Source organism: Dyadobacter sp. SG02, from assembly GCF_900109045.1.
GTDB lineage: Bacteria > Bacteroidota > Bacteroidia > Cytophagales > Spirosomataceae > Dyadobacter.
Genome location: NZ_FNYL01000003.1, coordinates 173,015 through 403,700 on the forward strand (window position 1 = coordinate 173,015; position 230,686 = coordinate 403,700).

200 protein-coding genes and 2 tRNA genes (1 of these 202 only partly in view) are annotated in these 230,686 nt (G+C 50.8%); 108 read left to right on the forward strand and 94 right to left on the reverse strand.

From position 1 onward, the window contains the following. The 9 genes from BMW93_RS07735 to BMW93_RS07775 form a co-directional block, all read right to left on the reverse strand. Positions 1 to 290 carry the 5' end (the start) of a L,D-transpeptidase family protein gene (locus BMW93_RS07735; RefSeq protein ID WP_090374651.1) on the reverse strand. It extends 907 nt beyond the left edge of the window, so only the first 290 of its 1,197 coding nucleotides appear in the window; the start codon lies at positions 288 to 290; its stop codon lies off the left edge, out of view. A 134-nt stretch (positions 291 to 424) separates the two neighbouring features. Beyond that, positions 425 to 3,082 carry a permease prefix domain 2-containing transporter gene (locus tag BMW93_RS07740; RefSeq protein WP_090374652.1) on the reverse strand — a complete coding sequence of 886 codons (2,658 nt, stop codon included), beginning with the start codon at positions 3,080 to 3,082 and terminating at the stop codon, positions 425 to 427. A 3-nt stretch (positions 3,083 to 3,085) separates the two neighbouring features. Further along, entirely contained in the window at positions 3,086 to 3,439 is a 354-nt protein-coding gene (locus BMW93_RS07745) for a PadR family transcriptional regulator (protein ID WP_090374653.1), read from the reverse strand. Between the two features lie 576 nt (positions 3,440 to 4,015). Further along, positions 4,016 to 4,954 (reverse strand): glycerophosphodiester phosphodiesterase family protein, encoded by a 939-nt coding sequence (locus tag BMW93_RS07750; RefSeq protein ID WP_090374654.1) that lies wholly within the window; start codon positions 4,952 to 4,954, stop codon positions 4,016 to 4,018. Positions 4,955 to 4,968: 14 nt separating this feature from the next. Further along, the gene (locus tag BMW93_RS07755; protein ID WP_090375068.1) at positions 4,969 to 5,571 is read right to left on the reverse strand and encodes a histidine phosphatase family protein; all 603 of its coding nucleotides are present in this window, start codon (positions 5,569 to 5,571) and stop codon (positions 4,969 to 4,971) included. Between the two features lie 2 nt (positions 5,572 to 5,573). Continuing rightward, positions 5,574 to 7,031 (reverse strand): FGGY-family carbohydrate kinase, encoded by a 1,458-nt coding sequence (locus BMW93_RS07760; RefSeq protein ID WP_090374655.1) that lies wholly within the window; start codon positions 7,029 to 7,031, stop codon positions 5,574 to 5,576. Between the two features lie 869 nt (positions 7,032 to 7,900). Then, positions 7,901 to 9,346 carry an FGGY-family carbohydrate kinase gene (locus tag BMW93_RS07765; protein WP_090374656.1) on the reverse strand — a complete coding sequence of 482 codons (1,446 nt, stop codon included), beginning with the start codon at positions 9,344 to 9,346 and terminating at the stop codon, positions 7,901 to 7,903. A 10-nt stretch (positions 9,347 to 9,356) separates the two neighbouring features. Continuing rightward, positions 9,357 to 10,361, reverse strand: coding sequence for a 2-hydroxyacid dehydrogenase (locus BMW93_RS07770; RefSeq protein ID WP_090374657.1), 1,005 nt, complete (start codon positions 10,359 to 10,361; stop codon positions 9,357 to 9,359). A gap of 253 nt (positions 10,362 to 10,614) precedes the next feature. Then, entirely contained in the window at positions 10,615 to 11,871 is a 1,257-nt protein-coding gene (locus BMW93_RS07775) for an MFS transporter (protein WP_090374658.1), read from the reverse strand. A gap of 316 nt (positions 11,872 to 12,187) precedes the next feature. On the opposite strand from BMW93_RS07775, the gene BMW93_RS07780 reads away from it, so the two are divergent. Beyond that, positions 12,188 to 12,952 (forward strand): DeoR/GlpR family DNA-binding transcription regulator, encoded by a 765-nt coding sequence (locus BMW93_RS07780; protein WP_090374659.1) that lies wholly within the window; start codon positions 12,188 to 12,190, stop codon positions 12,950 to 12,952. Here BMW93_RS07780 and BMW93_RS07785 read toward each other — a convergent pair. The 6 genes from BMW93_RS07785 to BMW93_RS07810 form a co-directional block, all read right to left on the reverse strand. Next, complete coding sequence (locus tag BMW93_RS07785; protein ID WP_090374660.1) at positions 12,949 to 14,169, reverse strand: inositol-3-phosphate synthase; 1,221 nt, start codon at positions 14,167 to 14,169, stop codon at positions 12,949 to 12,951. The genes BMW93_RS07780 and BMW93_RS07785 overlap by 4 nt on opposite strands. A gap of 258 nt (positions 14,170 to 14,427) precedes the next feature. Further along, entirely contained in the window at positions 14,428 to 15,720 is a 1,293-nt protein-coding gene (locus tag BMW93_RS07790; protein WP_090374661.1) for an acetylxylan esterase, read from the reverse strand. A gap of 116 nt (positions 15,721 to 15,836) precedes the next feature. Beyond that, complete coding sequence (locus BMW93_RS07795) at positions 15,837 to 16,052, reverse strand: hypothetical protein (RefSeq protein ID WP_090374662.1); 216 nt, start codon at positions 16,050 to 16,052, stop codon at positions 15,837 to 15,839. Between the two features lie 175 nt (positions 16,053 to 16,227). Then, a tRNA-Arg gene (locus BMW93_RS07800) sits at positions 16,228 to 16,299 on the reverse strand. Positions 16,300 to 16,367: 68 nt separating this feature from the next. Next, positions 16,368 to 17,603, reverse strand: coding sequence for a GTPase HflX (gene hflX / locus BMW93_RS07805; protein WP_090374663.1), 1,236 nt, complete (start codon positions 17,601 to 17,603; stop codon positions 16,368 to 16,370). A 30-nt stretch (positions 17,604 to 17,633) separates the two neighbouring features. Next, the gene (locus BMW93_RS07810; protein WP_090374664.1) at positions 17,634 to 17,825 is read right to left on the reverse strand and encodes a hypothetical protein; all 192 of its coding nucleotides are present in this window, start codon (positions 17,823 to 17,825) and stop codon (positions 17,634 to 17,636) included. 117 nt (positions 17,826 to 17,942) lie between these two features. Between BMW93_RS07810 and BMW93_RS07815 the strand changes: the two genes are divergently transcribed. From BMW93_RS07815 to BMW93_RS07840, 6 genes are all read left to right on the forward strand, one after another. Further along, positions 17,943 to 19,328, forward strand: a complete 1,386-nt coding sequence (locus BMW93_RS07815; RefSeq protein WP_090374665.1) for an MATE family efflux transporter — start codon at positions 17,943 to 17,945, stop codon at positions 19,326 to 19,328. 332 nt (positions 19,329 to 19,660) lie between these two features. After that, complete coding sequence (locus BMW93_RS07820; protein ID WP_090374666.1) at positions 19,661 to 21,052, forward strand: rhodanese-like domain-containing protein; 1,392 nt, start codon at positions 19,661 to 19,663, stop codon at positions 21,050 to 21,052. Positions 21,053 to 21,099: 47 nt separating this feature from the next. Continuing rightward, positions 21,100 to 21,309, forward strand: a complete 210-nt coding sequence (locus BMW93_RS07825) for a hypothetical protein (RefSeq protein WP_090374667.1) — start codon at positions 21,100 to 21,102, stop codon at positions 21,307 to 21,309. Beyond that, a complete protein-coding gene (locus tag BMW93_RS07830) occupies positions 21,294 to 21,674 on the forward strand; it encodes a type II toxin-antitoxin system VapC family toxin (protein WP_090374668.1) in 381 nt (126 codons plus the stop codon). Before BMW93_RS07825 ends, BMW93_RS07830 begins: the two co-directional genes overlap by 16 nt. Before the next feature lie 49 nt (positions 21,675 to 21,723). Continuing rightward, a complete protein-coding gene (locus BMW93_RS07835; protein ID WP_090374669.1) occupies positions 21,724 to 22,299 on the forward strand; it encodes a YeeE/YedE family protein in 576 nt (191 codons plus the stop codon). A 13-nt stretch (positions 22,300 to 22,312) separates the two neighbouring features. After that, positions 22,313 to 22,837, forward strand: coding sequence for a YeeE/YedE family protein (locus tag BMW93_RS07840; RefSeq protein ID WP_090374670.1), 525 nt, complete (start codon positions 22,313 to 22,315; stop codon positions 22,835 to 22,837). Here BMW93_RS07840 and BMW93_RS07845 read toward each other — a convergent pair whose 3' ends face one another. The 8 genes from BMW93_RS07845 to BMW93_RS07880 form a co-directional block, all read right to left on the reverse strand. Next, positions 22,838 to 23,581: a class I SAM-dependent methyltransferase gene (locus BMW93_RS07845; protein ID WP_090374671.1), complete on the reverse strand. Its 744-nt coding sequence runs from the start codon at positions 23,579 to 23,581 to the stop codon at positions 22,838 to 22,840. It lies immediately after the preceding gene. A gap of 49 nt (positions 23,582 to 23,630) precedes the next feature. Next, complete coding sequence (locus BMW93_RS07850) at positions 23,631 to 25,016, reverse strand: TonB-dependent receptor (protein ID WP_090374672.1); 1,386 nt, start codon at positions 25,014 to 25,016, stop codon at positions 23,631 to 23,633. Positions 25,017 to 25,035: 19 nt separating this feature from the next. Then, entirely contained in the window at positions 25,036 to 25,377 is a 342-nt protein-coding gene (locus tag BMW93_RS07855; RefSeq protein WP_090374673.1) for a heavy-metal-associated domain-containing protein, read from the reverse strand. 18 nt (positions 25,378 to 25,395) lie between these two features. Then, the gene (locus tag BMW93_RS07860) at positions 25,396 to 25,632 is read right to left on the reverse strand and encodes a heavy metal-binding domain-containing protein (RefSeq protein ID WP_090374674.1); all 237 of its coding nucleotides are present in this window, start codon (positions 25,630 to 25,632) and stop codon (positions 25,396 to 25,398) included. A 57-nt stretch (positions 25,633 to 25,689) separates the two neighbouring features. Further along, positions 25,690 to 26,259, reverse strand: coding sequence for an AraC family transcriptional regulator (locus BMW93_RS07865; protein ID WP_090374675.1), 570 nt, complete (start codon positions 26,257 to 26,259; stop codon positions 25,690 to 25,692). Between the two features lie 7 nt (positions 26,260 to 26,266). Further along, a complete protein-coding gene (locus BMW93_RS07870; protein ID WP_090374676.1) occupies positions 26,267 to 28,492 on the reverse strand; it encodes a TonB-dependent receptor in 2,226 nt (741 codons plus the stop codon). Between the two features lie 92 nt (positions 28,493 to 28,584). Further along, a complete protein-coding gene (locus BMW93_RS07875) occupies positions 28,585 to 29,049 on the reverse strand; it encodes a hypothetical protein (protein WP_090374677.1) in 465 nt (154 codons plus the stop codon). Between the two features lie 98 nt (positions 29,050 to 29,147). Further along, the gene (locus BMW93_RS07880) at positions 29,148 to 29,357 is read right to left on the reverse strand and encodes a heavy-metal-associated domain-containing protein (protein WP_090374678.1); all 210 of its coding nucleotides are present in this window, start codon (positions 29,355 to 29,357) and stop codon (positions 29,148 to 29,150) included. Positions 29,358 to 29,621: 264 nt separating this feature from the next. On the opposite strand from BMW93_RS07880, the gene rhuM reads away from it, so the two are divergent. Further along, entirely contained in the window at positions 29,622 to 30,542 is a 921-nt protein-coding gene (gene rhuM, locus BMW93_RS07885; RefSeq protein ID WP_229240265.1) for a virulence protein RhuM/Fic/DOC family protein, read from the forward strand. Positions 30,543 to 30,560: 18 nt separating this feature from the next. Here the strand turns inward: rhuM and BMW93_RS07890 are convergent, their stop codons facing one another. After that, the gene (locus tag BMW93_RS07890) at positions 30,561 to 32,789 is read right to left on the reverse strand and encodes a cation-translocating P-type ATPase (protein WP_090374680.1); all 2,229 of its coding nucleotides are present in this window, start codon (positions 32,787 to 32,789) and stop codon (positions 30,561 to 30,563) included. A gap of 226 nt (positions 32,790 to 33,015) precedes the next feature. On the opposite strand from BMW93_RS07890, the gene BMW93_RS07895 reads away from it, so the two are divergent. After that, positions 33,016 to 34,119, forward strand: coding sequence for a lactonase family protein (locus BMW93_RS07895; RefSeq protein ID WP_090374681.1), 1,104 nt, complete (start codon positions 33,016 to 33,018; stop codon positions 34,117 to 34,119). 31 nt (positions 34,120 to 34,150) lie between these two features. Here the strand turns inward: BMW93_RS07895 and BMW93_RS07900 are convergent, their stop codons facing one another. After that, positions 34,151 to 35,557, reverse strand: a complete 1,407-nt coding sequence (locus BMW93_RS07900; protein WP_090374682.1) for a TlpA family protein disulfide reductase — start codon at positions 35,555 to 35,557, stop codon at positions 34,151 to 34,153. A 105-nt stretch (positions 35,558 to 35,662) separates the two neighbouring features. Between BMW93_RS07900 and BMW93_RS07905 the strand changes: the two genes are divergently transcribed. Beyond that, complete coding sequence (locus tag BMW93_RS07905; RefSeq protein WP_090374683.1) at positions 35,663 to 36,433, forward strand: YdcF family protein; 771 nt, start codon at positions 35,663 to 35,665, stop codon at positions 36,431 to 36,433. A 12-nt stretch (positions 36,434 to 36,445) separates the two neighbouring features. Here BMW93_RS07905 and pfkA read toward each other — a convergent pair whose 3' ends face one another. Then, positions 36,446 to 37,420: a 6-phosphofructokinase gene (gene pfkA / locus BMW93_RS07910; RefSeq protein WP_090374684.1), complete on the reverse strand. Its 975-nt coding sequence runs from the start codon at positions 37,418 to 37,420 to the stop codon at positions 36,446 to 36,448. 322 nt (positions 37,421 to 37,742) lie between these two features. On the opposite strand from pfkA, the gene BMW93_RS07915 reads away from it, so the two are divergent. From BMW93_RS07915 to BMW93_RS07925, 3 genes are all read left to right on the forward strand, one after another. Further along, positions 37,743 to 40,238, forward strand: a complete 2,496-nt coding sequence (locus BMW93_RS07915) for a hypothetical protein (RefSeq protein WP_090374685.1) — start codon at positions 37,743 to 37,745, stop codon at positions 40,236 to 40,238. Further along, positions 40,235 to 40,762 carry a YfiT family bacillithiol transferase gene (locus BMW93_RS07920; RefSeq protein ID WP_090374686.1) on the forward strand — a complete coding sequence of 176 codons (528 nt, stop codon included), beginning with the start codon at positions 40,235 to 40,237 and terminating at the stop codon, positions 40,760 to 40,762. The genes BMW93_RS07915 and BMW93_RS07920 overlap by 4 nt, the downstream gene beginning before the upstream one ends. A 156-nt stretch (positions 40,763 to 40,918) precedes the next feature. Beyond that, on the forward strand, positions 40,919 to 41,671 hold the full coding sequence (locus BMW93_RS07925) for a GDSL-type esterase/lipase family protein (protein WP_090374687.1): 753 nt from the start codon (positions 40,919 to 40,921) through the stop codon (positions 41,669 to 41,671). Between the two features lie 105 nt (positions 41,672 to 41,776). Here the strand turns inward: BMW93_RS07925 and BMW93_RS07930 are convergent, their stop codons facing one another. Continuing rightward, on the reverse strand, positions 41,777 to 42,280 hold the full coding sequence (locus BMW93_RS07930) for a hypothetical protein (RefSeq protein ID WP_090374688.1): 504 nt from the start codon (positions 42,278 to 42,280) through the stop codon (positions 41,777 to 41,779). A gap of 155 nt (positions 42,281 to 42,435) precedes the next feature. Between BMW93_RS07930 and BMW93_RS07935 the strand changes: the two genes are divergently transcribed. Then, positions 42,436 to 42,804, forward strand: a complete 369-nt coding sequence (locus tag BMW93_RS07935) for a hypothetical protein (RefSeq protein ID WP_090374689.1) — start codon at positions 42,436 to 42,438, stop codon at positions 42,802 to 42,804. 22 nt (positions 42,805 to 42,826) lie between these two features. Here the strand turns inward: BMW93_RS07935 and BMW93_RS07940 are convergent, their stop codons facing one another. Next, positions 42,827 to 43,828, reverse strand: a complete 1,002-nt coding sequence (locus BMW93_RS07940) for an aldo/keto reductase (protein WP_090374690.1) — start codon at positions 43,826 to 43,828, stop codon at positions 42,827 to 42,829. A gap of 174 nt (positions 43,829 to 44,002) precedes the next feature. Next, on the reverse strand, positions 44,003 to 44,911 hold the full coding sequence (locus tag BMW93_RS07945; protein WP_090374691.1) for an AraC family transcriptional regulator: 909 nt from the start codon (positions 44,909 to 44,911) through the stop codon (positions 44,003 to 44,005). 367 nt (positions 44,912 to 45,278) lie between these two features. Between BMW93_RS07945 and BMW93_RS07950 the strand changes: the two genes are divergently transcribed. The 8 genes from BMW93_RS07950 to BMW93_RS07985 all read left to right on the forward strand — a co-directional run bounded on the left by BMW93_RS07950 (position 45,279) and on the right by BMW93_RS07985 (position 53,124). Then, positions 45,279 to 45,734, forward strand: coding sequence for a carboxymuconolactone decarboxylase family protein (locus BMW93_RS07950; RefSeq protein WP_090374692.1), 456 nt, complete (start codon positions 45,279 to 45,281; stop codon positions 45,732 to 45,734). Beyond that, on the forward strand, positions 45,727 to 46,551 hold the full coding sequence (locus tag BMW93_RS07955) for an isocitrate lyase/phosphoenolpyruvate mutase family protein (protein ID WP_229240266.1): 825 nt from the start codon (positions 45,727 to 45,729) through the stop codon (positions 46,549 to 46,551). Before BMW93_RS07950 ends, BMW93_RS07955 begins: the two co-directional genes overlap by 8 nt. A 136-nt stretch (positions 46,552 to 46,687) precedes the next feature. Further along, on the forward strand, positions 46,688 to 47,266 hold the full coding sequence (locus tag BMW93_RS07960; RefSeq protein WP_090374694.1) for a helix-turn-helix domain-containing protein: 579 nt from the start codon (positions 46,688 to 46,690) through the stop codon (positions 47,264 to 47,266). 306 nt (positions 47,267 to 47,572) lie between these two features. Further along, positions 47,573 to 48,277, forward strand: coding sequence for an HAD-IA family hydrolase (locus tag BMW93_RS07965; protein WP_090374695.1), 705 nt, complete (start codon positions 47,573 to 47,575; stop codon positions 48,275 to 48,277). 30 nt (positions 48,278 to 48,307) lie between these two features. Then, a complete protein-coding gene (locus tag BMW93_RS07970; protein WP_090374696.1) occupies positions 48,308 to 49,429 on the forward strand; it encodes a TIGR03364 family FAD-dependent oxidoreductase in 1,122 nt (373 codons plus the stop codon). 16 nt (positions 49,430 to 49,445) lie between these two features. Next, positions 49,446 to 50,408, forward strand: coding sequence for an alkaline phosphatase family protein (locus BMW93_RS07975; protein WP_229240267.1), 963 nt, complete (start codon positions 49,446 to 49,448; stop codon positions 50,406 to 50,408). A gap of 34 nt (positions 50,409 to 50,442) precedes the next feature. Next, entirely contained in the window at positions 50,443 to 51,801 is a 1,359-nt protein-coding gene (locus BMW93_RS07980) for an aspartate aminotransferase family protein (RefSeq protein WP_090374697.1), read from the forward strand. A gap of 21 nt (positions 51,802 to 51,822) precedes the next feature. Next, positions 51,823 to 53,124, forward strand: coding sequence for a DUF5690 family protein (locus BMW93_RS07985; protein ID WP_090374698.1), 1,302 nt, complete (start codon positions 51,823 to 51,825; stop codon positions 53,122 to 53,124). A gap of 85 nt (positions 53,125 to 53,209) precedes the next feature. Here the strand turns inward: BMW93_RS07985 and BMW93_RS07990 are convergent, their stop codons facing one another. Then, positions 53,210 to 53,431: a hypothetical protein gene (locus BMW93_RS07990; protein WP_090374699.1), complete on the reverse strand. Its 222-nt coding sequence runs from the start codon at positions 53,429 to 53,431 to the stop codon at positions 53,210 to 53,212. A gap of 269 nt (positions 53,432 to 53,700) precedes the next feature. Between BMW93_RS07990 and nhaA the strand changes: the two genes are divergently transcribed. Then, positions 53,701 to 54,879, forward strand: a complete 1,179-nt coding sequence (gene nhaA, locus BMW93_RS07995; protein WP_090375069.1) for a Na+/H+ antiporter NhaA — start codon at positions 53,701 to 53,703, stop codon at positions 54,877 to 54,879. A 2-nt stretch (positions 54,880 to 54,881) separates the two neighbouring features. On the opposite strand, the gene BMW93_RS08000 is transcribed toward nhaA, so the two are convergent. Continuing rightward, the gene (locus BMW93_RS08000; protein ID WP_090374700.1) at positions 54,882 to 55,388 is read right to left on the reverse strand and encodes a hypothetical protein; all 507 of its coding nucleotides are present in this window, start codon (positions 55,386 to 55,388) and stop codon (positions 54,882 to 54,884) included. 60 nt (positions 55,389 to 55,448) lie between these two features. Here BMW93_RS08000 and nfi point away from each other — a divergent pair, with 60 nt between their 5' ends. Further along, on the forward strand, positions 55,449 to 56,189 hold the full coding sequence (gene nfi, locus BMW93_RS08005; RefSeq protein ID WP_229240268.1) for a deoxyribonuclease V: 741 nt from the start codon (positions 55,449 to 55,451) through the stop codon (positions 56,187 to 56,189). Positions 56,190 to 56,315: 126 nt separating this feature from the next. Here nfi and BMW93_RS08010 read toward each other — a convergent pair whose 3' ends face one another. Genes BMW93_RS08010 through BMW93_RS08020 form a run of 3 tightly spaced genes read right to left on the reverse strand, consistent with a single transcriptional unit; the run spans position 56,316 to position 59,204 of the window. After that, positions 56,316 to 57,482 carry a glycoside hydrolase family 18 protein gene (locus tag BMW93_RS08010; protein ID WP_090374702.1) on the reverse strand — a complete coding sequence of 389 codons (1,167 nt, stop codon included), beginning with the start codon at positions 57,480 to 57,482 and terminating at the stop codon, positions 56,316 to 56,318. 52 nt (positions 57,483 to 57,534) lie between these two features. Beyond that, the gene (ligD, locus tag BMW93_RS08015; RefSeq protein WP_090374703.1) at positions 57,535 to 58,434 is read right to left on the reverse strand and encodes a non-homologous end-joining DNA ligase; all 900 of its coding nucleotides are present in this window, start codon (positions 58,432 to 58,434) and stop codon (positions 57,535 to 57,537) included. After that, complete coding sequence (locus tag BMW93_RS08020) at positions 58,431 to 59,204, reverse strand: Ku protein (RefSeq protein WP_090374704.1); 774 nt, start codon at positions 59,202 to 59,204, stop codon at positions 58,431 to 58,433. Before BMW93_RS08020 ends, ligD begins: the two co-directional genes overlap by 4 nt. Before the next feature lie 420 nt (positions 59,205 to 59,624). On the opposite strand from BMW93_RS08020, the gene BMW93_RS08025 reads away from it, so the two are divergent. The 4 genes from BMW93_RS08025 (at position 59,625) to BMW93_RS08045 (ending at position 66,241) form a co-directional block, all read left to right on the forward strand. After that, entirely contained in the window at positions 59,625 to 59,837 is a 213-nt protein-coding gene (locus tag BMW93_RS08025; RefSeq protein ID WP_090374705.1) for a hypothetical protein, read from the forward strand. 345 nt (positions 59,838 to 60,182) lie between these two features. Beyond that, positions 60,183 to 61,412 carry a multidrug effflux MFS transporter gene (locus BMW93_RS08035; RefSeq protein ID WP_090374707.1) on the forward strand — a complete coding sequence of 410 codons (1,230 nt, stop codon included), beginning with the start codon at positions 60,183 to 60,185 and terminating at the stop codon, positions 61,410 to 61,412. A 26-nt stretch (positions 61,413 to 61,438) separates the two neighbouring features. Next, on the forward strand, positions 61,439 to 63,349 hold the full coding sequence (locus tag BMW93_RS08040; RefSeq protein WP_090374708.1) for an AAA domain-containing protein: 1,911 nt from the start codon (positions 61,439 to 61,441) through the stop codon (positions 63,347 to 63,349). Positions 63,350 to 63,445: 96 nt separating this feature from the next. Further along, the gene (locus BMW93_RS08045) at positions 63,446 to 66,241 is read left to right on the forward strand and encodes a DUF5686 and carboxypeptidase regulatory-like domain-containing protein (protein WP_090374709.1); all 2,796 of its coding nucleotides are present in this window, start codon (positions 63,446 to 63,448) and stop codon (positions 66,239 to 66,241) included. A 25-nt stretch (positions 66,242 to 66,266) separates the two neighbouring features. Here the strand turns inward: BMW93_RS08045 and BMW93_RS08050 are convergent, their stop codons facing one another. Beyond that, positions 66,267 to 67,277 carry a YhcG family protein gene (locus BMW93_RS08050; protein WP_090374710.1) on the reverse strand — a complete coding sequence of 337 codons (1,011 nt, stop codon included), beginning with the start codon at positions 67,275 to 67,277 and terminating at the stop codon, positions 66,267 to 66,269. A gap of 225 nt (positions 67,278 to 67,502) precedes the next feature. Between BMW93_RS08050 and BMW93_RS08055 the strand changes: the two genes are divergently transcribed. Beyond that, positions 67,503 to 68,135 (forward strand): NAD(P)-dependent oxidoreductase, encoded by a 633-nt coding sequence (locus BMW93_RS08055; RefSeq protein WP_090374711.1) that lies wholly within the window; start codon positions 67,503 to 67,505, stop codon positions 68,133 to 68,135. Between the two features lie 57 nt (positions 68,136 to 68,192). On the opposite strand, the gene BMW93_RS08060 is transcribed toward BMW93_RS08055, so the two are convergent. Further along, complete coding sequence (locus tag BMW93_RS08060) at positions 68,193 to 71,168, reverse strand: FAD-binding and (Fe-S)-binding domain-containing protein (protein WP_090374712.1); 2,976 nt, start codon at positions 71,166 to 71,168, stop codon at positions 68,193 to 68,195. A gap of 286 nt (positions 71,169 to 71,454) precedes the next feature. Between BMW93_RS08060 and BMW93_RS08065 the strand changes: the two genes are divergently transcribed. Together BMW93_RS08065 and BMW93_RS08070 are read left to right on the forward strand one after the other, a co-directional pair. After that, a complete protein-coding gene (locus tag BMW93_RS08065; protein ID WP_090374713.1) occupies positions 71,455 to 71,775 on the forward strand; it encodes a hypothetical protein in 321 nt (106 codons plus the stop codon). 12 nt (positions 71,776 to 71,787) lie between these two features. After that, positions 71,788 to 75,132, forward strand: coding sequence for a VCBS repeat-containing protein (locus BMW93_RS08070; RefSeq protein WP_090374714.1), 3,345 nt, complete (start codon positions 71,788 to 71,790; stop codon positions 75,130 to 75,132). Here BMW93_RS08070 and BMW93_RS08075 read toward each other — a convergent pair. Further along, positions 75,127 to 75,915: an SDR family oxidoreductase gene (locus BMW93_RS08075; protein ID WP_090374715.1), complete on the reverse strand. Its 789-nt coding sequence runs from the start codon at positions 75,913 to 75,915 to the stop codon at positions 75,127 to 75,129. The genes BMW93_RS08070 and BMW93_RS08075 overlap by 6 nt on opposite strands. 177 nt (positions 75,916 to 76,092) lie before the next feature. Between BMW93_RS08075 and purH the strand changes: the two genes are divergently transcribed. The 3 genes from purH to BMW93_RS08090 all read left to right on the forward strand — a co-directional run bounded on the left by purH (position 76,093) and on the right by BMW93_RS08090 (position 80,199). Further along, a complete protein-coding gene (purH, locus tag BMW93_RS08080) occupies positions 76,093 to 77,628 on the forward strand; it encodes a bifunctional phosphoribosylaminoimidazolecarboxamide formyltransferase/IMP cyclohydrolase (RefSeq protein ID WP_090374716.1) in 1,536 nt (511 codons plus the stop codon). Between the two features lie 54 nt (positions 77,629 to 77,682). Then, positions 77,683 to 78,495 (forward strand): hypothetical protein, encoded by an 813-nt coding sequence (locus BMW93_RS08085; RefSeq protein ID WP_090374717.1) that lies wholly within the window; start codon positions 77,683 to 77,685, stop codon positions 78,493 to 78,495. An 84-nt stretch (positions 78,496 to 78,579) separates the two neighbouring features. Then, positions 78,580 to 80,199: a sodium:solute symporter family transporter gene (locus tag BMW93_RS08090; RefSeq protein ID WP_090374718.1), complete on the forward strand. Its 1,620-nt coding sequence runs from the start codon at positions 78,580 to 78,582 to the stop codon at positions 80,197 to 80,199. 72 nt (positions 80,200 to 80,271) lie between these two features. Here the strand turns inward: BMW93_RS08090 and BMW93_RS08095 are convergent, their stop codons facing one another. Beyond that, on the reverse strand, positions 80,272 to 80,715 hold the full coding sequence (locus tag BMW93_RS08095) for a peptidylprolyl isomerase (protein ID WP_090374719.1): 444 nt from the start codon (positions 80,713 to 80,715) through the stop codon (positions 80,272 to 80,274). Positions 80,716 to 80,853: 138 nt separating this feature from the next. Next, positions 80,854 to 81,621, reverse strand: coding sequence for a lytic transglycosylase domain-containing protein (locus tag BMW93_RS08100; protein ID WP_090374720.1), 768 nt, complete (start codon positions 81,619 to 81,621; stop codon positions 80,854 to 80,856). A gap of 468 nt (positions 81,622 to 82,089) precedes the next feature. Here BMW93_RS08100 and glp point away from each other — a divergent pair, with 468 nt between their 5' ends. From glp to moaA, 5 genes are all read left to right on the forward strand, one after another. Next, positions 82,090 to 83,280 (forward strand): gephyrin-like molybdotransferase Glp, encoded by a 1,191-nt coding sequence (gene glp / locus BMW93_RS08105; RefSeq protein WP_090374721.1) that lies wholly within the window; start codon positions 82,090 to 82,092, stop codon positions 83,278 to 83,280. Positions 83,281 to 83,330: 50 nt separating this feature from the next. Beyond that, on the forward strand, positions 83,331 to 83,570 hold the full coding sequence (locus BMW93_RS08110; RefSeq protein WP_090375070.1) for a MoaD/ThiS family protein: 240 nt from the start codon (positions 83,331 to 83,333) through the stop codon (positions 83,568 to 83,570). Positions 83,571 to 83,579: 9 nt separating this feature from the next. Further along, positions 83,580 to 84,026 (forward strand): molybdenum cofactor biosynthesis protein MoaE, encoded by a 447-nt coding sequence (locus BMW93_RS08115; protein ID WP_090374722.1) that lies wholly within the window; start codon positions 83,580 to 83,582, stop codon positions 84,024 to 84,026. 88 nt (positions 84,027 to 84,114) lie between these two features. Beyond that, positions 84,115 to 85,023 (forward strand): bifunctional molybdenum cofactor biosynthesis protein MoaC/MoaB, encoded by a 909-nt coding sequence (gene moaCB / locus BMW93_RS08120; RefSeq protein ID WP_090374723.1) that lies wholly within the window; start codon positions 84,115 to 84,117, stop codon positions 85,021 to 85,023. A gap of 9 nt (positions 85,024 to 85,032) precedes the next feature. Continuing rightward, positions 85,033 to 86,025: a GTP 3',8-cyclase MoaA gene (gene moaA, locus BMW93_RS08125; RefSeq protein ID WP_090374724.1), complete on the forward strand. Its 993-nt coding sequence runs from the start codon at positions 85,033 to 85,035 to the stop codon at positions 86,023 to 86,025. Here the strand turns inward: moaA and BMW93_RS08130 are convergent. Together BMW93_RS08130 and BMW93_RS08135 are read right to left on the reverse strand one after the other, a co-directional pair. Beyond that, positions 86,022 to 86,333 carry a type II toxin-antitoxin system RelE/ParE family toxin gene (locus tag BMW93_RS08130; RefSeq protein WP_090374725.1) on the reverse strand — a complete coding sequence of 104 codons (312 nt, stop codon included), beginning with the start codon at positions 86,331 to 86,333 and terminating at the stop codon, positions 86,022 to 86,024. The two genes, moaA and BMW93_RS08130, sit on opposite strands and share 4 nt — an antisense overlap. Beyond that, positions 86,334 to 86,555 (reverse strand): addiction module protein, encoded by a 222-nt coding sequence (locus BMW93_RS08135; protein WP_090374726.1) that lies wholly within the window; start codon positions 86,553 to 86,555, stop codon positions 86,334 to 86,336. A 228-nt stretch (positions 86,556 to 86,783) separates the two neighbouring features. Between BMW93_RS08135 and BMW93_RS08140 the strand changes: the two genes are divergently transcribed. Next, positions 86,784 to 87,203 carry a hypothetical protein gene (locus BMW93_RS08140; protein ID WP_090374727.1) on the forward strand — a complete coding sequence of 140 codons (420 nt, stop codon included), beginning with the start codon at positions 86,784 to 86,786 and terminating at the stop codon, positions 87,201 to 87,203. A 70-nt stretch (positions 87,204 to 87,273) separates the two neighbouring features. Here BMW93_RS08140 and BMW93_RS08145 read toward each other — a convergent pair whose 3' ends face one another. The 5 genes from BMW93_RS08145 to BMW93_RS08165 form a co-directional block, all read right to left on the reverse strand. Then, positions 87,274 to 88,467 (reverse strand): glycosyltransferase family 87 protein, encoded by a 1,194-nt coding sequence (locus tag BMW93_RS08145; RefSeq protein WP_090374728.1) that lies wholly within the window; start codon positions 88,465 to 88,467, stop codon positions 87,274 to 87,276. Between the two features lie 61 nt (positions 88,468 to 88,528). Then, a complete protein-coding gene (locus BMW93_RS08150; protein WP_090374729.1) occupies positions 88,529 to 89,458 on the reverse strand; it encodes an alpha/beta hydrolase in 930 nt (309 codons plus the stop codon). 51 nt (positions 89,459 to 89,509) lie between these two features. Then, positions 89,510 to 90,814, reverse strand: a complete 1,305-nt coding sequence (gene xrtN, locus BMW93_RS08155) for an exosortase N (protein ID WP_177194043.1) — start codon at positions 90,812 to 90,814, stop codon at positions 89,510 to 89,512. Then, positions 90,804 to 93,353, reverse strand: coding sequence for an XrtN system VIT domain-containing protein (locus BMW93_RS08160; protein ID WP_090374731.1), 2,550 nt, complete (start codon positions 93,351 to 93,353; stop codon positions 90,804 to 90,806). Before BMW93_RS08160 ends, xrtN begins: the two co-directional genes overlap by 11 nt. A gap of 126 nt (positions 93,354 to 93,479) precedes the next feature. After that, positions 93,480 to 94,067: a hypothetical protein gene (locus BMW93_RS08165; RefSeq protein WP_090374732.1), complete on the reverse strand. Its 588-nt coding sequence runs from the start codon at positions 94,065 to 94,067 to the stop codon at positions 93,480 to 93,482. Between the two features lie 127 nt (positions 94,068 to 94,194). On the opposite strand from BMW93_RS08165, the gene BMW93_RS08170 reads away from it, so the two are divergent. Further along, positions 94,195 to 97,278, forward strand: coding sequence for a PVC-type heme-binding CxxCH protein (locus BMW93_RS08170; RefSeq protein WP_090374733.1), 3,084 nt, complete (start codon positions 94,195 to 94,197; stop codon positions 97,276 to 97,278). A gap of 35 nt (positions 97,279 to 97,313) precedes the next feature. Here the strand turns inward: BMW93_RS08170 and BMW93_RS08175 are convergent, their stop codons facing one another. From BMW93_RS08175 to BMW93_RS35130, 4 genes are all read right to left on the reverse strand, one after another. Next, a complete protein-coding gene (locus BMW93_RS08175; protein WP_090374734.1) occupies positions 97,314 to 97,559 on the reverse strand; it encodes a hypothetical protein in 246 nt (81 codons plus the stop codon). 11 nt (positions 97,560 to 97,570) lie between these two features. Further along, positions 97,571 to 97,762 (reverse strand): hypothetical protein, encoded by a 192-nt coding sequence (locus BMW93_RS08180; protein ID WP_090374735.1) that lies wholly within the window; start codon positions 97,760 to 97,762, stop codon positions 97,571 to 97,573. 111 nt (positions 97,763 to 97,873) lie between these two features. Further along, positions 97,874 to 98,119, reverse strand: coding sequence for a hypothetical protein (locus BMW93_RS08185; RefSeq protein WP_090374736.1), 246 nt, complete (start codon positions 98,117 to 98,119; stop codon positions 97,874 to 97,876). Between the two features lie 10 nt (positions 98,120 to 98,129). Then, positions 98,130 to 98,321: a hypothetical protein gene (locus BMW93_RS35130; protein ID WP_143061622.1), complete on the reverse strand. Its 192-nt coding sequence runs from the start codon at positions 98,319 to 98,321 to the stop codon at positions 98,130 to 98,132. A 272-nt stretch (positions 98,322 to 98,593) separates the two neighbouring features. Between BMW93_RS35130 and BMW93_RS08195 the strand changes: the two genes are divergently transcribed. Beyond that, positions 98,594 to 101,200: a PVC-type heme-binding CxxCH protein gene (locus BMW93_RS08195; protein WP_229240317.1), complete on the forward strand. Its 2,607-nt coding sequence runs from the start codon at positions 98,594 to 98,596 to the stop codon at positions 101,198 to 101,200. An 81-nt stretch (positions 101,201 to 101,281) separates the two neighbouring features. Then, positions 101,282 to 102,202, forward strand: a complete 921-nt coding sequence (locus BMW93_RS08200) for a hydroxypyruvate isomerase family protein (RefSeq protein WP_090374739.1) — start codon at positions 101,282 to 101,284, stop codon at positions 102,200 to 102,202. 78 nt (positions 102,203 to 102,280) lie between these two features. Here the strand turns inward: BMW93_RS08200 and BMW93_RS08205 are convergent, their stop codons facing one another. Both BMW93_RS08205 and BMW93_RS08210 read right to left on the reverse strand, forming a co-directional pair. Next, positions 102,281 to 102,589, reverse strand: coding sequence for an isoamylase early set domain-containing protein (locus BMW93_RS08205; protein ID WP_090148260.1), 309 nt, complete (start codon positions 102,587 to 102,589; stop codon positions 102,281 to 102,283). Positions 102,590 to 102,735: 146 nt separating this feature from the next. Continuing rightward, positions 102,736 to 104,997 (reverse strand): TonB-dependent receptor, encoded by a 2,262-nt coding sequence (locus BMW93_RS08210; protein WP_090374740.1) that lies wholly within the window; start codon positions 104,995 to 104,997, stop codon positions 102,736 to 102,738. Between the two features lie 148 nt (positions 104,998 to 105,145). On the opposite strand from BMW93_RS08210, the gene BMW93_RS08215 reads away from it, so the two are divergent. Then, positions 105,146 to 105,556: a DoxX family protein gene (locus BMW93_RS08215; RefSeq protein WP_090374741.1), complete on the forward strand. Its 411-nt coding sequence runs from the start codon at positions 105,146 to 105,148 to the stop codon at positions 105,554 to 105,556. 59 nt (positions 105,557 to 105,615) lie between these two features. Here the strand turns inward: BMW93_RS08215 and BMW93_RS08220 are convergent, their stop codons facing one another. Beyond that, a complete protein-coding gene (locus tag BMW93_RS08220; RefSeq protein ID WP_090374742.1) occupies positions 105,616 to 106,587 on the reverse strand; it encodes an aldo/keto reductase in 972 nt (323 codons plus the stop codon). A 161-nt stretch (positions 106,588 to 106,748) separates the two neighbouring features. On the opposite strand from BMW93_RS08220, the gene BMW93_RS08225 reads away from it, so the two are divergent. The 6 genes from BMW93_RS08225 to BMW93_RS08250 all read left to right on the forward strand — a co-directional run bounded on the left by BMW93_RS08225 (position 106,749) and on the right by BMW93_RS08250 (position 113,235). Beyond that, on the forward strand, positions 106,749 to 107,513 hold the full coding sequence (locus BMW93_RS08225; protein WP_090375071.1) for a M23 family metallopeptidase: 765 nt from the start codon (positions 106,749 to 106,751) through the stop codon (positions 107,511 to 107,513). 67 nt (positions 107,514 to 107,580) lie between these two features. Next, positions 107,581 to 108,867 (forward strand): aminotransferase class V-fold PLP-dependent enzyme, encoded by a 1,287-nt coding sequence (locus BMW93_RS08230; RefSeq protein ID WP_090374743.1) that lies wholly within the window; start codon positions 107,581 to 107,583, stop codon positions 108,865 to 108,867. Positions 108,868 to 109,050: 183 nt separating this feature from the next. Continuing rightward, complete coding sequence (locus tag BMW93_RS08235; protein WP_090374744.1) at positions 109,051 to 109,662, forward strand: hypothetical protein; 612 nt, start codon at positions 109,051 to 109,053, stop codon at positions 109,660 to 109,662. A gap of 17 nt (positions 109,663 to 109,679) precedes the next feature. Further along, positions 109,680 to 110,852: a glutathionylspermidine synthase family protein gene (locus BMW93_RS08240; protein WP_090374745.1), complete on the forward strand. Its 1,173-nt coding sequence runs from the start codon at positions 109,680 to 109,682 to the stop codon at positions 110,850 to 110,852. 212 nt (positions 110,853 to 111,064) lie between these two features. Then, entirely contained in the window at positions 111,065 to 111,397 is a 333-nt protein-coding gene (locus tag BMW93_RS08245) for a hypothetical protein (RefSeq protein WP_090374746.1), read from the forward strand. A 158-nt stretch (positions 111,398 to 111,555) separates the two neighbouring features. Beyond that, on the forward strand, positions 111,556 to 113,235 hold the full coding sequence (locus tag BMW93_RS08250; protein WP_090374747.1) for a glycosyl hydrolase: 1,680 nt from the start codon (positions 111,556 to 111,558) through the stop codon (positions 113,233 to 113,235). Here the strand turns inward: BMW93_RS08250 and BMW93_RS08255 are convergent. Both BMW93_RS08255 and BMW93_RS08260 read right to left on the reverse strand, forming a co-directional pair. Next, a complete protein-coding gene (locus BMW93_RS08255; RefSeq protein ID WP_090374748.1) occupies positions 113,232 to 116,180 on the reverse strand; it encodes a glycosyltransferase family 2 protein in 2,949 nt (982 codons plus the stop codon). The genes BMW93_RS08250 and BMW93_RS08255 overlap by 4 nt on opposite strands. Further along, the gene (locus BMW93_RS08260) at positions 116,177 to 117,493 is read right to left on the reverse strand and encodes a glycoside hydrolase family 2 TIM barrel-domain containing protein (RefSeq protein WP_229240271.1); all 1,317 of its coding nucleotides are present in this window, start codon (positions 117,491 to 117,493) and stop codon (positions 116,177 to 116,179) included. Before BMW93_RS08260 ends, BMW93_RS08255 begins: the two co-directional genes overlap by 4 nt. 193 nt (positions 117,494 to 117,686) lie before the next feature. Here BMW93_RS08260 and BMW93_RS08265 point away from each other — a divergent pair, with 193 nt between their 5' ends. From BMW93_RS08265 to BMW93_RS08320, 12 genes are all read left to right on the forward strand, one after another. Next, on the forward strand, positions 117,687 to 118,325 hold the full coding sequence (locus BMW93_RS08265; protein WP_090374749.1) for a GntR family transcriptional regulator: 639 nt from the start codon (positions 117,687 to 117,689) through the stop codon (positions 118,323 to 118,325). A gap of 214 nt (positions 118,326 to 118,539) precedes the next feature. Beyond that, on the forward strand, positions 118,540 to 121,716 hold the full coding sequence (locus BMW93_RS08270; RefSeq protein WP_090374750.1) for a SusC/RagA family TonB-linked outer membrane protein: 3,177 nt from the start codon (positions 118,540 to 118,542) through the stop codon (positions 121,714 to 121,716). Positions 121,717 to 121,764: 48 nt separating this feature from the next. Continuing rightward, on the forward strand, positions 121,765 to 123,315 hold the full coding sequence (locus BMW93_RS08275; RefSeq protein ID WP_177194054.1) for a SusD/RagB family nutrient-binding outer membrane lipoprotein: 1,551 nt from the start codon (positions 121,765 to 121,767) through the stop codon (positions 123,313 to 123,315). Positions 123,316 to 123,323: 8 nt separating this feature from the next. Continuing rightward, positions 123,324 to 125,390, forward strand: coding sequence for a glycoside hydrolase family 20 zincin-like fold domain-containing protein (locus BMW93_RS08280; RefSeq protein ID WP_229240273.1), 2,067 nt, complete (start codon positions 123,324 to 123,326; stop codon positions 125,388 to 125,390). Positions 125,391 to 125,474: 84 nt separating this feature from the next. Further along, positions 125,475 to 126,260: a creatininase family protein gene (locus BMW93_RS08285; protein WP_090374753.1), complete on the forward strand. Its 786-nt coding sequence runs from the start codon at positions 125,475 to 125,477 to the stop codon at positions 126,258 to 126,260. A 149-nt stretch (positions 126,261 to 126,409) separates the two neighbouring features. Further along, on the forward strand, positions 126,410 to 127,354 hold the full coding sequence (locus BMW93_RS08290; protein ID WP_090374754.1) for a 3-hydroxyacyl-CoA dehydrogenase family protein: 945 nt from the start codon (positions 126,410 to 126,412) through the stop codon (positions 127,352 to 127,354). After that, positions 127,351 to 128,484: a mandelate racemase/muconate lactonizing enzyme family protein gene (locus BMW93_RS08295; RefSeq protein WP_090374755.1), complete on the forward strand. Its 1,134-nt coding sequence runs from the start codon at positions 127,351 to 127,353 to the stop codon at positions 128,482 to 128,484. Before BMW93_RS08290 ends, BMW93_RS08295 begins: the two co-directional genes overlap by 4 nt. Then, positions 128,481 to 129,419 carry a DMT family transporter gene (locus tag BMW93_RS08300; RefSeq protein ID WP_090374756.1) on the forward strand — a complete coding sequence of 313 codons (939 nt, stop codon included), beginning with the start codon at positions 128,481 to 128,483 and terminating at the stop codon, positions 129,417 to 129,419. Before BMW93_RS08295 ends, BMW93_RS08300 begins: the two co-directional genes overlap by 4 nt. Positions 129,420 to 129,432: 13 nt before the next feature. Next, positions 129,433 to 130,389 (forward strand): dihydrodipicolinate synthase family protein, encoded by a 957-nt coding sequence (locus BMW93_RS08305; protein ID WP_090374757.1) that lies wholly within the window; start codon positions 129,433 to 129,435, stop codon positions 130,387 to 130,389. Positions 130,390 to 130,457: 68 nt separating this feature from the next. Further along, on the forward strand, positions 130,458 to 131,201 hold the full coding sequence (locus BMW93_RS08310) for an SDR family NAD(P)-dependent oxidoreductase (RefSeq protein WP_090375073.1): 744 nt from the start codon (positions 130,458 to 130,460) through the stop codon (positions 131,199 to 131,201). Positions 131,202 to 131,358: 157 nt separating this feature from the next. Next, positions 131,359 to 132,447, forward strand: a complete 1,089-nt coding sequence (locus BMW93_RS08315) for a hypothetical protein (protein ID WP_090374758.1) — start codon at positions 131,359 to 131,361, stop codon at positions 132,445 to 132,447. Between the two features lie 11 nt (positions 132,448 to 132,458). After that, positions 132,459 to 133,847, forward strand: a complete 1,389-nt coding sequence (locus BMW93_RS08320; RefSeq protein WP_090374759.1) for a Gfo/Idh/MocA family protein — start codon at positions 132,459 to 132,461, stop codon at positions 133,845 to 133,847. A 1-nt stretch (position 133,848) separates the two neighbouring features. Here BMW93_RS08320 and BMW93_RS08325 read toward each other — a convergent pair whose 3' ends face one another. The 3 genes from BMW93_RS08325 to BMW93_RS08335 all read right to left on the reverse strand — a co-directional run bounded on the left by BMW93_RS08325 (position 133,849) and on the right by BMW93_RS08335 (position 136,490). Beyond that, on the reverse strand, positions 133,849 to 134,187 hold the full coding sequence (locus BMW93_RS08325) for a cupin domain-containing protein (RefSeq protein WP_090374760.1): 339 nt from the start codon (positions 134,185 to 134,187) through the stop codon (positions 133,849 to 133,851). A gap of 65 nt (positions 134,188 to 134,252) precedes the next feature. Continuing rightward, a complete protein-coding gene (locus tag BMW93_RS08330; protein WP_143061623.1) occupies positions 134,253 to 135,821 on the reverse strand; it encodes a hypothetical protein in 1,569 nt (522 codons plus the stop codon). Positions 135,822 to 135,833: 12 nt separating this feature from the next. Further along, positions 135,834 to 136,490: a hypothetical protein gene (locus BMW93_RS08335; protein WP_090374762.1), complete on the reverse strand. Its 657-nt coding sequence runs from the start codon at positions 136,488 to 136,490 to the stop codon at positions 135,834 to 135,836. 300 nt (positions 136,491 to 136,790) lie between these two features. Here BMW93_RS08335 and BMW93_RS08340 point away from each other — a divergent pair, with 300 nt between their 5' ends. The 15 genes from BMW93_RS08340 (at position 136,791) to BMW93_RS08410 (ending at position 154,055) form a co-directional block, all read left to right on the forward strand. Then, complete coding sequence (locus BMW93_RS08340; RefSeq protein WP_229240275.1) at positions 136,791 to 137,348, forward strand: hypothetical protein; 558 nt, start codon at positions 136,791 to 136,793, stop codon at positions 137,346 to 137,348. Positions 137,349 to 137,498: 150 nt separating this feature from the next. Next, positions 137,499 to 138,065: a carboxymuconolactone decarboxylase family protein gene (locus BMW93_RS08345; RefSeq protein WP_090374763.1), complete on the forward strand. Its 567-nt coding sequence runs from the start codon at positions 137,499 to 137,501 to the stop codon at positions 138,063 to 138,065. A 283-nt stretch (positions 138,066 to 138,348) separates the two neighbouring features. Then, positions 138,349 to 138,924, forward strand: coding sequence for a carboxymuconolactone decarboxylase family protein (locus tag BMW93_RS08350; RefSeq protein WP_090374764.1), 576 nt, complete (start codon positions 138,349 to 138,351; stop codon positions 138,922 to 138,924). A gap of 38 nt (positions 138,925 to 138,962) precedes the next feature. Continuing rightward, complete coding sequence (locus BMW93_RS08355; protein ID WP_090374765.1) at positions 138,963 to 141,734, forward strand: TonB-dependent receptor; 2,772 nt, start codon at positions 138,963 to 138,965, stop codon at positions 141,732 to 141,734. A gap of 6 nt (positions 141,735 to 141,740) precedes the next feature. Then, a complete protein-coding gene (locus BMW93_RS08360) occupies positions 141,741 to 142,958 on the forward strand; it encodes an MFS transporter (protein ID WP_090374766.1) in 1,218 nt (405 codons plus the stop codon). Between the two features lie 152 nt (positions 142,959 to 143,110). Continuing rightward, positions 143,111 to 144,253, forward strand: coding sequence for a DUF3179 domain-containing (seleno)protein (locus BMW93_RS08365; protein ID WP_090374767.1), 1,143 nt, complete (start codon positions 143,111 to 143,113; stop codon positions 144,251 to 144,253). Between the two features lie 63 nt (positions 144,254 to 144,316). Continuing rightward, positions 144,317 to 146,527 (forward strand): TonB-dependent receptor domain-containing protein, encoded by a 2,211-nt coding sequence (locus tag BMW93_RS08370; RefSeq protein WP_090374768.1) that lies wholly within the window; start codon positions 144,317 to 144,319, stop codon positions 146,525 to 146,527. A gap of 226 nt (positions 146,528 to 146,753) precedes the next feature. Then, complete coding sequence (locus BMW93_RS08375) at positions 146,754 to 147,320, forward strand: RNA polymerase sigma factor (protein ID WP_090374769.1); 567 nt, start codon at positions 146,754 to 146,756, stop codon at positions 147,318 to 147,320. Between the two features lie 4 nt (positions 147,321 to 147,324). After that, on the forward strand, positions 147,325 to 148,038 hold the full coding sequence (locus tag BMW93_RS08380; RefSeq protein ID WP_090374770.1) for a hypothetical protein: 714 nt from the start codon (positions 147,325 to 147,327) through the stop codon (positions 148,036 to 148,038). A gap of 24 nt (positions 148,039 to 148,062) precedes the next feature. Continuing rightward, positions 148,063 to 148,632: an FHA domain-containing protein gene (locus BMW93_RS08385; protein WP_090374771.1), complete on the forward strand. Its 570-nt coding sequence runs from the start codon at positions 148,063 to 148,065 to the stop codon at positions 148,630 to 148,632. 87 nt (positions 148,633 to 148,719) lie between these two features. Next, positions 148,720 to 149,484: a hypothetical protein gene (locus BMW93_RS08390; protein WP_090374772.1), complete on the forward strand. Its 765-nt coding sequence runs from the start codon at positions 148,720 to 148,722 to the stop codon at positions 149,482 to 149,484. 24 nt (positions 149,485 to 149,508) lie between these two features. Beyond that, the gene (locus BMW93_RS08395; RefSeq protein ID WP_090375075.1) at positions 149,509 to 150,084 is read left to right on the forward strand and encodes an FHA domain-containing protein; all 576 of its coding nucleotides are present in this window, start codon (positions 149,509 to 149,511) and stop codon (positions 150,082 to 150,084) included. 7 nt (positions 150,085 to 150,091) lie between these two features. Beyond that, a complete protein-coding gene (locus tag BMW93_RS08400; protein ID WP_090374773.1) occupies positions 150,092 to 151,135 on the forward strand; it encodes a PP2C family serine/threonine-protein phosphatase in 1,044 nt (347 codons plus the stop codon). A 53-nt stretch (positions 151,136 to 151,188) separates the two neighbouring features. Beyond that, the gene (locus BMW93_RS08405; protein WP_090374774.1) at positions 151,189 to 153,132 is read left to right on the forward strand and encodes a serine/threonine-protein kinase; all 1,944 of its coding nucleotides are present in this window, start codon (positions 151,189 to 151,191) and stop codon (positions 153,130 to 153,132) included. Positions 153,133 to 153,173: 41 nt separating this feature from the next. Then, positions 153,174 to 154,055: a caspase family protein gene (locus BMW93_RS08410; RefSeq protein WP_090374775.1), complete on the forward strand. Its 882-nt coding sequence runs from the start codon at positions 153,174 to 153,176 to the stop codon at positions 154,053 to 154,055. Between the two features lie 19 nt (positions 154,056 to 154,074). Here the strand turns inward: BMW93_RS08410 and BMW93_RS08415 are convergent, their stop codons facing one another. The 3 genes from BMW93_RS08415 to BMW93_RS08425 all read right to left on the reverse strand — a co-directional run bounded on the left by BMW93_RS08415 (position 154,075) and on the right by BMW93_RS08425 (position 156,649). Continuing rightward, positions 154,075 to 155,691: a hypothetical protein gene (locus tag BMW93_RS08415; protein WP_090374776.1), complete on the reverse strand. Its 1,617-nt coding sequence runs from the start codon at positions 155,689 to 155,691 to the stop codon at positions 154,075 to 154,077. After that, the gene (locus BMW93_RS08420) at positions 155,691 to 156,224 is read right to left on the reverse strand and encodes an RNA polymerase sigma factor (RefSeq protein ID WP_090374777.1); all 534 of its coding nucleotides are present in this window, start codon (positions 156,222 to 156,224) and stop codon (positions 155,691 to 155,693) included. Before BMW93_RS08420 ends, BMW93_RS08415 begins: the two co-directional genes overlap by 1 nt. A 101-nt stretch (positions 156,225 to 156,325) precedes the next feature. After that, the gene (locus BMW93_RS08425; protein WP_143061625.1) at positions 156,326 to 156,649 is read right to left on the reverse strand and encodes a hypothetical protein; all 324 of its coding nucleotides are present in this window, start codon (positions 156,647 to 156,649) and stop codon (positions 156,326 to 156,328) included. 192 nt (positions 156,650 to 156,841) lie between these two features. On the opposite strand from BMW93_RS08425, the gene BMW93_RS08430 reads away from it, so the two are divergent. Next, positions 156,842 to 158,014 (forward strand): prolyl oligopeptidase family serine peptidase, encoded by a 1,173-nt coding sequence (locus tag BMW93_RS08430; protein WP_090374779.1) that lies wholly within the window; start codon positions 156,842 to 156,844, stop codon positions 158,012 to 158,014. A 91-nt stretch (positions 158,015 to 158,105) separates the two neighbouring features. Further along, on the forward strand, positions 158,106 to 158,333 hold the full coding sequence (locus BMW93_RS08435; RefSeq protein ID WP_090375076.1) for a hypothetical protein: 228 nt from the start codon (positions 158,106 to 158,108) through the stop codon (positions 158,331 to 158,333). Between the two features lie 305 nt (positions 158,334 to 158,638). Here BMW93_RS08435 and BMW93_RS08440 read toward each other — a convergent pair whose 3' ends face one another. Together BMW93_RS08440 and BMW93_RS08445 are read right to left on the reverse strand one after the other, a co-directional pair. Further along, a complete protein-coding gene (locus BMW93_RS08440) occupies positions 158,639 to 159,250 on the reverse strand; it encodes a hypothetical protein (RefSeq protein WP_090374780.1) in 612 nt (203 codons plus the stop codon). Positions 159,251 to 159,464: 214 nt separating this feature from the next. Continuing rightward, positions 159,465 to 159,538, reverse strand: a tRNA-Ile gene (locus tag BMW93_RS08445). 300 nt (positions 159,539 to 159,838) lie between these two features. On the opposite strand from BMW93_RS08445, the gene BMW93_RS08450 reads away from it, so the two are divergent. The 4 genes from BMW93_RS08450 (at position 159,839) to lpxA (ending at position 164,434) form a co-directional block, all read left to right on the forward strand. Then, positions 159,839 to 161,071, forward strand: a complete 1,233-nt coding sequence (locus tag BMW93_RS08450) for an HD domain-containing protein (RefSeq protein WP_229240276.1) — start codon at positions 159,839 to 159,841, stop codon at positions 161,069 to 161,071. An 80-nt stretch (positions 161,072 to 161,151) separates the two neighbouring features. Continuing rightward, complete coding sequence (gene lpxD / locus BMW93_RS08455; protein ID WP_090374781.1) at positions 161,152 to 162,192, forward strand: UDP-3-O-(3-hydroxymyristoyl)glucosamine N-acyltransferase; 1,041 nt, start codon at positions 161,152 to 161,154, stop codon at positions 162,190 to 162,192. A gap of 41 nt (positions 162,193 to 162,233) precedes the next feature. Then, positions 162,234 to 163,625: a bifunctional UDP-3-O-[3-hydroxymyristoyl] N-acetylglucosamine deacetylase/3-hydroxyacyl-ACP dehydratase gene (locus tag BMW93_RS08460; RefSeq protein WP_090374782.1), complete on the forward strand. Its 1,392-nt coding sequence runs from the start codon at positions 162,234 to 162,236 to the stop codon at positions 163,623 to 163,625. Further along, positions 163,622 to 164,434 (forward strand): acyl-ACP--UDP-N-acetylglucosamine O-acyltransferase, encoded by an 813-nt coding sequence (gene lpxA / locus BMW93_RS08465; protein ID WP_090374783.1) that lies wholly within the window; start codon positions 163,622 to 163,624, stop codon positions 164,432 to 164,434. Before BMW93_RS08460 ends, lpxA begins: the two co-directional genes overlap by 4 nt. Before the next feature lie 54 nt (positions 164,435 to 164,488). Here the strand turns inward: lpxA and BMW93_RS08470 are convergent, their stop codons facing one another. Genes BMW93_RS08470 through tsaD form a run of 4 tightly spaced genes read right to left on the reverse strand, consistent with a single transcriptional unit; the run spans position 164,489 to position 169,312 of the window. Beyond that, a complete protein-coding gene (locus BMW93_RS08470; RefSeq protein ID WP_090375078.1) occupies positions 164,489 to 165,286 on the reverse strand; it encodes an MOSC domain-containing protein in 798 nt (265 codons plus the stop codon). A gap of 8 nt (positions 165,287 to 165,294) precedes the next feature. Then, positions 165,295 to 166,650 carry an IPT/TIG domain-containing protein gene (locus BMW93_RS08475; protein WP_090374784.1) on the reverse strand — a complete coding sequence of 452 codons (1,356 nt, stop codon included), beginning with the start codon at positions 166,648 to 166,650 and terminating at the stop codon, positions 165,295 to 165,297. After that, complete coding sequence (locus BMW93_RS08480) at positions 166,647 to 168,287, reverse strand: T9SS type A sorting domain-containing protein (protein ID WP_090374785.1); 1,641 nt, start codon at positions 168,285 to 168,287, stop codon at positions 166,647 to 166,649. Before BMW93_RS08480 ends, BMW93_RS08475 begins: the two co-directional genes overlap by 4 nt. A gap of 26 nt (positions 168,288 to 168,313) precedes the next feature. Further along, the gene (tsaD, locus tag BMW93_RS08485; protein WP_177194045.1) at positions 168,314 to 169,312 is read right to left on the reverse strand and encodes a tRNA (adenosine(37)-N6)-threonylcarbamoyltransferase complex transferase subunit TsaD; all 999 of its coding nucleotides are present in this window, start codon (positions 169,310 to 169,312) and stop codon (positions 168,314 to 168,316) included. 69 nt (positions 169,313 to 169,381) lie between these two features. Here tsaD and BMW93_RS08490 point away from each other — a divergent pair, with 69 nt between their 5' ends. After that, complete coding sequence (locus BMW93_RS08490) at positions 169,382 to 173,980, forward strand: translocation/assembly module TamB domain-containing protein (protein WP_090374786.1); 4,599 nt, start codon at positions 169,382 to 169,384, stop codon at positions 173,978 to 173,980. Here the strand turns inward: BMW93_RS08490 and BMW93_RS08495 are convergent. Both BMW93_RS08495 and BMW93_RS08500 read right to left on the reverse strand, forming a co-directional pair. Next, positions 173,970 to 174,497: a thioesterase family protein gene (locus tag BMW93_RS08495; protein WP_090374787.1), complete on the reverse strand. Its 528-nt coding sequence runs from the start codon at positions 174,495 to 174,497 to the stop codon at positions 173,970 to 173,972. The two genes, BMW93_RS08490 and BMW93_RS08495, sit on opposite strands and share 11 nt — an antisense overlap. A gap of 27 nt (positions 174,498 to 174,524) precedes the next feature. After that, complete coding sequence (locus tag BMW93_RS08500) at positions 174,525 to 174,920, reverse strand: hypothetical protein (protein ID WP_090374788.1); 396 nt, start codon at positions 174,918 to 174,920, stop codon at positions 174,525 to 174,527. Positions 174,921 to 175,087: 167 nt separating this feature from the next. Here BMW93_RS08500 and BMW93_RS08505 point away from each other — a divergent pair, with 167 nt between their 5' ends. The 3 genes from BMW93_RS08505 to pafA (BMW93_RS08515) all read left to right on the forward strand — a co-directional run bounded on the left by BMW93_RS08505 (position 175,088) and on the right by pafA (BMW93_RS08515) (position 181,444). After that, positions 175,088 to 177,898, forward strand: a complete 2,811-nt coding sequence (locus BMW93_RS08505) for a pitrilysin family protein (protein ID WP_090374789.1) — start codon at positions 175,088 to 175,090, stop codon at positions 177,896 to 177,898. A 129-nt stretch (positions 177,899 to 178,027) separates the two neighbouring features. Next, positions 178,028 to 179,698 carry an alkaline phosphatase PafA gene (pafA, locus tag BMW93_RS08510; RefSeq protein WP_090374790.1) on the forward strand — a complete coding sequence of 557 codons (1,671 nt, stop codon included), beginning with the start codon at positions 178,028 to 178,030 and terminating at the stop codon, positions 179,696 to 179,698. Between the two features lie 105 nt (positions 179,699 to 179,803). Then, positions 179,804 to 181,444, forward strand: coding sequence for an alkaline phosphatase PafA (gene pafA, locus BMW93_RS08515; RefSeq protein WP_090374791.1), 1,641 nt, complete (start codon positions 179,804 to 179,806; stop codon positions 181,442 to 181,444). A 77-nt stretch (positions 181,445 to 181,521) separates the two neighbouring features. Here the strand turns inward: pafA (BMW93_RS08515) and BMW93_RS08520 are convergent, their stop codons facing one another. The 3 genes from BMW93_RS08520 to BMW93_RS08530 form a co-directional block, all read right to left on the reverse strand. Further along, complete coding sequence (locus tag BMW93_RS08520; protein WP_090374792.1) at positions 181,522 to 181,956, reverse strand: NfeD family protein; 435 nt, start codon at positions 181,954 to 181,956, stop codon at positions 181,522 to 181,524. Positions 181,957 to 181,960: 4 nt separating this feature from the next. Next, positions 181,961 to 182,875, reverse strand: a complete 915-nt coding sequence (locus BMW93_RS08525) for an SPFH domain-containing protein (protein ID WP_090374793.1) — start codon at positions 182,873 to 182,875, stop codon at positions 181,961 to 181,963. A 292-nt stretch (positions 182,876 to 183,167) separates the two neighbouring features. Beyond that, entirely contained in the window at positions 183,168 to 184,334 is a 1,167-nt protein-coding gene (locus BMW93_RS08530; RefSeq protein WP_090374794.1) for an acyl-CoA dehydrogenase family protein, read from the reverse strand. A gap of 211 nt (positions 184,335 to 184,545) precedes the next feature. Between BMW93_RS08530 and BMW93_RS08535 the strand changes: the two genes are divergently transcribed. Then, the gene (locus BMW93_RS08535) at positions 184,546 to 185,862 is read left to right on the forward strand and encodes a UDP-glucose/GDP-mannose dehydrogenase family protein (protein ID WP_090374795.1); all 1,317 of its coding nucleotides are present in this window, start codon (positions 184,546 to 184,548) and stop codon (positions 185,860 to 185,862) included. Between the two features lie 36 nt (positions 185,863 to 185,898). After that, positions 185,899 to 186,891 carry a UDP-glucuronic acid decarboxylase family protein gene (locus BMW93_RS08540; protein ID WP_090374796.1) on the forward strand — a complete coding sequence of 331 codons (993 nt, stop codon included), beginning with the start codon at positions 185,899 to 185,901 and terminating at the stop codon, positions 186,889 to 186,891. 169 nt (positions 186,892 to 187,060) lie between these two features. Here BMW93_RS08540 and frr read toward each other — a convergent pair whose 3' ends face one another. From frr to dusB, 4 genes are all read right to left on the reverse strand, one after another. Beyond that, entirely contained in the window at positions 187,061 to 187,621 is a 561-nt protein-coding gene (gene frr / locus BMW93_RS08545) for a ribosome recycling factor (protein ID WP_090374797.1), read from the reverse strand. Between the two features lie 24 nt (positions 187,622 to 187,645). Beyond that, positions 187,646 to 188,368, reverse strand: coding sequence for a UMP kinase (pyrH, locus tag BMW93_RS08550; RefSeq protein ID WP_090374798.1), 723 nt, complete (start codon positions 188,366 to 188,368; stop codon positions 187,646 to 187,648). A 61-nt stretch (positions 188,369 to 188,429) separates the two neighbouring features. Beyond that, positions 188,430 to 188,957: an acetyl-CoA carboxylase biotin carboxyl carrier protein subunit gene (locus BMW93_RS08555; RefSeq protein WP_090374799.1), complete on the reverse strand. Its 528-nt coding sequence runs from the start codon at positions 188,955 to 188,957 to the stop codon at positions 188,430 to 188,432. Continuing rightward, the gene (dusB, locus tag BMW93_RS08560) at positions 188,951 to 189,940 is read right to left on the reverse strand and encodes a tRNA dihydrouridine synthase DusB (protein WP_090374800.1); all 990 of its coding nucleotides are present in this window, start codon (positions 189,938 to 189,940) and stop codon (positions 188,951 to 188,953) included. Before dusB ends, BMW93_RS08555 begins: the two co-directional genes overlap by 7 nt. A gap of 135 nt (positions 189,941 to 190,075) precedes the next feature. Here dusB and BMW93_RS08565 point away from each other — a divergent pair, with 135 nt between their 5' ends. From BMW93_RS08565 to BMW93_RS08580, 4 genes are all read left to right on the forward strand, one after another. Then, complete coding sequence (locus tag BMW93_RS08565; protein WP_090374801.1) at positions 190,076 to 191,041, forward strand: CPBP family intramembrane glutamic endopeptidase; 966 nt, start codon at positions 190,076 to 190,078, stop codon at positions 191,039 to 191,041. A gap of 24 nt (positions 191,042 to 191,065) precedes the next feature. Next, positions 191,066 to 191,287, forward strand: coding sequence for a DUF2007 domain-containing protein (locus tag BMW93_RS08570; protein WP_090374802.1), 222 nt, complete (start codon positions 191,066 to 191,068; stop codon positions 191,285 to 191,287). Further along, positions 191,259 to 192,092 carry a phosphatidate cytidylyltransferase gene (locus tag BMW93_RS08575; protein WP_090374803.1) on the forward strand — a complete coding sequence of 278 codons (834 nt, stop codon included), beginning with the start codon at positions 191,259 to 191,261 and terminating at the stop codon, positions 192,090 to 192,092. The genes BMW93_RS08570 and BMW93_RS08575 overlap by 29 nt, the downstream gene beginning before the upstream one ends. Positions 192,093 to 192,256: 164 nt before the next feature. After that, positions 192,257 to 193,012, forward strand: coding sequence for a carboxypeptidase-like regulatory domain-containing protein (locus tag BMW93_RS08580; RefSeq protein WP_090374804.1), 756 nt, complete (start codon positions 192,257 to 192,259; stop codon positions 193,010 to 193,012). On the opposite strand, the gene BMW93_RS08585 is transcribed toward BMW93_RS08580, so the two are convergent. Beyond that, positions 193,009 to 193,815, reverse strand: coding sequence for a UDP-2,3-diacylglucosamine diphosphatase (locus BMW93_RS08585; RefSeq protein WP_090374805.1), 807 nt, complete (start codon positions 193,813 to 193,815; stop codon positions 193,009 to 193,011). The genes BMW93_RS08580 and BMW93_RS08585 overlap by 4 nt on opposite strands. A 146-nt stretch (positions 193,816 to 193,961) precedes the next feature. On the opposite strand from BMW93_RS08585, the gene BMW93_RS08590 reads away from it, so the two are divergent. Both BMW93_RS08590 and BMW93_RS08595 read left to right on the forward strand, forming a co-directional pair. Continuing rightward, positions 193,962 to 195,353 carry an OmpA family protein gene (locus BMW93_RS08590; RefSeq protein WP_090374806.1) on the forward strand — a complete coding sequence of 464 codons (1,392 nt, stop codon included), beginning with the start codon at positions 193,962 to 193,964 and terminating at the stop codon, positions 195,351 to 195,353. Between the two features lie 61 nt (positions 195,354 to 195,414). Then, a complete protein-coding gene (locus tag BMW93_RS08595) occupies positions 195,415 to 196,158 on the forward strand; it encodes a hypothetical protein (protein ID WP_177194046.1) in 744 nt (247 codons plus the stop codon). Between the two features lie 32 nt (positions 196,159 to 196,190). Here the strand turns inward: BMW93_RS08595 and BMW93_RS08600 are convergent, their stop codons facing one another. Next, on the reverse strand, positions 196,191 to 196,760 hold the full coding sequence (locus BMW93_RS08600) for a DUF4494 domain-containing protein (protein WP_090374808.1): 570 nt from the start codon (positions 196,758 to 196,760) through the stop codon (positions 196,191 to 196,193). A 147-nt stretch (positions 196,761 to 196,907) separates the two neighbouring features. Here BMW93_RS08600 and BMW93_RS08605 point away from each other — a divergent pair, with 147 nt between their 5' ends. From BMW93_RS08605 to BMW93_RS08640, 8 genes are all read left to right on the forward strand, one after another. Continuing rightward, a complete protein-coding gene (locus tag BMW93_RS08605) occupies positions 196,908 to 197,540 on the forward strand; it encodes a hypothetical protein (protein WP_090374809.1) in 633 nt (210 codons plus the stop codon). Positions 197,541 to 197,565: 25 nt separating this feature from the next. Further along, positions 197,566 to 199,389 carry a hypothetical protein gene (locus BMW93_RS08610; protein ID WP_229240278.1) on the forward strand — a complete coding sequence of 608 codons (1,824 nt, stop codon included), beginning with the start codon at positions 197,566 to 197,568 and terminating at the stop codon, positions 199,387 to 199,389. Between the two features lie 23 nt (positions 199,390 to 199,412). After that, entirely contained in the window at positions 199,413 to 200,177 is a 765-nt protein-coding gene (locus BMW93_RS08615; RefSeq protein ID WP_090374810.1) for an exodeoxyribonuclease III, read from the forward strand. A gap of 75 nt (positions 200,178 to 200,252) precedes the next feature. Next, complete coding sequence (locus BMW93_RS08620) at positions 200,253 to 200,834, forward strand: Uma2 family endonuclease (protein ID WP_090374811.1); 582 nt, start codon at positions 200,253 to 200,255, stop codon at positions 200,832 to 200,834. Between the two features lie 29 nt (positions 200,835 to 200,863). After that, a complete protein-coding gene (locus BMW93_RS08625) occupies positions 200,864 to 201,469 on the forward strand; it encodes a pseudouridine synthase (RefSeq protein WP_090374812.1) in 606 nt (201 codons plus the stop codon). Positions 201,470 to 201,558: 89 nt separating this feature from the next. Further along, on the forward strand, positions 201,559 to 204,153 hold the full coding sequence (mutS, locus tag BMW93_RS08630) for a DNA mismatch repair protein MutS (protein ID WP_090374813.1): 2,595 nt from the start codon (positions 201,559 to 201,561) through the stop codon (positions 204,151 to 204,153). Positions 204,154 to 204,205: 52 nt separating this feature from the next. Next, entirely contained in the window at positions 204,206 to 205,396 is a 1,191-nt protein-coding gene (locus BMW93_RS08635) for an MFS transporter (protein WP_090374814.1), read from the forward strand. Next, the gene (locus BMW93_RS08640; protein ID WP_090374815.1) at positions 205,393 to 205,761 is read left to right on the forward strand and encodes a DMT family protein; all 369 of its coding nucleotides are present in this window, start codon (positions 205,393 to 205,395) and stop codon (positions 205,759 to 205,761) included. The genes BMW93_RS08635 and BMW93_RS08640 overlap by 4 nt, the downstream gene beginning before the upstream one ends. Positions 205,762 to 205,808: 47 nt before the next feature. Here BMW93_RS08640 and BMW93_RS08645 read toward each other — a convergent pair whose 3' ends face one another. The 4 genes from BMW93_RS08645 to BMW93_RS08660 form a co-directional block, all read right to left on the reverse strand. Then, the gene (locus BMW93_RS08645) at positions 205,809 to 206,492 is read right to left on the reverse strand and encodes an RNA-binding protein (protein ID WP_090374816.1); all 684 of its coding nucleotides are present in this window, start codon (positions 206,490 to 206,492) and stop codon (positions 205,809 to 205,811) included. 338 nt (positions 206,493 to 206,830) lie between these two features. After that, the gene (locus tag BMW93_RS08650) at positions 206,831 to 210,268 is read right to left on the reverse strand and encodes a family 16 glycoside hydrolase (RefSeq protein WP_090374817.1); all 3,438 of its coding nucleotides are present in this window, start codon (positions 210,266 to 210,268) and stop codon (positions 206,831 to 206,833) included. 54 nt (positions 210,269 to 210,322) lie between these two features. Next, entirely contained in the window at positions 210,323 to 211,597 is a 1,275-nt protein-coding gene (locus tag BMW93_RS08655) for a Gfo/Idh/MocA family oxidoreductase (RefSeq protein WP_090374818.1), read from the reverse strand. A 167-nt stretch (positions 211,598 to 211,764) separates the two neighbouring features. Further along, positions 211,765 to 213,324: an acyl-CoA carboxylase subunit beta gene (locus tag BMW93_RS08660; protein ID WP_090374819.1), complete on the reverse strand. Its 1,560-nt coding sequence runs from the start codon at positions 213,322 to 213,324 to the stop codon at positions 211,765 to 211,767. An 85-nt stretch (positions 213,325 to 213,409) separates the two neighbouring features. Here BMW93_RS08660 and porQ point away from each other — a divergent pair, with 85 nt between their 5' ends. Continuing rightward, positions 213,410 to 214,477, forward strand: coding sequence for a type IX secretion system protein PorQ (gene porQ, locus BMW93_RS08665; protein ID WP_229240280.1), 1,068 nt, complete (start codon positions 213,410 to 213,412; stop codon positions 214,475 to 214,477). A gap of 286 nt (positions 214,478 to 214,763) precedes the next feature. Here porQ and BMW93_RS08670 read toward each other — a convergent pair whose 3' ends face one another. From BMW93_RS08670 to pyrF, 6 genes are all read right to left on the reverse strand, one after another. Then, a complete protein-coding gene (locus BMW93_RS08670; RefSeq protein ID WP_090375081.1) occupies positions 214,764 to 216,269 on the reverse strand; it encodes an ATP-binding cassette domain-containing protein in 1,506 nt (501 codons plus the stop codon). A 114-nt stretch (positions 216,270 to 216,383) separates the two neighbouring features. Then, on the reverse strand, positions 216,384 to 216,935 hold the full coding sequence (locus BMW93_RS08675; protein ID WP_090374821.1) for a type 1 glutamine amidotransferase domain-containing protein: 552 nt from the start codon (positions 216,933 to 216,935) through the stop codon (positions 216,384 to 216,386). A gap of 213 nt (positions 216,936 to 217,148) precedes the next feature. Further along, on the reverse strand, positions 217,149 to 219,752 hold the full coding sequence (clpB, locus tag BMW93_RS08680) for an ATP-dependent chaperone ClpB (protein ID WP_090374822.1): 2,604 nt from the start codon (positions 219,750 to 219,752) through the stop codon (positions 217,149 to 217,151). 123 nt (positions 219,753 to 219,875) lie between these two features. Beyond that, entirely contained in the window at positions 219,876 to 220,340 is a 465-nt protein-coding gene (locus BMW93_RS08685) for a YciI family protein (RefSeq protein ID WP_090374823.1), read from the reverse strand. Between the two features lie 125 nt (positions 220,341 to 220,465). After that, a complete protein-coding gene (gene lysA / locus BMW93_RS08690; RefSeq protein WP_090374824.1) occupies positions 220,466 to 221,695 on the reverse strand; it encodes a diaminopimelate decarboxylase in 1,230 nt (409 codons plus the stop codon). Positions 221,696 to 221,738: 43 nt separating this feature from the next. Next, positions 221,739 to 222,563 carry an orotidine-5'-phosphate decarboxylase gene (gene pyrF, locus BMW93_RS08695; RefSeq protein WP_090374825.1) on the reverse strand — a complete coding sequence of 275 codons (825 nt, stop codon included), beginning with the start codon at positions 222,561 to 222,563 and terminating at the stop codon, positions 221,739 to 221,741. A 97-nt stretch (positions 222,564 to 222,660) separates the two neighbouring features. Here pyrF and rfbC point away from each other — a divergent pair, with 97 nt between their 5' ends. Continuing rightward, on the forward strand, positions 222,661 to 223,206 hold the full coding sequence (rfbC, locus tag BMW93_RS08700) for a dTDP-4-dehydrorhamnose 3,5-epimerase (RefSeq protein ID WP_090374826.1): 546 nt from the start codon (positions 222,661 to 222,663) through the stop codon (positions 223,204 to 223,206). A gap of 11 nt (positions 223,207 to 223,217) precedes the next feature. Here the strand turns inward: rfbC and BMW93_RS08705 are convergent, their stop codons facing one another. The 5 genes from BMW93_RS08705 to BMW93_RS08725 form a co-directional block, all read right to left on the reverse strand. Continuing rightward, complete coding sequence (locus BMW93_RS08705) at positions 223,218 to 223,898, reverse strand: type 1 glutamine amidotransferase domain-containing protein (RefSeq protein ID WP_090374827.1); 681 nt, start codon at positions 223,896 to 223,898, stop codon at positions 223,218 to 223,220. 69 nt (positions 223,899 to 223,967) lie between these two features. Then, positions 223,968 to 224,627 (reverse strand): response regulator transcription factor, encoded by a 660-nt coding sequence (locus BMW93_RS08710; protein WP_015812427.1) that lies wholly within the window; start codon positions 224,625 to 224,627, stop codon positions 223,968 to 223,970. 4 nt (positions 224,628 to 224,631) lie between these two features. Further along, on the reverse strand, positions 224,632 to 225,495 hold the full coding sequence (locus BMW93_RS08715) for a sensor histidine kinase (RefSeq protein WP_090374828.1): 864 nt from the start codon (positions 225,493 to 225,495) through the stop codon (positions 224,632 to 224,634). Further along, a complete protein-coding gene (locus tag BMW93_RS08720) occupies positions 225,485 to 226,042 on the reverse strand; it encodes a hypothetical protein (RefSeq protein ID WP_143061626.1) in 558 nt (185 codons plus the stop codon). The genes BMW93_RS08715 and BMW93_RS08720 overlap by 11 nt, the downstream gene beginning before the upstream one ends. A gap of 156 nt (positions 226,043 to 226,198) precedes the next feature. After that, positions 226,199 to 226,600 (reverse strand): hypothetical protein, encoded by a 402-nt coding sequence (locus BMW93_RS08725; RefSeq protein WP_090374830.1) that lies wholly within the window; start codon positions 226,598 to 226,600, stop codon positions 226,199 to 226,201. A 399-nt stretch (positions 226,601 to 226,999) separates the two neighbouring features. Between BMW93_RS08725 and BMW93_RS08730 the strand changes: the two genes are divergently transcribed. The 3 genes from BMW93_RS08730 to BMW93_RS08740 all read left to right on the forward strand — a co-directional run bounded on the left by BMW93_RS08730 (position 227,000) and on the right by BMW93_RS08740 (position 228,551). Continuing rightward, positions 227,000 to 227,284, forward strand: coding sequence for a SelT/SelW/SelH family protein (locus tag BMW93_RS08730; protein ID WP_409013074.1), 285 nt, complete (start codon positions 227,000 to 227,002; stop codon positions 227,282 to 227,284). Positions 227,285 to 227,615: 331 nt separating this feature from the next. Beyond that, positions 227,616 to 227,966, forward strand: a complete 351-nt coding sequence (locus BMW93_RS08735; protein ID WP_229240282.1) for an Hsp20/alpha crystallin family protein — start codon at positions 227,616 to 227,618, stop codon at positions 227,964 to 227,966. 255 nt (positions 227,967 to 228,221) lie between these two features. Further along, on the forward strand, positions 228,222 to 228,551 hold the full coding sequence (locus BMW93_RS08740) for a hypothetical protein (protein WP_090374832.1): 330 nt from the start codon (positions 228,222 to 228,224) through the stop codon (positions 228,549 to 228,551). 45 nt (positions 228,552 to 228,596) lie between these two features. Here the strand turns inward: BMW93_RS08740 and metG are convergent, their stop codons facing one another. Next, positions 228,597 to 230,672, reverse strand: a complete 2,076-nt coding sequence (metG, locus tag BMW93_RS08745; protein WP_090374833.1) for a methionine--tRNA ligase — start codon at positions 230,670 to 230,672, stop codon at positions 228,597 to 228,599. Positions 230,673 to 230,686 lie beyond the last annotated feature (14 nt).

The following is a 230,686-nucleotide window of genomic DNA, read 5'->3' on the forward strand; positions in this document are numbered from 1 at the left end:
ATTTTTTTCTGTGTAAACCGGATTGTCGGCTTGTGGCCGAATGCGATTTCTTCCAGCAATCCGAATACCGGCTGCGTGCCGGCCTTCGTCTCGAATTTGCGCGTATCGATCCCTGCATTGCCTGCGAGACCGAGTAATTGCTGATAAGTTTTCTTTTCACTGATCGCCCTTGCTAGCTCCTCGTCAGTCATTTCCTTCGGGTTCTTCCGGCAGGATTGCATGATCGCGAGGGTAAAAAGTATCAGGAGGGGAATGTACCGGGCTTTGCCCAGGCCGGAGAGCATTTGCATGAGGGGTGCTGGTTTTGGTGCTACCCAAAACAGTACAATTGTCATGCTAACTTAAAAAGCCCTCACACCGGCTGCCGGCTGCTCGAAAATGGGGAATTAAAGTGGCATCGCTGTACTTTAATTCCCTAAATCGGCTATTCGTTGCGAAGGCTGCGCACCGGGTCGGCCGTAGCGGCGCGGATCGCTTGAAAACTCACGGTACCGATGGTCACGGCCAGCGCCGCTACACCCGTCACGACGAATACCCACCAGTGAATGGTCGTCCGGTAAGGATAATTTTCCAACCATTTTTGCAGCGCATACCACGCGAGCGGAGAGGCCGCTACGATGGCGATCACCACCAGTTTGACAAAATCCTTTGAAATTAACCCCACAATACCGGCTACCGACGCGCCCAGCACCTTGCGGATGCCCACTTCCTTCGCCCGCTGTTCCGCGGCTTGCACTACTAACCCGAAAATGCCTAATGCAGAGAGGAACATGGTCAGTCCGCTGAAAAACAGGAAGAGCTCGTGGAGTTTCGATTCGGCTTCGTATTGTTTTTCGAGTCGCTCTTCAATGTTGTGAATGTTCAGCAATTTTTCGGGGAAGAACTGCTTCCAGAGCTTGCGCACGCCAGCAGCGACCTGCATTTCAGTACCCGGCTGAATGCGGATGAGCATACTGGCATATTCGGGGGCTTTTTCCGCGAGAATGAACGTGGGCTTCATCGGCTCGTAGAGCGATTCGTTATGGAAATCCCCCACAATGCCTATCGGTACCGAATGCGCGTTTTTGGTTTGCACATCCAGCTGTTTGATCCCGAGCATCCTCGCAGCGGATTCGGTCATCAGCGAATTCTGGTTCATCTGCGCGCTTTCGAATTTTTTGAAATCCTGCTTTTGTAAAGAATCGGCATTGAGCGCATCGGCAAATCGCTCGCTGAACATGCGGCCTTTCAACAGTTTCAAGCCCAATGTTGCAGGCAAATCCACATCTCCGGCAATGTACCAGACGCGCAGGCGGCGGCCGGCGCGGGCGGGGTCGTCGACCTCGCGTTGCATGTAGCCCGCACCTTCCGTAGGCATCCACATACTCAGGCTGCTGCGCACGACGCCAGGTATCCGTTGCAGTTCGTTCTTAAATGCTTCGCCCTTGCCGTGCCAAAAAATTTGCTCGATGCAGATCAGGTCGTTTTTATCGTAACCGAGCTTTTTGTTTTTCATCAGATCGAATTGTTGCCACACCACGATCGTAGCGAGTAGCACGATGATCGAAATGGAGAATTGCGCGACGACGAGCGTTTTGCGAAGCCCGGTTTGCCCCAGCGAGGCAGTGAATATGCCGCGTAATGTGTTGGCGGGTTTAAAACCTGAAATGACCCAGGCCGGGTAAAGGCCGGTAAGCAGGGCCGTGAGGAAGAACATCAGTAATGCACCGCCCGCCATCAGGATATTGGATGTAAATGTGAGTATCAGCCGGTGCCCGAGGAAGTTTTCGACCGGCCGTAATGTGAAAAAATATGCAAATACGGCGATACCGACGGAAACGCCGAACAATAGTGAGGTTTCGGTTAAAAGCTGCATCACCAGCTGCGTTCGCGATCCGCTGAGCACCTTCCGTACGCCGGCCTCTTTCACCCGTGCAAATGCCTTGGCCGTGCTAAGGTTCACAAAATTGACGCAGGCAATGAACAGCAGCAGCAATGCAACACCGGCAAAGATGTAAATCGTCCGGATGCTCGCCTTTACTGGTTGTCCTTCTGCGAAATCGGAGTGGAGGTAAATGTCCTTTAAAGGTTGAAATTCAAATTGTTCCCGGCCTTTGTTCTTCGTAAACCGGACATACCATTCGTTGACTTTCCTTGTGAATTCCCCTATGTCTGTGCCTCGTTTCAACAATATGTAATTTCGTCCGAAGCTCATAATACCGTCGTTAACAAGCGGTTCAGGTTTAGCGGCTTCGATTCTGATGGCGTCGCCACGCAGATGGCTATTGTAAGGCAGATCGTCGATCAGGCCGGTAATCTCATAGGCAGTAGGCTCGGAGCCGAGCGTGGGAATGTCGTGTATGGTCCTGCCGATCGGGTTCTGGCCGGGAAATATCCGGGCGGCGTATGATCGTGTTACCAGCAGGTTCCATCGCTTTTGCTCCGAATGTCTGAGGCTTCCTGCCAGAAGTTTCAAATTCAGTATTTTGGTGATCGACGTGTCGGCGGTAAGTAAATTTGTTTGGATGCCGTCGTTATCTTCCGGGCGGATTTTAAAATACCTCTCGCCGGAGCTCAGGCTGGACCAGGATTCAACTTCTGCATAATTTTTCTGCAACTCCGGCGCCAGGCCACTTGGAGAAGAAGCGTTGCGTTGAGAAAGGTCTTTCGCCATCTTATTCACAGTCACTATCCTGTAAATATCATCCTTCCGGCTCCATTGCCTGTCATACGACAAACTATCAATTACCACGGTAGCTACCATCATGCAAGCCCACAAACCGATAGAGAGCCCCGTGAGGTGGATGAGTGAATAGCTGCTGTTTTTGAGCAAAACCCGCGAGCCGATTTTGAAATAATTGCGCAGCATATCGCCGCTGAATGCCGATGGCGAGCCGTACGGCGACGGTTGCCGCCGCATAATCGAAGGGCGAAGCAATGCGGCCACTTCACGGAGGAAGAAAAAATTGGCCTTGCGTGCGCCTGTGCGATTGTGGCGCAAGGCGTAGCGCTCGTGCAGGTCGCCGAGAAGTTCTTCGCGCAGGTGCGGGGCGCAAATGCGGGTGGCCAGCCTATCGAGCCAGCGGGGAGGGAGTGGTTGCATGGTTCAGCTGTTTGAAAAATCGAGGCCCATTTTTGACAATTCCGCAGGGGTAATGCGGTTCCAGAGGCTGTTCCGAACGGTTCGGGCTTCATGCAGGACCTTGCCGCCGTAAGCCGTTACCGTAAACAGCCGTTTGCGCCGCCCGCCACGTTCCTGCGTAGCCTCGCCCAGGTGTGAACTCAGGTAACCCTTTTGTTCGAGCCGCTGCAATGCCGCGTGTACCGCGCCGGTGCTTACCGTCTGTCCGGTTTCGTGTTCGAGCTCTTCGGCAATGCTCACCGAGTAGGCGCCAGGCGTCAGCGCCGCTACCGCCAGCAGTACGATTTCTTCAAATTCTCCCAAGTCGCTTCGTCTCATAGAATGTGTTCGGAGTTATTATATCTATTTCTGTATGTAAAATATCTTGCCACAACTTGAAAGCTGTGTTTGTATTGAAATTGGGGCGATTGAATGGAAATGCTCTGTTCGGAAGCGGACAGGACTTGTTCGGTGATGTACATGAATTTTGTGAAACTGTATGTCCCCTTCGAAGCATTTTATTTGTGCTATTACAAATATTGTGGTGCTCTGCACCTTTTTAGAAAAGATGCGGAGCATTGTAATATTTATCGACGTTTGATTAGCAACGAATAGCAAGGTGCAGCGCACCGCAATACTTGTAGACGATTGATTGGCAACGAATAACAAGGTGCAGCGCACCGCAATATTTGTAGACGATTGATTAGCAACGAAAAGCAAGGTGCAGCGCACCGCAATATTTGTAGACGATTGATTAACAACGAATAACAAGGTGCAGCGCACCGCAATATTTGTAGACGATTGATTGGCAACGAAAAGCAAGGTGCAGCGCACCGTAAGAGGAGCCGAATGTATGCTAAGCGCTGGTGATATTGATTACTACGCCTGTGCATTACCGGCCGGCATCGCCAATGCCTATTCCTTCCCAAAAAATTTCTGCTTAGGACTACGCTTCTCCGCATATTCCTTCACCGCTTCCGCCGCTTCGATCGGCAGATCGGATTCGAGAATGGAGGCGCCGTCTTTGGCAATGGCCAGGTAAGCTGCTTTGCGCTCTTCGGCGGTTTTCAGTTTGTCGTAGGACGACGCGGCCGAGATCATGCACATCGTGCCTTTCTTGTTCAATAATGCATATAATTCCTTATTCTCGGGCTTCACGTGCGGGCCTATGTAGGCGATCATTTGCGTGAACGGCACGCCGGCTTTTTCGTAATCCTCGTATTCCTTCATATTCCGCACAAATGCCGAGAATGTGTGGTTTCTGTTTTGGGTTAAATAATACTGCATTTCGGCGGCGCTGTGGACGGTGAGCATCACGAATGCGTCGGCTTTGTGCTTTTTGATCAATGCGGCGGTCATGGCGAGCGGAACATCCTTGTGGTCGAGGTTGAGGACTGTTTTGCCGCGCGCCCATTCGATCACTTCCGAAAGCGTCGGGATAGGGAAGTTGGTAACATGGCCCTCGGCGTCTTTGAGGCGGAATTTTTTGAGCTCTTCATAAGTATAATCGGATAACTTGCCCTTACCGGTCGTAGTGCGGTCGAGCGTGGCGTCGTGCATGAGCACCATCACGCTGTCTTTGGTCAGCCGCGGGTCGATTTCGAAAAATGCCGCGGTGTGTTTTAATGTATTTTCAAAAGTGGCAATCGAGTTTTCGGGAAAACCCTTCACCATTCCGCCCCGGTGTCCGGCGATCAGGATCGGGTCGTTTCCGGTGAACTGGAAATAGGCATGCAAATCCTTCGCAGTCCTGATTTTCAAGGTGTTGAGCTTGTCCTGAGCGTAGCTGTTCATGTGGCTGCCGATTGTCAGCAATGCAGCCGCTATCAATGGATTAAGGAATTTCTTTTTCATGATTATATCAAAAATTAAGAGCGGCAGTTGAGTTTTAAAAGGCTGAATTCACCCTGTGCGTCCAGACTGAATAATGTTACCGAAGAGTTCTCCTGAACGATCTGCCGGTAGTTTTTGAGCGGCATACCGAGCTTCCAGGCCATGTAAAACCGGTTCACGGCATTGTGTGCCACTACGAGCACGGTCCCGTTGGCATGTTTTTGTAAAATATCATTAAAAAAATCATCGACCCGCGTCACAATCTCGACGGCCGTCTCGCCCGTGCCGCCCGCGCGTGCATAGTCGGGCTCCTGCGCCCACGCGTCCCAGAGCGCGGGATTTTCGGCGATGAATTCGGCCCGCGTTTTTCCTTCCCATGCGCCGAATGAGGCTTCAATCAGCCGCTGATCGACGATAATGTCGGGGTAATTGCCCGAGGCAATGGTCGCCGTGTGGTGCGCGCGTTGGAGCGGCGAGGTGTACACCGCGTCGAATGGAATGTCTTTGAGCAATGTGGCGGCCAAATGCGCCTGTTCGAGGCCCTTTTCGGTGAGCCCGATGTCCGTGGCTCCGCAGTAGCGGTTACCGTCGGCGTTCCAGAATGTTTCTCCGTGGCGGAGCAGATAAACGTGAAGCATCGTCAATGGGTTATGGGCACGGGCCCTTCTATGAAACCTTTTTCGGTTAAAGTTTGGATAAAATTCCGGTATTGCTGTGTATATGCTTCTACCAATGCCGGTTCGGGGATGATCGTTTTTTCAATGCGCGTCATCGCCCGGGCAGCTTCCGTGAGCGTTTCGAAATGCGAACCCGCCGCAGCCACGATCGCGGCACCGGCGGCGCCGGTCACATTGCCACATTTGTGTACCGGGCGGTTGAGGACATTGGCACGGATAGCCAGCCATACGTCGCTGTTGCTGCCGCCCCCGGCCGTAAATACGGCATTCACATGCTCGCCGGATAAGCTTTCGATCATTTCGTAAGCATAGCGCTCCACGAATGCGACACCCTCCATATTCGCGGTAAATGTCGCCGCGCGACTGGCATTTTCGGGGGAAAAACCCCGTGCTTGCGGTGCGATGAAGGGAAAACGCTCTCCTTGTTGCAGTAACGGATAGGCGATGAGGCCGGTCGGTATCAGGTCGGCGGCGGCGTTGGTTAATGCGGTAAGGTCGTCGGCGAAACCGGCTGAAACCCAATCGGCGCCGATATTCCCCGCCCCGCCGGGCATCCAGTAACCTTCGGGGTGGCGGTGGCTGTAAAGGCGGCCCTCCGGGTCGCGTACTTCCTGCACGGTCACACCCTTCACGACGAGCGTGGTGCCGATAGTGGTATTCCAATCTCCGGGCTGCACGGCGCCGGACGCCACTTGCGAGGCACAACCGTCGGTCATGCCTGCTATGACGTGAATCCGGCCCAAGCCAAGGCTTTCGCTTAGTTCCGGAAGCAACTGCCCGATTTTCGTGCCCGACGGGACGACTTTTTGCTGCCATTCTTTATGCAGGGGCAAATGTTCCGTCAGCCACGACGGCCATTCTCCCTTGCTCACATCAAAGCCCGATTTCAATGCATTGGTATAATCGGTCACGGAATAGTTGCCGCAGAGTTTCCCTATGATGAAATCCGTGGCGTGGATCCAGGTGTGGATATGCGCTGCTTTTTCCGGGAAATGGTTGGAATACCAAACCATTTTAGACAAACCGCTGGATGCATTGAAACCGCTATAACCTTCCGGGTGGACACGTTCGGCTATTTCCCGGCAATGCTTTCCCTCTGCCGCAGGGCGGGTATCGGAATACATCAGGGCATCGTGCAACGGCTCGTTGCTGGCATCCAGCGGAATAACGGTACCGGAAGTAGAAGTGACCGATACCGCTTTGATATCCATCAAATCAATCTCTTCGCGAACAGAAACCAGCAGGTTTTGTAAACAGGCGAATGCCGATTCCCACCACAATGCCGGCGATTGCTCCTCTCGCGAACGCGATGTGAGCGGGAAGACCTGCTCGCTACTCCCCACTGTGCGGCCCGTCTCATCGAGCAGCACCACACGCACCCCCTGCGTTCCGACGTCGATTCCTATGAAATATGAATGCATTTAATGTTAATCTTGGATTTAAATAAACAATGATTTGATCTGTCGATATTACCCCGTGCCGCATCAACGTCAACCTCAACGTCAACGTCAACGTCAACATCAACCTCAACGTCAACGTCAACATCAACATCAACATCCACATCCACATCTACAAATGTTACGGTGCGCTGCACCTTGACGTCGGGGATGTTTGTCGGTTCCTTGTTTCTCGCTATTCATAATGGTACCGGGTGCAGAGCACCCAAATATTTGTAGATAAAAATGTATTAATAACGAAATTCAAGGTGCAACGCACCGCAAGATTTGTAAATAGAAATGTGTCAATAACGAAATTCAAGGTGCAGAGCACCGCAAGATTTGTAGTGGCACCGCAAGATTTGTAAATAGAAATGTGTCAATAACGAAATTCAAGGTGCAGAGCACCGCAAGATTTGTAGTAACACCGCAAGATTTGTAGATAAAAATGTATCAATAACGAATTTCAAGGTGCAGCGCACCGCAAGATTTGTAGTAGATAAAAATGTATCAATAACGAATTTCAAAGGTGCAGCGCACCGCAAGATTTGTAGATAGAAATGTATCATAACGAATTTCAAGGTGCAGCACACCGCAAGATTTGTAGATAAAAATGTATCAATAACGAATTTCAAAGGTGCAGCGCACCGCGAGATTTGTAGATAAAATGTATCAATAACGAATTTCAAAGGTGCAGCGCACAGCAAGATTTGTAGCACCGCAGGATTTGTAAATAAAAATGTATCAATAACGAATTTCAAGGTGCAGCGCACCGCAAGATTTGTAGCACCGCAAGATTTGTAGCACCGCAAGATTTGTGGATTTGCGGGGTTTAGGTTTATGAAATGTCATGTTTAATTCAATGTTTTAAATGTTTCCCGGCTGCGTTTCCATTCGTTGTACCATTCTGCACAATTCGGGTCGCCATTGGGTTTTATAATCTCCAATGTTTCCGGCGCATGGTTCGGAATGCCTAATGCATTGTTGCAAATAACCACCCCGCCCGAGACGGATGCCTGGCGGTAATTGGTCCGGATCATGACCTTTTTACCTAACAAATTGGCGATAAACTGCCGCAACAGACCGCTTTGCACGCCGCCGCCGCACATCCACACGTAGTCCTGTTCGTGCCGCGTTACTTCGCGGAGCACATTGTAGTTTTCGGAAATACTGCATGCAATGTCCCAGAGCGTTGCCCATACGAAATGCGCCCGGCTGAGCTGGTGTGAAACCGGTGTATTGAAAATGAACCCACCGCGGATCAGCGGCGATTTTTCGCCCGCGAGCAGGGAGCCCAGCGCACCCACGCAATGTGTATCGCGAATGCGCCCTACCTCGGTTTCGATCAGTTCGTAGGGTTCATTGGGATAAAAAATTTCTTTCAGGCGCTGGTAATTCAGCCCGGTGACGCCCGCGTTGGCTTCGACGAGGAAATTCGCATGGTCGGTATGACGGTTGGTCCAGGTGCGTTCCTGAGCGTCGGTGATGTAGTGGTTGGCTATTTTAATGATCGGTGTGGTGGTTCCGGAAACGATCACAATGTCTTCGACAGATGGCTCGATGCTCATGATCGCCAGTTGGGTGTCGGAGCCACCGACAACCACGTTGGCGGTTTTCGAAATGCCGAGTTCGGCGGCTACTTCCCCTAGTATTTTGCCTAAAATAGCGCCTGAGCTCACCAGCGGAGGCAGGAGCGACGTATCGAGTTGGTATTTTTCACAAAGTTTTTCCGACCATTCACCCTTGTCAACATCATAAAGCAATGTTTCCGAAGCTTGTGAATGCTCGTAGCCCCGTGTTCCGCTGAACATATATTGCGCCCAGTCGCTGATGCTCAGAAATGTCGAAACCTGCTGCCAGAGCTCTGGGCGTCGGTTGCGCACGCCGACGAGTTTCAATGCGGAAAAAAGCGAGGTAGGATACCGGCCGGTGAGCAGGTAAATCTCGTGCTTGTCGGGCGTAATATCCTCCCATTCGCGGCCGCGGTGGTCGATATTGGGCATGCCGATGAGCGAACGACCGGTGTTGTCGAGCGCTACGATGCCTTCGCGCTGGCTGGTGGCGGTGATGGCTGTGATGGTTACAGCGCCCGCTTGCACCAATGCGGTTTTAGCGAGACTTTTTATTTGCTCCCAAAGTGCGGCGGGGTCGAAGAAAATGGATTCGGGATAATGTTCGTCTTTCTGGTAGCACATATCGCCACTTGCCACGCCGAGGATCGCGCCGGTGGTATCGGCAATCGCGACGCGCACGTTGCCTGTACCGATGTCGGCCACGAGGTAAGCCTGTTTCAAGGTCATTGTTTTTGAGTTAATGGGTTTTGGCAGACAATACTTCGCGGTTTACCAACTGGCGGATGTTACGATTGCCTTCCACATAAAAGACTCGCAAGGCCTTGTTCATAATGTCGGCGTGGTGATCTTCCACTTCAAACGTCGCCCCGGCAATGTGCGGCGTGGCGAGTACATTGCGGTGGTGGATGAGCCTGTAATCCAGTTCGTCAGGTGGTTCGTGGTCGAAAACATCGAGAATCGCGCCGCGGATTGTATTGCTTTCGATCGCCGAAAGTAATGCCTCGCGTTTCACAACCACTGCACGCGCTGTATTCACGAAAATCGCACCCTTTTTCATTAACCCGATCAGCTCTTCTCCAATCATGCCTTCGGTTTCCTCATTCACGGGCAAATGGATCGATACCACGTCGCTGAGGCGGAAAACATCTTCCAGGCTGACCTTTTTGTAATCGGGATTGTCGGAAGTGTAAAACGGGTCATAATACAGAATTTCGGCCGGGAAATGCTTCACCAGGTTCGCGATAGTCTGCCCCACTGCTCCAAAACCGACCATTCCGATCGTTTTCCCGGCGATTTCATTCCCTTTAAACTGCAAATAGGAAGTGTGCGCTCCGGCCTCCCAATGCTCGCCTTCCAGCCAGGCAATGCCTTCGAGCGTATTGCGCAGGAGGTTGATGAGGTTAGCGATAAACATTTCCGCCACCGCCTGCGCATTACGCGCGGGGGTGTTGAAAACCGGGATGCCTTTGGCCGTGGCGGTTGCGATGGCCACATTGGAGGGTGTCCCGCGGCACACGCCGATAAACTGCAAATCCGGGAACGCCCCGATTACCTCCGAAGTAACATGGTCGTGCTCGGTAATGAGCGCGTCGGCCCCGGTTTCAGTCAGCAATGCAATGAGCTCGACCTCGTTGTAAGCGCGCTCCTGTAATTTCCATGGCTTATAGATGATCTCTCCGAATTGTTCTTTTAACGCCTGCTGCGCCTTGTCGTGGTAGGGGGCGGTGATTAGGATTTTCATATTGGGTGTCGATAAGATTCTTTAACGTAATATGATGTCAGGTTTTTGTCAGGGGTGGTCATTTGTGGTCATTTGTGGTCATTTGTGGTCAGGTGTGGTTGGGTGTGGTCATGTGTGGTCATGTGTGGTCAGGTATTGTCATTTGTTGTCATGTTTTTTCAAGAATAGTCAGGTATAGACCGTGAATTATGGAGAGAATCTGGCAACACCTGGCCACACCTGACAACACCTGACAACACCTGACAACACCTGACTATTCTTGACCACTCCTGACCATTTCTACCTCGATGGAACTAGCCTGCGACAACGTAATAAACCGCGTGAGCACCGCGCTGACGAAGTACAGAATCGCCAGCGTCCAGGCGACGCCTTCGCTGCCGATGGAGCCGATGAAGAGCCCTACGATGGCCGGGCCGATGAATACCGGGAGGCCTGCGCCGAGGTTCAGGATGGCCATGGCTGCACCCTTTTCTTCTTTTACCAGGGAAGGTACCAATGCTGATAACGGTACGTATCCGGCGAGTAGTCCGCCCCAGAGAATGCCGGGGATGAGGATCAGCCAGAAGTTGCCATCGAAAAGCGCCGGAGAATAGTAGAATAGCAGGGTGCTCACGCCGCAGCCGAAGCCGCCGAACCACATAATGGTGTTCTGCCAGCCCAGCCGGTCGCCGACGAAGCCGAAAATGAGGTTGAATATAATGTTACTGGTAAAAATAGTACCCCATATCCACAGCCATTCCTGCGTAGAAAGCCCGTGCGCGGCCATGTAGGTGGGCATGAATACCGGGAATGCGAACTGGGCTGTAGTATTGATAATGCGGACAATGCCGCCGATGAGTACTTTCGGTTCTTCGCGGATAATGGTGAAGCCTTTCAGCAGCTCCCTAGCCTTGCCGGCCGCTTCACCGGTGGAGTGGAATTTGTCTTTATTTAAAACCAATGCACAAAATGCCCCGATCGAAACCCAGAAAATAGAGCTCCATAATGTGTTCTGGTAACCAAGCCGCTCGATGGCCCAGCTCGAATAGTAGGCGCCAAATACATTGAGACCACCTGTAAATACAAACCAGAACCACCCCACGGCACGCCCAAGCGCATTCTCCGGCGTGCGATAGGTAACCCACACGAGGAACGAATACGCAAACAACGGGTACCCGAACCCTCTGACCGCATAAGTGAGCAGCATAATGGGGAAGTTCAGCGATTCCATACCCAATCCGACAAAACCGATAGTCCCGATCACGTACAGCAGAATGCCCATCAGCATGGCCTTGCGGGGGCCATACCCTTCGGCCAGTACACCCGAAAACCACGACGAAATGGCGATGGTAATGCCGTACACCGTGAAAAGCGATGCGGATTGCTGGATAGTCATGCCGCGGTCGAGGAGATAGGGGCTGAGCCAGCCTTGCTCCACGCCGTCGCCCATCATGAAGATCAGAATGCCCAGATAGCCCCAGGCGAGGTGCCGGGGTAATCCGATGCGGTCGAAAGGTGTCGTCGGTGTCATTGTTGGGTTGGTTTAGGAAAATGGTATAATCGACACAAAAAGCATGAAATATAGAAGCCGAATGCGGATGTAAACAAAATGAAATAAAATTATTTAAACAAAATTAAAGCATATTAAACTAAATGAAACATTTCGTGATGATTGTTAACAATATGATAATGCCTGCCCAGGGGTAGTAATTTGGGCACTTTTTCTCCTTTGTTTTGTATTATTTGTATTTAAAAAATAAATCTGGCGGTGTTGGGGCGAGGGAGTATGCGAGCGGGTTTCCGTGTTCGGGAAACTATGGTTATACTTGCTTTCAAAGTGTATCGAAATGACTATTACGGAAAGGCATCAATTCATTTTGCAGGAGCTGAAAAGGGCGGGTACGGTGAGTATCGTGCAGCTTTCGGAGCAAATGCAGGTTTCCGGCGTGACGATCCGGAAGGATCTGAAACTCCTCGAAGACAAAAATTTACTGTTCAGGACACACGGCGGTGGTTCGCTCAACAACCCTTATGCGGTGGAGCGGCCGATTAATGAGAAGGAATTTATCAATTCCGATGAAAAGCAAAGCATCGCGCGGGAGGCATTGACGCTGATCCGGCAAACGGATTCGATCATGATCGGTTCAGGGACAACCGTGTTCGAACTGGCGCGCTGCCTGCATCCGACGAAGCAGATTACGGTGATTACGCCGGCGGTGAAGGTGACGCTGGAACTCAGCAACCGGCCGAACGTGGAAGTGTTGCAGCTAGGCGGACTGATCCGCCAGAACTCGTCGTCGGTGGCGGGCTCCTATGCCGAATACATTCTTGACCATATTTCCTGCGGCGTACTTTTCATTGGTGTGGATGGTATTGACTTCGATTTCGGCCTGTCGATCAGTAACCTGACCGAAGCCGGGCTAAACCAACGGATGATCAGCACCGCGCAGATTGTGGTAGTGCTTGCCGACCATACAAAGTTCGGCAAGCGGGGGATCGGAAAAATTTGCGACCTCGACCAGGTGCAGTACATCGTGACCGATGCCGGCGTTTCGGGCGAGGCCGTCAAGGCCCTGGAAGACCGTGGCGTGAAGGTGCTGGTCGCGCGCTAGTCCATTTTATCGGCCAGCTCGAAACTTAATTTCAGCTGCTTCCGGGTCGATGCGGTGAGTTCGCGCTTGGCGAGTGCGTGACATTCGTAAGTCGCATCGGCAAACATCATTTGCTGCGGCGGGGTCTTTTGCGTAGCCGCCGAAGGCCCGCGCAATGCGCCTACAAGCCCCATCTCGCGCGCTACGTACACATAACGCACGGCGTCGATCACGACACCCGCCGAGTTGGGCGAATCCTGCACCGAAAGTTGCGCGTCGAGCGTCACCGGCGAGCCCATGAAGCCTTCCAGTTCGAGGCGGAAATTGGCTACCTTATTATCTCCATAAAATGCAATGTATTCCGATGGCCCGGCGTGCAGGAAGCTGTCGGTGGTAGAAATGCCGCGGATATCGTTTTGCGCGCGGATCACATTTTCTTTCGAAATTTTCTTCGATTTCAGGCGGTTTTTATCCTCCATATTTAGGAAATCGGTATTGCCGCCCACATTGCGCTGAATATGCGCTTTTACGTGGTGGCCACGTTCGAAGGCCAGTTCCTGCAACATTTGCGACAATATACTCGCCCCAAACTGGCTGCGCATATCGTCGCCGATCAGCGGAATGCCCGCGTCGATGAATTTCTGCTCCCACTCCGGGTCGGATGCGATGAATACCGGAATACAGTTCACGAGCGAAATGCCCAGTTCAAGGCAGATTTCAGCATAAAACTCCGTGGCTAGTTGCGAGCCCACCGGCAGATAGTTGATCAGCACTTCTGCTTCATGTGCTTGCAGGTGCGCGACGATTTCCTGGCGGATCGCGGCGGTTAATGCTTCATTATACCTTTCACCGCTGGTCAGCAGGTCGGTGTCTTTCAGTTCTTCCTTCACCACAAACCTGTTATCGGCCGGGTAGGCGAGCATTTGCGGCGAAACGCCATCAAGTACCGGAGAGCGGTAAACCGGCGCCTCGCTGGTAATGTCGGTATAAAGCTCGATCGCGCAATTGGGTTTTGTGAAAATGGCGTCTTTCAGTTTCAGCCCGATTTTACGCTCATCCACCTCGAAACCGCATACGAATTCAATGTTTGCAGCGCGGTAGCTGCCGATGTCACCGGCCATCAGTCCCGAGGTTTTTTCGGTATAGCGTGTGTAGTATTCAACACCCTGAACCAGCGAGCTTGCACAGTTTCCCACGCCCACGATCGCTACTTTTATCTTCTGATCGATATTTGACATTTCCAATAATCTGAGTTTATGATGAAAATTTATTTTTAAAATATTTTAATTAATACAAAATGCTTGAATTTAAGCCAAAATAAAATGTTTAAAATCGATAATGCAACTGTAATGGCAAGTTTATGCAAACGTTTGCATAAAAATTTTGTGTTTAATTTTAGATAGGTTAGGAATGCCACGAAGGCACGAATTATCACGAATATCTTTCGTGTTTAATTCGTGCCTTCGTGGCATTATAAAAATTCCGTAAAACTCCCCTTACAAATACTTCTGCATATAGCTGACAAACAGCTTCCAATCCTCGGGCAACACCGTATGCCCGCCCTCGTGCATATAATACCCGAGATGGTTCATGAGCAAAGAAGTATCCCCCGCCGCAGGCATAGCCGCCGACGCCGTGGGTGCCGTCTCTCCGAAAAGCCGGTAAACAGGCGCAGCTGCAACCGCGGATAAGAATTCGCCCCGTGGGTCGGACCAATAATCCGTGCTTCCCGTTTGCAGCAATAGCGGCCGCGGGGCCATCAGTGCGACGAGCATATGCGCATCGATCGGCATGGCATTGACCTTGTCGGCCCAGCCGTGATAATTGGGAGCAAACTGGTACAAATACCGTGAAGGATCGGAAATGTGCCGGATCGTCTCGCCGTAATTCCGGCGCGCCAATGCCGCGCCGCCTTCCCCGGAAATGCTCGCAATCACCATTTTGAACCGAGGGTCGTGAATACCCGCCCAAAGCACCGTTTTCCCAAGTCGCGAAGCACCCTGCAATGCGACGCGCTTACTGTCGATCTGTTTGTCGGTTTCGAAATAGTCCATCGCGCGGCTCAATCCCCATCCCCAGGCTGCGATCGCGCCCCATTCGTCGGCGGCAGGCTCCGACTGGCCGGGTTTCAGGTATGTTTTACGGATGCCGTAGGGCAGGCCGTCTTTGAAATCGGGTTCGATATCGCCGTAATACACCGTCGCGAAGCCAATGCCGGCGTCGATGAATTGTTCTACATTCAATTTGCCGAATGGCGTTGGTTTATCGGCTTTCACTTTTTTGCCCTCCTTATTCCATATCTCGCCTACGCGCAGGCCGGGATCGTCGATAATCTGGTTATAGGCCGCGAAGGAAATGTTCATCAGCAGGGGCACCGGGGTGCTTGCCTTCGCCGGCAGGTAAATGAGCAGGTTCATCTTATGATCCGACGTGTCTTTCGTGAAGTACACGGTCACCTGCTTGCGGATCGCCTTTCCCCCGAATACGGCCGTGCCCTTGTCGAATGCATGGAACGATAAATCCTTCGGCGCGGGTGGCATTTTACCGAACTGGTTTTCCTCCGCAAGCCGCAATAGTTCGGGACGCCGCTTATCTGTCCATTGTTTGGCGGTTGTGACCGGCTTACCGTCCGTGGTTTTCAAAAGTTCGGGCAATGTGTAGGTGCCGACCGAATCTTCGGAGTAGTTGACGGGGAACCCTGCTACCATAGTCGGGCGGTTGGCGGCCTGTTGCGCGAATGCGCTCGCGGAAGCGATCAGAAGTAGCGCGGGTAAGAGTTTTATTTTCATGGGATTAGGGGCTTTTGAGATGTTAAGCGTCCTAATAAGTATCAATGTAGGGTAGGTTACTTGCTTTGTTTTTAGAGAGTTTTCAATCTGGCGGCGTCACTTGCGTGCTCACATATTCACGACTTCTTCCAGCTCCTGATAAACGTCCAGATCAGCGAGATAATGAATGTGCCAATAGCAACGACAACGCCGATGGTACTTCCAACGAATATCCTTTCATTCCACGACCCATCACCAATATTCTCAGAAAACGCCCAAATGCCGGTGAAGAAAAATAAGAAGATCAGAAAGAAAGAAGTCATCATAATGATGACATCGTAATGCTTTTTCATGATTTTGCGTCAGTTGTCACCAAAATGTACGTATTTATTCGAGAATAATTATTTTTCGAAATGGAAGAGAAAATAAAAACAAGTACAAGCAAGTTTCTGAGCTTGATTTTGCGGCACAAGCCTGGTGAGTATGGGTTTGCGTGACGAAAAAAGCCAGGCAAACTGCCTGGCTTCGTGACCGCGACGGGAATCGAACCCATATCTAGAGTTTAGGAAACTCCTATTCTATCCGTTGAACTACGCAGTCGGTATTTACCCCGAAAATGAGGTTTTCGGGGTGCAAAACTGATAAAAATTCGTTTGAATTACAAATGATTATTCCTCAGTTTCTACGGGTGTGTAACCGAGGTCGAGCCAGTTCGGGTAAATCGAGAAGTGCTTTTCCTTCACCAGTGAGAATAACGTCCGCTTCAATTCGTCGATATTTCCCTTTTCCTGGGCCGAGATGAAGACCACATGATCCGCTTTTTCGGCGATGTAGCTCCGTTTCAGCTGGTTGAGCACATCTTCGGTCGATGGCGCTGCGTTTTCTTCCTCGTCTTCGTCGTTGTACGATGGTTTGTACAAATCTATTTTGTTGAAAACCAATATGGAAGGCTTGTTGGCGGCGCCGATTTCTTCCAGGGTTTTGTTTACCACATCGAGATGTTCTTCGAAGGAAGCGTGCGAAATGTCGACTACGTGCATCAGAATATCCGCCTCGCGTACTTCGTCGAGGGTCGATTTAAACGACTCGATGAGTGTAGTAGGCAGTTTGCGGATGAATCCGACGGTGTCGGTGAGCAGGAAGGGGATATTTTCCATATTCACTTTCCGCACGGTGGAATCCACGGTCGCAAATAGCTTGTTCTCGGCAAATACGTCAGCTTTGGCAAGGTTACGCATCAATGTCGATTTGCCCACGTTGGTGTAGCCAACAATTGCCACGCGCACGAGGCGGTCGCGCTCTTTGCGACGGGTAACGCTTTGCTTATCGACTTTTTCCAGCTTTTCTTTCAGGAATGCGATCCGGTCTTTTACGATCCGGCGGTCGGTTTCGAGCTCGGTTTCACCTGGTCCCCTCATACCCACACCCGCGCCCGACTGGCGGCTAAGGTGCGTCCACATGCGGGTCAACCGAGGGTACATGTATTGATACTGCGCGAGTTCGACCTGCAATTTCGACTGGGCGGTTTGGGCGCGCATCGCGAAAATGGCTAGGATAAGCAAGCTTCGGTCGATGACCTTAATGTCCTTGAAAACGGCTTCGAGGTTACGTACCTGCGAAGGCGAAAGGTCGTCGTCGTAAATGATCATGTCCACCGGGTTGGCGGTGACGTAAATCAGGATTTCTTCAAGCTTGCCCTTTCCGGTGTAGGTCCGGATGTCGGTGCGTTCGAGGTTTTGGGTAAAAGTCTGGACCGTCTCCACACCCAGCGTAGTCGCCAGGAACGCAAGCTCTTCCAGGTATTCCTTCGTCTTTTCGGCGTTTTGTTTTTGGGTGCTTACAGCAACCAGAACGGCTGTTTCCTTCTTGGCAGCTGTCGAATATAATTTTTTCTTATCAATCATGCACTGGTGTTTTTGTGTCTTAGTTCCGGCTCAAAATCCTGCGATAGCATACCCACATGCCGGAAAAGGGGCAGATTTGCAACGGATTGCCGCACGCAAAAGTTCATCGCAGGAATCCGTGAAATTACATTTACCATTTAACAAATCCATTTTTTTATTTGATTGTTCGAAAAAGTCTTTTGTATCTTTGCCGAAATTCTTTAAGCCTATGTTGGTGCTCATCTTCGGCTAATACTTAGCCACCATTCCGTTTCCGCCTTGTAACAGGCACTTTTTTTACGACCCGTTTCCGGTCGTGCAATTTCTATTTTTATCCATTATTGCAAATTTTTATTATCCATGAAAAAGTGGTTTCAACTGCTTCGTCAGGCTATTCGTGGCTCCGAAGAAAGTTTTACCGAAGGAAGCATCAACCTTGCCATTTTCCTGCTATCCGTACCCATGATCCTCGAAATGGTAATGGAGTCGCTGTTCGCGGTGGTCGATATTTTCTTTGTTTCGAAAGTAAGTACGGAAGCCGTCGCGACGGTCGGGCTTACCGAATCTGTGATTACGCTGGTTTACTCCCTCGCGATTGGTCTGAGCACGGCGGCTACGGCTACGATCGCGCGCCGGACAGGTGAAGGTAATCTGGGCCAGGCGCGTCATGCGGTCGGACAAGTGATATTCATTTCACTGACTATCTCGTCCGTGACGGCGGTGGTGGGCTATTTGCTCGCAGGCGATATTCTCCGGATGATGGGCGCCGACCCTAAGGTGATCGAAACGGGTACCAATTTTGCGCGAATCCAGTTTTTGAGCAGCCCGGTGGTGGTATTGCTGTATTCGCTCAGCGGTGCATTGCGTGGAGCGGGCGCGGCGGCGACTGCCATGCGTTCGCTGATGATCGCGAACGGGTTCAATATGCTGCTAGGGCCGATGTTGATCTTTGGAATAGGCCCATTCCCGGAACTTGGCGTTACCGGCGCAGCGCTGGCAACAGCTACCGGGCGTACTATTGGCGTTGGTTACCAGTTGTTTTCGCTTACCAAAGGCAAAAAAGCATTGGGCTTGCTTTGGGCAGACCTTAAACCTAACCTGGAAACGATCACGGCGATCGTCAAAATCGCTACGGGCGGTACCGTGCAGTTCCTGATCGGCTCGGCAAGCTGGATTTTCCTGACGCGCATTCTCTCCGAATTCGGCAGCGACGTCGTGGCGGGTTATACCATCGCCATCCGCGTAATCATGTTCACATTGCTGCCTGCGTGGGGACTAGCCAATGCGGCTGCAACGCTGGTAGGGCAGAACCTGGGAGCCGGGAAACCCGAACGCGCCGAAGCGTCGGTGTGGAAATGCGCTTCGTTTAACCTGATTTTCCTGGGCGTGCTGGCGGTGATCATGTTTATCGGTGCAGAAAGCATTGTCAGCCTGTTCAGCAGCCAGCGGCAGGTCGTCGAAACGGGCAAACTTGCATTGCGCGTGCTGTGTATGGGTTATGGGTTTTACGCATACGGGATGGTCGTGATCCAGTCGCTGAATGGCGCGGGTGATACCAAAACGCCGACAGTCCTGAACCTGATCGCGTTCTGGACGGTGCAAATCCCGACTGCGTATGTACTGGCCGTTATCCTGGAATTCGGGTCGGTCGGCGTTTTTGCAGCGGTACCCATTGCGGAATCCGTCCTGGCGATGCTGGGCATATGGCGGTTCCGTCTCGGGGGATGGAAGGTCGTTAAAGTGTAAATATGCCTGGATTGATTCGGGGGAGTCATTTACTGCTGGGGTTGGTCAGGAGCTTTCTGATCGTGGTACGGTATTGCATTAAAGTGACGAGGAGGGGGTAGGGGTGGTCAGGGGTGGTCGGGGGTGGTCAGGAACTGTCAGATGTAGTCATGGGTTGTTAGGTGTGCAGGTTGACACAATTGCAAGTCTTACAACATCTGAAAAAACTTGACTATACTTGACCATTCCTGACCACACCTGACAAAACTTGACTATACTTGACCATTCCTGACCACACCTGACCACCCCTGACAAAACTTGACCAAAAATCGTCACATAACCACATCAACGACATGAAAATAGAACAGATATATACCGGATGCCTGGCGCAGGGCGCATATTTTATCGTTTCAAATGGCGAGGCCGCGGTCATCGACCCGCTGCGCGAAGTAGCTCCGTACATGAAGAAAGCGGAGAAGGTAGGCGCTAAAATCCGGTATGTTTTCGAAACCCATTTTCATGCGGACTTCGTTTCAGGGCATATTGACCTGGCCGAAAAAACCGGTGCCGAGATCGTGTATGGTCCCGGTGCGCAGACCGGTTTCAAAGCCCACATTGCCGAAGATGGCGAGGAGTTCAAGCTGGGTGATGTGGTTATACGCACATTACACACGCCCGGGCACACGATGGAATCGACCAGCTATTTGCTGTTCGACGAATCCGGCAAGCCGGTGGCGCTGTTCAGCGGGGATACTTTATTTATAGGAGATGTCGGCCGTCCGGACCTGGCCCAAAAAGGGGATTTGACAATGGACGACCTTGCCGGAACCCTTTTCGACAGCCTCCGCTCGAAGATCATGCCATTGCCAGACGACCTGATCGTTTACCCCGCCCATGGCGCAGGCTCAGCTTGCGGTAAGAATATGAGCAAGGAAACATCCGACACCCTGGGCAACCAGAAGCGTTTCAATTACGCATTGCGTGCCGATATGACGAAAGAGGAGTTTATTAGAGACGTAACGTCCGGGCTCACCGAGCCGCCTCAGTATTTCCCTAAAAATGTAAAAATGAACCGCGAGGGCTACGAAAGCATCGACGACGTGCTCGAACGGGGCCATCAGGCACTTTCGCCGGAGGCATTTGAAGCCAGGGCCAATAATACCGGCGCATTGATCCTCGATACACGCAAACCGGGAGATTTTGCCAAAGGTTTTATTCCCAATTCTATCAATATCGGGATCGACGGCAGCTTTGCTCCCTGGGTAGGTGCATTGATCCCCGATTTGAAACAACTACTGCTCATCGTAACGGAGCCTGGCAAGGAGGAAGAAGTGGTAACACGCCTCGCGCGTGTGGGTTATGATTATACAATCGGCTATCTCAATGGTGGTTTCGAAAGCTGGAAACAAGCCGGGAAGGAATTGGATACGGTGGAATCGGTGAGTGCGGAAGAATTTGCAAGGCGTTTTGCATTAGAAAATGTGGAGGTAATCGACGTTCGCAAACCGGATGAGTTTGCTTCCGGGCATATTGCAGGAGCGCGGAATCTGCCGCTGGATTACATTAACGACCTCATGCCGGAGTTCCCGAAAGACCGCAAACTGCACATCCATTGCGCGGGCGGTTACCGCTCCATGGTCGCCGCCTCGATCCTAAAATCCCGTGGTGTGGACGACGTTGTGAACATTGAAGGAGGCTACGGCGCCGTCGCGAAAACGAACGTGCCGGTTTTAGCCGAAGCGTGATTATTGGTTGATTATTTGTAGATTAAGGGAAAATCAATTGATTGGATATGGAAACGCTGGTTGTAGAGCTTACTCACAAAAATGCATTACAATTGCTTAGAGATTTGGAGGCAATGGACATTATTCGTTTGCATGACGAAAAGGAAACCCCACAAACAAAGTTGTCTGAAAAATATAGGGGAGTTCTTCCGAAAGAAGCGGGCGAAGATCTTATCAACCACGTAAATCAAATGCGAAGCGAATGGGGCGCTATTTAATCGATACAAATATTGTTTCAAAGTATTTGTCAGGTTCATTGCCGCAGGACGGCGAACGTTTGCTGGATTCTGTGATTGATTCGGCGCCTCAGCTGTCGGTGATTACGCAAATAGAACTGTTATCATGGAAAAGTGGCTTCGAAGCGCGTGTGAGAGAATTTGTCGATGACAGCTCGATATTCGCATTAACGGAGGAAATTGTTCAGGCTTGTGTGAGGTTGAGGCGGGAAAGAAGAATAAGAACGCCCGATGCCATAATAGCCGCGACAGCAATTGTTAATGACCTTATTTTGTTAACAGACAACGAAGTGGATTTCCTGCGCATTTCTCAACTGACAGTGGTTAATCCGAACAGATATCAATAATTAAAGTCATACCTAATTAGTATACAAAATCGATATAATTAATATTCAAATGGAAATCATCGAACTTCTCAGACGACCGTGGCCATGGTACGTTGCCGGGCCGTTGATAGGCCTTACCGTGCCGGTGCTACTCTTGCTGGGGAACAAGTCATTTGGCATATCGTCGTCGTTCCGGCATATCTGTGCGGCGGTGATACCGGCGGGGCTGCCGTTTTTTAAATACAACTGGCGGAAGGAGGCGTGGAACCTGTTTTTTGTGGCGGGGATAGCGATTGGCGGGTTTGTGGGAAACTTCTGGCTGGCTAATCCTGATACCATTGTGGTGGCAGACGAGACGAGGCAAAGCCTGGCTGCATTGGGCGTTCAGGATTTTTCCGGGCTGATGCCGGCGGATATTTTCGCGCCGGGTAATGTGTTCACACTGAAAGGCCTGATATTCTTTGTACTGGGCGGGTTTCTGGTTGGTTTCGGGACGCGTTATGCAGGCGGTTGTACCTCGGGACATGCAATAATGGGGCTGTCTAACCTGCAATGGCCGTCGCTGGTGGCCACGGTCAGTTTTATGATCGGCGGGTTTGCGAGTACGCATTTGCTGCTTCCCTTCCTGCTAAATCTGGCCCGTTAAACTTTGATAGATTATGGAGAAGATACATCAGCATTCGTCCCTCGCGGAACCTGCCGACAGGGATTTTGATAATATTAAAATCGACGGCTGCGACGGCGCGAACCGCCAGCAATCCGCAGAAGGTTTTATTGCGAACCTCAAATATCTGCTCGTGGGCGTCATCTTCGGCATTGTTTTTCTGAAAGCCGAGATCGTTTCATGGTTCCGCATTCAGGAAATGTTCCGGCTCGATTCGTTTCACATGTACGGCGTGATCGGCTCGGCAGTTGCGGTAGGGCTGCTATCCATTTGGCTCATTAAGAAATTCAATATCAAAACATTATCCGGCGAAACGGTGAGCATTGCCGATAAGACATTTGATAAAGGCCAGATTTACGGTGGACTGCTGTTCGGCATCGGCTGGGCTATCACCGGTGCTTGCCCGGGCCCATTGTTTGCACAAATCGGCGCAGGTTACCTCGCCGTGGCTGTCACATTGTTGAGTGCCATTGCGGGAACCTGGGTGTACGGACTCATCCGCGCGCGGCTCCCGCATTGATTACTGCTTGCGCGCCACGAGGTACAGCTGTTCATCACCCAGCTGGAACGGATCGGCTTCGAGGTTACCGAATGTACCCACCACGAGTAACCCGGCCAGTTCGAACATGTGCGTAAGCTCACCGAGCGTGTAGATGTGCTGGCGGACGCTGTGCGTTACTTTTTCAGAACCGGAAATGAACGTTTGCTCGGCTTCGATGTAGCCGCCTTCGGCGCGGTACTCGTTCTCTGCGAGATAGATAATGTCGTCCTGCACCGGCATCCAGTTACGGGCCTGGAAGTTGGGCAGGATACTTTCAGCGAGGTTTTCGGTATGGAACGCCGCATGAGCACCCGGCTTTAATGCAGTGGCTATCTGGTTGATAAACTGCTGCATTTCGGCTCGCGGGAAGAAGCTGAAACTGTTTCCGAAACAATATGCGGCGTCAAATGCGGCTTCGGGCAGCGGGTAGTTCAAAACATCCGCACAAATCACATCCACCGACAATTGCTGCCGGCTGCTGATGGTTTGTAATTCTTCACAATACTCCTGCGAAATATCGATGCAGGTCAATGCAGTGCCTTGCGCTGCGAGGGGAATGGCATGCCGTCCGTAGCCCGCAAGCACGTCGAGTACCTTGCTGTCCGGCGTTATTTCAAGTACATCCCGCAGGAAATCAACCTCGTAATCGGTGTATTCTTCGTCCTGATTGAGTTTCCAGGCACGTTGGGGGAGTCCTTTGAAATAAGTATGGTACCAGGCCACAGTAGTATTTTGGTTTAAATTAAAACCTAAAACTACTAAAAAAGCCCGCTTACATACGCATGAGCGCGGGGGTAATGCGCAGGTATACCTGCCCGGAAAGCGGCGTTTTGCCATAAATGCCTTGCAGTAACCGATCGGGTTTGTAGAGGCTCATTTGCGCTCCGGCTTGCAGTAATGTGTTGCTGAACGAAGCAATTTGCCGGTTCAAACCGAGCGAAAACATGGAAACCGGCAGGTTTTCCAGCAGCGGATCGTGTTCACCGGTTTCGAAGCCCAATTCGACGTCGCTTTTCTGAACCCATTCATAACGGCCATAAACGGCCCATTTGTCAAGTTGCAAATTGGTTTCGGCCAGAACGGAATGTTCTTTGTGATGCTCGCCCGCATCATTCAATCCCCACACGAGTGTCGAAGAAATCCAACGGTTTTTCCCGCTCAGATTCCCCGAATGCTGTACAGAAGCGGTCGTGCGGTTGATGTCCTCATCCGGCTCCCGGGGCTCGGGGCTTTTGATAAAACCTCTCGAAGCCTGCAACGCCCAGTTGGCCGAAGGGTTGAACAGTAACCGGTAGCTGTAAGAATTGAAGCGTGGCTTGTCGAAATCGAAACGGTTTTCGTCGGGTTCGCGGCCGGTGAAGGAAGATCCTTCCAGTTTAAATTTGCCATATCGGACACCCGCCGTCACCACGCCGAATGTAATGTGCGTGGCATCCTGCCAGTGGTGGCCGAGCACGGCATCGGGGTTGTTGAATGCCGACATCCGGTGCATGAATGCGGTAGGACCCAGGGCCGGCTCGCCGGGATAGCCCGCGTAGATTGTCAGATCGACTTTGTCATTAATACGCTGAGTATAACCAATCGAAAGCTCCGAAATGAGGTCGTGCGGGTGCTGGCGGTCGATGAGCGGCTGGCCCTTCCAGCTCTCGCCGGACTGGAAAAGCAGCGGATAGCCCGCGCCGCCGTCCACAATGCGGTCGAGGGAAACCATTGCCCGGAGGTTTAGCAAGCCGTTTTTGCCTACCTGCCGCTGGGCCATACCCATAAACCAGTTGGGTGCGCTGAACCTCGAATCGGAGCCTCTTTTGCCGTCATTATTGAAGTTCTGGGCGGTATAGCGGAGGTAAATGCTCCCGTGCAGCATGTAGTTCCATTTGCTGCCGTGCTTCATGTAGGCGTACATGGGCGTGGCGTCGGGCTGCCAGCCGGTACCTGAGCCATTGCGGGTCATAGGCAGGCTCAATGAAAAGCTGTGGGTCATGTGCGATGGCCCGTTATGGCCCATTTGCGCATGATCCATGCTTTTCATGTCGTGCATTTCATGGCTAATAGTGTCTTTCGCGGGCTCCTGGTGATGCTCGTGCTGGGCCGATGCGGGAAGTGCGACAGCCGCCGTAGCGACGGCGGCTGTCAGTAAAAAAAGTCTGTCGAGAAGCATGATGAAGTAGTTTTTTTGATTAATGTGCCGCGGCGGTTTTGCGGCAGCAGCTCGGCAGTTTGTCATGCGCCTTCTGAACGGCAGGCAGCTCGTCGGCGTCGTAGCCGGTTTTGTTGATCGTCGCCTTGATGGCCTCCGTAGTCGTTTTGTCCGGGTTGTATTTCACGGTAATCACCTTATTGGAAAGGTCGAGGTTCGACTCTTTCACACCTTTCGAAAGGCCGAGGTTACGTTCGAGGCGAGCTTTGCACATTTCGCAAATGGCCGAGGTCTTGATTTTTACTTCTTTCGTACCGTCGGCATAGGCGATATTCAGGCCCAGTAACAGGGCTGTCATGATGCTTAAAATGGTTGTTTTCATAATGCAATAGATTTAAAATCAATGTTGATGTGCTGTCGTATCGGTTTCGGCCAGGGCTACTTCCTGCAATTCCATTTTGCAAACCGGGCATTTGCCGGCCTCGGCGTAGGTTTTATCGCCTTCGCATTGCATCGGGCAGGCGTACTTTTTCTCACTTACCGCGTGTGTTTCGGTGCCGGCAGACTCCTTTTCAGTTTTATTACCCGAACAGGCGGCGGACAGGAGCAGCAGGGAAGCAATAATGATTTTGTTCATACAGTTGAAGCTTAAATTATTGATAATCTATATTTTATACTCAGTGAATTTCGATACCTATTGACCTACCTGATCGAGCGCGGTACGCTGCGATGTGCCTTTCTTGAACTCCCCGGGCGTCATGCCGGTCACTTTTTTGAACTGGTTGCTCAGATGCGCCGTGCTGCTGTAAGCGAGGCGCCACGCTATTTCGCTTAATGTAAGTTCGTTATAGGAAAGCCATTCCTTTACCTTTTCAACTTTCTGGGCAATGATATATTGCTCGATCGTCTGCCCGGTTTCGGAAGAAAACAAGTTGCTCAGGTACGAGTATTCATATCCGATTTTCTCCGACAAATAATCTGAAAAATTCATCTGCGAGGGTTTATTACCTTTCAGGTTCTGCACCTCGTCGATCACGAGCGTCTTGATATGCTCCACCAGCGCCAGACGGCGGTCGTCGAGCAACTCGAAACCGCTGGCTTCAAGCACCGCTTTTACCTCCTGCAACTTATCCGCATTCACCTCGGCAATAGTTTCCACCTCGCCAAGTTCTACGAAATTCAAGTCGATCCCCAGCCCGTTCAGTTCCTCCCGCACCACCCGCTTGCAGCGGTCACATACCATATTTTTAATATATAATTTCATAATGATATCATCTGATAATCTTATAACGCATTCCCGCATAAATCATTCGCCCTACTACCGGCCCCCAGGCCATTCCCGCATCGAAATGCTGCCCGAATGGCTCGTTAGCACCCATGATCGGGTCTTTCTGACGGAAGTTGGCCAGGTTTTCGCCGCCCAGGTAAACGTCCCATTTCGGGAAGGTACGCGTTATTTGTGCATTGAAATTGTAGAACGAAGGCGCCCAGGTCGATGCCAGGTCGGTCGGCACGTGATGGTCGGGAACGTGGCCCATGTACGGCAACCGCTTTTTACCATTCCATTGTACCGTGGCGTCGAACTTCCATTTATCGTACGGCAGGGCATACCCGGCATTGAATAGCACACGGTCGCGGCTCACCATCATTCTCGGCTGCAAGGTGTTCTCGTCATATACATTGCGGATCGTCTGTTTCACGTCGAACAGGCGGTAGGCCAGTTTCAGCTCGAGGCGTTTAACAGGTGTCAGGTTCGCTTCGGCCTGGAAACTGTTGGCATATGCCCTTCCTTCAAGATTGTAGAAGCGAATGTAGCGCGGATCTTCCATATCGGCCACGAGCTGGTTATCGAAATTGGTCCGGTAGAAATCCATGATAAAATTCCCGCTCATTTCGCCGATTTTGAACTCTTGCGTAACGCTGGCGCCGTAATTCCAGGACACTTCCGGCCGGATCGCTTCGCGGAAAACCACATCGCGCGAGCTCACGAGGTTGCCGTAATATTCCGCCAGCGGATTTGCGACCCTGAAACCGCGGCCCACGGAAGCGCGCAGGGTGGTCTGGTCGGTCAGGCTGTATTTCAAATGCAGGCGCGGCGTCCATTGCGTGCCGTAAAGGTTATGGAAGTCCACGCGGCCACCTGCCACCATTACGAATTTGTCGAGGTAATTATAGGTGTATTCAAAGAATGCGCCGGGCACCGATTCGTTCCGTTTCAGTCGAATATCCTTATAAACTTCGTCATAGTTATCGAGCATATAGCTGATACCTGTCTTGTAGGAATGATTGGTATTGCCGATGATTGACTGGTAAATCAGGTTTCCGTACAGCGTTTTTTGGGTACCATCGTAGTTATTGAGGCCAAAATAGGATTTGGAATCGTGAATAGATGCATTCAGAATCAGTCCCAACCCTTTGTAAGGTTGCTCGGGGAACAGCCGCGCAATTTTGGAGAAAAACTCGTAACGGTTCACCTTCGCACCGAAACCGTACGCTTGCGTCGTGCCTTTCATCCCGCGTTCGAAACTCTTCTGGCCACCCAGCCGATCCTCGTATAATGCTTTCACGCCAAACTGTGCCATTAATTTATCGCCCTGGTATTTCCAGCGGTTAATGGCATTGTACTGCGTGTAAAGGGGCAGGTCCAGGAAGCCGTCGCCGTTTTTGTCGATGCGGTTGCGCAATGTGCTTCCGTGCGTGAGCAGGCCGGTGCTCCATTTTTTGTTCAGCTGGTGCGCGAGGTTCAGGTTTACTTCACCTCGGCCAAAATTGTTGACGTAGGTATTCAGGTACAACTTCTCCTGCGTATCGGGCTTTTGAAGCTCCACATTGATCTGCCCCGTCATCGATTCGTAACCATTCACCACCGAGCCGGCGCCCTTGCCGACGTCGATCGACTGGACCCAGGTTCCCGGAACGAAATTGAGCCCGAATGTGGAGGCTAGTCCGCGAATGGAAGGGATATTCTCGACATTGGTTTGAATGTAGGTCCCATTCAGGCCAAGCATCTGGATTTGTTTGGAACCGGTCACCGCATCGCTGTAAGAAACCGAGACGGATGCATTGGTTTCGAAACTTTCGGAAAGGTTGCAGCAGGCCGCTTTCGCCAAAGCGCGGGTGGTGATAATTTCAGTTTGATGGGGAGAAAGCCTGTCGATAGACGTATTTCCGGCGCGGATCGTCACCTCGTCGAGCGTCTGATCGCTTTGAAGCACCACTTGCAAATCACTTTCCTGGCCGATCTTAATGGTATCGTTGCGAAACCCGACGAAGCTCACCACCAGCAGCGCCGATTGCGCCGACCGCGGAATACTGAACCGGCCATTTTCGTCGGTAGCGGTCGCATTTGTGGTTCCCGCCCAATAGACGTTGGCTCCGGTAATCGGTTTCAGGTTCTTGGTCTGCGGTTCCTGTTCGTTGACCGAACCGGTTATACGTTGTGCGTAAATGCAGGAGGATATCAGTAAAAGCAATCCTCCCAAAAGGTATTTGTTCATGATTTCATGGATTCATTGGAATAAGAGATTCATTGCTGAAACCGTTGGCCGGAAGGCAGGCGGTTTTGCATTAATGCTGTTATTCAATGAAATCAGATCAGGAACGACTGGATAAATGCGAGCATACTTCTCCCATGAAGACGGGAAGAGAAGGATATATCGGTGGAAAAGAAGGCGGCAGGAAGCGTCCATTCGGCACGGATGAACTGGTAGCGCGTAACCGACCAGGTAACCCCGGTGGCGACCGATTTAAGCAGTTTTGCATGCAATTGCGAATCCACCGAGGCTACATTCAGCTTTTCGAGCTTCTGGCTTTCCTTGCAGCAAGGTGTTTTTTGGAAGGATGTGCCCTTGGCCATTTTCAGCGCCGCACTTTTGGCGCAGCAGGAAGAAACGGCTTTGGGTTTGCAAGAATTTTCTTTGGATTTGCCCACCAACTGCATCGACTTGCCACCCATCATCGCGCACTGGCGTTCCGTGAGCACGAACCCGGTGCTGCTTAGCAGGACCAGGAAGGCCATCAGGACGGTGATCGATCGGTGCAGTTTGTTTTTCATTTGAATGCTGGCAAAACGTTTTCAGGCTATTGGCAATGCTATTTTCACGGCTAATGCATTGGCCCGAAATTGGGGTTCCGGGCCAAAAATACTAATTATCAGGCGATTTCCTCCGCTACATATCCAGCCTTTTTGATCAGCTGCTGAATTTCTTCCGGCGAATGGCTCGTCTCCACTTTCAGTACCCGATCCGAACTTTCCAGATCGATCGTCCAGTTTTCGACATTTTCATCTCCATTCAGGAATGGTGTAACGGTAGCGACACATCCGCCGCATTTAATATTGGTTTTGAATTGTAAGGTTTCCATGGTTACTAAAATCTCCCGCTCCGGGCGGAATGTGTTGTTTTAAATTGTCTTACAAATATCGCTGGCGGGTTGCTATCGAGTATTACAGAATTGTGGGGTGGCGTTACAGAGTTTTTGGGTGATGCGATGACTTCTACAAGCTGTTACCCATTCTGTGACATAGCGTATCAATAGTGAAATTCTAATCATTAAAAACACTATATGGACGCTACATCTAATTCACAACACGGTGAAATCCTTCTCTATGAATCAGAGGAAGGTAAAATGACTCTTCAAGTACAACTTCAAAATGAAACCGTCTGGCTGACGCAGGCGCAAATGGCGGAGCTATTTGGGAAGGAAAGATCTGTGATCTCGAAGCATATTTCTAATGTTTTTAAAGAGGATGAGCTTGTCCGAAAAAGCAATGTGCAATTTTTGCACATTGCTTTTTCGGACAAGCCAATTGCGGTTTATAGTCTGGATACGATCATTTCTGTCGGCTACCGTGTGAAGTCCAAACAAGGAACGCAGTTTAGGATCTGGGCTAACCGGGTTTTGAAGGATTACCTGATCAAAGGCTTCTCGGTACAGGAAAAGTTGAAATCCGATCAGCTGGCAAACCTGAAAAAGACAGTTGGCTTACTTGCTAACGTTATCCGGCGCAAAGAACTCACCGCGGTTGAAGCAACAGGCCTCATTCAGGTGGTGACGGATTATGCTTATGCCCTTGATATCCTTGACAGGTATGACCATCAAGCGCTAGGAATTGAAGGAGTATCGGAAAAACAGCTTTTTGTCATCACTTATGACGAAGCCATTTCGGCAATCCGGGGGCTTCGGAGCAAGTTTGAAGGCCACACCTTTTTCGGTAATGAAAAGGACGACTCATTTAAAAGCTCGATCAACACGATTTACCAGACATTTGATGGTGTGGAACTCTATCCGAGCATCGAGGAAAAAGCTGCGAATCTGCTCTATTTTATCATTAAAAATCACTCATTTACAGACGGTAACAAGCGAATCGCCGCATTGATCTTTGTATGGTTTCTGGAACGAAACAATACGCTGTATAAACCGGATGGCTCCAAACGACTTGCGGATAATGCATTGGTGGCGCTGACACTGATGATAGCCGAAAGTAGTCCGACGGAAAAGGACATAATGGTAAAAGTGGTAGTAAGCCTTATCAATCAAAACAATTAGGTTCACTACCACGAAATTTTACAGCCGCGCCCCTTTCAGCCGCAAACTATTCATCACCACCGAAACCGAGCTGAGGGCCATTGCAGCGCCGGCGATCATCGGATCGAGCAGGAAGCCGTTGACGGGGTAGAGGACGCCGGCGGCGATGGGAATGCCGATGACATTGTAGATAAATGCCCAGAAAAGATTTTGTTTGATGGTGACCACGGTTTTGTGGGATAGTTTTAAGGCTTTCGGCAATGCCAGGAGGTCGGAGGTGATGAGCGTCATCTTGGCTACGTCCATGGCGATGTCGGAGCCTTTGCCCATGGCTACGCTCACGTCCGCCTGCGCGAGGGCCTGCGAGTCGTTGATGCCGTCACCGACCATCGCGACGGTCTTGCCCTCAGCCTGCAACTTTTTGACGAACTGCATTTTATCATCCGGTTTTACCTCGGCCTGGTAGCTATCGATCCCGACTTGTGCCGCGACAGCCGTGGCCGTCTGTGCATTGTCGCCGGTTAGCATATGTACTTCAATGCCCTGTGCTTGCAGCTTTTGAACGGCTTCGCGGGAGGTGGGTTTCAATTGGTCGGCGATGGCGACTAGCCCGGCATGCTGCCCGTTAATCGCGATGCCGATCACGGTTTTGGCCTGGGCAGTCAGTACCTCATAAGCGGGTTGAAGCTCCGAAGCAATACGGATATGCTCTTTTTCGAGGAATTTCAATGTGCCGATCACGTATTCACTGCCGTTGGCGACGCCGCGTATCCCGCTACCTGTCATCGATTGGAAATCAGAAACGTCGGTTTTGATATCGTTTTCAATGTATTGCACGATGGCTTGCGCGAGCGGGTGCTCGGAACGTGCCTCGAGGGCTTTCACTGCCGCCAAATGCGTTTCGTGATCTTTCAGCGTGCCGATCCATTTCCAATCGGTTACCTCAGGGCGACCTTCGGTGAGCGTACCGGTTTTGTCGAGTATTACGGCATTCACTTTGTAGGCTTTTTCCAGGCTTTCAGCGTCGCGGATCAGGATATTGTTTTCAGCACCCTTGCCTACGCCTACCATCATGGCCGTGGGCGTGGCGAGGCCAAGCGCGCACGGGCAGGCGATCACAAGTACGGACACGGCCGTCAGCATAGCGTGTGTAATGGCATTATCACCACCCAAAAGCATCCATACAACGAATGTAAGAATGGCAATACCTATTACGATAGGCACAAATATGCCCGCGATGCGATCCGCGAGTCGTTGAACGGGCGCTTTACTGCCCTGCGCGGCCTGGACGGTTTTGATAATCTGCGCAAGCACCGTTTGCTTACCCACTTTTTCGGCGATGAAAGTGAAGCTGCCGGTTTGGTTGAGTGTTCCCGCAAATACGTTGTCGCCGGGTTTCTTTTCGGCCGGGATCGGCTCGCCGGTCATCAGGCTTTCGTCCACAAACGAGCTTCCGCTGGCAACTTTGCCGTCTACGGGGATTTTTTCTCCGGACCGGATAATGACTTCGTCGCCCGGGATTACCTCGCGTGCCGGTATTTCCATCTCGCCGCCGTCGCGATGTACCCGTACGGTTTTGGGTTGCAAGCCGATCAATTTCTTCAATGCATCGGAAGTATTCGATTTGGCACGCTCTTCAAGGAGTTTTCCCAGTAAAATGAAGAAGATAATGACGGCCGCAGCCTCAAAATACACATGCGGATGCAGGCCGCGTGTGTGCCAGAATGCGGGAAAGAACGTATTGAACGTACTGAAAAGGAAGGCGACCCCGGTACTGAGCGCTACCAGCGTGTCCATATTGGCTTTGCCGTGCTGCGCCTGCCTCCACGCATTCACGAAAAAGTCCCGTCCGAAAATAGCCAGCACGGGCACGGTCAGCGCCAGCATAATGTAGTTGGCGTAGGCCCAATCCATGAAGAACATGCCCAGTACCACCACCGGCGCTGTGAGTATGCCGGTATAAATGGCCTTGTTTTTTAAATTCTGGTAATGCTCCTGCTGGATTTTTTCCTGTTCGGCGATCGCGTCTTCCTCGTTTTCTTCAATAATGAGCCCGTAGCCGATGCTTTGCAGCACGCGGTCCATTTCGGGGAGGTCAACGAGCTCGGGGTCGTAGGATACGGCCACCGACTGGTTGGCATAATTCACCGCGGCATTCGTGATCCCTTTCGTATGGCCAAGCATCGATTCTACGCTCACCGCACACGCCGCGCATGACATACCGGTGACCGGAAGTATTGCTTTTTTTATATCTGTTGTCGTTTCCATTGTCTTTCAGAATTGGTATACAAAAATAAAATCCAACTCTGCCGGTAGCATTACACAATTCTGGCCGTGCTTTGCAAGATTCATAGAAACGGGCTGCCAGGCGAGGTGCGTGCCGTTCGGGACGTTCTGGTTTGATTTTAATGCTACTTATCTGGCAAATTAACATTAAAAAAGCCTTTTGCCTCCCTTTCCCAAGCATTGAAGGGATTCATTTAAAACACAAACAATGAAAAAACTGCTGTTATCCATTGCATTACTTTCGGCGGGTTTGAAAGCCTTCGCGCAGGATAGAAACGTTACATTCTACGTTGGTACCCAGGACAAAGGGGCAAATTCTTCGATTACCCGCTGCGAACTGAACCTTGCCTCGGGCCAGATTACGCTCATCGATACGATCAATAAGTCGGTCGCGCCCGGTTATGTGGCCATTTCACCCAACAAGCAGAATTTGTATGCGATCGGGTCGGATAATAAAGTGTCGGCCTACGCGATCGGCGCTGACCGGAAGCTTACCTTTTTGAACAGTCAGTCGTCGGAAGGAATGGGCCCCTGCCATGTGTCGGTGCACCCGACGGGCAAAATGGCTTTTGTTTCAAACTACGGCGGCGGAAGCTTTTCGGCTTATAATATAGAAACCGATGGAAAACTGAGCGCGCCCGTTTACAAAGAGCAATATACCGGTACCGGGCCTAATACGAAACGCCAGGAAAAAGCCCACGCGCATTTCGCGACGGCAGGTCCGGACGGGAAGTACGTGTATGTGACCGATTTGGGAAGTGATAAAGTGATGAATTACAGCGCCGACGCCAATGCCGGGAAACTGACGCCGAATGCGGCCCAGCCGTTTTTCTCAGGCAAAGCCGGTGCCGGTCCGCGCCATTTGGTTATCCATCCTTCGGGCAAACGACTGTTCCTGCTCAACGAGCTCGAAGCTACCATAACGGCCTGCTCGATCGATAAAAAGGGGGTAATCAAGGAAATTAAGACGTATCCGACGATCCCGGCGGACTATTCGGGTCCTGCAAACACAAGCGCCGCGGTGCATTTGCATCCGAACGGCAAGTTCGTGTATGTGTCAAACCGCGGGCATAATTCCATCACGGCATTCAAAATATTGAGCAATGGCGAGTTGGAAATGGTGGATCAGCAGACGAAATCCATCGCTACCCCGCGCGATTTCAATATCGATCCGACGGGCAAATACCTGATTGTCGCGAACCAGGCTTCGGATAACCTCGCGGTGTATGATATAAACGCAGAAACGGGCAAGTTCACGTTCAAGCACGAAAGCATTGCCGTGAAGCTGCCCATTTGCGTAGCATTCCTTTAAGACAAATTTAGATGGCGTTTGAGCAAAATGGTCAGAGTTTTCTGGCCATTTTGTTTTGGTAGTAATTCAAAAAGTCTTCCAATTGCTCGACAGGCATCTTGCGGGCGATGATCTTTTTGTTTTTATCCAGAATGTAGATCGTCGGCGTCGTTACCACGTCGAACTTCCGGTTGAAATCGATCTGGTTCAGGGCGTCATAGCCGTTGATCAGTTCTTCGAGGTGATATGTTTTGACGAAAGTCTTCCATTCCTCGATATTGTGCTCGGTCGAAATGGCCATTACCTTGATGCCGTTGGCCTTGTTTTTGTCGTAAAACGCTTTCAATACCGGCGAAGCTTCCTTGCAGTGCCCGCAGGTAGGCGCGAAGAAGAACAGGACGGTGTAATTTGCCTCGATGGCTTGCACGCTTACTTTTTTACCGGCAGGGTCGGTCAGGGTCAATGCGGGGAAAGTTTTATTCACGAGCAAATCCTTCATCGTCGCGACTTTGTCGGCGATGCGTTTTTTTACATCCTCCGAAACTTCCATTTCGCCGGAGAGGTAATATTTATTAGCCATATAAACCCAAACGGCCTCAGTTCCTACCGTTTTGGGATTTTCGTATTGGTTGGTAATGTAAAATACCGTCCAGGATTTCAGGTCTTTGTTCGGTGAAACCTTTTTCACCATCAGGTCGGCGTCTTTGATAATCGAGTCGGGGACCTGCACCACCAGATTCTTGAAGTACCGCTCTATTTTGGGCTCGTAAAATGGGGTATTCATGATCCGCGGATCGGAGAAATCGAAAGCGTCCCAGTAATGTGCCTTGTAATAGTTGAAGACCCACATCGAATCGGTTTTACCGTTGGCTAACTTCGGTGCGGCGGGAATTTCGGGATCGGCGGACATTTTGAGCAACTGCGACGTGAAGCTTCCGGCGTTTTCGGACAGCAATTTCTTGCGGTAAGTGCCAAATCCCTCCTGAATTGTGCGGATACGTGCCTGGGCCTCCGGTGTTGTCTGCTTGCTTAACACCTCGATCTCCTTGCTGCCTTTGGCTAATTCTTTTCGATAACCGTAAAAAAGCTCGTTTTCTTTGGAGCCGGTAATTTTGATCGACGTGTTTACATCGGCAGTATCGGCTTCGATTGCGATATGGTTTTCCTTTCCGGAATAGATCAGCTCGATCATTTTCTGGTTACCGGGGAAGAGGATCACGTAAAGGCCACCCGGAAGCGCCGTTTTGCCTTCGAACACGACCTTGCCATTGGCGTCGGCCCTGGCGGTGTCTTTGGGGACAAATTGCGAAGCGTTCCGATTGTAATGCCCGATAACGAACGACGAATCGCGCATTCCCCTAATGGTGGCTTCGATGTGGTACTCCTGGGAATAAGCAGTGGAAAACAGACCGAAAATGGCCAGTATCAGCAATAGGTAAGTGCGGGTATAATCTCTCATCAGGTTATGGAAAGTTTGCTTTAAAGCTGTTTATTGGATTATTTCAAATCTTGAAGTCTGTAAAATTAACTTCAAAACGCTAACATCAACAGGGTTCTTATCCAAATGTTTTATTTTCTCTCCAAAGCCTTCGACTTCCTCATAATGCCTTTGAGCGTTGTGTTCTTTATACTTATCTACTCATTTTTTACAAAAAACACCCGGCATCGGAAGCTGGCCGTGGGTTTGGCGATCGTGCTGCTGGGGCTGGCATCCAATTCGTACCTGGTGACGAAGGCCATCAACGCATGGGAGCCCAGGTTCGTCAATCTCAGCGAGGTCAGGGAAACGTATGATGTAGGTATTCTGCTGTCGGGCGGACTCATCACCATGAGTACCCCGAGACAGGACCATCCGTCAGTAGGTAACCACGGCGACAGGATCCTGCAAACTTATCTGCTCTACAAGCATGGTAAAATCAAAAAGATATTGATTACAGGAACAAGCGGGGAATTGCTGATGGCCAAGAAGCAAGGTGAAACACGCCAGGCGGCGGAGTTACTTGCAAGCTGGGGTGTGCCCGCAAATGACATTCTGTTCGAGGAAAGGGCACGTAACACGCGTGAAAACGCCGTTTTCTCGGGCCGAATCCTGAATAAAATGTTTCCTTCCGGAAAATACCTGCTGATTACTTCCGCATTTCACATGCGCCGGTCGGCCGGGTGTTTCGAAAAAATGGGAATCCAAATTGACCCCTTCCCGGCCGACTTTCGTGGGGGATATAACCGGTTGACTGTTCACAGCATGATACCGGACCCCGATGCCTTCGCGTACTTTTGTATGCTATGGCATGAATTCGTAGGTTATATGGCGTACAAAGCAGTAGGCTACTGCTAAATCCGGATTGTATTATACACTCAGGATCTTCACCATTCTCAACAAATCTTCGTTGATCGGTTTCGGAAGTCTGATCGTGTCTTCGAAAGGCGTATATACCAGCTCATTGTTTATGATACCCGCCATGACATTCTTTTGTCCTGCGATGAGGCCTTCCAATGCACCTAATCCAAGGCGGCTTGCCAGGATACGGTCGTAGGCGGAGGGCGTTCCCCCGCGTTGGGTGTGGCCCAGTGTCGTTACACGGATATCCGCGTTTTCGTCCACCTGAACCTTGATTTTATCGGCTACCTCCTGGGCGCTGCCTTCTTCGTCTCCTTCCGCTACAATGATGATGGAAGATGATTTCGAACGGCTCCATCCCAGTTTAAGGGTTTCTACAACCTGAGAGATCGGCGTCAGTACTTCTGGAACCATTACGAGCTCCGCGCCGCCCGCGATACCCGACTGGATGGCAATGTAGCCGGAGTCGCGGCCCATTACTTCGATGAAGAAGATACGGTCGTGCGAGCTGGCGGTGTCACGGATACGGTCGATCGCGTCCAGCGCGGTGTTTACCGCCGTATCGAACCCGATAGTATAGTCGGTGCCGTACAAATCATTGTCGATCGTTCCCGGTGCGCCCACGGTAGGGATACCGTACTCATTGCCGAAGATCATCGCGCCGGTGAAAGTACCGTTACCGCCGATGGCGATCAGTCCTTCTATGCCGAGTGCCTGCAAGTTGTCGTATGCCTTCTTGCGGCCTTCGGGGGTCATAAATTCCTTGCTTCTTGCCGATTTGAGGATAGTACCTCCTCTTTGAACTATATTGCTGACCGAGTGAGACTCCATTTTGTAGACATCACCGGCGATCATTCCGCTATATCCTCTTCTGATTCCAAATACTTCAATACCATGGTAGCATGCTCCGCGTACTACCGCCCGGATGCAGGCGTTCATACCAGGGGCATCTCCTCCTGAGGTAAAAACTCCAATTCGTTTCATTTAATAATTTCGGGTTACTTCTAATCTTTCTATGTACAGCTGCAATTGAACCTTAAAAGGCACAATTTCCGCAAATTTATCCGGTATTTTCTTAAAATATATGCCTTGATTCTTAATTATGTTAAAAAAATGCCGGAACAAGAATCGTTTTCATCATCTCAAACATATACCAATACTCCTATATTTGCGCCGGTTAATGGAAATTTAATATCCCTCAACCGGCGTTCGTTGCTACTATTACTGTTTGAAAAGTCATATTTAGGGCGGACCGTGTGCGGTACCGCTTTCATCCGAAATCAACCCGTAGATTAATATTACCAAAATGAAAAATCTGTTCTCCTGGCAACGTCTCTGGCCTCACCTGGTGGCTGTCATCGGTTTCATGATCTTATCCGTCGCTTACGTTTCACCCGTGCTGCAAGGCAAGAAACTCAGCGCTACCGACGAGATCCAGGCACAGGGCGCGGCGCGGGAGGTAATCAACTATAACAAGCAAACCAGTGAATGGTCGTGGTGGACCAACGGCATGTTCGGCGGGATGCCGTCGTACCTTGTAGCTGCCGATTATCCGACGAGCATTTCAACCAAAATCGGGCAGGGGGTGAACAAACTGCTTCCGGCACCGGCCAACTACTTCCTGATCGGCATGGTCAGCGCATATGTGCTGTTCCTCGTGCTCGGGGCGGGCGGCTGGCTGGCTGCCATAGGGGCCGTGGCATTCTCATTCTCCTGTTTCAACGTCATAAACCTCGAAGCCGGGCATATTTCGCAGGTGATCGCGATTATGTACGCGCCGGGTGTACTCGCGGGCGTGATCCTCGCTTTCCGGCGTAACTGGCTGGCCGGAGCGGCGCTTACCGCGCTGTTTCTCTCGCTGGAATTATATGCCAACCACGTGCAGATTACCTATTACCTCGGCATCGGCATTGTGATACTGGTGATTATCGAGAGTAATACATTGATCAAAAAGGGCCTTGCGAAAGACCTGGCGCTGGTACTCGGCGGGCTTGCGCTCGCGGCGGTTGTAGCGGTTGGGACGCACACGACGCGCCTTTGGAATGCTTATGATTATACCAAAGAAACGATCCGCGGCAAATCGGAGCTTACCACAGGCGCGAAAAAGGCGGACGCGAAACAGGGCGACGGGCTGGATAAGGAGTATGCATTTACATACAGTTATGGTGTAGGCGAACTACTCACACTGGTGATCCCGAATGCCTACGGCGGCGCTTCCACCGGGCCGCTTTCGAATAACTCTGAAACATATAAGACATTGACCGGCCGCGGCATCGACGCGACTAATGCACAGAGTATCATTCAGCAATTACCACTCTATTGGGGCGATCAGCCTATTATGGGCGGGCCGAATTACATCGGTGCTATTGTGTTCTTCCTCTTCGTGCTTGGGTTGTTTATTGTTAAAAATCCATTGAAATACTGGGCTGGCGGTGTGGTCGTGCTTTATGTGATCTGGGCGCTCGGGAAGAGTTTTGCGGGGATTAATTACCTGTTTTTCGACTATTTTCCGATGTTCAACAAGTTCCGGGCGATGACGATGGTGATCTCGCTCGCGCAGTTGCTGATGGTACTTGTGGGCGTTCTGGCATTAGCCACCATCGTTCAGAAGAAGATTACCGCAAAAGAATTACAAAAGCCTTTCCTGATTTCGGTAGCCATTACCGGCGGCCTTATGTTGATTATGGCATTGTTGCCGGGGCTGTTTTTCAGCTTTAAAGCGGCGAACGATCCTATGGCAGCGCTGGCACAACAGTATGGGCAACAAACGCAAAGCCCTGAATTTGGTCAGCAAATCCTGAATTCGGTCATCCAGGACCGCGAAGGCCTTATGAAAGGGGATGCGATCCGTGGTTTGATTTTTATTGCGCTAGCGGCAGCACTCGTGTGGTTCTACGCGCAGGATAAGCTGAAATCTACGGTGTTTTACAGCGTAATGCTCGTGCTGGTCATCTTTGATTTGTTCGGGGTTGATAAAAGATATCTCAACAATGAAGACTTCGTAAGCGCTTATGTAGCCCAGGGCGTAAGAACGCCTTCTCCGGCCGACGAACAGATCCTGCGCGATACCGATCCGGATTACCGGGTTTACGACGTTGCTTCCCAGGGTGGACCGTTCAACAGCGCGCAGGCATCGTATTTTCATAAATCATTAGGAGGATACCACGCCGCGAAAATGCGTCGCTACCAGGAGCTTTTCGAAAATCAGTTTTTTACCGAGAAGCCGAATATGGAAGTCCTGAACATGCTGAATGCAAAATATTTCATCACGCCGGATCAGCAGGGTAACAAAGTAGCGCAGCCCAATCCGCAGGCTTACGGACATGCATGGTTCGTAAAATCATTCAAAGTTGTACCGAATGCGGATGCCGAAATGGCCGCGTTAGGTACGGTTAATCTGCGTACGGAAGCGGTAGTGGACCAGCGGTTTGCGTCCAAACTGGAAGGCCTCAAAGAAGGCCCCGATTCGACGGCCAAAATCAGCCTGATTTCGTATAAGCCCAATGAACTGGTTTACGAAACAAACGCCAATGCAGAAGGATTGGCTGTATTCTCGGAAATTTACTACAATGTCCGCGACGAGTGGCAGGTGACGATCGATGACAAACCGGCCGATATGTTACGCGCGAACTATGTGTTACGCGCACTTCGCGTACCCGCGGGCAAGCACACGATCAAATTCCGCTTCGAACCGGTTTCGGTGGCCGCCGGTAGCAAAATTGACCTCGTAAGCTCATTGCTGTTGGTCGGGCTGGTGGCGGGTGCCCTTTTTGTTGAATCCAAAAGAAAGAAAACCGCATGACCGACCGCCGATACCCCATTGGGCCCATTGCATTGAAAGAGACCTATTCGGGCGAGGAAATTCGGGAATTCATACGCATTATCGCCGAAATCCCGTCCGAGTACCGGAAGCGCGTCGAGAACCTTTCGAATGAGGACTTGCTGAAAACCTACCGTGAAGGAAGCTGGAATATCCGGCAGCTTATCCACCATGTTGCCGACCTGCAATTTGTGCATTACCTGCGGATGAAAAAGGCCATCACCGAGCCGGATTACGACGAGGTGACGATGATCGACATGAATGCCTGGGCCCACACGCCCGATTCTCTGAATATGCCTGTTGAGGCTTCATTGGCGATTTTTGAGGGTACGCATACGCGTTACGCCTATCTCGCAGCCGCGCTTACGGAGGAACAGTTTGCCCGCCGGTATTACCATCCCGCACGCAAACTCTGGTTTGACCAAAAGCAGGCATTGGCGATGTCCGTTTGGCATGTACGGCATCACCTGGCGCATATCGATCTGGCATTGGGGAATATCGGGTAAAAATCGCGTTCGCTACCTGACTGCGGGCATTTAGCCTGAGGAAGCAGATGAAAGTGTTGGTAAAATGATGTTCTTTTTTTCGGTAGGATTTGCGGCCCCGGCCTTTTCTTAAACATTGTTCGAAACTGTTTATCGCTCCCAATCCCGGCATTTCCGATGAAAATCAAGACACTTGTTGCTGTATTCCTGCTGATTTCTGTCAACGTCTTTTCCCAGGCCAAACTGAGCATTGTGTTCATTGGCAATAGCATTACCCAGGGCAAAGGCGGAGACAACGGCTTTCCGCCACCAACACACGCCGTAAACTACCTAAAAGCACAGAAGGGTGTCGACGATGTTTTGTATGCCAATGCAGGCAGAAGCGGTTCCACCACCGTCGACTGGCTACCGGAAACGGGCAAATATTTCGCGCTCGCTACCACCGCTGCCGACAGCTTGTACCTCCAAAAAGACCATCAGTTGCTGTTTTCAGTGAAATTGGGCACTAACGACAGTGCGATACAGGGCCCTAACGGGTCGCCGGTTTCGAAAGAAAACTATAAAAAGAATGTGCAAACGATCGTTTCGGAGCTGCTGAAACGCTATCCGGGCAGTAAAGTGATCATTCACCACCCCATCTGGTACAGTACGAATACCTACAATCGCTCGAAATACCTTGCGGAAGGATTGGAACGGCTGCAAACCTACGTTCCCGAGCTCGACGCGCTCATCGACGAGTATAAAACCACCGAACCCGGACGCGTTTTCAAGGGTGATACGAAAGCATTCAAGTATTTCAAAAAGCATTATCTCAAACTATTCAAGCCGGAAAATGGCCAGCAGGGCGTGTTCTACCTGCACCCTAATGTGGAAGGTGTAGCTGTTCTGGGCGAGTTTTGGGGAAAGGCGATTAAGAAAAATGTGCTTTAATGCATGACAGCCCCCGAAACCATCGACTAACTCAGACAATGGATGTAAGCACCAGTCTAATTCGTAGCGGGGGCCGTTCTCCGCATAATCGGCTCATAACTTCGCCTAATCTTTCCGCACCGGCCGTAATCCCTTCATCGCCTTTAACCCGATAGCCGGGCTTTGTGCCGGAATGGATAGCAGTTTCTCTTCCGTTTCAGGTTCCGAATATTCGCGGTAGCCGGCCAGGTAGCGTTCGATGATGAAATCTTCCTCCCGGTCGAACTGGACGGAGGGCTGGTCGATGAGCGCGGAAATATTGTACAACTTTTTGTGCCAGATCAATGCATTCAGGTCGCCGTTGAAATGGTAGTGGTTTTCAAAACCGCGATCGAATTTGAAAACGATCGGCTTGCCCGCGTTCGCGAGCAGGCTTTCGGGGGTGCCCGTGAGCGTGATCGGAATGTATGTTTTCTTATCGTAAATAAATCCTCCGTGGGTGTTTTTGATGTATTCCCGCATTTGCCGCGGCGCGTCGCCTACCAGCAGGACATCGACAAGCAGGATGTGCCCGGCGGCATAAAACTGTCCCGGATTCTGGATTAGCGGGAGTTGGGAGATTCGGATCATGAATGACTATTCCTTGATGTGGATGTAAAATTAGCTAACATTCCGATTGTCACAATCATCCCGCGGTGCATCAGAATTTGAGATAACAATTTTTATAAAAATCATTTGTAGCAGTAAATCAGGCGGGATATATTGGGCGGAAATATACTGTCACCATGGTAAAAACATACAGATTTATCGCCCTCCTCGGCGACGGTCGCGAAAGGTATAGCGACAAGGAATTGAATGCAGAATGGCCCACTGAGCCGATCGTCATCGATGCTTTCGGGTTTTCGGATGTTTACCGGTATTCGGGCGTGGTTTTTCTGAGTGAAGAATGGTTTGGGAAATACAGTAAAAACTGGAAGAACGACACCACGGAGATCGATAAGCTGCTCGTCAATCTTGTCAAATATTCAGTGAAAGACGTGCATTCCGAAAACCTGGCCAAAATTAAAAGCTACCTGGCTTCTCCGCCCGAAACGGTCGAAGAAGCCGCAGCGCTTTGGCGATCGTTTTATGATCCTTCCTTAAAAACCATTTAAGGCCCTGGATTGAAATCCGAGGTTAATGGTTAACCATTTTCATGGCGCCTTCGCTGTATCTGGCCCCGGTGTCGGGGTAACGGGCAATGAGGGCGTCGATGGTTTTCAGGTCTTCGGCTGAAAGCGCTACGTCGACGGCTTCCGCGTTTTCTTCGAGGTATTTGCGCTTTTTGGTGCCCGGGATCGGGATGATGTCGTCGCCTTGTGCGAGTACCCATGCGAGCGCGAGCTGCGCGGGCGTGCATTGCTTGCCCGCGGCGATTTCGGCAAAGCCGCTCACGAGTCTGGCATTGTTGTCGGCGACATTCTCCTGGTAGCGTGGCAGCGAACGACGGAAATCGCTTTCCGCCAGCGTTTCCGTGTTCAATGTGTTGGTAACCAGTCCTCTGGCTAGCGGCGAGTAGGGTACAAGCGAAATGCCCAGCTCGCGGACGGTGTCGAGTATCGTTCCTTCCACATCGCGGGTAATCACCGAATATTCGCTCTGCAATGCGGCGATGGGATGCACGGCGTGGGCCTTGCGGATGGATGTGGCCGAGGCTTCGCTCAGACCGAGGTAACGCACTTTGCCCTCCTTTACAAGCTCCGCCATAGCGCCTACCATTTCTTCCACGGGTACATTAGGGTCGACGCGGTGGGCGTAATAGAGGTCGATGGTGTCGATTTTTAGTCTTTTCAGGCTGTTTTCAACGGCTACTTTCATCCAGGCGGGCGAACCGTCGAAATAGGCGCCAGCCGAGTTGCGCGGCGCGTTGACATTCTCGCCGTACCGGAAACCGAATTTGGTGGCTATGAAAATTTTGTCGCGGTTCGGTACCAGGACCTGCGATATCAGTTTCTCGTTTTCGCCATTGGCATACATATCGGCGGTATCCCAGAAATTGATCCCGAGGTCGAGGGCGCGGTGCAGTGTGGCAATGCTTTCGGTGTCGTCGGCAGGGCCGTAGGCGAAGCTCATGCCCATGCAGCCGAGTCCGATAGCTGATAATTTTTCTTCTGTTTTCCCAAGGTTTCTGTATTGCATCTGTTTGTTGGCTATCGGCTGGGGTAACTAGTCCGTGACTTCCAGTGGGGAACTTCCATTCCGGGACTTCCAGTCCGGGTGAATATTGCAGTTTTCGAAATTATTTTTACAATACAAAACTACGCCCGGACAATGCCCGGGGTTTTATAGTTTTCAAACAGATCTTTATAAAAATCACACAGCTCCGGCGCGTACGTTCCCAGGCGTGAGGCCGGTTTGTTTCTTGAAGAAAATATTGAAATAGGCGGGGTATTCGAAGCCCAGGCTGTAAGCGATCTCCGACACGTTCCAGCTGGTATGGTTGAGCAATGCCTGCGCTTCCTTGGTAATGCGCGCCGAAATGTGCTCCGTCGTGGTTTTGCCGGTAATTTCCTTTACCGAGCGGTTCAGATGGTTGGCATGTACCGAGAGGCTTTGGGCATAATCGTTGGCCGTTTTCAGGCGCAATGCATTTTCGGGCGTGTCGATCGGAAATTGCCGTTCAAGTAGCTCCATGAAAAGCGAGGTAATGCGCGCCGAAGCGTTGATCTGCCGTTCAAAAGTCTCCGCAGGCTGCATTTTCATGGCTTCGTGGATGACGAGATGCAGATAGTTACGCAGCATTCCATACTTATGCGGATAGTCGGATTCGATCTCCGCCATCATCTTTTTAAAAATCATCGAAAGTTCCTTTTGCTGCTGCTCATTCACGAAATACACCGGATTCGCCCCGATTTTGAATAATGGCGAATCCTGCAAAAAGTCCTTGCGCTCGGCCGGATGGACGAAAGTTTCGGTGAACAATGTAAACCAGCCCAGCTGCGATTCAGAGACCGCTTCCCACGAATAAGGCACCATCGGGTTCGAGAAAAGCAATGCAGGACGATCTATTTCGATCCATTTGTCGGCATAATGCAGGCGCCCGGTACCAATGATGAAAGATACCTTATAAAAGTCGCGGCGGCTGTACGGCGTCTTTTTGTAGCATGAATTCCTTTCGAACACATTGAAATGTCCTATTCCTGCATTGTTCAGCGGGAGACTGGCTGCATTGGCTTGTGGAACGCGGCGATAAAATTCCTGGATAGATTCAGTATGGTTCATAGCGTAGAATTATAAAATTCAAATAGCACATCCGGTATTGAAAGTTTCCGGGAAGCGGGAATTAATCACTTTTTAATTTCGAAGTAAGTAACATATCTGGTAGATTGGACTATTGGAAATATCCTTAAATGGATCATGCAGGTAGTCCGCGGGGGGGGTAATTTTGAATGACTGAATGACTGAATGACTGAATGACTGAATGAGTGAATGAGTGAATGAGTGAATATTTTACTGCCTTTTCAATCATTCTTTCGTTCCTCGGCGGCTCATTCACTCATTCACTCATTCACTCATTCACTCATTCACTCATTCACTCATTCACCCATTCACCCATTCACCCATTCACTTACTCATTCAATCATTAAAAATGTCGTTCCGCAAACCAACCAGTGAACTTACTCCCAAGGCATTCGCAGCTGTGCGGGAGCTAGAAAAGTATGTGGCCTCGACCGGCCTCGACGCAGTACATTATAAGCTGATCAAAATCCGCGCCTCGCAGATCAACGGGTGCGGGTATTGCCTGGACAGGCACGCGCGCCAGGCCCGTGAGTTAGGCGTGACCGAGCAGCGTATTTATATGTTGAGCGCCTGGCGTGAGGCCAGCATTTATACGGAAGAAGAAAAGGCGATCCTGGCGCTTACCGAGCAGGTGACGCTCATCAGCCAGGGTGGTGTAAGCGATGCGGTGTACAGCCGGGCCGTGGAACTGCTGGGAGAGGAGTATACCAAGGCCGTCGTGATGGGCGTAGTGGCGATCAGTGCGTGGAACCGGATCATGATCACCGATCAGGTGGCTGTTAATGAGGTAGAAAACTATGTTTAACAGTCGCCCTATCCAGATGAACAGTCAGTCGGAGAAGGCTGATTTGCTCAAAAAGCTGCACCATAGCGGCAAAATGCTCGTGTTACCCAATATATGGGACGCTGCCGGCGCGGTAATGCTCGAAAACCTGGGTTACCCGGCCGTGGCGACGGCCAGTGCAGCCATTGCGCGTGCGCACGGGTACGAGGATGGCGAGCGGATTCCGTTCGACTTGTTGCTGGCCATCGTGGCGCAGATCGTGAAATCGGTTGGTGTGCCGGTGACGGTGGATATGGAGGCCGGTTATGCGGCCGATCACGAGACGTTGAAATCGAATATCCGTCGCCTCATCGCCGCGGGTGTGGCGGGCATCAATATTGAAGATTCCGATGTGCGCACGCGCGAATTGCTGCCGATCGGTGAGCAGGTGGAAAAGCTGAAACTGATTATGCGCGTCGCCGAGCGCGAAAACACCAGACTGTTCATCAATGCCCGCACGGATGTTTTTATCCTGAATGCTGCTTTGCCCGAAGATCAGAAGCTCGCGCAGGCGATCGAACGCGGGCGTGCATACGTGGAGGCGGGCGCGGGTAGCGTGTACCCGATCCTCGCCACGGAGGAAGAAACGCTCAAAACACTGGTAAATGCATTGAAAGTGCCCATAAATGCCATCGCCAAGACCGGTGCGCCCGACTTCGACGTACTGCAAAAGCTGGGTGTGGCACGCGTGAGCTTCGGGCCGAACCTGCACCGCGCGACATTGCTGTCGATGGAGGCGTTGCTGAAAAATGTGAAGGAAAGCCTGAGTCATCGGCCGGTTACCGACCTGCTCATGTGACCGAATGATCGTTTTTTGCGTATAGTATTGAAATCTCCCGGTGGCCGCAACCGGGAGATTTTCTATTTTTAGACCAAAATTAGGATTTACTTTATACTATATTCAGCGAACTTAACCCGTAATCACGCTCAGCATTATGCAGGAGGACATTCTTTTTCAGATCAGCAATAAGTTAAAAGAAGTCAGAAAAAGTAAGGGAGTTACCCTTCAGGAGATTGCCGACGAGGCGGGTGTGACGAAAAGTCTTGTGTCCCAGATCGAAAACAGCCGCACGATCCCCTCGTTGCCGGTGATGCTGGGGCTGATCAAGGCGCTGGATATCGACTTGAACGTGTTTTTTAAGGACATCATTTCAACGGCGCCGGGCGAAAACGTGCTGGTCCGGCGGAAAGAGGACTACCAGCCTTTTACGAAGGAAAACGCGAAGGGTTACTTCTATCAGCGGATATTCAGCAAGCAATTCAAGGACAACCATATCGACGTCGTACTGCTGCGGCTCGAAAAGGATGCGAAGCGGCCGATGGTGCGCACCAATGCATTTGAATTCAAATACGTCCTTTCGGGAGCGGTTGAATATACGGTAGGAAAAAATAAATATATCCTGAACCAGGGCGACTCGATGTTTTTCGATGCCAATGAGCTGCACAACCTCAAATGCAACGAATGCGACGAGGCGATGCTGCTGGTTATTTACTTCTTCAACGAGGCTCAATAGGGCTATCCGGAAAATCTTTCTTGTTAAATATTAATTAACATTTACTTAACTTCTAAATGGGGCGGGTTCACTAGTTTTGCGGTGATCAGGGGTTTTTCATGCTTGATTTTAAATATTAGTTAACTTTTTCTTGCGTTTTAAGAGATTTTCAGATATTTTTCAGCTGTAAATCAATGAGCACTTCGAGTGTGGAAGATGTTTAAGTTGAATTTCACTAAACATTTTGAGGCTAAGAACTCCCGGATTGCGAAGCGGACATTGTTTTCGTAAAAGTTCAGTATTAGTTCACCAATTATACCCAATGAGATGTCGATAGAACTGGTAGTTTTCGATATGGCAGGTACGACTGTCAAGGATAAAAATTTTGTAGGGATCGCATTCCAGCAGGCGATGGCGTCGCAGGGATATGAGATCGCGATCGAAAATGTGAACCCGCTCATGGGTTACGAGAAGCCTTTGGCTATTAAAATGATGCTCGAAGTGCGCGAGTCGGACAAATCGAAGATCACCGAAGCGCTCGTGGATGCCATTCATACGCATTTCGTGAACGGAATGATCGAATTCTACAAGACCACCACCGAAATCGCGCCGCTGCCGAATGTGGAGGAAACTTTCGCGGCGCTTCGCGAAGAAGGGATCAAAATTGCATTGAACACAGGTTTCTCCCGCGACATTGCCGATGTCATTATCAGCAGGCTGGGTTGGGAAGATAAAATCGATTACCTCGTGGCCAGCGACGAGGTGCCTTATGGCAGACCGTATCCCGACATGATCCGTAAAATCATGGCCGAACTGGGTGTGGAATCTGCGGAGCACATTGCCAAAGTAGGTGATACCGAGGTGGATATCAATGAGGGAATTAATGCCGGGTGCAAGTACGTGATCGGAATTACTACCGGTTCGTTCACACGCGAAGAGTTGCTGCCTTACAAGCCCACGCACATCATCGATGATATTGCGGAGGTACCGGGCATCATTTCGGCGAGCCACGAAATGGCTGTCAAAGGTTAATTCACTCACATTCATATCGGATTGAAAAGCATGAGCAAATCTGCGATTGTCATCGGCGCGGGGATTGTAGGACTGGCAACGGCAAGGGCTTTGGCCACAAGAGGTTATCGGGTAACGGTTATCGAACGTTCTTCGCAGGCCGTGGGCGCGTCCATCCGCAATTTCGGGATGGTATGGCCGATCGGTCAGCCGGAAGGTACATTATATGAAAGGGCGTTGCATGCTAAAAGCATCTGGAAAGAGGTGCTGGCGGGTGCGAAATGCTGGTCGCAGGAGGCGGGAAGCCTGCATATGGCCTACCACCAGGACGAGCTGGAAGTGATCCAGCAGTTTGTGGAAGTAAGCCCGTACCGGCCGGTCAGTTTCCTGAATGCGGAACAAACGCGGGCAAAATCGCCGGCGGTGAATCCAGACGGCCTGCTGGGCTCGCTGTATTCGGCGGACGAAATGATCGTTGACCCGCGTGAGGCCATTGCGGCCATTCCGGGTTATCTTACTGAGGCATTGGGCGTCACATTTATCTGGAATACGGCTATTTCAAAAGTGGAATATCCTGCCGTGTATTCGGGTGCCAGAAGCTGGTCGGCGGACGAGATTTTCGTTTGCAGCGGGCAGGATTTTGAAACGCTTTACCCGGAGCAATTTTCGGCGGCGCCACTTACCAAATGCAAGTTGCAGATGATGCGCCTCGAAGCCCAGCCCGACGATTGGCGGATCGGTCCGGCATTGTGTGGCGGGCTGTCTTTTATCCATTACCACGGGTTCAAAGCGGCGGCGTCGCTGCCCGGCCTGAAAGCCAGGTACGAACGGGAATATGCCGAACATCTCAAATGGGGCATCCACGTAATGGCCTCGCAAAACGGCCTGGGCGAGATCACAGTGGGCGATTCGCATGAATATGCGCTTACATTCGATCCGTTCGACCGGGAATTCATCAATACCATGATCCTCGATTACCTGGGTACATTCGCGCAGTTCAAATCGCCGAAAGTGTTCCAGAGCTGGCACGGGATCTACCCTAAAATGACCAATGGGGCCACGGAGATCGTGCTAAGGCCCGAAAGTGGCGTGACGATCATCAATGGTCTCGGTGGAAACGGCATGACCCTTTCGTTCGGGCTTTGCGATGAAGTAGTTGGCGGAACTTACTGATCCTAAATTCTGATATATGTTTGCAAAAGTTTCCTGCGCATTGGCGGCGTTTTCGCTGACGCTGGCCGCATTTCATTCCCCGCTGCGACAAGTCAATGCCGACGAAAAGCCGGTGGGTATCGAACACGTTATCGTGATTGGCGTCGACGGGCTGAGCCCCGACGGCATCAAAAAAGCCGAAACGCCGAATATCGACTGGATGGTGGCGGGTGGCGCCGTAAAATGGAACGTGCGCACGGTACTCACTTCTGCAAGCAGCCAGAACTGGGCGTCGATGATCATGGGCGCGGGGCCGGAGCAGCACGGCATCATCAATAACGATTGGGAGATGGACAAACACACGCTCCCGCCGATCGTGCAGGAGGCGGACGGTCGTTTTCCGACGATTTTTAGTATTTTACACAAAGCGAAGCCCGGTGCGGAAATCGGTGCGGTATACCATTGGGGCGGTTTCGGGCGGTTATTCCAAAAGAATGCGGTGAATTACGACAAGCATTTTTCCACGGAAGATTCTACCGCCACTGATTTTATTCAATATATCAAGAACAAAAAGCCGGTACTCGGCTTCGTGCATTTCGATCACGTCGATCACGCCGGCCACCACGACGGGCACGGCTCGAAGCCGTATTACGATTCTGTTACGAAGGCGGATTCGTTGATTGGTAAAATTCTGACAGCCATAAAAGATGCCGGTATCGCAGAAAAAACGCTGGTAATCCTCTGGGCCGACCACGGCGGAATCGGCAAAGGCCACGGCGGTGCCACACCGCAGGAAGCGGAGATAGCCGGTGTGTTTTATGGTGCGGGTGTGAAGAAGGGTTATTTAGTAAAACAGCAGGTTTATACTTACGATCTCGCGTCGACGATCGCATTTGCATTCGGCTTAAAACAGCCCTATGCGTGGATCGGTCGTCCGGTGAGGCCGGTTTTCAATGGACTGAATGAGCCTGAAAACCTTTGGCTTGGTGAAAAACAGTAGATTAGTCCGAAGCATTTAACCCTGAACCCCGCGCATGGCAGCTGTACACAACCGAACGGAAGGCGACATTAACTTATCATCCGCGCGACAGGACTGGTATGCGGTCATCAGCGACCCGGAGACATCCGGTTACCTGCATGAGGATTCGGAATACTTTCTGCATCAGTCGCTTTCCACGCCTTGCCTGGACGTGCTCGCTTCGTGCGAGGGCATTTACCTGACCGACGTGCAGGGCAAGCGCTACATGGATTTTCACGGCAACAACGTGCATCAGCTCGGCTACCGGCATCCTTACGTGATCGAAAAGCTGAAAGAGCAGATGGATATCCTGCCGTTTTCGCCACGGAGGTATACCAATATGCCGGCCATTGAATTGGCTAAAAAGCTCGGTAATCTCATGCCGGGCGACCTCAACCGCGTGCTTTTCGCGCCCGGAGGTACGTCGGCGATCAGCATGGCATTGAAACTCGCCCGCATTGTGACGGGCAGGCATAAAGTGGTATCGCTCTGGGATTCGTTCCACGGGGCGTCGCTGGATGCCATTTCTGCGGGCGGCGAGCTCGATTTCCGGAAAGATATGGGGCCGCTGATGCCCGGTGTGGAGCGTATTCCGCCGCCGATGACCTATCGCGGACCTTTTGCCGCAGCCGGTAATGGAGATGTCCCTTATGCAGATTATCTGGAATATGTCATTGAAAAAGAAGGAGATATCGGAGCATTTGTGATCGAAACGATCCGCAATACCGATGTGCAGATTCCCTCGCAGGCCTACTGGAAGCGCGTGCGGGAGATTTGTACCAAACATAAAGTCCTTCTCATTCTCGACGAAATTCCCATCGCATTCGGGCGTACGGGCAGGATGTTCGCATTCGAGCATTATGGCTTCGAGCCGGACATCGTTTGCCTGGGCAAAGGGCTCGGCGGCGGTGTTATGCCGATGGCCGCCATCGTGGTGCGGGATAGCTATAATGTGGCTCAGAATGTATCGCTGGGTCATTTTACGCATGAAAAAAGCCCGCTGGGAAGTGTGGCTGCATTGGCCATGCTGGATTTTATAGAGCAAAACGACCTGCTCGCCAAAGTGAATGCCGATGCGGCGTTCATGCGGGAAGAACTGGAAAAACTGAAAGAAAAATATCCGCTCATCGGCGAGGTGCGCGGGATCGGGCTTTTGTGGGGTGTGGAGCTGGTGAAAGACCGTGAAACGAAGGAAAAGGCGGTGCAAGAGGCGGAGTTAGTAATGTATGAATGCCTTAAAAACGGTTTGAGCTTCAAAGTGTCGCAAGGGAATGTGGTGCAGCTTTCGCCGCCGCTCATCATCACCCGCGAGCAACTGACAGAAGCATTGCAGATTTTGGAAAAAGCCATTGAAACGGCTTCGGTTTTGGTATAAAAAACTCAACAATTTGACCATATGCGCCTGAAAGAAGCACTTACGCGATCGAATACGTTTTTTATCAGCTGGGCTGTCATTGCTTCATTCGGAGCTTATTTCTGCATGTACGCTTTTCGCAAGCCGTTCAATGCAGGGCTTTACCAGGGGCTCGAACTCGGCGAGGTGAGCTACAAGGCGATCCTGATCATTTCGCAGGTAGCGGGTTACACGCTTTCGAAATTTGCGGGTATCAAAGTGATTTCGGAACTGAAACACAATGCACGGGTGAAACTCGTAATAGGGCTGATCCTGGTGTCGGAGTTGGCGCTGCTGTGTTTCGGGCTGGTGCCTTATCCCTACAACTTCGTGTTTATGTTTATGAACGGCCTGCCCCTCGGGATGGTGTATGGCGTGGTATTCAGTTTCCTGGAAGGGCGCCGGTTTACGGAAATGCTTGCCATGGGGTTGAATATCAGCGTGGTGGTAGCCTCGGGTATTCTCAAAACGACATACATTGAAATTCACGGTATTTTGCCCGGCATCCCGGAATTCTGGATGCCGTTTTTTATGGGTTTGCTTTTCCTGCCGCTGTTCATAATGTTCGTGTGGATGCTTTCGGTGATCCCGAAGCCGACGGCCGAGGACATTGCCTTGCGTACGGAACGCGTGCCTATGACGAGCGAGGACAAGCGACTGGTGATGCGTCAGTTTGGCTTCCCGATCGTCTGCCTGGTGATTTTCTATGCCACGCTCGTGGTTGTGCGCGATTTTCGCGACAATTTCACGATTGAAATCTGGAACGAAATCGACACGCATTGGGGTAGCAGCGTGCTTACGACCACCGAGATGATCACGGGCATTGTGGTGCTGGTAATCATCGGCGGGCTGGCATTTGTGCGCGATAACCTTACCGGTTTCAAACTTACCTACCTGATTCTTTTCGGAGGCATCATCCTGATCGGGGTGGGGACGCTGCTGTTTGAAAAATCGGTGATCAGCGGCTTTTACTGGATGCTGCTGGTAGGGCTTGGACTCTTCCTGGCCTACACGGTGCTGCAAACAGTTGTTTTTGAGCGGATGATCGCGTTATACCGCATTAAGGCCAATGCGGGGTATTTCGTATACATCTGCGAGAGTATCGGCTATATGGGCAGCGTGGGGCTGCTGCTTTACAAGGAGTTTTTTATGAAAGACCTGAGTTGGTCGAGGGTGCTGATGCAATTTTCTTACCTGCAATTCTGTCTCGGACTGCTGCTGCTCGCGGCGAGTAACATTTTCTTCGATAAATACCGGTCGGGCCGTTCCGCTTCCAAAGTGGGCACTCCGCTTGCCGCGGCTTGATTCTTCTCGGAAGGGCATAAAAAAAGGAGGTGCAAATGCCCTCCTTTTTAACATCTTAATTTCACCTTTCAATTTTTACTAAAACCTATTTTGTCGTTTTAAGCTCCACGATGGCCGCTTTCTGAGCCGGCGTCTGTGTATTATATGGGTTCACTTTTGTCGCTTTCGGTGGTGCCGGCGTCTCTACCGCTGGGGTCGATACTGGCAACGTGTTTTTGATGGTGTTAGCTGATTTGTTGTCGTCTGCAAATGCAACGGAACTGGTCAATGCGATAACGCTAACGAGGGTTGTGATCAAAGTTTTCATAGCTCTATTTATTTTTGTTTCTTGTCTTTGTCTTATTTGATGATGCAAATATAAATGGGATTTTATGAATGGTTATATATTTATTCAATGAGTGATCAAACGGTTATTTGAATGGTTTTTATTGGTGATGAGTGATTTAATGGCTTTTGGTGTAGTTTCTGCTTTTGAAATATTCAAATATACTCTGGCCTGTTTATGAGATGGTTTTTATTTGAAAAGTACAATATATTTCCACGTTGCGTTTCCATACGATTTACTATATTGTCGGCATGGCTAAACTGATCAACCTCAAACCTTTCAAAGAATTTGTACAATCCGAGTCGCTGGGCGGCGTGATACTGATCGTATGCGTGATTATCTCGCTCACGATCGCGAACTCGCCGCTCGCCGATGCGCTCGAAAACCTGCTGAATACCCAACTGGGTTTCCATACCGAAAGTATCCATTTACGCTATCCGGCGCTGTTGTGGATCAACGACGGGCTGATGGCCGTTTTTTTCCTGCTGGTAGGTTTGGAAATCAAACGGGAACTGGTGGAAGGGGAGCTGTCGTCGTTCAAGAAAGCCGCATTACCCATTTTCGCGGCGGTAGGCGGGGTGCTCGTACCCGCGATGATCTATTTTTTGCTCAACAAAGGAACACACACCGCCGCAGGCTGGGGAATTCCCATGGCCACCGACATTGCCTTCGCTATCGCCATCATTACGATGCTTGGCAGCAAAGCACCGCCATCCCTCAAAATCTTCCTCGCAGCGCTCGCCATTGTCGACGACCTGATGGCCATTCTCGTGATCGCCATTTTCTATTCCTCGGATTTGCATTACAATTACCTGCTCTACGCCGGAGGGATATTCGCCCTGTTACTGGTACTGAACCGTGCAGGTGTGAAAAACCTGGCGGTTTACCTCATTCCGGGGCTGTTTATCTGGTATTTCGTGCACCACTCGGGCGTCCACGCCACGATCGCGGGCGTGCTTACCGCATTCGCGATCCCGACGACGCCCGGAGCGGAGGAATCGCCGCTCGAAAAGCTGGAACATATCCTGGTGAAGCCGGTGAATTATCTCGTCATGCCGGTTTTCGCATTGGCCAATACCAACATTACCTTCGAAGCGGGCATGTTCGACGGACTTACGACTACACTTGGAATGGGTATTATTCTCGGCCTGGTTGTGGGCAAGCCACTCGGGATCAGTTTGCTCTCGTGGCTGACGGTGAAGCTGGGTATCAGCAGTATGCCCAGCCGGGCGGGCTGGGCGCATATCGTTGGCGTAGGAATGCTCGGAGGGATCGGGTTTACGATGTCGGTCTTTATTGCATTGCTATCGTTTCCGGGCGAGCACCTGATTTTGTCCGAGGCGAAATTTTCGATCCTTACCGGGTCGATCCTTTCGGGGATTCTGGGCTACATCATGCTCAGCAGCGTGAGCAAGCGGTCGGCACGGTAAGGCTATTCTGTCTTGCTTTTGACCAGAATGTAATCCAGGTGGTCGCCTTTGGAGAATGCCGTGATCTGGGAATATTTCTGGTAGTTATCCCAGGTCTTCACACCATCTTTGTCGATGTTCGGGGGGATGTTTTCGGTTAGGTTAAGCAGGCCGAGGATAGTGCGATCCTCGAACGCATGTTCCGATAAGTTGTTGAGCCGGATCTGATCGGCGATTTCGTTGATAAAGATAATTTCGACCTTTCCGTCGCGAAAGCTTGCTCTCGGACAATGTTCGCAGCCTGCCTTCTCATCTTTGTAGTAATTCAAAAGCTGTCCTTTGCCCAAAACAGCGGCCACTTCCTGCTGGCTTCGCAGGGCCACCTGCGGGAGATCCAGTTCGACAACCACGGTCGCGTTCTCGTCGTGTTCGTCGAGGACGTAGAATTTGACAAAAATCGCGATGAGTATTACGATGAATGAAATGAATTTCCAATTTGCCCATTTGCGTCTGACGGAGGTTTGTTCCATGAAGGTGGCTTGGTTTTTGAGTATCAGGGTTAATAATTTGGTATACAACCATGAAATATCATGCCAGACTCTTTAAACCGGATGGTTATCACCCCCGAGCTGAATTATGATCAACTGACGATCCCGGAAGCGACGCTCATCCAGCAGCAGTTGCGCGGGCACTTGAATCTGGAACCGTTTCAAAAGGACATCAATACGATTGCCGGAGCTGATATTTCCCTCGAACTTTACAGTGAGACCGTGTACGCCGGACTGGTGGTACTGAGCTATCCCGAACTTCAACCCATTGCCTATTCACTGGTGAAAAGCAGCACGATATTTCCTTACGTGCCCGGCTACCTCGCATTTCGCGAGATTCCGGCCATTCTGAAAGCATATGAACAGCTTCCCGTCAAGCCAGATGTGATCATGTTCGACGGTAACGGCATCCTGCACGCCCGCCGAATGGGTATCGCTTCGCATTTCGGGGTGCTTACGGGCGCGGTAACGATGGGGTGCGCCAAGAAAAAGCTGGCCGGGAAATATGACGATCCCGGTGCTTTAAAAGGGGAATACGCCCACGTGACCGATAAAGGTGAGGTGATCGGTTACGCGTTGAGGACCAAGGATAATGTTAAACCCGTGTTTATTTCACCCGGGCATCAGATGAGCCTGCAAGATAGCCTGACGTTCGCGCTCAAATGCACCGGCAAGCACCGCCTGCCCGAGCCTACACGTCACGCACACGAGTACGTGAACCGGTTTCGGATCGGGGCGCTTGCCGAAGGGTATTATGAGGTGGATAGTTGGAGGTTGTTTTGATCCAGGGCGGAGGCTTGGCGGCCGTTACCAGTGAGGATACGGGCGGTACCTGCCGTTGTTGCGTGCCGGTACCGCCCTTGGCGCTCCCAAGGTTGAAACCTTGGGTTATGGGTTGTGGGTTAGTGATCACTTGAGGGACTTGTCGATTTCGTTTAGGAGGTACTTTTTGGGGTCGGAATCGTATTCCCAGAACATGACACCGCCTAGTTTGTTGGCTAGTACGTATTTGCATTTTTCCCGTACCGACTCTTCATCGTCATAGCTCAGGACGTCGCCGGTTTCTGCATTGAGCAGATAGGGAGCTTTTGCCACTGTATCGCGGTATTCTTTGTAGCCTTTTTTGTTTATCAGGCTATCCTTGATGTAGGAGTAGCCGTCGATATATTGCTGCTTGATTTGCTTCTGTCCCAATCCTTTTTCAAGCTTGGCCACTGTGAACATCCGGCCGTAGAACGGAATACCTACCACCAGTTTCTCCATCGGAACGCCTGCCGCATGGAAGCCTTTTACTGCATTATCCACCGATTTGGCCGTTTTGTAAGTTTTGGAAGGGTATAAGCTCGCGTGGTGAACAGCCGTGTCGCCCTGGAAGAGGTCGTAGGTCATCAGGTTTACGTAATCCAGGTAGCGCTGCGCTTTGTCCATTTCAGTCGCTTTGAGGAATTCGACCCACCCGGCGACAGCGGTGGTCAACAGCTTTTTCTTGCCTGTTTCTTTTTCCAAAACGTCCAGCTCGTTGCGGATCGCGTGGAACATTTCAGTGTAGTTCTGCTTGTCTTCGGGACGAAAAACATTGCCTTCTTCGCCGGGGAGGCCAGGGTATTCCCAATCGATATCCACGCCGTCGAGATTGTATTTTTTGATGATCTCCACGCTGCTTTTGGCAAATGTCTTACGCGATGAGTCGGTCAAAACCGCGTCGGAGAAATGCTCGCTCCATGCCCAGCCGCCAATCGAGATCAGGATTTTCAGTTCCGGATTGTCGACTTTGAGGAGGTTAAGCTGACGAAAATTGGTCGTGTCGGTTTTTTCGTTGCTCAGGAAAGCTTTGCCGTCCTTAATGTCGATGAATGCATAATTGATATGCGTCAGCATTTTAGCTTCGATATTACCGGTATTCAGCAAACCGTGGAAGCCGCCCACGTAACCGATCACGACGGGCCGTTTTGTGGTGTCGGTGCTTTCTCCATCTTTCTTCTCGGAAGAGCAGCCGTTCAGCAACAGAAAAGGCGCGATGATTAGCACGAGCAACAATGCCGTGCCGATGTTTTTTTGAGTAGGGATTAGGCGCATGGTATTGGTTTTGGTTTGAAGGGTTAAAATAAATACACCTTCAAATCATCTCCTAATCCTGCACGGGTATCGCGAGCTTTTGCAAGGCTTTGTGGAGATTAATACCCTTGCCCAACACGCCTTTGAACAGGTCGCCCTTCTTTTCAAGCCTGTCGAATATGTTTTTGATCGTAAAGTCCTTTGGGCTCAGGCCGTGCTGCACTTCGCTCCATTCGAGCGGTGCCGAAACCGTCGCGCCGGGCTTCGGGCGGGCGCTGTACGCACATGCGAGGGTTTGCCCGATGCGATTTTGGAGGTAATCGACGTAAATCTGGTTCTTTTTGCGCTTCGATAGCGAGCGTTCGAGCGTGGTGATTTTGGGGAGCCGCTCGGTAACCATGTGCGCGAGCATTTCGGCGAAGTCGCGGGCCTGATCGTAATCGTATTTTTTGCCGAATGGAATGTAAACGTGCATCCCGCTCGCTCCGGAGGTTTTGCAGAAGCCTTCGATAGCCATTTCGTCGAGGATTTGTTTGATGGTCAACGCCACATCGATGACGTCGTCGAACGTATTCTTGTCCGAAGGGTCGATGTCCATCACCACCCAATCGGGATGATCGAGCTTATTGATGGTCGAATTCCACGGGTTCATTTCAATACATCCCAGATTGGCGATGTAAAGCAAGCTTTCGACGTCGTTCACCACGTGGTAATTTACCATCTTGCCCGTCGATTCAGCCAGTATTTCAAAAGTTTTGACCCATTCGGGCACCGAATCACCGGCATCCTTTTGGAAAAATCCCTCGTCTTGAATGCCGTTAGGTTGTCGCCGCAGGGAAAGCGGCCTGTTTTTCATGTAAGGCAAAATATAGGCCGCGATGTTGCGGTAATATTCGATCAGCTCGCCTTTGGTAATATGTTCGTCCGGCCAGTAAATTTTCTCCGGATGGGTGATCTCTGCTTTCTTTTTCATGATGCTTTTCTTTTAGGCGCGCTCAGACTTTCCTTCAATTGAGCCATCAGATCGCGGCTTTTCGAATGCACGACCTTCATTTTAGTAGCGGCCGGTTTCTTGCCTTTGGCTTTGGCCATGATCAGTTTCAGCAACTTTTCATTATAGGTATCCTTGTAATTCGAAATGTCGAAATCGGTGGTAAGCTGCTCGATGAGCTGCACGGCCATATTGATTTCGGCGGGTTTGATCTTCACATCGGGGATATTCAACTCGTCGGTGTCGCGGATTTCTTCGGCAAACCGGATCTTGTTGAGGATCAGAAGCTCATTTTGCGGTTTGATGAGTACCAGGCTCTCGCGGTTGCGCAATACATAGGTACCCAGACCGCATTTACCGGTTTTCTTCAATGCATCCCGGAGCAATGCGTAAGGTTTCGCGCCCGATTTTTCGGGTTGGAGATAATAAGGTGTTTCGTAGTAAATACTGTCGATCTCCTTTTCGTCCACAAACTCCGCTATTTCGATGATTTTCGATTTTTCGGGACTGGCCTTTTCAAAATCGGTTTCATCGAGCACTACATAATTGTCTTCTACCTTGTAACCACGAACGATGTTCTCCCACTTCACCTCGCGGCCTGTATTGGCGTTGACGCGTTGGAAATGGATGTTCGCGTGGTCTTTTTTATCCAGCATATCCAGGTCGAGCTCGCTCGCCTGGACGGCGCTGAAAAGTTTGACGGGGATATTCACAAGGCCGAATCCTATCGCCCCGGTCCATATTGCTCTCATATTCTTATCAGTTGAAAATCAGGTAAGAGCAAAATCCGTGCCTTGCGGCGTACGGGGAGTTTCTCCGAAGCCGGATACTTTCAATAGTATAATATCTATAAACACGGAGCTCCGAAATTCGACACGAAATGCCGACAAATGTCGATGGCAGGCACGATCAAACTGATAATTCTTCCTCAAAAACGGACAGTGCGGGCGCTTTGGATGGGACTATTTCAATAGTACGTATAAATTTTTTGAATAATTTTACAAAATGCTTGTAATCAATTGTTTGTATTTATATATTCCTTAAAAGTTACCACGTAAGCCTCCCTGAAATATCCTTATACGTTAGTTGTGCCCGGGAATCTGGCATGTTTCTTTAATATGCTTCCCGAAAACAATTTCACAACGAGACTAACTCTTAAATCGGATATAACTATGGTAGCGACATTAGGTAACAACCCCGCGAAAAGCTTGAAACCCGGCGCAGTGCTTACCGTTACAGGTGCAGGATCTGAAACGGAAGCGCAGAGAGAAGTGGCTGATTTTCTACAATTGAGTAACCGGACCGACCTTGGTTATTTCCTTATTTCAAAGGATTACTTCCTGCTCTACCTGAAATCGGGGAATTCGATCAGTGGAATTGCATAAAGCATCAACTTTTCATTTAAGAAAGACATGGTACAGAAGGGTACATTTAAATTGCTTGGGCAAAAGCTCATTAACATTATCATCCATAGAGAAGACGTTCTTAAAATCACCCCGATAAAAAGAGGAAGGGGTTGCATTATTTATCTCAAAAACAAGGTTCCTTACGCCGTTAGTGAAAGCGAAAGGGAGGTACAAAAGAAACTCAACTGGGTTGCAGCATGATCTTCGGTCTGTTGCCATGAAAATAAAAGTAGGGCTCCGGTGCGTAACCGGGGCCTTTTTTGTGAACCCGGCCGCCGGGAATGGTGTTACCAATGCTCTGAAAGCTCCACACCACAAAAATCCATGTCCAAAAAGACTTACTTTTTCCTGATCCTCATTCTGGGGAGCCTGACTGCGCTTGGCCCTTTTTCGATCGATATGTACCTGCCGGGGTTTCCGGCCATTGCGCGTGATTTGAATACCACCGCCGCCAAAGTTTCGCAAACATTGTCCGGATACTTCGTCGGAATATCGCTGGGACAGTTGCTTTATGGGCCGTTGCTCGACCGGTTCGGGCGGAAAAAGCCATTATTTATCGGTCTGGCAGTTTACATTCTGGCATCCGCGGGATGCGCCATGGCTGTGAGCGTAGAGCAACTGATCGTTTTGCGCATTATTCAGGCTGTCGGCAGCTGTGCGGCTACGGTGGCTTCCGTCGCGATGGTACGTGATCTTTTCCCCGTGAGTGAGAATGCCAAAGTGTTTTCGCTGTTACTGCTGGTCGTAGGTTTCTCGCCAATGATCGCGCCGACCGTCGGCGGTTATGTTACCGACGCATTCGGCTGGCACGCCGTGTTTATGATACTGACCGTGATGGGCGTAGCCATTTTCGCGGCAACGGCATTGTGGCTGCCCGATAGCTACAAGCCTGATAAAACGCTTTCGCTGAAACCGAGGCCGATTATTATGAACTTCCTGGAAGTGCTTCGCGAACCTCAGTTTTACACCTATTCCATTACCGGGGCCGTCGCATTCGCCGGGTTATTTGCCTATGTTTCAGGTTCTCCCATTGTTTTTATGGAAGTATTTAAAATTGATGGCAAAGTGTATGGCTGGATTTTTGCATTCCTGTCCGTCGGCTTTATCGGCTCCGGGCAAGTGAATACTTTAATGCTGAGGAGATTTACCAGCGAACAAATTGTGAATGTGGCGCTGATTTGCCAGGCGGTTATCGGGCTTACCTTCCTGGCCGCGGCGCTGAATGACGCATTGACGCTGACTTCCACCCTCGTATTCCTGTTCCTTTTCCTCTGTTGCGTAGGTTACACGTACCCGAACGCGGCTGCGCTCTCGCTCGCGCCGTTCACCCGTAACGCAGGTAGCGCGTCGGCGCTCATGGGCGCATTCCAAATGGGTGCGGGCACATTGATCTCCATTGCGATTAGCCTGTTCGAAGAACCGTCGATCATACCGATGGTAGCGGCCATGGCCAGTTCGGCCACGCTGGCGCTGATTGTGCTGGTGGTGGGCAGGCGGTTTATCACTACCAAAGTGGAAGTGCAGCAAGGTGCGGATGCCGGCGTGATGCATTAAGCGGCCGGTTTTATTTTAATTTGTGAATGGATTACTTCAAGCGACTACTCGAATTACTGAAAATAGAAAGGGAGGAAGACAAGCAATCGTACCAGCGATTGATCGAACGGTCTTCCGTTTCCGAACGCCGTGCCAGCGGCCTGGCGTGGTACCCGATCGCGATCCGGGGCCAGGAAATGAGCCGGGGCGATTACCTCGCCGTGGAAGTGGAACGTACCACGCACCAGGATCTACCGCATCAGCTGCGATTCGGAATGCCCGCTGTTTTGTTCAGTAATCATGAACCTAAAAAAGACCGCGTCGAGGGCGTGATCTCGCACCAGGGCGGTAACCGGCTGAAAATTACCTTACGTACCGACGAGCTCCCCGAATGGTCGCGCGACGGCAAGCTGGGTATCGACCTGCTTTTCGACGATAATAGTTACGACGAAATGCAGTCCGCACTGAAAGCCGCGGATTCGCTCGGATCGTCGGAAAAAGAAGGGCATTTGATCAAAGTACTGACCGGCGAGAAAGCTCCTTCATTTGACAAAGACATTTACCCCATTACCATTCCCAAACTGAACCCGTCACAACAGCGCGCGGTGCAGAATATCCTTTCCGCACAGGAGCTCGCAATCGTGCACGGGCCTCCGGGGACAGGAAAGACGACCACTTTGGTACAAGCTATCAAAGCATTGGTTAAAAAAGATAACAAGCCGATTCTTGTAGTTGCACCCAGCAATACCGCCGTGGATTTGCTGAGTGAAAAATTAAGCGGAGAAGGTTTGAACGTGCTCCGCGTAGGTAACCCGGTCCGTGTTTCGGAGCGGCTGTCGGCATTGACATTGGATAGCAAAATGGCCGCGCACGCGAGTGTGAAGGACATTAAGGCATTGAAAAAGCAGGCCAACGAATACAAAAACATGGCGCACAAATACAAGCGCCATTTCGGGAAAGCCGAGCGCGACCAACGGAAAGCATTGTTCGACGAGGCACACCGCATTATGAAGGACGTGGCGAACATGGAACAGTACATTATCGATGACCTGTTGACTAAAACACAGGTAGTAACTGCCACGCTTGTCGGTTCCAATCATTTCACGGTTCGGAATATGAAGTATGCAACGGTCGTGATCGATGAGGCCGGACAGGCATTGGAGCCCGCCTGCTGGATACCGATCCTGAAAGCGGAGAAGGTGGTATTTGCGGGTGATCATTTGCAATTACCGCCGACCATTAAGTCCGAAGACGCGGCCAAAGGCGGGTTAAGTACGACGTTACTCGAAAAATGCGTGGCGTTGCACCCCGAGTCGGTGGTGCTGCTGGAAGAGCAGTACCGTATGAACGAAGCGATTATGGGCTATTCGTCCAAAGTTTTTTATCATGATAAACTGAAAGCCCACGAGTCGGTGGCGGGCCATGTGCTGTTCGCAGGTGAGGCGCCGTTGGCATTTATTGATACCGCGGGGTGTGGTTTTGATGAAAAACTGGAAGGTACCAGCTCGACCAACCCGGAAGAGGCGGTATTTCTTTTCAAGCATTTGTCACAACTGGCCACGGAATTTGCAGCAGTCAATCCGAAACAAGAAGATTTTCCGAGCGTCGCTATTATTTCCCCGTATAAAGAACAAATCAATATTCTCAAAGATCAGCTTTCGCATTCGGTCGATCTGAAACCCTATCTCGACAAAATAGCCGTCAATACCATCGACAGTTTCCAGGGGCAGGAGCGGGACGTGGTGTACATCAGCATGACCCGCAGTAATGCCGAAGGGCAGATCGGCTTCCTCGCTGACATTCGCCGCATGAACGTGGCCATGACCCGGGCAAGGAAGAAATTGGTCGTGATCGGCGACAGTGCAACGCTTTCGGTTTTGCCATTTTATGAAAATTTCATCGCCTATGCGGAGGGCCTGAATGCCTACCAAAGCGCCTGGGAGTTTTCGGATTTGTAACTATGTGACAAGCGGATTTTCTTTTCAAAGCAACCGGAGTATCTTTAAAAGCATCTAGCCGAAACAAAGACATTCATCCGACTTGCTGAAAACCGTATGCTCAAACAATACCTGCTCACGTTTTGTCTGATTGTTACCACTGTTCTTACAGCTCTCGCGCAATCGCCGCCCGGCGGGTCGCCGCCCGGCGGATCGTCGCCCGGCGGGGTCAGAGGTATTATTAAAACCAAAAAAGGCGAGCCGCTTCCTTTTGCTGCCATTATCGTCAAAGGCACGAGCGTCAGCACCATCTCCAATGAGGAAGGCCGCTACCAGCTCGACCTGAAACCCGGGTATTACGAGGTGATATTCCAGTACCTGGGCTACAAAACGGGCCAGAAGGGCTTCACCGTGGAGGACAAAATGCAAACTTTTGACCTTACCATGGAAGAGCAGGCGCTCAACCTCGGGGAAGTCCGCATTGGCGCCCGCGACGAGGACCCGGCGTACACCATTATGCGGAGCGCCATTGCTAAAAGCCGCTACCATTTCCTGCAAGTAGATGCCTACACGGCCAAAGTGTATTCCAAATCGTCGATTGTGGTGACGGACCTGCCGCTGGAATTTCTCTATAAAAAGGAAATGAAGGAAATGGAGAAGGAGACCAACTTCAAAAAGGGCGTACCGATGCTGAATGAAACGGTTTCGGAGGTGACGTTCCGCCAGCCGAGCGTGTACAAGCAACGGGTAATCGCCACGCGGAGCAGCATGGACAAGAATATGGCCGATCCGAATATGTACCTGCTCGCGAGTTTCTATCAGCCTGAGGTAGTGAAAGCCGTATCGCCGCTCTCGCCGCGTGCATTTGCCTATTACAAATTCGAATACCTGGGCGCGTTCCGCGAGAATGGCATTGAAGTGAATAAAATCAAGGTGACACCGCGCAACTGGGGCGAGGGTGTGTACCGCGGCACGATCCAGATCATCGAAGGCGAGTGGAGCATTTACAGTCTGGATTTGCAGACGGTCAATACCGGTTTTACGCTCTATATCAAGCAGGTTTACAGCCCGGTGCAAGGGGTGTGGATGCCTGTTAACCAGCAATTCCATGTGCAGGGAGGTATTTACGGGTTTAAAGGAAAAGGCGATTTCGTGATCTCGCAATCGTTTACCAATGTGAAGGTCAATCCTACATTTAAACCGGATATCGTAGTGATCGACGACAAGAAATTTGCCGACGAAGCCAGGAAAGTGCGCCTGACCGGCCGGGAGATCAAGACGCAAAATATGGAGCAGGTGGTGAGTAAGCAGAAGGAATTTTCGGCTAAAAACCTCCGCAAAATGATGAAGGAGTACGAAAAGCAGGAGCTCAAAGAAAAGGAAAAGAAAGGGGAGGATATTGATCTGAAAGTGAGCCGCGAGGATTCGACGCAGGTGGATTCGATGGCTGCGAAACGGAGTATGGCTTTCTGGGATTCGCTGCGGACCGTGCCGCTTACCGTGGCGGAAGTGAAGAGCTACACACGGCTGGATAGCTTAGTTATTATTAATGAAGGTTCTGAAAAACAGAAGGATAGCTTAAAAACCAGTAAGTCGGACACGACTAAGTCGAAGAAGGGAAGCAAGTTTGGTTTCGGCGATCTGCTTACCGGGCATAATTTCCGGCTCGGTAAGGAAAGTCGCTACCGGCTGGACTACATCGGTCCGTTGCCAGGTGTGCAGGTGAATACGGTGGAAGGTTTGGTACTGAACGGCGCGGGGTTGAAATTGCGGCATTCGGGTGCGCGTAAGAGCGCAGTGGCGGGCGCCGGTGGGAAGTCTGGGGTGGTCAGGAATGGTCAGGAGTGGTCATTGGGTGGCTTGACACGCTATTCGTTTGGGCGCAATAACCTCATGCTGACTGGCGTAGGCGATTATAGCTGGGCCCGGAATGCGATCAGCGTTTCGGGCGGTCGCGGCATTGCCCAGTTCAATGGTGAAAGCCCGATGCATCCGCTGCTTAACACGCTCACGACGCTGTTTTTGGAGCAGAATTTTATCAAAGAATATCAAAAAGATTTCCTCCGCGTAGATTTCAAAAGCAGCAGGGAAAACGACCATTTTGAAATCAAAGCCAGCATCGAATATTCCGACCGTTCGGCATTGCCTAACCTGGAAAGGACGTCGCCCTACCGCTGGATCGACTGGAAGAAACGCGAGTTCACTTCCAATGTTCCCTACAACGTTGAGCAACAAACGGACGCGGCAATAGTAACACCGCCCATGCAACCCCATCAGGCGCTGACCGTCGGTATTGCGGCGTCCTACAAGCCCTGGCAGAAATACCGCACCCGCGGAGGCAAGACATCCTATTACGACGACGATTCGCCGAAACTTTCGATCGGCTACCGTAAGGGAATCCGCAATGCATTCGGCAGCGATGTCGATTACGATTTCGTGCGGATCGGCATCGAGCACGGTTTCGACATTGGTATCCGCAGCCGGTTGCGCTACAAAGTCGCCGCCGGCAGTTTCCTCGGCAGAGATAGCCTGCAATTCCCGGACTACCAGCATTTCGCAGGAAACCGGTTCTTCTTCCAGCTCGGCGATCCCGTCGGTACATTCCGAATGCTGGATTATTACAAATACAGCACTTCCAAAGGATTCTTCGAAGCCCACGTCCTCACTGAACTTCGCCAATTCCTGTTAACCCAGATACCATGGTTCCGCATTCTGGGTGTGAAGGAGAATTTCATCCTGCACTACCTCGCCACGCCGGATTCCAACAACTACGCCGAGCTCGGGTATGGGCTCGATATCGGTATCCGCTTCCCGTTGCGCGTGGAGGTGGTGAATAGTTTCGAGGGTTTTAAATATAAGAGTACAGCGTTCCGGGTGGGGACTACGATGAATATTGGGTGGGGGAAGGATTAAAGTTTTACAACTTTTCCCGGATTTGTTAGCAGAAATTTCTAAGCTTCGCCGTAATCTCTTCTTCGCTTGGGAGCAGTTTTCTGTATTGCTTGGGCAACTGGTTGGTCGTGTTATAAGTGGCTACGCCAATGGGTGAGGCGATGTTTTTCAAAGAATATTCGACGACAGTTCTGTCTTTATTTTTGCAAATGATGATTCCGATTGATTCGTTTTCGTGAGGTAACCTCACCTTGTCGTTCAAAACCGAAAGGTAAAACTCCATTTTGCCCTTATGCTCGGGTTCGAATTCGCCGATTTTGAGGTCGATGGCGATTAGGCATTGCAGCTTGCGGTGGTAGAGTAACAAATCCACCCAATAGTCGCGTTCGCCAACCTGTATGCGATATTGATTGCCGACGAAAGTATAATTGTTACCCATTTCCAGTAAAAATTTTCGGATGTTCTTCACGAGTTGCTGCTCCAACTCGGACTCCGAATGCAGCTCCGCTAAATCAAGGAAATCGAATGTGTAGTTGTCTTTGACTGCGAGCAGGGCCTGCTTACTTGCCGGTTCTGGCAAGGCGTAGTCAAAATTGGTTTGGTTGAGCAAATATCGTTCAAAAGCCTTGTGCTCGATCTGATGGAGAAGCACGTTTTTCGACCAGCCATATTTACTGGTTGACAAGATGTAAAATTGCCGTTCATGACTCAGTTTGCATTTGGAAAGTATGACCAGATGCTTACTCCAGCTAATTTCTCCAACCAGTGGTTGGAGATTTATATCTGACTGATAGTCAGAATAAAACTGAACCATATACCAGATATTTGTAGTCGAGAAACCACTCGATTTCGGGAACTCGGTTTGCAGTTCTTTCGACAGGGACGTGACGATCGATTTCCCCCAGCTTTCGCTTTGTTTTTCAGCAATTGACTTACCGATTTCCCAGTAGAGTTGAATAAGTTTTACATTGACGGTCTTCAATGCCTCGTACTGCGCCGAACGCACTTTTTCCTTGATTTCGGCTATAAACAGCCTTTCAGAGGTGTCCATTTTCATAGTTAAGATCAGTTAAGTTCTGACCTTTGGACGTGGGGGCTTGCATTTGGTAACGCTTTGTAGAATATTTTTTTCGAAAATAATTTAACCGGTTACTTATCTTTGCCCTCATTAAAATCTCCTGATAAATACCACATCACCACAGAATAGAGCCTAGCTCTTCTGTCACTTCCCGGGCTTGTCGCTTCGGGTAGTTTGCTACATCCAAAATTTTATCAGAGAGAAATGAAAGAACTACAAAAAATAGCCGTGATCGGCGGCGGAGGCCGTACTGGCCAATATCTTGTCAATCAACTCATTGAAAAAGGGTATTCGTTGAAATTGCTGCTTCGGCATCCTGAGAACTTTACCATGCAGAGCCCGCTGATCGAGATCGTGGAGGGTGATGTGCTAAATCCGGAGGCTGTTCGAATACTGCTGGAAGATTGTAGTGCAGTTCTTAGCACGGCAGGGCAGCGACAGGACGAACCGTTGGTGGCGAGCCAGGCGAGTGTCAATATCATGAATGCGATCGGTGACAGGCCGGTGCGGTATGTGGTGCTGGCGGGATTGAATGTCGATACACCATCCGACGAGAAAGGCGAGCAATCGGTGAAAGCGACCGAATGGATGCGCGCGACTTTTCCTGCTATCCACAACGACCGGCAGAAATCCTATTCGGTGCTGGCTGAAAGCAATGCGGAATGGATCATGGTTCGGGTGCCTTATATTGAATTCAACGGAAACCGGGCCGAAGTAAAAGTGAGTGGTACGGACTCGCCGGGTGCGAAGATCGATGCGGCGGATATTGCCGGGTTTATGATCAATCAGATCACGGATGACACCTGGCTGCGGAAGGCGCCGTTTATCTCTAATTAACGGCAATGGCCGGCAAATATCGTTTGCCGGCCATTTTCTATTTTCAATCAAATGCTTTTAAACCAATGCATTCCAGAGGATTTCCGCCGGGTGCAGCGCTTTCCGGCCGGTACCGTCGTGGATCTGGTGGCGACAGCTGGTGCCTGGAGCCGCGATGATCACTTCTTCCGGTTGCTGGCGCACGGTCGGGAAGAGTACCAGCTCGCCGATCTGCATGGAAATATCGAAATGCTCTTTCTCATAACCGAATGAGCCCGCCATCCCGCAGCATCCCGATGGAATGAGCTGTACGGTGTAGTTTTCAGGTAGCGAGAGCATCTTTTTCGTAGGTATCACGCTCGAAATGGCTTTTTGCTGGCAATGTCCGTGCAGCTTGATGAGCCGTTTCTCTTTCGTAAACTGGTTTTTAGTAATGTTTTTCAGCTCAATTTCGCGTGCGATGAACTCGTCGAACTGTAATGCATTCTGTGCGATCTTTTTGGTGTCTTCTACCAGTTCGTCGCTTACCAGGTCCGGATATTCGTCGCGGAACGTCAGGATCGCAGAAGGTTCGATGCCGACTAGCGGCGTGTCGTGCGAGATAATGTCTTTTAGCAGACGGATATTCTCCTCCGCGATTTTCTTCGCGTCCCGCAACAGGCCTTTGGATAACTGCGGCCGTCCGGAAGGTCCGTGATTTGGAATAATGACCTCGTATCCGAGCTTTTCCAGCGCGAGAATGGCGGTTTTGCCAATTTCTACATCGTTATAATTCGTGAACTCATCGCAGAACAAATACACTTTCCGCTCCGATTTCGGGGCGCTGTTTTTTCGCTGGTCATACCATTTTTTCAACGTCGTGCTGTGCAGCAGCGGCATGGTGCGTTCGGGGTGGAAGCCCACTACGGTATTCGCGATTTTGCGGAGCGGCGCATTCTTGAAAATCAGGTTGTAAGCCCACGGGACGTAGCTCGCAAGGCCCGTCATTTTAGAGAAATTACCGATGAGCCATGAGCGCACGGGAATGCCGTTGGCATCATGGTATTGCTGCAAAAACTCCATTTTCAGCTTCGCAACGTCCACATTGGAAGGACATTCGCCTTTGCAGCCCTTGCAGGCGAGGCAGAGGTCGTACACTTCCTTGATTTCCTTGTTATCGAAGCGGTTTTCCTTGGGCGAGCGCGTAAGCATTTCGCGCAGGATGTTCGCACGGGCGCGGGTAGTGTCTTTTTCATTGCGGGTAGCCATGAAGCTCGGACACATCGTACCGCCGCTCAGGTGCGTCTTCCGGCAATCGCCCGAGCCGTTGCATTGCTCGGCGTGTTGCAGAATATCCTGATCGTGGAAACGGAAATTCGTTTTAAATGTCGGCGTTTTCTGATCGGCTTCGTAGCGCAGGAACGTGTCCATCGGCGCCGTATCAACGATCTTACCCGGGTTGAAGATGTTGTTCGGGTCCCAGGCTTTTTTGATATCCTTGAAAAGCTGGTAGTTGTGCTGGCCCACCATTTTCGGGATAAATTCCCCGCGCAGGCGGCCGTCACCGTGCTCGCCGGAAAGCGAGCCGTCGTATTTTTTAACCAGGTCAGCGATTTCCTCCGCGATCATCCTGAACTGGCGATGCCCTTCGCTGGTTTTGAGGTTGATAATCGGCCTCAAATGCAGCTCGCCCGAGCCGGCGTGCGCATAATGCACGGCCGACATGCCATTCTTTTTCAGGATCTCATTGAATTCCCGAATGTATTCAGGCTGGTCGTAAACGTCGATCGCCGTGTCTTCGATCACCGCTACCGCTTTTTCATCACCGGGGATATTGCCCAGCAAGCCGAGCCCGGCTTTCCGCAACGTCCATATCTTCTTGGTATCATCCCCGAAAAGCAATGGGTAATGGAAACCGATACCGGCTTCTCTAAATTCTTTTTCCAGATCCGCAGCCAGCTGTTCGACTTCCTCTTTCGTTTCCCTCGAAAGGTCCACTACCAGGATCGCCGGGAATTTGCCGTCGGGCTTGTTCTTGACGAAAAATGCATTTTTCCGCTGCTCGACATTGGTAGCTGCACATTCCAGTACGTACTCGTCGATGAGCTCCACCGCATGCGGGCCATATTTGAGCGTCAGAATGGTTGCCCGCAGCGCTTCGTCGATCGTGTCGCAATGCACGCAAACGAGGCCCTGTGTCTTCGGCGGCAGCGGCACCAGGTTCACCTTGATTTCCGTCAGGAAGCACAAAGTCCCTTCCGAGCCGGCGATCAGGCTGCACATATTGAATGGCTTGTCCGAACCGGTTCCCGCCGTATAGGGCTCCATATTCAGCAGCATATCGAGGGCATAACCCGTATTGCGGCGCTCTACCGACGGTTTCGGGAAGTTTTTCCGGATCTCGGCCTGGTTTTCGGGCGAATTCAGGATGGCGTCGGTATTCAGGTATATTTTATCCAGAAGCGATGCGCTGCCGTTTTTCTGGCGGGCGTTGTTCAGGAGCGACTGCAACTCTCCGGCAGCCACATTTTTGAACTCCGCATCGCTCCCGTCGGCGAGGATCGCCTTCACTTCCAGCAAATGTTCCCGCGTGCTTCCGTATACGATCGAGTTGGAGCCGCAGGAGTTGTTACCCACCATGCCGCCGATCATCGCGCGGTTTGCGGTAGAAGTTTCAGGCCCGAAATACAGTCCGTAAGGTTTCAGGGCCATATTCAGCTCGTCGCGTACGACGCCCGGCTGCACGCGTACCCAGCGTTCCTCGGCATTAATTTCGAGTATTTTATTGAAGTTTTTCGAAACGTCTACTATTATACCGTTACCCACCACCTGGCCCGCGAGCGAGGTGCCGGCGGTACGGGGAATCAGCGAAACTTTCTTTTCCGTGGCATACGAAATAAGCGTTTTAAGATCACCGATCGATTTGGGAATCGATACGGCAAGCGGCATTTCGCGATAGGCAGACGCGTCTGTTGCATATAACGTCCGCATGGTATTGTCGTAAAAGAGGTCACCATCAAGGCGTTGTGCAAGCAAACTCAGATCTGCATCTGATACTGGAGACAGGGAAGTCATAAATGCAATTAACTGGGAAAATAACGGACTCAAAGTTACGCACATCAACGAAGGAAGTCCAGCAAAAAGTTGCGTAAAGTGGCGGGCGGGGCATCGGAGGCGTTTAACGTATTGTATTATCCAGATTCTTTGTATTATTTTGTATAAAACGTAGTGTAAAATTTATATTTTTTCATACTAAAATTCACGGTAAAGTCTGTTTGGTTTTGGGATATTTGTGGATAAGTGTCGAAAGAATGTTAAAATGGTACAGCGTCACCTCCTTGGAGCTAGTAATATCTAACCTATGATGAATTTATACATTGATATACCCCGTCGATACGCATTCCGGACCGCCCTGGCTCCGCGCGTCAAGGCAAAACAATTCTTTTCGAAATTTGGAATCTTTGCATTACTCCTCGCTGCTTTTTCCGGTACTGATCCCGAAGTTGACAGCATAGGTTATTTCAATCATAATGCCCCCGGCTTTTGCACAGATCAGAATAACACCTTCGCTTCGGAAGCGCCGTCGGGCTGGAATGGTTTCACTACTTTGGCCGATTTTTACGACACCTTCGAAAAGGAAGGCGCGAGCGTCGGGAAACCCGCATCAGGTCGCGATAAGTAACATTTTCGTATAATGACGATAAATTGCCTGGCCGCTATCCGGACGCTCGTTTTGCTCGGGGTACTGTATACCATGTTCTCTTGCAGCGATTCCGGCAAAAATGAGAATGGCCTTTTCGAGGAAATGGACGCCGCCCAAACCGGGATCGATTTCGTGAACAAGGTGGAGGACCGGGAGGATATCAACATATTCAATTACCGCAATTTCTACAACGGTGGGGGCGTGTCGATCGGAGATATTAACAACGACGGCCTGCCGGATATCTATTTCACCGCCAATATGGGTGAAAACAAACTTTACCTGAACAAAGGGAACTGGAAGTTTGAGGATATCACGGCAAAAGCCGGAGTCGCTGAACCCGACAAATGGAGCACCGGCGTGGTAATGGCCGATGTGAATGGTGATAACCTGCTCGACATCTACGTCTGCAATGCGGGCTACCAAAAGTTTCTGAATAAACAGGGAAATGCACTTTACATTAACAACGGCGATCTGACATTCACCGAATCGGCTAAAAAATACGGCCTGGATGAGACAGGCTACACCACCCATGCCGCGTTCCTGGACTATGACCTCGACGGTGACCTCGACGCATACGTATTGAACAACAGTTTTATCCCCGTCAATACCCTTAATTATGCGAATGACCGCAACCTGCGCGCGAAGGACTGGCCGGTGAAGGATTTTCTCAAAGGCGGCGGGGCCAAATTGTTTCGTAACGACGGCGGGAAATTCAAAGATGTGAGTGAGGAAGCGGGCATTTACGGAAGCCTGATCGGCTTCGGGCTCGGCGTGACCGTGGGCGATATCAATGGGGACCTGTATCCCGACATTTACATTTGCAACGACTTCTACGAAAAGGATTATCTGTATATCAATCAAAAGGATGGCACATTTTCGGAAGAACTTGAAAAACGTATAAAGCACACAAGCCTCGCTTCCATGGGGGCTGATATGGCCGATATCAACAATGACGGCTATCCCGAGCTCTTCGTAACCGACATGCTCCCGCGCGACGAGTATCGGTACAAAACGACGACTTCATTCGAGAACCATTACCTTTTTAACCTGAAAAAGGAAAAGGGTTTTTATAACCAATACATGCAGAACAGTCTGCAATTCAACAACCAGGACGGTACATTCAGCGAAATTGCGAATTACTCGGGTGTGGCAGCAAGCGATTGGAGCTGGGGTGCGTTGCTTTTTGACGCGGATAATGATTCGAAGACCGATATCTATATTTCTAACGGCATTTACCACGACATTCTGGATCAGGACTTTATCGATTTTTTTGCCAACGAGGTCACGCGGAAAATGGTTATGTCCGGGGAAAAGGAAAATATGCAGGAGATCATCGACCGCATGCCCTCTACGCCTATTGCCAACAATTTCTTCCATAATGAAGGAAACCTGCAATTCAAGGAAAAGGCGAAGGAATTCGGGTTCGGCAAGGCGTCGTTTTCAAATGGCGCGGCATATGCCGATCTGGATAACGACGGTGACCTGGATCTGGTAGTCAATAATGTAAATGAGCCCTGTTTTGTATATAAAAACAAATCCGAGGCGCTAAAAGACAAAAACCATTACGTCAAATTCAATCTCAAAGGCTCGGGTATGAACACCCACGCAGTCGGCTCCAAAGTGGAGGTCTACGCGGGCGGGCAGGTGTTCAGCAGGCAGGTGAGCCCGTCTCGGGGCTTTCAGTCGAGTACGGAATACCCGCTTACGATCGGTTTGGGGCAAATTGCAGCTATTGATTCGGTACGTGTACTCTGGCCGACCAGAAAGGTAACCACCATCCGGGCTGTCAGGCCGGATACTTTACTGACGCTCGCTATCGGAGATGCCGGAGATTTGTTCAACGGGCCGGTGACTAAGCATCATCCCATGCTCACGGGCGTCGCATCAAAGGGCCTTGGTGCGCACCGGGAGAACCGATACGAGGATTTTTACAATGAAAGAAACATCCCGGTAATGCTCTCGCAGGAAGGTCCGAAGGCGGCGATCGGCGATGTGAACGGGGATGGGCTCGATGACATTTATGTGTGCGGCGGAAAGGGGCAGGGTGGGCAGTTGTATTTGCAAAAGGATGGGCAGTTCGTAAAATCATCGCAGAAGGCATTCAGCGATATGGCGGATTTTGAGGATACGGCGGCATTGCTTTTTGATGCCGATGGCGACGGAGATTCCGACCTGGCTGTCGGCAGTGGCGGGAATGAGAGCCTGGCGACCAAACCAGATTTGCCAACGCGACTGTACGTGAATGACGGAAAAGGCAATTTTACCCACAACAACCGTGCATTTCCGCCCAATGCGATGAATACCGCCGTAATCGTGGCCGAGGATTTCGACCGCGACGGCGACCTCGATTTGTTTGCAGGCAGCCGGAGCGTTCCCCGGGAATATGGTTCCAGTCCTTCGAGCTACATTTATCTGAATGACGGGAAAGGCAATTTTGAAGAGGTTACGCGGACAATGGCGCCCGGGTTGGCCAAAGTGGGGATGGTGCGCGATGCTGCCTGGGTGGATATCGATGGCGACGGGCAGAAAGAGCTTGTAATCGTGGGAGATTGGATGGCTCCTGCCGCATTCAGGTTTTCAAATGGTGGTTTCAGGAAAATAGAAACCGGCCTGGACGCATTCGAAGGTTTCTGGGGCTCGCTGAAAACGGGTGATTTCGATGGCGATGGTGACCAGGATCTGGTATTGGGAAATATCGGAGAAAACTTTTCACTTAAAGCGGCGGCGGATGCGCCCCTGAAAATGTGGATCAATGATTTTAATAAAAATGGGACTACTGAACAGGTCATTTCCAAAACCATTGACGCCAAAGACCTGCCCGTACTGCTGAAACGCGAGATGACAGGGCAATTTCCTTTTCTCAAAAAGAAAAGTATCAAGCATTCGGAATATGCGGTGCTTACGGTTCAGGACCTGTTTCCGGACGATCTGATCAAGTCGGCTGTGAAAAAATCGGCGACTTACCTGCAATCGGGCATTGCAGTGAATGATGGAAAAGGACAATTTAAAATGGTTGCATTGCCATATCTGGCGCAGTTTTCCTGTCTTAATGCAATTCAGAGCGAGGACGTTAATCGCGACGGCAAACCCGACCTTGTCGTGGCCGGCAATTTTACCCATTTCATTCCCCAATTCGGAAGTTTGGATGCCTGCCGCGGTAATGTGCTGATCAATAAAGGCAATATGCGGTTTGAGGTTTTGCGGTCTGTTCAGAGCGGTTATGCGCTGGACGGAGAGGTGAAACAAATCGGCCGGATCAATATTGCCGGGCAGCCTTATCTGATCAATCTTGTAAATAACGCTGCGCCGGTTTTGTTTAAAATCAATCAATTATAAACTCTCTGTCCGCCCGCCATCCACCGCCAGGCTCACCCCGCTGATACTCCCCGCCGCCGGACTGGCGAGAAACGCCACCGCCGCGGCCACCTCTTTGGCTTCGCTGAACCGGCGAATAGGAATGCCCGCTTTCAGCTCTTCGGCAACCTGCTCTTTCGTTTTACCCTGATTTTTACTCCGCATTTCGAATACGGCATCCAGTCGCGCTGTTTCGGTGTAACCCGGCAGCACATTGTTGACGGTGATCCCATATTGCCCGAGTTCAAGCGATAGGGTTTTAGCCCAGCTCGCCACGGCGCCGCGGATGGTGTTGGAGACGCCGAGGCCGATGATCGGCTGCTTCACCGAGGTGCTGATAATGTTGATAATGCGGCCAAAACCTTCCTTTTTCATCGACGGTACCACCGATTGTGCCAGAAACTGGTTGTTGATCACGTGCATTTGAAAAGTTTTCAGGAACTGGTCGGGTTCGGCTTCGATAATAGGGCCGCCGGATGGGCCTCCTGTATTATTAACCAGAATATGAACCTCCGGACAGAGGCGCAGGTAATTTTCAACGGCGGATTTGACGGACTCATGGTCGGCGAAATCGGCTACCACGTACCGGTGAAGCTGGCCGAGAGAGGTGTCCAGGTCTTCGACGGCTTCCCGCAGTTTTTCTTCGTTCCGGGCCACGAGGGTCACATTTGCGCCAAGTAATGCGAGTTCAACGGCGGCGGCGAGCCCGATGCCCTGGGTGCTTCCGCATACGATCGCTGTTTTTCCGGTCAGGTCGAGGTTCATGGTTTTGGCTTTTTAAACTTGGTTTCAGAATGATAACGTTTTGTTTTTCGTCTGCTCCACTTCCTGTTTCGTTGATTTTTCGGCTATCTTTGCGGTTTATTTTTCATCATGGGACAAGCCGAAATGCCGAATGTAAGCAAAATCCCGCATTTGTAATCTTAGAGCAAACGTTGCACAATGTCTAAAAAAATCCAATCCGCGCTTATTTCTGTTTATTACAAAGACGGTCTTGAGCCTTTGGTCCGCCTCCTGCACGACAACGGCGTAAAGCTGTACTCCACCGGGGGAACTCAGACTTTCATTGAAAATCTCAACATTCCCGTAACCGCTGCCGAAGAGCTGACCGGTTATCCATCGATTTTCGGCGGGCGTGTTAAAACGCTTCACCCGGCCATTATGGGCGGCATTTTGTACCGTCGCGACGATGCGGGAGATGTAGCACAGGCGGAACAATACAATATCCCGGCTATCGATATGGTGGTGGTGGATCTATATCCTTTCGAGGAAACGGTGGCATCCGGCGCGAGCGAGGAGGATATTATCGAGAAGATAGACATTGGCGGTATCTCCCTGATCCGCGCAACGGCGAAGAATTTTAAAGATACACTGATCGTTTCTTCCCGCAGCCAGTATGCGGAAGTGGTCGAACTATTGAACGCGAAAGCAGGTGCCACGGATATTGAAGACCGCCGCTACTATGCCGGTCTCGCGTTCGGGGTTTCGTCGCATTACGATGGCGCGATCAACAGCTTCTTCACTTCCGGAAAAGAAGCGACTGATAAGGAGCTTTTCGATTTCACCAATCTTGCTTCACAAACGCTGCGTTACGGCGAGAACCCGCACCAGAGCGCGACTTACTACGGTGATCTGGAAGGTATTTTCGATAAACTGCACGGAAAAGAGCTTTCCTATAACAACCTCGTGGACGTGGATGCGTGCGTGAGCCTGATCGACGAATTCGCTGACGCTCAGCCTACATTCGCGATCATCAAGCATACCAATGCCTGCGGTATCGCTACGGCGCCTACTGCGAAAGAGGCTTATGATAATGCATTGGCCTGCGATCCGGTTTCAGCATTCGGTGGTGTGGTTATTACCAATACCAAAGTCGATCTGGCAACTGCCGGGGAGCTGAACAAGCTGTTCATGGAAATTTTGATCGCACCTGCTTACGACGAGGATGCGTTGCAGCTTTTGAAATCCAAAAAGAACCGCATTCTGTTGAAGCGTAATGCAGTGGTATTGCCGCAAATCATGTTCAAAACTATCCTGAATGGTGTTTTGGTGCAGGACAAGGACCTTGCGACCGAAGTAGCGGAGCAGTTTACGACCGTTACCGAGAAGGCGCCGACCGCCAGCGAGGTTACAGCCCTTGAATTTGCATTGAAAGTCTGCAAACATACCAAATCGAACACCATCGTTCTGGCCAGAGAAAACCAGTTGCTGGCGAGCGGTACCGGCCAGACTTCCCGCGTGGATGCATTGCGCCAGGCTATCGAGAAGGCGAAAGCATTTGGTTTCGACCTGAATGGGGCGGTAATGGCTTCGGACGCGTTCTTCCCGTTTGCGGATTGTGTTGAAATCGCGCATCATGCGGGCATAACCGCGGTGGTCCAGCCGGGCGGTTCTATTCGTGACAAGGATTCGGTGGATTATTGCAACGCGAATGGCCTTGCGATGGTAACTACCGGGGTTCGTCACTTTAAGCATTAATTTTGATTGCCACGAAAGCACGAATTCGTGCTTTCGTGGCAAAAAATGTAACCCTTGAACCCACTCCGGAAAGTCACCCGATTCCTTCTGACCGGATTCGTCATCCTGTTGGGTAGCCTCTTTTTTCTCTACCCTCAGATATTCTACTGCGAGCTCATCGCATTCTCCAATTTCAAGTCAACGGATAAAAAGGTCTATTTCAGCCCGGATATCAACCCCAATAAATATAAAACCCTCAGAAGAATCGTCGCGCTCGCCGAGGCGCGTGTAGACTCCTTTTACCAAGGCAAAAAATCCAGTCCCCAAATCATTATCTGCCAGACGCCACAGCAGTACCAAAAGTATTGCAGCAGCACCGAAGGCGCCGGGTGCAGCATTGGTACGCCGTGGGGAAGCTCCTACGTGATCCTGAATGCGCAAGGGATGAATACCGATGTGATCGCCCATGAAATGAGCCATATCGAACTGCTGAAACGCATTGGCTGGTGGCGCACTACGAACGATATTCCCCAATGGTTCAACGAAGGCCTCGCACTCATGCTCGACCGCCGCTTCGTAAGCGAAACTGCCCCGCGTGATCGTTACCGCGCCTACAAGTACGAGTGGCGCTACTATACGCGCAACGGCCGCGATCTGCTCTTGCTCAAAGACATTTCCACCATGCGGGAGTTTTTTGGAGGAGGGCAAAAACACGTGATGAGTGCTTACATGACGGCCGGAATGGAGGTTTCCTACTGGCTTTTGCTTAGGCGGGATGCTGGCTTACAGCAGTTTATCGGGAAAATGCGAGCGGGTACGCCCTTCATGGAAGCCTACGGCCCGATGAATCCTCACCATTTTAAAGATTCGAAGAAAATATCAGAGTAAAGCATTATCAATAGTTGCTTACAGGCTATATTTATGGGCTAATCGCGCTGATCAATCTTAATCATTCAATCTATATTATTGGAAATGCAACAATTACAAACCCTGGATTATGTCGTTTTCTTCTTTTACTTCATTGTAGTCTCCGGTTACGGTTATTGGATTTATCAGCGGAAAAAATCAAAAGTTGAATCTACAAAAGACTTCTTCCTCGCAGAGGGCTCTCTCACCTGGTGGGCGATCGGCGCTTCACTGATTGCGTCGAACATTTCGGCGGAACAGTTTATCGGGATGTCGGGGAACGGCTTTTCGATGGGGCTCGGGATCTCCACTTACGAATGGATGGCGGCGGCAACACTCATTATAGTGGCCGTCTTTTTTATGCCTATCTATCTCAAAAACAAAATTTACACCATGCCGCAGTTCCTCAGCCAACGATATAATCAATCGGTGAGCTTGATTATGGCGGTATTTTGGCTGGCACTATATATCCTTGTGAACCTTACCTCGATCCTGTACCTGGGAGCGCTGGCGGTTTCGGGTATTTCAGGGCTTGATTTTCAGTTCTGTATGATCGCACTGGCGGCTTTCGCGATCATTATCACGATCGGGGGTATGAAAGTGATCGGTTTTACGGACGTAATTCAGGTGTTCTTCCTCGTGATCGGCGGGTTAGCTACGACTTACCTGGCGATCAATCTCGTATCGGATAATGCAGGCGTGGATGGCATTGTGCAGGGTTTCAAGGTAATGCGTGACAATCACGACGATCACTTCCACATGATCTTCCCAAAATCCAGTCCGTTCTACATGCAGTTACCGGGCTTGGCAGTGTTGCTGGGAGGTATGTGGATCGTGAACCTGAACTACTGGGGCTGTAACCAATATATTACCCAGCGCGCATTGGGAGCCGATCTGAAAACGGCCCGCAATGGTATTCTTTTCGCAGCGTTCCTTAAATTATTGATGCCGGTGATCGTGGTATTGCCCGGTATTGCGGCCTATGCATTGTACAGCAAAGGCATGTTCCAGGCGGAAATGCTGGGCGACGACGGGGTGATTAATGCGGATAAAGCTTATCCGGTTCTTCTGAACCTGCTCCCAACCGGTTTGAAAGGTCTTTCTTTCGCTGCATTGACGGCCGCCGTAGTGGCGTCCCTGGCTGGTAAAGCGAACAGTATTTCGACGATTTTTACACTGGATATTTTCAAAAACTACATCGGCAAGAACGCCGACGAGAAGACACTCGTACGCATTGGTCGTGCGGTGGTAGTGATTTCGATGATCCTCGCGATTATCGTTTCTCCTTATATGGGTATCGATAAAAAAGGTGGTTTCCAGTTTATCCAGGAAATGACGGGGCTTCTGTCACCGGGTATCTTCGCCTCGTTCATCATGGGCTTCTTCTGGAAACGTACCAACTCTGCGGGCGCATTGTTCGCGATCGTAGGCGGGTTCCTGATCGCCCTCGCGATGCATAACAACTACTTTCCGTTCGCCGACTGGACCCAGGTTCCATTCCTCGATCGTATGGGCCTCGTGTTCCTGATTTGTGTTGCGGTAATGGTAATTCTGGGTCTGATAATGCCTGACGAAAAGAAGGGACTTGCCATCGACGCATCGATGTTCATGCCACACCGCACTTTCGTTACCGGCGCCATCGTCGTAATCGCGATTATCTCTTACCTGTACGGCCATTTCTGGTGAGATAGCCATCATATCAAAACGAAAAGGGGCCGGAATCAACTTCCGGCCCCTTTTCGTTTGATTTGAATAAGCTTACGCCTGTTCTTCGATGATCGTGATCTTCTGGATCTTGTCGCCCTGACGGATCGCGTCAACCGTCTCCACGCCTTCCACTACACGGCCGAAGCAGGTATGGTTTCTGTCGAGGTGAGCGGTGTTGTTGCGGCTGTGGCAGATAAAGAACTGTGAACCACCGGTGTTACGGCCTGCGTGTGCCATCGAAAGCACGCCACGGTCGTGGTATTGGTTGCCGCCGGTAAGCTCGCAATCGATGTGGTAACCAGGACCTCCACGGCCGGTGCCGGTAGGATCGCCGCCCTGGATTACGAAATCAGGGATTACGCGGTGGAAAATCACGCCGTCGTAAAAGCCTTTTTTAGAAAGATCAACAAAGTTTTTCACTGTGTTCGGAGCATCCTCATCGTAGAATTCGATGAGCATTGTGCCCTTGTCAGTGATCATTTCCGCTTTTGTCATGTCAAAAGTGAGTATTAAAGAGGTACGAAAGATAATCCGGGCGATGAAGTGCCCGTGTATTAATAACACAAAGAAAAGGATAATGTATCCTTTTCTTCTCATGAACTTTCAAATAAAATAACGGAGGTTGTCCCCTGCCTAAGACCCGGTTTCAGCCTTTGCCAGCGCTGCGGCTTTTTTTTGCTCGATCTTGAATGCGGAAAGGCGGTCGACTACATCGCCGCTGCCCCATTCGCGGCTTCTTTCGGGGTTGGAGAACCATTCTTTTACAGCGAGGATCTTGTAGAGGTACCTGGCTGTCTCCGAATTGAGACGGAGTTTGAAATAATCATCTTTATTCTGCGAATCCATCCGGTTTTGGATGTGCGTCGGGCCTGCGTTGTAGGCAGCGGCTACCAATGTCCAGGAACCCAGTTGTTTATACAGGTCGCGCAGGTACTTGCCTGCTGCGTGGGTCGATTTGACCAAATGTTTGCGGTCGTCCCTGGTTTCGTTTATAACCAGTCCGAGAGATTTTGCGGTGGAAGGCATCAGTTGCCAGTATCCGCCTGCGCCCCGACGGGATGTTGCCTCGTCCTTCATGGCGCTCTCTATCAATGGAATATACTTAAAATCGGCTGGTACTCCGTACTTTCTGAGAATGGGTTCAATGATCCGCATTCTCTTTTTCGTTGTGGTCATCAGCTTACGAAAAGTGGGGTTGTCGTAATTTCTGATCGTGTTTTGATATCGCTCGGCGATTCGAAGCTCTGATAAAGGAACGGCTTCGCCACAGAAGTCAATAGCAAGAAGATCTGAATCAATTATGTTTGTTTCTTTCAGTTCCTTCTTTTCCACCCCCACCTCACTCATCGGGCTATTCCCGAATATTGCGATTGAGAAGGCCATAAAGATAAGTCTAATCATGCATTTTGTATTTCGTGAAACATCATTTAGGCGCCAGGCCGAATTGCAAAGATAACGGGATTGAATAAATAAAATTTGAATTTGGGGTAAAAAACTGATTTATAGGGGTTTGATAAAAGTAATTCTAGGATAAAAATAAGAATACTACATTTTGTCTCCCGCAAATGATCCTGAATAAAAACCGCGCCAGCCAGACAGAACGTGAAATTTTAATTGGTAAAAAGTGCTTAGCACCAAACGCAAACTCTTGTATTGAATGTAATTATAGCAAGAGAGTGGTTTTTTAGTATAAGTTTTACCTATTGATGGTCAGATGGTTACAAAAATTATTTTGTAGTAATAATGGTATTATTGTGGAAAATATCGCCAATTGTAGGCGAAAATCCGTTTTCAGTCGACATTTTTAGCTCCTCCATTTGCACCTGCGAATGTGTTAACTTGCGCTTTCTGCATGGCATTTTTTGAAATATGGTCACAGTCAACGAGGCAAAACAGCGAATTATTGCAAATACCTTAACGTTGCCAGCGGTGAGAATTCCGGTGGCAGAGGCCGTAGGGAGTTATCTGTCGGAAGATGTAATCTCGCCGATAGCGCTTCCGCCGTTCAGGCAGTCGTCGATGGACGGCTATGCGATATTGCATTCCGACGTGACCGGGTCCGGTACATCGTTGCGCCTGGCAGGGGAATCAAAGGCCGGTCAGGCCGAATTGCCGGTTGTGGGCGCGGGCATGGCCGTGCGCATATTCACAGGAGCGCCCGTACCCGAGGGTGCGACGGCGGTGGTGATGCAGGAAAACACGACGTCGGCCGACGGCTCTGTGCAAATCCGTGAATTTCCGGTTGTGGAGGGTAAAAATATCCGTAGGGAAGGGCAGCAGATCGCCCGGGGAGCGGTTGCATTGCGCGCCGGGACGCTGATTTCGCCGGGTGCGGTCGGTTTTTTGAAAGGGATGAATGTGAATGAAGTAGCCGTCCATTCGAAGCCGCGGGTTGGGTTGCTGGTTACCGGCGATGAGTTGCTGAAAGCGGGCGAGGCATTGGAGCCGGGGAAGATATATGAATCGAATTCCGCAATGCTGCAAGCCGCACTGGCGCAAGCAGGTATCATAGAGGTTTCGATCAGCTATGCTTCCGATGACCTGGATGCGACCATTACGGCGCTGGGAGCATTATTAGAGGAGTATGATGTCGTTCTGGCCTCGGGGGGAATTTCGGTAGGTGATTATGATTTTGTAGGCACCGCACTGGAAGCGCTGGGAGCGGAAACGATCTTTTATAAAGTGCGACAGAAGCCCGGTAAGCCGCTTCTTTTTGGTAGAATGGGTGAAAAACTGATTTTTGCATTGCCTGGGAATCCGGCGTCGTCGCTGGTTTGCTACTATGAATATGTATTGCCGGCATTGAGGAAAATAATGGGAAGCGAAGAACCGTTTTTGCGGTCGGTCCGGCTGCCTTTGCGGCACGCCTACCGTTTCGACGGCGAGCGCGACGAGTTTCTGAAAGCGCGTGTGGAGGGTGATGAAGTGGTTTCGCTCGATGGGCAGGAATCGTTTGTGATAGGTTCGTTTGCCGTTGCAAATGCGATCATTTATTTGCCCGTAGAACAAAATAGGGTAGAAGCAGGGGAGTTGGTGGAAGTACATTTGCTCCCGCTCTGAACCCGAAATGCAGGTTGCGGGTTATTGGGTCATTGGATGACGAGACACAGATGAGCTTTCAAGTCAAATATTTCGGAATGCTGGCGGAGATTGCCGGGCTTTCAGACGAGGTCTGGAATGTGGCAGGCAATCTGACGGTAGGGCAGTTCCGTGCGCAAATGCTGGACAAGTACCCGGCAATGCGCGATAAAAAATTTAAAATAGCGGTTAACCAGAAGATCTCGGAGGATTTTGTATCGATCGAAACCCCCGCGGAAATCGCATTGCTTCCGCCGTTTGCGGGAGGATAACACGAGGACATGGAAAAAGCACATAAACCCAAAAAGGTATTCGTTCAGGGGCCGATCAGCCCCGATTTTGTGGCAAAGTCGATTGCGAGCCACCAATCCAAAACCGGCATTGGCGCTCACGCGATTTTTCTCGGGCAAATCCGCGCCGATCAAAAGGAAGGCGGCGTCGTAACGGGCATCGATTATACCGCATATGAAGAAATGGCCGAGCAGGCGTTTCACGACATCCGCGAGGCCGCATTTGCCAGATTCGAGCTTACTTGCATGCATATTTACCATAGCCTCGGCCTCGTCCCGACCGGCGAGATCAGCCTTTTTGTATTCGTGTCATCCCCGCATCGCAGGGCCGCGTTTGAGGCTTCGGAGTATATTGTGGAAGAGATCAAGGCCAACGTGCCCATTTTCGGCAAGGAACTGGTGGGGGACGCGGGGTTTGTTTGGAAGGAGAATACGTAGTAATTGTGAATGAGTGAATGAGTGAATGAGTGAATGAATGCCTATTCACTATTGACTCATTCACTCATTCACTCATTCAACATTTTAAATGGTCGACATTACCCATAAAACCAACACGCTCCGCATCGCCACTGCGCAGGCTATTGTGCAAGTGAGCAAGCCGGAAACCGTGGAGGCGATTCAAAACCGGACTGTGCCGAAAGGCGATGTGTTTGAAATGGCCAAGGCGGCCGGTTTTTTGGCCGTTAAGAAAACACCCGATCTGTTGCCCGACTGCCATCCGATCCCGGTGGAATATACCGGCGTACAATACAGGATCGAAGATTTGACGATTGTCATCGAGTTGACAGTCAAAACGATATATAAAACCGGTGTAGAGGTGGAGGCCATGCACGGCGCGTCGGTGGTAGCGCTGACGATGTACGACATGCTCAAACCGATAGACAAAGGTGTTGAAATACGGAACATTCGTTTGTTGGAGAAAAAGGGAGGAAAAAGCGACCGTAAACCCGCGCCGGAGGGATTGAAAACAGCAGTAGTAGTTTGCTCCGATAGCATTTCGAATGGAATCGGCGAAGACAAATCAGGCAGGAAGATTATTGAAAAACTGAAAGCGTTCCAGCTTGAAGTAGGCGATTACAGCGTCATCGCCGACGACAAGGCCGGCATTCAAAATAAATTGCATTCATTGCAAGCCGCCGGGTACAATATGGTGCTGATTACAGGCGGCACCGGTCTGTCGCCCCGCGACGTGACGCCCGAGGCGGTTTCTGAACTGCTCGACCGGGAAATCCCGGGTATTGCAGAGACGGCGCGGCAATACGGCCAGGAGCGGGTTCCGACTTCAATGTTGTCGAGATCGGCGGCTGGTTTTATTGGTGAAATGCTGGTAATTACCATGCCGGGGAGCACAGGCGGCGTTACCGAATATATTGATGCGCTTTTCCCGCATGTTTTGCACGTTTTTAATGTTTTAGAGGGGAAGAAACACGATTAACAACAACATATGGCATCGCCTATTGTAGATACATTTGGTCGCAAGCACACTTATCTGCGCATTTCGCTCACGGATAAGTGCAACCTGCGCTGTACCTATTGTATGCCGCAGGAGGATATGCAATTCATGCCGTCCAAATGGCTGATGCAGGCCGACGAGATTTCCTATCTGGCCGGCGTGTTTGTGGAAATGGGGGTCGAAAAGATCCGGCTTACCGGCGGCGAGCCGCTGGTCCGTAAAGATGCCGGTGAAATCATTTCGGATCTCGGAAAACTTCCTGCTTCACTTACGCTCACTACGAATGCCGTTTACATCGATCAGTTCATTCCGGACTTGAAGGCGGCAGGGGTTACCTCTCTGAACGTCAGCCTGGATACCCTGCAAGAGGAGCGATTCCGGTCGATCACCAAGCGGGATCATTTTACCAAAACACTGAATCACATTCGCTTGCTGCTCGACGAGGGCTTCGTTGTGAAACTCAACATGGTAGTGATGCGGGGAACGAACGACGACGAAGTCAATGATTTCGTGCGGATGACGCTAACCGAACCTAACCTGCACGTCCGCTTTATTGAGTTCATGCCGTTCAAGGGTAACCAATGGGATTTGTCGAAAATCGTTTCCTATGCCGACTTGCTGGCTGGGATCGGACAAGAATTTGAATTTGAACCGGTTGCCGGGGAGTTGCATGATACCGCCCGGCGCTTTCAGGTCAGTGGCGGCTCAGGTACTTTCGGAATCATCGGCACGGTAACCCATCCATTTTGCGAAGGCTGTAACCGCATCCGTCTTACCGCCGACGGCAAGCTTAAAAACTGCCTTTTCGATACCTCCGAGGTCGATTTGCTCACTCCATTGCGCAAGGGAGACGATGTGCGCCCGCTCATTTACGCACATTTCCAGAAAAAGCACTTCGCCCACGGCGGCCACGCCAGTTTCACGGAGCAAAAAGCCAAATCGGAGTATGAGCAGAATAGGGAGATGATTGCAATTGGGGGTTAATCCTCAAATCCTTTCCAGAATTTCATGGGATCACGGTACTGGCACAACACCGCGTGGACCTGGATGATATTGTTCCGCTGATTAACGCTGAAATGGATGCTGTAAGGGAAGAAATCGACCAGGGCAAATCTCACGTCTGCATATCTCAAAGCATAAATTAATGGCGACTCTCTGATCATCATCAATTTATCTTTTACGAGCACGCGGAAGCGTTTTCCAAGGCCAGTCTTTTGTTTTTCGTAATATTCCGAGGCATCGGCAATGTCTTTAAATGCCTCAGGGGTGAATTTAAGTCTGTAAAAAGCCATTTAATCCGCATCCAACATTTTGAATACTTCTTCTTCATCAACCAGGAGTTCGGGGTTGTTCCGGTATTTTTCGCTGCGTCTCTCCACTTCTGATTTTTGCCAATCCTGAACAATTTCTTCGTCGGTCTCTTTGATAATCTCCACCGCATCCATCTTTTGCAAATCCTCGATCAGCGAAGCGGCATATTCTTTTTTGATCCTGATATGATAAGTTACTGACATGGTCTGGACTGTTTGGCTTTACCAAATATACTAAAAACCCAGGCGGATAGAAACGGATAATTCCCATTAAGTCCTCCTCGATGATTCTTCGGGACGATGCAATTGGCGGCTAGTGCCACCCAACCTCCTATTTTACCGTCCAAACTTTGTATGCAACAACGCCATGGCCGGTTGCCTCATTGGTTCGAAATCAAATAAACGGATCAATCAAGTTAACCTTCAAGAGCCATGACTATTAACATCTTTAAAACTGCTGCCGCCGCTACATTCGCATTGTTCACCATCGCTGCCCAGGTGCAGGCCGATCCTATCGTTTCTCCGAAAGCGGAATGCAAAAACAACACTTGTGAGAAGTTTCGTGTCGGCATGTACCGCGTGCGCAATACGATGTCGATGAATGTGATGATGGAAAAAGAAAAGGGTGAAAAAGTGGCGATCCGACTGATGGACAGCAAAGGAAAGCTGATTCACGAGGAATTTGTGCCTAAATACATCACCAAAACCGGTCGGAAAATTAGTTTCGATGAAATGGGCGACGGCGTTTACACGCTTGAAATTTCCAACGAATACGAAAAGATTGTCAAAAGCATTTATTTGTCGACCAAGGAAGTGCGGGAAGTGAATCGGACGCTATTGGGCGTGAATTAATCCACTTAGATATTTTTTTCAGCGTTACAGGATGCCGCCGCAGCGTTCCTGTAACGCTTTTTTTATGCCATTACCTTTCCTGAGCTACTTCGGCTTCCGTTGGCCGGGGCAGTAGCTCGGTGAAGAGCAGGTCATAAATGATTTTACCCCAAATAATAATGCATGGCACCGCTTTCACCACATATGGCCAGAAATAGGTATTTCGGATAAATGGGGGGAAGATGTCGGTAGGGGATAATGTAGTGAATACAAATGCCAGTACGAGTAGCACGTAATTCAGCCTCGTAGGCGCCTGCACGTAATACCATACAGCTACCCCGGCGATAGCGATGATGAAAGTAGGCGATTCGGCGCGGTGGTTGAAAATCACCACCCACACCAGCACTGAGGCCAGCATCAATGCGCGGAAAACGAAGTTGCCGTATGACTTGATTTTAAGCAGCGGCAGGCAGAACAGCGCCACACCGGCAAGGTTGACGTAAGTTTTGTTTACATTCAGCGAAAACCAGATTTTCAGCCAGCCAATTACCGATAAGCCATCGGAAAAGTCCCGGTCGGCCGCCAGCAGCTTCCACCAGGTTTTGTATAGAACTACAAACTGCTCGGGACTCACCGCTACGATCGGCAACACGGTAAGCAGCACTACCCAGGCTGCGGTGGTGTAGGCCAATTTGAGCTTGTTAGGATAGAGCAGGTACAACGCCAGCGCGACGATACCGAACAGTTTGATAAAGATCGTGGAAACGATACACAGCGACGCCATCCAGTATTTATCCCTTTCCAGAAACCCGAACGCAAACAGCAGTAAGCCGGCGATCAGCGCATTACTTTGTTCGTTTTGCGTAGCCGTAAGCAGTTCGACCAGCATGAATGTGATCATCAGCCCTTTTGTCCGTAAATCGATTCTGGGAAGAAAATAAACCGAAAAGAAGATTACCGCCACGTTGATCAGGTTCCAGAAAAACAGGCCGACAAATGTGGGCATAATGGAAAGTATGCCAAAAACCAGGGCGAATGCGGGACTGTACTTGAAGAGGTCCCAATGCTCGGTAACGTGCCACCTGTACAGGTTTTTTCCTTCTATCAAATGGAAGAAAGACTGCTTGAAAATGACGTAGTTATTGTACGAAGTGTAAAGTTGCGGGCCGTTTGGAAAGGATTTGGGGTGAGAAAATACCGATTGAAGCGTAGCAAAGGCCGCAATTGCCAGTACAATGAAGAGGAGTGATCGTTTGTTGATCACCAGGCGGTTAAAAGCATTCATAAACGAATTAATCCCTAGCGTTGATTTTTCTTCAAAACTAGGGATTAATTCATCGTCGGCATCAATTTTTCTGGTATCCCATCGCTTTCAGCCAGCCTTCCATGGCAGCAGGCCAGTTGGCGAGGGAGCCTTTGCCCTCGGTACGCATGCCGTAGCCGTGCCCGCCTTTCGGGTACAAATGCATTTCGGCGGGGATCTTTTTCTTTTTCAGCGCCAGGTAATATTCAATGCTGTTCTCCACGGGCACGCCGGTATCGTCCTGCGCATGAACGAGGAATGCGGGCGGCGTCTGGTCCGAAACCTGCAATTCGTTGGAGTAATATTTGATCAGCTCTTCCGATTTTTCAGGCCCAAGCAGATTGTCGCGTGAGCCTCCGTGCGAGATTGCCGGTTGGAAGGAAATCACAGGGTAAATCAGTATTGAAAAATTCGGTTTGCCATCGGCGGACGCCTTCTCGCCCATATTGTGATGCGTAGACAGTGTAGCCGCAAGGTGCCCGCCGGCCGAAAAGCCCATTACGCCGATCTTGTTCACGTCGATACCCCATTTGGCGGCATTTTGTCGGATGAGTTTCATGCCTTGCATCGCGTCCATCAGCGGGACTTCGTGCTGGTGCGCCATTGCTTTTTCGTTAGGCAGGCGATATTTGAGTACAAATGCCGAAATGCCGCGTTCGTTGAACCATTTGGCAAAATCACTGCCCTCGTGGGAAGCGGCGAGTATGCCGTAACCGCCGCCCGGACATATCATCACCGCAGCCCCGGTGGCTTTTTCTTTGGGCGCAATGTAAGCCGCAATCGTCGGAACCGTAACGCCGCTGATCCGTAGGATGCCCTGTGCATCGGTTACCGATTTTTCTTCAACGTCACTCTTTTTGAAATTGGGGACTTTGCCTTCCGGCCAAAGATTAATGGTCTCTGTTTGTGCCATAGATGGAACTGATAATGCGAGCAGGCTCAAAACGGTAAGGATACGTGCAGTTTTTTTCATTGATTTCCCGTTGCTTTTCCTCGAAAAGACGCCTGCATGGGCAATATACCCTCAAATTGCCGGTAACCATCGTTTTACTTCCATATCGAGCTGCGCCGGGTTCTGCGCTGTTACATTGATCAATTGGAAATGGTTTTTCCCGGAAAGGCTTTTCCAGCGCCAGTCGAGTTGGCTGATGGTTGCGTACTGCCCGTCGGAAAGCCACCAGGCCGTGTGCAGTTCATCGCTCCCCTTCCGCAGGCAGCCGATGTACACGACCGTTCCCGCGAAGCGTCTTTTCGAAATGCGGCTTAAAGAATAGCCCGAGCCCGTCCAGCAGGTTACCGGGCTGTGTTCCGAAGAATAGAATGCGGGGATCGGTTTAATATAAACCAGCGCCTGATCGTTGCTGAACCGGGTGACGCCGTTTCTTAGCGCTTCCCTGGCATATCCGTCGCGCGGAGCAGCGGCCCGCCCTTCCGGTAATCCGATGTTGATCACGGGTTTCTTAAAAGAAAAAAATGCACATGCGACGAGCACCATCAAATGCGCCCCTATCAGTAATCGCGGAGTATTTTCGGACGGCATTTTTTGCTCAACTATTATTTTGCCAAAGCGACGATAGGTATCCCGGGCAATGAAAATCAGCGGCGCCACCACGTAAACGATCAGACAGAAAATGCCTACGACATCGTGCAGGGCATTGTCGGGTGCGATCCGAAGCAACACCAGTGTGATCATGCGGGCCAGGTTTCCAAAAGTATTTAATGTGAATGCAAGAAGCATCAATGCCACCTGGTACCCCGGAGCCAGCGATTTACGGTATTGCATTTGGAAATAGCCTGTCAGGAAAACAGCCGCCAGCAATGCAAACCCGGTCATTTGCAGGCCCATACACGCGGGATCGACCGAAAATTCGGAGCCGTTGAGGATAATGCTGTTTCCCTCGACCGTGACGGGAAGCCCGGCCATCTCCAACAACGATCCGGCCCAGGCGGAAAGTTGCAGGCGGATCGGGAAGGTGAAAACTTCGGAGAAGTATTTGAAAATGGGAGAAATAAGGAGCATTACCGCGAAGATCTGTGCATTCAGCCGTCCGAACAGGCTTTCGGCGGAAAACAGCAATGCCGCGACCAGCAGCAGAAAGCGCCATGAAAGTTCCGGCCGGAAATAGCAGATACAGGCAACCAAAGCGACCACCGGTGCTAACCGTCCGCTTTTTTGACCAACACCCAAATACCGTACAAGTAACGGAACCAGTACGATGCCCATCCATAACGTAGCATCGCCCCGGATGTATCCGCGAGAGAAAAACACAGCGAAAATGCCCGAATAGGCCGCCAAGATACCTATGCGGGCATGTTTTTCAGTGAACATAATGGCGGAAGGTAAAGTAGCCGACGATCGTACAAAACAGCATAATGAGCAGCCATTCATGAGGCTCCGGCACGGCTCCGGCAACTTTCATAGTGGCATTGTCGAGGCTGTTCTTGCTTTTCCGGATATCGAACCGGTCATAATCCTTCTGGCTTTCCAGAACAACCATGCTCGAAACGGGCGTTACGATATGCGCCATTTCGGCCTCGCGAATCAATTTTGTGTTAAAAACAGAATCGGTTTGAAATGAGCCGTCGAGGAAACGGCCGCCTACGTGCTTCATCATGTGGTTGTATGCAAAAAGCCTGAGCAAATGATCGGGCGCCTTGCCGGAAGTATGGCCGTCGGTTTCGCGGATCATGATCCCGGAACTTTCAATGGCGATAACAGACGAGTCCGTTTCAGGATCAGAAGGGAATTGATTCCGTGAGATCATTTCCTTCAATGTTTTCCAATCCGTTTTTTCAGCACGTATGATGCGCAAATCGTTGAGCGACTTGATGTAGGGCGAAGCATCGTCTCCCACTAAAAAGGTACGCAAGCCCTGAGGTGCAAATGCATTCAGCCTTTTTGAAAATGGTGTTTTTGCCAGGTCACGCAATGTAGGCGACAGGGCCGGGGACTTGGTGATCAGCAATGCATTACCCGGATCGGGAATGTCCTGCACGGGGAACAGAGAAAAGTTGTATGCCGACAATACCTTGAAATACGCGTCCTTATTGGCATCGGTAAGCCTGATGAGCCGTTCGTCTGCTACAAACACAGGGCGGTTTTTCAGTACCGGCCACAGTGCGTCCAGTTCTTTCTTGCTCCATGACTGGTCGATATCCAGGTAGCAAGCCCTTGCATTGAAATTTTCAGGCGTTTTGCGAAGCGGCTCAATCGTGTAGGTCTTTCCTCCGAAAGAAAAATTCTCCTGCGCGAGCGGCACAAGCTCGAAACGCGCTTTCCAAGACGACTGGTACATTCCTTCATGAACGATAACGCCGGACGAAGTGCTTGTTGACCCGAACGACAGATGTGGAGCATGCATTTCCCGTGGAAATTCAAGACGGATCGTTTCGGTCGCTTCTTCGGCTCCGGGTCCTTTGAACCAAATATTTTCATAAACCAGATTTGCCGCTTCGGCTTTCAATGGCGAGGTGATCCCGATTTTGAATTTGCGGTTCTCTTTAGTTGTGCATGGGAATACTTTGACCCTAATCATATTCCCTTCCAGCCAATGCACGACGGACGGATCGCGCGATTCCACGCCTACGATTATTTTGTAGGCAGAATCAGCCTTGGCTTGTGTTGTCAGCATGCCTTTTTCCTCCACGCCGTTGATCCACAACGAAAGCGAGCTCACAACCGAACCTTCCGGAAGGAAAAATGTGTAAAGTGCCTCCTCCTGCCAGAACGCCGAGCCGGATTGATTGGCAATGCTGATGGTCTTCTCCGTGTAAGCCATTCGTGTGTGCGGGTAGATGCGCGTCTGGGTGAGCACATTCGCCGTGCGCAAGTCGCTGCCCGACCATAGGCGTTCCTGGGTTTCGTGCCGGGTGTCGTACAGGGTATTCAGTATGTTGATGTGTTCTGTATCCCCTAAATCCAGGGTTTTGGTGAAAAAATCAGCAATGAGGATGAGCGGATCATGCCTTATGAGAATATCTGTTTGACTGCGGGCCGAGAAGATGGCGCTACCGAACGCGCCGACCTGGTAAACTTTCTTGCCCATTACCACTCTGCGGGTGATCCAGTCGTCCTGAATTTGCCGGGCGAGCACGATCCAGTCGGGCAGATCGTCGGTAGGCCTTGCGGCAATGGCATTGGCCTGATACTGGATCGCAGTGCTGATCTGGCGCCATTTTACCGAAAAATAAACGGTAATAGCTATTGGAATGATAATACCAGCCACTATTGAAGGCTTGAACTCCTGCCACCGCTGGTCGAGCAGACGCAGGTAGGAAATGCTGAGTAGCAACGGTATAAAACTGTGCACCGATATTCCAAGCAAGAGCAGTGCCGGTACGCTTAATATGTAATAGGGAATAAGATAAATCGAATAATAAATCCAAAGCACAGTGGAAAAGCCGTTAATGGCGAACAGAACGGATTTCGCCGGACGGGGCAGGTATGCTTCGAAGTTGCAGGCAATGACCGATACCGCGGCAATGACAATGGCGAACATCAACCAGGTCGCCGACGGATTGAATATCGGCAATGCAAGGTTCAATGCAAAACAGCTTACGAGCCATACGTATCCCAGCAACAAACGGTGATGCAGGTATTCCGGGCGCTGCTTTTTCCAGAACCAGCGAAGTTTTCCTGCTTTAAGCAGCCAAATGGAATAGAATACCGCCATGCCCCAGGGAATGATGTAGGCACTTTCTGATGCGGATTTTAAAACCGTGTAATAGAAAATAAAGAAGCTGAATAGCAGGCAAACGAGGCCAATGCCATAGTCGAAATCCAATCGGGCCGTCGCTGCTTCTTCGATAGTGCCGGTCGTTACGGAGGAATCCGGGCCGTGCGGATCATGTTCGATAAACTGTTCCATATTTCGATTTTTAAAGTACTTTGTATTTCAAAGTAAAATTAGAAAATCGAGTTAACCAACACTTTTCAGGTTATTAATTTACAATATGCGGGAATCAGTTATTTAATGGTTCGAGGCGAAGCGTTTTCAGGGTTTCGGCGGATTGATCATAATATGCGCCCGGTGCGTGCCGGGGTCCATGATCCACGGCATTCCGGGAACGTCCGGCTTCAATGGTAATCCGGTACTTTCGGCTGTCGCAAACGGAATGTAGACCACGTAGCGCAGGTAGCCATTTTTCAGCGAGCCGGTTGTGGCGTCGTAATTATCCTTGGAACCCGACAAGACGTATAATGTAGACGATTGCTTTGGCATTTTCAACGTGCCCGCTTTCACTTCTTTTTCACGGATGTCAAAAATCTCTTTCTGGTTCTTTCCTTCCTTCGCCAGCACGCGCCCGCGTTCCATGAATGCATCCAGTTCCGCCAGGTAGCAGGATACACCTATATCCTCTTTTTTAGGGTCGTCGGCCAGGCAAACGAAATCATTGCTGCCTTCGCGAAGGATCTTGAATGTACCATCGGCAGCATAGCCATAAACTTTGGCCCCCGCCTGCTTATCCGACGGTGCGGCCATGACGGCGGTTTTGATCTGGATGTCGGCGGGCAGGATGTTTTGGGCCGAAATTTCAGCGGCGACGCAAAGCGCCAGGCAGGAAAAAAAAGTCTTTTTCATGATAGTAAATATAAGTCGGTGGTATCTTATACACTTAATTAAATTAATTATTGTAAAAATGACACGTTTAGGCGTTGAGTCAAGCTAATGCTTTCTGATTCAAGGCCAAAAAGCGCTCGATTTACCTATGAACCTCAAAAAATCGCTTATCCTCTTTCCCGCCGGTTGCTTGCTGGCAGGTCTGATGGTCGCCTCTTATCAGCGTTCGAACCCCAGCACGATCGACGCCGCTTCGGCCGATACGCTTTACAAAGACCTTTCGGATGCCCAAAAACGTTCGTCGAGGTATGCCGTAGCAGGGCTAACCACCGCGAACGGCCTGGAAGCTACGCTATTCGCATCCGAGCCGACGATCACTAATCCGACGAATATCGATGTCGATCACCTGGGAAGGGTTTGGGTTTGCGAAGCTTATAATTATCGCCCGGCGATCAACGGGAACCCGACGAAAAACGAAGGCGACCGCATTATGGTGCTGGAAGATACGAATGGCGATGGCAAGTCCGATAAATCGACTGTCTTTTATCAGGGGGCGGAAATCAATGCACCACTGGGCGTTTGGGTAATGGGCAATAAGGTAATTGTTTCCCAAAGTCCGTACGTGTGGCTCTTCACAGACGAGAACGGTGATTTGAAGGCCGATAAAAAAGAAGTCATTTTCGAAGGCATTGGTGGAGACCAGCACGACCACGGGATGCATGCATTCGTATTCGGGCCGGATGGTAAGTTGTATTTCAATTTCGGAAACGAAGGCGACCGTTTGCTTGATGGGAAAGGCAATCCGGTAGTGGGAAAAGACGGCAAGCCGATCGATTTTTCTAAACTGAAACAGGGCATGGTTTTCCGTTGTGACCCTGATTTTACCAATATTGAAGTACTGGGGAATAACTTTCGGAATAATTTCGAAGTAGCGGTCGACAGCTACGGTACCATGTGGCAGTCGGACAACGACGACGATGGCAACAAAGGCGTGCGTATCAATTACGTGATGCAATACGGCAACTACGGCTATACCGACGAAATGACCGGTGCCGGCTGGCGTGCCAACCGCACTAATATGGAGGATTCGATCCCTTACCGGCACTGGCATTTGAATGATCCCGGCGTGGTGCCGAACCTGCTGCAAACCGGTTCCGGCTCTCCCACCGGTATGGTTGTGTACGAGGGTAAATTGCTTCCAAAAGAGTTTTGGGGACAAATGATCCATTGCGAGCCCGGCCATAATGTGGTTCGCTCATACCCGGTTGAGAAAGCGGGCGCAGGTTATACTGCAAAAATTGTAAACGTCGTCGACGGTAAGCGCGACCAATGGTTCCGCCCTTCCGATGTTTGCGTTGCGCCCGACGGGTCGTTGCTGGTTTCGGACTGGTATGATCCGGGTGTAGGTGGTCACCAGGCCGGTGACCAGGGTAAAGGCCGCATTTACCGCATTGCGCCTGTTAATACGCCTTACCGCGTTCCAAAATCGGATTTTGTCACAGTAGCCGGGGCCGTGGAAGCATTGCAAAGTCCCAACCTTTCGATCCGCTACCATGCGTGGACTGCTTTGAATGAAATGGGTGTCAAGGCGGCGCCTGCGCTTGAAAAGCTATTTGCCAGCAAGAATGCGGAGCCTCGCATGCGTGCCCGTGCGCTGTGGCTGCTCAGTAAATGGCCATTTACAGCCAAGAAAACAGTAGAGCTGGCGATCAAAGATGTGAATGCGGATATTCGCATTGCAGGCCTTCGCGCCGCTTCCGAATCGAAGCACCTGGATGTAATGCCTTATATCAAAACATTGGTTAAAGACGCCGACGCGCAGGTACGCCGCGAATGCGCATTGCTTTTGCACCATAACCCCTCTCCCGACGCGCCCGCATTGTGGGCATCGCTCGCGCAGCAATACGACGGAAAGGACCGCTGGTACCTCGAAGCGCTCGGTATCGCTGCCGATGCGCAATGGGATTCGTTTTTCAAAGCCTGGCTCGGAAAGGCGGGTGCCAATCCGGCGGCTACGCAGGCCGGTAAGGACATTGTGTGGCGCTCGCGCGGAAAAGAGTCAGTTCAATTACTGGCTTCGCTGGCCGGAGACCCGACGGTCGACCTGAAAAGCAGGCTACGTTATTTCCGTGCATTCGACTTCAATTCGGCTGGCCGCGAAAAATCAATGGCGTTGCTGAAACTCACGAATGGGTCGGGTAAGGATCAGGATAAGGTAAATGAACTGGTCATGCGGCATCTCGACCCTGCATTTGTGAAACAAACGCCCGAAGCAATGGCCGCATTGAAAAAAATGCTCGATGCGACCTATGGTACCCAGGCTTATCTCGAACTCGTTGCGAAATATGAGCTTTCGTCTGAAAATCAGCGGCTTCTTTCGATGGCGTTGGAGCAATCGGCCGGCCGCAGCGGATCCATTGCCGCTTCGCAACTGATCAAGCAAGGTGGTACGTCGCTGGTATGGAATGTGGTAAAAGGTTCGGATAAAAGTAAGAGCGCAAGCGCATTGACATCATTGAAATCGGTCGGAAGCAAAGATGCGCTCGACATACTGAAAACCGTCGCCACCGACAATAGCTATCCCGAAGACCTTCGAACAATCGCAGCCAAATCACTGGGTGGAACCATGAGCGGGGAGGACCAGGTGCTGGTATTGTTGAAAGAAGGAAAATTAAGCGGCGAGGCAAAAACGGCGGCGGTACAAGGCCTGAATGGCGCGTGGCGGAAATCCGTGAAGCAGGAAGCGGCCAAATACCTCGACGGCGCGGTAGCTACTGCCAGCAAGCATCCGGAATTGAAGCAACTTGTCGGAATGAAAGGCGATATTACCAAAGGCAAGCAGGTATTTACTTCCTATTGCTCGGTATGTCATCAAGTGAATGGCGAAGGCATGGATTTCGGCCCGAAGCTCTCTGAAATCGGAAGTAAACTACCCAAAGAGGCACAATATGCCGCCATATTCGACCCTAGCGCCGGTATTGGTTTTGGTTACGAAGGGTTTGAAGTGACTTTGAAAGACGGTACCGCAGTTTCCGGCATTGTTTCCAGTAAAACTGAAACCGACCTGATCCTCAAATTCCCGGGCGGCTCGACGCAGGAGTACAAAATGTCGCAGGTGAAATCGATCAGGCAGTTGAAGGACTCGATGATGCCGGCTGGCTTGCCGGATGCGATGAGTACGGAGGAGTTGGTGAGTTTGGTGGATTATCTGAGTAATTTGAAGAAGAACTGATAAACAAAAGAGGAGCCGGAAGGGCTCCTCTTTTGTTATGGATGTTGATTCTCTTCCAGCTTCATGGCTTCGTATTCCGCCATGACTTTTTCCATTTCCAGATTTAATTCTTCGCCACGTTTTTTTATTTGTTCGCCGACTCTGTAATATTCAGCTAATAAATATTGTTGGTCCGACTCCGAAGACGCTTGGTAACAGGCGAGCCATTCGTCATTGGCTGATTGGATAGATGCCTTTGTGTTGGCGTCGTACAAAGCTCTTATGATTTCTTCTTTTTTCATTGCTCTTTAAGTTATTGATCCAATTGCTTCAACATCCTTTTCAAGGTTTTAATATCTTCGTCAAGAGCACTCAGCCTATCCAGATAGTAGTTCTGAATTTCCTCTGAAAGCTTGTCTATGGCTGCCAGACTGCGCATCCGAATCTTAATTTGACCCTGTTCAATAATTTTTCCGGCAAGCAAATGCCTGATTTTTTCTTTCATAAATACTAATAGTGCATGTGAATCGTAACGTAGGTTACTCTCCTTTCCCTTCTAAATCGAGTTGAATGGCAAGTTTGAGTCCGGCAGCGCGAGATGGTAAATTTTGGCAGACTATGAATGTTGACTCTCTGTCAGTTTCATAGCTTCATATTCAGCTAGCACCGCCTGCATTTCAAGGCTTGATAGCTTTGATTTTTCAAGCACATATTCGGAAAATTTCCTTATGCCGTTTGCAAGATATTCCTTGTCTTCTGGCGACGCATTTTGATAGAAAGCTGACCATTCATCGCCTGCTTTTTCGATGGCGTCCACTGTGTTTGCTTCGTACAATGCCTGTATAATCTGTTCCTTTTTCATCTCTTTTCAATCATTGTTTTAACTGCTTCAATACTGTTTCCAGAATTTCAATGTCTTGTTCGAGGCTGCTAAGATGGTCCAAAAGCCGGTTTACTCTCTCGTCAGTGGCACCGTCGATTTGGATCAGCCTACGAAGCGACATTTTGGTCTCAGCCTTTTCAATGAGCTTTCCGGCAAGCAAATGCCTGATTTTTTCTTTCATAAAATACTGATAGTGCATGTGAATCGTAACGTAATTTACCCAGCTTTCACTTCTAAATCAAGCTACTCCAAATCGCCGAAAGGTTACATTTTCCGAAAACTCCATTTCGTATTTCCCGAAATAGGAGGTATTTTTATAACGTTTTTTGAAATATTCTGCATCATCAAAAATTCGTTTTGAAACAATTCCCTATCGTGAGATCTGCGTGGTGTGCTGCGTGCCTTTTTGTTATCCTTTCATTTCAAGGTTTTAGTCAAGTTGTTGATTCATTGGTGGTTGTCAATCCGGATAGTGCCTACGCGGCATTGTCGGATACCGAACGTCGCTTCTCGCGAAACGCGGTAGCGGGCGTACAGGCGGCCGAGGGACTCGAAGCGACGCTCTTTGCTTCGGAGCCCAATGTGATTAACCCCATCAATATCGATGTCGACCATCGCGGGCGCGTGTGGGCGTGCGAGGCGTACAATTACCGGCCGAATGTGAATGGCAAGTCGGAGCTCGGGCAGGGCGACCGGATCGTGATCATGGAGGATAAGGACGGCGATGGCAAGGCGGATGTTACCAAGGTATTTTACCAGGGCCCGGAGCTCAATGCACCGCTGGGGATTTGGGTAATGGGCAATAAGGCGATCGTTTCACAGAGCCCGTACGTGTGGCTTTTCACAGACACCAACGGCGACGATAAGGCGGATACGAAGGAAATTCTTTTCAAAGGAATCGGCGGTACCCAGAACGATGCGGGTGTGCATGCGTTCGTCTTCGGGCCGGATGGTAAGTTTTATTTCAACTTCGGCAATGCAGGCCGGCAGCTGGTCGACGGCCAGGACCGCCCGCTGCTTGATAAATACGAAAGGGAGATCGATTTCAGGCAATATAAACAAGGAGTGGTGTTCCGCTGCGAGCAGGATTTTACCAAAGTCGAGGTCATGGCCGAAAATTTCCGGAATGGTTGGGAGGTGGCGGTGGACAGCTACGGTACCATGTGGCAGTCCGACCAGGAGGAGCCAGGCAATGGCGGTGACCGGGTCTCTTATGTGATGGAGAATGGTAATTTCGGATATATCGATGAGATGACCGGTGCAAGCTGGCGGCTCAACCGTACGAACCTGGAAGACGAAATCCCGCGCCGCCACTGGCATCAGAATGACCCGGGCGTGGTGCCCGATTTGCTGGAAACCGGTTCCGGTTTTCCAATGGGCATGACGATCTATGAGGGTGATTTGCTTCCCCGCCGCTATTGGGATCAGATTCTGCTGGCTGATGCCGGCCAGGGGTATGTGAGCGCGTTTCCGGTACAGAATGAGGGTGCAGGTTATAAATCAACGGGTATTCTGCCCATTATCGAAGGCAAGCGTGATAAATGGTTCAGGCCGACGGACGTCTGCGTGGCGCCCGATGGCTCACTCATTATCTCCGATTGGTATGATCCGGTGATGGGTTCGAATAAAATGAAAGACCGCAGCCGAGGCCGCATTTTCCGTGTTGCGCCTACCGGCACGCCTTATAAAATGCCGGTGTTCGACCTCTCGATTCCCGAACAGGCTGTGAAAGCATTGCAAAGTCCCAACTTGTCGCAGCGTTACCTCGCGTGGAATGCGTGTGTAAAGCATGGCTGGGCGGCGGAGCCGTTTTTGGAAGAACTTTTCAGGTTATATAATGGAAATCCAAAACTCCGCGCCCGCGCGTTGTGGGTACTCAACCGCATTGAGGGTTTTAACTACCGGAACCTGGACATCGGTTTCCGTGAACTGAACCCGAACCTGCGCATTACCGCATTACGCGCCGTACGTCAGCGAAACAGCGATCCGACGGAATATATCAAGCGCCTCACTTCGGACAAAGACCCGCAGGTACGTCGCGAGTGCGCGTTGGCCATTAATCACAACCATACCTATGAAGCATTGGACGTATGGCTGCAATTGGCGAAACAATACAAAGGCAACGACCGCTGGACTGTGGAAGCGCTCAGTATCGGTGCTTTTGACCAATGGGAGCGGCTATTCCCGGCTTGGCTGGAAAGGCAGGGCCCAAAACCGTGGTTGAGCGACTCAGGCAAAGATATTATCTGGCTCGCGCGTACCCGGAAGGCCATTCCCTATTTGAGTGAGCTGGCGGCTGATACGTCGGTGAGTTTCAAAAGCAGGCTTCGCTATTTCCGCTCGTTCGATTTCTTTCATGCGGGTTATGAGAAAACGCAGGCATTGTTAAACGTTTTGAATGTCCCGTCTTCGGACCGCATCGAAGTGAGTAAACTTGCATTGCTGCATTTGGATAAATCATTTGTAACCAACTCCCAGCAAGGCTTGACGGCGCTGAACAAGCTACTCGACGAGACCTACGGTACCGAACATTACATCGATCTGATGACCCGCTATGAGCTGGAATCGGAGAATGACCGTTTACTGAAACTCGCATTGAGCAAATCCGACGAGGTGATCGGTCGCGACGCCGGAGCATTGCTGCTCGAACAGGCGGGGATTTCATACGTTACCCAAAAGCTTGCAGGAATGAATGAAGCGAAAAGATCCGCATTGCTGGCTTCCATTCAAACCGTCGGCAGCTCGGAATCGGTTTACCTGCTGCGTTCCACAATGCTGAATGCGGGCGAATCGATCGGCGTGCGGAAGAATGCAGCGCGTTACCTGGGCGCGAGCTGGCCGGGCGAGGAAGCGGTAGTGAAATTGCTAAGGAATGACCAGATCGACGGCGAAGTGAAAGAGGCTGCATTGGAAGGCGTGAAGAATGCATTCCGCGAAGAGATCAAGGTGCAGTTGGCTCCCTATTTACCCAAACCACCTGTGGAGGAAGTCGTGGCCGCACCTGCCGAAGAGCCAAAAAGTGGCAAGAAAGAGCGTAGAAAACGCAGAAAAGACCGGTAGGACGAAGATTCGGAGGCGATTTTGGGGTATATTTCAGGACTGTACATCTTTACAATCTGAAACAAAAACATCGAAACATTTATGCTCCGCAGAAATTTTGTAAAATCTACCCTTGGTTTGGCTGGTGCCGCAATCGCAGCAGGAGATGCATTGGGCGCCGCTCCTATGGCCAAAAACAAGTTTAAGCTCAAATATGCTTCCCACTTCGGGATGTTCCAGAACAGCGCCGGAAAGGACGTGATCGACCAGCTTAAATTTATGGCAGACCAGGGGTTCATGGCATTGGAAGACAACGGTATGATGGGCCGTCCGGTGGAGCAGCAGGAAGCTATTGCCAAAGAAATGAGCCGTTTAGGAATGGAAATGGGCGTGTTTGTCGTGGATAAAGGCGGTAACGGTGCCAATACGCTCGCAGCAGGAAAGCAGGAATATATCGACATCTTTCTCAATGGCTGTAAAAAGGCCGTGGAAGTGGCGAAACGTGTGAATGCAAAATGGATGACAGTCGTTCCCGGTGATTTTGAAAGAAATCTGCCAATTGGCGTGCAAACGGGCCACGTGATCGACGCACTGCGCCGAGGTGCCGAAATCCTCGAACCGCACGGGCTGGTAATGGTACTCGAACCGTTGAGCGATTCACCTAATTTGTTCCTGAGAACGTCCGACCAGACTTACGAAATCTGTCGCGGAGTGAACAGCAAGTCGTGCAAGATTCTGTACGATATTTATCACATGCAAAAGAATGAAGGGCGTTTGCTCTATAATATCGACCGGACGTGGAGCGAGATCGATTACTTCCAGATCGGAGACGAGCCCGGCCGTAAAGAGCCGACAACGGGCGAGATCAACTATAAAAACATATTCAAATACATCTACGACCGTAGCAAGAAAGAAGGGAAGTCGTTCATCATGGGGATGGAACACGGAAATTCGAAGCAGGGAAAGGAAGGAGAAGAAGCGCTGATCAAGGCTTATGTAGAGAGCGACAGCTTCGCGATCTGATAGCGGATATTCATATTGAGCCCATAAAAAACCGGAAAGCATCAACGCTTTCCGGTTTTTTATGGTATTCCAAATCGATTAGAGAACTACTACTGAATTCTCGGTAGCATCTACACCGGCGGGGACATATTTGTCGGCCTCCCAGTCATTTTCCCACTTCTCGCCATCCAGAATGTAACGGAACTGGTATTCTCCGGCTCCCAGTTCGAGGCTGGTTTTGAATGAACCGTCTTTCTGTTTTTTCAATGCGATTGCTTCTTCAGGATTCCAGCCATTGAACTCACCTACGAGGGCAATTTTCTTCGCGTCGGAAGCCGCCTCGGCAGGAACTGTAAACGTCACTTTGAAAACAGACTTACTTTTTACAAACTGTTTTGCTAATGCCATAATTGGTAGTGTTAATTGGTTGATGGCTCAAAGATACAATCAAAAATTATTCAAACCAATGAATATCAATACACTGAATATTTGTAATCTTCGAAAAGTTATATAATAACATTTCATGCGACATTTTTTAATATCGCGCCTTCAACCTATCTGAGCGTGTATCTCGCTCCCAAAAATGCCCTGATGCCCTGATTTGGGGCAAAAACATACGACGGATCGAATGTTAGCCGGTAAGGGTTGTCGGGGGTAGCAATTACCTGTCCTTGTTCGTCAAATTTTACGTTTTTGTCGAACGGATCGTTCGCGCGGGCGATCGAATTGGCGGGCGGGGTGAAGTTGAGCAGGTTCTTGACTCCCCCATAAATTTCCAGTCCATTGTCAAACTTTTTGGTCACCTGGATATTCTGCAAAGACCATACCGGCGAGTTTGCGGCGCGCGGATCGTTTTTGCCCAGGATCGGCAGGCGCATAGGGCCGTAAATGTTTCCCGTGTAGTCGAATGAGAGCCCGGCTTTCTGGATTTCGTAAGAAACCGACCAGGTTCCGGTGAATTTTTCGGTCAGTACCGGCCTGAAACGCACGCCGTTTTCCTTCTGGAAGTTGTCCATGTAGGTGCCGCCCGCGATGATTTTTAATGGGAAAGGAAAGTTAAAATCGAGGTTCAGGCTAATGCCTTTGGAAACTGCATAACCATCGAGGTTGTCGTAGATGATTTCGTTCGGGTTAGTATCGTAGTCTGGCAGGATGCGGTTGGTGAAATGGGTGTAAAATACCGAAGCGTCGATTCCGATGAATGAATTGCCGGTTACGATTTTCTTGACGAAGTTGATGTTCGCATTCCAGCTCTGTTCGGGTTTTAATGCTTCCTTCAAAATGACTTCGCGCGAGCCGGTCAATGCGGCGTGGTCTTCAGTAAAGAGGTTTACAATGCGGAAGCCGCGACCGATATTCAGCCGGACCACATCCGTTTGATTAAACTTGTATTTGTAAGCGGCTCTCGGCGTGAAAATGCTTCCGTGGCGGCTGTTATAGTCGTACCGCGCGCCCAGGAGAATGGCATGCCGGCCGCTTTTGATCTCGTCCTGAATGAATATGCCGGGGAGATAAATCTTGTCGGCATGGTCCTGGCCGTCGGCGTAGCGGGTAGCCGTCGTGTTATCATTATAAAAGGTATAGCGGAAAGGTGTTCCCATCAGCAGGCTGTGCTTGCCGATTTCCTTATCCCACAAAAACTGCGCGAATGCGATCTTCTGGTCAGCATTGAACGGCACATGGCCGTAAGCCGAGTTCTGGTTATGGGAGCTGAAAGAGTATTGTAATGTAACTTTTTCAGTGAGCGGAAGCTGGTAGTTGCCCAGTAATTCAAAACGTTTGGTGTAAATGCTCTCGCCATAAACCTCATCGCCACCGCGGTAAGAGCGGTTCCATTGCATCTGCCCGCCCCAGCGGTCTTCATAATAGTACCGGGCAGCCACATTGGCACGCCGGTTGTTTTTCAGGTCGAATGACCATTTGTTGAAGATCGAAATGCGTTTCTGAAGCGTCAGGTCGGTGAAACCGTCGCCATTGTTGTCGATAGGATTTTGATAGTTGAAATAGTTGATACCCAGCAACGAACTGCTCTTTTCCGACGGTGTAAATTTCACACCTAAATCTACATTATAGTCGCGCCACGTGGTGCTGAATACGTCGGCCGAGAACACGGGTGCTTTGGAAGGATTTTTAGTAATAATATTGATCAAGCCCCCCACCGCTTCCGAACCATAGAGTGTAGACGCAGGTCCTTTCACGATCTCTACCCGCTCGATCAGGCTGTTTGGAATACCCGAAAGCCCGTAAACCGTCGAAAGTCCGCTCACCATCGGCATGCCGTCGATGAGCACCATGGTGTAGGGCCCTTCGAGGCCGTTAATATGGATATCGCCCGTGTTACAGACATTGCAATTCAGCTGCGGCCGCACGCCGTTTACATAGCTCAGTCCTTCAAAAATGCTCGGGACGGGATTTTTGTAAATGAATTTGGAAGTAATAATGTCGACGGGCACCGGACTGTCGAGCTTCGAAACTTCTTTCATCGTTCCGGTTACCACCACCTCTTCCAATGCATTTGCGCCGGATTTCATCACAAAATCCTTTCTGACGTCCCGGTCTATCCGCACATTTTTTTCGGTGATCGTAGGCAGCGACACATAGCTGACGCGCAAAGTGTAGGTTCCTTTGGGAATGCCTGCAAGGCGGAAATAACCCGCGGTATCGGCCGTAGTACCGGTTTTTAATTCGTTAATATAAACCGACGCACCGAATGCGGGATCGGCCTGGCCTTCGAGTGAAATTTTCCCTGAAAGCGAAAACTGCGCCCAGGCGCCGAATGGCAAACAACTGAAAAGGAACAGTATGCGTAGTTTCATAGTATGGCCGAATTATAAATTTATTTTTATCTGAATATAAATTTAGACAAACCTAAAAATAAAACTTGATATATGGAAATTAAAAATTCGGTTACAGCGAATGGATTAAGAAACTATCTTCGGGATAGCTAAACCAATTTAACTCACTATGCTCAAAAGATTTTTGAAACCGATCAAACTGCCCGCTCCGGTGGATTGGGCGGTGCTGATCCTGCGGGTAGGGGTGTCATGCCTCATGCTCACGCACGGTTACGCGAAGCTTACCACATTCCTTGGCGGCGACCACTCATTCGCCGACCCGATCGGGATCGGCGAGGAACTTTCCTATGTACTGACGATCTGCGCCGAGTTCGGTTGTTCGATTCTCGTGATCCTGGGGCTGGGAACGCGGGCGGCACTCATTCCGCTGATCATTACGATGGTGGTGGTGGCGACGATCATACACGCCAAAGATCCGTTCGATATGAAGGAACACGCGCTGCTGTTCCTCTTTCCTTATGTTGCCTTATTTCTCACAGGCCCGGGCCGGTTTTCGGTCGATAGCAAATTGTATCGTTGATATTTCCCTTTTGAAAAACGAAATGCCTTCCGGTAATGGAAGGCATTTTGTTTAAATAACTATTGCGACCACTTGGTAGGCTGGCGGTCCCAGCGGTGGGCCTTCATTTTTTCGGCCACTGCCGCATCGAGCCTCGCGCCGTCGCTTACAGCCACGTTCGCGCGCACATTCTGGAGCCTGCGCATACCTGGGATAGTGGTGTGCACGTCGGGGTTGTTGAGGATGAAACGCAAAGCGAGCTCCGCCATCGTCATACCTGCCGGAATGTCGGCACGCAATGCCTCGGCGTGGTCGACGCTCGCATTCAGGTTTTCGGGTACGAAATAGGTGGAACGCCAGTCGTCGGCCGGGAATGTCGTTTCCTTCGTCAATGTGCCGGTTAGTGTCCCTTCGTCGAAAGGCACCCGGGCGATTACACCGATGTCGAGTTTGTGGCAAAGGGGGAAGAGATTATCCTCCGGCGCCTGATCGAAAATGTTGTAAATAACCTGTACGGCGTCGATCAGGCCGGTTTCGAGCGTTTTCAATGCATTGTCCGGCTCCCAGCGGTTGATACTGATGCCCCACGCACCTACTTTTCCCTCTTTCGTTAGTTTTTGAATGGCTTCTTTCCATTCGTCTTCCTCTGCCCACGCATCTTCCCACACGTGGAATTGCAACAGGTCGATCTGCTCGGTACCGAGGTTTTGAAGGCTTTTTTCGGTGTATTCCACAATGTAATCGGCGGGAAACACATCTTTCAGCGCGTATTCGGCGCGCGACGGCCATTGGCGGTTTTTAGGTGGAATTTTAGTGGCGGCATAAAGCTTTCTGTCGGGATAACGCTTGATCAGCTCGCCAAGAATGCGCTCGCTCAGGCCCTCGCCATAACCCCAGGCTGTATCGAAGAAATTGACACCCGATTCGACAGCCAGGTCCAGGGAGTCGTCCGTTTCCTTGCGATCGGAGCCCGTCCAGCCCGCTAAGCCCCACATTCCATAACCTACTTCGCTGACTTCCCAGCCAGTTCGTCCAAAACGACGTTTTTGCATTGTAATCTGATTTTAGTGTTTGACCAATAAAGAACTTCTCTGCATTTATTTAATATAGAACGGGTACCTTTGCAAGACTTTTTTATTAGTGAGCCTTCTCGCTATCGTTCCTCAAAAACTGGGTTTAAGTGAAAGAAAAGGGGTTGATTAACGCATTGTGGATGACATTTAAAAGAATTGCCGGGATTGTGTTGGTGATTTGTTTGGCCGGTTTGACAAACCAGAGTGAATCTTCCGATAAAATTGCAGAATACTGCGCAGCTTTCCATCAAATCCAGATGGATATCCGCGATAATGTGATCTCACCCGATTCGGCGCGCGCGGCATTCGGCGCCGTAATGCGTAACCTCCGAGCAGAGTTCAGAAGGGATACATGCCGGTCTATCGACTCATCTTATTTCGTTTACCCGGTCAGAGGTTATGCGGTAAGGGAATCGATAGGGTCAAGAGGCCGCGGGTACCGGGCCAATGGTTTCGACCTTTTTGATAGCAGTGTTTCCGGTAGTCACCCCGCGCACGACCTTTTTGTACGCGATAAAGACCAGGACGTGCTCGACGACCGCACCTGGCAGCCGATCGACGTCCTCGCATTCACGTCGGGCATCGTGCTGGCGACCGAAACCAGCTGGAAATACGACAGCGAGTACCGCGGCGGCAACTGGATCTGGATTTACGATCCGTGCCTCGACGGCCTGTTCTATTACGCCCACAACAATATCGTGGAAGTGCAGCCCGGGCAGTGGGTCAATGCGGGCGACAAGATCTCGGAAATGGGCCGTTCGGGTTACAATGCTTACCAGAAGCGTTCGCCGACGCACTTGCATTTGATGTTCCTCCAACTCGATGTCGATGGCCTTCCAATGCCCGCCAATACCTACGAGTGGCTGAAAGAAGCTACTGTGAAAGACGGCTTAGGGGTTGAATAATTGGGATTTGAAGTAGATATTCAATATATTGTACTTCACTCCATTACTATTCCTTAAATAAAATTTTATGAGCAACCGCCGTTCTTTTTTCCGGAAGAGTGCTGCCCTTGGTATGGGTGCTTTCGGGATCAACAGCCTTTTCAACCAGCTCCACGCCGGGCAATTCCTGGAAGCAGAACAACTTTGGAATCCCGCCAGCGAAAGCAATGAAGAATACTGGTCGGTAATCCAGGACGCTTACACCGCCAGCAAAAGCGAAATCATTATCCTCAACAACGGAGGCGTATCACCCTCGCCGATGGTGGTGCAGGAGGCGCTGGACAAGTACAACAAGGCAGCCGCGCAGGGTCCATCCTATTATATGTGGCGCATTATCGACAAGGGCCGTGAACCGCTCCGCCAGCGACTGGCCAAGCTGGCGGGCACCGACGCCGAGGAAATCGCGATTAACCGCAATGCGACGGAAGCATTGAATACCATCATTTTTGGTCTGCCGCTCGAAAAAGGAGACGAAATCATCGGCACCTTGCAGGATTACCCGAATATGGTGCAAGCCTGGAAACAGCGCCAGATGCGCGACGGGCTGGTTTACAAGCAACTCTCTTTTGACTTCCCTATTGAAAACGACGAGCAGATTGTAAAGGCCTATGCTGATGCGATCACGCCCAGAACCAAAATCATCCACGTTACCCACATTATCAACTGGGTAGGGCAGATCATGCCCGTGAAGAAGATCGCCCAAATGGCACATGCCAAAGGCATCGAGGTGGTTTGCGACGGTGCACATACATTTGGTTTGCTCGATTATAAAATTCCCGACCTGGAATGCGACTACTTCGGTACCAGCCTGCACAAGTTCCTGAGTGCGCCCGTTGGAAGTGGTATGATGTGGATTAAGAAGGATAAAATTGAGAAAATCTGGCCGTTGCTCTGTAATAGCGAGCCGAAAAGCGCCAATATCCGCAAGTTTGAAACGCTCGGCACGCGCAGCTTCCCGATTGAGCAGGCGATAGGAGAGGCCATTAATTTCCAGGAAGGCATCGGCAACAAGCGCAAGCAAGACCGCATTCATTACCTGAAGAAATACTGGGCCGAAAAAGCCGCTCAGATCCCGGGTGTGAAAATCCACACTTCATTGAAACCGGAATTCTCCTGCGCCATCGCCGGTGTGACCATCGAAGGCATGAAGCCCGAGGAACTCGACGGCAAGCTGATGAAAGATTATCAGATCCATACGGTAGGTATCAACTGGGAAAACATCCATTGCGTGCGCGTGACGCCACACGTGTACACGAAGACGAGCGACCTGGACAAGCTGGTAGGCGCGATCGAGAAAATCGCGAAAAAGGCCTGATATTATTGTTGGTTAATGTACATTGGGCATAGCCGGGTTAGCTACCGGCTATGCCCGATTTTTTTTGCCGCCTGTAAGTCCATAGGTTGCGATATCCACCGGAAAAACCATTGACACGATTCATGGGCGGCTCCCGCTTTTCATGCATTACTTTTGAAAAATCCTCAATAGAAAACCAACATTATGACAGAGTTACGAAAGGGTTCTTTTATCAGGAAGGTAAAAGACATCAGTATGGGCGGCGCACTGGCGTTGGCGCTGCTCTCCGGTACGGGGCTCGTTTCCTGTTCTTCGAATGATGATGAATCGGAATACAGTTACGAAGAAACAACTTACGGCAAAGGCATCCGGTCGCATATTAAGGAAGTGAGCCCGGGCGAGTTCAAGATCATTAGCGAGGAAAATGTCGCCGCCGATAGTTCTATGGCGATCGTTTCGTACCTCGACGGTCATAAAGACACGCTGAACCCCATGGCGGCCAAGGCGCTGATCGATCAGGAAATCCGTTCCAACCCGCATATGGGCTACCACAGCGGACTTTCGAGCATGCTGCTTTACGGCGGAATGGGCTATTTGCTTGGACGTAATTCGTCCTATGGATACATGAACAATTACCGCGACAGGATGGGCGCGGAGCGAAGCAGGTCGTATTACGCCAACCCGGGCGCGTATGCGAGCTCACGCAGCGCAGCCCTGGGCGTGGAAACTTCCCGCTCGGTGCGGACGGTAACAACAAGGCCCGCGGGAGGCCGCAAAGGCTTTTTTGGAAGGTCGTCGGGCAGAAGCGGGGGGTAAAACTTATTAACTCAAATATGGTAAGATTAAAATCACTGCCCAATCCGCCGCAAGCTGCATTGCAGAAAGCAGGCTGGGATTGGGCGCTGGGCACGGACACCGCTCCATATGTCGTGAATGATATGGTAATCGTGGCCGAGCAGCAGGCCGAAAGCTATTATGAGGCTGCGGGTACATTATATGATATGCTGATCGAGGCGGGGCAATATGCCATCGACAACAACCTCTTTCAGGAAATGGGTATTCCCGAAAATCTGGTTGAGCTCATCCAGCTTTCATGGAATGACGACCGGCAAATCCACCTCTACGGCCGTTTCGACCTCGCCGGAGGATTTAACGACGAGCCGGTAAAACTGATCGAATTCAATGCCGATACGGCTACCTGCATTCCGGAGACTGCGGTCGTGCAATGGGCGCATTTGCGGATGAACGGGATGGACGAATCGAAGCAGTTCAATACACTTTTTGAGACGTTAGTGGGTCAATTTGTTTATTTAAAGGAAGAAAACAATGATCTGACGCCTTCGATGCTTTTCTCGGCCATGCGTGGCTATCCCGAGGATGATACCAATGTGGCGGTATTAATGGAAGCGGCGAAAGAGGCAGGCTTCGACGTCGAATTCGCATACATCGACGATGTGGAATTTTCGAATGGCGAAGGCATATTTTACCAGGAGCCGGAGCACGGGCATTTCGTCCGGTTTGATTTCTGGTTCAAACTGGTACCCTGGGAGCACATCGGCGCCGACGAGCCGGAACTGGCGGCAATGTTGACCGAGATTGGGAAGAACAGGAAGGCGGTGATCCTGAACCCGGCTTATACCTTGTTGTTCCAATCCAAATACATCCTGAAAATCCTGTGGGACCTTTACCCATATCATCCATTGTTGCTACAAACCGATAGCGACGTGTTGCCTCATAAGAAATCGGTGAGCAAGGTGTTGCTTGGGCGCGAGGGTGCCAATGTTGCTATTCATGATGAAAGCGGCAAGATAATGGAAACCGCTGCGGGTGAATACGACGGTCAGTCGCGCATTTACCAGGAGTATGTCGCTCTTCCGACCGATGCGGAGGGCCATACCTACCAGGCAGGCGTGTTCATTGCCGGCGAGGCATGCGGGCTCGGATTCCGGCGGGGCGGGAAGATTTTGGACAACACTGCACAGTTTGTAGGACACGTAATCGATTGACGAATACGTAAATTTACTTGCTTGTTAATCAGTGTGTTACCGGACGCTCATCGAATCGACCGTTTACTAATCAATTTAATGAAATGTCGGGGGTAGCAGCGAAGTTTGTGAAAGTTTCAGAGACGCTGCTGGTATGAAAGTTTTAAGGAAGCCGGAAACTTCATCAGCAGTCCAGCATATTCATCGATCCTTAATTCTTAAAAAAACAAGCCATGATTCACGAGAAAATTTTTCAACTTAGAAGTGGAAGGGAAGTCAAAGTTGTTGTCAAAAGCTACTTCCTCCACGACAACCCGCAGCGCGATACGGACTGCGAGATTTTGATCCGCGAACCCAAAGAAAAATACTTTCGCACACCTATCGGGGTTAATCACCCGCAATACTGGAAAATGAAGCGGTCCAGCGCACAACAGGCCAAAGTTCTTCTGATGGAATACAGCGGAATCACGCAACGACAGATCAATCAGGCCATTACCGAATTCAACCGCATTCTGAGTTACCCGCCCGCACACATCGGGTTGCAATACGAAAGCGAACTGGTTTAAGGACGGAATATACAAGCACACACTGAAAACCGGGCATGGTTGGACTTCAAAGTCCGATCATTGCCCGGTTTCTTTTTATGCCCGTACCAGCCGTGTTTTCGTTTCATGAATCACTGAATTCGCTAATTTAAAACCCGAAGTCACTCTTTTCAGGTTTTATGAAGGCAAAAGGCGTTTTATTACTGGCAGCAGGGTTGGTATTGATCGGGGCATGGGTGTTTTACCGGAAACGGTTTTCCCCGTTTTTCCAATCGGGCGGCTATGCTACCGACGTACTAAATACGTCCTTCACGGAACAGACGATAGGGTACATCAACCGGGCCGATTCGCTTGGAGTGACCAGTCAGGGCCTTCAACATATTTCAATACAGCTTCACCCTAACACCGCAGAAACGGCGCTCGTCAGTGCGTTGAAGGGCCATACGGGCGAGCGAGATTGGTTACTGACGGTTGTGGCCGGGCAGGAAGGCACGCTCAATATGGTAGCGAACGGCAAGTACGACGACGCGCTACGCTCGCTTTGCCGGGTTTTGCCTGCGAAAAAGCACGTATACCTGCGCTGGGACCCGGATATGGAGGTGCCTGTCCAGCGGTTCTCCTGGCAATACCAATCCCCGGCCGATTACATCGCGGCATTCCGGCATGTTGCTGAGATTTGCCGGAAGGCGAAGCCAGACTTGCAAATCATGTGGTCGCCAGCGGGCTATCCCGGGACTGACGAGTATTGGCCGGGAGAGGATGTGGTGGATGCCATTGCAATTTCAATCGAAGGAGAAAGCGAACGCGCTGCGACGGCTTTCCCGCAGGAACCCGATGGGCAGACCGCTCTCCGGCGAAAACTGATCCGGACGCGGTTTATGAACAAGCCCGTTTACGTGCTTGTGTCCGGCAGCGACAGCCTTGTGCATTCCCTGCAACACGATTTGAAGGAGGCTGTGAAAGAAATCAAAAAAGATTCAGGGTTTCTTTTTCAGCAATACAATATCCGCCAGGCACCGCAGCGTAACCCGAAAGCCCTGCCGCTGATAGGCTTGTACGACCCCAGGCTGGCGCTCACCAGTTCCAAAGCCGTGCAGGCAGAGCATTTGTTTGTCGATCTGGGCAATATTCAAACAGGTGGTTTTGCAAAGGATTTCGAGGCGGTTACCGGTCGCGGACATCAGGTGATCGTGACGGTGGAGCCCTGGCGCGACGGTAAGGTGAGGAAGGATTCCTCCGTGTTGCGGAATACAGTTCAAGGCGTTTATGACGAAGAGTTTAAATCGTTGTTCAATACGATCTCCAAGACAAACTTGCCGGTTTACGTCCGTTTTGCGCACGAAATGGAAATCCCCATTCACAGATATTCATGGCAAAGCCAGGACCCGGCTTTGTATATCAGGGCATTCCGGCATTTTATGGAATTGGGGAAAGATGTTCAAAATGTCAAAAAAGTGTGGGGGCCTGCGGGCGACAGGGGCTCCATGGAGTGGTATCCAGGCGATGACATCGTTGATTTCGTTAGCATTGCCATTTACGGCTTGCCCGACAAGAATATTACCGATCCAGTGAAGCAGGAATCTTTCGAAACGATTTTCAACCGGAAGGTATGGCGAATGCGTTTCGCGTCCAAACCTATCTTTGTGACAGAATTCGGTGTCAAAGGCCCGGAAGACTACCAGGCTCAATGGCTGGAAAAAGCCGCGGCGATAGTAGCTGCACACAGGGAAGTGATGGGTGTTTGCTACTTCAATCTCGCCGATAATCCGGAAGTTTGGGGCAATATCCCTGCCCCGGATTGGGGGATAAGTCAGGCTACTCTGCGTCGATTTGTTGATGCATTGAAAGCCCATCATTAGCGGGCTGCGCCCATTTGTGCCGGAGTTAATGGCGTATTTAGCTGCGATTCGACGATTTCGGTTACCGTTCCATTCCGGATCACGTACAGATAAAGGTGGTAAAGCGACGGGTGTTTGGGGATCGTCAGGGTTAGTCGGGCGCCCGTTCCGACATCATTCATTTCCACAGGATTGTTGAAGCCATCCGTTCGGGCGAGTTTCCATTCAAGCCCGGTACCATTCGTTGGCGCGCCGAGTACCTTCCACTGACCATTTTGCTGCACAATGGCGTGATAATCCAGCACGCTGCCTTCGAACGTTCCCAAGGCTGGTTTTAAAATTTTGAATTGTGTTACCGGCATCGGCGCTTTTTGACCCGCCCATATCGATTCCAGTATTTGCAGGGAATGCTTTGGTCGCCCTGTGTAGTCGTGCAGGCCGTCGAAACTGACCTGTTCGAATATCTTTTCATCCTGCCAATTGGAAATAAAAACACCCGCCTGGTGCACCTGTGTACCTGCGAGTGCACCGGCACCGATGTAACTGAAATAAAACGGTACTTTAAGTGCGCGCAGGGCTGTGTCTTCCGGCTTTTTTCCGCTATCCGTCAATACCAGCCCGAATGCATCGATCGCAGGAGCAACCTGTGTGATCAGATAGGCAAGTTCCTGCGTTTCGGCATTCAGTTCGAGGTCTGCCGTAACCGGGCGTGAACCGTCGATCCTTTTGATCGCCTCACTTACCTTTTTTAACCAATACAAATATTGCTTTTGCTCGGCGGTGTGCTCGGAACGGCGGTGGCGTTGGATGGCCGCATTACCGATATTCCAGGAAACAATGTGTTTTTGATATTGAAGTCGGCTTACGGTCGCTGATATATCGTCCGCCAGATCGTCGGCACCACCCGCGTCGTTTGTAAAATCGAGCGTTTCGGGTACCCAGAAAGTGTAGTGCACCTTAATGCCGGCTTTCCGGGTTGCCCTTAGGATATTGTAATCGTAAATGCCGGGACCAAAATGCCGGATCGCATTGATCCCCGCCCGGCGCATGCCTGCAAGATCGGCTTCCAGTTCCTGCTTCGTAAATGCAGGATGCCGACGCGCCCAGTTATGCCCTTTGGTATAATTTACTCCCTGTGTGCCGCCAAAAAACACCGTCGGTTTTTGCGTACTTGTGCCGTTCGTATCCGGCTCACGCACGCCCATCGTGCGGAAGAGCGCCGGGAGGTCGGGGTGCCGCGGAGGCTCGCGTTTAATGAGGCTAAGCGCATAAATCTGGTTTTCTTTTGCTATGGCAAGGTTATATTCCAATGCAGGGTCGAAGCGCCGGAAATACACTATTACGCTGATCAGCAACACAGTGATCAGGAATGCGGACGTACGGACCCCGCTGTAAATCCGCCTGCGTAAAATCCAGAAATTGCCTTTTAATTCTTTAATAGCCCTGAATGCACTGTCCGCGAAAGGCGACGTGCCCGATAGTTCACGAATCTGCTGTTGCCGGCTTGCGGCAATGTTGAAACACATGAAAAAGCAGTTCAACCCGGCAAACCCGGCCATGATGAGGTTGTAGGGGTTTAAATCCTGATACAAACCATATACGATCGCCAGCAGAGAAATGCCCAGCACAGCCAGGTTCGGGATATTCAGCGGCCAGTTATTGGCCTCATTGCCATCCTTCGGTGTGGGTACGTAAGGGATTTTCTTCCCTGAAATCGTGTAGAGAACGCCCAGAATGAATATCCACCACGTTCCGATCATCAATAGCCCGCCTACCACATGAAAGCCCCGTTCTTCGTCCTCCATTACCCACCACTGCACGAAATGCCGGATCAGGACAATGCACGAAACCATCGGAAGACTCACCAGGAGGAAATCGGTCAGGTCGAAATGCATCGGGCTTACGTCGAGCACGAGTGCAAGGATGGGGATCAGGAAATTGATCAGAAAAATGAACCCGGACAAATAATGCAGCGGTATGGTACCGTAATGAATGCGCTGGCTCCATGTGAACTTCGGGAAAAGCTTTGGATATACATGCACAAAGAGGTCGAACACGCCGCGCGACCATTTGAGTTGTTGTTTGTAATAGGCTGATAGCGTGGATGGTACCAGTCCGCGAGCGAGCACTGCTGGCACATACACCGATTTCCAGCCCTTGGCGTGCAGCTGCATCGACGTGTGCATATCCTCGGCCAGTCCCGCGGCATGGCCGCCTATCGAATCCAGCGCCGTGCGCCGGAAGGTACAGTTCGCGCCGATGGCCAGTACGGTGCCGTAATGGTTCATAGTCATCATCATCGGCCCGTAAAACTGGTAGGTCTGCTGGGCCGCACCTTTGGCAATAAGGCCTTCGTCGCTGTTTTTATAGGCCTGCACAATTTGCACGTAACCGATTTCCGGATTGTCGAAATGCGAAACGATAGGGTCGAGAAAGTCGGGGAAAGGAACGTGGTCGGGGTCGAGTACGACACAAAGTTCTCCTTTTGAGATACTTAATGCATTGTTGATGTTCCCGGCTTTGGCATTGCGCTTATCCGTGCGCGTCACGTGATACACGCCCAGTTGCGCACACACGTCGCGCAGGTAAGGATCGTCGGCTTCGTCGCAAAGATAAGTTTCGTGCGGGTAGGTAATGGCCTGGATCGCCGTCAGCGTCCCGACGATCATTTCGTACGGCTCCCCGGCGCAGAAAGTCGTGAAAATGTCGACGGTATACCGGCGCGTCAGTGGCGGTGTGGGCGGTACCGTGATGAACAGGTAATGGTACCATTCATGCAGCACTTTCAGGCAGGTGAAAATAAATGTCACCACCAGCATCCAGTACAATGGTGCATAGCCCCTGACTTTTTCGGAGAGAATGCTGGAAAGAAAAAATCCCATCGAAATCAATCCGAAGAAGATCATCAGCCGCAGCATGAGCAGCTGCTTGCGCGTCGGCGGTTTGACATATAATGCTTGCTTCATGGCGGGCTTACAACATAAAAAGGCGTGTTACATGAAGCGAAATTTCCTGCATTGTCATAAATCGTCGCAAAGATCCGGTAAGGACCTTCCTGTTTCGGGGCTGCAAATGAGAAACGGAGGTTCCGGCCATCGCTTTCTGCGGTCGCGAGCGGTACCAGCTTCCGCGTGCTGTTGAGGTGGTTTTCGCGATACCAGTCTTCCTGGAAGATTTGCCAGCGGACGGACCGGATGCGGTCGTGCCCTTTAAACAGCAGTACTTCCGCCGACGCGTTGGCCGATGGGTTCAGCAGGATATTGTCACGTGCGCCCTGGGTATTCAGCAGCATATATTTGATTTCCGGGTAAATAACCGGCGTCGGCTTGCCCGTCCAGATGCCCCGCATCGCACCGACGGTCTCCGAAACATTGCCATACTCGTCGAATATGCTGAACCACGTGTGCGTCGTCTCCTGCTTGTTGCCCCAGAAAAAAACGCAGGCGCCCAGGAAGCGGGGATCGTTGAGCGGCATGAATTGCCGGTAACTTTGCTGATAAATTTCGGCTTTCTTTTTGCTCGTATCCTCGATATACGCGCCCCAGGCCGTTTGCTGCGTGCCTTGCCACGGCCCGTTGATCCCCCATTCGAGCAACATATACGGCCCTTTCCACAACCAGGCGAGATCGTCGAGGTCCTTGCGCAGTAATGGTAAATTGCTGAAAATGTTGAAAGAGATCAGGTCGACGTCGCAGCGCAGCCCGATATTGAAAATGTATTTCGGATTGAAATTCAATACGGTTGTCGTGACGGGGTGGTCCGGGTCTTCCCGGTGGATCATGTCCGTTAACGCATTGAACGAGTCATAAAAATCGCTGTACGTCCATTTGTAAGGGAAGTCGAGCTCGTTGCCGAGGCACCACATCAATACCGCAGGATGGTTTTTGAACCGTTTGATAAGCGATTGCAATGCCCGATAACGTGTTTGGGTAATTTGGGGATCATTATAAAAAGAGATATCGCCGCTGTTGGGAAGCGGAAGGCCAACGATCACCGCCAGCTCGTACTTTTGCGCACTATCGAGAATTTGAGCAAGTTGCGTGGTATCCCAGGTTCTCAGGGTATTTCCGCCAGCTTCGTGGAGTTCGCGGAAATGGGAGTAACCCCCGGCGCCTTTGATATGGAATGGCTTTCCGTTTCGTATCAGGGTATACCTGCCTTCCCGCTGGTCGATGTGCACTTTCGCTGACCGGTTAGGCTGTTTTTCACCTGAACAGCCCGACAACACCATGGAAAGCGTCAAAGCTAATAGCAGCAATGAATGAATGCGGATAGACAAGACCGGGTGTATTTGTAACCTGAGGTGGTGTGCTGGGAAAGTAAAATACGCTAAAAATGGCTTAAAACTGAAATAGTTTTTAAAATCTGTGTCGAAATAGCCAGATTGTACGCACATGCAGATTTTATGATTATTGCCTACCTTTATATAAATGTTTTGGTTTACTAAATTTTGAATTTTTGTTTACATTAAAATGAAGGAAGACTCACTCTCGAACAGGGCCTATACAGAATTGCGGAAAAAGATACTCTCCAACCAGCTCACCTCGGGGACGCGGCTGAAAGAAGATGAGTGGTCTAAAAAGCTGGATGTCAACAGGATGGCAATCCGTGAGGCCTTGACAAGGCTTCTGGGCGAGCAATTGATCGTCCAGGGCGAAAAAGGGGGCTTTTTTGTAAAAACACTCACCCTCGAAGACAGCCACAAAATCCGCGAACTCCGTGAGATCCTGGAAATAGGGGCATTGCGGCTGCTGATCCAGAAGGTTACCCCGGAACAAGTGGCTGAGCTGGACCGCATTTGCGACGACTTTTCATCGATGGTCGAGCGCGGGTATTTTGGCGGGGCGTGCGAGGCGGATGTGAAATTCCATGAAACATTGATTGAATGTGCTGGTAATGAAAGGCTTGTTGATTTGTACCAGGCAAGTAATATTCCTTTATTTCACCAAAAACTAGGCAAAACCCAGACGCACATGGATGATTACGAACTTACCGACCAGGAGCATCGTGAAATCGTGACAGGCATTAAAGAGCGTGATATCAAACGTGCAGAGGATGCGCTGCTAAAACATCTGATACGGGGCGAAGTAGCGTCGATCGACCTGGCGTAATCACTCTTTAAGCTTTTTGGCATTACTGCAAGCCGGTTCCATCTCAGGAGCTGGCTTTTTTGTGTTATCGTATTTATTTTCTTAAATTTTTTTGTTAACAAAAAATAAATATATTTGTTAACATTATTTTAAGAACTTCTTGCGCGCCCCGCCTGTCCGGGCTGGGTGGTTTCCGTTGCCCCATTAAACCCATTACTGTTCCGAAATCTTGTTTATGAAAAAATCTCTAAAATTCCCGGAATCCCTTCCTTCGGAGATTCCTTTGCTGCGGTTTCGTTTACGTAACCGGATTCCTTCGCTGCTGATAGGCCTGCTCGTGGTAGCAACCCTTTTCAGTCAGAGCTATGCACAACAGAATAAAACGATTACGGGGAAAGTCATCGATCAGAAAGGGGCGCCGGTGCCCGGAGCGTCCATTGTGGTAAAGCATTCTACCCTGGGAGCCATTGCCGATAAGGACGGGAATTTTGACATAGCAGTGCCCGAAAGCGCCGTGGCGATCGTCATTTCGTATATCGGAATGAAGACACAGGAGGTGCCGATCGGTAACCGCAGTGCATTAGGCGATATTACGCTGCCCGACGACGCCATGGGGTTGCAGGAGGTGGTAGTGACGGCGCTGGGCATCGAGCGGGCGGCCAAAACGCTCACCTACGCGACGCAGAAAATAGGTGGCGACCAGGTAAATGAGATCCGCGACGCCAATTTCACCAATACGCTTTCCGGGAAAATCGCCGGGCTCACAATCACGCCGTCGGCCAATGGTCCCGGAGGTGCAACCAGGATCGTTTTGCGCGGTAACCGGTCGATCCAGGGTTCGAACAATGCGCTGATCGTCGTGGACGGCGTGCCGATCGATAATTCTACGCCCGCGGGCCAGGTAAGCTACGACGCGGGCGGGCATAGCGGGAGCGACGGCGCGTCGAGCATTAACCCCGATGATATAGAGTCGATTAACGTGCTGAAAGGAGCTGCCGGGGCTGCGCTTTACGGCAGCCGCGCCGCTAATGGGGTGATGATGATCACGACCAAAAAAGGGAAAAGCGGCAAGATCATTGTGAATGTTAATTCGGGGATTACATTTGATAAGGCGCTGGTTACGCCATCGTTGCAGAATGCTTACAGCCAGGGATCTGGCGGCGTTTACTCAACCCTCACCAATGGAAGCTGGGGTGCGCGTATAACAGGCCAGAGCGTGCAGGATTGGGCGGGGAATACGGTTTCGTTGCAAGCCTATCCGGACAATATCAAGGACTTTTTCAAGACCGCCATCTCTACCAATAATTCCGTGGGCGTGAGCGGCGGCTCGGAAAAGGTGCAATCGTATTTTTCCTATGCCAACAACTATATCAACGGCATTGTGCCGCATAACCGGCTGTCACGCAATACTTTCAATGCCCGGCTGAGCTACGATATTACCAGTCGGCTCTCGGCGGATGCCAAGGTTACCTATATGTTGCAGGATATTTTCAACAAGCCAGGCGTAGGTGGCGACGGTATGGTGGTGGCCAACGTGTACCGCATGCCGCGCAGCGTTGATCCCGAGACACTTAAGTCCTACAAGAATGTGGATGCTACCGGTGTGGAAACGCCTACTTACTGGACGACCCCCGATCCGGTGTATATGAACCCTTACTGGACGATCAACAACACGCATCGCGATGAAAACCGCAGCCGCTTAACCGGACTGTTTGTTTTGAGATACAAACTGACCGACTGGCTGAACATTCAGGGCCGGGTGAGTTCGGATAGTTACAATGATTTCATCAGTCAAAAATATGCCAATAATACCGTCAACTATGCACGGCAGCCCGGTGGGTACTATTCAGAAGGCAACGACTACATTGCAGAGCGCAATGCCGACCTCTTGCTGACCGGAACGAACAACATCGCGCCCGATTTGAAGTTGACGTATAACCTGGGTGGTTCGCTGCTGAACCGGAGTATGCGGCACCGGATCAATGCGGCCGACGGGCTTGGTTTTGCCAACAAATATGATCTCAGTTATGCTACGACGCTCAAAACCGAAACTGCGACAGCCAAGCGGCAACTGCAATCGGTGTACGGAACGGTACAGTTCGGGTACAAGGATTACCTCTTTCTGGATCTCACCGCCCGGAACGACTGGTCGAGCACACTGCCGTCGCCCTATTCGTATTTCTACCCATCGATCGGCTTGTCGGCGGTCATTTCCGAGATAATCAAACTGCCGCAGTGGGTGAATCTGGGTAAAGTGCGGGGTTCGTTCACGAAGGTTGGTAACGACGCGGACCCTTACCTGTTGGGGCAGACGTATACCTATGTCCGTGGTGGTTTCGGCGGGTACATTGCCAGCAGCAGTACCAAGGCGATCGCCGATTTGAAACCCGAATTGACCCAATCCGTGGAGTTGGGGACCGAATGGCGATTCTATAACAACCGTCTGGGCGTTGACCTGACCTGGTATAAAACCAATTCCAAAAATCAGCTGCTACGTGTGGCGTCGCCTGCTTCCTCTGGTTATTCAATGTTGAATGTGAATGCGGGGAATATTCAAAACAAAGGATTTGAAGTGGTACTGACCGTGAAACCGGTTGCTTCCAAGGGTTTTACCTGGAATGTGGGCCTTAATTATGCGTTGAATAAAAGCAAAGTCGTGGAACTGTACGACGGCGTGAGGCAGCTGTACCTCGGCTCGTCCACGAGCGTGCGCACGGCTACACCGCTGATAATAGAAGGTGGTTCTTTCGGCGATTTGTATGGCTATAAGTGGAAAACGCTAAACGGTAAATATGTGGTGAGCAACAAGGGTGTGCCCGTGAAAACGGATGCGATCGAGAACCTGGGCAACTACAATCCGAAGTTTTCAGCCGGTTTCAGCAACAATTTTAACTACAAAAACTGGGCATTGAACATACTCGTAGACGGCAAATTTGGAGGCGTCATTACATCAGGTACCGCCGCGCAAATGGCTTATAATGGGGCGAGTAGCGATACGGAGAAATACCGTGATGCGGGTTCCTGGGTGGTAGCGGGCGTAACCGCCGAGGGCGCGCCGAACACGGTACCGATCAATGCGGAGACATTCTGGCAGACGGTCGTGCAGGGGGATTATTCGTGGGGAGAGTTTTTTACTTACCATGCCACCAACGTCCGCGTGCGGGAGGTTTCGCTGGGTTATGATTTCAAAAACCTGCCCGGTTTTCTCAGTTCGGCCAGGCTTTCGGTGGTGGCGCGTAACCTGTTCTTCCTTTACCGCGGCCATGCGATCCTGGATATTCCCGGTATAGGCAAACGAAAAATGGATTTCGATCCTGAAATGAGCCTCGGTAACAGCAATTACCAGGGTATCGAGTATTTCAATTTGCCATCGACCCGCAACATCGGATTGAACCTCAAACTATCATTCTAAAAACAGCGCATTATGTTGACGAGGATAAAAAATATAAGCCGGTTGCTCATGAAAATGCTGCCGGTGGTAATTGCAGCGGCTATTCTGACAAGCTGTACCGACAATTTCGATTCGCTGAATACCGATGCGACCAAAATCAGCAGCGTGGGCAGCAAGGAATATCCGTTCATGTTTGCTTATGCATTGATGTCGCCCACACTCAGTCCCGACAATTTCGAAGTAGGAGAGGGAACAATCGCCTCCGTGTACTCCCAGTTTCTCTCGCAGGCCGCGCAATCGTTCCCGACGGATCGTTACGTGATCCGGCAGGACTGGATGCCCGCGTGCTGGAACCCGGTGTACACCGCCGCCGCGCCACAACTGAAAACGATCATTGCCGGTACCGAAGCGCAAAGCGCCGAGCATGCATTGGCGAGTATCTGGTGGGTTTGGATGTTCCACCGGATCACCGATTACTTCGGTCCGATCCCCTATACCGACGCCGCTTCGGGTAAGCGCTACATTTCCTACACCCCACAGGATTCTATTTATTACGACTTTTTCAAACGGCTGGATGCGGCTTCGACGGTCCTCAAATCACATGCTGCGGACAAGCCTTTTGGCGCTTACGACCTGGTTTATAACAAAAATGCCTCGCCGGCGACGGCCTGGATGAAGTTTGCTAACACCCTCCGCCTGCGCCTCGCATTGCGGATATCGAAAGTGAATCCGGAAATGGCGAAGCAACAAGCGGAGGCTGCCGTGGCGGCGGGTGTGATCACCGATATCGCCGACGACGCCTATATGCCTAAATCGACGACGACATATGCGGAATACAACGGTTTGGCCGTCACCGTGGGCTGGGACGACGTGCGTATGAGCGCCTCCATGGAATCGATTTTGAAGGGATATGAAGATCCGCGGCTGCCGGTTTATTTCCAGCCATCGGTTTCGACGGGCACTTACGAAGGCGTTCGCAACGGTTTGTTTACATCGGAAAAAATCATCGATATTAATTCAAGGTTGTTCAATTCCAATATGGGTACCCGCTGGGCGACCTGGGTAGGGAGTGACTGGAAAACCACCTACAATGTCCCCCAGAACATCCTGCACGCCGCAGAAGCCTGTTTCCTGCGTGCGGAAGGAGCGCTCAACGGCTGGAACATGGGCGGTACAGCCGAGGATTTTTACAAGAAAGGCATTCAGGTTTCGATGGCCCAATGGGGTATTACCGACCAGGCGGCCATCGCGAAATACATTGCCAATACGGCCCTTCCCATTGCGCCTAAGGACGGTATGAATTCCCCCGCGGTGAACGATTATCCGGTGAAATGGAGCGCTTCGGAAAGCATGCAGCGCAAGCAGGTGGCGCAGCAAAAATGGCTCGCATTGTTTCCGGACGGCATGGAAGGCTGGGCCGAGGTGCGCAGAACAGGGCTGCCGAAGCTCTACCCGATCGTACACAGCGAAAACCCGGACCTGCCGGAAGGGAAATTCATCCGCCGGATGCCTTTCCTCGATACGGAAAAGCAAACCAATGCTGCCGAGGTGGAAAAGGCCGTCAAAATGCTCGGCGGGCCTGATAATGCCGCAACGCCGTTGTGGTGGGACAAGAATTAAACTCAAAAATGATGTTCTTTCGCCTGTTCGTATCCTGTCTGCTGATTTTGCCAGTTTTTGCCCAAAGTGCGCCCGTGCTATTCCCGCAGCCGCAAATGGTCCGCTATTCGGGAGAGCAGTTTCCGGTGTCGTTGCTGTCGGTCGTAGTGCCGCAGTCGGCTACCGCGGAGGTGCGGTTTGCATTGCAGGAGCTTGAAAACGTAGTGCAGGAGCGTGCCGGGCAGGCTGTTAAAAGTGCGCCTTCTTCCACATTGGCAACGTTTCAATGGATTGTGCGAAAGGAAGGAGGCGCACTGCCGGAAGTGTCCGAAAGGGATGGTGCAAGCAGCCGGGAGCATTACAAGCTGACGGTTTCGCGTGTGGGCGTACGCGTAGAGGCGCAGACATCCGCGGGATTGTATTATGCCGTGCAGACATTGCGCCAGCTGATAACAGGGCAGGGTAAAACTGCATTTATCCCGGGTGTGATTATCGAAGACCGGCCCAAACTGACCTATCGCGGTGTAATGATGGATTTCGCACATGGCGGTTTGCTAACCGTCATGGAAATCAAGCGACAGATCGATTTCCTGGCCCGGTGGAAAACCAATCAGTATTACTTTTACAATGAGGTAAGTATCGAATTGAAAGGCTTTCCTAATATCGCATATCGCGCGGGTTACACGCAGGCGCAGATACGCGAGATCATCGCGTATGGCAGGCAGCGGCACATGGAAGTGGTGCCGTTCCTGAACCTGTACGGGCATTTGCACGAGTTGTTACGGAGTGAGCAATACGCGAAGCTGGCTATCGGGCAATACGGGCACGAGCTCGACCCGCGTAAGCCTGAGACGAACGCGTTGCTGAAAGACTGGATCCGTCAGTATGCGGACCTTTTTCCAGGCCCGTTTATCCATGTCGGCTTTGACGAGACCTGGGAAACCAAGCGCATTGCCGATGACAAGGATGCCCGCATTAACTCCGAAGGCCTTTGGGTACAGCAGCTTACATTCGTTCAGTCCGAGCTTAAAAAGTATGGGAAAACCGTACTGGCGTGGACGGACATGAACAATTACTATCCCGATATTATCAAAAAAATTCCGCAGGAGGTGATTCCGGTATTGTGGGAATATAAGCCTGATACTGTTGAGATTAACCGTTATTTAAACCCCATATTAAAAGAGAAAAAACCGTTTTTTATACAACCTGCCGTTTCCGGCTGGGGCCACATTTATCCCGACGCCGATTATACCTGCAACAACATAGATCTCTGCCTGCAGGCAGCGGTGAAGCATCGTGCGCTCGGGTTTATCCATTCGGTGTGGACGGACCCGGTAGAACCCTTTGTGCGGGCGTCGTGGCTTTTCATGGCTTATGGGTGCATTGGAGCGTGGCAGGGTTATGTACCTGATCAAAAGAACTTTACGGAAATGTATAGCCGCGTCATGTACCCGTATGCAGCGGGTGAAATGCAGAGGGCGTTCGATCACCTCGCTGCTTCCAACGAAGCGCTCGATAAATGCCTCGGGCGGAATACCAACGGCATGCCGCGCGGGACAATCGTCGAAAGTTGGTCGAACCCGTTTTCGCCCTACTACCTTAAAAATACGAATGAGCATACAGCCGATTTCCGGCAGGCGCGCGAGTCGGGCGAGCTGGCCCAGGCGGAGCTGATCACCGCATTGGGTAAATGCAGTCCGAAGGACACCGTATTTATTCAGTCGATGATCGTCACGGCGCGGCTGATGGTGTATTCGGCAACCCGTTTTTTGTGGGCTAAGACTATTTGCGACCGATGGAACGAGTCGATGTTGCAGCGGAAAAAGAATGATTTCGTGGCGTATGACCTGGTTTATCCGTGTCATGGCCTGCTGGTGGATGTCATGGACGAGGCGGGCGAGCTGAAAACGGCTTATTCGGAAGCCTGGCGCGCGGAATATTTGCCCTACCGGCTCAATACCATGCTCGGTCGATTCGATGTAGAAATGGGTTTATGGCAGAAGCTATCCCTGAAAGTGATCAGCAACCGCATTGAAAACAAGCCGGACCACGTGGCTGACCAGCCTTTTGAAACATTGTTTAAACCCGACTTTTGATATTTTGTAAACTATTTTATTTAAATTTTGTAAACAAAAAATTAATCAATACTTTTGAACAGTAGCCTGTCCTGAACCTCCGTTATGCGATTCGCCGACTTAAACTATCCATCTATCCGGGCATTAGCCGAAGAGGCAGTAGTGCTGCTTCCGCTGGGTGCCACGGAGCAGCACGGGCCGCATCTGGCCGTGTCGACGGATACGGATATAGTCACGCACCTCGCGGGTGTCGCGGAGGCGTCCCTCGCCGGGCGCGTGTTGTTGTGCCCGACGTTGCCGATCGGTTCGAGTCATCACCACTTGTCGTTTGGCGGGACAATCAGTATCAACCCGGCATTATACACACAGGTAATCGTGGATATGGTAGGCACGCTGTTGCGAAGTGGTTTCCGGAGGATTGTGCTGCTGAATGGTCACGGCGGTAATATCACGCCGGTGAAACAGGCCCTTGCGATGCTAAGTAGTGATTCCGAGTACGCAAATGCTGTCAACATTGCCCTGGTAACTTACTGGGAGCTGGCCGGAAAGCCATTTGCCGGAGACGCGCCCATGGAAAGTCCCGCATTGAGCCATGCCTGCGAATACGAAACGAGCATGATGCTCCATCTTTTTCCCGGGAAAGTATGGATGGAAAAAGCGGAACGTGCCCAACGGCCGGCCAGCAACGGCTACATTCCCTGGGAAGACGACGAGCCCTACCGCGGCGTAACGCTCTTCAAGCAAACCGCCTTCATTTCCGGCAATGGCAGCAGCGGCGAACCGCAAAAAGCGACAGCCGAAAAGGGAGCGCATTTGATCGGTAAGGCAACGGAGGCATTGGTGGCGTTTTTGGACGCATTTGCAGGATGGGAGATAGGTGGGAGGTTGTAGTCAGGTGTTGTCAAGAGTGGTCAGGTGTTGTCAAGAGTAGTCAGGTTTTGTCAAGAGTGGTCAGGTGTTGTCAAGAATGGTCAGGTGTTGTCATAACTATCAGCAAATCAAAAGCAATCAGCGGTCAGCCGTCGGCGGTCCATATCAACATGAACAACAAACCACGTATCGGAACCGTAGGCCTGGGCCTGATGGGCAGCAGCATTGCCACCTGCATTCTCGCGGCGGGGCATGAAGTTACCTCGCTGGTTAAGGATGAAAGCGAGGCGGGACCGGCGCGTAGACGTATCCTGGGTTTTCTGGACGAGCTTCGCTATGAAGGACTGCTAAAAGAACCGCCCGAAACGGTGGCGGGGCGCATTACGATTACAACGAATATCGCCGACCTGGTCGATCATGAAGTGGTGATCGAGTCGATTACCGAGGATGTGGAAGCGAAAAAGGCCGTGTACAAGGCATTGGAAACGGTGCTTTCCAACACGGCCATTATCGGCAGCAATACTTCGGCAATCCCGGTTTCGGTTTTGCAGGAAGGTTTGTGGCATCCCGAGCGGCTGCTGGGTATTCACTGGGCGGAACCGGCGCATATTACCCGGTTTATGGAGGTGATTTGCGGAAAGGATTCGGACCTGAAATATGCGGAGCAAATCGTGAAGCTGGCCGAAAGCTGGGGGAAGGAACCGTCGCTGCTGCGGAAGGATATCCGCGGGTTTATCACCAACCGTATTATGTATGCGATGCTGCGCGAAGCTTTCAATCTGGTGGAGAACGGCTATGCGACAGTCGAGGACGTCGACCGCTCGCTGCGAAACGACCTTGGATACTGGATCACCTTCGCGGGACCCTTCCGGTTTATGGATTTGACGGGCATTCCGGCCTACCTGACCGTGATGAAGGATTTGTTCCCCGACCTCGATAACCGGCAGACGGTGCCCCAAATGATGGAAAAACTCGTAGCCTCCGGTGCGAAAGGCGTGAGCAATGCGCAGGGATTTTACCCCTATACCCCTGAAAGCGCCGAGGCCTGGGAAAAAGCATTTATCGATTTTAGTTACGATATCCGGAAGCTGGCTGAAAAATACCCGCAGGAATGACAACAATTGTATCGGTCCGGGCCACGGAGGTAATCGTGCCGGCCAAACCCGGAAGCCTGAATTCCGAAACGGTACTGGACAAGGACAGCGCATTTGCCCAAAAATTCCTGACCGGCGAAAGCTGGACGGAATTTGCGAACCAGCCCAAATGGATCATCGAAATGACCCTCGCGAACGGGCTTACGGGCATAGGCGAGACCTACCGCAGCGCCTCGGGCGACCTCATCCGAGAGGCTGTGCGCGAATTCGTGGGAAAAGATGTGTTGAACCTGAACTGGCGGCGGCTACCCGTAACCGATCAGCGCATTTACGAAGCATTTGAAAGCTGTGTCCTCGATCTGGTGGGGAAGCTGCTGCACGTGCCGGTGTACCAGTTGCTTGGCGGAAGTTACCGCGATACGGTCGATTGTATGGGTTGGACTGGCCGGCGGACACCGGAAGACGCAGCCCGGAAGGCATTCGAGGCAATGCAGAAAGGGCATAAGGTTTTCAAATTCAAATGTTCCGATGAAGACCCGGTGCGGCTTTGGACCGAAGAGATTAAAAAACAATGCGGCGACGGCATTAAAGTCCTGCTCGACCCGAACCAACGCTGGAACGATGTGAAAACGACGATGAAACTGATGGAGGGAGTGGAAACGGACGTCATGCTAGGCCTCGAAGACCCGGTACTGCACGCGGATGTGGAAGGTTTTAAATACCTCAGAAAACAGCTTGGTATACCCATTTACCGGCACATTTCGCTCCCGTACACGCAGGACATCCGCGACATGATCACGTTCGTGCGTGCGGACGCGGCCGACGGCTACAATTTCAATGGCTCGGCCTACAACTGCATCCTGCTGGCGGAAATCGCGCACCTGGAAGGTAAGCAATGCTGGCGCGGCTCGGAAGTAGACCTGGGTATCTCGGAGACGATGGGGCTCCACATTGCGGCGGCGAGCATTAATTGCACGATTCCGTCGGACATTTTCGGGGAGCTCGTGCGGTTGGACGACCTGCTTTCCGAGCCTATTGTATTTCAAAACGGCGCGGCAAAAGTACCGCAGGGCCACGGGCTGGGTATTGCACTCGATCACGACGCGCTTCAAAAATATCAAACCGGAAAAATCCTAACCGCACATTCATGAAGAAGGCATTCTATTCGTGGGCGATCCTCTTCTTCTGCAACCTGATCTGGTCGTTCCATTTCACATGCATTAAACTCACACAGGATCAGGTAGGGCCATATTTTACGGTTTGGTTGCCTATGCTGCTCGCTACGGTTTTCCTGGCACCTTATGCCTGGCGCGATTTTAAAAAAGGGAACAAGCGAATCCGGGACGTACTCATTTTTGTGCAACTGGCAGCCATCGGTGCCTTCCCTTCACAGGTGCTGATGACCTGGGGCACGCAGTACTCGTTAGCAAGCAACGCGGCCATCCTGATCCTCGCATTACCTGTGGTTACAGCGGTTTTTGCATTCATTATATTAAAAGAAAAAATGAACCGCATCCGCTGGATCAGCTTCGGGATCGCAATCGCAGGCGTGCTGCTCTGCTCGACGGATGATATCCGGAATATGGACATGAGCTCGCAGTACGCGGTCGGTAACCTGTTGATTTTCCTTGCGATACTGGGCAATGGCTATTATAATGTCGGCTGCAAGAAGATCGCCGGGCAATACACCGAAATGGAAATGGTTTTTTACACCTACCTCGTGATGGTAATCCTGCTGGCCCCGTTGGTGTGGTACTACGAGCCGAAAATGTATTCGGTGATACCGCATTATACCGCGCAGACCTGGACGGGGATGATCGCGCTGACGCTCTTTCACAATTTCCTGTCGATGCTGCTGTTTTTCAAGGTCCTCAAATACCTCGATGCCACGCAGGTTGCATTGTCCAATTACCTCATTACGTTCATGGGCCTGCCCATTGCGGCATTCGTCCTGGGCGAAACATTGAAAGCACAGGCCATTATCGGCGGCATCCTGGTGCTTGCATCAACGTTGATACTCACCATTGTAGACAGCAGGGCGACGCGGGAAAAAACGCAGGAAGACCTGGTGAATGCCAATCCATAAAACCCCCAAGCGTATGAATGCAGAAAACGAACTCTCGGGCGTCGTTCCCATTATCCCGACGCCATTTACAGAAGATGAGGAGATTGACGAAGCGGCCCTCCGCGACCTGATCGATTTTGCCGTTTCGGCCGGTATCGGGGCCGTTTGCCTGCCGGCCTATGCCAGCGAATTTTACAAACTGACAGACGACGAGAAGTTGCAGGTCGTGCGCATAGCCGTGTCGCAGGCGGCCGGGCGCGTGAAGATCGTCGCGCAATCCAATCACCCGTCGCTGAAACAGGCCATCCGTCTCGCGCAGGCGAACGTGGCGGCAGGCGCGGACGTCGTGTCGCTCGCGGTACCGCGGATTTTCAGCCTGCCGGAAGATTCGCTCAAAGCTTATCTGTCCGAATTTTTACAATCCATACCCGATACGCCGGTACTGATCCAGGACTTCAACCCGGGCGGGTCGTCGATCAGCGTCAGCTTCATCCGGGAGTTGATGGAGCAGCATCCGAATTTTAAATACCTCAAACTCGAAGAACCGCTGTGCGCGCCGAAATTTGAAAGCATTATCAACGAAACCGGGGGCAAAATCGGGCTTTTTGAAGGCTGGGGCGGCTTGTATATGCTCGAACTCATTCCGTTGGGTATCCGCGGGGTAATGCCGGGGCTGGCCGTGTCCGACATTTTGCAGAAAGTATTTACCCTTCGTAACCAGGGCGCGCACCAGAAAGCATTCGATCTGTTCGAAAAGGTAATGCCGCAGATATTCTTCTCCCTGCAAAATATGGAGCTCTTCCATTATGCCGAAAAGGAGCTGCTGATGGCGCGCGGGGTCCTGAAAAACAGCATTGCCCGCAAGGCCGCGTATATCCCTGACCCTTCGTCTGTTTCCTATATTAAGGAATTGAATCAGAGGGTTTTGGATGTGATTAATGATGAAACGTGGGAAATCAGGTCACTGGAAACAACCTTGTCGAAAGCGTGATAAAAAACGGAGAAAAAAGTACTTTTAAAACCAGCAAACCTAAGTTCAATACTAAACGCGCTGGTAAGATGAACACTTTCGAGGATCAGGTCGCCGTGATTACGGGCGCCGCTTCCGGTTTGGGGCTGGTGATCGCCCATAAGCTGCTGAATGAAGGTGCCCGAATAGGACTACTGGATTTGAACGGGCAGGCGTTGAAGGACGAATTCGTCGGCAATGCGGAGCGCGAGGAGGTCATCGGCGTGGATGTTACCGATGAGCAACTAGTTTCCGATGCCGTGGCGCGGGTGGTGGAGCGTTTTGGTAAAATCGATATCCTGATCAACTGCGCCGGGATCACGGGCGCTACCAATATCAAAAGCCACGATGTGGATACCGCCAATTTGCAGAAAGTGTTCAATATCAATTTTATGGCGAGCTTTTATACCGCCAAAGCCGTGCTGCCCTACATGCTTCGAAACAACTACGGGCGGATTTTGCACATTGCATCTATTGCCGGAAAAGAAGGAAATGCGGGTATGCTGGCCTATTCCGCTTCAAAAGCGGCGGTGATCGGCATGACGAAGGTGCAGGGCAAGGAATACGCCGAGACAGGCATTACCGTAAATGCACTCGCGCCGGCGGTGATCCAGACGCCCCTCGTGGACGCGATGCCCGAAGCGCAGGTGAAATACATGACCGACAAGATCCCCATGAAGCGCTGCGGCACACTCGAAGAAGCGGCAAACATGGCCGCATTCATCGTTTCGCCGGAGAATAGCTTCGTTACCGGATTCACGTTTGATCTTTCGGGGGGCAGGGCAACGTATTAGGCTGACGCCGACTGCCGACCATAGATCGCCTGTCGGCGATCGACCATGGACCATGGGGCCGTGGACGAGAGATTTGTTAGATTGAAAGGATTACACAAAAAACATAGTCCATGGTCCATGATCCATCGTCGATAGTCCATGGTCAAAACCTCTTCCCATGAACACCACCAATAACCCACTAAACTTCCTTACTCCCGTTCAAGGAGATGTGTTTCACTCCTTTGACGGCAATTTGCTGGATGGTAAGTTGATAATCGTTGTAAAGGTGGCGGCGCCGGAACACGCTTTAATTTTCGTGAACGGCATACCGGCCTCGCGTGTGGACGACCATTTTCAGGTGGAGGTTTTGCTGGAAGGATATGAAAACAGGCTGGAAGCAGTGGACGAGATCAGCGGAGCGAAAACGGCTATCCGCGTTTTTTTACTCAACAATTTCGCCGGGCATTACAGGCTGTCGATCGATGATAATATCTGGTTTTTACGTGATATTCAGGAAAACAGGGGCCGATATGCGTCGCTTTTCGACAATGCTTACTTAGGATTTTTGAAACAAATCAATGCGGAATACGCGACAAAAATCCACCTGAACCTCTTTTATCAAACGGAAGGCTTCAACCTCTCCGATTTCACAGATCAGTACAAAAACGAATGGAAAGCCAACGCGGACTGGCTTCGGCTGAGCTTCCATGCATTGCAGGAATTTCCCGACATGCCGTATGTGCATGCCGGTTATGATGAGGTGAAACGCGATTGCGACCTCATTATGAGTGAGATTCGTCGGTTTGCCGGGGAGGAAGTCATGCATTCGGTCACTACCATCCATTGGGGCGAAGCCACGGCCGCGGGCTCTCGTGCGATGCGCGATGCGGGTTACGTGGGGCAGGTGGGGTATTTCAATGTGGATGATAAGCTGCCGTCTGCTTCCTACTACCTCACCGTGCCGCAGCGCAGGCACCTCAAAAAGCGTTTTGTATGGCGGGACACGGAGCAGGACATCACTTTCGTCCGCGCGAGCATTGTAATCGACACCAAAAAGCTGGAAGACATCCGCCCGCACCTCGATGCACACGAAAAGAACGGTCACAAACCGCCCTACCTCGATTTGCTGGTGCATGAGCAATATTTCTATCCATCCTATTTCAACTATCAGCCCGATTTTCGCGACAAAATCCGCACGGCCGTGCAATGGGCGAAAGATAATGGCTACACGCCTCAGTTTTTGAGCGAATCTATTTTGAATGCCTAATCCGCGCCCCGATGGACCAGCACCGCAGAGATTTTATTAAAATGACCGGCCTGGGGTTGGCTTCGGCGGCATTACCACCAGTCGATACCGCGATGCCGTTGGCGCGTCCGGCCAGCGCACAGCTGTTCAATATGTGCAATTATGCCGCTCCGAAGCTCGAAACGGTGCGTATTGGCTTCATCGGGCTGGGTAACCGCGGAATGGCTGCGGTGGAGCGGATGAACAAGATCGCGGGCGTGGAAATCAAAGCGATTTGTGATCTGCGGGAAGGGAAAGTGAACGAAGCTATTCAAATGGTAGCCGGTCACGGACACAAACCCCAGGGCTATCATACGCATCCCGAAATCTGGAAGAGGCTCTGCGAGCGCGGCGACCTCGATCTGGTATACATTGTGACGCCCTGGGCATTGCACACCCCGATGGCGGTGTTCGCGATGAACCACGGCAAGCACGTATGCGTGGAAGTCCCCGCGGCCAAAACGATCGATGAATGCTGGCAACTGGTCGAAACGTCGGAAAAGACGCGGAAGCATTGCATGATGACCGAAAACTGCTGCTACGATTTTTCGGAACTGCTAACCCTGAATCTGGCGCGACAGGGTTTCTTCGGCGAAATCACCCACGCGGAAGGCGCTTACATTCATAATTTGCAGGAATATGTGTTTGACAAAGAGCGGTTTTACCAGATGTGGGAGCTGAAAGAGCTCTCGCAACGGACGGGTAACCTCTATCCGACGCACGGCCTCGGGCCTATTTGCCAGGTAATGAATATCAACCGGGGCGATGCGATGGATTACCTCGTATCAATGTCGAACAATGATTTTGTGATGGCTGATACGGCCAAACAGCTGGCTGCTGGTGATGCCGATTTCAAACCATTCGTCGGGAAGCCTTTCAACGGGATGATGAACACCTCCACCATCCGCACGAAAAACGGCAAAACGATCATGGTACAATTTGACGTCGCGTCACCGCGGCCCTACTCCCGCATCCAGCTCGTGAGTGGTACCCAGGGCGCCGCATTGAAATACCCCGAGCCTGCCCGCATTGCCAAAGGTCACGAATGGCTTTCGGCGGAAGCATATAAAGCACTGGAAACGACACATACGCCGCCTATTGTGAAGAAAATAGGGGAAGCAGCCAAACAGGTCGGCGGCCACGGCGGCATGGATTTTCTCATGGACTGGCGCACCATCGACTGCCTGCGTAACGGCCTGCCACTCGACCAGGACGTGTACGATGCCGCATTGTGGAGCTCCGTCGGTCCGCTTAGCGAATGGTCGGTAGCGCATCGCTCCAACTCCATCGACGTCCCGGATTTCACCCGCGGTAGCTGGAAAACCAATGCGCCCATTGATATTTCCATGGAAAAAGGTGGTACAACGGGCGTAAGGCTCTGAACTACGACTGCTTTTCGAGTTCGATGAAATCCTGGCGCGCAGGGGTAAAGCAATCGATCACCCTGCATTGCGTATGAGCCACGGCGGAATGCGGCGCGTGCGGTGGGATATGGGCCGTCATGCCCGGCGTGAGCAGCATCGTTTCCCCGTCGACGGTAAATTCCAGCTCACCTTCCAGCACATGGCACCATTGCTCATGGAAATGGCTGTGCTCGGGCAGCACGGTCCCCGCATCGATTGTGAAGTGCCCGAAGGTTTGCTGCTCCGAATGGCCGAGCGTGCCATAAATGCCATCCCAGATTTTGACTACTTTATTGGTTTTGAAATTGACGAAAGGCATTTTGTTGGTTGGTTAATGCGGCTTTTGATTTGCAAATGTAGCGCTTGCCGCATTGTTATCCGGAGTCATTCCAAAATCAGCCTGATCTTTTCCATGTTTTTGTTGACGATCCGGCCATGTACGACATGCAGGTAGTAAACGCCTTTGGGTAATTCTCGAACATTCATTTCCATTTTATTGCCGTCCTTGAAAGCCTGGTTCCTGTAAATCTCGACTGGCGATAGCGTCCTGACGGGGATAGTGGAATGTTCCGAAAAGAGCTCGACAGATTGCGGCATGACTTCTTCATTTTCCAAATTATCGAGTTGAATCGTAATCAGGTCTTGCACGGAAGGGTTGGGGTAGACGGTCAATGCTTGCAGGCAGTTAATCACCCGGAAGCCGAAGTATTTGGTCGTAACGCCGCAGTTGTTCCCGAAACCTAATTCAAACAGCACATCATTTGAAAGTGCCTTGAAAGTTAGCCCAACACCATCCCATTGATTCGGCGCCCAGGTGAAATTAGCGGGGTTTGATGTAAGCTTAAACCAGCTTTTAGAAAGTACCTTCGAAAATTCGAGCTTCGCATCGCCTTGCGTCGGATTTCCCGTCCAGCAAAATGCATTCGGATAGGGCGGGCTGTCGTCCTCGGCCAGTCCGTAGGTGAGGCCGTTGGTGGTATAGTAGCCGTTTTTGTAAATAGCGGGGCCGTAAAATACCGAGCGGCTTTCGCTGTTGGTACTGGCGATACCGCAGGCGGTCGAATACGCTTTTACCGTATAGCCGCCATCGGTTGTGGCCGATACGGCAACATTACCGGATACCGTTTGAGGAGATGTTGATCCGTTTATTTTCGCGCCACCCGCCGGTGTCCACGTGAACTTGTCGGCATTAGTGCCTATCGCGCTTGCGTTAATCGTTTGCCCCGCATTGCAAACGCTTAAACCGCTTCCGTTAAGGCCAGGGGCAGAAGACGTCAGAACAGGGAGCGGGCGATTGACGGTCACAGCATTGCCATAAATGTAAAGATTAGGAACATCGCTTCTCGATACACCCACCTTGATCGTGCCCTGCGAATTTGTGCCCGGCGTCACCACGATGGTGTTGGTGTTGGAAAAGCCGCTCCAACCGGCCGGTAACGTCCAGAAATAGCTTGTGGCATTGGTAACCGGGTCAACTGAGAGTGTAATGGGGGTATTCCCGCACGGAACGGTGATCGACCCTTGCGCGGCGACCCCATTCACTTTGATCGGGCCCGGCGTGCCGAGGTATTTGATGGGGATGCTGATGGTTGCGCTGGTGTTAGGACATGACGAGCAAGAAGGGCTGATGTTGGTAGTGACCTTGACGGTACCGTTTGCATTTACATTGTTCCATTTAACTTTCACTTTGAATGAACCATCATTTTCGAAAATGCACGGGTTGCCGGTCGTTCCACCGTCGATAGTCCCATTGGTGATTTCCCATTTGAATTTGCATGTATCTAATTTCTTATTGCAACTCGCAAAGCTTGCATCCGTTGCTACATATTCGTGCTCCGTTCCATTAGGGAGGGCCGTGTTACATCCCGAAGTGCAACCGATGGTCAACTGCGCATTGGCAAATTGAAATGCCGAAAGCATGAGTCCAAGCGTAATGCATATAGCTCTTTTCATAAATGTGTGATATTAAAAGTGATACGATAAGTTAAGTGCTCTGAAAGGGTCGAGGCCAACTCCAATTGTTCGGGAGAATCCCTCGCTTCGGTTTTCTACATGGTCCCAGTTGGATAATTGATGAAAAGAAAAATTTGCCCATATTTCGACGGAAACGGATAATTGTGGAAGTATGCGATATTTTGCTCCGATAAAAGGTCCGACAAGTCCGATGTGTATTCTGCTTTCATGGTAAGGGTTTACTACTGAGCCCGATGCGTCCGACGCGTAAGAATAGAAGGCTTCAACACCGTAGTAAAGCTGATGCTTTTTGATATTCTTTTGCCATTCGTATCCCAAAGTGGTACCGATGTGCCAATGTTTTGCTTTAGATATCAGGGAGTCAGAATTCATTCCATAACTTCTGTCCTTTGAGATTCCTCCCCATAATGACAGACGGTAAGCTCCATTTTTTTTGCTCATCCTTCTGATCGTTAACCTCATTGGAGCGCCTTTGATAAGCCCGTACAGGCTCATGCTGACATCCCACGGACGCACATGGCTAGCGCTATCGATGCGGGATACCTTTTTGACTGTCTTTTCTAGCTGCCCAAAGGATGCATGGCTGAATAACAGAATGATCAAGAATGCCAGAAGGCCGATTGGCAGGCATAAACAACTACGTTTCATCACGGTTCGAAATTAGTTTTGGCTGAAAGTACCTGCTATTTACAAAGCCGGTTTCAATGTATTTCAATACAAAAACCCCTCAATATCCGAGCGGTTAACAGGCAATTATTCTTCGGCGGGAAAGTGGGGACGAATTGAAAAATGGCGTAACTAATGTGGGTATACGTTGAGTAGTAATGTGTGAATGAATGCTCCTGACTAGCGATCGGCGGCGCGTAAAAATTTTTGAGCGCGTATCAACAATTTCATTCTCATTTCCATACATTTGTACAAACCGCACAAAATTTCAATATTTCAACATTGCGCAGGATCATTTCCATATTGTTGCTGGGGCTGTTGCTTTACAATATGGTGGGCTATTCGATAGTCTACCTGTCGGAAGAACGCTATACCATCAGCGCTGCGGGAAAGGATCTGGTAGAGCAGGCGGCGGGTTCTGCGGATATTGTGATCAAAGTGCCGGTGGCGGTGCCTTACCAGACCAACTGGGACGCGCCGGAACCTGTTCAGGGGCAGATCGAGCATGAAGGGCAGTTTTACCAGATGAAAAGCCAGCAACTGATCAACGATACGTTGTATGTGCATTGCGAGTTCGATCAAAACGCCCGCGACCGCTTTTCGGAGCTCGTTTCGAAGATCAACGACCAGGTAACCGGTCAGGCGTCGGGTTCGCAGCAGGACGCGCATTCGAACATTTTAAAGCATTTCCTCAAAGAGTATATGACCGCTGGTCGCCAGCATAAGTTTTATGTGCTGGAATGGGAGCCATCCAAAAACAGGGCTCTGCCATTTTTCGTCAGATCTGTTCAGCCTGAAAGATATTACTCCATACCATCCCCGCCGCCCGATCTGGCTTAGTTTATCTTCCGTATTCTTCCTGAAAATTGCTTAACGTGCATGGATGTACGTCGTGTATACGCGTGTATGATACGTATATGCGTCGTTGCACATGCAGCCACCCGCATGCAGGAGGAAACACCGATTTACTAACTCCAAATCTTCCTTCAAATGGCGCATATTGCTCTACCCGATGAATCGCTTCCCGGCATTGTCGGACTGTTCAACTTCCGGCCGGAAACGGCTGGCCCGCTACAACTACTGGCGGAAACCCTGCTCCGTGGCGAATCGCCGATCCCAAGCGGCGAGCGCGAACTGATCGCTTCCTACGTCTCGCTTCTTAATGACACGCATTTCTGCCATACCTCGCACGGTTCGGCAGCGATGGCGCATTTAGGCTACGACCTCAGCCTGATCGACGACATTAAAAACGGATTCCAACAAATCGAAATCTCGCCCAAGCTCCGCGCATTGCTGAATATCGCCGGCAAAGTGCAGAAAAGCGGAAAGTCCGTGACCGACGAGGATATCGCAGCAGCCCGTGCGGAAGGCGCCGGTGACAGGGAAATTCACGACACGGTGCTGATCGCCGCGGCGTTCAGCATGTTCAACCGCTACGTCGACGGACTGGGTACCTGGGCACCGCAGGACAACGAAGCCTACCGCGAAATGGGCCAGCGCATGGCGTTTACGGGGTACGTTCGGTACCCGGTGAAGCAGGATGCGGTCGAGGTGTAGGTTGGTCAAGTGTGGTCATTTTTAGTCAGGTTTGGTCATTTTTAGTCAGGTTTAGTCAGGTTTAGTCATTTATAGTCAAGTATGGTCATTTGTCGTTCGAGATAACATACTGGCCATCCCTGACATACCTGACCACTCTTGACCACACTTGACAATCCCTGACCATACCTGACAATCCCTGACCACTCTTGACCATCCCTGACCACCCTTGACAATCCCTGACAATCACCTGACCACGTCCGACAAAAACGCAAATCGTTAACACAAAACCAACAACGTACCGATGCCACACATACCCTTACCGGAGCATTTGCCCGGCATTACCGGTTTGCTGGAATACAGCCGCGTAACTGCCGAGCCTATACGTCAGTTGACGCAATTCATTTTACGGGGCGAGAATTCGCTGTCGCCGGCGGAGCGGGAGCTGATCGCGACGATCGTATCACATAACAACGAATGCCGCTTCTGTACCGCGGCGCACACGGCTGCGGCGGATTTGCTGCTGGGCGAAACCGAAACCTGCGAGATCATGAAGCGGGACATCGACGCCACACCGGTTTCCGAGAAAATGAAAGCATTGCTGAAAATCGCGAAGCAGGTGCAGCAAAGCGGGAAAGCGGTAACGGCCGAGTCGATCGCGAATGCGAAAGCGCAGGGCGCTACGGATACCGAAATCCACGACACGGTGCTGATCGCCGGGCTGTTTTGTCTGTACAACCGGTACGTCGACGGTATGGCGACGGTCGCGCCGGCCAATCCTGATTTTTACGCCGGCCTCGGCCAACGTTTAGTAGACCACGGTTACAACCGCCTGCCCAACGGTTATGACCATTTGAAAAAGCAAATTCAACCAACCTAATCTAAACTTTTACTCGAACCACTATTTAAACCTAACCTATGAAAGGACTTTTACCCATCCTCTACCTCATCATAAATCTGTGCTTTGCGTCAATCGCGGAAGCGCAGAATACGAAAATCTCGGGACATATTTTTGATAATGAGTCCCAGAAACCGCTTTCGGGTGTTTCCATTTCTGTCAAAGGCAGGAATACCGGAACCGTCAGCAATGCGGAAGGTTATTTTGAACTGAAAACCAATACACCCGCGACGCTGATCATCTCGCTCGTGGGCTATGCAAGACTGGAAAAAGAAGTGGCTTCTTCGGAAGCGCTGCGGGTGAACCTGGTGCCGGCCATCGAAGAGCTGAACCAGGTGGTAGTAACGGCTTCCAGGGTGGAAGAGAGCATTTTGCGGTCGCCGGTGAGCATCGAGAAAATGGATTCCCGTGCGATCCAGCAGACGCCCTCCGCCAATTTTTACGATGGTTTGGTTAACCTGAAATCGCTTGATATGGTAACGAGCAGCCTGACATACAAGCAAATCAACACCCGTGGATTCAACACGACGGGCAACAGCCGCTTTTTGCAACTGGTGGATGGGGTGGACAACCAGCCGTCCGGCCTGGGCTTTGCCATGGGTAACCTTTTTGGCCCGCACGACATCGACGTCGAAAGTGCGGAGCTGATCCCCGGGGCGGCCTCCGCATTGTACGGTCCGATCGCATTCAACGGAATGCTCAATACACGCACCAAAAACCCATTTGAATACCAGGGACTGAGTGCCCAGACGAAGTTCGGCATCAACCACATCGGCGATGGTACCGGCCTCGGCGCGAAACCGCTTTATGACCTGGCCATCCGATACGCGAAAGCCTTCAACAACAAACTCGCATTTAAACTCAATGCATCTTACCTCAAAGGCACCGACTGGTACGCCAACGATTACACCGACATCGACCCGAATACTACCCCGGAAAACCGTGGCCCCAACAATCCCGGCCGCAACGCGCTGAATATTTACGGCGACGAGGTGGCGCAGGCGTTGCCGAACATCGGTCGGGTATCGCGCACGGGTTATGAGGAAAAAGACCTGGCTACTTACGGTGTTTACAGCCTGAAACTGAGCGGGGCGCTGCATTACCGCATTACCGACAAGCTGGAAGCCATTTACCAGGGTAACTACAACCAGGGTACGGCGCAGTACACCGGTTCCAACAGGTTCGTGATCAACGATTTCAAATTCGTACAGCACCGGCTCGAACTGCGCGGAAGCAACTTCTACGTGCGTGCCTACACGAACCACGAGTATTCTACCAATTCCTACAACACCCGCGCACTGGGCCAGCAGATCAACCGCACCTGGGTGAAAGACCTCGCAGGCAACACCGTCGCTCCCAACAAGGCCGATTCGACCTGGTTTGCCAGATATGCGGCCGCTTATACCGGCGGCATTACCGGCGTGACGCAGCAGAACCATACAGCCGCACGCGCATTTGCGGACGAAGGCCGCATTGCCCCGGGCTCCGCCGCTTTCAATACGGCCAAAGATCAGTTGATCAAAACGCGCGGCCTGGCCGGTGCCGGTATCCTCAGCCAATGCAGCCTGAACCACGTGGAAGGGATGTATGATTTCAGTTCGCTTCTGAAAGTGATCAACTTTCAGGTGGGCGGTAACTACCGTAAATACTTCCTCAACACGGGCGGGACGCTTTTTGACGATAAGGATAAAAACCTCACCAACGAAGAATACGGCGTTTTTGCCCAGGCTTCCAGATCGTTTTGGAAGGATCGTCTGAAACTGACCGTTTCGGGCCGCTACGATAAGAACGAGAACTTCGACGGCCGCTTCACGCCGCGTGCATCCGCCGTTTTCTCACCCAATGAAAACCACCATTTCCGCGCATCTTACCAGACCGGTTTCCGCAACCCTACGATCGGCGATCAGTACATCAAGTTGAATGTAGGCCCGATCATCATTCTTGGCGGCGCACCTGTGAATTCGGCGGGAATGAATGCGTATACCAATTCGGTGACGATCGCATCGTTCTCGGAATTTGCTTCGGCCTTCGGTGCCGATATGGCGAAGGGCATTCCTTTCCCGCAAGCTGTGGCGAACAACAAGGCCAAACTCGTGAAATCGAATGTGCCTTATATCAAATCCGAGAAAGTGAAAAGCTATGAAATCGGTTATAAAGGTTTGATTGCCAAAAAGCTGCTGTTTGACGTCAATTACTATTACAGCCAGTACACCGATTTTATCATCAACACGGTGGTCGCCGCGGCGCCATCGGATATCCTCGCTGCCGACGGCTCGGTGAACCAGATGGCCGCCATGGAGCTGCTGGGTGCGGGCAGGCAGTTGTATCAGTTGTATACCAATGCCAAAGACAAAGTCTCCATCCAGGGTGTAAGCGCCGGTTTGACTTACTCTTTGCCTAAAAATTACAAGGTATCTGCCAATGCGACCTGGATCGATTTCAATATGGGCGAGGCTGATCCGAACAATATCCCGGCATTCAACACGCCGAAATGGAAAACCAATGTCATGTTCGGCAATGCCCGCCTGACCGACCGCATCGGTTTCAACGTGGCCTGGCACTGGCAGGAGGCGTTTGACTGGTACGGCACATTTACCGAAATGCGTCCGGGCCGGGTGAATGCTTACAATTTGCTCGATGCGCAGGTCAGCTACCGCATTCCCAGCCTGAAAACGGTGGTGAAACTGGGTGGTTCCAACATCACGAACAAATACATCGTGCAGGCTTACGGCTCTCCGGCAGTGGGCGGGCTGTATTATGTGAGTCTCAACTTCGACGAACTTTTCCGCTAACCGGCTATGGAAACTTTGGAAATACAACGTGTGGAACCGATCAGCATCAGCCGGAAATGGCTGGCGTTCGCGCTATGCGTGGTCGCTTACACGCTGAGCGGCACGGTATCGACGCTGATGTCGGTGTACCTGCCGGTGGCTATTCCGGAACTAAAAGGTGCGGCCGTAAGTGAAGCGGAACTGGGTGAGATAGGCGCTTATGTGAATGCGGTGTACCTCTACGGCTGGATGTGTGGCGGGCTGCTATTCGGTGTGGTAAGCGATCGCATCGGCCGAAAAAAGTCATTGACGCTCGTAACAGCCTTATACGGCATTTCCACCTGCCTGGTAACGATCGTACCCGACTGGTATTCGTTACTTGCCATCCGTTTCACAGCCGGAATGGGCGTGGGCGGCGTGCTGCTGATCACGACGGTGTACATTTCCGAAATCTGGGAAGATCGCGGTCGCGCCGTGATCCTGGGCGTACTGGCCGTTTGTTTCCCGGTCGGCATTGTCACTACCGGCAGTCTCAACTTACTGTTTTCAAACTGGCGCACGGCGTTTGGCATCGGGTTCATCCCGGTTGCTGCGGCGGTGCTGATCTTCCTCTTGTTGCCGGAATCCGACCGGTGGAAAAACGTCAGGGAGGTCAGGAATGGTCAGGAAAGTATTTTTGATTCGCAGAACCGGCCTAATGTAATCCGTGGGTCATTGATTTTCGGAGCGGTGCTGATCGGGTTGTGGGGCATATTCTCATGGCTTCCCACGTGGGCGCAGTCGCTGCTCGCAAGCGGGGAGAACGGCCAGAAAGAGCGGGGCCTGCTCATGATCCTCCTCGGAATGGGCGGCATTACCGGCGGTGTGTTCTCAGGGATATTGATGAACCGCTTTGGCAAGAAAAATACATTGCTGGCCACATTCGCCACCTGCGTGGTGATGTGCGGCGTGCTGTTTATCACCAACCGCACATTTTCGAATATCATTTACATCGAAACGGCGATGCTCGCATTCTGTTTCGGGATCAGCCAGGGCGCATTGTCCAGCTACATCCCCGAGCTGTTTCCGTTTGCGGTGCGTGGCACTGCCACGGGTTTTTGTTTTAACGTCGGGCGGTTCTTTACCGCGACGGCGGTGTTTTTCATTGGCTCCCTGGTGGCGGTGCTCGGAGGTTTCGGGAATGCATTGCTGGTGTTCTCGCTGCCGTTCCTGGTGGCATTACTTGTCACATTCAGAAGCAAATGAACTGAATTTTGCGTATTATCATAGGTTAATATATTAGGCAAACGGGTTCGCCGCCTGGCGAACCCATTTCTTTACAAATCTTTTGGTTTCCAAATCTTTCGATCTACAAATCTTTCTGTCTACAAATCTTTCGGTGCGCTGCACCTTTTTATATGAAGAAGCTCTTTTACCTGGGAATTCTTGGCATTATCCTTTATGAGATAGCGAAAGTTTACTTCATTATGCCTATGCCGGGCAGCCAGCAGATGAACAGCATCGATGCTGCCTATATACTCCATACCTGGCGGTGGCCGCTGCGGATATTGTTCTGGGGGATGGTTCTCGTTGGGGGATTTTCAGTTTTTTCAGGAAAATTAAAATGGCCGGGTGCCATTGTTCTGCTATTGGCGGCAGGCATTACTTACGCGACGAACTATGAAATGGCCGCGGATACGATGTTTTACCAGCCTTCGCAGGTAATCCAGCACAATGCGGCTACCAATAAAGTGGATATGGACCGACTGGTGATCGGCGTGGAGGCTAACGGCGAAGCCAGAGCATACCCCATCCAGTTTATCGGTTACCACCACCAGGTGCGCGACGAACTCGGCGGGAAGCCCATCATGGTTACCTATTGTACCGTGTGCCGCACAGGCCGTGTTTTTGAACCTTCGGTTGACGGCAAACCGGAAGTTTTCCGGCTAGTAGGAATGGACCATTTCAATGCGATGTTCGAAGATAGTGAAACCGGAAGCTGGTGGCGGCAGGTCAACGGCGAAGCGATCGCCGGTCCGCTGAAAGGCAAGATGCTCCCCGAACTCGCCAGCACCCAAACTTCATTAAGCCAATGGTTGAAACTGCACCCGAACAGCAAAGTCATGCAACCCGACCCGGTGTACCAGGCCAGGTACGACTCCATGGCCCGCTACGAATCCGGTCGCGGAAAATCGACACTTACCAAAACTGACACATTATCATGGAAAGACAAATCCTGGGTAGTAGGCATTCAAACGGGAGGTAAAGCCAAAGCATTCGACTGGAACCGCCTCAAAAAAGAGCGCATTATCAACAGCGAAGTAGGGGGAGCGCCCGTAGCATTGGTACTCAGCGCAGACAACAACAGCTTCTTCGCATTCGAGAAAACCGTCAATGAACCATTTACATTAAGAAACGATACCATTTTCACCAAAACCAGCACCCACGACCTCCTCGGCAAACGCCTCACCGGTACCGGAGCCGACCTGCAACGCCTCAATGCCTACCAGGAATTCTGGCACAGCTGGCGCACTTTCCACCCAGGTACCGGGCAGTACTAAATTCACGGTCCGCCGCTGCGGTGTTCCTTACTGCCTTCGTGGCATCAGAAATTACAAACGCTAATGAAACAACTTTACACAACCACCATCATTCTCTGCACCCTCCTTCAAGCTGCCTACGCACAAACCGACAAAAAGAAGGAATACGATAAGGTGTTGGACCTCAATGAAGTAACGGTAGGCGAGCGGAAGAATACCGTCCACACCGAACGCCTTCCCGACGTCCACAATACCTACATTACCGCCGGGAAAAAGAGCGAAGTGATCCAGATCGACGGCGTGAACGGCAATGTCGCCGAAAAAACCGGGCGGCACATTTTCGCCAAAATCCCGGGCGTATTCGTCTACGATATGGACGGCAGCGGCAACCAGATCAACATTTCCACCCGCGGCCTCGACCCGCACCGGTCCTGGGAATACAACATCCGGCAGAACGGCATTATTACCAACTCCGACATGTATGGCTACCCCGCCAGCCATTACAGCCCGGCGATGGAATCGATCCAACGCGTGGAACTGGTGCGTGGGACGTCCTCGTTGCAATATGGCGCGCAATTCGGGGGGATGATCAATTATGTCACAAAAAGCCCGGACACCACGAAAGCATTCACGTTCGAAACCATTAACTCAGCCGGCTCGTTCGGGCTTTTCAGCTCCTACAATGCCATCGGCGGTAAGGTGGGCAAGCTCACTTACTCGGCCTATTACCAGAAACGCCATTCCAACGGCTACCGCAAGAATGCGAAATCCGACGCGGAGTCGCAATATGTGAGTTTGATGTACGAATTCAGTAAATCGTTCCGCATTAAAGCGGAGCTGGGGCGTTCGGAATATGTATACCAAATCCCGGGTCCGCTGACCGACGCGATGTTCGCGGCAGATCCGCGCCAGTCGACCCGCTCGCGTAACTATTTCAACCCCGATATTTACGTGCCGTCGATCGTGGTGGACTGGAAAATCAACCCCGATACCCAATTGAAACTGACGACATCGGGTGTGTACGGCGCGCGTAACAGCGTGATGTTCGACGCGTTCGCCAACGTGCCCGACACGATAAGCCGGGTCACGAACGCCTACCGCGCCCGCCAGGTGGATATCGATAATTTCAAAAGCTTCACTTCCGAGTTGCGCCTGGTGCACCAGTACGATTTCCTGGGCTTCCGCAACCTGGTTTCGGGTGGTGTTCAATATATGCACAACAAACTGCGCCGTCGCCAGCTCGGTAAAGGCACGACCGGCAGCGATTTCGATCTCACCGTTACCGATCCGCAGTTTGGCCGCGATATGTACATGACGACCGATAACGTCGCATTGTTTGTGGAAAACCTCATTTTCATTACCCCTCGCCTGAGCGTGTCGCCCGGCGTACGCGTGGAGAAAGGCGGTACCGATATGACCGGCAAAATCACCTACTACGATCCGCAGAACCTCCCGAACACGATCAAACACAGCTTTCCGCTGTTTGGTATCAGTTCGCAATACAAGATCGGCGAGCATAGCAGGGCGTATGCGGGCTTCTCGCAGGCTTACCGCCCGGTCGTTTTCAAAGACATTATCCCCGGTTCCGTGTTGGAACAAGTCGATAAAAACCTGAAAGATGCAAACGGCTATAACCTCGAAGCAGGTGTAAGCGGGAATATCAAGGACGTTCTGAGATACGACATCGGCCTGTTCCAGGTGATGATCAACCACCGGATGGGCACCATAGCCATGAAGGACGCGAACGGCAATGCATACCTGTACCGCACTACCACCGGCGACAGCAAAACCCGTGGCGTGGAAGCGTACCTCGAATACACGGCATTCAAGCGGTACAATGGCGGCGAGCCTCAGACCGAGCTGTCGTTTTTTACATCGACTTCCTATTTCGATGCTGAATATGTTCGGGGAACAGCCGTATTGAACGGCGAAAACAAAAGCGTGGCCGGCAACCGCGTAGAAGGTGTTCCTACCTGGATTTCACGAAACGGTATCCAGTTCCAATACAAAAAGCTTTCGGTTACCGCACAATACAGCTACGTAAGCTCCAACTTCGCCAACCCGCTGAACACCGTGGAGCCATCCGCAAACGGTACCATCGGTAAAGTACCGGGTTACGGCCTGCTCGATTTGAATGCGACGCTTTACCTGGGCCAGCATTACAAGCTGCGTTTCGGCGTTAACAATATTACCGACAAGCAGTACTTCACCAAACGTCCGACAATGTATCCCGGCGCGGGCATATGGAGTTCGGATGGCCGGAGCCTGGGGATTTCGTTCGGGATCAGGATTTAATGATCCGCCGTCGAACGGGGAATGAGTGGTTTTCTACCAATATAACATCGCTACGTGATTTTCTATGGTTAAGCAATAGCGCGAACGTCCAGGTTCGCGCTATTGCTTTTGTAACCGATTTGGCGCTTAATTTCAATTTAATGATTTTATAATCAACTGGTTATGTTGATTAGGGAAAATAGTTTTAAATTAATAGTGACGTTTCCCTCTTCTTCACGACCTACCCATGATAACAGAGATCGGTTCTCCGGATTTTCCATTGATCCAGGCTATCAAAAACGGCAACGAAAAGGCCCTCGGGCTTTTTTACAAGGATAATTTTGGCAAAATCCTGCACCTGGTACTGAAAAACAGCGGAAGCGACGACGATGCGCGCGATGTGTACCAGGATTGCATGATGGAGATCGTTTTGCAGATCAGGGGCGGGCGGCTGGACCAGTTGAGCAGCAGGCTTTCCACCTATTTGTATTCGGTTTGCTATTACAAATGGATCGACCGGTTGCGGCAGAAAGGAAAACAAATGCAGACGGGTTTCGACGACGATTTGGACACGGCGGTGATCGAGGAGGACGACAGCCCGCCCTACCTGCCCGCGCTCGAAAAAGTGCTGGCGCAGATTGGCGAAAAATGCATGATGCTGCTGAAAGCCTTCTACTACGAAAAGCTGACGATGACCGAGATCGCTTCGAAGCTGGGGTTTGCAGATGACAATTCTGCTAAAAGCCAGAAGAACAAGTGTATGGACAAAGCGCGGTTTCTGGGAAAAAATGTGCTGAAACAACATTACAGCTGACCCCATGGAAAACGAAGACCAAACAGAACGCATCGACCGCTACCTCGACGACGCGCTCACGACCGAGGAAAAACTCGCATTTGACAACGAAATGGCCACCAATCCCGAGTTCCGGCTGGAAGTGGAGGCGCAGGAAGCCGTGCGGGAGCTGATCAGCAGTCAGGCCGAAAAGGAAGGCCTGCGCACTTTGTTCGCGACATTCCATGCCGAGTTGGAAACCGCTGCGGCCATGGATGACCAGCAGCACGGCAATGCGGATTTGCTCGAAAAGAAAAAGGGCATTCAACGCAAATTGCAATGGGGCAATTGGTCGTACACGGCCATTGCAGCCTCCGTGGCGATCCTGATCATTGGTGTGTGGACTGTTTGGAATAACCAAAAAACAACCGGAACAGGGGAGCCGAACGGACAGGAGATCCGCGTGGACGAGCGTAATGAAGTGTTCCGCATCCCGTTGCTAAGCTGGAAAACCGTCGATTTCAAACCTGTTGTGCAAGAGAAACGGATGATCGACGCTACGATCATCAGAAGCAAGACATACCACTCGCATTATCGATTCACCGACATTCTTGAAATATACTCCGACACGCTGACAGAAAAGCAGCAGAAGATCAGCATCGCGTACGATGTGGAGACGAAACAATACCGCATCCACATCGGGGATAGCAGTTACCCCATCCGCAAAACGGACGAGATCACACCTTTGACCCAACCCTGAGCACATTATAGCCCTATCTCTACCATGAGTCCGCAGAAATTACGCATCGGCCGCAAGCCGGATAATGATATTGTAGTGGACCATCCGAGCGTGAGCGGTTACCACGCCCTGGTAACCCTCGGTCCCGACCATTCCGGCATCCTGGAAGACAACGACTCGTCGAACGGCACATTTGTGGACGGCGTCCGCATCCGCAAGACGCAGTTTACCCCGCGCAGTAGCATTCTGCTCGGCAAAATGCCTTTTGAAGCCAGCAAGATATTCCGTTTCGACAAACAGCCCGACGACTACACATTCGAATTCAAAGAAATGCAGCCAGTCTGGCAAAAGCTGGAAGACGAGCGCGTGGCGATGATCGACATTCAAAAGCGGATCGACGTGATGCTCGCCATTCCGTACATCGGACGGGTGATCATTTTATGGATGAACAAACATTACGGCCTCGAAAACCGGCGCGTGAAATGGAAAGAAGATATGCGCCGCCTCTGGGTGTGCCCCGCCTGCCAGCAACCTCTCCGCGACTACGACTGGCTGACGTGGAATGACTGCGAGCATTTGAAAAAGTGCCCCAAATGCAAGGCGAGATGGTTTTAGAAAATTTTTCAAAAAAATCGGTGACCTTCTGAACCGGGCTCCGATAAAGGTTCAAATGATGTGAAAAACTTCTAAAATCCTACGACCATGTCAGAGCAAACACAGATTATCGACGAAAGCAACGAGCTGTTGCAGGAAGCACCGGTTAACCCCAGAAAATCAAAGAGCAAAGCAGGTGCCGCCATCGCTGCGGGCGCTGCGGCAGGCGTGGGCGCCATCGCGTACGACGCGTATGCCGGCGATGATACCAAAAAGGACGAAACGACGGGCGGCGTACCGTCAGCCGATAACGAAGAGAAATCGGATAGTACGTCATCAACCGTTCCAGCGGATACGGTGATAGCAGAAAATAACCCGGTACAGGATTCCATTCCAGCGGGCCAACCAGACGTACTCCTCATTCCCGATCATCTCAGCATTGTGAATGCCCCCGACGATATGAGTTTCAATGAAGCATTCGCCTGGTCACGCGAGAAGGCAGGCCCGGCGCAACTTTTCGAATGGAAAGGCGAATTGTACCACACCTGTCACCCCAACGAATACGCTGCATTACCGCAGGAAATGAAGGAGATATTCCAGGATATGTGGCTGGATAATGCATTCGGATACTCCGAGCCGCCCGCCGAAGGATATATGGTAAGCTACGATTACGAAACGGGGCCCGCCGTGGAAGAGGTAACAGAACCGACCGAGCCGACCACCGATTCAACCGCAACAGATCCGACCGTGGTGGCCGAGCAGGACAGCGTGAGCATGGATAGCGACGAATACGACATTGTGTACACCCAGGAGGATTACGACAGCGATTTCGAAGGGCTGGACGAATGGGTGAACCCCGAAGACATTGCTTAACAGCCACATTTAACCACAACCGTTATGATCGTTGTTTGTCCATCGTGCCAGGCAAGACTGAGGGTTAACGAAAAGGCATTGTCGCCCAAGAATCCGGTGATCGCCTGCGTCCGCTGCCAGTCGCCCATTCGCATCGACCTGCCTGTGGCCGAACGTCCGGCGTTCGAAGAGGCTACCCTCGTTTTCGAGCCTGCCGAGGTAGGCTGGGTGATCGTTCACGATGAATACACCGAATCGCAAACGCTTCCCCTGAAACCCGGCTTGCAGATTGTGGGCCGGTTTTCGGAGAGCAAGCCCTGCGAGGTGATGATCCAGTCGCAGGACCGTTACATGAGCCGGCGGCATTTGGTGATAGAGGTCGTGAAAAGCAGGGAAGGGGTGTACAAATACTGGGTTTCCGAACATCCCGATTGTACCAATCCTACTTTCATCGATACCTACCCGCTGAAACGCGGAACGACCGTCGAACTGGTCGACGGGGTTATTATGCAACTGGGGAAAACCAAAGTGGCATTGAAGACCGCCGCCGCTGCCGGAACTGCGCGTAAGGCCACCGAAACCGTGGCCAATACTGATTTTGCCAAAACAGTACTTTTCTGACGACTTTATGAAAATCCAGATAAATCAGCCCGTTCCGGTTCATGGACCGGGCAAGCGGGCCAATAATGAGGATAACCTTTTCCCGCCGCCGGGCGCGGCCACTGTCAACGACGCATTATTCATGGTATGCGACGGAGTAGGCGGTTCCGAAAAGGGTGAAGTAGCGAGCGACCTGGCTTGCAGGTCGGTTTCGGCGTATTACCAGCGCCACCGCATTACCGTGAGCGACGACGCCACGGTGCACAATGCGATCGCATTTGCCCGGGCCGAGATCGAAAGATACGGAAGGGGAAATCCCGGTTCGCAGGGAATGGCGACCACGCTTACGTTCCTGCACCTGCACGAGCGCGGGGCCACGGTGGCGCACATAGGCGACAGCCGCGTGTACCATGTACGTAACGGGAAGGTGCGCTGGTGCACCCGCGACCACAGCTATGTGAACGACCTCGTGAAAGCCGGCGTGATCACCGAAGAACAGGCCCGTACGCACCCGCGCAGGAACGTGATCATGCGCGCGCTGCAAGGCGGCGACGCCGATGTGCAGGCCGATATCCATCACATTGCCGACCTGGCCGCGGGCGATTACTTTTTCCTCTGCTCGGACGGTATTCTCGAAAGTGTGGATGACAACGCGTTGCTGAAAATCCTCTCGGCGCCCACGTCGGACGATGCCAAAATGGAGCAGGTGCGGAAACTTTGCGAGCAGTTCAGTAACGACAATTATACGGCCTACCTGGTGCCGATCCATTCCGTGGAAATGCCGATGGTGGAGTTGTTGTCTTCCGAATCAACAGTGAAAAAAGAGGCTGCGAAAAATGAACCTGTACCCAAACCTGCCAATATGAATGTGTGGATCATGTTCGCGGTGCTGATGTTTTCGTCGGGCTGGTATTTCTGGCATAACCGTAAACCTGTGCCTGTCAAACCCAAGCCGGTGCAGGTAGTCGTTGCCAAAGATTCGGTGATCGCATTGCACCCCGTAAAGCCCGTGAAATCCGTCAAACCGGGCAAGGCCAAGGGGCATTCAAAAAAAGATAAAAAAATGCGGTGACCTCCCGCCGGGACCTCCGATAAAGGGCAAAAGAACTTCAAATCCCTACGATCATGACTTACGAAGAATTTTTGAAACGATACGAATTCGATACCCAGGACCAGAAGGCAATGCTCGGCGCAGGAGGTTTCGGCTCGGTTTACAAGGCCTTCGATTCAGTGCAGAAACGGTTTGTGGCTATCAAGGTGGCCGAGGTAAAGCATGAGAAATTCAATTTGCTGTACGAAAAGCAAATCGTCGACGAGCTCGACTCCCACGAGAACGTGGCGCGCTACGGCAATTGCTACCGGTTCCAGTTTATGCCTGTGCGTTACGATTTTGCGGTCCTTACATTCTACCAGGAAGGCAACCTGGCCGATGTTTTGAAGAAATATGCATTAACCGTTCCTCAAAAACACCAGATTCTCGAAGGTATCCTCAAAGGGGTGGGGCATTTGCACAAACACCACATTATCCATCGCGATATGAAGCCGCAGAACGTGCTGATGGACCGGCAAGGTGATCGCTGGGTGCCCAAACTGACCGATTTCGGGCTGAGCAAACTGGCCGATACCAATACACAGTCGGTAGAAAACTCTTCGATCGGGCTATCCATTGCCTACGCAGCGCCGGAGCAGATACAGAACCGTGAAATCAGGCATAATGTGGATTTGTGGGCGGTGGGTATCATTACTTACCAGATGTTTATTGGCGACCTGCCGTTCGATGCCGCGCGTTCGATGAGCCAGGAAAGCTGGAACCTCGAGGTGAGCAAACTGATCGTGAAAGGCAAAGTTTCCGAAAAGATCAGCCAGGTACCGGAGCCGTTCAGGACCATTATTAAAAAATGTCTCGTGCCCGACAATGCGAAACGTGTGCAGCGGGCAGAAGAGTTACTGGAAATACTGGGCAGCCCTTCTATTCAAATACCAAAAGAAATACCCGCCAACGACGAGCATACGATCCGCATCGACGAGCCATTTGCGAATACCAAAGAGCTCACCGCCCGCGCGGACCACCTCGTGCAGCAGGCCGAATCGAAAGCCGGTTTTGAAAAAGAACAGACATTGCGCGACGCGATCGGATTGTACGAAGAAATCCTGCGGCTCGACCCCGCGCATATGCATGCCCGGTACCAGATAGGGCAATGCAATATTAAGCTGAAACAGAAACAGCCCTTCAAAATACCGAGGTTGCTCTCGAAAAAAGGAATAATCGCAGCCGCGGCGGTGATGGTCGGAATGGGCCTGGTGTATTTTTTTTTATGGCGCTCTACTGCCCGTAAAGAACTGGCTTGGGCGAAGTCTACGTATTACGCGAGCATTCCTTATTCCGATACGACCAAAACTTACGCGCAGATTTACCAGATATTCGACAAGTATGCAGGCACGTGGGCAATGGACGATACGACCAACAATCTGCTCGGCTATTTCCACCAGCTGGGCCGCGGCGGCGCGGAGCGTGACTACGATAAGGCGATGGATTTCTTCGAAAAGGCGGGCGATTACGAATGGGCCAAATACAATATCGCCTATTTCAATTTCTGGGGCCTGGGCAGGATCAAAAACTATGAAACTGCTGCGGAGTATTTCAAAGAAGCTTACGACAAAAAGCAGCTCGTGGGTGCAGCAGACTACCTGGGTTACATTTATAAAGAGGGCGGTTACGGGCTTACCAAGGATTACAATCTTGCGAAAAGCTGGTTTGAAAAAGCGGTAGCGGGCAATTCCAGTTACAGCCAGTTCGAGCTCGGGAAAATGTATGAACTGGGCAAAGGAATGCCCGTAAATGAAGCCCGCGCCAAATACTACTACAATCTCGCCGCCAACCAGGGCAACCGCGATGCCCGGCAGGCATTAAGCAACCTCAACCGCGGCCGTTCCAATGACGCATTAGCGCTCGGAAGCACACCTTACCAGGCCAGCACCAAACCCAAGCAGCAACGTCCCAAAAGCAATGCGGGCGCATTCTGGGAAAAAGTAGGTACCGAGCTTTTCAAACAAGCCGCAGGAAGATAATCAACCTAAACGGAATCGATCACTTTTAGACTTTTACTACAATGAAAAATATAACCAACATCCTCATCTTCATAGGTGTGGCCATCGGGGTGTACTATGGGTACAAATGGATTAAAGGCGCCAACTTCTCCGAAAACCAGGGCAATACCTACGCAGTCATCGTCGGAATTTCTGATTACCTCAATGGCTCCGACCCTGAAAGCGGCGTCCAGGCGCAACTGAACGACCTGCGGTACTGCGACGACGACGCCCGTATTTTCTACGATTTTCTGAGAAGCGAAGCAGGCGGCTCGGTACCGGCGGAAAACATCGCGCTGCTGATCGATCACCAGGCGAGCAAGGCAAGCATTATCAATCAAATGGAGGCGTTTTTCGCCAAATCCAGCCCGGACGACCGCGTGATATTCTACTTCGCCGGCCATGGTGCGAATGGCTTCTTCGCCAGTTACGACATCGATATGCGCGATATGAATACGAGTTTGAAGCACAAGGACGTGAAAGAGGTATTCCGGAAATGCCGGGCGAAAACGCGGCTGTGCTTTGCGGATGCATGCATGTCGGGCAGTATGAAGAACCGTGCGCGGGATGTTTCCGAAATGAAGCCGGTACCGGTTTCGGTGCGGTCGTTCGAGGATGAAGAATCGGGCCTGGTGGTGCTGATGGCGGCACGTTCTTACCAGTATTCGAGTGAGAACGTGAGCATTGGTCATGGCTACTTCACCAAGTTCCTCGTGGACGGCCTGCAAGGCGGCGCCGACAAGAACAAGGACGCGCTCGTGACTATTAAGGAGGCTTATGATTACCTCTATCTCCACCTTGCATCACTACCTAAAAAGGGTCCGGAAGACAAGGGACAGATTCCGGTGATTTTCGGAAAGTATGACCCTGATATGCCGGTAGCGCGGTTGAAGGGGGCGGCGTAGGGAGACGGCCGCGGAGCAGCTATTTGATTAGGAACCTTATCGATAGCTGCATATTGGGAGTTTTCACGCTTTTGAATCCCTTTTGCGACAGGTTTGATAGCGGAAAGACCGTCATCCAGGCAAACTGCAATCGATTATTAAACACATCGGGTGAATGAAATAATATGCCCGCGCGGATGTTCCATTGTTGCGGACGGATATATGATTTTAATGTATCCTGGCCTTTTGCCGCCAAATGTTCCTGCATAGCGATTGCGCCCGTCGGATACTCAATTTCCCTGAAAAGTAATGCAGATGAATATTTGGCATAGGAGACCCCACCCACCAGGGAAATCAAGGAAAACGCCCGATACTGATATTGGAGAGAAAAATTCATTCCGAATGCCTTGACGAAGTTGGTATAGTGGCGATTCACGACGTATAATGAATCCGAACTCCGAAGCGTGTCCAGGCGCTGAGCTACCCGCTCTTTGTTACCGAAATAGGAGTGCAGCGGATTGAAAATGAAAGTCACGCTATGCCTGTTCCAGCTTTTGGATACAAACACACCGGGAATCGCCAGCCGCAGCGGACGCTTAACGCTGTCGGCGTTGGTAAACATGTAGTTTGGCGACACGATAGACCGGCCGATATTCCACTCCGGCCCGAAATGCACGTCTGTGAATATCGACTTTCGCGTTTTCGGCGCTGGTTGCGCCACAGTCTCCTCAGGTTTTCTGATATATTTACTTAAATCGTTTCCGGCACCTCCGAAACGGCCGGAAAGTGATTCAAGGCTATTGAGCATGCTGTTCGCAGCCGTCGGAGCGGTTCTATTTTCATGGCTAACAGAAGAAGTAGTATTGGTTTGATTGAGTAAGGAAGATTCTGTCGGCTGTCTGCCATTACCGGTATTCCCGGATTGGGAACGGTCTTTGGGTAATGCATTTTCCGCGTAATCGTCGCCCGAAGGCCTGCGCGCCTGCACGTCGCGCTTGTGCATAACCGTTGCCTGCGCATTGCGCGTACGTGTATGGGAAGAGGTTTGGGTTTGCGCTGTTTGAATGTCGTTATCAATGCTTTTTGAGGACTTGGTACCGGTTTTTGTCCTGTCGTTTGCCACACCTGCCGTGCTAACGCTCCCGATGGCATTGCCGCGGGCGGTACTGGTTTTCGTTCTTTCGGTTACGGCGCCGCTGCCCTTTGTGGTACGATTGGCATTGTCCCGGTCGGCACCAGTCTCCATTTTTTCGGTCAATGGATGAGCCGCCTTTGCAGGATTACCGGCATTATTACGATTGGTACCGGTTTCCATTCTTCCGGTTAATGAATCCAACTTTGTTACAGTACCTTCGGCATTCCGGCTTTCAGCAGAAATGCGCGCCGGTGCGGTTTGCCGGTCCGCGGTTTTGGTCTTGAAAACAACCCATGCAACCCCGGCGGAAATCGTCACCAGGGTGAAAGCCACTATTAAAAACCTTTTGAGTGTTCCAAGCGACTTCCATACCTGTGCCGGCCATTTTGATCCATTAGTTCCACGACCCGTGGCAGTGTCCAGCATATCATTCATGTCCGCCCATGCGTCGTCGGCCGGGATTTCGGGGTCCGGCAGCGGGTCGTGGAGAAACTTGGTGATCTGTTTGTCTTTTCTTTTCATCAGAGGAGGTTTTCAAAAATTACTTTCAACCTGTTCCTGCTCTCGCTTAAATGCCATTTGACGGTACCTTCGCTGATACCCAGCGAGCATGCTATTTCTTTTATCGAAAAACCATCAATATAGAAAAGGCCGCAAATCCGGCGTGTGGCTACTGGTAACTGCATTAAATACAATTGGACATCTCCGCCTGAGGTCTGTTCGAAGGGGTTTTCGGAAGATGTGAAACCCATTTTGTCGTCGATCTCTATATAATCGAATGTCTGGGTCTTCCTGTCACGCAGCATGGTAAGCGCCGCGTTACGCACTGTCGTATACATCCAGTTGAAGAATTCACCCTTCGTATCATCATATTGATGAATGTTCGTAAACACCTTCAGCATTCCATTGTTGATTGCGGTAACGATGTCATGCTTGTCGTCGAAGAAATTTTTGCAAAGGGCAAAAAGTGCCGGGTAAAATTGCCGGTACAATTTTTCCTGACTCTGGCGATCCTGCCGTTTACAACCCGCTAGTGTACGATATAATGTGTCCAATGACTGTGGAAATGCATGACCGACTAAATTTCAGCCGGCCATGCCTGTTTTGTTTCATTAAAACGCTTAAAACGACTTTTAGTGAAAATCACAAACTACGGTTAACGAACGGATCTAAGACGTCCCAAAGCAGCCGGAAGGGCCGATCGGCGTTGAGCAGCCATACTGTCCACGAAAGTGCTGTCAGCGAAAGTACTGTCGGCGATCGTGCTGTCCCGGACGATTGTGTCCTGATAAATGGTATCCTTTTCAATACTGTCTTTAACGATCGTATCCCGGGGAATACTGTCCTGCCCAACACTGTCTGTCCCCGTCCTCGCCGAAACCGGTACCGGCGCATTCTCTTCCATTTTTCCTCTTTCGCAGGCGACCAGCTGGATCAGCAGCAATACCACGCACAATACCAGCCATTTTTCTGTTCTCATGACCATCAGTGTTTAAAATTGAATAGATGTAAATCAGGTGGCCACCTGTCAATAAAATAAACTGCGAAGAAGGGCGGGGAGGTTGGGTGGCTTAGGAAAAAAATATTTGTGGGGCCGATTAACCTGCGCTTTTTCAGTTAAATAGCAGATATTTGAGCGTTTTATTTTGAAACAAATGCCCAACTAATTCTCATGAAACGAATAACCCTTTTCTGCCTCCTGCTCATCACCTGTTACCCCGCATTAGCCCAGAATTACGATGAGGCGAAAGTGCCGCATTATACCTTGCCGGATGTGCTTAAAACCACTTCGGGCAAGACGATCCGCAATGAAGAAAAGTGGGAGAAGCTGAGAAGACCGGAGGTGCTGAAACTGTTTGAAGACCATATTTACGGGCAAATGCCGACCGACTACGACAGTATCCGCTATGCACTGACGGAAGACGACCAGCCGCTTATGAATGGCAAGGCGGTATTGAAGCAAGTCGGTGTAACCGTTTTCAGAAAGGGGAAGTCGGTGCTGATCAACGTCGTCCTTTTTGTTCCTACGCAAGCCAGGAAGCCTGTACCTGTTTTTTTATTGATTAACAACCGCGGAAAAGAGAATACCGACCCGACGAGGGCTAAAAAGAGCGAGTTCTGGCCGGCGGAAATGGTGATAGACAGCGGTTTTGCAATTGCGGCATTTCATGTGAGCGACCTTGCGCCGGACAATAAGGATACTTACGCGACCGGCGTTTTGCAAAAACTTTACCCGGAGCAGTTGACCAAGGACAATGGAATGAAAGCGATCGGCGCCTGGGCCTGGGGAGCGAGCCGCGTAATGGATTATTTTGAGACGGACAAGGATATCGACTCCAAAAAGGTCATTGTCGTAGGACATTCTCGGGGCGGTAAAACATCATTGTGGGCGGCTGCGCAGGACCAGCGCTTCGCGGCCTGCATTACCAATTGCTCGGGCAATACCGGCGCGGCATTGGCGCGCCGGCAGTTTGGCGAACGTATCAGCCGCATTAACACCACGTTTCCGCATTGGTTTAACGATCACTACAAAAAATACAATGACAAAGAAGGTGCCCTGCCGGTAGACCAGCATATGCTCATCGCGCTCATCGCGCCCCGGCCGGTGTACGCGACCAACGCTTCCAAAGACCTCTGGGCCGATCCGAAAGGAACGTTTCTGGCATTGAAAGCCGCCGAGCCGGTATATGCATTGTACGGAATCAAATCGGGGTTGCCCAAAGACCCGCCGGGAATCGACCAGCCGGTAATCGGCGCACATTTTGGTTACCACAACCGGGAAGGCGAGCATAATATGACCACTTATGATTGGGGGAATTTTATCCGGTTCGCGAGGAAGTTTTGAATAACCGGCGTGTCGTCAGGCATAAAATTTGAGAGTAAAAGTGTAAAAGAAGGTCGAAATGCCTTCTTTTACCATTATAAAAAGCGACAACATGAAAGACCAAAAGCTCCCGGAAGACTTATCGCAGGTTTTGTTTACCGACATGAACGGTGTGCCCCGCGAAGGGACTTACAAAAAAGCTTCGAAAGCATTTATCGAGGCCATCGGCGACGAAGGGCCTGAGGACACCGGTAATATTTACCCGGAAGAAGACATTGTGTCCTGGGAATATCTGGATAAGAAGGATCGGCCTAATTCGGATATTATGGTGATTCTTTAATGGGGTGGCGCCCTAAGAAGCTATTGAGCGCATCGCGACACTTGTAATGCTTTAGATATCATCGATTAACATATCCTGCGTTTTCATAAGTTGTGTTTGGTTACAGTAGAAAATCGGGATCTTTAACCCCAATTCTTTACTTCCAAAGTTTTTGAGGTAGTTTCACCCTGAATGGGATAATTTCATCTGAAGCAAAGATTTGTAAGTCCCCGATTTTGACTATAGAAAAGGGACAGCTCAAAAGGTGTTTATTGATCCCGATTGCTATGGCAAACCAGGTAGCGAGAGCTAAATTTCGGAAATCGTCACCACCTGTTCATTCGGCCTATCCAGACATTCCCTACTTTTCTGCTGTACCTAATTTCCTTGCGGCCCTCAAGCAAGATTTCCTCTTCAACAAAACCCGCTTCTAACAATTCATTAATCTCCTCCTGATCGAGGTAGTGAATTTCTTTAAACCAAAAATCCTCGTCATCATGCTGTCGCCAGGTGAATTTTTGCAACTCTGGGACACTGTCTGCCCAAGTGAGCGGCAGCCGCTCGTTTTTTGTACTCTTTCTGTAATAGTTGTCTCTAAATCCACCGATATTATCGACACTCGCGCATACCACCTCGCTTCTGATGGTGTTAGGATAGTTTAGCCAGATTTGAAGGTCGTAGGGAATCTCCTGGCGCTCAAAAATCTCTTCCCAAAGATTGTAAATTAAGACCAGTTTTTGGATTACTAAACGAAAATACCAGTCCGGTGGCACCCGGTCACATACACGTGTCCAAGGATCAATCCTTATTTTGACAAATTCTTCCCCCCTCGCTTCGAAGTGGCTTAGATCAGGCATTTTATTGGCCTCAAACCATCGGTCGATTTCCTTGATCCGCCGTTTCCAGCCTCTAATTTTCTTGTTATTGACCGTTGTCATGATTTCTTTCGGATTCAGTATTCCCGGCTTTATAAAAGACGACTGTTACGATGTCCCCGGTCTTCAGGGGGCACAAGGTTGAACAATTGCAAATGTCTAGCCAATCCCAAACATTGATCCTTGTTGAATTTCACCCTTCAAAACTATTGCAACTTTTATTGCAACAAAAAGAAAAAGGACCTAGCTTTTTAAGCTAAGTCCTTGATTTTCAACGTGGGCCCACCTGGAATCGAACCAGGCACCTACTGATTATGAGTCAGTTGCTCTAACCGAATGAGCTATAGGCCCTTATTAATTTTCCAATTTAAGCCGTGGTACCTACTGATTATGAGTCAGTTGCTCTAACCGATCGGACAAACGGTTTGTGAGCTATAGGCCCCTTTTTTGCATTGTATAGAGAATTGCTAGTTGCTGACAATCAGATAGTTGTTCTGATCAGCCGGACAAACACTTTGCAAGCCATTGCCCCTTTCTCAACCTCTATTCGGAGTGCAAAATTAGCGAATCGGTTCAATTCTCCAAATGAATGCCGCAAGATTAGCTGCATTTGTCCGTTGGTTGTTTATTACTTTTGCCAAAAAACTGGTTTTGAATAAAAGGAAAATCATCAACGATCCGGTATACGGGTTCATTTCTATCGCGTCGGATCTGCTCTACGATCTGGTCGACCATCCTTACTTTCAGCGGCTCAGGCGGATCAGGCAGCTTGGCCTGGCCGATATCGTTTATCCGGGTGCATTGCATACCCGTTTTCACCACGCGCTCGGCGCAATGCACCTCATGAGTCAGGCATTGCGGACGTTGCAGGAGAAGGGGCATATGATCTGGGAGCCGGAATCGGAAGGCGCACAGGCGGCTATTCTTCTGCACGATCTCGGCCACGGGCCGTTTTCCCATGTGCTGGAAAGCGTCGTTATACCCGGGGTGCCGCACGAGGCGATTACGCTGACGATGATGAAGGATCTCAACCGCCAGTTGAATGGCCGGCTCGATATTGCGATCCAGATGTTCGAAGGAACTTACCCGCGCAAGTTTTACCACCAGATGATTTCCAGTCAGCTGGATATGGACCGGATGGATTACCTGAACCGCGACAGTTTCTACACCGGCGTGATCGAAGGTTCTATCGGTGCCGACAGGCTGATCAAAATGCTGGATATCAGCCATGACCAGCTGGTGGTGGAGGAAAAAGGGCTTTTGAGTATCGAAAACTTCCTGCATGCACGCAGGCTCATGTACTGGCAGGTGTACCTGCATAAGACGCTCCTGAGCGCGCAGGCGATGCTCACGCAGATCATGTACCGCGCCCGCGAGCTGGCGGCGGCAGGCGAGCAGCTTTTCGCGACGCCCGATTTTGCATTGTTCCTCAATAACCGTTTTACGCTCGCGGATTTCGATAACAATCCCGATTTACTGGCCGCATTCAACGGATTGGACGATAACGACGTATGGGCATCTGTGAAAGGATGGAAAAGTCACAAGGACCCTGTTTTATCGACGTTATGCCAGATGCTCCTGGACAGAAACCTGTTCAAAATCAGTTTTTTCGACGAGCCGCCCGGTGAAGATGTATTGGCGCCACTGCGTGAGCGGCTGACGGCACGGGGCATTTCTGAAACGGATATGCAGTATTTCCTGATCACCGGCGAAACCACCAATTTGTCCTATGCCAAGGAGCAGGACCCGATCCGCGTGAAAATGAAAAAAGGGAATTTGCTGGATATCGCCGATGCGTCGGACATTCCGACCATCGAAGCCTTGACTAAGATTGTACGCAAGTACTATGTATGTTGGGGTAAAAATGTATCTTTGCGTGGTTAATCAGGACCCTAAAAAGAAGGCAGAATTAATAATTTTTACGACGTACTCGAATACTATTACCCGAAATTAGCCGATAAAATATGGAATTTACTGTCAGCGAGATTGCTCAGATGCTGAATGGAACTGTTGTTGGAAATGATCAGATTACAATTAATTCGGCTGCAAAAATTGAAGAGGGCTTGCCGGGTTGTATATCTTTTCTGGCCAATAGCAAATATGAGCATTATATCTACTCCACACAGTCTTCGGCAGTAATTGTCAATAAAGATTTTACTCCCAAAAAAGATATTTCTGCGACGTTGATCTACGTCGATAATGCTTACACCGCCTTCACGATCCTGCTGGAAGAATACCAGAAACGCCTCGCCGGCCGCAAGTTGGGCGTAGAGCAGCCGAGTTTCATCGGCGAAAACAGCCGGACGGGGGAGGATTGCTACCGCGGCGCTTTTTCCTATATTGGAAAGAATTGCGTGATCGGGAAAGAAGTGAAGATATACCCGCAGGCCTGGCTGGGCGACGGGGTTGAGGTAGGCGATTATTCGGTGATCCATCCCGGCGTTAAAATCTATGACAATACGGTGATCGGCAAGAATGTGACGATTTTCGCGAACACGGTGATCGGCGGCGATGGCTTCGGTTTCGCTCCGCAGGCCGACGGCAGCTATAAAACGATCCCGCAGCTCGGAAATGTGATCATAGAGGACAATGTGAGCATCGGCTCCAATGCGACGATCGATTGCGCGACGATGGGCTCGACCATTATCCGCCAGGGAGCGAAAATAGATAACCTGGTTCAGATCGCACATAATGTAGAGATTGGAAAAAATACCGTAATTGCGGCCCAGTCGGGAGTGTCCGGTTCCACCACCGTCGGCGAGCAATGTGTGATCGCAGGGCAGGTTGGTCTGGTAGGGCATATTACGGTAGCAAACAATACCAAGATTGGGGCTCAAAGCGGCCTGGGCAAATCCATCAAAAAGGAAGGCCTGTCGCTGTCCGGCTCCCCGGCCAGGGACCTGAACGAACATTTACGGTCCATGGCACTGGTGCGCAGGCTGCCTGAGCTGGAAGAACGACTGAAAGACCTGGAACGCAAGCAGGAAACGTCTGATTTTCAGTAAATGGCCCGATCGCACCTTATTTAGAAAAGGAAATAGATATAATGAACGAAAAACAACAAACCATTTCTAAGTCTGTATCCGTAACTGGAGTGGGTTTACATACCGGTGTTGTCGCTACGATGACATTCGTGCCGGCGCCAGCCAACCACGGGTACAAGTTTCAACGTGTTGATTTACCCGACCAGCCCATTGTTGATGCGGATGTTGATAATGTAGTGGATCTGTCCCGCGGTACTACCATCGAGCAGAACGGCGCGCGGATCCATACGGTAGAACACACACTTGCCGCCCTGGTAGGTTTGCAGATCGATAACGTGCTGATCCAGCTCGACGGCCCGGAGCCTCCGATCATGGACGGCAGTTCCATCAAATTCGTGGACGCACTGCTCGACGCGGGCATTGAAGAACAGAATGCATACCGCAACTATTTCGAAGTTCCGGAATACGTACATTATAAGAATAAAGACAAGGATACCGAACTGGTGGCGCTGCCGCTTTCGGACTATCGCCTGACGGTGATGGTGGATTACAACTCTACCGTCATCAGCAGCCAGCATGCTTCTTTGAATGATATTACACTTTTCAAAGACGATATCGCGTCGTGCCGCACGTTTGTGTTCCTGCACGAGCTGGAAGCATTGTACAAGCAGAACCTCATCAAAGGCGGTGACCTGACGAACGCAATCGTGATCGTGGACCGCGAGGTGCAGGACGGCGAACTGGATCATCTGTCGCAGTTGCTGAGCAAGCCGAAGGTTAGCGTCGATAAAACGAAGGGCATCCTTAATAATGTAGACCTGCATTATTCCAATGAAATGGCGCGGCATAAGCTGCTCGACCTCATTGGTGACCTTGCATTGGTTGGAAGGCCTATCAAAGCACAAATCCTGGCGGCACGTCCCGGCCACGCGGCGAATGTGGCTTTGGCCAAAAAGATTAAAAAGCTGATCAAATCGGGTAAAGGGGATATTCCGCAATACGATCCTAACAAGGCACCTGTATTCGATATCAACCAGATAGGCCAGTTGCTGGCGCACCGCTATCCGTTCCAGATGATCGACAAGATCATTGCATTGGACGAAAACAGCGTGGTAGGGGTGAAGAATGTGACGATCAACGAACAATTTTTTCTCGGACACTTTCCGGGTAACCCGGTAATGCCTGGCGTCTTGCAATTGGAAGCCATGGCGCAGACGGGCGGAATCCTGGTACTCTCCAGCGTTCCCGATCCGGACAACTACTGGCCATACCTCATCGGGATCGATGCATGCCGGTTCCGCCGTAATGTTTTCCCGGGGGATACCGTTATTTTTAAATGTGAATTCACGTCTCCGATGAAGCGGGGGATCGTCAAAATGAGTGGCCGGGGATACGTAGCCGGACAGCTGGTGTGTGAAGCCGATATGATAGCAAGCCTGGTAAAGAAAAAATGACTCAATCATTAGCATATATCCATCCTGACGCTAAGATTGCTCAGAATGTAGAGATTGAACCCTTTGCAATGATCCATGCCGATGTTGAGATCGGGGAAGGGTCCTGGATAGGGTCACACGCTGTAATCAATTCGGGTGCACGCGTTGGTAAAAACTGCAAGATTTATCCCGGCGCCGTCGTTTCGGCCACGCCCCAGGATTTGAAATACAATAATGAGTACACCCTGACTGTGGTCGGTGACAATACGACGATCCGCGAGTATGCGACGATCAGCCGTGGTACCGAGGAACACTGGAAAACGGTGGTAGGCTCCGACTGCCTGATTATGGCTTACGCACACGTGGCGCACGATTGCCGCGTTGGAAACAACGTCATTATCGGTAATAATGTGCAAATGGCAGGCCACGTTCATGTGGGCGACTGGGCCATTGTGAGTGCATTGAGCGCCGTACACCAGTTTGTGAAGATCGGCATCCATGCATTTGTTTCCGGGGCTTCGCTGGTGCGGAAAGACGTTCCTCCGTTTACAAAAGCGGCGCGCGAGCCTATTTCCTACGTGGGTATCAATTCAGTGGGTCTGCGGAGAAGAGGCTATACCAATGAGCAAATCATTGAGATCCAGAATATCTATCGTTACGTCTACATGAAGGGCCTCAACAATGCGGAAGCATTGCAAAAAATCGAGCTGGAAATGGCACCTTCGGATGAGCGCGACGAAATCATCAATTTTATCCGCAACTCCGAAAGAGGCATTATGAAAAGCCCGTTCCAGACAAGCGGTGCCAGCGAAACAGAAGCCCAGTCCTGAAAATACATTGACTTATAATGAAAAAGCTCCGTGATCATCAGCGGAGCTTTTTTGCTATTCGTGAACTACCAAAAAGTCGCCCACGCTCAGTTCGCCTGCATCGCGGGCAGTTACATTTTGCCCGAATAGTATCTTGTTACCATTCCGCCGGTAGCTCGCAAGCGTTTTGAGCGGTTCCGCGCCTTTTTCGGCGGTTTCCGGGTTAATGGTCGTGAGTACGCAGCGTGCGCAGGGTTTCACTACTTCGAAACGCAAGTTGCCGATGGTAATGTGTTTCCATTGGTCTTCCGCAAATGGTTCGGTGCCGGTGATGACGAAATTGGGTCTGAAACGGCGCATTTCGATGGGTTCGGCGAGACGGCTATTCAGGTCGTCCAGCGAGGCCTGCGAAATGACGAGGTAAGGGAAGCCATCGGCAAAGCTCACATTCTCATTATGTTGTGCGTAACGCGGATCGGCTTTGCGCTCGGTCGAATCCGGCATTATCACGAGCCGGAGGTTAAGGCCGAGCTGCCGGGTGAGCCAGGCGTCGGCTTCGTCGGAAACGGTGAGTGCTTCGGTAATATCGTCCCAGACTTTTACGGTGACGGGCAATGCGGTTACGGGCTGGTAGGGAACGAGCACAAAATCGTCCGGGTTAGCGCGCAGGTATATTTTCAATCCATCTTCCAGTAATGCGACGTCTATCAGCGCCATTTTCAGGTGCGCCCGTTGGGTAATGAACACGTTTTCGTCGTCGATGATCATCCAGCGGCGATCGTATTGAAGCCCTCTTTCTTCTGTGAATGCTTTGGTGAGCCTGATCCCGCCGAGGGATTTTACGGGGTAAACCCAGATTTCTGACAATGTCATGGCCATGGTTATTCAATGGTCAGCTTGCGTATACGTTGGTTAGCTGAATCCGTAACAAAAAGATTTCCGTCTTTGTCCAAAGTACATCCCTGCGGATGTTTAAAAAGCGCATTTTCCCCGGGGCCTTCCTGGTAACCTGCCGTGCCGCCCTTGCCCGCGAGCGTCGTCACGTACCCGTCCGGGTACACGAGGCGAATGCAATGGTTCCACAAGTCGTTCACGTAGAGATTCCCCAGTTTATCGATCTGAATATTACACGGTTGATTGAACATCGCCTGACTTGCTTCGCCGTCGCGGTAGCCGGTTTTGGTGGGCGTTCCGGCAAATGTGGTAACCATGCCGTCCGGCGTGATTTTGCGGATGCAATGGTTATGCTTGTCGGCGATAAAAATGTTGCCGTTTTCATCGAAGTTGAGGTAAGAAGGCATATAAAACTTTGCCTCCCTTAGTTTTCCATCGGCATAACCGGGCGTGCTGCCGGCGAAAGTAGTCACCTGCCCGTCTGCCGAAAGCTTTCGGATTACGCCGTTTTCGGTATCACAAATCCAGAGTGTGCCGGTTTTGTCCAGTTTTACACCATAAGGCCGCTTGAATTGGGCTGTGGCTAGATTACCATCGACCAACCCCGGCCGGTCGGGGTGGCCCGCTACGGTGACGAGCGTGCCGTCGGGCGATATTTTGCGGATAGCATGGTTCTCGTGATCCGCCACGAAAATAGTACCGTCGGGTGCGAGCTCGATGCCGATCGGAAATTTCATCAATGCCTGGTTGCCTTTACCGTCCTTGAATCCGTTTTGATTGCCTGCACCCGCCAGGGTGGAAGTGCTGCCGTCGGTTTCAATGCGCCTTACAACGCAGTTGCCGAGATCCGCGGCGAACATAATGCCCTTGTTATCGGTCGCGATGTTGTACAATGTCCTGAACTCGGATTGTTGCGGCGTACCGTCCTGGTAGCCGCCGTCCTTGCCATCCGCTCCCTTTCCATTGCCCGAGAAGTAGCTGGTAGTGGCCGTATAGAGGTAGCGGAATGCCGCCGCGGATGTGACTTCTTTGCTATTCACGGTTAAGGTCAGCTTCCCCAGGCCACATTTGGCGGGGACAATCGCCGTTATTTCCGTATCGGTTACCGTATTGATGGCCGCTTTCAAACCATTGATTTCAAGTGAAACTTTCGAAACATCACTTCCGAAATGCTTGCCCTGAATTTTAATAACAGTTCCTTGTTTACCTGAAAGAGGAGAAAAGCTGCTTAATTCGGGCGTTTCATTACCACCGGTAACAGGAGGGCCGGGCGATGGCGAATCACCGCATGATAGCCAAACCGCCGAAAAAAGTACCAATGCGAATAGGACGAATGCTTTCACGGGTTAACGATAAATCGGGTGGTAACCTGTTGTTTCCGAGACTCTACTTGAAGCAAATAAGTGCCCGCCGGAAGTTTGGAAACATCCAGCTCGGTTTTGCCATTCATCTGCCGTTCTTCACGGATCAGCGCACGTCCGGTAATGTCGGTAACAGTCATTTGTACATTTTGTTGGGTTAATGGCCCTTCGACCTGCATTTTGCCTCGGATCGGGTTCGGATATACGCTGAAAGCATTGCGCGACGGCTCCATGCCGGTCACCACTTCTTCTTCTTTCTTGGGAAAAGTAATTTCCCATATCTGGCCCTGGCCTTCGAGCACGTACAACTTATGATCGACGATCTCCGCATCGGTCGGTTGGACGAAATCGGCGGCAATGCGGTAGGTATTCAATGTATAATCGTCGCCGGCGGTGTTTTTCTTCAAATCCAGCATTAGTAAGTCCTGCCCGGGGTCCTGCATAGGCCCGTAAGTAGCGGACCCTTCCTGAAAGTTTAGCACAAACCCCTTGCCTTTGTAGTCACCTCCAAAACCTGATTTTAGATCAAAAACCAACCCTAATGGCGACCTGTGCGCAGTGAATGTGCCGATAGTTGTGCCGTTTTCGCTGGCATCCATCACCTTTCCGGTGGTGGGGTCACGGTACATGTCGGCGTCGGGGCCGGCGTTACGGATGGGTTTGCGAAAAGTCAGATTCTTCGGTTTTTGGGGATATTGCTTGTCGTCGTGAAATGCCCCGATCTGGTAGGCCGTATAATTGCGGTTGATCAGCTTGTCGTCGTCCGGCTTGTATCCTGCAAACTGCATGGGCGTATCATTTCCGCCCATTTCCCAGGGAAACCCATAATGGGCGCCGGGCCTTATCCAGTTCATTTCCTCGGGATCGTCGCGGTCGCCGGAGTTTTCGACGCTGAACAAGTCGCCATTGGCCGCAAATGCGAGACTAAATGCATTGCGCACGCCACGCACGTGTACGTAAGGCGCGAGCGCGGCCGAATCGTTGGGCAGTTGCAGATTTTCGGTATTGGCCGGTATTTTGAAAATACAGGCAGTCAGCGGCACTTCGCGCAGGCCGGGGTAGCGTCCTTCGTTATCTTTCACCTCACCGTGATCGGTACGTGACCCGCTGGCAATGTACATATCTTTGCCGTCGGGCGAAAAGCAAATGGCGCTGAAAGCGTGGTCGAAAAGTGTTTTGGAAGAAGCATGCTCGGCGGTTTTGAATATTTCGGTCCAAACGAGCTTGCCAGCGGTCAGTTTGGCCTTCACAGCCTTGCCATAACCCGAAACGCCCTGCGCAATCACCACATTACCGGCCAGGTACACACTGCCGTCATGCAATGCAAGACCTTGCAGGTAGTTGATGCCATGGTCCTGCGCCGACGCCAGCCTTTCAATCGTATAGTTTCCCTCGCCGTTGGGCGTGAGGTGGAAGAGGTCGCCACTCCATGCGATGGTATAAAACGACTTATCGGAAGCATCGTACTCGATCCTGGTTTGCGTGTCGGTGCCTTCGATCCGAAAAAATGGCTTAATGGCGAGGTCGTCACGCAGTACCCGTGCCGTTTGTGCAGAAAGCGGATTCGCAGCCGCCGACAGGATTGAAATAAAAAGAATGCCCAGGCAAAAGTGTTTCATACAATCCGGTTCAGGTTAATACCATTTCAAAACTCCATTCTCGCAAGCGGGCTCACCGTCTGGTCGCAGAAATCGCCCGCTTCGAACTTGTAATGCGCCGCGATCGCGATCATGGCCGCATTATCGGTACAATACTCGAAAGCAGGAATATACACATTCCAACCCAGCTGCCCGCCGAGTTCCTGCAACGATTTGCGTAATCCCGAGTTAGCGGAAACGCCGCCGGCGATGGCAATTTCTTTGATACCCGTTTCGCGGGATGCCTTTTTTAGTTTTTTAAGGAGAATATCAATCAATGTAAACTGAATGCTTGCGCAGATGTCGGCTATATTTTCTTTGATAAATTCCGGGTTTTGGCGGACTTGTTTTTGAAGGAAATACAGAAACGAAGTCTTGATTCCACTGAAAGAAAAATCCAGCCCGGGTATCTCCGGAAGCGGGAACGGATAGGCTTGCGGATTCCCTTGTGCGGCATATTTGTCGATCAACGGGCCGCCGGGATAGGGCAGGTCGAGCAGCTTGGCGGTTTTATCAAAAGCCTCTCCCACGGCGTCATCGCGCGTTTCTCCGATGATTTCCATGTCGAGCGGGCCCGTAACTTTCACGATCTGCGTATGCCCGCCGCTCACGGTCAGGCAAAGGAAAGGGAATGCCGGTTTGGGGTCGTCGATGAAGTGCGCGAGCACGTGCGCCTGCATGTGGTTGATCTCGATCAGCGGAACATCCAGCCCGAGCGCCATCGATTTCGCGAACGAGGTGCCTACCAGCAATGCGCCCAGCAAACCCGGTCCCTTGGTAAAAGCAATGGCATCCAGGTCTTTTTTTGCTATTTTTGCGTCATTCAATGCTTTGTCCACCACAGGCAGAATGTGTTGCTGATGGGCCCGCGAAGCCAGTTCGGGAACGACGCCGCCGTATTGTGTGTGGATCAGTTGCGTAGCGACAACATTGGAGCGGATATTCCCGTTTGTTATAACGGCTGCGGAGGTTTCGTCGCACGACGATTCAATAGCGAGGATATTCATACTGTGGAAAATATTCGCAAAATTAAGCATTAACAATAAGATAAGCAGTATCCCGCTGCGAAGCTGTATATGTTAAAATTCCTGAAGGCGCTTGGTAATGGTCTGATCGTGGTTGTCATCTTCGTGCTGCTGGCACTAGGGATCGCTACTACCGCATTACAGCTCCCTTCGGTGCAAACCTGGGCCGTAGGCTACCTCACGGCCGATATTTCAGGCAAACTCGGGTATCCCATCACCATCGGGAAGGTCAATATCAAATGGTTCGACGTGGTGTCGCTCGAAGAGGTTTCGGTTAAAGATTCCTCCGGCGCGGATATGATCGACGTCGGCCGGCTGGATGTAAACCTGAATGTCAACAACATTATCCGCGACTCGGCGAAGGAGATTTTTCTCGACGAGGTCAATGTATACCGACCGAATGTACATTTGGTCATCGTACCCAAGTCGGGAGACCTCAATATCGACGGCTTCATCGCCCGCATTAACGAGCTCACTGCACCAGCTGTACCCCGGCCACCCAATGCACCCGAAAACAATACGCCTTTCATCATCGGCAAAGCAAAGGTCATCGACGGCACATTCGGTTACGACGACCCCCGCCAGCCCCGCGACCGCGGTTCGAGGGTGTTCGATTACTCGCATTTCAGCCTCAGACACCTCTATGGCGAGCTCAGCGATTTCCTCGTTCAGGGAGATACCATTGCTTTTCGTGCCAAAAACCTGAAAACGGTCGACAAGCAGACCGGCCTGGAAATGCACGACCTCGATACGAAGTTCCTTTTCTGCCAGAAGAAAATGGAATTGAAAGAGCTCGACGCCCACATCGGCAATTCGCATTTGAAAGACGAAGTGATATTTTACTACAACCGGTCGGGCGAGCTGGGCGATTTCAATCACAAAATCCGCATGAAAGGGCACCTCACCGGCAGCCGGGTAGATTCGCAGGACCTGGGGTTGTTTTCCAGCTATATAGATGGTTTGAATGAAACCTGGCTCATATCGGGCGATTTCAATGGGAAAGTCGATGATTTTGTGCTTTCCAATACGGACTTGCATTTCGGACAGAACAGCAGGCTCATCGGCGATATCGGTTTCAAAGGGCTACCCAAAATCGAAGGGGTACTGATGGATATCCGGCTGTCGGCGTCCAAAGTCGATCCCGTGGACCTCGTTCAATATTATCCTGAATGGGACATGCATCCAGAGCTGCAAAAATTCGGTTATACGATACTGGACGGCACTTTTAAAGGAACGCTGGAAGATTTTGCCGTGAATGCATCGTCGTCGTCGGAGCTCGGCGAGCTGTCGGGTGACCTCGTTTTCCATATTGCAGACGCCAAAACGACCACCTATTCGGGCGAAGTTAAAACGTCGGCATTCGGGTTGGGGACTTTGCTGGAAGACGAGGATAACTGGCAGGAGCTCGATTTTGAAGGGAAAGTGTACGGCAAAGGATTGGAACTGTCGGTCGCGTCAGCGGATATGAATGCGATCGTGCACCGCATCGGTTTCCGGAATTATGATTACAAAAACATCCGGTTGAAAGGCAATTTACAAAACCAGTACTTCAACGGCCTGGTAAGCGCGCGCGACAGCAACCTGGCCGTGAGCCTCGACGGCGAGTTCGATCTCTCCAAACAGCAGAACATGTTCGATGTCCGGGGCCTGATCGAAAAGGCCAATTTGAAAGAACTCGGTTTCAGCGAGGACCCGATTACCCTTCGTACGCAGCTGAATGTGAATGTGACTGGAAATACGGTCGATGAACTGGTAGGCGACGCTAAATTGGTCAATACTTACCTGGTAATGACCAGCAAGGAGCGTAACCTCGTGGTGGATACCCTCGTGTTTTCTTCGAGAAATCAGCTTGGCAAGCGACGCTTGCAGCTCGACAGCGAATTTCTGACAGCCAAAGTGGAAGGCAATTTCCTGCCGACGCAGGCCTGGAAGGATGTAAGTCAGGTTTTGGATGAATATAAACTCTATTTCTTCGAAAACGAGGCCAGCCGGAACGAATACTACGCCCGAAAGCCGCTGAAAATGCTCTCACGCAGGTACCAGATCGACTATTCGGTGGAAACCTATAATTTGTCGCGGTTCCTGGCATTCCTCAGCCCGGATATTTACATCTCACGCGGCGCGAAGGCGGAGGGGATTTTTAAAATGGACAACACGGCCGTACTGACATTCAATGCGTTATCGGACACAGTAAGTTATGGTAAAAACCAGTTTATGAAAGCGGAGGTGGATGTTACTACCTCGAAATTCGTGAACAGCGCCGAAGTACTCGCGTCCATTCTCGTGACTTCCGACAAGCAGCAGATCAGCAAGATGGTACCTACCGAGAAAATGGAGCTGGAAGGTACCTGGGACGTCGATCATATCGATTTCAACGGCGCCATACATCAGGTCAAGAGTTCCAACCGGGCCAATCTGGCGGGTGAGATACGGTTTCTGCCGGCGGGTTTGGATATTGGTTTCAAAAATTCGAAGCTGAATCTGCTGGATGAAGAATGGAATGTGCCTTCGGAGAGCCTGATTTCGATCGTCGGCAACGATATGACGATGTCGAATCTGGGTTTGGTGAGCGGGAAACAGCGCATTTTCCTCAGCGGAACAGCCTCGGAAGATCCCGATAAGAGTCTTTTGCTGGATATTAAAAACTTTAAGCTGGCCAGCTTGAATCCCGTTTTCAATACCAAACTGTCGGGCATTATGGACGGCTCGGCGAAGGTAAAGGACATTTATAATAGTGTCATCCTGGATGCGAATTTCGCGATTGAGGGCCTGGGGTACGGTCAGTACGAGTTTGGTAACCTGCTCGGTACCGGCGACTGGGACCAGACCACCAGCGAATTGCAGATCGACGCCCAGCTCAACAAGAATGCGCGGCGGGTTTTCAGTCTCGTAGGCTCGTACCGCCCGAAACTCGAAACAAATACCCTGAACCTGAAAGCGATTTTCAATCAGGCGGATTTCAAGGCGCTTGAACCTTTTGCGGAAGGCCTGATATCCGATATCAGCGGAACGGCGCAGGGCGTGGTATCGATCAAGGGTGTGGTCGACGCGCCGGTACTGGAAGGATCGCTCACCGTCGACAAGGGCAGGATGAAGTTCGATTACCTGCAATCGGTGTTTACATTCAGTGATAAAATTAACTTTACGGAAAGCGAGATTACCGGCAACAATATTCTCGTCACCGATTCCGACGGCAATACGGCTACATTGCGCGGCGGGGTTTTTCATGATGGTTTCAAGTACTTTTCCCTTGGTTTCAATGCCGACCTTCGCAATTTCAAAATTTTGAATACCACTGCGAAGCACAATGAAATGTTCTACGGAACGGCTTACGTAACCGGCCCGGTGGCAGTCTACGGCCCGATCGATAACCTGAACATTGAGGCCAATGTGACCAGTAACAAGGGTACTCGCATTTATATTCCGCTGGATGGTGCCACCGAAGTGGTTACACAGGATTATATCCAGTTTGTGAGCAAAATGACGCCTGCCGACAGTACTACCGGCACTCGCGTCGATTCCGTAGCCCGGAGCCAGATCGCCGGAGGGATCAAAATGGATTTCAATTTCAACCTCACGCCCGACGCGACCTGCGAAATCATCTTCGACAGGCAAACCGGCGACGTGCTGCGTGGCAATGGCAGCGGCCGTCTCAACCTGAACATCGATACCCAGGGTGACTTTACAATGGCGGGTACCTACGAGATCGAGAAGGGGGAGTACAATTTCACCTTGCAGAATGTCATCAACAAGAAATTCAGTATCAAGCCGGGAAGCCGGATCGTCTGGGCGGGTGACCCTTACGGCGCACAACTCGATGTAAAGGCAGGGTACACGCAAATGGTGTCGCTGGCAGGCGTGCTGCCGAATACCAGCAACCTCGGCGGCAACAGCGGTGACGCATTGTCGAGAAGATATCCTGTGGAAGTAACCATCGGATTGTCGGAGCGGCTGATGTCGCCTACGATCAAGTACGACCTCAAAATCCTCGATAACCCCTCGCTCAGCACTTACCGCGGGCAATTGGAAGCATTTCAGAACAAACTGAAATCCGACGAACAGGAGCTGAGCCGGCAGGTGAGCAGCCTGCTGGTCGTAAACCAGCTATTGCCCGAAAGCAGCCTGGCGACGGTGGGCGGCCAGAACTTCCTCGGAAGCAGCATCAGCGAGCTGGTATCGAACCAGATCAGTCGCTGGGCCTCGGGTATCAACGAAAACCTTGAAGTGGGCGTTTCGGGCCTCTCACTCGACCAGAATGCATTGAATAACCTGCAACTCCGCTTCTCCTACCGCTTCCTGAACGACCGTTTCCGTGTGACGCGCGACGGACGTTTTACTTCGGGCACGCAGTCGCAAACCGGTGCTTCGCAGTACGACGCAGCGAGCTTGCTCGGTGAATGGACTTTGGAATATTGGTTGAATGCGAAAGGTTCGGTGCGGGTGAAAGCCTATAACCGCAATATCCAGAACAGCCTCCTGATCAACACCGGTACCTTCACCACCGGCGGTGTGAGCATGCAATTTACCCACAGCTTCAACCGCTTCACCCGCGCCCCGAGACCGGGCGTGCGGATACCTTTCCTGCCTGCTGACTCTACCCGGCAGGATACGACCGGAAAGCTGATTTCAGAAAAAGATACTACGCGCTAGCCGCTGCCGCTAACTCCTGCTTGATCGCGTGAATGCGGTCATTGAAATGCAGGTTCGGGAAATTGACACCGGGTACGCAGGTAGCGGTCAGGTAATCCATGATTTCCTGCGGATGCGGCACGCGCTGACCTGTGGCTACATTGATATGCTTGGAGGTAGTCCAAAGCACGGTTTTGAGCTCGGTGCGGAGGTCGTTGGTCATGAAGTACTCGGTCACCATCGTATCTTCATTGTAAAAGATCACGCGCGAGGTAATGCGTACCCACTCGCTGATGCGCGCGGGCCTTACGTACGCGATCTGGTGCTGGTACACGACCCAGCTCGTGCGCAGCTCGCGGAACATCGCTTCAAAACTGAAACCATACAACTTGGAAACCTGGTCCTCCCGCGCATTGAAGAAGTAATCAAAATATTTGGAGTTGTTCAAATGCATCAGCGGATCGCAATCCTGGAAACGGATGATCACCCTCGATTCCGCTTCGACGGGCATGTCGGCTAGTTTGGCAGTAAACAGCATGGTTTTTAATTTATCTTGTTAGAAGTGTCATTCCCCGCGGTACCGCACAGCCAGCCCGCTCAGCATATAGCCTTCCTTGTTCACGCTCGTGTAGTATTTGTATTTGACATTGATAATCGCGTCGGCACCGATTTTCTGGGCTTTCATGACCAGCCTGGCGGTCAGGAGTTCTTTCGTTTTGGCGTCATTTCCGCGGAACATCATCCTTTTGTCTTTCGTCTGATCGGCCGTCAGCGAATCCTCGCTGCCGATCTCTACCACCGCCAGTTCGGAATAGGGACGTTCGAGCGGCTGGTTATCGTACAGGACTTCGATCGGGTATTTGGTATTCGATGAAATCGGTATCCCGTTGCCGGCGCAGGCGGATAGCAGTGCGGCTGCGAGGAAGGAAAACAGGATCGGGGCTTTTTTAATCGTAATCATTCGCTAAAAATGAGGGACATATTTAAGAACTGTATGCAACCAGTACACGCCGGATACGACATTATGTTGCAACGTATATTATTTTACCATTTGTCACCAATCCATTGGTAAATGTGATATTCTGCATTATTTTCAAGGATTATAAATCTAAACTAATTGATTTTAATATGGTCATGAAATCTAAAAGAACAAATTTGTTCAGGCAGGGTTCGCTCGTCGGAATGATGCTTGCCGCCATGCTGGCAATGCCCTCCGAAGCGCAACAGTTGCCGAAAGGGGTTACGAAAGTAACGTCGGTTGAAGGGATTACCGAATACAATCTCGAAAACGGCCTGAAAGTACTGATGTTCCCCGATCCATCGAAGCCGACCATTACGGTGAACGTCACCTATCTCGTGGGTTCACGCCATGAAGGTTATGGAGAAACGGGTATGGCGCATTTGCTCGAACACCTTGTATTCAAAGGTTCCCCGAAGCATACCAATATCCCGCAGGAACTTACCGAGCACGGCGCGCGCCCGAACGGTACCACCTGGTATGACCGAACCAATTATTTTGAAACCTTCTCGGCCTCTGACGAAAACCTGAAATGGGCGCTCGACCTCGAATCCGACCGGATGGTGAACTCGTTTATCGCCAAGAAGGACCTTGACAGCGAATTCAGCGTCGTACGCAACGAGTTCGAATCGGGGGAAAACAGCCCGTTCCGCGTGCTCATGCAGCGGGTCATTTCGGGAGGTTACCTGTGGCATAACTACGGAAAATCGACGATCGGTAACCGCTCCGACATCGAGCGCGTGCCTATTGACAACCTGCAAGCATTCTATAAAAGATATTATCAGCCCGACAATGCCGTGCTGACCGTCGCCGGCAAGATCGACGAGCCCAAAACATTGGCATTGATCAACGATTATTTTGGTAAAATTCCAAAACCAACCCGCGTCCTTCCGCATTCATACACGGTGGAGCCTACCCAGGACGGCGAGCGCTTTGTGGAGCTGAAAAGGACCGGCGACGTGCAAATGCTGATGGCGATGTACCACATTATGCCCGGCTCGCACGCCGATTACCCGGCCATGGAGGTGCTCACAGAGGTGCTTACCACCGAACCGAACGGCAGATTGTACAAAAACCTTGTCGATACCAAAAAGGCATCGTCGCAATTTGGATACACATTCCAGTTGTTTGATCCGGGTTTTGTATTGTTCGGGGCTGAAATTTTGAAAGAGAAGTCACTGGACGAGGCGAAGAAAGCATTTACCGCTACGCTCGATTCTACGGCGACGTTCAAACCTTCCAAGGAAGATGTTGAAAGAGCGAAAACGACTATCCTCAAAAACTGGGACCTCGAATTCCGGAACTCGGAAAGGGTGGGATTGAGCATCAGCGAGTCCATCGCTACCGGAGACTGGCGCCTTGCATTCCTCTTCCGCGACAATATCCGCAAAGTAACGCCCGAGGACGTGGCCAAGGTTGCGCAATATTATTTCAAACCGTCCAACCGTACGCTCGGAACGTTTACGCCGGAAGCTAATCCGGTGCGCGCCGAAATTCCCGAAGCACCGAAAGTGGCCGATCTGGTGAAGGACTATAAAGGAGAAGCCGTGGTAGCGGAAGGAGAAGCATTCGATCCGTCACCGGCGAATGTGGAAAGTCGTACTGCACGGGTAGAGAAAGCCAATACCATTGAAACCGCATTGCTCCCTAAAAAGACTCGCGGTAATGTTGTGGCTGCGCGTATTACATTGCGTTACGGCGACGAGAAGAGCCTGCAAAACAAGGTGGCCATTTCCGACCTGACCGGCTCGATGCTCGACAAAGGTACCAAAACCAAGACCCGCCAGCAGGTGAAAGACGAGTTCGACCGCCTGAAAGCGCGCGTGAGCTTCTTCGGCGCTGCCAACCAGGCCGGTGCCAGCATTGAAACGACTAAGGAAAATCTGCCGGCAGTCGTAAAACTGGTAGCGGAAGTGCTGAAAACGCCTGCATTCGATGAAAACGAGTTTGAAAAACTCAAACAGGAAGAACTCGCGGGCATCGAATCGCAGCGCAGTGAACCACAGGCGATCGCATTCAACGAGTACCGCCGCATTGTTTCGCCTTATGCCAAAAGCGATATCCGCTATGTAGGCACGTTCGATGAGGATGTGGAAAGTATTAAAACGACGACGATCGATCAGATCCGCCAGTTCCACAAGGATTTTTATGGCGCCAACAATGCCTCTGCCACAGTGGTGGGCGACTTCGATAAAGACGCGATCCAGAAAATCCTGAACGACGAGTTCGGAAGCTGGAAGAGCGCCAAGCCTTTCACCCGCATTGCATCGCCTTACCAGACTGTGAAACCGGAAAACAAGTCCATTGAAGCGCCAGACAAGGCCAATGCGATGTTTGTAGCGGGGTTGAATATGCCATTGCAAGACACCGACCCCGATTACCCGGCGTTGATCATGGGTAACTATATGCTCGGCGGCGGCTTCCTGAATTCACGTCTGGCGACACGTATTCGTCAGAAAGAAGGGTTGAGCTATGGCGTAGGCTCGCAGTTCTCAGCCAGTCCGCTGGATAAGAACGGTACATTTATGTCGTACGCCATTTACGCGCCTCAGAATGCGGAGAAACTGGAAGCGGCATTCAAGGAGGAGATCGATAAGGTCATGAAGGAAGGCTTCACGGCGGACGAGTTGAAAGCCGCGAAATCGGGTTACCTGCAATCGCGGCAGGTAGCGCGCTCGCAGGATGCGTCGCTTACCACGACACTCACGAGCAACCTGTATTTGAACCGTACCATGCAATGGGATGCCGATTTTGAGAAAAAAATTGAAGCATTGACGCCGGATCAGATCAAAGCCGCATTCAATAAACACATTGATTATAATAAACTTGTGATCATCAAGGCTGGTGATTTCGAGAAGGCCAAAAAAGGCCCTCAATCCGCCGGAGCTCCTGCGCAGTTGGGCGGAAGCGATAAAAAGTAAGATTAAAATAAAATTAAGATTCAGGGAACCGGACGTGAAAAGCACGCCGGTTTTCTGCTTTTAACCGTAGTACATCTTTATCTTTGCCGAGTATTTACACGGAACCTTACTGCTGTCATTAGCAACGCAATGAAATTGATCTACCATCCGCTTCTCAGAGTTTTGTTCGCCGGGCTCGTTCTGAGCCAACCTGTTTTTGCTCAAACCAAGACCCAGACAACTGCCGCTACCAAGCTGGCAAGGCCTAAACTGGTGGTCGGTATGGTTGTCGACCAGATGCGTTACGATTACCTGTACCGCTATTATGACAAATACAAAGAGGGCGGTTTAAAGAGACTTATTAATGAAGGTTTCAACTGCCGGAATAACCATTATCATTACGCATTGACTGTAACTGCCGCCGGCCACTCGGCGGTTTACACGGGTTCGATGCCTGCCATGAACGGCATCGTCGGCAACGACTGGTACGATGCCGCACAGGCCAAAAATGTGTATTGCACGGACGACGCCAGTGTGGCGACGGTGGGTAGCAACAATGTGACGGTCGGTAAAATGTCGCCGAAAAACCTGCTGGTAACTACCGTAACCGACCAGCTTCGCATTGCCACGAATTTCCGCTCGAAAACCATTGGTGTAGCGATCAAAGACCGCGCTTCCATTTTGCCGGCGGGCCATGCGGCATCAGGCGCCTATTGGTTCGATTCCAAAACCGGGAATTTCGTGACGAGTACCTATTATACCAATACATTGCCGCAATGGGTAACCGATTACAACAGCCTGAAAAAGCCCGCCGAATACATGGGCAAAGGCTGGAATACGCTGCTGCCGATTGCAGAATATACCCAGAGCTCGCCGGACGATGTAGCCTGGGAAGGCAAGCTCTCGACCGCGACCAAACCCGTATTCCCGCATGATCTCACAGGTAATGCAGGCGACGCGTACGGCCCGATGACCACTTCGCCCTGGGGTAACACCATTACCAAGGAAATGGCTATCGCGGCCATTAAAGGTGAAAACCTCGGCAAGGGCGCCGATACCGACTTCCTGGCAGTGAGCTTTTCATCGCCCGACCGCATTGGCCATATGTTCGGCCCTAACTCGGTGGAGCAGGAGGACGATTATTTGAAACTTGACCGGGAGTTTGCCGATTTCTTCACCTTCCTGGATAGCTGGGCCGGAAAGGGTAACTACACCGTGTTCCTCACTGCCGACCACGGCGCAATGGACGTGCCCGCATTCTGGCAGGAGCATAAGTTGCCGGCGGGATTGATGAATGCCACTACTTTGACCCGTACCATTGTGAAAACATTGAATGATGCCTACGGCGAGGCGGAGTATGTTTCCGCATTTGAAAACTACCAGCTTTACCTTAACAAGGCGCTCCTGAAAGAGAAGAAGATCACCGTTGCGGATGTGTACCAGACATTACGCGATGCGTTGCTCGCCGTGGATGGCGTGGCCGATGTGATCAACCTGCGCGATATGGGTAAAGCGCCTTTGAATACCTACCAGTTGGAGCTGTTTAAAAACAATATCAATGCCAAACGCAGCGGCGACTTGCAGGTATTGCTGCAACCGGGCTGGTTTGCCTCGACCATGAGCACCGGTACCGACCACGGCACTCCTTACAACTACGACACGCACGTGCCTTTCCTGCTTTACGGCTGGGGGATCAACAAGGGCGAAACGCTTCGCCGCACTTCCATTGCCGATATTGCACCTACCATTTCGGCATTGCTGCACATTCTGCCCCCGAGCGGCAATGTGGGTAACCCGGTGCAGGAAGCATTGAAAAAGTAATCTGAAAAAAATATCCGCTGCGGGACCATCTCGGGTTCCGCAGTTTTTTTGTTTTATCTAAATCCTTTCATTGTGAAAAAATTAGCTTGCTGGGTACTGGCTGCAATGGCGACTACGGCCGTTTCTGCGCAAACACCCAAAAAGGCGACCGCCACGAAGTCCGCCGCCGCAAAAGCAACTGCGCTTGCCCGTCCCAAACTGGTTGTAGGTATTGTAGTAGATCAAATGCGTTACGATTACCTGTACCGCTACTATGACCAATATACCGAAGGCGGTTTCAAAAGAATGATGAACGAGGGCTTCAACTGCCGCAACAACCATTACAGCTACGCACTGACGGTTACCGCCGCGGGTCACGCGTCCGCCTACACGGGGTCGATCCCGGCGATCAATGGCATTGTAGGTAATGAATGGTACGATCCCATTGCGAAGCAGGATGTGTATTGTGTGGAAGACAGTACCGTGAAAACGGTTGGAAGTAATAATGTAGCGGTAGGCAAAATGTCGCCTAAAAACCTGCTCGTGAGCACAGTCACCGACCAGCTCCGCATTGCTACCAACTTCCGCTCCAAAACCATTGGCGTAGCCATCAAAGACCGCGGTTCGATCCTGCCCGCCGGCCATGCAGCGAATGCGGCCTACTGGTTTGACTCCAAAACCGGCAATTGGGTGAGCAGCACCTATTATATGGATGACCTCCCGCAATGGGCCAAGGATTACAATGCGAAGAAAATGCCTGCCGCCTATGCGCAAAAAGGCTGGGACCTTCTGCTGACTGCCGATGCTTACACGCAAAGCTCTCCTGACGATGTGCCCTGGGAAGGAAAATTGCCCGGCGCGAAAAAGCCGGTATTCCCTTATGAACTCGTAGGAATGGCGGGCGATGCATTCGGCATTGTGACCGACACGCCCTGGGGCAACACCATTACCAAGGAAATGGCGATCGAAGCGATTAAAGGCGAGCAACTTGGAAAAGGCAAAGATACCGACTTCCTGGCAATCAGCTTTTCGTCGACCGACAAGATAGGGCACCGCGTGGGACCGAACTCCATTGAGCAACAGGATGATTTCCTCCGCCTCGACCGAGAGTTTGCGGATTTGTTCAACTTCCTCGACGGCTGGGTGGGCAAAGGCGAGTATACCGTTTTCCTGACCGCCGATCATGGCGTGGTAGACGTTCCCGGGTTTGCGAAAGAGCACAAGCTGCCATCAGGCCTCGTGGATCGGAAGCAGCTTACCAATGCCGTAACCGACGCGTTGAATGAAGCATTTGGCAAAGACAAATACATTGTAGCGACCGACAATAACCAGCTCTACTTCGATCACAGCCTTTTGAGAAAGAAAAACATCACCATCGCTGCCGCACACAGCGTGGTGCGCGATGCGGCGTTGACAGTTGAGGGGATCGCCGACGTGATCGACCTGACCGACATGGGCAAGGCGCCGCTTAATACCTACCAGCTGGAATTGTATAAAAACAATGTGAATGCAAAGCGTAGCGGTGATTTGCAGGTGATCTCGCAACCGGGCTGGTTCTACGGAACTTCCACGGGAACATCGCATGGGACGCCTTACAACTACGATACCCAGGTGCCATTTGTGATGTTTGGCTGGGGTATCAATAAGGGCGAAACTGTGAAAAGAACTTCGGTTTGCGACATCGCCCCTACGATTTCCGCTTTGCTGCACATTCTGCCTGGTAGCGGTAATATCGGACTGCCCGTAGAAGAAGCGCTGAAAAAGTAATTCCCAATATTTAATACAAAAGCCGTGGATACGATCGATTCGTATCCACGGCTTTTTGTTTGGATTAATATGCAAGATCAGGATTCTTCCACGATCAGGACAATGCCTTCTGTTTTCTTGATTACTACTTTGCTACCGGCAGGAATGTTTGCATGATTTTCTGAAACGGCTTTCCATTCGGCGCCGCGGTAGTAAATGCGGCCTTCGCCATTACCGGGAATATCACGGATCACCATAGCCGTTTCGCCGGTGAATTCGCTGTACTCGGCTGTCGAACGGCGTTCGAGGAGCCTGCGGGCGTGTTTCCTAAGCACGAGTAGCGAAATAAGTGAGATGGCGGAGAATGCCAGTATCTGGCTTTCCGTACTTGGTAGCAGGCCTATGGAGGTGAGGAGGGAGGTCAGCAACGCGCCTACCGCGAAAAAGATGAACACGAGTAGTACGCTGACCAGTTCTGCTAGAAGCATTACCAGTCCTACGATGAGCCAAATCTGTGGTAAGGTCAAATCCATGATACTATTGCTTGTGTTCGGATGATTTGACTACGGTTAATGCTGTGGCAATGAGCGAACCCATGTCGGCAAGGTTGGCCGGGAGGATGAGCGTGTTGCCGGCTTTGGCTATTTTACCAAATTGCTCCACATAATTTTCGGCTACTTTCAATTGCACGGCCTCGGCGCCGCCTTCCTCGCGGATCGCCTGCGCTACCAAACGGATACTTTCGGCCGTTGCTTCTGCAACCGATTTCAATGCCGAAGCCTCGCCTTCCGCCTCGTTGATTTGGCGCAAACGGATACCTTCCGATTCGAGTACCACTTTCTGTTTTTGCCCTTCGGCTACATTAATGGCGGCCTGCTTTTCACCATCCGATTGCAGGATCACCGCGCGTCGTTCACGCTCGGCCTGCATTTGTTTTTCCATGGCAATCAACACGCTTTGCGGCGGGGTAATGTTCTTGATTTCGTAACGAAGCACCTTCACACCCCAGCCGGTAGCCGCTTCGTCGATGGATTCTACGACGGCACGGTTAATCGTCATACGTTCCTCAAATGTCTTGTCGAGGTCCAGCTTACCGATCTCGCTCCGCATGGTAGTTTGAGCCAGCTGAATTACAGCAAAAGTATAATCGGAAATACCGTATGCCGCTTTTCTCGGATCGATTACCTGGATGAAAATGACCCCGTCCATGCGCACCTGCACATTGTCGCGGGTGATACAGATCTGCTCGGGAATGTCGACAGCCGCTTCTTTAAGCGTGTACTTATAGGCGATCCGGTCGAAAAAGGGAATGATGAAATTGACGCCTGGTTGCAGGACGGCGTAAAATTTTCCCAGACGTTCCAGAATATAAGCACTTTGCTGAGGGACAACCTTGACGGTCATCAGAATGGTGAGTACCACCAGAACGAGCAGAACAATGAAAGGGGTCATAACAAGTCGGTTTAAGGTCTATGGCGAAAATAGCACGAAGCGACGTTCATTCCTACGGCTCTCGGACTAATGCAAGGTAACGGTGCCCGTCGGTCGATCTCCCTGATAAATGGTCGGTCGGTTACGGGACCAGCAACTTCCGGCTGCCCAGGTGTTCGCCGCTCCTGTTCGCAAGCGCATGATGCAGGCTCAAATGAATAGTAAATTCCAACCGGCGCCGCTTATTTACTGGCCGGTTGGAATTACTGCTATTTCATTTTGAAAGAATGGATCGAAGTATTGCGAGGCGAAATTAATTCCTCAATATCTCTTTGGAAATCACTATTTTCTGAATCTCGCTTGTGCCTTCGCCGATGGTGCAGAGCTTGCTGTCCCGGTAGAACTTTTCTGCGGGATAATCTTTCACAAAACCATATCCTCCGAATATCTGCACCGCTTCGTTGGCAACACGCACCGCCGTTTCGGATGAATGGTATTTGGCGACCGAGCTTGCTAATGTCACTTTTTCACCGGCGTCTTTCAATGAAGCAGCGTGAAATGTGAGTAATGAAGAGGCCTGTACGTCGGTGTACATATCGGCGAGCTTGAATGCAATGGCCTGGAAATCGCAGATCGCTTTGCCGAACTGCTTGCGTTCTTTGGAATAGGCCAGTGCGGCCTCGTACGCGCCCCAGGCAGTGCCTACGCCTAATGCGGCGATGGAAATGCGGCCGCCGTCGAGGACTTTTAATGATTGAATAAATCCGTCGCCGATTTCGCCGAGTCGCTGGCTATCCGGTATGCGGCAGTCCTGGAACAGGAGTTCTACGGTTTCGGAAGCACGCATGCCAAGCTTGTCTTCTTTGCGGCCCGCGCTGAAACCAAGTGTAGTGGTGTCCAGTACGAATGCGGTAGCGCCGTGCTTGTCGCCCGGTTCGCCGGTACGGGTCATTACTACGAGCACATCGGCGCTTTTGCCGTTGGTAATGAAGTTTTTAGAACCATTAATTACCCAATCATCACCATCCCGCACGGCCACCGTACGCATATTGCCCGCGTCGGAACCGGTATTGGGCTCGGTAAGGCCCCATGCGCCCACGAGCGAGCCGGTAGCTAGCCCGGGAAGGTACTTTTGTTTCTGCTCGTCGGTGCCGAACATGTATATATGATTGGTACAAAGCGAATTGTGCGCCGCCATCGACAACGCGACCGACGGGTCTACTTTCGCCAGCTCAACAATGGCCGTAACATACTCGCGGTAGCCGAGGCCTGCGCCGCCGAGACTTTCCGGAATGAGCATGCCCATGAGACCAAGCTCGCCCATTTGTTTGAAAAGTTCTTTCGGGAAATGTTGCTGATCGTCCCAGGTACGGATGTGCGGCTTGATATGCACCGCGGCGAAATCCCTGACGGTTTGTTTGATGAGGTTACAAATTTCGTCGGAGGGGTTTATAGTCAGGTCCTTTTCTCGTGTGTCCATAGGTGTTGATGATTATATTTGTGTGATTACCCAATGATAGTGAGAATGCAACAAAATCGCTAGCCAGTGACGAACAAATACAAATCGCAAAGGTGAACATTCGCTTAAAAAAATTACTTTTGCAACCGTCCTTACGCACTGGACTTAGTTAAGTACAATTCCCGGATTTTATTAAACAAGTGCCAAAACAGCTATATATAATTAACCGTTTATGAAAATTGCAGTAGTAGGAACAGGATACGTTGGTTTGGTGACAGGTACCTGCTTTGCCGAGACCGGCAACCAGGTGACTTGCGTCGATATCGACGTCAGAAAGGTTGAACGCCTTCAAAAAGGAGAAATACCCATTTACGAGCCGGGCCTCGACGTTCTTTTCGACCGCAATGTGGCCGAGGGACGCTTGTTGTTTACGACTGATCTCGTCGAAGGTATCAAGGATGCGCAGGTGATATTCCTCGCATTACCAACGCCTCCGGGCGAAGATGGCTCCGCCGATTTGAAATATATTCTCAAAGTAGCCGACGATCTCGGGCCGATCCTGGATCAGTACGCGGTAATCATCGACAAAAGCACGGTTCCTGTCGGAACAGCCGAGAAAGTACGTGCCGCAATTGCCAAAAACGCGAAAGTAGATTTCGATGTCGTATCAAACCCGGAGTTCCTTCGCGAAGGCGTGGCCGTGGAAGATTTCATGAAACCCGACCGCGTGGTGGTGGGTACTACCTCGGAAAAAGCCAAAAAGGTAATGGAGAAATTGTACGCTCCACTGGTACGCCAGGGTAATCCGGTAATCTTTATGGATGAGCGCTCGGCGGAAATGACCAAGTACGCGGCGAACTCGTTCCTGGCGATGAAGATCACATTCATGAACGAAATCGCGAACCTTTGCGAAAAAGTAGGTGCCAATGTGGATGATATTCGTCGTGGTATCGGAACCGACAGCCGAATTGGCAAGCGCTTTCTTTTCGCGGGTATCGGGTATGGCGGTAGCTGTTTCCCGAAAGACGTTCAGGCGCTAGCTAAAACTTCCAAAGATTACGATTACGATTTCCGCATCCTGAAATCGGTGATGGATGTGAATTATGACCAGAAGAAGAAATTGCTTCCGATGGTGGAAAACTACTTCACCGGCGACCTGAAAGGCAAAACGATCGCAGTTTGGGGATTGGCATTCAAACCTTATACCGACGATATCCGTGAAGCACCGGCATTGGAGAACATCGAAGCATTGCTGGAAGCCGGCGCGAAAATAGTGGCTTACGATCCGGAGGCGATGACGAATGTGAAAGGCATTCTGGGAGATAAAATTACTTTCACCCACACGCCTTACGCAGCGCTCGACGACGCGGATGCATTGATGATCTTTACCGAATGGCCGCAGTTCCGCACGCCGGAATTTGAAAAAATGGGTAAACTGCTGAAAAACAAAGTGATTTTCGACGGCAGGAACCTGTACGAACTCGATCAGATGCGCGAAATGGGTTACACCTATTACAGCATCGGTCGTGAGAAGGTGGTGCCGGCCTGATCATAAAATAGTAAATACTTTAACTTACTCATCTTAATGAAACGTGTTTTAATTACGGGAGCAGCAGGTTTCCTGGGTTCGCACCTCTGCGAGCGTTTTTTAAAGGAGGGAATGTATGTGATCGGGATGGACAACCTGATCACCGGTGATATGCGCAACATCGAACACCTGATGCCTAACCCGAATTTCGAGTTTTACCATCACGATGTGACCAAATATGTGCACGTACCGGGCGAGCTCGACTACATTATGCACTTCGCATCTCCCGCCAGTCCGATCGACTATCTGAAAATCCCTATCCAGACGCTCAAAGTAGGGGCAATGGGAACACATAACCTGCTGGGATTGGCCCGTGCCAAAAAATCACGTTTCATTATCGCTTCCACTTCGGAGGTATACGGCGATCCGCTCGTGCACCCGCAAACCGAAGATTACTGGGGCCACGTGAACCCGATCGGGCCACGCGGTTGCTACGACGAGGCGAAACGTTACCAGGAGGCGATCACGATGGCCTACCACCGCTACCACGGCCTGGAAACGCGCATTGTCCGTATCTTCAATACATACGGACCGAGAATGCGCCTCAACGACGGACGTGTGTTGCCGGCATTCATGGGTCAGGCGTTGCGCGGCGAGGACATTACGGTGTTCGGTGACGGTACGCAAACCCGGGCATTCTGCTATGTGGATGATTTGGTAGAAGGTATTTTCCGCCTGCTGATGAGCGATTACTCGTTGCCCGTCAACATCGGTAACCCCAAGGAGATCACGATCGGCCAGTTTGCGGAAGAGATCATCAAGCTGACGGGCACCGACCAGAAAGTGGTGTACAAGCCGCTTCCGCAAGACGACCCGAAACAACGCCAGCCTGACATTTCGAAAGCCAAGGAAATCCTCGGCTGGGAGCCCAAAGTATCCCGCGAAGAAGGCCTCCGCATTACTTACGACTACTTCCGCAGCCTCCCAAAAGAGCGTCTGTACGAAGAATCGAACCACCGCGGCTTCGAAGGTTTCAGCGCCAACAAATAACAATAATTTTGGTTTCCCCGGTCCCTGGACTGAAGTCCAGGGCTAAGTCCAGGGCTGAGTCCAGGGCTAATTAATCCCATTGCCCCGGACTTCAGTCCGGGGACCTTAATCAAGCAAAAAACCCGCTTTCGGCGGGTTTTTGTTTGGTTAAGGTAGGGAATCAGTCGTATTATACTTCCATGATCTCCTTTTCCTTGATGGAGAATATCTGTTCGATTTTGGCGATGAAACTATCTGTCAATTTCTGAACGCGGTCTTCGCTGGATTTTACCAAATCCTCCGCAACACCATCCTTGGTTAGTTTCCTCAGCGAGTTGTTCGCGTCCTGACGGATATTCCGGACGTTGATCTTCGCGGTTTCAATTTCGTTTTTGGCGCGTTTTACGAGTTCGCGACGGCGCTCTTCATTCAATGGGGGAACAGAAATCCGGATCATGTCACCGTCGTTCGACGGAGAGAAACCCAGGTTACTATTGCGGATCGCCTTTTCGATATCGTTAATAATTTTCTTCTCGAAAGGTTTGATAGCCAATGTCCGGGCGTCGGGCGTGTTGATCGTCGCCACGTTCTGGATTGGCGTCATTGAACCATAGTAATCGATCTGAAGACCTTCCAGCATCTGTGGCGATGCCTTTCCGGCGCGGATTTTACCCAATTCAATAATAAGGTGTTTGATTGCGCCGTCCATGGTATCCTTGGCGTCATCCAGATATAATTCTATTTCTTCCATTGTTTTATAGTAAGCTGTATTTTTCTATTGGTTCGAAATCAAAGTTCCGACATTGCCGCCCATTACCAGGTCGTAAAGGTTACCGGGTTTGTTCATGTCGAATACGATGATCGGCAGATCGTTTTCCTTGCACAATGTGAATGCAGTAAGGTCCATGATCTTGAGGTTTTTGGACAAAGCCTCGTCAAACGAAAGCTGTGCGTATTTGGTAGCGGTCGGGTCTTTTTCCGGATCGGCGGTATAAACGCCGTCCACACGCGTACCTTTCAAAACCACTTCCGATTCCGACTCGATGGCGCGGAGACCCGCGGTAGTGTCGGTTGTAAAGTAAGGGTTACCCGTGCCTGCTCCGAAGATCACCACACGGCCTTTTTCAAGGTGACGAACGGCGCGGCGGCGGATCAATGGCTCGCATACCTGTTCCATTTTGATGGCGGACATCAGGCGCGTGTTCATTCCGTGTTTTTCCAATGAGCTCTGGATCGCCATCCCGTTGATCACGGTCGCGAGCATGCCCATGTGATCGCCTTGAACCCGGTCGATCCCTGATTTCTCCACGGAAGCCCCGCGGAAAATGTTTCCACCACCAATTACGATTGCAACCTGTACGCCGACCTCGGTAATCCTTTTGATTTCCTTGGCATAATTGTCGAGAATGTTAAAGTCGATGACCTGGGCTTTATCGCCCCCGTTGAGTGCTTCTCCGCTGAGTTTCAGTAATAAACGTTTGTATTTTGGTTCCGGCATGGTTGTGAGTGGTGTTTTGATCCGTAAAAATAAGCGGACGAAGTTCAGAATCACAAGTAATTTAGTGAAACTCCAATAATACCTGGTTTTTTTCCACAATCTGTCCGGGCGTCACTTTCAGCGTTTTAATAACCCCGCTGCCCGACGATTTGATTACGTTTTCCATTTTCATCGCCACGAGTACGAGCAGGTTGTCGCCCTTGGCAATGCTGTCGCCTTCGGCCACTGCAATGGACTGGATCAGGCCGGGCATAGGGGCCTTCACATTATTGATCTTTTGAGTAGAACCGCCTTGCATTCCCATTTTTTCGAGCAAAAGATCGAGGTCGTCTTTTGCCGTCGTGTGGTAGTGCTGGCCGTTGATGAGTAAATGTGTGGTCTTCTCGGCCGGGTTGCGGTCGAGAACTTCGATATTGTAGGATTGATTATGCCAGATTACGTGAAAGCGGTTGTTGCCGAGCACCGCAATATCGCCGTCGAAAGCATTTCCATTGACGAACCAACCTTCTTTCCGCTGGTCTATTTCAAATGCATGGTCGTTTTCAGGCTGCTCGGCCTGTGGCTTATTGCTCACGTTTACTTTCAGCATACCATTTCGCTGTAATCGTTCGAGATTTCTTTGAGGATGCTGTCGAGCTCGTCGAATGTCGGCGCTTCCACGAGGCGCATTCTGTAAGGTTTGAAGTGTTCCAGCCCTTTGAAATAATTGGTATAATGCCTTCTCATTTCAAAAACACCTGCTACCGGCCCTTTCCATCGGATGGAAAATTCGAGGTGCCTGCGGCAGACGTCCACGCGCTGTTCCATCGTAGGCGGCGGCAGTTTTTCGCCCGTTTTGAGGTAATGTTTGATCTCGTTGAAGATCCAGGGATTTCCGATCGTCGCGCGGCCGATCATGATACCGTCCACGCCATAGGTATTTTTGTATTCCAAAGCCTTCTCGGGTGTATCGATATCGCCATTTCCGAAAATCGGGATGGTAATGCGCGGGTTTTCCTTCACTTTGGCAATGAGCGACCAGTCGGCCGCGCCTTTATACATCTGCACGCGTGTACGCCCGTGAATGGACAATGCTTTGATACCAATGTCCTGCAAGCGTTCCGCTACATCCTGAATGTTTTTGGTATTGTCGTCCCAGCCGAGTCGCGTCTTTACCGTCACCGGTAAATGCGTCGATTTGATGACCGACTCCGTCATTTTGACCATTTTGGGAATATCCTGCAACAATGCAGCGCCCGCGCCGCGGCAGGCGACATTCTTCACCGGGCACCCGTAGTTGATATCGATCAGGTCAGGGTCCACGCGGGAGGCTATCTCGGCGCACGAGCCCATCGTTTCGACATCGCTACCGAACAGCTGGATGCCTACCGGTCTTTCGTACTCGAAAATATCCAGTTTCTGAACGCTTTTGGCAGCATCACGAATGAGCCCTTCCGACGACACAAATTCGGTGTACATCAAATCCGCCCCGTTTTCCTTGCATACTGCGCGGAACGGCGGATCGCTCACGTCTTCCATCGGCGCTAGCAGCAACGGAAAATCACTCAGTTCTATATTTCCAATCTTAACCATAATCCTTCAACACCGCTTCGCAGTAATATATTCCCGGGAGACTTGTCACATTGCCAAGCCTCTGGCCCGGCTGCCGGGCTGCTTTGCGAGGCCCTTATTTATAAATTGATAATAAACTGTAAATTTACACCAATTATGCAAAATAGTAACCCGAATCTGGCTGTTTCGCGCGTACCCGGCACCTGGGGCAGTTTATTGGTACTGGTTGGCTTCATGCTCATCGGTATGGCCGTAGGCAATGTGCTGGCCGTAATGGCGCTCGCCATTTACCTCGGCGCGGATACGGAAAGCGTTACGGCGCTGCTCACCCAGCTTTTTGCAGAACCCGAAAAAATACCAAATGGGTGGAACGCGCTGATGATCATGCAGGGCACCGTGCATTTCTTTTCCTACCTGCTTCCCACCCTCATTTACTGGTTTTATATCGAGCGCCGCACCGTCGGCGACCTAAGTACCAACCGGAAACCCGCGCCGTACATCTGGGCACTGGCCTTCTTGCTGGTACTCGCTTTTATTCCCGTAAACAGCAAGTTTATCGAATGGAATCAGGCTATGGATTTGCCGGATGCGCTGTCGGGGCTCGAAAAATGGATGCGGGATAAGGAAGACCAGCTTTCGGTGATGACCGAGTTTCTCACGAGCTACACCAGTTTCGGACAGCTGCTGATCGCATTGTTTGTGGTGACGGTTTTGCCCGCGCTGGGGGAGGAGATCCTTTTCAGGGGGGTAATCCAGTCGAAGTTGTACCTCGAACTGCGCAATATCCATGTTGCGATATGGCTCTCGGCGGCTATTTTCAGTGCTATCCACTTCCAGTTTTACGGCTTTTTGCCGCGGATGATGCTTGGTGCATTGTTCGGCTATCTGTATTATTGGTCCGGCAATTTGTGGGTCGCCATCCTGGCACATTTCGTGAATAATGGTTTTGTGCTGGTAATGATGTACTTACACAATGTGGGGTTGGTCGAAATCAATATCGAAGAGGCGAAATCGATGCCTATACTGCTCATTCTGGCTTCGCTGGTAGTATCCACGGCCATTTTGGGTGTGATTAAAAAGAGTGGAAAGGGAGTGGGGACGGACGTTTCGCACAACTTTTAAGATAATTTAACATTTCAAAAAATAATGGAGGAGAATTGGGCGAAGGCCTACCAGAGCGGACAGGCGATCCGGGCCGAAATAGCCCGCGAAATTTTGGAACAGAACGGGATCGGGGCGGTGATTGTGAACAAGCAGGATAGCAGCTATCCGATCTTCGGAAACTTTGAAGTGCATGTGCCCGCGGCCGATCTCGAACAGGCCCAAACGATACTGAAGAATGAAGCAGCGCTTGAACAACCTGAGTAATTTACAGCAAAGAACCATCACCGGGTTGGCGGGCGTATTTGTCATTATTGGTTGCATTGTTTACAGCGACTGGTCGTTTCTGCTGCTGTTTTGCGCCATCAGCTCCCTTACGCAGCTCGAATTTTACAAACTGCTGGGCCTCGACGGTAACCAGCCGCTTACATATTATGGTACCTTCTGTGGCACAGTCATGATACTTCTTGCGTATTTGATTGAGCAGGACATTGTTCCGTTTGAAAATTACTTCATTATCAGCCCGTTGCTGTCGATGATCTTTTTTATCAAACTCTATAAAAAGAATGACCTGAAACCCTTTACGAACATCGGTTTTACGTTTCTCGGCATTATTTACGTGGCACTGCCATTCGCGCTGATCATTGTGATGGCGCTGCGCGGAGGAACCTACAACTACGAAATCGTGCTCGGTAGCCTGCTGCTCCTCTGGGCGTCGGATATCGGGGGGTATTTTGCAGGTACCAAGTTTGGGAAGAGAAAGCTGTTCGAACGTATTTCTCCCAAAAAATCCTGGGAAGGATCGATGGGCAGTGCGGTGTTCGCGGGCATTATCGCGTTTGCGCTGGGGCATTATTTCCGTACCTTCGAACCCTGGAAGTGGTATTGCATCGGCGCGATCATCGTGGTGGTGGGTACCTACGGGGATCTGGTGGAGTCGCTGTTCAAGCGGAGCATAGCCATCAAGGACTCGGGGAGCAGTATTCCCGGTCACGGCGGCTTCCTCGACCGTTTCGACGGTCTTTTATTGTCGGCACCATTTATTGTTACATTTTTGAAGTTATTTTCCTGAGCTAAATCGCTTTATAATGCATTGGGCAATGCCCGGTTACTCAGGTCGTTTGTAAAATAAGGAACGGATTTTTTACAAGCTTTCGGCAGACACCAATTTGAAAGGAAATTTATCATCGTGCTAATCAAAGTTTCCGGGCAATCCCGGGGCGTAATCTGGAAGGAATGAAACGGAGTTTTTTAATATTTTTCCTCGTGCTGGCGGGAATGTTGTGTGGGCGGGAAGCATTTGCTCAGGGTGAACAAAAGGCGATTATCTTCTCAGGGGTGGTCGTAGGAGGCAAAACCACCGAGCGCTTACCGGGCGCCACCATTTTTATCGTGAATGCGGGAAGAGGAACGCTTGCCAAAAGTGACGGTTCATTCACCATCCCGGTATTTCCTGGCGATAGCATCGTGTTCAGTTATGTCGGTTTTAAAAAGCAATATCACATTGTACCGAGAGGCTACAACTCGGATATCTATTCGGCGATCGTGGCTTTGCGCGAGGATGTAGTAACCCTTTCCGGCGTAACGATTTATCCTTATTCGACCGAGGAGGAATTTAAAAAGGCCTTTCTCGCACTCAAATTGCCCGATCAGGCCGAGCGTGACGCATTGGCGAAGAGTACCGACCCCGATTACATCAACCGTTTGGCAGCCCAAATGCCCAACAATGCGCAGACCAACTACCGGTATTCGATGGATCAGCTGATGTTTGGACGGGAATCGGCGGCGAACAAGGGCTTTGCCACAAGTTTCCCCTTCCTGAACCCGTTTGCGTGGGCCAAGTTTATCAAATCGGTTAAAAACGGCGATTTGAAACAAAAGGATTGGAGCAAGGAGCTGAATGCGACCCCGCGTGAAAATATAACCAAGCAGGATTTTATTGTCCCAAGTCCTGCCGAAGTGGAAGCATCCAAGAAGAGAAGTGCCAACTAATCTTCCGGTTCGAATTTTTTCAATTGCAAATCATTGCCGTCAAATACCGCATAATGCTGCTGAGTAACCCATTCGCCGAGGTTAATGTAGCGTGAATGGGCGCTGACGTGCATATCCAGCACCAGGTGCCGGTGCCCGAAAATATAGTAGTCGTGCGGGTTCGATGCTTCAACCTCGCGACAATATTGAAATAACCACTCATTGTCCGCGCCCAGAAAGCGCTCTTCGCCTTTGTTGACATTGGCCAGCCGGCTGCGCTTCGACCATTCGGAGGCGATCCACATGCCCACGTCCGGGTGCACGACGCGGAAAAGCCACTGGAAGAAACGGTTTTCGAATACTTTCTTTAAAAACTTGTAGGTATGATCGCCCGGACCCAGGCCGTCGCCGTGGCCTACCAACAGCTTTTTAGTGCCTGTTTGCGAAGTAATGGTAAAGCTCACCGGATTGCGGTAAATGGGCGCGCCGAGTTCTTCCGTAAGGTAGCCCGACATCCACATATCATGGTTGCCTGTAAAAATTACCAGCTCGATCCCTTGATCTGCCAGCTCGGCCAGCTTGCCTAGCAAGCGCACAAAGCCTTTCGGTACCGCGCGGTTGTATTCAAACCAGAAATCAAAAATATCCCCCACCAGAAAGATCGTCTGCGCATCGTGCCGGATCGATTCCAGCCAGCTTACAATGCGTTTCTCACGTTCGCGGCTGGCAGCGGCAGTAGGCACTCCGAGATGGAAATCCGACGAAAAGTAAATGCGGCGGCCGGGCGCTAGTGTAATGCTTTTTTTCTGGAATGGAAGACTCATGTATATCTGACAAATGCGGTGCAATTTACAACGTTCGTGTCAAATGAGTGCATGGGCGGTGTAGTCAACCAATAACTCAATTAATATCAGGCAGTTCCGGTAAATGTGTAAATTTAGTATAGTGTTCACCCCATTCAATTATGCACATGAAGAAGATCACAAACAGGGTTGCGGGCGTCGTTCTGATGCTGGCTGCAACCTCGGCAGTTTCTGTTGCGCAAGTAAGGATCAACGATCCGGGCCGGGTGGTTGAACGGCAGGCTGAGAACCGCGCTAACCGGAAAATCGATCAGGCAGTAGACAAGGGTTTGGATTCGGTAGAAGAGGGAATTGGGAATTTATTTAAAAAGAAAGATAAAAAAGCGGCTGAATCGCAGCCAAAACCGGGAGGGCAGGCCGGTAATGGAAATGGTAATGCGAACAACGAGGCGGCAGGAAACGATGATAATGCCGCCGGGCCGGATGCATCCGCGAAACCGGGCAAGCCTACGCTAAAATCATACAGTAAATTCGACTTTATTCCGGGGGAAAAGATTGTCGCCGTCGAGGACTTCTCGCAGGATGCCGTCGGCGATTTCCCTGCCAAATGGAACACGAATTCATCCGGCGAAGTGGTGACGATTGAAGGCACCGAGGGAAAGTGGCTCATGCTAGGGCCCGAAGGCGTGTTTCATCCCGAATTCATAACGGCGTTGCCCGAAAACTTTACATTGGAATTTAATCTCGCTACCACTACCGAATTCAGTTTCTACTCCGGTTATCTGAGAACGGTGATTGCGGAAGTGGCGGTGCCGGCGAAAGAATTCACAAATTGGAAAGGGTTTGACGGCGGCAAAAAGAACGGGTTGGAAATAGCATTGCACCCCAAGAATGCAGGCGGCACGCAGGGACTTGCCGCATTCAATGTATTTGGCGAGGATGGCGCTTCCCTGATGAAAAACGAGAAGAGCATACCCGCATTTCACACGCCCGACCATAATGTCGTAAAAGTATCGGTGTGGCGTCAGAAAACGAGACTGAGGGTGTATGTCGATGATTATAAAGTTTGGGATTTGCCCCGGGCTTTCGACGCGGCGCGCAAGTATAATTTCATCGCATTTTCCAACCAGGGCTACCACGAAGAAGCGAACCGCTATTTTGTTTCCAATCTGAGGCTGGCCGTCGGGGCGCCTGATACGCGGAGCAAACTGATCACCGAGGGGAAATTCTCCACCACGGGTATCCATTTCGATGTCAATTCGGCTACCATCAAGCCGGAATCTTACGGTACCCTGAAAGAAATTGCATCGGTATTGACGGAAAATGCCGGCGTTAAAGTGAAGATCATTGGCCATACTGATTCGGACGGGGACGATGCTGCAAATCTGGCGCTGTCCAAAAAGCGTTCGGAAGCTGTCAGGGCCGCACTGTCCGGTGATTTCGGAATTGATGGTTCGAGGATGGAGACCGATGGTAAAGGCGAAGCCGAGCCGGCCGCGCCCAACACCACGGCGGAAGGGAAAGCAGGGAACCGGCGTGTCGAATTTGTGAAAATGTAGGGATGGTATGGTTTTTCGACAGGCTCTTTCTAGCTTGCATCCATTTTAAAGAATTTGCGAAATGAAACGTCCCCTATTTGTTTTAATGCTTTCGGTATACCTGTTGGCAGCTATGTCCCCTGCATTTGCCCAGGCCCCGAAAAAAATCCCTGCCGACAAGCAGCGTGCATTGCTCTGGAAGCCTGACAAAGGGCAGTATTATTTCAGCCACGCGCTGGTTTTTGATTATCAAAACAAAGCCGACAAGAGTGCAGGCACGCTCAAAATACATTTGGACCCGGTTACGGGCGCGATGTGTTTTGTGAAAGAAACAAGTTTCGGGCAAGGTGGCAAGTCGTTCGATTTTGTGATCGGCTTCCCGGATGGGAAATACATTTTCTGCGGTACGGATGAGGACGGCAAAAAGGTCAGGATCAATGAAGTGGTGAAAGAATTCAAGCCCGATGTGGATACGAAAAAGCAGCAGCAGGACGATTTCAAAACCTATGTGGTTCCGACGGAAAACAAAAGAGAAGAATTTGGCCTCACCAGCGCCGAGTACGACCTGACCTACGCCACTTCCGGCAGCCAGGAGAAAATCTGGCTAACCCAAACGCCATTCAGCGTGTACCCGCTCTACGGCCTGGAATTTGTTGAAAGTGCCGTAAGTATGCCGGTTTCGTTCGATTATATGAACCTGTTGCCGTCGGATTTGTTGCTTTCGGAGATTAATTCCAAGGATTTGGTTTTGAAACTGAAAAGCTTTGGGAAAGATCCCTACACGGCGAATGCGAAGGGTTATGCAGTGGTGAAAGTGAATGATTAAAAACGGGGCGCCTTCCAGCGCCCCCTGGTATTTTATGCATTCTCTGCCGGCGCAGTTTCGGCTGTTTCAGCCTCCGCCGCCGGAATTTCAGCATCGATTGCCGCAACTTGCGCACGCTCGGCCATTACTTCGCTCAATGGGCGCATGTTTGCAGGAATCTCCGGTTCTTTATCTTCATCCGCCGAGTACGGGAATACGTCGAGGATCGGGGTGAGGTTAATATCCGTCACTTCATAAGGGATCAGGAAGTTGCGCATGCTTTCGTTGATCCGGTCGAGAGCTTGCTGGATGCCTTCCGCATTCACCAGCATATAATTCACGATTTTCTTCTCCTTGCCGCTTTTTTCATCCACGGAGAAGTAAATAACCTTTGCTTTGAACCACTGTTCGCCTTCTTCATAGGAGAAAAGATCGGCCAGACGCATTCTGCTGATGGCGGTTACGCTGAAATCGCTGGCTTCGGTGAGTATTTGCTTGTACAGCCTCGCTTCCGACTCGGTGTATGAAACCGCATCCACGAGATACGTCTCATTGATCGTTTTCAACCTTCCTGCTTCATCTTCTTTTTGATACCGAATTTTTCCTAAATACCAGCTGGCCATTGTTCGTGTTGATTGGGTGAAAATTAGAGTCTGCAAATGTAGAGGCTGGCTCGAAAGCACGCAAAAAAATAACGCCAGAAACTAATAATCCCCGTACCGGGTATGCGTTCTGATACCTACTGTTTAACTTGCGTAAAATACATTATAATGAAAAAACACATTTGGATGGCCGTAATCGTGCTTGCTGCGGCCGTAATGACAAGCTGCGGCGTGAGCCGCCAGGTTTCGGAAGCGAAGGTTTTTGGTGATTGTAAATACGACATCGCGTCAGTCGACAGCGTGTACCTCGCCGGTATCGACATCCGCGAGTTCAGGAATCTCAAAAGTTTCAACGATTTCGACCTGGCCAGGTATCCGGGACTGGCCATGGGCCTGCTAAGGAAAAATGTCCCGCTGAACCTGCGTGTGAATGTGGACATTACCAATCCGACCCGCAAACGCGCAGCGATCAACCAGTTGGAGTATAAAGTGCTCCTGACAGAAAGCGAAATCTTTAATGGATACCTGAGCCAGCTGATTGAAGTGCTGCCGGGTACCACGCCTACACGCGTACCCGTAAGCCTGCAAACGAATGCGTACCAGCTACTTTCGAACGATAAAACGCGTGACCAGTTTGTGAATATGATCCTGGCGCTCACCGGCAAGTCGGATGCCAAACCTTCGAAATTCGTAGTGAAAGTGAGACCTACCCTGGATATTGCCGGAAAACAGGTCAATTACCCCGGTTATATTACTTTTGAAAAAGAAATAACCAGCCAGATGATTACCGGAACGCGGTAGCGCCCCACCCCAAACACCACACATTTTGAAGCTATTTCTCGAAAATCCTCATCTGTTTGAGTATTACAGCGTCGTTGTTGCTTTGCTGCTGCTGTTTGGAGCTACGTTTTGGATTGAAAAAATAAAGTCGTGGCGACCAGCGCTTGGAATAGGACTGATTGCGCTTCCCTTCGTCTACTTTTTTATTCTCCTGGACGCGCACCTCGTCAACATTCCCTATACCGACGATTTCAACCTGCTCGAAACCGTTCAAAAACTACGCAATTCGGGAAGTCTCATAGCAATGCTGAAAGCGCTGTTCGAACAGGTGAACCAGCACCGGTTTGGCTTCGAGCGCATTGTGATGCTGATCATGTACGTGCTAACCGGTACGGTGAATATCAAAACACAGATCATCCTCGGGGATCTTTTTATGGTGGGAATAGGCTATTTGCTTTACCTGAGCCTGAAAAAGGAGGGGATTTCATGGTATTGGTTTATTCCGGTCCCATATATACTGTTCAATCTGGTTTATTTCGAGAATGCTTATTGGGGAATCGCCGCGCTGCAAAATACGCCGCTGATTTTTTTCGCGATGCTTACCGCCTACGGGCTGGCGCGCGCGGACGAGAAGGGCTTCCGGATCGGGCTCGTTGCCGCATTGCTGACCACTTTCACGAGCGGCAGTGGATTACTGGCATGGATCGTCGGAATGATCTTGCTCGCCTTTCAGAAACGCTTCAAAAGTTTGCTATGGTGGGTTGCCGGCAGCGGCGCAGTGCTGGTTTTCTATTTCTTTTTCGACTACCAGTTTATCAGTTCCCAGGGCGAAAAAGTCTGGAACCACCCGGTTTTCAATACGATTTTTGTGATGGCATTCTGGGGTAATGCATTGTATATGGACGTCCGCCACCCGTTCGTGCCGGTTTTTCATCCGGATCTGGTCGCTTGTGTGATGCTCGGTGCCGGACTTGCATTGGTATTTGCGATCTGGGCTATCAGGATATTGCTCGCCCGGAAACCTACCTTTTCAGACTGGCTGCTGCTGGGTGCCATGCTGTTCGTGATGGGCACGGGTGCGATGTTCGTCGTAAGCCGGCCGATCAACAACTACATAATGTACGGCGGAACCGTGTTTTCGAGGCGGTACATGATATTCGGGGTAGTACTGGTAGCGGTTTGCTATGTTTGTGTGGTGATTGTTTTGAAGAATTTCAAACGCTGGAATAACCTGGCAGCGATCGTCGCAATGCTGTTTTTCGTGGGATTGAATTTCGTGAGTTACTTTACGTCCATTGTTTCCATCAGAAGGCTGCACGACGAGTTGGTGATCGACAGCTATTTCTGGAAAAACTACAAGACATTTTTGACCGTCGGCGACCTGTTCGGCGATATTCCGTTCTGGAACCACCCCACGCGCATGCGCGACCTCGTTATCGGCCTCGAATCGGACGGTATTACGGACTTTTACCAGTTTTACGACATGCCCGCGCAGGAAGAGCTGATAAGCAAAACGAATATGGGTAAACCATTTGCCGGAACCTTCGATGCGCAATCGCAATACCGGAATGGCGTGAATAATCTGCCCGAGAAGTATTTCAAATTTTCGGCGGCGCCACTTCATACGCCGAACGAAACTTTTTACTTTGTACTCGAATCGGTGAAGTTCAATATTGTGCTCCCGGCCATTCCGCAACCCAATACCATTTCTGATTTCCTGCAAAAAACATCATATTACAGTAATAATTACGAGTACTCGCTTTACAAACCAAAGCTCCCCGAAGGAAAATACCGCGCCTGGATCATGTCCCGCGACGAATCCCGCAAATGGGAGTCGGTGAATACCGGCAAGCAAGTGCTGTTTTACTAGGCCGTTGACGGCTACCCTCATTTATGCAAATACTTACGTACAATCTGAACGGCATCCGTGCCGCATTAAAAAACGGCCTGCTCGACTGGCTTCAAACTACACCGGCCGATATTCTCTGTTTTCAGGAAGTGAAGGCTACGCCCGACGTGGTCGACCTTTCCGGTTTCCGGGCGCTGGGTTATGAGCTTGTCGGCTGGCATGCGGCCGAGAAAAAGGGTTACAGCGGAGTGGCTATTTTCTCCAAAATCAAACCGGACAATGTGATAGCAGGCTGCGGTATTCCGGCTTACGATTCGGAAGGGCGCGTGCTTCGGGCAGATTTTGGCGATGTTACCGTGCTGAACTGCTATTTCCCATCGGGTACCAGCGGCGATGTGCGGCAGAGCGTGAAAATGCGCTTCCTGGCCGATTTTTTTGTCTGGGTAAATGAATTGAGAAAAGAGCGCCCGAACCTGATCATCTGCGGCGACTACAATATCGCACACACCGAAATCGACATCCACGACCCGGTGCGCAACCAGAAATCATCAGGCTTCCTGCCCGAAGAGCGCGCCTGGATGACCGAATGGTTCGCAAATGGCTACACCGACGCCTTCCGTTTCATGAACCCGACCCTCCGCCAATACTCCTGGTGGACCTACCGAGCAGGCGCCCGGGGCAATAACAAAGGCTGGCGTATCGATTACATTTCCGTCGCCGAGCCCCTCAAATCCCGCATCACCGCGGCCCGGCAATACAATGACGCCGTCCATTCGGACCATTGCCCGGTGTGGTTGGAAATTGAGTAGGGCATTGGGGTAAATGTGTGTTTCAATGCAGGTGATAATTGTTTATTTTTGATAGAAGCAAAAACTCAATGACCTATGGATACCGACATGCTGGTGACTTTTAGAACGGTTAGGCCGATGAGTGATGACGAATTCTTTGAATTCTGCCAAATAAACGACACACTGGAGTTCGAACGGGACTCGCATGGAAACATTATACTTATGTCACCAACTGGATCTATTGGAGGAGGGTTCAATGCAGATGTAACCACTGCTTTGAATGTTTGGAACAGGCAATCAGGCCTGGGAAAGGTGTTTGAATCATCGTCGGGTTTTAAATTACCCGATGGCTCCATCAGGTCGCCGGATGTATCGTGGATTAGGAAGGAAAGATGGAATGCGATTTCGAGAGAGGAAAAGTTGAAATTTGCTCCGATTTGCCCGGATTTCGTTATCGAAATCCGTTCTGTATCTGATGGCTTGCAGTATTTGGTGGATAAAATGAAAGAATACATGGCAAACGGAGCCCAATTGGGCTGGTTGATCGACAGTTTCGATGAAAAGGTGCATGTTTTTCGCATCGATGGTACTGTCGAAATCAAGCAAATCAATGAGATTCTTTCAGATGAGCAAATCCTTCCAGGCTTTTCAATCGACCTTACGGAGTTCCTCGAATAACAGTTCACAGTTAACCAATACCCTCCATTTTGTTCCAATACTACCTCATTTACAAGCCCTTCGGAATGCTCTCGCAATTCTCCCGCGAAGGCGATCATCAAACGCTGGCTGATCTCGATTTTACATTTGCCAAAGACATTTACCCGGTCGGGCGCCTCGATGCAGATAGCGAGGGGCTATTGCTTTTATCCAACGACAATTTCCTTAAAACCAAACTGCTCGAACCGCGTAACAGACACACACGTACGTATTACGTGCAGGTGGAAGGCGAGGCGACAGACGAGGTTTGCCGGCAGCTTTCCAGCGGCGTGAGCATTTCTATCAATGGGAAACAATACAAAACGCTCCCGGCAGAGGTATCTCGAATAGAAGAGCCCGAGCTGCCCGAGCGCAATCCGCCCATCCGTTTCCGGAAGAATATTCCTACTTCGTGGCTGTCGGTTACATTGCATGAGGGCAAGAACCGGCAGGTGCGGCGGATGACCGCCGCGGTCGGTTTCCCGACGCTCAGACTGGTGCGGTGGTCTATCGGAAAAATTTCATTGGCGGATAAGGAAATAAATTTTCCTAAACCAGGGGACGTATGGGAAGTTACGCCGAAAGAGGCTAAACTTTTTTATGAAAGGACCTTTTGACGAGGGGATAAATCGCTTGCCCTGACTTGCCAAACCGGAGAGAAGGCTTAATTTTGTACAAATCCTTGTTCTTAAAATTAGGCTGATAATTGGCAAAGGCACACAAAGAAACTCCGCTTAATAAACAATACAATCAGATCAAAGCCAAATACCCCGGGGCACTCCTGCTCTTCCGGGTTGGTGACTTTTATGAGACTTTCGGAGAGGATGCGGTAAGGGCTTCCAAAATTCTCGGCATCGTGCTTACGCGCCGGAACAATGGCGGCGCGCACGAGGAACTGGCTGGTTTTCCACACCATTCACTGGACAATTATCTGCCGAAACTCGTCCGTGCAGGCGAGCGCGTGGCGATTTGCGACCAGCTAGAAGACCCGGCAACAGCCAAAGGTATTGTCAAACGCGGGGTGACGGAGCTTGTTACGCCTGGGGTGTCGTTCAACGACAATGTGCTCGATATCCGTAAGAACAATTACCTGGCGGCGATACACGTCGGCTCCGACGGAATTTACGGGCTTGCTTTCCTGGACATTTCCACGGGCGAATTTATGGCCTCGCAAGGCAATGCGGCGTATGTCGATAAAATGCTGCAAGGCTTCGGCCCGGCCGAGGTGCTGTACTGCAAAAAGCATAAACAAGAATTCAACGAACTTTTCGGAGGTAAATACCATACTTTTCACCTGGAAGACTGGTGCTTCGGCTATGATTATGGCTACGAGCAATTGACCGGGCATTTCCAGACCACCACTTTAAAGGGTTACGGCATCGAATTGCTGCCGCTGGGCATTATTGCGGCCGGCGTGATATTGCATTACCTGCGCGAAACCGAACACAAGGAAGTGGCGCATATCAGCCGCATTACCCGGCTGGAAGAGGAAAAATATGTGTGGCTCGATCGTTTTACCGTCCGTAACCTCGAACTGGTTTATCCGCAACAGGAAGGCGGTGTGCCGCTGATCGACATTCTCGATCATACGGTTACGCCAATGGGCGCGAGGCAGTTACGCAAATGGATGGTGCTGCCGCTGAAAGACAAGGCGCCTATTGAGGAACGTCTCAGTGCAGTTGCGCATTTCCTTGGGCATGAAGACCTCCATGAGTCACTAGTCGGGTATTTTAAACAGATCGGCGACCTGGAACGACTGATTTCCAAAGTGGCCGTGCGGCGTATCAATCCACGGGAACTGGTTCAGCTTAAAAAATCGCTGAAACAGATAGCGCCCGTAAAGGAATTGCTGACGGGCGGGATATTGGACAAATTTGCTACCCAGCTGAATGCCTGCGAGGCATTGGTGGAGAAAATAGACCGCGAGCTGCGTGAAGATGCGCCGGTACTCTCCAATCAGGGACGCATGATCCAGAGCGGCGTGGACAGCGAACTGGACGAATTGCACGCGATTTCATACGAAGGCAAGGATTATCTGATCAAACTTCAAAACCGCGAGATCGAGCGGACGGGGATTGGTTCGCTAAAAATCGCCTACAACAAGGTTTTCGGTTACTACCTCGAGGTTACCCACGCACATCAGAGCAAAGTCCCTTCCGACTGGATCCGCAAGCAGACACTCGTGAATGCGGAACGATACATTACCCCCGAGCTCAAAGAATACGAAGAAAAGATCATGAATGCGGAGGACCGCATTTCGGCGATCGAATTCAGGCTGTTCAGCGACATTGTTCAAGTGGCTTCCGAATATGTGGGTGCCATCCAGCAGAATGCAGGGGTCATATCCGCACTCGATGTGCTGAGCTCGTTTGCATTGGTTGCCCGGAAGAATAAATATGTACAACCGTCCATCAGCGAGGGTAATGAGCTGGATATCAAGGAAGGCCGCCACCCGGTGATCGAGCAGCAGTTGCCCGTAGGCGAGAGCTACGTGCCGAACGACGTTTACCTCGACGATGCCAGCCAGCAGATCATCATCATTACCGGTCCTAACATGGCCGGTAAATCGGCGTTGCTCCGGCAAACGGCGCTCATTGTGCTGATGGCGCAAATGGGCAGTTTTGTCCCGGCCAAATCGGCGACGATCGGGTTGGTGGACAAGGTTTTCACAAGGGTAGGAGCGAGCGACAACCTCAGCAAGGGGGAAAGTACGTTCATGGTCGAAATGACGGAAACAGCCAGTATCCTGAACAATCTGAGCAGCAAGAGCCTGGTGCTGATGGACGAGATCGGCCGCGGAACAAGTACCTACGACGGCGTTTCCATTGCCTGGGCCATTACGGAATACCTTCATAGTCAGCCTGATTGCAGGCCCAAAACGCTTTTCGCGACCCACTACCACGAACTGAATCAGCTTGCCGAAGACTTTCCACGCATTAAAAACTTCAATGTGGCCGTAAAGGAGGTGGACAACAAGGTGGTTTTTCTACGGAAACTTAAACCTGGCGGCAGCGCACACAGTTTCGGTATCCACGTGGCGCAGATCGCAGGTATGCCACAGCCGATCGTTTTGCGTGCGAGCGAGATCATGCATCATCTTGAAAAAGACCACGTTGCGCACGAGCACAAGAAACGGGTAAAGGACATTCCGAAAAACAACTTCCAGCTCAGCATTTTCGAACCGGCCGATCCGAAGCTCGACGAGTTGAAAGAAAAGTTGTTGCTGGTGGATGTAAACACACTATCACCCATCGAAGCATTGCTGAAACTGAACGAGTTCCAGAAGCTTGTCAAGAAGTAAATTCAATTTCAATGTTATACCAATCAATCTCCTATAACCGCTAACCTAGTTTATGAAAAACTCGACCCGCTTTCAGTTGATGGCCATGATGTTCCTGCTCTATTTTGTGTGGGGTGCATGGTACGGGCAAATGAGCAAGTATATGTTTACAGAATTGGGCGCAACGGGCGTCCAGGTGGGAAATGCCTACGCCGCATTCTCCATCGCGATGATCATTGCACCGTTCTTCGTCGGAATGATCGCCGACCGTTATTTCGCGGCCCAGAAAGTATTGGGGATACTCAGCCTCGCGGGCGCTGCAATCTTGTACGTGCTGGCGGAAGTTAAAGATCCCGACACGTTTTTCTGGGTGATATTGGCCTATTGTATCACTTTTGCACCTGCTATGTCGCTTACGACATCCATTGCCATGCAGCAGGTTACGAATTCTGAGAAGGATTTTCCGGCTATCCGTGTAATGGGAACAGTTGCCTGGATTGCCGTTACAAACATAATCGGATACTACGAAATCGGTGGTACCGCATTGATTTTCAAGATTTCCATGTTTACCGCCGCCTTTCTCGGTGTTTACTCTTTCTTTTTACCTGATACACCCCCAAAACCGAGCGCGCACACGTCTTTCTCGGACATTTTGGGTCTGGATGCATTCAAGTTATTCAAAGACCGCTCTTTCGCGATCTTCTTCATTTCTTCTCTGCTGATCTGTATCCCGTTGTCATTCTACTATGCTATGGCAAACCCGTCACTGACGGACTCGGGTATGACCAATGTGGAAAATAAAATGTCGCTCGGTCAGGCTTCGGAAGTTGTATTTATGCTTTTGATCCCACTCGCATTTGCACGCTTCGGTGTGAAATGGATGCTCGTGGTGGGGCTTGTTGCGTGGATTATCCGCTTCATCGGTTTCGGCTACGGCGATGCTTCCAGCGAATGGCTGCTTTACCTGGCAATCGTTCTCCACGGTGTTTGCTACGACTTTTTCTTCGTTACCGGCCAGATTTATACCGATAGCAAGGCCGGTGAAAAGTACCGCTCTTCCGCGCAAGGCCTGATCTCCATCGCTACCTATGGTATCGGTATGGGTATCGGTTCGTGGATCGCCGGTGTGGTGGCTGATATGTACACGGTCGACAATGTGAAAAACTGGACGTCGATCTGGATGGTACCTGCCGGCATCGCGGCGGTAGTACTGGTACTTTTCGTATTGTTCTTCCGGGATAACAAGATCAAGGCAACTGCATGAAATCATTCGTGACCATCGGCCTTCTCATATTGTCCAACGCCTTCATGACGATGGCGTGGTACGGACATTTGAAATTCAAAGAGCTGGGTTGGTTTAGCAAACTGGGGCTGTTCTCCATTATCCTCATTAGTTGGGGAATAGCCCTGTTTGAATATTGTTTTCAGGTACCGGCCAACCGGATCGGCTTCAAAGAGAATGGCGGGCCGTTTTCGCTGGTGGAGCTGAAAGTGATACAGGAAGTGATCACGCTGGTCATTTTCACGATTTTTACACTGGTCTTTTTCAAAACGGAGACCTTCCGCTGGAACCACTTCGTCGGGTTCGTCTTTCTCGTCCTGGCGGTTTACTTCATATTCAGGAAATAAAAAATGCCTGCAAGTTCACTTGCAGGCATTTTTTATTTGGATTAATATCAATCCCAATCGTCGCCGCCACCGAACCGGCGTCCATAGTCTTTTGAACCACCCCCGCCTTTTTTGTTGCTGTAACGGTCTTCGGTCTTCGGTCTCCCTCCCTGCTGGTGACGATTATGGTCGTGTCCGCGGTCGTGGTACCCTTTATCGCGTTGCTTGTCGGGTTGGCGGAAGTTGGTTCCGCCTCCTCCTGCGAAGCTCCGGTCGCCAAAGCTGCGTTCGGCAGGTTTAGCGGGTGGTGTGCCCGGTGCGTCATCATCGTCCTGGTCGTCATCGTCAAGCGATGGTTCCTGGCGGGTATAATCCCTGCCTGTATTTCTATCTTGATTATAAGGCGTTCTGTTACCTGGACCGTCATTGCCTGCCGGTCGTGGCCGGTTAAAGCCTTCGCGGTTGCGCGTATCGGGCCGGGAAGCGCCGCTACCGCCATCGCTTCTGGGCTCTCTCTTCTGGGATTCGTTCACAACCAGCGGCCTGCCGTACATATCTGCCCCGTTCAGTGCATTAATGGCGGCTCTCGCCTCTGTTTCATCGGGCATTTCCACAAACCCGAACCCTTTGCTTTGACGTGTAATTTTGTCAATGATAATTTTCGCCGAGCTTACTTTACCATACTTTTCGAAAGCTTCACGCAGCTCGCTTTCCTTTAACTTAAAAGAAAGACTACCAACAAAAATGTCCATGAAACGCCTTGTTTTTTATTGATTTAGATGTAATAAATATATTTACTTTAACTGACTCATTTTCATATCAAGAGCTAAACGCGGTTTATTTACTTCTCTTGATCTTGATTTTCTGATTATTATATCAAAGCTAAATAAAATTGCCCAAAGTGATCCAAGAGGACATTTTTTAATTTTTTTCTAAAATTTCAGCCGGACGTCGTAAATAAAGTCGCGGACCGATCGGATCGAATACATCATGGCTTTCCGAAAGGGTGGGTCGAGCATCTCCGGGCAAGGCAGGTCCGGAATGTGTGCGGAAATAAAAATGCCCCGCAAATAGCAGGGCATTTCTCCAATCACTTTTTCTTCTTACTTTTTTTCTTGCCTGTTTCAACGGGTTCAGGCGCTACTTTACTCAAATCCTTGATGCGGATGTTCCTGAATTTGAGCTCGGAACCGTGCCCGAGGAATCCGAGATGGCCGCTGGTTCTTTTCAGTCCCGGATGGTCTTTGTGATCCACGGTGCCGTTTTTGCTGGCTTCGGCGAGGTCGCCGTCGAGGATCACGGTGCCGTTCAGGGTTACCTTGATTTTCGAGCCTTGCACGCGGACTTCTTCATAGTTCCATTCGCCGATCGGTTTCAGATAGCCTCTTTTGGCAGGGATAATACCGTAAGCCGAGCCGTGGTACTGGTATTCGTGCAAATCCTTGTAAATCTCCGCTTCGTTGTCCAGAATCTGGATTTCGGTTCCTACGTAAGCCGCGTCGCCTTCCATGGGTGTGCGGATACCCAGGCCGTTGTTCGCACCCGGCGTAAGCTGGAACTCGAAACGGAAGTCGAAATCGCTGTATTCGTCTTTGGTGTACAGGTTGCCTTTGCCGCCTTTTTTAGGGTCTACCACCAATTCGCCATTCTGGATGAAGTAATCGGTTTTGTTGCCAACCCATTCAAACATGTTGGTACCGTCGAACAAAACCTTGAAATCTTCTTTCTGCTCGGCTTCGGGCAATGTAAATTCCGGGCGCGGGATTTCGCGGACGTAAATATCCCGGTAATGGATTTCGTTGCCGTGCGCCTGCAATTCGAGTTGCTCCTTGGCGAAGATCGGCAGGTTGCGGTCCCAGTAGTTTTCCAGCACCACATCTTCTACCACATTTTCACCATTCAGATCCACTGACACGCGGTCACCGATCATCGTAATGTGGAAGGTATTCCATTCGCCAATCGCATTATCGGCTACTTTCGAAGGCTTGCTCGGGTTTTTCTGGTTGTTATAAAGCCCTCCCGAGCCCACCTGTGCGCCTACGCTCACACGTGACGTATCCCAGATCTGTACTTGCGGAGTACCGCGGAGGTAAATGCCCGCATCGCCGTCTTTCTGGATTTGCCAGTCGACGTACATTTCAAAATCACCGTATTGTTTTACGGTACAAAGGTTATCGCCATGGCCGGAGAAAACGAGTTCGCCGTCTTTGGCAAACCAGTCTTTGAATGCAGCTTCATCTGCTTTCTTTTGCTTGAAAGCCAGCGAATCGGCGCTCATTTTGCGGCGTGCGATCGGGTTCTGTACCAAACCCTTCCAACCCGAAAGGTCTTTGCCATTAAACAATGCTACAAATCCTTCACCGGCAGGCAATTCAGCCAAATGCTTGCGGATCGATTCTCTCTGGTAATCGGCGTCCTGGCCTTTCAAAAGTGGCCCCGCTTTGGTTAAAAGCTCACGGATTTCGGCGTTGTACAGGTTTTTGTTACTCAATGCAATGTTCATCACTGCCTGCGCTGCCGCTTGTTGTGTACCCGCATTATCCAGGTATTTGCCGGCCAGTAAGAGGGAATTGAAAGTCCTGTTTCTGCCCAGTTCCTTCAAAATAGCTTCTTTCTGAGCGTCGGTTTTGGCAATCGCCAGCGCTTCGCGAAGCATAATCACTTTGTTGGCGGCAGTTTTGCCTGATTTTGCGGTCGCGGCTACATAGCCTGTCAGTGCGGCATTGAAATCGTCGGAATCCGCAGCGCCGCGGGCGATGGTAAGCAATTCTTTGGCAGCGCTTGCGTCCGTCCATGCGGAGAGAGCCGCAATAGCCGACTTTTTCTTCGCTGCGTCGCCGCTTCCGTAAGCCTCAGCGACCGATTTCAATGCCTGTTTGCCTCCAATACCAGCCAATACTGCAAGGTAATTGCCCTGTTTGTCGGCCGGGGAGGCTTGTATTTGTTTCAAAACAGCTTCTGTCTGGCTGTTAACATCACCGCTTTCTTTGATCGCCACATTGATGGCGCTCTGCGTAGCGGAAATCTCGTCGGCAGCGGAAACCGTATTGAGCAAAGCATACAGCTGTGGCAAATCATTGCCGGTGGCCAGCGATTTCAATGCATTGAAAGCCGATTTCCGGACTTCGGGATTGGTATTCTTCAATTGTGCGGAAACAACCGGAAGTTTAGAACTTGCCGCACGCGCAGCCAGCACGTCGATCAACGCCGATTGTGCAGGCGCGGGGACGGTCGGAATAGCCGTTGCCACCTGATCCACAAGCGTAGCGCCTTTAATCGTCAGCAAGCTGCTTTTTACCGCCGCGATTTCATCCGTATTAGCTGTTTTCAAGACCGGAATCAGTTTGGCAATGCTGCTTTCCTGTCCGATTCTGCCGGCAGCCCAGATAGCGGCCGTTTTTACTTTGCTATCTTTCGAAGTCAGTGATTTCAAAATGACCGGTAATGCGTCTTTCGATTCCGCACGGCCCAGCATCGTGATGATTTCTGCTTGCACCGTGGGGTTAGCCTTTTTGAATGCGTTCAACCAGGGCGTGGTGCCGTCTGCCATGAGGTATTTCTGGCCGAGTTTCAATGCGGCAGCGCGGTACTGCGCATCGGTGCTCTGCAATGCGCTGACCAGCACGGGCACGGATTCTCTCTTTTTAATATCCGAATAGATCTTCAACGCGGATGAACGCGTCGCAGACTGCTTCACATCGGGAGTAGCTTTGGTCAACGCGAGCGCCGCCTTTTCAGCTGCGGCGGCATTGCCATTGGCAGCGAGGTTTGCCAGGTATTTGAGGTAGACTGCCGTAGCATCCGCTTCGTCGTAACCATAAGCGGCTTTCTGTGCAGCTCCCGCGAGAATGTTTTCCGAAGAAGCAGCGCCTATTTCAGAAAGCGCATAAAGGCTAACCTTGCGCAGTTTCAAATCAGGGCTCGTGGCGGATTTTTCGATAGCCGGAGCAGCGTCTTTATTGTGGCTTCCGCCCAATGCCTCGGTGATCGCGAGTTGTGGGCTTCCGCTTGCATTACCAAGCGCCTGGAGCAACGCGGCACCCGCTGCCGGTGAGCCAATGCGCGATAATGTCCGGGCGGCAGGTTGTGAAAGCCTTTCGTCTTTGAGATACCCTTTCAAAACGTCCACCGACTCATCTTTACCAACCGTTTGCAACTGGTAAATCAGGAAGTTTTTGCTGTCGGGGTCACTTACTTTGGACAACGCTTCGCCGTAAGCTTCGGCCGCTTCTTTGCGCAATGCCTCTTTGCCGGCCTGAGACGCATAATAGGTGAAACCACCCAGTGCATACTGAATTTTGGTATTATCTCCCTTGCCGGGCGGCGTTAACATGGACGCGATCTGCACCAGTCCGGGCTTGCCGAGCTGCGCAAGTTCTTCCATGTTTTTCTTCAATGCCGACTCGTTTTGGGAAGGGAGCCTGGATAACACCGCTTTGACTTTGGCGTCGAGCGAATTATCAGATTGGGCCATGAGCTGCGAGGAAGCCAGGCAGAGGGCCATGATAGGGTAAAGTCTTTTTTTCATCGGATATGCCGGAACTGCCGGCCGTAAAGGCTCGTCAGTGTAGCTGTTAGGTTCTTAAATGGTCCAGGGAGCGCGCATAGGCTGGTTGATCAGCCGGTTTGCACCTTCGTCGTCGATAAATTCCTGCTTGTCCGGATCGAATTTCAATGAGCGGCCCAGGCGCAATGCAATGAGGCCCATGTTCACGATCGTGCAGGAGCGATGACCGTTCTCTTCGTTCAATGCGAACTTTTTACGGTTTTTAACGGCATCCACGAAGTCGGTAACCTGCGGCTCGGGATCGGGGAACGCAGCGAGTTTCTTTTCCAGATCCGGAATATCCGATTTGAAATTTTGATAGAGTTTGCCTTTCGGGCCTTCGATGTAAGCCACTTTGTCGTCTTTGGCCTCGCCGTCGAGCACGATCTGGCAGCCGTCGGCGTAGGTATAGGTAATGCGGCGCCAGGTGCCTACCGCTTCGGTATGCTGTTGCGGGGCGTCCACTTCCACGCTTACGGGGCTGGTATCGTCTTTGCCGAGGAAATATTGAATAGGGTCGATGTAATGCTGGCCCATATCGCCCAATCCACCGCCATCGTAATCCCAATAGCCGCGGAATGTCTGGTGTACACGGTGTTCGCTGTACGGTTTGTAGGGCGCTGGTCCTAGCCACATATCATAGTCGAGCTCGGCCGGTACTTGCTGAGGCGCATTATTTGTTTTACCTACCCAATAAAATTTCCAGTCGAAGCCGGTATGCTTGCTCACGGTAACCTTCAATGGCCAGCCGAGCAATCCGCTCTGAACGAGCTTTTTAATAGGTTTGACAGTAGTATTCATCCCGTAGAAATTGCTTTCGAAACGGAACCAGGTATTGAGACGGAACACGCGTCCATGCTGCTGGACAGCCTCGACGAGGCGCTTGCCTTCGCCGATCGTGCGGGTCATCGGTTTCTCGCACCACACATCCTTACCAGCGCGGGCTGCATCGGCGGCGATAATGCCGTGCCAATGCGGAGGCGTCGCTACGTGTACGATGTCCACCTCGGGAAGCTGGATCAACTCGCGGTAGTCAGAGAAGGTTTTGACGCCCTTATCGACCATATTGACGGCAATATCGAGGTGCTTTTTGTCCACATCACACAATGCGACCACCTTGGTACCTGCGTACGGGATGTGGCCGCGGCCCATCGAGCCGGTGCCGACGATGGCTTTGGTGAGCGTGTCGCTCGGAGCGAGGTAACCTTTCCCCAGCACATGACGGGGAACGATCGAAAACGTTGCCAGCGTCGCCAGCGAGCCTTTGATAAAGCTCCGCCGCGAGGCTGAAGTTCCTTTCTCTTCTTTCATTCGTTAAGGTTCTTTTAGGAAGAAATATGATTGTTTAGTGCTTGTGAAATTAGGACAATATTCAGAATGCACCAAAGCATTCCCGGGCATTACCCGATATAAATGGGCTAAGGCTGCGGAATAAGCTATAAAATCATAAAAAACGGGCAATACGCGCTGCGTGCTCGTTACAATGGAATATTGCCGTGCTTCTTTTTAGGTAGCACATCGACCTTGTTTTCGAGCATTTCGAAGGCCCGGATGAGCTTCGCGCGGGTCTGATCGGGGTAAATCACCTCGTCAATGTAGCCACGGTGCGCGGCCCGGTAGGGATTGGCAAATTTGGTGGTATAATCGTCTACCTTTTCCTTCAATTTCTCCGCCGGATTTTCCGCCTGCGCGATCTCGCGTTTGAAGATAATTTCTGCTGCGCCACTCGCGCCCATGACCGCGATTTCGGCGGAGGGCCAGGCGAAGTTCATATCCGCGCCGATATGTTTGGAGTTCATCACATCGTACGCGCCCCCGTATGCCTTACGCGTGATCACGGTAATGCGCGGGACGGTGGCTTCGCAGAATGCATAGAGCAATTTCGCGCCATTGCTGATGATCGCATTCCACTCCTGGTCGGTGCCGGGGAGGAAGCCGGGAACGTCTTCCAAAACCAATAATGGGATATTGAAACAATCGCAAAACCGTACAAAACGTGCCGCTTTCTGGCTTGCGTGGATGTCCAGCACGCCTGCGAGCACGGCAGGCTGGTTGGCTACAATGCCGATGCTCCGACCGGCAATGCGCGAGAAGCCAACGACGATATTTTCGGCGAAATTTTCGTGTACTTCAAAAAAGCTGTCGGGATCGGAAAGCTCGGTGATGACTTCCCGCATGTCGTAGGGCTGATTTGCATTCTCCGGAATGAGCGTGTTCAATGCGGGCCGGAGCTCGTTGCCGGGCGTGTAGGGATACCTCGGCGCATCGTCCTCGCAATTTTGCGGCATATAGCTGAGCAACTTTTTGATCGCCAGCAGGCATTCCACTTCATTGGCGGACACAAAATGGGTTACCCCCGATTTTGTAGCATGCGTCATCGCGCCGCCGAGTTCCTCCGAAGTTACTTCTTCATGCGTGACCGTTTTCACCACATTGGGCCCCGTCACGAACATATAGCTCGTGTTTTCCACCATCAATATAAAATCGGTGATCGCAGGAGAATATACGGCGCCGCCTGCGCAAGGCCCCATTACCGCGGAAATTTGAGGTATGACGCCGGAAGCCAGGGTGTTTTTATAAAAAATATCCGCATAACCCGCCAGTGACAGCACACCCTCCTGAATGCGTGCGCCACCCGAGTCGTTCAGACCGATGAGCGGGGCGCCGTTTTTCATGGCGAGATCCATCAGCTTACAGATTTTTTCGGCATGGGTTTCGGAAAGCGATCCGCCGAAAACCGTGAAATCCTGGGCAAAAACATACACCAGACGGCCATTCACCTTGCCGTAACCGGTGACGACGCCATCGCCCAGGTAATGCTCCTTGTCCAGCCCGAAATCCTTGCTGCGGTGCATCACAAACCGGCCTATTTCTTCGAAAGAACCTTTGTCGAGCAGAATGGAAATGCGTTCGCGGGCCGTGAGTTTGCCCTTTGCGTGTTGTGCCTGGATCCTGTTTTCACCGCCGCCCAGCTCAGCCTCAGCATTTTTTTGATCTAAAAGTTCTTTTTTTGAAACAGCGGCTGATCGGGATTCCATGTAATGCGGGGATATGGTTACATTTGTTGGTGAACGGTTATAAATATAGCTGCATTTTAATGATTCGGGAAATTATTGGATGTTTATGAGGTCGACAGGCTGCGGTTTGCTTTTCCTGCTCACATGGCTTTATTCGCCCTGGAATGCAACTTTCGCCCAGGTGACGGGCGGCCGCACGCGACTCGATTTCCTGCAATTACCCGCCCAGGCGCGTAGTACTGCATTGGGTTCCAACCACATCACCGCGCAAGGCAACGATCCCGCATTGTTTCTCCAAAACCCCGCATTGCTCGATTCATCGAAGATCAATAACGTGTCGCTCAACCTGATGCCCTATTTGGCGGATACCAAATTCGTGAATATGGGTTATGCCAACCGGATTCGCAAAACCGACGGGATATGGGCGGTAGGGCTGCAATACCTGAACTACGGCACGATGCAGGAAACGGACGACATAGGCAACGTGGTAGGGGAGTTCCGCGCCGCGGATTACGGCCTTTCCGCTGGTTACGGGCACACGCTGGGTGCATTCACATTAGGCGCAACGGCCAAGTTCGTGGGCGCATCGATTGAAAGTTACCAGACCTGGGGTATGGCTTTCGACATCGGCGCTACATTCCGGCACCCGCGGGAAGACCTGACGATCGGTTTCGTCGCCAAAAACTTCGGGTTTTTAAAGCAAAACTACAATGCCGCCGGCACGCCGGTATTGCCGTTGGATATGCGGATCGGTGTTACTTTCAAACCTGAATATATGCCCATCCGGGTGTCGCTCACGGCCCATCACCTGAACCGGTTCGATATGGTTTACAATGATCCTGACCTGTTTTATACTTATGATCTGAATGGTAATAAGTTGCCTAAAAAGGTAGGGATCGCCGAGAAACTAGGCAGGCATTTATCGCTGGGCGCGGAGATATTGGCACACCCGAACTTCCGGATTCTGCTAGGTTACGACCATTTGAAAAGGCAGGAACTCCGCCTGACAAATCGCGGAGCATTAGCCGGATTCTCGTTCGGCGCCTGGCTGCGCATTAAGCGGTTCGAAATAGGCTACGGCCGCGCGCAATACGTGCCCGGCTTCGGCAGTAACTCACTGTCAATTGTGATGAATTTCAAAAACGGGTTTGTTAAGGAACGGGGGCATTTATAGTCAAGAGTGGTCATTTGTAGTCAGGGGTAGTCATTTATAGTCAAGAGTGGTCATTTGTGGTCAGGGGTAGTCATTTATAGTCAAAAATGGTCATTTACAGTCATTGGTTGTTTCTCAAATGAGTCGAGAATTTTGACAATACCTGACCAGGCCTGACAACACTTGACAACAGCTGACAAAACTTGACAACACTTGACCACACCTGACTACTCTTGACAACACTTAACAACAGCTGACTACACTTGACAACTCTTGACAACAGCTGACAACACTTGACCACACCTGATTACACCTCACCATCAGCCACCCTGCCGTTCGCGAGTCTGAGGTAATGCGTCACACAGCTGGGGATCTCGTTTGGATAATGGGAAACGTAGATCAACGTCCGCTGATCGGTATCGCAAATAGCATTCACAACGGATTTGAAGTAGTCGATCGCGTCGGTGTCGAGGCCCTGGCAAGGTTCGTCTAGTATCAATAGCGGCGGGTTTTTGACCAGTGCGCGCGCCAGCAGAACCATTCTCTGCTGACCTTTTGAAAGTTGCGAGAAATCCTTTTCGATCAAATCATGCACGTGAAGCAGTTCAGCTACTTCATGCACGCGCTCGATTTGTGTTTCGGTGAGTTTTTTAAAGAAGACACCCGTAGCGTCGAAAAAGCCGGAGGCAATGGTTTTGAAAACCGTTGTGTTTCTCGGGAAATACAAATGCAGTTCCGGCGAAACGTGCCCGATTTTCTGCTTGATATCCCAGATCGACGCGCCTGCGCCGCCCCGTTTTTGATCGAACAAATCATAATCATTCGCAAAACGCTGCGGATTGTCGGCCGTGATAATGCTCAGTAGTGTCGATTTACCGGAACCGTTTGGGCCAGATAACGCCCATTTCTCTCCTTTTGCAATCTTCCAGTTCACACTGTCGAGGATCTGATCTTCGCCATATTTGACACGGATGTTCCTCAAATCCAGTGCATATTGAAAACCGGTGAATTCGGGATGGCCGAAATGTGCCAGTTTCTGCGGATCGGGCTGCGGGAAATGGGGACTATGCGCTCCGGTGGTTTTGAACTGCGCCACAGGCTTCGTCGCAGCTATTTTGCCGGCTTCCAGTTCCAGTACATCGGTAATGCACGGCGGGATTTCGGTGGCTGTGGTTGCCATAATGATCGTTACGCCATGTTGGGCCAGTTCAGTCAATGCATTGCGAAGTACCTCACGCGAATGCACGTCGAGACCGCTGAATGCGTTGTCAAGCATTAATACTTTTGGTTTTTTTAAAAGGGATTTGGCCAAAAGCATTCTTCTCGTTTCGCCATTGGAGAGCGTCACAAACGGGTGATCGAGCAAATGGGTGATGGATAGCAGCCTGCTCACGCGTGCCAGTTCTTCATCGCTGATTTTTGACGGCTCTAACTTCACGGATTTATCATCCACGGTTCCTACCGGTCTTAGCTGATCGGTCAAAATCGCACGCACGCTGGGTGCGCGCTCGGACTCGTACGCGTGGAAGCGTTGCTGGTAGTACTCGGCGCCGGCGCTCACGATGCGGTTGAACGAGTAATCATTAGAGGCAAGCTCAATATTTTCACGAATGGGCGTCGTCCAGTCATAGGCGATTTTGCCTGTCAGCACGGGCCATTTGCCCGCGATCACTTCCAGTAGCACCGACTTGCCGGAGCCATTCGGACCAATAATCGCCCAGTTTTTCCCTTGTTCAATATGCCAGTTAATGTCAGAAAGGACTGTTGATTCGTATTTGCGGACGGATACGTTTTGAAGCGAAATGAGTGTCATGCGAAAACCAGGTAATGAAAGGGCAAATACCAAAATTTTAGCCTCAAATGGAAACAAAAAGAGCATCCGTTGCGGGATGCCCTTGCTAAGCGTTTGAATCAGTGACTAATGGGACTAATGATGCAATTCCATATTGAATTCGCGTATCATCGTGTCGACAAATGCCGAAAGGTCGTCGGTTGTGCGGCTTGTGACGAGGCCGTTGTTGGTTACCACTTCCTGGTCCACCCATATCGCGCCCGCATTTTCCAGGTCGTGGCGGATGGCGGCATAGGAAGTGAGCGTGCGGCCGAGTACCACGTCGGCGTCGATCAGGATTTGCGGCCCGTGGCAAATGGCTGCCACCGGTTTTCCTGCAAAAAAGAACGAACGGACAAAATCGACCGCCTTTTGGTTGACCCGCAGCGCGTCGAGGCCCATTACGCCGCCCGGAAGCAGCAGTGCGTCGTAGTATTCGGCACGTGCCATATCCAGCGGGACGTCGACCTGGTGGTTTTCTCCCCAATCGAGATGGCTCCATCCTTTCACAATGTCCTTGTTGGGCGAAATGACGTGCGTGGTAGCTCCATGTTGGTTTAGGACTTTTCTGGGGCAGGTCATTTCAACCTGCTCAAATCCATCGGCAACAAGTATCGCGACTTTGATCAAATTTAATGATTGTTCCATGGATTTAGGTGCAGATTAGAAGGTTAGATTATTAGAACAATTAATTGTACAAAAACTATGCCAAAAATCCGACTTGCTTTTGGGTCGAGCACGCAGCAACGGGGCGACGCATCGCTTCCACAACGTGGGAATGGGACATGTGGGAAGCCGCGATTTGGGGAAAACAAAAAGAGCGGCATCGCTGCCGCTCTCCGTATTAGCATTATTCCTTGATTAAATCTCTACGCCGCCAACGTTTTCGAAGACCAGATCGCCTTTTGCGTCGAGCTCCATCATGATCACCGAATCCTTCGCAACCTGTCCGCTCAGAATGCCTTTCGACAATTCATTCAGGATTCTTCTTTGAAGCACCCGTTTCAGCGGACGCGCTCCGAATGCCGGATCGAAACCGTCTTCACCGAGTTTGGTGAGCGCTTCGTCGGTCGCGTCGAGCGTGATACCCTGTTCTTTAAGCATATTTTGAATGCCTTTGAACTGAATGTCTACGATCTTGCGGATGTTTTTCAGCGTCAATGGTTCAAAAAGCACGATCTCGTCGATCCGGTTAAGGAACTCGGGCCTTACCGATGCTTTCAGCAGGTCGAGTACCGCCTGTTTAGCTTCCTCGACGATCAGCGTACGGTTCCAGCCTTCATCCTCCGCGAATTTCTCCTGGATAATGTGGCTTCCGATGTTCGAGGTCATAATGATGATCGTGTTCTTGAAGTTCGCCACGCGGCCTTTGTTATCGGTCAGGCGGCCTTCGTCGAGCACTTGCAGGAGGATATTCCAAACATCCGGATGCGCTTTTTCGATCTCGTCGAGCAGGATCACGCTGTAAGGTTTGCGTCGCACGGCTTCGGTCAATTGGCCGCCTTCGTCGTAACCCACATATCCCGGAGGCGCTCCCACGAGCCGGCTTACGGCGTGGCGTTCCTGGTACTCGCTCATATCGATCCGCACCATGGCATTCTCATCGTTGAAAAGGTATTCGGCCAGCGTTTTTGCCAGCTCGGTTTTACCTACCCCGGTCGGACCGAGGAAGAGGAAGCTGCCGATCGGCCGTTTCGCATCCTGCAAACCGGCACGGCTACGGCGCACTGCATCGGAAACCACCTCAATGGCCTCATTCTGGCCTGCGACACGCTGGTGCAAATGCTCTTCGAGTTGCAGCAGCTTCTCACGGTCGCTTTGCAGCATTTTGCTGACGGGGATTCCGGTCCATTTCGCAACGACTTCCGCAATATCTTCCGGTGTGATCTCTTCCTGCATTAAACTTTCTGCATTCTCGGATTTTTGCAGTTCTTCCAATTTGGTTTGAACCTCCGGGATGCGGCCGTAGCGGATCTCCGCAACCTTGCCAAAGTCACCCGCGCGTTCCGCTTGTTCCGCTTCGAGGCGGAGCTGTTCGCTTTGTTCTTTCAATGCGCGTACCTCATTCACTTTACCCTTTTCATTCTCCCACTGGGCTTTCAGGGTATTACGTTGTTCGCTGAGGTCGGCAATTTCTTTATTCAGAACAGTTTCCTTGTCCTTATTATTTTCACGGCGGATCGCCTCGCGCTCGATTTCGAGCTGCATGATCCGGCGGTTCAGTTCGTCGAGTTCTTCGGGCACGCTGTCCATCTCCAGACGGAGTTTGGAGGCGGCCTCGTCCATCAGGTCAATGGCCTTATCGGGCAGGAAACGGTCGCTGATGTAGCGGTTTGAAAGCTCCACTGCGGCTATCACGGCGTCATCCTGAATGCGTACCCCGTGGTGCAGTTCATATTTTTCTTTAATACCCCTCAAAATGCTGATCGCATCGGGAATATTAGGCTCATCCACCATCACAGCCTGGAAACGGCGTTCCAAAGCTTTATCCTTCTCGACGTATTTCTGGTATTCTTTCAAAGTGGTAGCACCGATCGCGTGCAGTTCACCGCGTGCCAATGCGGGTTTCAGCAGGTTGGCCGCATCCATGGCACTTTCGCCGCCGCCACCCGCGCCGATCAGCGTGTGTATTTCGTCAATGAAAAGTACAATCTCGCCTTCCGAATCGGTTACCTCTTTGATAACGGCTTTCAGCCTTTCTTCAAATTCACCTTTGTATTTCGCGCCGGCGATCAGCAAACCTAAATCGAGCGATACGATCGTTTTGGATTTCAGGTTTTCGGGAACATCGCCCTGCACAATGCGTTGCGCGAGACCTTCCACAATAGCAGTTTTACCCACACCCGGCTCGCCGAGCAGGATCGGGTTGTTTTTGGTACGGCGGCTCAGAATCTGCAATACCCGCCTAATTTCTTCGTCACGACCGATCACCGGGTCAATTTTACCGGCTTTGGCCAATTCATTCAAATTTTTGCTGTACCGTTCCAGAGAGCGGTATTTGGCTTCTGCGTTTTGATCTTTCACAGGGTTATTTTTTCCTCTAAGTTCTTTGATAGCATTGATCAATTCCTTTTCACTGAATCCCAGCTCCTTCATGAGGGTAGCTGTGGAATCTTTTCCGCTGAGTATACCCAATAACAGCAGCTCGATGCTGATGAATTCGTCGCCGAATTCTTTCAGGTAATTCTGCGCCTTGCCACTGGCAGCGGCCATATCGTTGCCCAGGTAGGGCTGGCCCCCGCTCACGCGCGGGTAACCGTCCAATATCTTTTGCAAACGGTTGTTGAGTACGTCTGCACTGATATTGAGCTTATTCAGTAAAAACAATGACGTATTCGGGTCTTCTTCCAAAATGGATTTCAACACGTGCGCGGTTTCAATAGCCTGTTGCTGGTTGCCCTGGACCATCTGCGCGGCGTGCTGGATCACCTCCTGTGCCTTAATAGTATATTGGTTAAAGTTCATAGCGTTGATCACGTCGTTAATGATACAATGCTATACGAAAAAGGGTGTGCCGACCGGTTAAATCGGAAATTTTGTCTCAAAAAGGTGACGTGAAGGGGGTTTGTCGGACAAAATGGCAAGAAATCAATGGCTTTTCTTCTCGATCTTCTTGTGGATTTCGAGCGTTTCCGCCAATGCCGCGGAGCCGTACCACATCAATAAATCCATATCCAGCAGCTTTGCCTGCACGGCCGGGTCGGTTTCGACGAGCTTTTTGCCTTCCTCCAACGAATCCGCATTCAGGATGAATATGCCGCGGTACTTGTCATTTTTAAAGAAAGGGCCGGCTACGACGAGTTTTCCGGAATCGGCCAGACGGTTAATATTCTGCATATGCCCGGCGAAAAGGCTGTCTGTTTGGGTTTTGGGTAATCCGGTGGCTGTCCCGGTTTTCAGGAGCACCATGACATACTTTTTCATCCCATACTCATCCGCGCCCAGCTTTTTGGCGAGCGTGGAATCGTAGGCAGCCTGATTGGATTGCGCGTGCACGAGACTTGGGGCAAACAAGGGTGCGAATAGCAAAAGTGTGATGTACAGGGCTTTCATAGTCGATCGATGGATAGGTTAATATTTAAATGTATTGATTTTTTAACTGAAAAGAATGCATTTAAAAACAAGAAGCTGCATGGGCAATCCAATGCAGCTTCTTGTTTTTAGATTTTAAATCAATGTCAGATATCCATTTGCGTTTTGAGCAGATCTTCCAGCGTCTCGCGGCGTCTTACCAGCTTTGCTACGCCATTATCGATCAGCACTTCGGCCGGACGGAAGCGCGCATTGTAATTTGAACTCATTGTCAGACCATAGGCGCCCGCATTCAGGAATGCGAGTACATCCCCCTGGCGTACCTCCGGCAACTCGCGATCGGTCGCGAAAGTGTCGGTTTCGCAAATATATCCTACCACATTATAATGCTTCAACTCGCCTTTCGGGTTTGAAATATTGAGAATGTGATGGTAGGAGCCATACATCATCGGGCGGATCAGATGGTTAAGGCCCGAATCCACGTGCACGAAATTGCGGGCCGGATCTTCTTTCACCACATTGGTACTCACGAAAAGAAACCCGGATTCGCTCACGAGAAATTTGCCCGGCTCAAACCAGAGCTGTAATTCGCGGCCGTACTCCTGGCAGAAGGTCTGGAAACGTTTGGAAATTTTTTTACCCAGCAAATCCATATCCGTAATGGCATCGCCGGGGAGGTAAGAAACCTTGAACCCGCCGCCCAGATCGATGATTTGCAAGTCGGGGAAGTGTTTTGCAGTTTCCAAAAGGATATCAGCCACTTTCAGGAACGGCTCGGCATCCTTAATGTCCGAACCGGTATGCTGGTGCAAGCCGATTACCTTGATATCATATTTCCGGATCACTTCCAGGATCTGGTCGAGCAGCAATACCGAAATCCCGAACTTGGAATCGGCGTGCGCGGTCATGATTTTGGTGTGCCCGCCGGCAGCCACATTGGGCTTGATACGGATCATACAAGGCCTGGTATTGCCGTAAGTTTGTCCAAACCATTCCAGCAACGGAATACTGTCGACATTCACGATTGCGCCGGCTTCCACCGCCTCGCGTACTTCTTCAAAATGTACGCCGCTGGGAGTAAATGTGATCTGGCTGGCATCGTACCCTGCGATTTTCCCCATTTCTAGCTCTCCGGGAGAAACTACGTCCAGTTCTACGCCAATTTCGCGCATCAGCCGGAGTATGGCCAGGTTGGTATTCGCCTTGCAGGCAAATTTGATCTTCATATTCACACCTGCAAATGCATGTTGCAGTTCGGCGGCCTTCCTGCGGATGGTCGCGCCGTCGTACACGTATAAAGGGCTTCCGTACTGGATGATTAACTGAGCAGGGTCGATTCCCTGGATCGAATATGGGTAATGGTCAGAAAGTTGCATTGGGTGGTATGGGTGGCCGGTAGTGAACCGGGATGTTTTTTAATTACAAATATTTATCCAGGTAAACAGCCATTTCCTGTTGGAGTGCCTGAGCTTCCTGCTTCGCTTTTTCCGCGAAATCTGTGCCGTTGCTGGCGTAGATAATGCTGCGCGACGCATTCACGAGCAGTCCACAGCTTTTGTTCATGCCAAAACGGGAAACTTCTTCGAGGTTACCGCCTTGCGCGCCTACACCGGGTACGAGGAGGAAATGGTCGGGTACAATGGCGCGGATTTTCTGAAAATCGGACGGGTGGGTTGCGCCTACCACGTACATCATGCGCTCCGCGCCAGCCCAGGTCTGCGAGGTGCGCAGGACATTTTCGTATAATGTATTGCCTTCGACATCCAGCCGCTGGAAATCGGCGCTGCCCGGATTGGAGGTTAATGCGAGCAATATCACCCATTTGCCTTCGAATGCCAGGAACGGCGTCACCGAATCGCTGCCCATGTAGGGAGCCACGGTGATAGAGTCGAAATCGAGGCCGGATGACGATTTGTCAAAAAACGCACGGGCGTACAGGCCGGACGTGTTTCCGATATCGCCGCGTTTGGCGTCGGCAATGGTGAAATGGCTTTTCGGAATGTACTCGACGGTTTTTTGAAGGCTCTCCCAACCCTTTGGCCCCAATGCTTCATAGAATGCAATATTGGGTTTGTAAGAAACGCAATAATCGGCCGTGGCGTCGATGATCTGTTTATTGAATTCAAAAATCGGATCGTCGGTTTTCAATAAATGCGCCGGGATTTTCTGGATATCGGTGTCCAAACCCACACACAAATAGGACCGTTTGGTCGAAATTTGCTGGAAGAGCTCTTGATAAGTCATGATTTTGTAAATATTGCGGCGAAATTACAACCTCTTCCAATAGATTCATAAATTTGCCCCAACATTAAACTTTGCTCCAACCAACACATCACGACATATGCAGATTCGAGAAACTTCCATTGCCGGTCTAGTTGAAATTTTTCCAAGGGTCTTTGGCGACGACCGTGGAATGTTCTTTGAATCGTATAATGAGGAGACATTTAAAAAACTCGGTCTGCCTGTAAACTTCGTTCAGGACAATCAGTCGTTCTCGAAAAAAGGTGTAGTACGAGGTCTGCATTTCCAGAATGCGCCTTTCGCGCAGGGTAAGCTGGTGCGCGTGATCTCGGGCAGAGTGCTGGACGTGGCGGTGGACATCCGTCGGGATTCAGCGACGTTCGGCAAGCACGAGGTATTCGAACTAAGCGGGGAACGGAATAATATCGCTTACATTCCGGAAGGCTTTGCGCACGGATTTGTGGCTTTGGAAGATTCAGTTTTCAGCTACAAATGCACCAACCTTTACAGTAAGGAGTCCGAATCGGGTATTCTCTGGAACGATCCTGATCTGAATATCGACTGGGGAATCACCGATCCGATCGTTTCGGAAAAAGACCTGATCCTGCCTACTTTCCGAGCACTTTTCGGGGAGTTGGTTAAGTAAAAAACTAAAAGTTATTTTTCAAAAAGCTCTTCCAGGGCTTTCGTCGCTACTTTCCGGGCTGAATGTGAATTTTGCCCCGTAATGAGCCGTTCGTCCATTTCTATGAATTCCACAAAAGGGATCATCGCTTTGGTGTAATGGGCGCCGCGCTCCTTCAATTTGTCTTCGAGGTAAAACGGTACTTCGCTCACAAAACTTACGAGCGCTTCCTCTACATTAGAATAGGCAGTCACGTATTTGTCCTGAATAAGCAGGGTGCCGTCGGACAGTTTGATATTGAGCAAACCGCAAACGCCGTGCGCAACGGCTGTAATCATGCCATTCCGCTCGTAAATGGTCTTTGCGATGTTTTGCAGTTCGGTATTGTCGCTGAAATCCGACATTGCACCATGGCCGCCGGCGAAATAAATCAACCGGTAATCGGCAGGTATCACGTCGGAGGGTCTGAGGGAATTTTGGAGCTTTGCACGGAATGCAGTATCGTCCCAGTAGCGTGCATTGCATTCGTCTTTCAGGTCGATGCTTCTCTCATCCACCGGTATTGCGCCGCCTAACGGGCTCACGACGTCCATCAGGATGCGCCTTTTTGCCATTACGTCGTAAAAGTGCGTCAATTCATTCAACCAAAGACCTGTTTTGGAGGTTTTGGTCGGATAAGTGTCGTGGTTAGTGCAGACGATCAGGACTTTCATAGCTATACATGGATGACGCCGGGAAATATAACATAAACCCCGGAAGTTTTTATCATGAAAGCATTATGCTTAGCTGAGCAGCTGGTTTTTGTAGGCGAACGCCACGGCGGCCGCGGTGCTTTTGGTACCAGTTTTTTCCAAAACCCGCAGCCGGTGCCCTTCCACCGTGCGCACGCTGATGAACAGTTTGTCGCCGATTTCCGTCGTGGAAAGGCCGTCGCAAATCAATTGAAGTACTTCCTTTTCGCGCGACGAGAGCGCCACGTTGCATGCATTCGGGAAGAACGGGTGCTTGTTGACCTGCCGGTTCACCATTTTGCGGTGCATGGCCTTGGAAACGAAGTCGTTGTAATAAAAACCTTCTTCGTGAACCCTTCTGATCGCTTTTTCGACCTCATCGGGGCTTGTATCTTTCAGCAAATATCCCTGCACGCCCTTTTCGAGCATGTGAATCACGAAACGGTCCTCGTTATACATCGAAACCACGATGATTTTGATGTTCGGAAAACGTTCGAAAGCGGCTTCCGTGGCCTGAATGCCGTCCATAACGGGCATTTGCAGATCCATGAAAACGATGTCAGGCGTGTTGGCGGGCAGACGATCCAGGAGTTCCTGGCCATTGCCGGCTTCCAGTATAAATTCGAAATCGGGAATGCCGCTCAGCATGGAGATAAACCCCTTTCTGAATAGTTCGTGATCGTCGGCAATTCCTAGTTTAAGGGTGCTCATAGCATTAAATATTCACTCGTTCCCGGCGGAATGGATGTAATGGTTCAGGTTTGTTACCGGATGCCGGGTTTACCGGAATCCTCGCGATGGCACTGGAACCGCCCTTGGCCGGCTGTTCGTACTGGACCGTTCCATTTACTATGGCCAACCGGCTCTCAATTCCCAGCAAACCCAGCCCTGCCAGGTTGCTTTCTTTTATTTTTTCAGGGTCGAAACCGACACCATTGTCGGTCACACGCAAACCTATCATTTCTTCATCGATTTCCAGCACAATATCGATTTTTGTGCAGCTCGCATGTTTGATCGCGTTGTTGACCAGTTCCTGCATAATGCGGTAAAGCGTCAGTTCCAGCTTCTGGCCCTGGCGTGGAAATTCCTCTGTGTCAGAATGAAACGCAATCACCAGATTGTTATCCTCTTCCAGTTTATGAATGAACTCTTCGATCGCCTCCATCAACCCGAACCGTTCCAGCGTGGTAGGCACCAGGTCGCGCGTAATGCGACGCACGTGCAGGATTGTCTCTTCCACCAGCGACTGCGATTTTTTCATGATGCTTTCTTCCTTCTCGTCCCCCGAATTGGTTACTAATTTACTCAATTGGTTGAGACTTAACTTGGTGAGCGACAGCATTGTACCGATATCATCATGCAAATCCTGCGCAATCCTCCGTCGTTCTGTTTCCTCCGAGTTCAGTGCGGTGTCTAAGAGCAGCCGGTTGTAGTTTTTTTCGATGTCGTTGATACGTTTTTCCTCCTCGAATCTCTTTTTCTGGTAGTACATGACGAAAGCGATGACAAAAAAAGCCATCATCAGCATCGCGATGGATGCTATGAGCAGTACCAGTTTGAGTTCGTCGTTACTTTGCATAGGACTTGTCACGGTATTGGGCGATCCCAATGCTAAAAAGTATGAGACTTACGCTCTCAAAAACGTAAGGTATGTAATCCAGCGTGCCGATGTCCATCCATTGGTCCCACTTGGCCGCATAATGCAGTACCGGAGCAATGAATATGAAGCTGGAATAATATAAAAGTAATCCCGAGCAAATCCAAAAAAATGGATAACTCAGAAGATTTGGGATTTTAAGTGCGCGTATGGTATTATAAAAGTAAAGCATGATCCAGAAAAGCATCAGCAGGCTTTCAATCGTGGCCGAGTACAAAACCACATTGTGATTGTGTATATCGCTCATCAATGGGTTTGTATGAATAGCATCCCACATTGAAAATGCCACGAACAATGGCCAGGACGCAAGCACCCACCGCCGGTGCAATTTGCTATCGAATTCATAATAGTACATCCAGCTGGTCAGAACGTACCTTATGGGAATGCTCACATTATAATAGACTACATTGTTTTTTCTATGCGAGGCCAAATCGAACATCACGAGATCAACCCCGAGTTTTAATAACAAATAGACAAATAGGATGAGTAACAATTTATCATTGTATGCTCTCTTTCGCCAAATCAGTAAAATAGGCAGCAAGTTCAAAAATACCGGAGCACTGATAACCGGCTGCCTTATGATATAGGAGAAGTAACTCTCAAGCATCTAAAATGATTTAGAATGTTAGCAGCGGCGCGGGCAAAGTGGTCCGCCAGTCATGGCTTCACCCTGGTTAGGCATGTCTTTCAGTCCGCCCAATTGCGCAGTCCTGATAATATCCTTTCCGTCGGCGTCGACAGGGACCAAAACGAGTCTCGGTGTTGGTTTTTTTGATTTTTCTGTCTTCGCATCGTCGTCTTCCTCCTCGTCTCTCAAGCCGTAATACACTCTGAACCCAACGCAGTTGTCGCCGTGCAGCTTCATTAGTTCGTTGAACGTATGAATGCCGAAGAACTCAGCCTTTACGTAGTTTTCACCTTTGTCGGTGAAGTAACGCTCTCTTTTTTGGTGTGGAGTCGTAAGCTCCTGGGCTTCCGACGCTGAAATCAGTTTGCCCTCCTGACCTGTAAATCTTTTTGTATCCATGGTTTTAGGTAAAATATAACAATAAATGCAATGTAAATGTAAGCCCCCGGTCAGGGAAGGGCAAGCCGACCCATTGCAATTGATTTAACGGTTCTTTTGTAACTAATTGTGAATCAGTAGAATTTGTTCCTGCTTGTCGAAAAACACGTAATTTTACGTATAGTCGGCGGGCAATAATACGATGTTGCACTTGTAAGCCTACCCGTGCTGAAAATCGGGGATTTTTGCGCTAAAATGCTTGTGACGAGCCCTGTACATTTGTAAAGCGTTAGGGAAGACTTTTACAAAGCTTTCTCATCAAGATTAAAGGGTTAGGTTATGTTCGAAAGCCGCGAGGGAATGTCCTTCGCGGCTTTTTTGATTCTATGCTTTCAATACCGATTTTTGGTATTTATACTAATGAACAACATGAAACCAACCATAGAAATCGAATACTGCCCGAAATGCGGATGGCTATTGCGGGCCGCCTGGATGGCGCAGGAACTGCTGACTACATTCGGCGACGACCTGCACGCCGTACAGCTGCGGCCTTCGGAGGTTGCGGGCCGCTATACCATTACGATTGGCGAAGAATTGCTCTGGGACAGAAAACGCGAGGGCCATTTCCCTGAGCCGAAAGAAATTAAACAACGGGTCAGGGACATCATCGCACCAGATCGTAGTCTCGGACACAGCGACCGGTGATGGTTCGATAGAATCAATTTGCGCCATTATGGCGCATCAGGAGAAGTTGGGCTGCTATTTTGGCATTCATGTATTGTCTCGTCTTCTGTTAACCGGAGACCCTTAATTGAAATGCACCAGAGGGCTGTAATTGCCGATTTCCTAAAAATTACACCCTTCCCGGATTGGCGCCATTAGTGTAGTTTTTTGTCAGAAAACGATCTTTGGCACACAGTTTTTCGTTAATAGGTAAAACTTGTGAACCTAAAACGCGATAGCTATGGAAAGCAAACTGAAAATACCACGGGAGATGTTGATGAACATAGATTTCATTAACACAGTAAACGGTGGAATGAGTGAGCCCTCTATCAAGCTTGACAAAGGATCGGACGGTTTCGAAGTAGTTGTGAAAATTCCAGGCATCGAGGTTGAGGATCTGCAATTGGAAGTTGTAAAAGGTAAGAGAAACTCAAATAACTTAAAGCTTTTCCACTTGCTGCCTATATTTTCACAGGAGAATTTGCCCGACGACGAGCAGTGGAAGACAATCCGTTTCATTAATACCTTCGTCATCCCGGACGGAGTAGATATAGATAATATATCGGCGAGGTACGACGACGACCGTCGTCAACTGGTACTGTTCCTTCCGTTTGGGGACGAACAGGGTGACTATCACCGCAAGGTAGATATCGAGCGCTGGTAGAAATTAGAAGCAAATCTTTGTAGAGCCTGGCCTAATCGCCGGGCTTTTTTATTGCCCGTGGGCTGTCTCAGAGGGGTTTTTGACAGACTTTGCGAAGTAATTTGATGGGTCGTATGGTACTAATCCGTGTAGTCGTTGTACGCTTCCAATAGAATGCATTAAGATTGAGTAAAGATTCCCCACTTTTTCAAAAAAGGACTTACATATCTGTATCTTGCAATTCAAATCCTTAGTGCTCGTCAATTTCTCAACGTTATGAAAAAGTCTAATATTTTCGCTTTTATTGAGCTTACCAAGCTAGTCGATGAACTCAAGGTTGACCAGTCCAAACTGAGGCAGAAACTAAAATCTCAGTCGGCCTACTTCAACATTATCGAACCCAGGTATTTTTCAGAAGGATTGGTTGGCGAGTGGGAAAGCATTCTTACCGTTGTCAAGCAGAAAGGTGCCAAAGTAAACGAGGAAGGTCGGATAGTATCGAATGCCGTCAGCAACACGATCGATCATCTGAGCGACAAAGAGTGCTTCTCTTTGGTAGAGCGGGTTAACTCGATTTACGATTCCGTGAAAAAGGAGTTTCAGTAAAAAGGAGGCCCTGCACGGTACTCCGCCAGTGCAGGGCCGTTGAGTTTAATTGACCGTCCCGCCGTTCCAGACGTCCTTGCCTGGTTGAACGAATGCAAGGCTGCCGTCGCGGTCTTCTGCCATGAGGATCATACCGTGGCTTTCCATTCCCATCATCTTTCTCGGGGCCAGGTTTGCGAGGTACAATACCTTCCTGCCAATCACATCTTCGGCTTTAAAATGCTCCGAAATGCCGCTCAGAACAGTCCGCTGCTCTGAACCAATGTCGATCCGCAGTTTCAGCAGCTTTTTGCTTTTGGGTACATTTTCGGCTTCGAGGATGGTCGCAATGCGAATATCCATTTTTGCGAAATCGTCATATTGAATTTCAGGTTTGACAGGAAGCACCGTCTTGCCTTCCAGCTCGTTCAGCCTTTTGGCATCGTGCAGTTTCTGCACCTGTGTTTCGATTACGCTGTCTTCTATTTTTTCAAAAAGCAATTTTCCTTCTAAAACCGGCTGACCGGCCGCCAGCAAATCTGCATTACCCGCATCCTTCCAGTTTTTGCCGGATAGTCCGAGTTGTTCCTGGATTTTGGCTGCTGTAAATGGCAATACCGGCTCGGAAACGATCGAGAGCGTGGCTGAAATCTGCAATGCGATATTCAAAATGGTATTCACGCGCTCAGGGTCGGTTTTGATTACGTGCCATGGCTGGGTATCGGCCAGGTATTTGTTTCCTGTACGCGCGAGGTCCATAATCGATGCGAGCGCTTCGCGGAAACGGTAATTTTCCATTGATTCGGCAATTCTTGCCGGGAATGCAGCCAGTTCGGCGAGTGCGGCGCGGTCGATATCCTGCAATTCGCCGCGTTGTGGTACTTTGCCTTCGCAGAATTTCTGCGTCAGCACCACGGCGCGGTTGATGAAGTTTCCGTAAATACCTACCAGTTCACTGTTGTTGCGGGTCTGGAAGTCTTTCCAGGTAAACTCGCTGTCTTTGGTTTCGGGTGCATTCGCAGTAAGCACGTAACGCAACACGTCCTGCTTGCCGGGTAGTTCTTCGAGGTACTCATGCAGCCACACGGCCCAGTTGCGCGAGGTCGAAATCTTGTCGCCTTCCAGGTTCATGAATTCGTTGGCAGGCACATTATCGGCCAGGATGTAATTCCCTTCCGCCATCAGCATCGCCGGGAAGATAATGCAGTGGAAAACGATATTGTCCTTTCCAATGAAATGCACGAGTTTGGTCTCGCCCTGCGATGCGTCTTTGGCGGGCTGCCACCATTTCTGCCAGCCTTCGTCGGTGCCGTTCTTTTGAATCAGCCAGTCTTTGGTAGCCGAAATGTAGCCGATCGGCGCTTCGAACCATACATATAGTACTTTGCCCTCGGTGTCTTCCACGGGTACTTTAATGCCCCAGTCAAGGTCGCGGGTCATGGCGCGGGGTTTCAGGCCGTCTTTCAACCAGGATTGGCATTGCCCGAACACGTTGGTTTTCCATTCCGGGTGACCATTGACATACGCTTCAATATCCGGCTGCATTTTGTCGAGCGGCAAATACCAGTTTTTGGTCGCTTTCAGAACCGGCTTCGCTCCCGAGAGCGTCGAGCGTGGGTCTTTCAGCTCCAACGGGCTCAATGTAGAGCCGCATCGTTCGCATTGGTCGCCGTATGCATTCGGGTTTGCACAAACAGGGCAGGTGCCTACAATGTACCGGTCGGCCAGGAACTGCTGCGCGGTTTCGTCATAGTATTGCTCGGTCGTTTCTTCGATGAATACCTTTTTATCATACAAATCCCTGAAAATTTCGCGGGAGGTTTCATGATGGACAGGCTTGCTTGTGCGCGAATAAACGTCGAAGGAAATACCCAGCGATTTGAACGAAGCGTCGATCTGCTCATAATATTTATCGACTACTTGCTGTGGGGTAAGGCCTTCCTTTTTGGCGCGGATGGTAATGGGCACGCCATGCTCGTCGGTACCGCTGATAAACGCCACTTCCTTGCCGGAAGCGCGCAAATAGCGAACGTATATATCGGCAGGTACATAACAGCCCGCCAAATGTCCGATGTGGATCGGGCCGTTGGCGTAGATCAGCGCTGCGGTAACGGTATATCTTTCAGGATTTGAAATGGGCATTTGAAATCAGGGAT

What these genes read in the sequence shown, in the direction of transcription:
- BMW93_RS08150 (WP_090374729.1), bottom strand. Translation starts at nt 89,458, where the DNA reads ATGAAAAAAACTGCACGTATCCTTACCGTTTTGAGCCTGCTCGCATTA.
- BMW93_RS08275 (WP_177194054.1), top strand. Translation starts at nt 121,765, where the DNA reads ATGAAAATGCTGCCGGTGGTAATTGCAGCGGCTATTCTGACAAGCTGT.
- dusB (WP_090374800.1), bottom strand. Translation starts at nt 189,940, where the DNA reads ATGGTTAAGATTGGAAATATAGAACTGAGTGATTTTCCGTTGCTGCTA.
- BMW93_RS08645 (WP_090374816.1), bottom strand. Translation starts at nt 206,492, where the DNA reads ATGGACATTTTTGTTGGTAGTCTTTCTTTTAAGTTAAAGGAAAGCGAG.
- BMW93_RS08330 (WP_143061623.1), bottom strand. Translation starts at nt 135,821, where the DNA reads ATGAAAAGAGCTATATGCATTACGCTTGGACTCATGCTTTCGGCATTT.
- BMW93_RS08325 (WP_090374760.1), bottom strand. Translation starts at nt 134,187, where the DNA reads ATGCCTTTCGTCAATTTCAAAACCAATAAAGTAGTCAAAATCTGGGAT.
- BMW93_RS08025 (WP_090374705.1), top strand. Translation starts at nt 59,625, where the DNA reads ATGGTAGCGACATTAGGTAACAACCCCGCGAAAAGCTTGAAACCCGGC.
- BMW93_RS07945 (WP_090374691.1), bottom strand. Translation starts at nt 44,911, where the DNA reads ATGAACCATACTGAATCTATCCAGGAATTTTATCGCCGCGTTCCACAA.
- BMW93_RS08725 (WP_090374830.1), bottom strand. Translation starts at nt 226,600, where the DNA reads ATGGATACAAAAAGATTTACAGGTCAGGAGGGCAAACTGATTTCAGCG.
- BMW93_RS08320 (WP_090374759.1), top strand. Translation starts at nt 132,459, where the DNA reads ATGGACCAGCACCGCAGAGATTTTATTAAAATGACCGGCCTGGGGTTG.
- BMW93_RS07820 (WP_090374666.1), top strand. Translation starts at nt 19,661, where the DNA reads ATGAAAATAGAACAGATATATACCGGATGCCTGGCGCAGGGCGCATAT.
- BMW93_RS08175 (WP_090374734.1), bottom strand. Translation starts at nt 97,559, where the DNA reads ATGAAAAAAGAAGAAATCATAAGAGCTTTGTACGACGCCAACACAAAG.
- BMW93_RS08520 (WP_090374792.1), bottom strand. Translation starts at nt 181,956, where the DNA reads ATGGATTTGACCTTACCACAGATTTGGCTCATCGTAGGACTGGTAATG.
- BMW93_RS08535 (WP_090374795.1), top strand. Translation starts at nt 184,546, where the DNA reads ATGAAAATTGCAGTAGTAGGAACAGGATACGTTGGTTTGGTGACAGGT.
- BMW93_RS08605 (WP_090374809.1), top strand. Translation starts at nt 196,908, where the DNA reads ATGAAAAAACACATTTGGATGGCCGTAATCGTGCTTGCTGCGGCCGTA.
- glp (WP_090374721.1), top strand. Translation starts at nt 82,090, where the DNA reads ATGGTCACAGTCAACGAGGCAAAACAGCGAATTATTGCAAATACCTTA.
- BMW93_RS07955 (WP_229240266.1), top strand. Translation starts at nt 45,727, where the DNA reads ATGTTTAACAGTCGCCCTATCCAGATGAACAGTCAGTCGGAGAAGGCT.
- BMW93_RS07900 (WP_090374682.1), bottom strand. Translation starts at nt 35,557, where the DNA reads ATGAGAGATTATACCCGCACTTACCTATTGCTGATACTGGCCATTTTC.
- BMW93_RS07985 (WP_090374698.1), top strand. Translation starts at nt 51,823, where the DNA reads ATGCGCCTGAAAGAAGCACTTACGCGATCGAATACGTTTTTTATCAGC.
- lpxD (WP_090374781.1), top strand. Translation starts at nt 161,152, where the DNA reads ATGGAATTTACTGTCAGCGAGATTGCTCAGATGCTGAATGGAACTGTT.
- nhaA (WP_090375069.1), top strand. Translation starts at nt 53,701, where the DNA reads ATGGCTAAACTGATCAACCTCAAACCTTTCAAAGAATTTGTACAATCC.
- BMW93_RS08460 (WP_090374782.1), top strand. Translation starts at nt 162,234, where the DNA reads ATGAACGAAAAACAACAAACCATTTCTAAGTCTGTATCCGTAACTGGA.
- BMW93_RS08500 (WP_090374788.1), bottom strand. Translation starts at nt 174,920, where the DNA reads ATGATTACGATTAAAAAAGCCCCGATCCTGTTTTCCTTCCTCGCAGCC.
- BMW93_RS07810 (WP_090374664.1), bottom strand. Translation starts at nt 17,825, where the DNA reads ATGAGCACCAACATAGGCTTAAAGAATTTCGGCAAAGATACAAAAGAC.
- hflX (WP_090374663.1), bottom strand. Translation starts at nt 17,603, where the DNA reads ATGATTGATAAGAAAAAATTATATTCGACAGCTGCCAAGAAGGAAACA.
- BMW93_RS08090 (WP_090374718.1), top strand. Translation starts at nt 78,580, where the DNA reads ATGCAACAATTACAAACCCTGGATTATGTCGTTTTCTTCTTTTACTTC.
- BMW93_RS08565 (WP_090374801.1), top strand. Translation starts at nt 190,076, where the DNA reads ATGCAAAATAGTAACCCGAATCTGGCTGTTTCGCGCGTACCCGGCACC.
- rhuM (WP_229240265.1), top strand. Translation starts at nt 29,622, where the DNA reads ATGACTCTTCAAGTACAACTTCAAAATGAAACCGTCTGGCTGACGCAG.
- BMW93_RS07785 (WP_090374660.1), bottom strand. Translation starts at nt 14,169, where the DNA reads ATGTCAAATATCGATCAGAAGATAAAAGTAGCGATCGTGGGCGTGGGA.
- BMW93_RS08145 (WP_090374728.1), bottom strand. Translation starts at nt 88,467, where the DNA reads ATGAATGCTTTTAACCGCCTGGTGATCAACAAACGATCACTCCTCTTC.
- purH (WP_090374716.1), top strand. Translation starts at nt 76,093, where the DNA reads ATGTCTAAAAAAATCCAATCCGCGCTTATTTCTGTTTATTACAAAGAC.
- BMW93_RS08200 (WP_090374739.1), top strand. Translation starts at nt 101,282, where the DNA reads ATGCTCCGCAGAAATTTTGTAAAATCTACCCTTGGTTTGGCTGGTGCC.
- BMW93_RS08305 (WP_090374757.1), top strand. Translation starts at nt 129,433, where the DNA reads ATGAATGCAGAAAACGAACTCTCGGGCGTCGTTCCCATTATCCCGACG.
- BMW93_RS08225 (WP_090375071.1), top strand. Translation starts at nt 106,749, where the DNA reads ATGACATTTAAAAGAATTGCCGGGATTGTGTTGGTGATTTGTTTGGCC.
- BMW93_RS08430 (WP_090374779.1), top strand. Translation starts at nt 156,842, where the DNA reads ATGAAACGAATAACCCTTTTCTGCCTCCTGCTCATCACCTGTTACCCC.
- BMW93_RS08365 (WP_090374767.1), top strand. Translation starts at nt 143,111, where the DNA reads ATGAAGAAGCTCTTTTACCTGGGAATTCTTGGCATTATCCTTTATGAG.
- BMW93_RS07790 (WP_090374661.1), bottom strand. Translation starts at nt 15,720, where the DNA reads ATGAAAATAAAACTCTTACCCGCGCTACTTCTGATCGCTTCCGCGAGC.
- BMW93_RS07930 (WP_090374688.1), bottom strand. Translation starts at nt 42,280, where the DNA reads ATGATCCGAATCTCCCAACTCCCGCTAATCCAGAATCCGGGACAGTTT.
- BMW93_RS08315 (WP_090374758.1), top strand. Translation starts at nt 131,359, where the DNA reads ATGAACACCACCAATAACCCACTAAACTTCCTTACTCCCGTTCAAGGA.
- BMW93_RS07765 (WP_090374656.1), bottom strand. Translation starts at nt 9,346, where the DNA reads ATGACCTTGAAACAGGCTTACCTCGTGGCCGACATCGGTACAGGCAAC.
- BMW93_RS08035 (WP_090374707.1), top strand. Translation starts at nt 60,183, where the DNA reads ATGTCCAAAAAGACTTACTTTTTCCTGATCCTCATTCTGGGGAGCCTG.
- BMW93_RS07780 (WP_090374659.1), top strand. Translation starts at nt 12,188, where the DNA reads ATGACTATTACGGAAAGGCATCAATTCATTTTGCAGGAGCTGAAAAGG.
- BMW93_RS08740 (WP_090374832.1), top strand. Translation starts at nt 228,222, where the DNA reads ATGAAAAAGTCTAATATTTTCGCTTTTATTGAGCTTACCAAGCTAGTC.
- BMW93_RS07860 (WP_090374674.1), bottom strand. Translation starts at nt 25,632, where the DNA reads ATGAACAAAATCATTATTGCTTCCCTGCTGCTCCTGTCCGCCGCCTGT.
- BMW93_RS07960 (WP_090374694.1), top strand. Translation starts at nt 46,688, where the DNA reads ATGCAGGAGGACATTCTTTTTCAGATCAGCAATAAGTTAAAAGAAGTC.
- BMW93_RS07745 (WP_090374653.1), bottom strand. Translation starts at nt 3,439, where the DNA reads ATGAGACGAAGCGACTTGGGAGAATTTGAAGAAATCGTACTGCTGGCG.
- BMW93_RS08525 (WP_090374793.1), bottom strand. Translation starts at nt 182,875, where the DNA reads ATGACCCCTTTCATTGTTCTGCTCGTTCTGGTGGTACTCACCATTCTG.
- ligD (WP_090374703.1), bottom strand. Translation starts at nt 58,434, where the DNA reads ATGAAAAAGAAAGCAGAGATCACCCATCCGGAGAAAATTTACTGGCCG.
- pafA (WP_090374790.1), top strand. Translation starts at nt 178,028, where the DNA reads ATGAAATTGATCTACCATCCGCTTCTCAGAGTTTTGTTCGCCGGGCTC.
- BMW93_RS07750 (WP_090374654.1), bottom strand. Translation starts at nt 4,954, where the DNA reads ATGAAAAAGAAATTCCTTAATCCATTGATAGCGGCTGCATTGCTGACA.
- BMW93_RS07895 (WP_090374681.1), top strand. Translation starts at nt 33,016, where the DNA reads ATGAAAAAACTGCTGTTATCCATTGCATTACTTTCGGCGGGTTTGAAA.
- BMW93_RS08600 (WP_090374808.1), bottom strand. Translation starts at nt 196,760, where the DNA reads ATGGCCAGCTGGTATTTAGGAAAAATTCGGTATCAAAAAGAAGATGAA.
- BMW93_RS08265 (WP_090374749.1), top strand. Translation starts at nt 117,687, where the DNA reads ATGAAGGAAGACTCACTCTCGAACAGGGCCTATACAGAATTGCGGAAA.
- BMW93_RS08180 (WP_090374735.1), bottom strand. Translation starts at nt 97,762, where the DNA reads ATGAAAGAAAAAATCAGGCATTTGCTTGCCGGAAAAATTATTGAACAG.
- BMW93_RS08570 (WP_090374802.1), top strand. Translation starts at nt 191,066, where the DNA reads ATGGAGGAGAATTGGGCGAAGGCCTACCAGAGCGGACAGGCGATCCGG.
- metG (WP_090374833.1), bottom strand. Translation starts at nt 230,672, where the DNA reads ATGCCCATTTCAAATCCTGAAAGATATACCGTTACCGCAGCGCTGATC.
- BMW93_RS08470 (WP_090375078.1), bottom strand. Translation starts at nt 165,286, where the DNA reads ATGACATTGTCAGAAATCTGGGTTTACCCCGTAAAATCCCTCGGCGGG.
- BMW93_RS07815 (WP_090374665.1), top strand. Translation starts at nt 17,943, where the DNA reads ATGAAAAAGTGGTTTCAACTGCTTCGTCAGGCTATTCGTGGCTCCGAA.
- BMW93_RS07740 (WP_090374652.1), bottom strand. Translation starts at nt 3,082, where the DNA reads ATGCAACCACTCCCTCCCCGCTGGCTCGATAGGCTGGCCACCCGCATT.
- BMW93_RS08130 (WP_090374725.1), bottom strand. Translation starts at nt 86,333, where the DNA reads ATGGCTTTTTACAGACTTAAATTCACCCCTGAGGCATTTAAAGACATT.
- BMW93_RS08270 (WP_090374750.1), top strand. Translation starts at nt 118,540, where the DNA reads ATGAAAAAATCTCTAAAATTCCCGGAATCCCTTCCTTCGGAGATTCCT.
- BMW93_RS08735 (WP_229240282.1), top strand. Translation starts at nt 227,616, where the DNA reads ATGAGTGAGCCCTCTATCAAGCTTGACAAAGGATCGGACGGTTTCGAA.
- BMW93_RS08285 (WP_090374753.1), top strand. Translation starts at nt 125,475, where the DNA reads ATGCGATTCGCCGACTTAAACTATCCATCTATCCGGGCATTAGCCGAA.
- BMW93_RS07980 (WP_090374697.1), top strand. Translation starts at nt 50,443, where the DNA reads ATGGCAGCTGTACACAACCGAACGGAAGGCGACATTAACTTATCATCC.
- BMW93_RS08615 (WP_090374810.1), top strand. Translation starts at nt 199,413, where the DNA reads ATGCAAATACTTACGTACAATCTGAACGGCATCCGTGCCGCATTAAAA.
- BMW93_RS08375 (WP_090374769.1), top strand. Translation starts at nt 146,754, where the DNA reads ATGATAACAGAGATCGGTTCTCCGGATTTTCCATTGATCCAGGCTATC.
- BMW93_RS08655 (WP_090374818.1), bottom strand. Translation starts at nt 211,597, where the DNA reads ATGAAAGAAGAGAAAGGAACTTCAGCCTCGCGGCGGAGCTTTATCAAA.
- BMW93_RS08660 (WP_090374819.1), bottom strand. Translation starts at nt 213,324, where the DNA reads ATGGAATCCCGATCAGCCGCTGTTTCAAAAAAAGAACTTTTAGATCAA.
- BMW93_RS07830 (WP_090374668.1), top strand. Translation starts at nt 21,294, where the DNA reads ATGGGGCGCTATTTAATCGATACAAATATTGTTTCAAAGTATTTGTCA.
- BMW93_RS07775 (WP_090374658.1), bottom strand. Translation starts at nt 11,871, where the DNA reads ATGACACCGACGACACCTTTCGACCGCATCGGATTACCCCGGCACCTC.
- BMW93_RS08350 (WP_090374764.1), top strand. Translation starts at nt 138,349, where the DNA reads ATGCCACACATACCCTTACCGGAGCATTTGCCCGGCATTACCGGTTTG.
- BMW93_RS08110 (WP_090375070.1), top strand. Translation starts at nt 83,331, where the DNA reads ATGAGCTTTCAAGTCAAATATTTCGGAATGCTGGCGGAGATTGCCGGG.
- BMW93_RS08345 (WP_090374763.1), top strand. Translation starts at nt 137,499, where the DNA reads ATGGCGCATATTGCTCTACCCGATGAATCGCTTCCCGGCATTGTCGGA.
- BMW93_RS07835 (WP_090374669.1), top strand. Translation starts at nt 21,724, where the DNA reads ATGGAAATCATCGAACTTCTCAGACGACCGTGGCCATGGTACGTTGCC.
- clpB (WP_090374822.1), bottom strand. Translation starts at nt 219,752, where the DNA reads ATGAACTTTAACCAATATACTATTAAGGCACAGGAGGTGATCCAGCAC.
- BMW93_RS08230 (WP_090374743.1), top strand. Translation starts at nt 107,581, where the DNA reads ATGAGCAACCGCCGTTCTTTTTTCCGGAAGAGTGCTGCCCTTGGTATG.
- BMW93_RS08405 (WP_090374774.1), top strand. Translation starts at nt 151,189, where the DNA reads ATGACTTACGAAGAATTTTTGAAACGATACGAATTCGATACCCAGGAC.
- BMW93_RS07965 (WP_090374695.1), top strand. Translation starts at nt 47,573, where the DNA reads ATGTCGATAGAACTGGTAGTTTTCGATATGGCAGGTACGACTGTCAAG.
- BMW93_RS08040 (WP_090374708.1), top strand. Translation starts at nt 61,439, where the DNA reads ATGGATTACTTCAAGCGACTACTCGAATTACTGAAAATAGAAAGGGAG.
- BMW93_RS08640 (WP_090374815.1), top strand. Translation starts at nt 205,393, where the DNA reads ATGAAATCATTCGTGACCATCGGCCTTCTCATATTGTCCAACGCCTTC.
- BMW93_RS08585 (WP_090374805.1), bottom strand. Translation starts at nt 193,815, where the DNA reads ATGAGTCTTCCATTCCAGAAAAAAAGCATTACACTAGCGCCCGGCCGC.
- BMW93_RS08440 (WP_090374780.1), bottom strand. Translation starts at nt 159,250, where the DNA reads ATGACAACGGTCAATAACAAGAAAATTAGAGGCTGGAAACGGCGGATC.
- BMW93_RS08620 (WP_090374811.1), top strand. Translation starts at nt 200,253, where the DNA reads ATGGATACCGACATGCTGGTGACTTTTAGAACGGTTAGGCCGATGAGT.
- pyrH (WP_090374798.1), bottom strand. Translation starts at nt 188,368, where the DNA reads ATGCCGGAACCAAAATACAAACGTTTATTACTGAAACTCAGCGGAGAA.
- BMW93_RS08220 (WP_090374742.1), bottom strand. Translation starts at nt 106,587, where the DNA reads ATGCAAAAACGTCGTTTTGGACGAACTGGCTGGGAAGTCAGCGAAGTA.
- BMW93_RS07950 (WP_090374692.1), top strand. Translation starts at nt 45,279, where the DNA reads ATGTCGTTCCGCAAACCAACCAGTGAACTTACTCCCAAGGCATTCGCA.
- BMW93_RS08100 (WP_090374720.1), bottom strand. Translation starts at nt 81,621, where the DNA reads ATGATTAGACTTATCTTTATGGCCTTCTCAATCGCAATATTCGGGAAT.
- BMW93_RS08575 (WP_090374803.1), top strand. Translation starts at nt 191,259, where the DNA reads ATGAAGCAGCGCTTGAACAACCTGAGTAATTTACAGCAAAGAACCATC.
- BMW93_RS08280 (WP_229240273.1), top strand. Translation starts at nt 123,324, where the DNA reads ATGATGTTCTTTCGCCTGTTCGTATCCTGTCTGCTGATTTTGCCAGTT.
- BMW93_RS08495 (WP_090374787.1), bottom strand. Translation starts at nt 174,497, where the DNA reads ATGCTGTTTACTGCCAAACTAGCCGACATGCCCGTCGAAGCGGAATCG.
- BMW93_RS08135 (WP_090374726.1), bottom strand. Translation starts at nt 86,555, where the DNA reads ATGTCAGTAACTTATCATATCAGGATCAAAAAAGAATATGCCGCTTCG.
- BMW93_RS07970 (WP_090374696.1), top strand. Translation starts at nt 48,308, where the DNA reads ATGAGCAAATCTGCGATTGTCATCGGCGCGGGGATTGTAGGACTGGCA.
- BMW93_RS07770 (WP_090374657.1), bottom strand. Translation starts at nt 10,361, where the DNA reads ATGAAAATCCTAATCACCGCCCCCTACCACGACAAGGCGCAGCAGGCG.
- lpxA (WP_090374783.1), top strand. Translation starts at nt 163,622, where the DNA reads ATGACTCAATCATTAGCATATATCCATCCTGACGCTAAGATTGCTCAG.
- porQ (WP_229240280.1), top strand. Translation starts at nt 213,410, where the DNA reads ATGAGGTCGACAGGCTGCGGTTTGCTTTTCCTGCTCACATGGCTTTAT.
- BMW93_RS07760 (WP_090374655.1), bottom strand. Translation starts at nt 7,031, where the DNA reads ATGCATTCATATTTCATAGGAATCGACGTCGGAACGCAGGGGGTGCGT.
- pfkA (WP_090374684.1), bottom strand. Translation starts at nt 37,420, where the DNA reads ATGAAACGAATTGGAGTTTTTACCTCAGGAGGAGATGCCCCTGGTATG.
- BMW93_RS35130 (WP_143061622.1), bottom strand. Translation starts at nt 98,321, where the DNA reads ATGAAAGAAAAAATCAGGCATTTGCTTGCCGGAAAGCTCATTGAAAAG.
- BMW93_RS07880 (WP_090374678.1), bottom strand. Translation starts at nt 29,357, where the DNA reads ATGGAAACCTTACAATTCAAAACCAATATTAAATGCGGCGGATGTGTC.
- BMW93_RS08530 (WP_090374794.1), bottom strand. Translation starts at nt 184,334, where the DNA reads ATGGACACACGAGAAAAGGACCTGACTATAAACCCCTCCGACGAAATT.
- BMW93_RS07905 (WP_090374683.1), top strand. Translation starts at nt 35,663, where the DNA reads ATGTTTTATTTTCTCTCCAAAGCCTTCGACTTCCTCATAATGCCTTTG.
- BMW93_RS08240 (WP_090374745.1), top strand. Translation starts at nt 109,680, where the DNA reads ATGGTAAGATTAAAATCACTGCCCAATCCGCCGCAAGCTGCATTGCAG.
- nfi (WP_229240268.1), top strand. Translation starts at nt 55,449, where the DNA reads ATGCCAGACTCTTTAAACCGGATGGTTATCACCCCCGAGCTGAATTAT.
- BMW93_RS07855 (WP_090374673.1), bottom strand. Translation starts at nt 25,377, where the DNA reads ATGAAAACAACCATTTTAAGCATCATGACAGCCCTGTTACTGGGCCTG.
- BMW93_RS08140 (WP_090374727.1), top strand. Translation starts at nt 86,784, where the DNA reads ATGACTATTAACATCTTTAAAACTGCTGCCGCCGCTACATTCGCATTG.
- BMW93_RS08065 (WP_090374713.1), top strand. Translation starts at nt 71,455, where the DNA reads ATGATGAATTTATACATTGATATACCCCGTCGATACGCATTCCGGACC.
- BMW93_RS07935 (WP_090374689.1), top strand. Translation starts at nt 42,436, where the DNA reads ATGGTAAAAACATACAGATTTATCGCCCTCCTCGGCGACGGTCGCGAA.
- BMW93_RS08095 (WP_090374719.1), bottom strand. Translation starts at nt 80,715, where the DNA reads ATGACAAAAGCGGAAATGATCACTGACAAGGGCACAATGCTCATCGAA.
- BMW93_RS07865 (WP_090374675.1), bottom strand. Translation starts at nt 26,259, where the DNA reads ATGAAATTATATATTAAAAATATGGTATGTGACCGCTGCAAGCGGGTG.
- BMW93_RS07890 (WP_090374680.1), bottom strand. Translation starts at nt 32,789, where the DNA reads ATGGAAACGACAACAGATATAAAAAAAGCAATACTTCCGGTCACCGGT.
- pafA (WP_090374791.1), top strand. Translation starts at nt 179,804, where the DNA reads ATGGCGACTACGGCCGTTTCTGCGCAAACACCCAAAAAGGCGACCGCC.
- BMW93_RS08710 (WP_015812427.1), bottom strand. Translation starts at nt 224,627, where the DNA reads ATGAGCACCCTTAAACTAGGAATTGCCGACGATCACGAACTATTCAGA.
- BMW93_RS08490 (WP_090374786.1), top strand. Translation starts at nt 169,382, where the DNA reads ATGTTAAAATTCCTGAAGGCGCTTGGTAATGGTCTGATCGTGGTTGTC.
- BMW93_RS08730 (WP_409013074.1), top strand. Translation starts at nt 227,000, where the DNA reads ATGAACAACATGAAACCAACCATAGAAATCGAATACTGCCCGAAATGC.
- BMW93_RS08425 (WP_143061625.1), bottom strand. Translation starts at nt 156,649, where the DNA reads ATGAGAACAGAAAAATGGCTGGTATTGTGCGTGGTATTGCTGCTGATC.
- BMW93_RS08685 (WP_090374823.1), bottom strand. Translation starts at nt 220,340, where the DNA reads ATGAAAGCCCTGTACATCACACTTTTGCTATTCGCACCCTTGTTTGCC.
- BMW93_RS08415 (WP_090374776.1), bottom strand. Translation starts at nt 155,691, where the DNA reads ATGAAAAGAAAAGACAAACAGATCACCAAGTTTCTCCACGACCCGCTG.
- BMW93_RS08335 (WP_090374762.1), bottom strand. Translation starts at nt 136,490, where the DNA reads ATGAAACGTAGTTGTTTATGCCTGCCAATCGGCCTTCTGGCATTCTTG.
- BMW93_RS07940 (WP_090374690.1), bottom strand. Translation starts at nt 43,828, where the DNA reads ATGCAATACAGAAACCTTGGGAAAACAGAAGAAAAATTATCAGCTATC.
- BMW93_RS08410 (WP_090374775.1), top strand. Translation starts at nt 153,174, where the DNA reads ATGAAAAATATAACCAACATCCTCATCTTCATAGGTGTGGCCATCGGG.
- BMW93_RS08235 (WP_090374744.1), top strand. Translation starts at nt 109,051, where the DNA reads ATGACAGAGTTACGAAAGGGTTCTTTTATCAGGAAGGTAAAAGACATC.
- lysA (WP_090374824.1), bottom strand. Translation starts at nt 221,695, where the DNA reads ATGCAACTTTCTGACCATTACCCATATTCGATCCAGGGAATCGACCCT.
- BMW93_RS08395 (WP_090375075.1), top strand. Translation starts at nt 149,509, where the DNA reads ATGATCGTTGTTTGTCCATCGTGCCAGGCAAGACTGAGGGTTAACGAA.
- BMW93_RS08245 (WP_090374746.1), top strand. Translation starts at nt 111,065, where the DNA reads ATGATTCACGAGAAAATTTTTCAACTTAGAAGTGGAAGGGAAGTCAAA.
- BMW93_RS08060 (WP_090374712.1), bottom strand. Translation starts at nt 71,168, where the DNA reads ATGACTTCCCTGTCTCCAGTATCAGATGCAGATCTGAGTTTGCTTGCA.
- BMW93_RS08215 (WP_090374741.1), top strand. Translation starts at nt 105,146, where the DNA reads ATGCTCAAAAGATTTTTGAAACCGATCAAACTGCCCGCTCCGGTGGAT.
- BMW93_RS08715 (WP_090374828.1), bottom strand. Translation starts at nt 225,495, where the DNA reads ATGCAAAGTAACGACGAACTCAAACTGGTACTGCTCATAGCATCCATC.
- rfbC (WP_090374826.1), top strand. Translation starts at nt 222,661, where the DNA reads ATGCAGATTCGAGAAACTTCCATTGCCGGTCTAGTTGAAATTTTTCCA.
- BMW93_RS08115 (WP_090374722.1), top strand. Translation starts at nt 83,580, where the DNA reads ATGGAAAAAGCACATAAACCCAAAAAGGTATTCGTTCAGGGGCCGATC.
- BMW93_RS08290 (WP_090374754.1), top strand. Translation starts at nt 126,410, where the DNA reads ATGAACAACAAACCACGTATCGGAACCGTAGGCCTGGGCCTGATGGGC.
- BMW93_RS08675 (WP_090374821.1), bottom strand. Translation starts at nt 216,935, where the DNA reads ATGGAACAATCATTAAATTTGATCAAAGTCGCGATACTTGTTGCCGAT.
- BMW93_RS08650 (WP_090374817.1), bottom strand. Translation starts at nt 210,268, where the DNA reads ATGAAAAAAAGACTTTACCCTATCATGGCCCTCTGCCTGGCTTCCTCG.
- BMW93_RS08295 (WP_090374755.1), top strand. Translation starts at nt 127,351, where the DNA reads ATGACAACAATTGTATCGGTCCGGGCCACGGAGGTAATCGTGCCGGCC.
- BMW93_RS08555 (WP_090374799.1), bottom strand. Translation starts at nt 188,957, where the DNA reads ATGCTGAAAGTAAACGTGAGCAATAAGCCACAGGCCGAGCAGCCTGAA.
- BMW93_RS08580 (WP_090374804.1), top strand. Translation starts at nt 192,257, where the DNA reads ATGAAACGGAGTTTTTTAATATTTTTCCTCGTGCTGGCGGGAATGTTG.
- BMW93_RS08595 (WP_177194046.1), top strand. Translation starts at nt 195,415, where the DNA reads ATGAAACGTCCCCTATTTGTTTTAATGCTTTCGGTATACCTGTTGGCA.
- BMW93_RS07915 (WP_090374685.1), top strand. Translation starts at nt 37,743, where the DNA reads ATGAAAAATCTGTTCTCCTGGCAACGTCTCTGGCCTCACCTGGTGGCT.
- BMW93_RS08540 (WP_090374796.1), top strand. Translation starts at nt 185,899, where the DNA reads ATGAAACGTGTTTTAATTACGGGAGCAGCAGGTTTCCTGGGTTCGCAC.
- BMW93_RS08170 (WP_090374733.1), top strand. Translation starts at nt 94,195, where the DNA reads ATGAACCTCAAAAAATCGCTTATCCTCTTTCCCGCCGGTTGCTTGCTG.
- BMW93_RS08210 (WP_090374740.1), bottom strand. Translation starts at nt 104,997, where the DNA reads ATGAAACTACGCATACTGTTCCTTTTCAGTTGTTTGCCATTCGGCGCC.
- moaCB (WP_090374723.1), top strand. Translation starts at nt 84,115, where the DNA reads ATGGTCGACATTACCCATAAAACCAACACGCTCCGCATCGCCACTGCG.
- BMW93_RS07795 (WP_090374662.1), bottom strand. Translation starts at nt 16,052, where the DNA reads ATGAAAAAGCATTACGATGTCATCATTATGATGACTTCTTTCTTTCTG.
- BMW93_RS08400 (WP_090374773.1), top strand. Translation starts at nt 150,092, where the DNA reads ATGAAAATCCAGATAAATCAGCCCGTTCCGGTTCATGGACCGGGCAAG.
- BMW93_RS07990 (WP_090374699.1), bottom strand. Translation starts at nt 53,431, where the DNA reads ATGAAAACTTTGATCACAACCCTCGTTAGCGTTATCGCATTGACCAGT.
- BMW93_RS08075 (WP_090374715.1), bottom strand. Translation starts at nt 75,915, where the DNA reads ATGAACCTCGACCTGACCGGAAAAACAGCGATCGTATGCGGAAGCACC.
- BMW93_RS08205 (WP_090148260.1), bottom strand. Translation starts at nt 102,589, where the DNA reads ATGGCATTAGCAAAACAGTTTGTAAAAAGTAAGTCTGTTTTCAAAGTG.
- BMW93_RS08705 (WP_090374827.1), bottom strand. Translation starts at nt 223,898, where the DNA reads ATGAAAGTCCTGATCGTCTGCACTAACCACGACACTTATCCGACCAAA.
- BMW93_RS07875 (WP_090374677.1), bottom strand. Translation starts at nt 29,049, where the DNA reads ATGAAAAACAAACTGCACCGATCGATCACCGTCCTGATGGCCTTCCTG.
- BMW93_RS07920 (WP_090374686.1), top strand. Translation starts at nt 40,235, where the DNA reads ATGACCGACCGCCGATACCCCATTGGGCCCATTGCATTGAAAGAGACC.
- BMW93_RS08370 (WP_090374768.1), top strand. Translation starts at nt 144,317, where the DNA reads ATGAAACAACTTTACACAACCACCATCATTCTCTGCACCCTCCTTCAA.
- BMW93_RS08390 (WP_090374772.1), top strand. Translation starts at nt 148,720, where the DNA reads ATGTCAGAGCAAACACAGATTATCGACGAAAGCAACGAGCTGTTGCAG.
- BMW93_RS08355 (WP_090374765.1), top strand. Translation starts at nt 138,963, where the DNA reads ATGAAAGGACTTTTACCCATCCTCTACCTCATCATAAATCTGTGCTTT.
- BMW93_RS07840 (WP_090374670.1), top strand. Translation starts at nt 22,313, where the DNA reads ATGGAGAAGATACATCAGCATTCGTCCCTCGCGGAACCTGCCGACAGG.
- BMW93_RS08050 (WP_090374710.1), bottom strand. Translation starts at nt 67,277, where the DNA reads ATGAAAATGGACACCTCTGAAAGGCTGTTTATAGCCGAAATCAAGGAA.
- BMW93_RS08385 (WP_090374771.1), top strand. Translation starts at nt 148,063, where the DNA reads ATGAGTCCGCAGAAATTACGCATCGGCCGCAAGCCGGATAATGATATT.
- BMW93_RS08300 (WP_090374756.1), top strand. Translation starts at nt 128,481, where the DNA reads ATGAAGAAGGCATTCTATTCGTGGGCGATCCTCTTCTTCTGCAACCTG.
- BMW93_RS08480 (WP_090374785.1), bottom strand. Translation starts at nt 168,287, where the DNA reads ATGAAACACTTTTGCCTGGGCATTCTTTTTATTTCAATCCTGTCGGCG.
- BMW93_RS07925 (WP_090374687.1), top strand. Translation starts at nt 40,919, where the DNA reads ATGAAAATCAAGACACTTGTTGCTGTATTCCTGCTGATTTCTGTCAAC.
- BMW93_RS07825 (WP_090374667.1), top strand. Translation starts at nt 21,100, where the DNA reads ATGGAAACGCTGGTTGTAGAGCTTACTCACAAAAATGCATTACAATTG.
- tsaD (WP_177194045.1), bottom strand. Translation starts at nt 169,312, where the DNA reads ATGAATATCCTCGCTATTGAATCGTCGTGCGACGAAACCTCCGCAGCC.
- BMW93_RS08310 (WP_090375073.1), top strand. Translation starts at nt 130,458, where the DNA reads ATGAACACTTTCGAGGATCAGGTCGCCGTGATTACGGGCGCCGCTTCC.
- xrtN (WP_177194043.1), bottom strand. Translation starts at nt 90,814, where the DNA reads ATGTTCACTGAAAAACATGCCCGCATAGGTATCTTGGCGGCCTATTCG.
- BMW93_RS08435 (WP_090375076.1), top strand. Translation starts at nt 158,106, where the DNA reads ATGAAAGACCAAAAGCTCCCGGAAGACTTATCGCAGGTTTTGTTTACC.
- BMW93_RS08670 (WP_090375081.1), bottom strand. Translation starts at nt 216,269, where the DNA reads ATGACACTCATTTCGCTTCAAAACGTATCCGTCCGCAAATACGAATCA.
- BMW93_RS08055 (WP_090374711.1), top strand. Translation starts at nt 67,503, where the DNA reads ATGAAAGAACTACAAAAAATAGCCGTGATCGGCGGCGGAGGCCGTACT.
- pyrF (WP_090374825.1), bottom strand. Translation starts at nt 222,563, where the DNA reads ATGACTTATCAAGAGCTCTTCCAGCAAATTTCGACCAAACGGTCCTAT.
- BMW93_RS08250 (WP_090374747.1), top strand. Translation starts at nt 111,556, where the DNA reads ATGAAGGCAAAAGGCGTTTTATTACTGGCAGCAGGGTTGGTATTGATC.
- BMW93_RS08360 (WP_090374766.1), top strand. Translation starts at nt 141,741, where the DNA reads ATGGAAACTTTGGAAATACAACGTGTGGAACCGATCAGCATCAGCCGG.
- BMW93_RS08020 (WP_090374704.1), bottom strand. Translation starts at nt 59,204, where the DNA reads ATGAGAGCAATATGGACCGGGGCGATAGGATTCGGCCTTGTGAATATC.
- BMW93_RS08070 (WP_090374714.1), top strand. Translation starts at nt 71,788, where the DNA reads ATGACGATAAATTGCCTGGCCGCTATCCGGACGCTCGTTTTGCTCGGG.
- moaA (WP_090374724.1), top strand. Translation starts at nt 85,033, where the DNA reads ATGGCATCGCCTATTGTAGATACATTTGGTCGCAAGCACACTTATCTG.
- BMW93_RS08045 (WP_090374709.1), top strand. Translation starts at nt 63,446, where the DNA reads ATGCTCAAACAATACCTGCTCACGTTTTGTCTGATTGTTACCACTGTT.
- BMW93_RS08185 (WP_090374736.1), bottom strand. Translation starts at nt 98,119, where the DNA reads ATGAAAAAGGAACAGATTATACAGGCATTGTACGAAGCAAACACAGTG.
- BMW93_RS08000 (WP_090374700.1), bottom strand. Translation starts at nt 55,388, where the DNA reads ATGGAACAAACCTCCGTCAGACGCAAATGGGCAAATTGGAAATTCATT.
- BMW93_RS08165 (WP_090374732.1), bottom strand. Translation starts at nt 94,067, where the DNA reads ATGAAAAAGACTTTTTTTTCCTGCCTGGCGCTTTGCGTCGCCGCTGAA.
- BMW93_RS08010 (WP_090374702.1), bottom strand. Translation starts at nt 57,482, where the DNA reads ATGCGCCTAATCCCTACTCAAAAAAACATCGGCACGGCATTGTTGCTC.
- BMW93_RS08380 (WP_090374770.1), top strand. Translation starts at nt 147,325, where the DNA reads ATGGAAAACGAAGACCAAACAGAACGCATCGACCGCTACCTCGACGAC.
- BMW93_RS07975 (WP_229240267.1), top strand. Translation starts at nt 49,446, where the DNA reads ATGTTTGCAAAAGTTTCCTGCGCATTGGCGGCGTTTTCGCTGACGCTG.
- BMW93_RS08255 (WP_090374748.1), bottom strand. Translation starts at nt 116,180, where the DNA reads ATGAAGCAAGCATTATATGTCAAACCGCCGACGCGCAAGCAGCTGCTC.
- BMW93_RS07755 (WP_090375068.1), bottom strand. Translation starts at nt 5,571, where the DNA reads ATGCTTCACGTTTATCTGCTCCGCCACGGAGAAACATTCTGGAACGCC.
- BMW93_RS07850 (WP_090374672.1), bottom strand. Translation starts at nt 25,016, where the DNA reads ATGCTTCTCGACAGACTTTTTTTACTGACAGCCGCCGTCGCTACGGCG.
- BMW93_RS08160 (WP_090374731.1), bottom strand. Translation starts at nt 93,353, where the DNA reads ATGGAACAGTTTATCGAACATGATCCGCACGGCCCGGATTCCTCCGTA.
- BMW93_RS07870 (WP_090374676.1), bottom strand. Translation starts at nt 28,492, where the DNA reads ATGAACAAATACCTTTTGGGAGGATTGCTTTTACTGATATCCTCCTGC.
- BMW93_RS08590 (WP_090374806.1), top strand. Translation starts at nt 193,962, where the DNA reads ATGAAGAAGATCACAAACAGGGTTGCGGGCGTCGTTCTGATGCTGGCT.
- frr (WP_090374797.1), bottom strand. Translation starts at nt 187,621, where the DNA reads ATGGAAGAAATAGAATTATATCTGGATGACGCCAAGGATACCATGGAC.
- BMW93_RS08635 (WP_090374814.1), top strand. Translation starts at nt 204,206, where the DNA reads ATGAAAAACTCGACCCGCTTTCAGTTGATGGCCATGATGTTCCTGCTC.
- BMW93_RS08505 (WP_090374789.1), top strand. Translation starts at nt 175,088, where the DNA reads ATGGTCATGAAATCTAAAAGAACAAATTTGTTCAGGCAGGGTTCGCTC.